A 230686-nucleotide genomic window follows, 5' to 3' on the forward strand; every position below is an offset into this window, starting at 1 on the left:
CGAGGCGGCAGCGCTGCCGTTAACCTCTCTAACGGCATGGGAGATCCTCTTCGACCGCTTTGGTGTCGAGCAGCGTCGCATCAGCTACAACGCCACGCGTAAGGGATCGATCCTCATCATCGGCGCGGCGGGTGGCGTCGGTTCCATGCTCATGCAGATCGCTTCGCACCTGACTCCGCTGACCGTCGTCGCCACCGCATCCCGGCCGGAGACGACCGACTGGTGCCGCAGCATGGGCGCGCATTACGTCATCGATCATCACCGCGATATCCGTACGCAGATGCAGGAACTCGGTCTGGGCGAAGTCGAATACATCGCGCTTCTGTCAGCCACCGACACGCACTACCCGGGCATTGCAGAGTTGCTGGCGCCACAGGGCAAGATCGCAATCATCGACGATCCGCAGAAGCCGGTGGATGCACGTCCGCTGAAGCGCAAGAGCGGCTCCATTTGTTGGGAGTTCATGTTCACGCGGTCCTATTACGAGACGCCCGACATCCTGCGTCAGCATGACTCGCTGACTGAGGTGGCCAAGCTCATGGACCTCGGTTCCCTGAAGACGACACTCACCCAGAACTACGGAGCCATCAACGCGCAAAACCTGAAGATGGCGCACGCGTGGATCGAGAGCGGCCGCTCCATTGGCAAGATCGTCCTCGAAGGCTGGGAGTAGTTCCGGGCATTGACCTCGCCGGGCTACTCAGCCGCTTCGGGTGCGATCTCCTTCGCGTATACCTGGTGCGTCACGCGCGGTAGCTCGTCCGCTTTGTGCAGATCGCGCACTGCCTGCAGCAGTTCGAAGTCGGCCGTTGTCATGCGTTCGCGACTGCGAAGATAGTCCAGCCAGCTTTCCATCACGAAGGTCTCTTCCAATCGCTCGGCATCATTGCCGTCTCGGAACACACCCCATCGAATCGCGCCGGCGCGCAGACGGACATCGCGCAGCTTGTGCACCTTCATGACAAATTCGTTGTAATGCTCCACCGGCACAACGTAATCCACCAGGATACGTACCGGCCCATCCTGCGGCGCCGGTTCGATTTCCAGGTGCGGTACGGGGCGCTTCCATTGGTAGGGCGATAGGTCGGGCAGCGTGCCGCGCAACACGTGGAGGCGTAACGTCAGCGGCAGGCAGACGGCCATCATGCAGGCGCTGCTGGCCAGTGCGACAGTCACGCTGGTGTGTTCCGCAACTGCTCCCCATGCGATAGAGCCCAGCGCCAGGCCTCCCTGGAAGACCATCTGATACATGCCCAGCGCACGCGCCTGCACCCAGCCGGGTGAAGAGAGCTGCACACTGACATTCAATGTGGACATGGTGCTGGTCCAGGCGAATCCACCGGCGATCAGGAACAGGATGTCGAGCCACACAAAGTGCACATACGCCAGTACCAGCATGGTCGCGATGTACTGCAGGCTGGCGACTGCGAGGATACGATCCGCGCTGAAGCGCGCGCGAACCCGGGCCAGCATGACTGCCGCCACGACAGCGCCCAATCCCATGGATCCGTTCAGGATGCCGTAGCCCAGCGCACCGGAGATGCGTCCATGCTCGAACTCGCGTCGTGCGACAACCGACAGCAGCGACCAGACTGCTGCGACCGAGAAGGTGAAGAGAAACGACCGAAGGTAAACGGCCTGCAGCGCGGGCGCGTAGCGCAGATAGCGCAGGCCCGTTTCGACGGAGCCCATGATGCGCTCGGCCGGCAGTGCGGACTTGAAGAGCGGCTTCCGCTTCCAGACATACAACACCCAGATGACGGCAGCGAATGACCCCGCGTTCAGAGCAAAGACCCATCCAGCGCCCGTGCTCGCTTTCACGAAGGCTGCAACCATCAGGCCGCCCAGCGCAGGCCCTACGGCGCGAGCCAGGTTGTTGCTGGCGGCGGCGAGGGATACGGCATTCGGCAGCTGATCGCGTGGTACCAGCTCCGGCACAATCGCTTGCCATGCCGGGCTGTTCATCGCCGAACCGACGTTCATCAGGAAGGTCAGCGCTAACAGCATGACCGGGCTGATGACACCGAAGAGCGCCAGCACCGCCATCAGGGCGACAGCTGCCATCTGCCACGTCTGCCAGAAGATCAAGAGTCTGCGGCGCTCGAAGATATCGGCGGTCGCGCCTGCGAACAGGCCGAGCAACAGGACTGGCATGCTGGCTGCCGTCTGCATCAGCGCGATCAGCAGTGGCGACCCGGTCAGTGCGGTCATCAGCCAGGTTGCAGCAGTGTCCTGCATCCACGTACCCACACCAGAGACGGTGGAGGCGATCCAGCGGTCGCGGAAGAGTGGAATGGCAAGCGGTGCGAAGCCGTTGCTCTTACCGCCCGGCACTTCAGGCGGCTCGGGTACGTGCGCGGGTGTGCCTGCTGCGGTGACGGGAGCGGCAGCTACGGCCACAGCAGGCTTTACCACCGGCATGGGTGCTTCGTCGGTGTTGTCTTGGCCTGCTTCGGGATTCATGCTCTTATGCTACCCGGCACGCTAGACCAGGCTGCCGAGCAGGATGTTCACGACGGCGACGACCAGCGCGCAGAGAAAGGCCGCTGTAAAGTTCTTCACGGCAAAGCCACGCAGTACGCGGGAAACAATCCAGATCATGATCGCGTCGCAGATCAGGTACATCAGACCGGGCAAGAGCCATGTCAAAGGGAAGGCCAGTATGCGAATCAGGAAACCCAGTGTGGCGTTGAGCAAGCCGATCAACACGGCCGCAATCATGGCGATCCCAAAGCTCTCGATCTCGACGGTGGGCAGCAGGTAAGCCGCAATCACCAGCGAAAGCGCGCTGAGAATCCAGATAAGAAGAAGATGCAACATAAGCGGTTGGAGGGGGAGACGTCCGGACGGGTTGCGCGGAAGGCTTTTGTATCGGTCGGTACGTCTCAGGCAATCAGTCGTCTTAGGAGACTAGGCGTGGACTCATACAGGCAACCAGGGCGCTTACCTGTTCCTGCAGCCGTTCCGGCTGGGGCAGGCCGTCATTTTCCAGTGTCAACTCGATGGCGCGAGCATGGTCCGTGGCGTCGGAGAAGCCAAACATGCCGAGCGAGCCAGCCAGCTTGTGCGCAATGTCAAGCGCCTCTGCGCGCTGCTCCGGATCAAGCGTTCGAGAGGTTGCAAGATCATCCGCAGCCTGTTGCAACAGAGCCAGCCGCGCTCTGCACTGCGGAATGGACTTTTGCCAGATTGCGGCAATGGCGGCTTGGAGTTCGTCGGGCACACATCGAAAGATGGGGGACTGAGCCGCCGGGTTGCAGTGTCCGTAATTTATACCGCTACGGTATCCCAGTGAAGCACTTCCGCAATCTGCTGTGCCAGCGTCATCGGATCGAATGGCTTGAATAGAACGGCGGCCACGCCCAGGTCGGCGAAGCGGCGCTGGTCTACACCCTGTACCTTCGCCGTCAGAAGGATCACGGGGATGTGGGCGATCAACGGGTTCTTCTGCATCTCGCGGAAGGTCGTGGGGCCGTCCATCTCGGGCATCATCACGTCCATCAGGATCGCCTCTGGCTGCTCCGCGATTGCCGCGCGAATGCCGCTTGCACCCGAGCTGGCGGTGATGACCTCCCAACCTGCAGTTGCTTCCAGGGTTAGCGAGGCAACCTCGCGGATATCATCTTCATCGTCGATCAGCAAAATGCGGTGCATACAGGTCTCATCTTAGGACTTACCATCCATCGGCAGCGTACCGCTTCCGTGGGATGGCTTCTTCCATTTGGACCGATGGCCGATGTTACTAAAGTTTCACGCCAAAAAGGTGAAACGCCGGCAGGCCCTGCGGCCTGCCGGCATTCTTCTCCATGAGAGAAGGATCTGGTGAATCTTTATGCGGTAACGGGCTCCAGCAGCTGCGAGAAGTGCTTGCCGGTACGGGCGGCCTGGGCCTTCTTGTGGAAGGCATAGCCGGCAATCAGCGGCAGGGCAATCGTCGCCTCGCTGAACACCATCTGCTCCCACGTCAGGTCGACCTTGCCCCAGCTCGAAGCTTCCTTCAGCGTCGATCCGGAGAGGGCGCCGTCGCGAGCGTCGGCCACCGTGATCTGGATGGCGTACTTGTGCATGCTGGCTTCAACGCCCAGGATATCCGCAGCCACCACGATGTCCTGCGCAAAGTTCTTCGGAACACCGCCGCCAATCATCAGCAGGCCGGTCGTCGGGTTTTCCAGCTTCAACTGCGTCAGCTCGTAGAAGTCCTTGCCCGAGTCGATGGAGCACATGGGCTTGCCCTGGCGCGCATGCTGATGCGCCACGATGCCGAAGCCAAAGGAGCAATCCGAAAATGCCGGGCAGAAGATCGGCACGTCCAGCTCATAGCAGGCCAGCACGATGGAGTCGGCGTTGCCATTCTTCGGCGTACGGCCGTTGTCCGCCAGGTACTTGCCCATCTCGCGGATGTACTCACGCGACGAATAGACGCCGGGCTTCATGCCGTTGATGATCTGGTGCGTCGTCTCATCACAGACGCGCAGCTCTTCCTCATCGATGAAGGTGTCATAGATGCGATCGATCATCAGCTCGCGCAGCTCGGCATCACCCGCGCCGTACTTGTACTCTTCGCCGGCAACATAGTGGCGGTAGCCAAGGGCTTCAAAGAAATCCTGGTCGACGATGTTCGCGCCAGTGGAGACAATCGCGTCCACCATGTTGTTGCGCACCAGGTCGACAATGACCTTCTGCAGGCCCGCAGAGATCAGCGATCCGGCCAGGCAAAGGATCACGCCGCACTCGGTATCGCGCAGCATCATGTCGTAGATGGTCGCGGCACGAGCAAGGTCACGCGAAGAGTAGGCCATGGAGGCCATGGCATCGACCAGCGGCACGACATTGTGCTCGGTGATGTCGATGTGCTTGATGGGGGTCTGGAGGAGTTCCTGTTTCGTCGGCATATCAGTCCCGATTTTATCGCGTCCGCGCCTTTAACAACGCGGGTTTTGTGAAGATTCGGTGACCGGAGAACGAGCGGCCGGAATCAACGCGCTATAGCGAATTCTTCACAATCACGTTCTTATAAAACTCACTGCTTAACTTCGGCGTGCGCTTCTGTGTCTTAAAGTCCACATACGTGATCCCGAAGCGCTTGTCGTAGCCGTCGGCCCACTCGTAGTTATCCAGCAGACTCCAAAGGAAGTAGCCCTTTACGGGGACACCCTCGCTTGTCGCTCGCTGCAGATGCGTGAGGTAGTTGCGCAGGTACATGACGCGATCGGTGTCATAGATGTGGCCGTCACCCGCAACCGCATCCGCGGCGGAGCAGCCATTCTCCGTGATGTAGATCTCTTTCAAATTCCAGCACTCATTCGCCAGCCGCGGCGCCCAGTACAGCGCATCCGGGCCGATGGTCAGCCACGGGCTTTCCATGTGCGGATACGACGACGGATTCCCGACGATGTCGTACCCCTTCGCATTGTTGACGGCGCGCGCATAGGTGGCCGTGTAGATGTTCAGTCCCTGAAAGTCGAGCGGCGACCCGATCGCCTTCATCTCCTCCGGCGTGAACTTCGGAGCATCGGCACCCAGCGTTCGCAGGTACTGGTCGGTGTATTTTCCGGTACGCATTACGGTCAGGTAGCCGGCGTTCTCTTCGACGGTAGCCTTCTTCGCTGCCGCCACGTGTTCCGGCGAATCGAAGACCGGCACGATCGCCTGCAGGTTTTCCGCCGAACCCACCTTCGCGTGCGGAGCTGCTGCACGGATCGCCTGCACTGCAAGGCCGTGTCCCAGCACGGCATGGTGCCGCACCTGTGCCAGCTTGCCCCGGCCCAGCTTCAGGCCGGGCGCATGGATGCCGTTGCCATACCCCAGGTCAACGAACGTGCTGATCTCGTTCATGGTCATGAAGTGGGAACAGACATCCGCCAGCTTCCCCGCGGTGTAGCTCGCATAGTCAGCGAAGAGCTTCGCGGTGTCATGGTCCTGCCAACCGCCCTTGTCTTCCAGTGTCTGGGGCAGGTCCCAGTGGTACAGCGTGCACCAGGGTTCAATCCCGGCGGCATGCAGGGCCTGGCAGAAGGCCCGGTAGTGGTCGATGCCCTTCTGATTCGGCTGTCCCGCGCCATCGGGGAAGATGCGAGACCATGCCACCGAGAACCGGCAGGTCTTCAGGCCAAGATCCTTCATGAGCGCGATGTCTTCGGCGTAGCGGTGATAGCTGTCCGTTGCAACATCGCCGGTGTCGCCGTTATGCGTCTTGCCTGCGGTGTGGCTGAAGGTGTCCCAGATCGTCTTTCCGCGGCCGTCCTCGCCAACCGCCCCCTCCACCTGGTACGAGGCCGTAGCCGATCCCCAGAGGAAGCCGGCAGGAAAGCGGCGATCGCTCGTCGCGGAGGCTTTCGCGGTCGAAGGCGGTGCCCCGAACATTCGGAACGGCAGTGCGGCTGCGGCGCCAAAGGAGGAAGCGATCTGGACGAAGGTCCTGCGGGAGAAGCGAGACGGCATGAGGCATTTCCTCTACTGCTGATGGTAGCCTCAGGCGGCCGGATTTTTCGCGATGGGGATCTCAGTCCTGACCTCCCCTTGATACGCTCTTAGGAAGAGCATGATCATCAATTTCTCCGAGCGCGCGCATAACCATAACTGGGATCTGGATCCCATCGTGCGATCGCTGCTCGATACCGACTTCTACAAACTGCTGATGCTGCAGTTCATCTGGAAGCACTTTCGCAACACCCGCGTCACCTTCGGCCTGCGCAATCGCACGGCACGTTTCCGTCTCGGCGAAATGGTCCCCCGCGAAGCCGTCCTCGCACAGTTCGAACACGTACGCCGCCTGCGCTATCGCAAATCCGAGATGATCTGGCTGGCGGGCAACACCTTCTACGGCACCCGCGGCATCTTCGAACCGGCGTTCCTGGAATGGCTTGAGCGCGACTTCCGTCTCTCCGACTTCCACCTGTCCGAGCGTGATGGGCAGTTTGAGCTTGTCTTCGAAGGCACATGGGTCGAGGTCACCATGTGGGAGATTTACGCTCTCTCCATCCTGAACGAACTGAAGACCCGCGCCGCGTTGAAGGGCATGAGCGAGTTCGAACTCGACATTCTGTACGCACATGCGAAGACACGCCTCTGGGGCAAGATCGAAAGCCTCCGCGGAGTGCCGGGGCTGGCCGTTGCAGACTTCGGCACACGTCGTCGCCACTCCTTCCTGTGGCAGGAATTCGTCGTCGAGGCCATGCACAGTGAGTTGAAGGGCACTTTCACCGGCACGAGCAATACCTTCCTTGCCTACAAGCACGACATGGAGGCCATCGGCACCAACGCGCATGAACTGCCGATGGCGATGGCCGCGATGTCCACGAACGATGCACACCTGAAGACCGCTCAATACCGCATGCTGGAGCTCTGGCAGCAGACCTACGGCGGCTCGTTGCAGGTCATGTTGCCGGACACCTACGGCACCACGCAGTTCCTCGAAGGTGCGCCCGACTGGGTCGCCGACTGGACCGGTCAGCGTGTCGATTCCAAGGATCCATTCGTCGCCGGCGACGAGTACATCGCGTGGCTGGAGTCGCGCGGCAGAGACCCGAAGAGCAAGCTGCTGATTGCCAGTGACGGTCTCGATGTCAACGAAATTCTCAGCCTGCACGCCTACTTCTCCGGCATCGTGCAGCCCGGTGTCAGCGTTCGCGACTTCCGCAGTGCTCAGGATTTTCAGGACAGCCGCAAGTGGCGCCAGGAGCGTCGCATCCGCTTCTCCTCCGGCTGGGGCACGCTGCTTACCAACGACTTTCGCGGCTGCCATCCGCGCAATGAAGACGCGCTTGAGCCGATCTCGCTCGTCTGCAAACTCACCTCGGCCGATGGCAATCCCGCAGTCAAACTCTCGGACAACTACGAAAAGGCAAGCGGCCCGCCGAAGCTTGTCGAGCACTATCGCAAGGTTTTTGGCCTGGCAGGCGTTGCAAGAATCCCCGTGCTTGTCTGAAGCAGCCCGTGACGGGTGTGCCGCTGTCTTCGAAAGCCGTCACTTCCCGAAGCGATGAGAGCTCGTGGCCGTCGACCGGCGGGTGACCCGTTCATAACAGCCCTATCGTCATGAGTGGGGTCGCAGATATCTACCGCACAGCCATCCGGGGATGCCGCATCGCCCGCTCCAGCATGTGTCCGAGCAACATCGCCAGTGCCGGCATCAGCACGACCGCGAATCCAAGCCACACCACCAGCGCATGCCACTCCCACATCCACAGGGACCGCAACAGTTGCAGCGGATGCTCATGAATCAGCCGGAGCAAGTCGGCCTTCTCAAGCGGTAGTGCGCTGGTGCCGAAGAGCACCGTACCCGCATGGAGAAACGGCAGCAGTAAAAGGAGTTGGAAAGGGTATGCTCCGTGCACACCAATCTGCGACGCGGCATGCTTCAGCTTGAACAGGTGCGTCACTGCGACTGTGACTGCGGTCGTTGAACCAATGATCGGATTCATGCCAATCACAAAGCCCGCAGCAAGGCTCCACGCCAGCCGCTGCGGCGACGCGCCGAGCCGCAGCATACGCACCACCGGCGACACCAGATTCCGTCGGACCCACGTGTGGCGCTGATCTTCAAGCTTTGTGATCATCCTCGAACAGCCTACAGCGTGCGGCACCGTGGCAGTTGTCACGACATTGCAACCATCCTGTACACGCACTTTTACGGTGTGTTCGCAGTCTCGTTGCGAAGCCAGCGCAAACTCGGCAGCAGAAGCCATCCCCAACGCGCGTCTCAACCCGCGCAACGCCTGGAGCCGAAGCTATGCTGAACAGCGTTCTCACGCCGTCGCACCATTCGATACCGGTCACATTGGTCATGCCTCCCGCCGCACCTGCTGTCATCGCAGAGTGCGGGCACTATCAGGCAAGGCTGGCAGCCACGGAAGCGGAGCGGCTTGCGGCGTATCGACTGCGCTTTCTCGTCTTCAACCTGGAACTCGAAGAGGGCTTGGACTCGGCCTATGAGACCGGCTTCGATACGGACCACTTCGATGAGGTCTGCGATCACCTCATCGTGGAAGACAAGCGTACCGGCGCCATCGTCGGCACCTACCGCATGCAGTCTGGCGATACGGCAGCGCGTCACTTCGGTTATTACTCCGAGCAGGAGTTCGACTTCACACCATACGAGTCCATGCGCTCGCGCATCGTAGAACTGGGCCGCGCCTGTGTGCATCGCGATCACCGTACATCCGACGTGCTGAACCTATTGTGGAAGGGCATCATGCGGTACGCCGTGGCGCGCGGCAGCCGCTACCTGATGGGTTGCTGCTCGCTCACGTCCCAGTGCCCGCGGCAGGGCAGCGCAGTCTACGAATCGCTGCTCGCCTATCGCATCGAGTCATCCCTGATGACGGAACCAACCGCCATGTATGCGATGGAGTGCGTGCCGGATGCAGTGCTGGAGGAGGCCGAGGCGCCACGGTTGCTGCGTGCGTACCTCGCCGTCGGCGCGCGCATCTGCTCTACCCCGGCCATCGACCGATCCTTCAAGACCATCGACTTCCTAACCATGATCGATCTGGAGACGATGAACCCGCGCATCGCACGCCGGTACCTGTAACGCAGCTCACGAAAGATCAGGCAGGCAGGAACATCTTCATGACACTTGTACGTCTTGTCCGGATGCTGATCACCATGATCGCGGCGTGGGTGCATGGCTGCATCGCGCGGCCGCGCACCCTCGTCGAACGCGGCGCGTGGCGTGGCATGTGGGCCGGTCGCGTGTTGCGGTCGATGGGAATCTCGATGGTCATCGAGGGTTGCCCACCCGCCTCTGGCCTGGTCGTCTCCAATCACACGAGCTACGTAGATGTCCTCACACTGGGCTCGGTGCTGCCGGCGATCTTTGTCTCAAAGTCTGAGGTCCGGGGCTGGCCTTTGGTAGGGCCGCTCATCACACGGGGCGGCACCATCTTTCTGGAGCGAGGCCGGGCACGTGCTGCCGCCGAGGCCAATCGCGCTGTGGCGCAGACACTCGCGGAACGTGTCCCCGTGGTCATCTTCCCGGAAGGCACGACCACCGCAGGCGATCATGTGCTGCCGTTCCACGGTGCACTCTTCGAATCGGCGATGCGGCAGCACGCTCCGGTGTGGGCTGCCTCTGTCTCGTACAGCTTCGCGGACGGCAAGAGCGCTGCACGCACCGTCGCATACATTGATGACGACACGCTGCTGCCACATCTCTTCCGGCTGGCCGGCAGGAAGGGTCTCGTCGCTTCGGTGCGGTTTGCACCGCAGCCGATTCTTGCGCAGGACCGCGCCACGGCTGCGCAGGTGGCACGCACAGAAGTGCTCTCGCTCCTGCATCTTGCGGTCGCTGGCAGCGGGGAACTAGATCGCGCCGTCACTCAGCAGCAGACCGCGGCTGCGTAGGGACGCGATGACCAGTTCAATCGACCAGTCGAGTGCCTCGGTGCCTGCAACGGTGACATCGGCGGCCTCGCGCCCGGGCAGCACATACTGCTCTGCCATGGGCCGCGCATAGGTATTGAACTGCTCGATGACGCTCTCCTCCGTACGACCGCGCTCGCGGACATCCCGATGGATGCGACGCAGCAGGCACACGTCATGCGGCGCATCGACGTAGACGGTGAAGTCGTAAAGTGGCTGCAGGTCATCGTAGTGCAGCGCAAGGATGCCCTCAACGATGAGGAAGCGTGTCGCCGTGATGTGTTCCAGTACACCCGGCACGCGCGAATGCGTGTTGAAGTCATAGGTCGGACGGTCGATCGAGCCACCTTCGCGGAGCGTCTGCACATGCCGCACGATCATGTCGTGTTCCAGCGAGTCGGGATGATCAAAGTTGTAGTGATCGCGCTCGGCACGCGACAGGTGCGTGAGTTCCCGGTAGTAGAAGTCGAGCGGGAAGAGAACGGCATTCAACTGGTCCGCGAGTTCGCGTGCCAGTGTCGTCTTACCACTGCCGGAGCAGCCGCCCACGGCCAGCACCACCGGCCGGATTACGCCACTCAACGTAAGTTGTTCCGCCATGCCTAGGCAGCACCCTGCGATGCAGTCTGTGACCCAATCTGCGGGATCAATGCCTTCAACAGAGCACCAAAACGCTCCGCGGCACGCGCGCCGATCTCCATTACCTCAAGATGGTTGATGTTCTCGTTCGTCACGCCTGCTGCAGGATTCGTGACCAGTGACAGGCCGAGCACCTGCATGCCCATGTGACGGGCAACAATCACCTCATGCACCGTGCTCATGCCCACCAGGTCGGCGCCGAGTACGCGGAAGGCGCGGATCTCTGCCGGTGTCTCGTAGCTTGGTCCAAGCACGGCCAGGTAGACGCCCGTCTGCATTGACCAACCCTGCGTCGCGGCTTCCTTCTTCGCCAGCTCCAGCAGTGCTGGTGTGTAGGCGGTTGTCATATCGAAGAAGCGCAGACCGCTGCCTTCCGTAACGCTAAAGCGCGGCTCATTGGTGCCCAGTGCGGCGTTGGTGCCGGTCAGGTTGATGTGGTCGCTGATGCCGACAATAGACCCCGGGGCAAAGTCTGGCCGGATGCCGCCCGCGGCATTGGTCACGATCAAGGACGTCACGCCCAGCAGCCCCAGCACACGCGCCGGGAACGTGACCTCGTCCATGCGATAGCCCTCATAGGCGTGGACGCGGCCCTGCATCACGGCCACGGGCACCCCTGCGATGGTGCCCAGCACCATGCGTCCGCTGTGGCCCTCTACGGTGCTCTGCGGGAAGTGCGGAATCTGCGCATAAGGCACAGCAACGGCATCCTCGACACGGTCGGCGAAGTCGCCAAGGCCAGAGCCCAGGATGATGCCCAGACGTGGCCGGTGCGAGGTCTGCGCAGCGAGATAATCGGCAGCGGCACGTGCGCGCGTGTAAAGGTCGGTCATGGTCGCTACCCTCCGCGGGGAAGGGCTTTCCCCCTCGCAACAGTGAAACATAACGCGGCCGCGCCTTAACCGTATCTGCACGTTCCATCTGGCCGGATACCGGCTTCCTGCAACTCTAGTCGATGGAGCGTTTGGTAGACTTCGGTTCTTGCGTGCGGGGCGCTTTGCGTTACGGTGAACGTTGCGGACGCTTGTGATCTGCCCGCGCATCCGGCTCTTGCCGAATCCAGCTTGCACAGGAGTGCTACCCATGACCGATGAACTCTACTTCGAAGACTTTAAGATCGGCCACAAGTTCGCCTCTATGAGCAGCACCAAGGTCAGCGCGCAGGAGATCACGGAATTCGCGGAGAAATATGATCCGCAGCCCTTTCATCTGGACGAAGCCGCCGGCAAGAGCACCTTTTTCAAGGGACTGGCCGCCTCCGGTTGGCTCACGGCTGCCATCGTCATGCGCATGCGGGTCGAGAACATCAAGGTCCACGGCGGCATGATCGGAGCGGGCGTGGAAGAGATTCGCTGGACGGAGCCCGTCCGCCCCGGCGACACGCTCCGCACGGAGAGTGAAGTCATCGCCCTGCGAGTCTCGCGCAACCGCCCCGAGTATGGCCTGGTCACTATCTTCACGAACACCTTCAACCAGCGGGACGAAGTTGTGATGAAGAGCACGGTCAAATTCCTGGCGCCCAAGCGCGGCACGGTCGCTGGCGAACCAGCATAGTTACTACCTCGTAATCCACGTTAGCAATCGGTAAACTAGCACCCATGATGCGGATGACGGTTCTCGCCTCGGGGTCCAAAGGCAACAGCGCCGTGATCGCGTCGTCGAAGACACGCATTCTTGTGGACGCGGGCCTGTCCTGCCGGGAACTGATGCGGCGCATGGCCGCCGTGGGCGAAGACGCCCGGGCTCTGGACGCCATCCTGATCACGCATGAGCACGCCGACCATGTCAGCGGACTGCCCGTGATGGCTCGAAAGCTTGGCATTCCCGTCTATTTCACTGAAGCGACGCACCGCGCCTGGGTCCGGCAGATGACGCCTCGCACCACCATGAGCTACAAGCAGTGGATGGAGAAGGTCGCTCGCGAGAAGCAGGAGCGTCTGGAAGCGCAGGCCCTGGCTCACCAGATCGCCGCCACCATGCGGGATGAGGACGATCAGCCACTCGAAAACTTTCTGGCCACGGACGTCGACGTCGATGCTGCGGCGGCACACTTTGACGCGGATGTGGACGCCACCACCGATCCAGATGGTGCTCTTCGGGCCGCGGCAGAGGACGATCTTTGCGACGATCTGCCGGCTGAGACGAAGAAGGGCATCCGCGACGATCCATCCTTCCTGCCCGCAGTGGAGTACTTCCGCGCCGGCAGTCACCTTGCCATCGGCGACATCGATATCCTGCCCTTCACCATTCCGCATGACGCGGCCGATCCCTGCGGCTTCGTCTTCTCGGCCGAAGGGCTGCGTTTCGGGTACGCCACCGATCTTGGCTATGTTCCTGAAAACGTGAAGCTTGCGCTCAAAAACTGCGATGTCCTGCTGATCGAGTCAAACCATGATCTCGAGATGCTTCGCGACGGTCCGTATCCGTGGAGTGTCAAGCAGCGGGTGCTCTCCCGCGTCGGTCACCTTTCGAATACGGCTGCCGCGGAGTTCCTCACGCGCGATTACGATGGCGGCGCGCGTTACGTTGTCCTGGCGCATCTGTCGGAGAGCAACAATATGCCGGAACTGGCCCGCCTGGCTGCCGAGCAGGCCCTGGGCAACCGGTTGAGCCTGCTGGGGAACCGCGTGCTGCTTGCGCCACAATCTGCTCCCATGGAAAGCCTTTGTCTGTAAGGCGACGTTAACGCGTCGAGTTGTGCAGGTGATTGAATCGGCACTGGCTTCCGAGCATCGAACCTAATAAGATGGAAGTTGAACAGATGATGAATCAAGAGCCCACAGGATACGTGCACGACCTCCGCGCACACGGCTTTGCCGGGTCGCTGCTTGGCAGCGAAACGGGATGCTGTGACCAGGTCGTCGGCGACATCCTCTCCGGCTGGCGGTATGACGTCTCCTCGGTTTCGACCGAGGTACGCGGCGTCTATGAGACGCACCTTGCGGAGTGCTGGCACTGCCGCGCACGCCAGCGTCTTCACCGCACCATTGACGTGGTCCTGCTGTCGCTCTTCACGCTCTCGGCCTTTGCCTTCCTGCTGGCAACCATGATCGTCCACCGCGGCCCCTGGGCGCAGTTGACCTTTGCCGAACTGCACATGCGCCACCTGTCCATGGCCCTGACGCTCCAGACCATTTCGATTTCGGGTCTGATCGTTTCTGTCCTCATGTGGATTCTTGTCGCCATCGCCACGCCCGCGCCCGGCCTGATCTCGCACACCGTCCAGCAGCGCCGCCTTTCGCACGGCCGCGAGAGCGACCTGTAGCCGCGGCCGCACCGCGCGCTTTGCATGAACGCCAACGGCACGGAACACCCCTTCAATCCATTCCCTGAGGCACCCGCGGACGACGTGCGCCGGGAAGACGCTGCACTGCAGCAGTCTGCCCAGCCCGTCCGGCACCGCGGTGGCGGACGGATGCGAAGCTTCGCGCAGGCGCCCGCGACGTACATTCTGCTTGGCATCAACATCGCGGTCTACCTGTGGATGGTGCTGTCGGGTATCGATGCGCTCACACCCACGCCGGACGACCTGATGCGCGTCGGCGCCAACAATGCCGAGGCCGTCCTCGCCGGCCACCAGTGGTTTCGCATCCTCTCCGCCATGTTCGTTCACGTGGGCATCGTCCACCTTGGCCTGAACATGTGGTGCCTGTGGAATCTGGGCGTCATCGGCGAGCCGCTGCTGGGTGTGCTGGGCATGTTCTGCGTTTACCTGCTCACTGGCGCCGCAGGAAACCTGCTTTCGGTCGCGGTCAACTTTTACACCGGTGCCGCCGGCGAGGTCGGCGCAGGGGCCTCAGGAGCCGTCTTCGGCATCGCGGGTGTCCTGATCGTCCTCTTCAGCAACAAGCGCCTGGCAGAGCCGCGTCCGGGCTTCCGCGGCATCCCTCTGGAAGACCTTCGCGCCATCCGCCGGTCGGTGATCCAGTTCGCCGTGCTGAACCTGGTCATCGGCCTCAGCACCAACGTGGGTCCGCTGATGCGCGGCATCCACATGGCCGACGTGCACATCGACAACATGGCCCACATCGGGGGCTTCACCAGCGGCCTGGCCATGGCGATACCGCTGGTGCCACGCATGACCAGCGGGCGGGAACGCTACCTGGGACGTCAAAAAGTTACGTTCGCAGGAGCAGCGCTGGCGATGGCTCTCTTTGGCTACTTCCTTTCGCATCTGCAGTAGGGCAGGGAGTAGGGCAAGACAGGGAGTAGGGAACAGAAGGACAGCAGCTCCCCGAGATGCAACGAAGAAGGCTCGCACCAGGCGAGCCTTTCTCTTCGCAAATATGTTTCCTAATCCCTGATCCCTAATCCCTTGTCCCTGCTCTTAGGTCAGCGTGGTCTGTGCGAATTTCCGCACCATCGCAAGCAGCAGCTTGCGGTCGCTGTCGGACAGGTGGGCGCTGTAGCGCTGGATTTGCGTCAGGAAACGGATCTCGTCTTCAGAGAGTGCAATGGCGGCGACGTCACGACTCACCGGATCGTCCGCGAAGAACTGGCTCAGCGGCAGGTCGAGTGCACCGGCAATCTTCTGCAGCGTGTCCAGCGACGGCACTGTGTGGCCGTTCTCAACGCGCGAAAGGTAGCAGCGCAGCAGACCTGTGCGCTTCTCGATATCACCTTGCGACATGCCCTTTTGCAGGCGGTAGCCGCGAATCGTCGTCCCGATGTTCATCGCCGCGGGTCCCGTTGCTCTTGCCGTTGGCAGTGCCACCGGCATCATCATGTGCATGTCAGCCATTGACCACAAAGTAACGAGGGCCGAAATCGCTGACAAGGACAAACTTCACCTGGAGCGGAATGCGCGAACCACCGTGGATTCGTGACGAGAGAGAGACGGAGTCGCGCAGTCGATACCTTTGCCGCCCACGCCCAGCATAGCAACACTGCGCGTTGGGTTGCCACGCCACACGGACCCATCCTGTAGCGGAGGGCGTGCATCTGCACGCGTTGCAACGAACTTTATTCTCTACGCGTTAGCGTTCAACCGCAAACTCGCGCGGAGCTCTAAAAAGCCGAGCGAGACACGTTGGCGAAACTTCCAGGAGGAATATGCAACGACATGAAGAGCAGGTCTTCCACCGGATTGTCGTTGTGTCGGGAGGTCTCAACGAATCCCAGCGAGCGATACAGTCTTACGGCATCCGGCATGGCCTTCGGCACGGTATCCAGTAAGACCGTGTCGGCTCCGTGCTGAAAAGACCATGCGATGGCAGCTGTGGCCAGAGCGCGGCCCAGACCCTTGCCCCGTGCGATCGGCTCCGTCCAAAGGCGCTTCAACTCGGTAGCGCCAGGTCGGTCCGCACGCTGCTTGATGGCGACACAACCGGCCGGATCCGCACCGACAAAGGCAAGCAGCAAGGCCGCATGGGGTTCGACATAGCGCTGGGCCAGCAGCTCCAATTCCTTGTCGTAGTCCACCAGGCAAATGTTCACAGCACCCGCTGGATTGCCGATAAGAAACGCAGCATAGTCCCGGAGCAGGGCTCTTGCGACGTCCTGGTCCTCAGGCCAAATGGCGGCGCGGATTGTCACGGCAGACGCAGGCATGGCTTCAGGCTAGGTGTCGGTGAAACACCTGTCCAATCGTTTCGTTGACGGCAATCAATAAGTTCAACTTATCGATTGCGGCGGAAGAGTCGCAATCCAACTGAACCTATGGAAAGTCTTACGGAGCATACGGAAGAGGGCGCCCTCTCACCCCATGTAAAGGCCACCGTTCACATCCAGCGTGTGACCGGTGATGTAGCTCGATTCTTCGCCTGCGAGGAAGCGGACTGCGGCAGCAATGTCGGCTACGGTGCCAGCGCGACCCAGGGGAACGGCGCCCAGCATGGCCTTCTTCTGGTCTTCCGTCAGCACATGCGTCATGTCCGTTTCGATGAAGCCCGGCGCGACAGCATTGACGGTGATGTTTCGGCTCGCGAATTCGCGAGCGAGAGACTTCGTCAGGCCGATCAGGCCGGCCTTCGAAGCGGCGTAGTTCGCCTGACCCGGCGCGCCCAGCTCTCCGTTAACACTGGAGATGTTGATGATGCGGCCCCAGCGAGCCTTCATCATGGGCTGCAGCAAGGCCTGCGTCAGCAGGAAGGCGCCCTTCAGGTTCGTCGTCAGAACGTCGTCCCAATCGGAGGACTTCATGCGCAGCACAAGGCCATCGCGGGTCACGCCCGCGTTGTTCACCAGAATGTGAACTGCGCCCAGCCTGGCGAGGATGTCCTTCGCTGCGGCCTTGATGGCTTCCTCATTTGAGACATCCAGGGCGAGAGTCTCCGCCTTACCGCCAGCCGCCTCAATCTCGGCCTTCACCTCGGCCAGCTTGCCTTCATTGCGAGCCGCGAGCGCGACGGTAGCACCAGCCTTTGCCAGTTCCAGGGCGATGGCTTTGCCGATCCCCTGCGATGCTCCGGTGACGAGTGCGACGCGACCTTCAAGACCTGCTGCCATGCTTGCTAGACCCTCAACTTTCATGGGCGATTATACGAATCTGAGCGCTAGGATGCGGGGCCTGTTTTCGGAGGGGCACGGCTTCAGCCACGCCGTTTTTCGTTTCGAACAAATGAGGGCTTCAATCCCTGAGGGAACTGGCCTCAGCGGCTGAGGCCGGATTTCAGATCTATGGAAATGGCGTGGCTGAAGCCACGCCCCTCCGAAAGCAAAGAAGTGTCATTCGTCGCACACTCCTACCGCGCGTCGCTCTTCTTCCGCGCCGCCGCGAACTCATCACCATCCACCCACTCCACACGCTTGGGCTGGTTCATCACCAGCCAGCCGAGCTCGAAGCCAAAGCGTGCGATGCGGGCGTTGCCGGTGAAGTCCATGCTGTCGCTGTAGATGTCTGCGGGCGTGTGGTACTTGCTCTCGTTGAAGTCCTTCTCCTGCGCGCGAGCCCAGGCCTCATCATGGCCGACAAATTTGTTTCCCTGGCCAACGGAGAATGCGGGGATACCGACGCGTGCCAGGCTGAAGTGGTCCGACCGGTAGTAGCCGCCGCCCGCGTCCACGCCGCCCTTGCGCAGTTCCAGGCCGTCTTGTTTCGAAAGCTCCTCCATCAGCGGATAGACCGTGGTGCGCTGCGCTCCACCAGCGCTCACACTGGCGACATCGCCCAGGGGCAGTAGCTCGTCATAGTTCAGATCGAGCGAGACCTCGCGTGCCGGCACCGGCAGATGCTTGCCCAGGAACTCCGATCCCAGCAGCCCCTGCTCCTCGCCCGTCACAGCGGCGAAAATCACCGTCGACGGGGCCTGAACCTTGGCCGTCGCGTAGGCACGTGCCATCTCCATCACAATGGCTGTGCCGGTCGCATTATCCGCGGCACCGTGGAAGACGGGGTCGCCCGTGCGCGTGTGGTCAACGCCGAAGTGGTCGTAGTGTGCCGTGTACAGAACATCGCGGCCGGGCTTCGCACCGGTGATCTTCGCGATCACGTTTGCCGACTCGTAGTTATGGATCTCGCTGGCCACGTGAGCCTTCAGCCGCACCGGCAGATCACGCCCGGTGAAGCCTCGCTTGTCGCTGGCGGTGATGGCTTCGTCTGCCGTCATGCCGATGCTGGCAAGCAACTTGTCCGCGACGGAGTGCTGAATCCAGCTCGCAGCTTTCAGGCGCGCATCCGGATCGTTGCGCAGGTAGCTGTGTTCGCCGCTCCAGGAGTTCTGCACCACCTGCCAGCCGTAGCTCGCGAGGTCCGTGCGATGGATGATCAGCACACCCACCGCGCCGTGGCGGCCTGCCTCCTCGAACTTGTACGTCCAGCGACCGTAGTAGGTCAGCGACTTGCCGTTGAAGAACTTCGGATCCTCGCTCGCGGGCTCATTCACTACCACCAGCGCGACCTTGCCCTTCACATCGATACCCTTGTAATCGTCCCAGTCATACTCGGGCGCAACGATGCCGTGACCGACAAAGACGATGGGTGCGTCAATGTCCGCACTCTCCGTATGAACCTGGTTGTTTGTCACGTAGTCCGTGCCAAAGGTCAGGTCCATCGGCGCTCCCTTCTCGGGGACCAGCGCAAACTTCGTCTCCGCCGCGCGCGTCTTTACACCAACCAGCGGTACCTTCTGGAAGTACGTCCCGTTGTCCCCTGCAGGCTGCAGGCCAGCCGCTTTAAAAGCATTCGCGATGTACTGTGCGGCCTTCTCGCCACCGGGCTGGCCCGGCGCACGGCCTTCAAAAGCATCGCTGGAAAGTGTCTTCACATGTTCCCGCAGGCGCTGTGCATCGATGCCCTTTGCCGCAGCCTGTGCCGCAGTTGGGAGTGTGAGTTCGGTCTGGGCAGAAAGCGTGGTGGCAAGCAGGAAAGCGGAAAACAAGAGGGCAGATCGCAAAGGCATCATGTAAGAAACGGCTCCGGTTCAAGGGCACAGTGTATCTGTTTTGCGGAATACATTGCCTGATTCGAGGATCGTGCGAAGGAAACGAGGTCGCTTGGCTTGATCCGATCGTACGCATCAATGGGCCTCAACGACGCATGCTACGCTTGACGCAAACAAGGAAACTGCATGACACTTCCAGCCGCTGAGGCAAGACCATCCGGTCCGCTTCGCCATATTCCAGAGCTAGATGGGATGCGCGGAATTGCTGCTCTTGCAGTCTATTTTCACCATGTATGTTATTCAACGGTGAGGGACTATTTACCCGTGGAGCAGCAGTCTCACTCCATCAGATTTCTGTACTCGTTATTTGCTTACGGCAATTCGGGCGTTGATCTTTTTTTTGTTCTTTCCGGATTCCTTATCACGTCGGTCTTGATTGAAGCGCGTGGCAGCGATCGGTATTACCGAGACTTCTATTGGAAGCGAGTGCTTCGGATACTGCCGCTCTATCTGCTTTGCCTGATCGTGGTAGCTATCACCTTGCATCAGATGGGTTATGCCCTACTTTCTCTTGTCTTTCTTGCAAATTTTGCAGCCCCTTTACATGTTGTCGGTTACGGTCCCTTCTGGACACTCGCGATTGAAGAGCAGTTCTATCTAGTCTGGCCGACAGTTGTGAAGCGCTGCAATACGACCCTTCTACTTGGCGGGGCGGTAGGGATCGGCATCGCCTCTGTTCTCCTGCGCTTCCTGTTCGCCTTCAAGAGCCACTACAACTACCAACTGACGCCTTTGGTTGCCGACTCCTTGGCCTTTGGAGCAGGCCTTGCCTGTCTGCGCCGGAGTGGAACTCTCCGTGGAGTACACGCTCTCTGGGGACTTTGGATCGCCGTGCTGAGCGGGTTGGCGCTTGAGGTTCTCATCCTGCCGAATGCAGTGCTCACAGTACCCGTGGCTGCGGCGACTCATAAGACCGCAGTGACGCTTCTGGCTGGTGGCGTGATCGGACTTTGCATCGCACGCAGCGGTAGTCAGTGGCTTGCTATCTTTCGATCGCGCTTCCTCCGTTTCTTCGGTCTCATTAGCTACGCCTTCTACATGGTTCACCTGTACGTATTACTCGCGTGGGACAAATACATTTGGCGCGATTCGATCGCGTCGGGCCAAGTTGGCGACACAAGCGGCTACTGGGAGCGGTTAGTGGCGTGCCTCGTCGCGTCCATCGGTATTGCTGTTGTGACCCGTTACATGATCGAGTTACCCGCCCTGAACCTGCGCCGTTATGTGCTATCGCCAACAGGCAAACGAGAAGTGGCGCAACACAGCTAGCGCGCCCCCAACCTTCTCAGTGTCCATGCCTGCATCTGGATTTCGTGAGAGTAGTGCAGCACCGGCGGACGGTCTGGCAGCGTGAAACCGAAGCTCTGCGGCAGCGTGTTGGTGGCGATCTCGGCTTCCGCGTCTGCTAATTGCCAGGGCTCGTGATGAATGTGGCCGACCTGCACCGCACCGAAGCGCCGCACGAACAGCGCATAGCGTTCCGTGAGAAAGCGACGAAGATCGTCGTCGGCACTGGGAGTGCCAAGCGAACGGTACTGCGCGGAGAAGCTTGCCGGCACACGGCTTCCGCCGAAGCGACGCTCGGAGCGGTAATGGATGGTGCCATTCGCAGCGACCTCTTCCGCCATACGAGCCCAGAAGTAAGGAAGACCGAAGCCGATGCGCGCTCCGATGACGGCGAGCAGACTGCCTGCATCAAGCGAGAAGAAATACACGCCGCTTCGACCATCGAGCGTGCGGACGTAGGTGCGCAGGTTTAATTCGGGAAAGGCGTGCGCGGTAGGGACGCCGAAGGTGCGCTCACCCACGCTGCGGAATCGTACGCGGTCCATGGTGAAGGGCACGACGCCAAGCCAGGCCGTGCCGTCGAAGGTGTCGGCGACAAGGCCTGCGGGCAGCTTCGCCTGCACCTCGGCAGCGGGGATCGGCCAGTGTGCGAACAGCAGTCGGGACCATCGTTGCCGCATGCGCCAGATACGTTTCGGGGCAGGCGGGCGGTCACCGGGTGAATCAGGCATGCCTCATCTTAGGCGTGTTGCATCGAAGCGAACCGGCTCGCGTATCCTTCTGTTGATCCCATGAGCGACGTTCAGAAAACCTCCCCGGCTAACGAAACCGATGTCTACGCAATCCACGGCGCTGACCCTGAGGTACTGGCGTACGCGATGGCAAAGTATTCGCGAAGTGCTCTGACCCTGCGCGAATCGCTGGCTGAGATCAGCGCGCAGAAGGCCGAGCAGTTCCTCAACACCTTTTATTTCGCCTACGGTCACCGCTCCATCGCAGACCTGGCGCACGTCGCCTTCGCCATCGAACGCCTGTCGCTGCTGGCTGCAATCTCTCTGGTGGATGAGCCGCGATGGGACGGTCAGGAGCGATCGACCCGTTATCAGAATTTTCGCAAATCCGGATACTATCAACCGAAATTTGAATCGTCTCAACAATCGGCGTTTTTCTCGCAAGTTGTTGATTCCATGTTTGATGGATATACCGATATTGGCGAGGGCATGCTCGCCGAATTAAAGGCGCATACGCCACGGCCAGAGGGTACCGACGAGGCCAGTTACACCCGGACGCTGAAGGCGCGTGCCTATGACATGGCCCGCTACCTGCTTCCGCTGGCGACGAACACATCGCTGGGCCAGATCACCAATGCCCGGACGCTCGAAGGCCAGATCGCGCGGCTGCTGGGCAGTGAGTACGCAGAGATCCGTGACCTCGGTGAGAAGCTGCGCGCTGCTGCTGCTGGACCCGCATGGAACGTGCAGCACGGCGCCGCTGCAGAGATCCTCGAAGACATCCGCACGATGGACGCTGACCTGGCTGCACGCGCCGGCGAGCATCTGCTGCGTGAGGTCCGGACCAGCCCCACGCTGGTGAAGTACACCTCACCCAGCGACTTCGAAGCAAAGAGCAAACCTGCGCTGCGACAGGCTGTGCGCGAGCTGCTGGCCGGAGCCGCCATCGAGCCGATGCCTGCCGACTCGCCAAACGTCGAGCTCATTCTGCCTGCCGCGAGCGACGGCATGTCGCTTGAGATCGACCTCGCAGCGTCGCTGCTCTATCCACACACACACTACCGGTTCCGCCAGGTGCGGGATGCCGTCGCTGCGCTGGGTGAAGCGCGCATCGCGGAACTGATCGAGCTTGGCCTGGAGCACCGCGGACGGCATGATGAACTACCGCGTGCCTTCGCCGCTGCCAACGGCCTGCGCTTCGACATCCTCATGGACATCGGCGGCTTCCGCGACATGCATCGTCATCGCCGCTGCACGCAGCTGCTGCAGGCATACACGACCGTGCATGGCTACGAGGTGCCGGACTTCCCGGGCCAGCCGCAGGTGTCCACCTCGCCAGTCTTCGCGCGGTACACGGAGCTGGTAGAGCGCGCCTTCGCCTTCCACAGCAGCGTGACCGGAACGGGCGCATCGGTATTGCCCGTAGCGACCACGCCAAAGTTGGCGGCACATTCCGTCGCGCCAGTTCCGGTGCCGCAGTTCGGTGAGAGCGGCGTGCGCATGCAGTGGGGCGCTCCAGCGGCGGGGCTGGCAGCCACTGCGGCGTCGGCAGTAGCGAGCGCGAGTGCCGCGGACTACGCGCTTCCGCTTGCCACGCGCTGCCGTTCACTCTTCACAATGGATTTTGCCGAGGCCGTTTACATCAGCGAACTCCGGTCGACGCCCGCAGGGCACTGGAGCTACCGGAACGTGGCATGGCAGATGTACAGCGAGGTGGCTCGAGCGTATCCATCGCTGGCGAAGCATTTCCGCATCCGCGATCCGCACGAGCCCATAGACTTGCTTCAGCGATAAGCGACACGTTCGCTTTTTGTTTGCCTCGCGCTTGGTTCGAATGCTAGGATGACTCGACGAACAAGGAGAACCACCCAGTGGCAGATGAACGCGGCAGAGCCATAGAACTCGCCCTCGCAGGCATTGAGAAGCAGTTTGGCAAGGGCTCCATCATGCGCCTGGGCGCCAAGGATGCCATCGTACCGATCTCCGTCATCTCGACGGGTTCCATCTCGTTTGACCTGGCGCTTGGCGTAGGCGGTGTGCCGCGTGGACGCGTGATTGAGATCTTCGGACCAGAGTCTTCGGGTAAGACGACGATCACGCTGCAGATCATTGCCGAGGCCCAGCGTATGGGCGGCCTGGCAGCGTTTGTGGATGCCGAGCATGCACTGGATCCTGTCTATGCGCGCAAGCTTGGCGTGGATACGGATAACCTTCTGATCTCGCAGCCGGACTACGGCGAGCAGGCACTTGAGATCACCGAGGCGCTGGTGCGCTCCGGAGCGATCGACGTTCTGGTGGTCGACTCCGTGGCCGCGCTCGTCCCGAAGGCGGAACTCGACGGTGAGATGGGCGATTCTCACGTTGGCCTGCATGCACGGCTGATGAGCCAGGCGTTGCGGAAGCTGACGGGTACCGTATCGAAGAGCCGGACAAGTCTGATCTTCATCAACCAGATCCGCGAAAAGATCGGCGTCATGTTCGGCAGCCCGGAGACCACGACCGGCGGCCGCGCGCTCAAGTTTTATTCGTCCGTCCGCATCGACATCCGCCGCATCGGCGCGGTGAAGGAAGGCGATGTCGTCGTGGGATCGCGCACCAAGACCAAGATCGTTAAGAACAAGGTTGCGGCGCCCTTCCGTGAGGCGGAGTTCGACATTCTGTACGGCGAAGGTATCTCGCGTGAGGGCGATGTGCTGGACCTGGCGGTCGTCCATAACATCGTGGAAAAGAGCGGCGCCTGGTACAGCTACTCCGGCGAGCGCATCGGCCAGGGCCGAGAGAATGTGCGTAATTTCCTGAAGAGCAACCCACCCATCTTCGAGAAGATGGACAAGGAGCTTCGCGCCAAGCTGGCCATCGGCGTCGCGGCGACGGCTCCCGTCCCGCCTGCGCCGGAAGACGGCGAAGTCAAGGCACAGGAAGCGGTCAAGACCGCCCGCCGGTAAACTAGGAAGACTGTACGGACGAAGAGGGCCGCTTCTGCGGCCCTCTTCTTTTGCGTACCGAGATTCCGGCAGGTCCGGTAGAGGTCACCCCACTTGGCAGCACCAGTAAACCCGGAACTGACGCTCCAACAGCAATTCGGCCAGATCGATATCTACGTCTTTGATCAGATCCTGCGAGGCAACATCGCGCCGGGCATGCGTGTGCTGGACGCGGGCTGTGGTTTCGGTAGGAACCTTGTGTACCTGTTGCGTTCGGGCTTCGAGGTCTTCGCCTGCGACGCCAGCATCGAAGCAGTCGCGCATACGCGAGCGCTTTCAGCCGCTGTCGGGGCTACATTGCCTGCCGATAACTTTCGCGTGGCGGCCATCGAGAAGATGCCGTTCCCGGACGATTTCGCGGATGTGGTGATCTGCAACTCTGTCCTGCACTTCGCGCAGGACGACGATCAATTCCACGCGATGCTCGCCGAACTATGGCGCACCCTGCGGCCGGGCGGCTTGCTCTTCTGCCGGCTCGGATCGCGCATCGGTATGGACTTCGAGCAATTGCGGAACGGGCTATTCCTCATCCCTGATGGGTCGGAGTGGTATCTCGTCGACGAGGAAACCCTGCTGCACCTGACGGAAGAACTCGATGCAGTGCTGGTGGATCCGCTCAAGACCACCATGGTGCAGGATTATCGCTGCATGACGACCTGGGTCCTTCGCAAGCGGCATCAGGTTGTAGTTGCGTGCTGAACGCCCGCGCCAGCCATTTCTGTTGTTCATTCAAGCCGTGCCGGAGAGCTCGACTTTTCGCGTTGCGTGCCGACATCTCAACCCCGGTTCGCGTCGGCGCGGTATGCTCACAGGTGCATGCCGACTGTCCGCGCGATCTACCCCGGAACCTTCGATCCGCCCACCAATGGGCATCTTGACCTGGTCAGCCGCGGGTCGACCATCTTCGATCACCTGGTGGTAGCGGTTCTGCGCAACTCCAGTAAGGGAGCGCCGCTCTTCACCACGGCAGAGCGGGTGGACATGTTGCGTGAGGCGACGCACGCTTTTGGCAACGTCACGGTGGAAACCTTCGACGGTCTGCTGGTGGATTTCGCGCGACAGCAAGGTGCGAAGGCCGTCCTGCGCGGTATCCGTGCCATCTCGGACTACGAGTACGAGTTCCAGATGGCCATGATGAATCGCAAACTCGACAAGACGCTGGAGACCGTCTTCATGATGCCCGCGGAGAAGTACACCTATGTTTCGTCGCGGCTGATCAAGGGCGTCTATCAGCTCAACGGAGACATCAGCGAACTGGTGCCCCCTCTGGTCCTCGAGCGTCTGCAGCAGAAGCGCGGGGCTCACGTTGCGCCGCTGGGCGGCGAGGTTCCCGGCGAAGTTTAGGCTTACGGTCGACATTCTGAAGCGCGTGTCGGTTGGTAGAATCGACTCCATGAGCGCAGCTGCCGCCGAAATCCTTACCGGAACCAAGATTTTCTCCGATCGCATTAACCGCATTGAAGTTTCCGCGACCATGGCCATTACGGCCGAGGCCCTGCGCCTGAAGGCGACCGGTATCGATCTCGCCGACTTCGGCGCGGGCGAGCCGCACTTTGGCACGCCGGATCACATCAAGCGCGCCGCCATCGAAGCCATTGAGAAGAACCTGACCAAGTACACGGCGGTCGCCGGCATTCCAGAGGTCCGCAAGGCCATCTGCGCGCGCCATGCCGCGGACTTCGGCACTGACTACAAAATCGACGAGTGCTGCTTCGCAACGGGCGGCAAGCAGGCGCTGTTCAACGCAATTGAAGTGCTCGTCGATCATGGCGATGAAGTCATCGTCCCGGTGCCGTACTGGGTCTCGTACAAGGACATCATCCAGTTCGCCGGTGGCAAGCCCGTCTTTGTCCGTACGGACGAAGCGCAGGACTTCCGTCTGACCGCCGCCATGGTGGAAGCCGCGATTACCGATCGTACGCGCTGCATCATCCTGAATTCGCCGACGAATCCAGCAGGTTCGATCATCCTGCCGGAAGACATGGAGAGCATCATCCGCCTGGCACACCGCCGCGGGATCCTGGTGCTGTTGGATGAGTGCTACAACTACCTGAACTTCGAAGGTGACGGCAAGCCGACCTCCGGCGCGTCCGTGACGGACTGCCGCGACTCCATCGTGATTTGCGGGACGCTCTCGAAGACCTATGCCATGACGGGCTGGCGCGCTGGCTTTGCGCTGGGACCGAAGTCGATCATCGCCGCAATCAGCAAGCTGCAGTCGCAGAGCACCAGCAACGCCTCCACGCCCGTACAGTACGCGGCCATTGCGGCGCTGAACGGACCGCAGGATTGCGTCGACGAGATGCGCAAGGGCTACATTGAGCTGCGCGACCGTATCCTGGCCGGCTTCAAGACGATCCCCGGTATCACCTGCACCGTTCCCCAGGGCGCGTTCTATGTGTACCCGAACGTGAGCGCTTTCTTCGACAAGAAGGACGCCTCGACGGCATCGGAGATTGCCTCCAGGTTGCTGTCGGAGGCTCACGTGGTCTGCGTGCCGGGTGAGGCGTTTGGCACGGAAGAGCATCTGCGCTTCTCCTACGCCACGTCCGCTGATGTGATCGACAAGGGCATTGAGCGCATGCGCACCTTCTTCGCGGGGCTTGTCTAACGCATGCCAAACCTGACCGATCCAAAGGCACCATCGCTGGTTCCGGTAGTGCTTGCAGGCGGCAGTGGCACGCGTTTCTGGCCGCGCTCTCGTAAGTCGCGCGCCAAACAGGTGTTGCCGCTCTCCGGCAGTGGCGACACCATGATCCAGGAGACCGTCGCGCGTCTGCGACCGCTGGCGCCCATCGAAGACTTCCTGGTCATCACGAACGATCTGCTCGCAGCGACCATCGAAGCGCAGCTGCCCGAAGTTCCGAAGAACCGTCTTCTGCGAGAGCCTTTCGCGCGCAACACCGCGCCCGCGTGCGCATTGGCAGCGATGATCGTAGAGCGTACGTCTCCGGAGACCATACTCGGCGTCTTCCCGTCGGACCACGTCGTCACAGACGACGCGCGCTTCGCGGAGGTGATTCGCGCCGGTATGCAGATTGCAGCCGCAGGCGAAAACATCATCGTGCTGGGCGCGCCGCCCACGCGGCCCGAGACGGGTTATGGCTATATCAAGGAGGGCGCTCCCGCGGAGTTTGGCGGGGTGGGTATCCCTTCCCGGTCGGTGGAGCGATTTACCGAGAAGCCGCAGATCGACCGTGCGATTGAGTTCGTCGCGGATGGTAACTACTCATGGAACGCGGGTATCTTCCTTTGGTCGGCACGGACACTCGCGAACGCCATCCGCGAGCATCGGCCCGCGATGGCTGCTCCGCTCGAGCGCATCGCCGCAGCGTTCGGCACGCCCCAATTTGAAGCGGTCTTCGCTGCAGAATTTGAAACGATTGAGAACATCAGCATCGACTACGCCGTCCTGGAACCGCGATCTGCAAAGGGTGCTGCGGGCCATATCTATTGCCTGCCCGCAGACTTCGGATGGAACGATCTGGGATCGTGGAACGCACTGCATGAGCACGCCATGTCAAAGGGCGGCAGTAAGGGCCACGCCAATGTTGTGGAAAGCCAGAGCATGTTGCACATGGACGCTTTCGGCAACTACGTGTTTGCGCCCGGCATGACGGTTGCGCTGCTCGGTGTCAGCGACCTGGTGGTCGTACAAACGGACGACGCTTTGTTGATCACCACGCGCGCCCACTCGCAGGAGGTTGGCCGCATCGTCAGCGAGCTCAATAAGTCGGGCCGTAAGGACCTGGTGTAGGACTCTTCGCTTCCGCCGGACGTCTTGCAGAGGACTCGGTAGCGGCCGGTTTCGATGCAAATGGCGGAATGGGATAATCGAGGGATTCCGATGAGCGACACAACAATGACGTCCACATTCACAAGCGCTGTCAAATTCGGTACCGACGGCTGGCGCGGCATCATTGCCGATGACTTTACCTATGCCAACGTACGTATCGCCGTCGCTGCAATTGCGAACTACGTGATCGCGCACGAAGACGCCTCGAAGGGTGTTTGCATTGGTTACGACACGCGCTTCGGGTCGCCGCAGTTTGCGCGGCTGGCGGCGGAGGTTCTCAGCGAAGCAGGCATTCCCGTGATGCTGGCGAAGGACATCACGGCAACGCCGGCTTTGAGCTACGGCGTGCGTAACTTAGGTGCGGCGGGCGGCATCATGATCACGTCGTCGCATAACCCGGCGCAGTGGAATGGCGTGAAGTACAAGGCCAGCTATGGCGGGTCCGGATCGCCGGGCATTATCAAGCAGATTGAGGGCTATCTGGGAGTTGCTCTGCCTGCGGCGAAGAGGCCTGGGGCGATTACGGAAGTCGACTTTCTGCCGGATTACATCGCGGCGGTCGAAGCGTTTGCGGATCTGCCGCTGATTGCCAAGAGCGGCCAGCGATTCCTCATCGACAGCATGTTCGGTGCGGGCGCGGGCGTTCTGAAGGGCATTTTCGAGCGCGCGGGTGTCCCCTGCGTCGAGATTCGTGCAGAGCACAATCCGCTTTTTCCCGGCATCAATCCCGAGCCGATTCTGCCGCACATCGCGCTGACGCAGAAGAAGGTCGTAGAAGAGAAGTGCGCGGCTGGCCTGATCACAGACGGCGATGCGGACCGCATTGGTTCCGTCGATGAGAACGGCAATGTCGTGGATGCGCACAAGATCTTCTCGATCCTGGTGTGGTGGCTGCTGGATCGCAAGCAGTGGCCCGGCGACGTGACGCGCGCCTTCAATACGACGAAGATGCTGGACCGCATTGCAGCGAAGTATGGCCGCAAGCTGTATGAGCATGGGATTGGCTTCAAGTACGTCTGCGACTTGATGCTCGATGAAAACAAGGACATCCTCATTGGCGGCGAGGAGTCGGGCGGCGTCGGCATCAAGAAGCACTTGCCCGAGCGCGACGGCATCCTGAATGCGCTGCTGATTGCGAACGTGATGGCGGAAGAAAGGAAGACGCTCGGCGAGTTGGTCGCCATGCTGCAGGCGGAGTTCGGCGAGCACCAGTATGGCCGCATCGACATGCACATCAACGACACGTTGAAGCAGTCGGCGATCAAGCGTGCGTCGAGCGGCCTCACGGATATCGCCGGGTACAAGGTCCTGAAGTCCGAGGACATGGACGGTATCAAGTTCTATCTTGAGAATCCCGAATCCTTTGGTTTGAAGAACGCCGCTGAAACCTGGCTGCTGCTGCGTGCTTCTGGCACAGAGCCGCTGCTCCGCGTGTACTGTGAGTCCACCTCGCAGACTGCGGTCACGAAGATATTGAAGGCTGCTGAACAGTTTGTACTGGAGGGTTAGTTGGCTGCTGTAACGACCGGGGCGAAGGCCTTCCTGTTTGACCTGGATGGTGTGCTGATTAGCTCCATCGCAAGTGCCACCCGCTGCTGGCGGCGCTGGGCCATCATGCACGACGTCCCGAACGCTGAGAATTTTGTGTTGCCGCACGGCGTCCCCGCCCGCGACATCGTTCAGATGTTACGACCGGATCTCGATGCCGATGCTGGTCTTCGGATCATTGAAGACATGGAGATCGAGGACGTGGGCGATATCCAGGTGCTGCCCGGCGTGATGGATCTGCTGACCAAGCTGCCGCAGGAGCGCTGGGCGATTGTGACCAGCTGCACGGAGCGCCTGCTGAGGGGCCGGCTGTCTGCCGCGGGCCTGCCGTGGCCGAAGAACCTGGTCACTGCCGACATGGTCACCAAAGGCAAGCCTGACCCGGAACCGTATCGTCGCGGTGCGGAAATGCTCGGGTTCGCTCCGGAGGAGTGCATCGTTGCAGAGGATGCTGTGGTCGGCGTGAAGGCCGGCCTGGCCGCGGGTTGCCGGGTGCTTGCGGTGCTCAGCTCCACGCCTCGTGCGGAGTTGAAAGCTGCAACCTGGACCGCGCGGTCACTGGCCGTGGTGAAGGTTAAGGTTCAGGACGAGGGTCTGCAGGTTACGATCCCTTTGGCTCGGAAGATCTCCGGTGCAGTTCCAGCCGCCTCCTAAGAACCATTCAAGATATTTGTCATCCTAAGCGGAGCGTAGCGGAGTCGAAGGACCTGCACTCTGCCTGCTGCCGCACGAAGGTGCGCGACGGCCCCACCACATTTGCAATCGCATAAACAGAATGCAGATCCTTCGACTGCACTCCGCTACGCTTCGTTTCGCTCAGGATGACAAATCTTTGGGGGCGGGATGAGCGGGTTTGGCTCGGGATGATAAATCCGTGGGGCAACGGTCTCAACGCCCGAAGCGCTCCCGCAGCAGCGCCTCCACCCGCGGAATATCCGCTTCGGTATCCACGCCGACGGTGTCGAAATCAACTGCTTCCACGTACAACGCCAGGCCGTTTTCCAGCAGGCGCAGCTGTTCCAGGCGCTCCGTCTGCTCGAGTGGGCTGGCCTCGAGCGTTCCAAACCGCAACAGGGCGGGGCGGCGGTAGGCGTAGAGGCCGAGGTGTTTCCAGTAGGTGGCCTTGCCGTTGGCGAGGTCCCCGGCGATATGGGCGTCGCGGTCGTAGGGGATGGTGGCGCGGCTGAAATAGAGCGCCCGACCGTCGGTGGCATTGACGACCTTTACGGCGTTGGGATTGGTGATGTTTTCCGGCGAGCAGGCGGTTTTTACGGTCGTGCACTCGACCTGCGGGCCGCGGGCGAAGGGACGGAGCAGGGCGTCGATGTGTTCGGGCTTCAGGAGTGGCTCATCGCCCTGGATGTTCACGTAGATCTCAGCCTCGCGCTGCAGGGCAACGGCGCGCATCCGGTCGGTGCCGCTGGGCAGGTCGGGATCAGTCATCTGGCAGAGCCAGCCGTTGTTCTCGCACAGTTTGGCAACCTGCTCGTTATCGGTGGCGACGATGACTTCGTCCAGTTGCGGACAACGCATCGCGGCCTCGACTACCCACTGCAGCATGGGTCGGCCAAGCAGCGGCCGCAGCACTTTGCCGGGCAGGCGGGTGGAGGCGAGACGGGCGGGGATGACTCCAAGGGTGGTGGGCATGCGTTTTTCCTGGCCAGCGGTTTGGTCTCCGGGCCGACTTCCAGTAAACTACATGGAGTGCCTTGCGGCTCCCTGCCGCAGACAGAGGTCACTTCCCCAACACCATGGCGGTGTAGCTCAGCTGGTTAGAGCGGCGGACTCATAACCCGCAGGTCACTGGTTCGAGCCCAGTCACCGCCACCACACGTTTCGTCCCGACTACCGAATTCCTGGTCCCGAGCAGCACCAGTCCCCATATGCTTAAGCAGGGCAGGAGCGACAGGCGTATGCTATCTCGACCGGGGTGCGTCTAACCCGGAGAAGCAAAAGTCCGTCACCCGGGGTATGTTCTGCCGATGCCGAAATCGCTCAAAATCTCCACGCTTGCCGTCTCTGCTGTTTTGCTGCTGACCATGTTCCTGGGCGCCAACGCTCGCCGTGTGCGTGCAGCAGGCCAGCCACAGGAGGGTGCGTACCGGCAGATGCAGGTGTACAGCGAGGTGTTGCGGCACATCCAGGGCGACTATGTTGTCGACCCGAATATGGGAAAGGTAACGGACGCGGCGCTGCGCGGCCTGCTGGAGTCCCTGGATTCCGATTCAAGCTACCTGACGCCGGAAGAGTACAAGGCTTACAAGACTCGCGGGGAGAAGCCGAAAGCGCAGATTGGTTTGAACGTCGCCAAGCGATTTGGCTATGCGACCGTCGTCTCTGTTGTGCCGGGAGGCCCTGCCGACAAGGCGAACCTGAACGATGGCGACATGATCGAGTCGATTGGCGACAAGAGCACGCGCGACCTTTCGCTGGCGTCCGTCCAGATGATGCTTGAGGGCGAAAAGGGAACGACTGTGAACCTGTCGGTCATTCGTCCACGCAAATCGGTTCCGGAAAAGCTGACGATCACCCGTGCGGAGGTCACCCCTTCCGCTACTGGCGAGGTCTTCTATGAAAGCGGCAGCATCCTCTACATCAAGCCGGTCACGCTTGATAAGGAGCACGTTCAACAGGTTGAGTCGAAGCTGAAGAATATGGGCAAGACCAACACGAAGAAGATCCTGCTCGACCTGCGCGACGTCTCCACCGGCGACAACGTGGAAGCCCTGCGCATGGCGAACCTCTTCATTAAGACCGGCACGCTGGCCATGCTGGAAGGCCAGAAGGTTTCCAAGCAGACCTTCACCGCTGATGCGGGCAAGAGCGTCAATGCAACAGCCCCCATGGTGACGCTTGTGAACCACGGCACGGCTGGAGCGGCTGAACTGGTCGCTGGGGCTCTGCTGGATTCCAAGCGCAGCGAACTGGTGGGCGAAAAGACATTTGGCGATGGATCGCAGCAGCGGACCTTTGAGCTGCCGGACGGCGCTGCACTGATCCTTTCTGTGGCGAAGTACGAGACGCCCAGCGGCAAGAAGTTTCAGGATGACGGTCTGACGCCGCCGGTAGCAGTGGCCTCGGCTGCTGAGGTTGCCACCGCGGATGAGGACGACGAAGACACAGGCGACGGCGCAGCAAGCACCGCCACGGTGAACTCTTCGAAACCTGCCGTGCCAGTCGCAAAGCCGAGCGCGCAAATTGATGAGCAACTGAATAAGGCTCTGGATTTGCTCAAGGCCAAAGCCACGTAGCTTTTGAAGATCTGATGACGAGAGGCGTCGCGCATGCGGCGCCTTTCTCTTGCAGTGAACTGTCGTCCTGAACACTCTGCTTTGCCGTTCCACTAGGGATGACAGTTCGAAAAGTTCTGATCGGGCAAGATTGTCGTCCCGATGACAACTCGACTCCCCCGGCGCCACTCACAACCCTTAGCCCACCGTGCTACCGTAAAAAACTGTGCCATCCCTCTTCACTCGCGACGATGAAACGGCGCGGCAGCGCAAGCCGCCGTTCGTCGAACGCCGTGTGCCGTATTCCCGCACCTGGTGGGCTCGGTATTTTCCGACGCGTGCCAAGGCTCGGCAGGGGATCTTCTACGGCCTGCTGATCTGCTCGGCGATCTTCGGCAGTCTGGTGGGCCTCACGCTGGTCAACACGGCCGACCTGCCGCAGATGGAAGATCTGGAGCACTACCACCCGGCCACCACGACGGAACTGCTGGACATCCACGGTCGCAGCTTCGGTTCGTTCGCGCTCGAGCGGCGCGTGGTCGTACCGTACAGCGAATTCCCGAAGGTCTTGCATGACGCAATCATCTCGATCGAAGACAAGAGCTTCGAGAAGAATGCCGGGATCAACCCCTTCCGTGTGGTGGGTGCAGCGTACGTCGATCTGCGGTCGAAGGGCCGCCGCCAGGGCGCTTCGACGCTGACCATGCAGTTGGCGCGCAACCTTTTCCTGTCGATGGAACAGACGTACTCCCGCAAGATCCAGGAGATTCTGCTTTCCATCCAGATTGAACGCCACTTCACCAAGCCGCAGATTTTCGCGCTGTATGCGAATCAGATCTACCTGGGCAGCGGCGTGTACGGATTCGAGGCAGGCAGCGAGTACTACTTCTCGAAGAAAGTGCATGATCTGACGCTCCCAGAGGCAGCTCTACTGGCAGCATTGCCGAAGGGGCCAACGCCCTATTCGCCGACACGCCACCCGGAGCGTGCGCTAAAGCGCCGCAACCTTGTTCTGAGCGAAATGTTCAGCGACGGTGTCATCACGCGGTCACAGTATGACGAGGCGAAGGCAGCTCCGCTGGGCCTGCACATCGAGCCCGCCAGCAACACGGTAGCGCCATACTTCGTGGAAGAGGTTCGTCGCCAGCTGGAGCAGGAGTATGGTGCGGACGCGGTGCATGGCGCCGGCATGAAGATCTACACCACCATGGATCTTGACCTGCAGATCACCGCGAACAAGGCCGTGATGGACGGCGCTGCGGCGTACGAACGCCGTCATGGCTGGAAGGCAAAGCTGTCCAACGTTGCTGCGACTGGCGCGGACCTTGAGACCTACGCGCATCCGGATTGGTCGACGCAGACGATTGAGAACGGCGCGTATTTCCATGCGCTGGTCACGGAAGCGACGTCGCGCCGTGTCATCGTCCGCATTGGCAAGCGTTACGCAGAGATGACGCCTGCAGACTGGGCTTGGACGACCATGGGCAACGGCGACAAGCTGTTGCAGCGTGGTGACATCGCCTACGTGCGCATTGAAGATGCGACGTCCGGCGAGAAGACCATGCATGCGTCGCTGCAGCAGGATACCGGTGCCCAGGCGGCCATGATGGCCGTGGATAACAACAACGGTGAAGTGCTGGCGATGGTGGGCGGTCGTGACTTTGCGGTGTCGCAGTTCAACCGCGCCACGCAGGCGGAACGGCAGACCGGATCCAGCTTCAAGCCGTATGTGTACACCGCCGCCATTGAGAATCTGCATACGAAGCCGACGGACATCATCGTCGACGGGCCCACCAGCTTTTACACGCCGAACGGCCCCTACACGCCGCATAACTATGAGGCGGACTACAAGGGCGCGATGACGATCATCAATGCCTTTGCCGAATCACGGAACATCCCGGCGCTGAAGCTTGCGAATCAGGTTGGCATTCGAAAGGTGATCGAGGTTGCGCATCGCTTCGGTGTCACGTCGAACCTACCCGCGTTCCTGCCGGTAGCCATCGGATCGGCTGGTATCAGCTTGCAGGAGCAGGTTGGTGCCTACTCGGTCTTCCCGAACGACGGCATCCTGATCAAGCCGCATGTCATCCGCCGCATTGTGCAGGCGGACGGTCTGCCGTTGAAGCAGACGACGCCGCAGGTGAAGGAAGTGATCTCCGTCGACACCGCGCGAACCATGATGAAGCTGTTGGAGGCTGTTCCGCAGTTCGGTACGGCTGCCGCCGCCGGGGCAATTTTGAAACATCCGCTCGGCGGCAAGACAGGCACCACGAACAGCTATACCGACGCTTGGTTCATCGGCTTTTCGCCAAGCGTCACAACGGGGACCTGGATCGGCTTCGACGATCGTAAGACACTTGGCGACAAGGAGACGGGTGCAAAGGCTGCGCTGCCCATGTGGATCGATTTCATGAAGGTGGCGATTGCTCGCACACCGGTGGAAAGCTTCCCGACTGCGGCGAAGAAGACACTGGAAGTCAGCGAGTCCAGCGCAGACACACCCGTGGTGAAAAAGCAGCCTGCGGCCACGAATGACGACTCGGACGAGGATGATGATCCGGATAACAAGCCGGCGGCGAAGGCTCCCGCACCCATCGTGCGCGAAACGCCGGAGGCGGCGCCCGATGCGATGCCGGACGACTCGGCTGCCGGACCCGCGAAGCCAGCACCTGCGGCAGCACCCGTGAAGCCAGCGGCTAAGGGTTATGTGCCCTCTCCGTTGGGACCGTACCGGCCATACACGGGAACGGCACCTGTGACGGCACCCAGGACGACGACCGAACCATCCCGGACACCCGCCCCGCGATAGGCGGAACGTCCCTCGACGTAGGCACTCGTCAAGCACGGACAGCTTTCAAAGATCTTCGTCGATCGAACAGATCTCGCGCTGGCGCGCGATGCTCACCTTAGCTACGCGAAGGTGGGGCGCCCGGGTTTTTAGCTAACTTCCGGCGGAGGTGAAACCAGCGTTCGGCGCGGGCTACGTCCTTGCCGATCTGGACCTTCAGGGCTTCGGGCGAAGGCCATTTCCTCTCTTCGCGCAAACGCTTGTAGAAGGTCATTCGCAGCGGAGTGGCTTCGTCCAATGCAATCGGATGGAAGCGCAGAAGATACGTCTCCACCGCGAAGGAATCTTCTCCAAACGTCGGGCGATTGCCGATGTTCGTGACTCCTTCGAAGGTCACAGCGGATGCGCCGGTACCGACTCTCAGGTCGGTCACGTAGACACCATTCGCCGGTAGCAGGTCGGCATAAGGCGCCAGGTTGATGGTTGGCACGGCGTACTGCGTGCCATAGCCGCGACCGCGCGCAGGTGTGCTATCCACCGAAAACGGCCGGCCCAGCATGTGGCGTGCCGCGCTCATATCGCCCGCGGCGATGACCGCGCGAATGCGGCTGGAGGAGACAGTCTGCCTGCCTAATGTGAGCGGCGCAAACGTGTGGGCGGTGAAGCAGCATTCAGCGCCCAGTGATTCCAGCGAGTGCATGTCGGCCTCGGCGCCGTAGCCGAAGCGGAAGTTTTCCCCTTCATGCACCTCGGTCGCGTGCAGAGCGTCCCGAAGTACCGTCTCGCAGAACGCTCGCGGCGAGGTGCGCGAGAACTCCTGCGTGAATGGCAGCAGCAGCACGGCATCCAGACCTGTGCTCTTCAGCAGTTCCAGCTTCACGGGAAGCGGGGTGATCAGTCGCAGCGGAGATTCCGGCCGCAATACGCGTGCAGGATGCGGGTCGAGTGTAACCAGCACGGCCTTTGCGCCCTTGGCGCGGGCCCGCGCGACGACCTCAGAGATCACGGTACGGTGGCCGCAATGCACACCATCGAAATTGCCGATGGTCACGATAGTCAGCCCGAAATCTGCCGGTACTTCAGCCAGGCTGCGGAAGACGATCATGCCATCTCTCCAGCCGCAGTGTCGAAGTTCAATTGCAGACCGTCGTAAGCCATGTGGATGCCGTCGGGCAATCCAGCCTCGGTAGCGGCATGCTCCAGGTCATGCGAGATATGCGTGAAGTATGTCTGCTTCGCGCCGATGCGCTGCGCGATGGCGATGCTCTTGTCCAGGTGCGAATGGCTGGGATGCGGCTCGCGTCGAAGGGCATCCAGCACCACGATGTCGAGGTCGCGCAGGCGGTCGTAGCTGGCCTCCGGCAGGTCGCTCATATCGGTCAGGTAGGCCGCGTTGCCGAAGCGATACCCGGCGATGATGTGATGACCATGCATTACGGGGATCCGCTCGAAGGTCGATCCGAAGAGATCGAACGTCGTAGCCGGTTCTGAGCTCAGGCGGTGCAGATCTACGCGGGCGCTGGTGGGATATCGATTCACCTTGCGAAACGTGTACGCGAAGACGTGCTCCAGGATATCGGCCGTGGGATCATCCGCATAGATCGGAAGATTGGCGGCGTGACCGAAGGTCAACGGTCGCAGGTCATCGAAGCCCAGAATGTGGTCGGCGTGGCCATGCGTATACAGCACGGCATCCAGGTGGTCTATAGCGAAGCGAAGAGCCTGCATGCGGAATTCCTGACCGGTGTCGATCAGGACAGTGCGCTGTACATCATGCACAGCGTCGTGAAAGCGCAGGGCAATGGACGACCGCATGCGGTTGTTGTGTGGGTCGGACGAGCGGCAGACGGCGCACTTGCACCCCAGCGTGGGCACGCCCATAGACGTGCCCGTACCGAGGAAGAGGAGTTCTGCACTGCTTGTGTTGCTAGCGGACAATCCGTGGACCGCCGCCGGTGAATCCGCCACCGCCGAAACCAGCGCCGCCGGCGCCTGAGGGACCCGCTGCTGGTGCGCCTTGCTTGGCCTGCGCCTGGCGTGCGAGCAGTTGCGTGATCTCGAGGAAGCCCATTCGCAGTTCGAACAGGGCTGCGTCGATCAGCCGACGCTCCACATCGGTCAGGTTACTGCCGGTCTTTTCCGCGATGATGCCGAGCATGTCGATGGTGCTCTTGGCGCCCAGAATATCCACGCGCGCCTGCTGACCCTGCTGCGTACCGGCGCCAAGCTGCATCATGGCCGACATGTAGAGCGACTGAACAAACTGGGTGAAGTCCATCGCCGGCGGATGCTCGGCACCCAGGTTCTGCGAGCGGATCATGGTCTCCAAACGTTCGGAGGTCGTCTCATAGGCCAGTCGCACCTGCTGAATCTCCTCCTCGGTCGGAGGGGGTGGCAGCTCTGACTCACCGGGCGCTGCGTCTGCGGCGACGGTCTGTTCTTCTTCAGCAGGGTCAGGCACCGGTGTCACGGAGTGTGCGCTGTTGAAGGGAATCGGCTCATTGTGATGCTTCGGTGCTGCAGTCTCCTCAGAAGTTGACGGGGCAGGCGCAGGCATCTCGGTGACGACTGCGACCGGCTCGGGTTCAGGCGTCTCGGCGATGGTTTCGCGCGGCTCGCCATCCATACGGAACTTGCGGCGGTCGTTGATGACGAAGGGTTTGTTTTGCTCCTGCTCTGACATGCTCTCTCTCGGACTCTCTTTTGGCCTTTAGGATGCGGCTGTGACGGAATGGGGTGCGGCGGTGCCGCCTTCATACGTCAGGGGTAGTGCGCGGTCGATGGCTTCGCGGCGAACGAAGCCAAGCGCGAGCAGCTGACCGTCAATGGATTCGGCGGCAACACTGGTCAGTTCGCCCACAGGTTTGCCCTCTGCCATTAGTGGCGCACCAGGGGCCGGTACCCCGCCCGTCAGCACGAAGGTAGTGAGGGTGCGGTGGACGTTGCCGCGCGAGCGGATGCGCTCGACGATTTCCTGGCCGAGATAGCAGCCTTTGTTAAAGTGCAGAGCGCGTGTCTGGGCTGTCTCCTGCGGCAGATCGCGGTCGCGAATGTCGGTTCCGAAGCGCGGCGTGCCCTCGGCGATACGGAGTAGCTCAAGGCCATCTGCGGAGCATTCGGTGACGCCCGCGCCTGCGAGCGCGCTCTGAACCTTTTCAAGGGCGGCTGAGTCGCGCGACCAGATTTCGAAGCGCGGCACCGCTGGGCTGTAGGCGCACAAGACCTGCAGCTCTGTGCCGTCATATGGGACGGAGAATTTCTTCAACAATCTGGAAGTGCGCACGGGAACGCCTGCGGCGTTCAATTTTTCGGCAGCGAGCGGTCCTGCCACCAGCAGGCCGGTCCAGAGCGAGCTTTCGTCCGCGAGTTCCACGTCATCCATGATGATGAACCGATCCAGCAGGGTCATCAGAGGGGCCACCTGTGACGGGTCGGTCTGCATCAACAGCATGTCAGGCTTGGCCCACACGGTCGCGTCGCCCTGGATACGGCCCTGGGCGCTCAGCAGGAAGCTGTAAGAACCCTCACCCGGCGTCAACGCCTGGATGGAGTTGGTCACCATTCCATTCAGCCAGCGAACGCGGTCCTCGCCGGTGACTGCGATCCATCCGCCGGAAAGTGGTGCCATGCCCGCGCTGGTGCGCAGTGCGGCTAGCTGGTCGGTAGGACTGACGTAAGTGAGCATTAAGTCTGCCATGGTGCGTTCCAAGAGGGCCCGATGCGGCTCGAAAGCCCCGCTTACCCGTACACTGGATTATAGGTTCCGCGACGGTCCGCCGCCCGCGCGCCGCTCGCGTCCCACCGGAGTTGCTACTGTCTTGAAGCGCGCCTGCCGTCTCCAACTGCCAATCTTTGCTGCCGCCGTCCTGGTCGCTGCTGTCGCGATTCCTGCGCAGACGGTTCAGCCGCCGCCCGCCGCCCCCGTCAACCCGCCGCCTGCGACTGCTACAACAGACAGCAAGTCGGGCCTGAGCGAATCCAATACGCCCATGACCAAAGACCAGGCGGCAGAGCTCTTCCGCTCAGTCGACGAAATCCTGGCATTTGTTGCGAAGGATTCGCACCTGAAGGCCTCCCGTCCGGTGAAGCGGAAGCTGCTGACGCGCGACCAGGTGCAGCGCGAACTGCGGTCGAAGATGAACGACGATGAGGGAGCCAAGCGCCTGGAGCGCAGCGAACTGGTACTGAAGAAGTTCGGCTTGCTGGAACCAGACTTTGCCTTGAAGCCTTTTCTCCTAAGCCTGCTGACGGAGCAGGTGGCCGCGTATTACGAGCCGAAGACACGCACCGTGAACATGCTGGACTGGGTCAAGCCCGATGAGCAGAAGTCCGTGCTAGCACATGAACTGACGCATGCCGTGCAGGACGACCGCGTACACCTCGACAAGTGGGGCTCGCCCGGTCCGACCGACATCAGCAAAAATGCTGGCGATGACAACCGGCACATTCAACTGGATGAGGCAGCGACCGCCCGTGAGAGTGTGACGGAAGGCCAGGCGATGGCCGTCTTCGTCGACTACGAGTTGAAAGACACTGGCAGGACGTTGATCGATTCGCCGGAGGTTGGGGACCGCATGCGCGAAATGGCGAGCGATACTGCAAGCTCGCCGATCCTCGCGCGCGCCCCTTTGCTGTTGCAGGAATCCTTGCTGTTTCCCTATGGTGCGGGTCTTGGCTTTGAGCAGCAGTTGCTTCAGGCACGAGGTGTCGATGTCGCCTTCGCCGGTGCGCTCGACCGTCCGCCCGCTTCGTCCCACGAGGTGATGCATCCGCAGGATTACCTTGCGAAGAAGCCCGTGCCGGTGCTGACCATGCCGGACATTCATGGCTTGCTGGACAAGGACTGGGAGCCGTACGACGTGGGTGTGATGGGCGAGCTGGATGTTCGCATCATCACCGAGCTGTTCGGCGGCCAGAACATGGCAGGACCGCTGGCGGAGGCATGGAGCGGCGGTATCTATTACGCAGCGCAGCGGCGCAATGCTTCGCCCGCAGCGAAGCAGACGCGTGCTTCCATCGGAACTATCTATTTTTCGCAATGGCAAAACCGCGATTCCGCGCGAAGTTTCCTGAAGGTGTATGCAGGACAGTTGCCGCGAAAATACAGCTCGTTGAAGAAGGTTGACCTGCCCAACGGCGACGATGACCACATGCTCTTCAACACCTCTGAAGGCGATGTGTGGCTGTCGCTGGACGATACCGGCGTCTTTATCAGTGAAGGCTACGAGCGCGGTATCGCAACGCAGTTGGAGACGAAGTATCGCGAGGCGCAGGGGCGGGGGCCGCTTATGCAGGCGGGCCTATCGAAGGTGCCGCAACATGAGCTGACGATGGGCCTGCGATCGCTGCTGCCGGGCATTGGTATTCCCCGCGCAGTCCTCGAAGCAAAACACCAGATCGCACAATAAGAACGCAACGAATAACATCAAGGAGAACGTACGTGGCACAGGCAGAGATCGGCATCATTGGCGGCAGCGGTTTGTACAACATGCCGGGACTGACAGACACCAGTGAGGTCAAGGTGGAGACGCCGTTTGGTGATCCTTCCGAGACCATCGTGCTCGGCACCCTGGAAGGTCGGAAGGTCGCCTTTCTGGCGCGTCACGGCCGCGGTCATCGCATCCTGCCCACAGAGCTCAACTTCCGCGCAAACATCTACGCGATGAAGAAGCTGGGCGTGTCGTTCATCCTCTCGATCTCGGCGGTTGGTTCCCTGAAGGCCGAGCACAAGCCCACCGACTTTGTGATCCCCGACCAGTTCATCGACCGCACGTTCGCTCGCAACGCAACCTTCTTCGGCGAAGGCATCGTGGGTCACGTTGCCTTTGGCGACCCTGTCTGCGCCGTTGCAGCGAAGGCGTTTGAGCAGGGCTGCAAGGAGGCTGGCGTCGTCGGCAAGCTGGGTGGCACGTACGTCAACATGGAAGGACCTCAGTTCAGCACCCGCGCAGAATCCAACCTGTACCGCAGCTGGGGTGCGGACGTCATCGGCATGACCAACCTGCAGGAAGCAAAGCTGGCCCGCGAAGCCGAGATCAGCTACGCGACGCTGGCCATGGTCACCGACTACGACTGCTGGTACGAAGGTCATGACGACGTGACCGTTGAGCAGGTCATCAAGGTCGTCCATGAGAACTCCGCAAATGCACAGCGTGTGCTGACTGGTGCGGTAAAGGCCTTGCCGAAAGACAACAGTGGCACGCCGGTCGCAACTGCGTTGCAGTGGGCGATTATGACCGACAAGTCGATGATCCCGGCTGCGACACGGGAGAGGTTGGCGATTTTTCTGGATAAGTACGACAAGTAGATCGTTGCTCTCGTTGTTCGTTGCTCTCGTTTCTCTCGGGGTAGGGTGACATGGCGCAGTCAATTCGTGATTTGGAAGTCTGGCAGCGCGGGATGGACTTGACCGTGGATGTATATCGGTTCTCGAAGAGCTTCCACGACCCGAAATCTACGAGTTCACATCCCAGATGCGACGGTATTCGGTCTCTATCCCGAGTAACATTGCTGAGGGTTCGGCGCGTGCATCGAGACGTAATTTCGCGCATTTCATCACCATTGCGAGGGGTTCGTCAGCAGAGTTACAAACTCAGTTGATCCTCCCTCTCAGGCTTGGCTATCTCAGCCAGGAAGACTACGACGGCATAGAGTCACTTTGTTTGAGTGGCGCGTATGCGCAGCAAACTCTCCGAATCAATGCGTGCTGATCCGCGATCATAAGCGGTCCGAACGAGAACAACGAGAGCAACGAGGTAAGGATTTGTCCATTCTTGTAGTTGGCTCTGTAGCATTTGATACTTTGACCACGCCAAGCGGTCAGAAGAACAAGATTCTTGGCGGCGCTGCGACTCACTTTTCGCTTGCTGCGAGCTTCTTCACGGATGTCCGCGTTGTTGGCGTTGTCGGTAAGGACTTCCTGCCTGAGCATGAGGCCGTGATGACGAAGAAGGGCATCGACACCAGCGGCATCGAGCATGCAGATGGTTTGTCCTTCCACTGGACTGGCAGCTATGAAGGCACGATGGGCGAGGCGAAGACGCTGGGAACGGATCTGAATGTCTTCGGCTCGTTCGATCCGAAGATCCCGGGCAGTTATAAGGATTCGGACTATCTCTTCCTCGCGAACATCGATCCGGTGTTGCAGCTTCGTGTGCGGCAGGCTCTGCCGGATGTGAAGATGGTTGCGGGCGACACCATGAACTACTGGATCGCGGACCATCGCGCGAGCCTGGACAGGGTGCTCGCCGAAGAAGACATCCTGATCATCAATGACGGTGAGGCACGCCTGTTGACGGGTGAGCATAACCTCGTCACCGCGGCGAAGAAGGTCATGGCGATGGGGCCGAAGTCGCTCGTCATCAAGCATGGCGAGTATGGCGCGACAGCTTTCTTCAGCGATCGTTCGTTCGAAGACGGTGAGTCGAGCCTGGTGCCTTTCCGCGCGCCGGCGCTGCCGATTGAGACGGTCGTCGATCCCACGGGCGCGGGCGATTCATTTGCTGGCGGCTTCTATGGCTACATCGCATCGCAGCCGAAGCTGACACCGCGGGTCTTCCGCACGGCACTGTTTTATGGCGGTGTGATGGGATCCTTTGCCGTCGAGCGATTCGGTACGGAACGCCTCGAAAATACAACACGTGAAGAGATCGATGAGCGTTTCGGCCTCTTCCGCCAGATCTCGCATTTGGATCTCGATGCCGCGTAAGACTCTTTCCGGTCAGCCGTTGCCCACACCGCGCACAGTGGCGCGCAGGCCCATGCCGAAGCGGGTACAGCACGATCCGAACACGGTCTATCCAGCAACCCGGCAGGAGATTATGCCGATCGCGCTGGCTTCGGTGATTCTCGCCTTCCTCGCGCTGCTGGTTTCGGCATCGCGTGGATGGATGTTGCTCTATGGCGACGCGGTTGCGCACCTGGGAATTGCACGTCGCATTCTCGATGCGCGCTATCCGGGCCTTGCCCAACTGGGAGGCGTGTGGCTCCCGCTGCCGCACCTGCTGATACTGCCGTTTGTGCAACGCATGGATTGGTGGCAGAACGGCATTGCGGGCGCGTGGCCTTCGCTGGCCGCTTATGTGATGGGTAACGCTGGGTGTTACGCCCTGGCGCGCAAATTGGTCACGCCGACGTGGGCGTTCGCGGCGACGGCGTTCTTTGCGCTGAATCCGAACCTGCTGTACCTGTCGTCCACGGCGATGACAGAGCCGCTGTTTCTCGCACTCTTGCTATGGTCCATCGTCGTTGCCTATGAGGCAATCGAAGCGCTTGGTGCGAACAGGATAGGGACCGCGAAGACACGCATGTTGCTGAGTGGCCTGCTGACCATGGCGATGGTCTTCACGCGCTATGACGGCTGGGTTCTGGGCGCCGCCATCTGGCTCGCACTGACGCTGGCGTGGTGGCGTTCCAGCGATGCGACGAAGCAGGCGACCAGAACGAGCTTGCTGGTGATGACCGTGCTCTCGGCGCTGGGACCCGCGTTGTGGTTCACATACAACGCCATCTATCAGCATGACTGGCTCGACTTCATGCGTGGGCCGTACTCCGCGAAGGCGATTGAAGAAAAGACGACGCCCGCAGGCTCGGCACCGCGACGCGGCATGCATCATCCTGGCTGGGCGCTGATTTATTTCACGCGTGCCGCGCAGGTCGACGCAGTGGCCTATGAACTGGGCTTTGGTGTCATGTTTGCCGCACTGGTGGGTGCGTGGATGGCGTGGAAGCAACGGCTCTCGCGCGTTGTGCTGCTGCTGTGGCTGCCGCTGCCGTTCTACGTGTACTCCATCGCATGGGGTCACGTTCCCATGTTCATTCCGCAGCTCTACCCCGGCTCGTACTACAACTCTCGTTACGGAATGGAGTTGTTGCCCGCACTGACGATCTTCACAGTAGTGCTACTGGCTGCTGTCGAACGCTGGCTTCGCGCGCGCAGCAAGAAGCAGGCGGATCTCTTCTTCTTCGTGGTGCTGGTCTGCATTGTCGTCAACGTGATCGCGATGATGGGGACGTTTGGCACGATGCTGCAACGCATTCGTGGTGAGAACGCAAAAATCCCGAAGTGGCTAACCGCAACGCCGCTGGTCTTTGAGGAAGGCGTGATGAACTCGATTACACGCATCCCGTTTGAGACCACACTGGCAAAGGAGATGCGCGACGCCGGTCCGGGCGCGACCATCATGTTCAACACCAACGATCACATGGGCGCCGTGCAGGACGCAGGCATTCCGCTTCGCCGTCTGGTGAGTCCGCTGGACTCCCAGAGCTTCGACCTGGCAAGCCAGCAGCCCGCACGGTATGCGCAGCTGGTAATCGCAATTGACGGCGATCCGGTGGCCAAGGCTGTTGCTGCGCATCCGGAAGGTCTCTCGGAGCTTGAAGTGATCTGTAACAGCGGACAGGGCTGCGCCCGGGTGTATCGCAGCACCATGTTCGGAGGAACGCGATGATTCCGTTTGTGAAGGCGCATGCGTGCGGCAATGATTTTCTAGTGGTCGAAGAGACACTGGCAAACAACAATCATGCTGCGATGGCGCGGCTGCTCTGCTCGCGCAACTACAGCGTGGGCGCGGACGGCGTGGAGTTCCTCGCTCGTAAAGAGGATGGGACTTTCTTCCTGCGACTCTTCAACGCAGACGGCTCGGAAGCAGAGTTGTCCGGCAATGGCACGCGTTGTGTCGCAGCATGGCTTGCGTATAGCGAGGGTCTGCGTGACACAACCATGAGGACTCCTGGCGGCACAAAGCAGTGCCGAGTGGTCGAGTGCGGCGATGGCGAGCATGAGGAGCATTTCCTCATCCAGACCTCGATGGGCATTCCCAAGGTGTACGAGCAGACCGTGATCGTCGAGGGCGTTGGCGAGGTTGCCGGTGCTGTGGTCGATGTGGGCAATCCGCATTTTGTGATCTTCACGGACCACCCCGGTTTCCACTCGCACGGTCTGGGCTGGGAAGAGCTCGGCGCCATGATTTGCACGCACGAGGATTTCCCGAAGGGCACAAACGTCGAATTCGTCCAGGTGGTCTCGAAGAGTGAGATTGCCTTTCGCATCTTCGAGCGCGGCGTTGGGCCGACGCAGTCGTCGGGCACCGGCACGAGTGCTTCCGCTGCAGCCAGCATCGTGCTGCGTGGCTGCGATCGCTCTCTAACCGCGAGTTCTCTCGGTGGCGCCCAACAGGTCGTGTGGAACGAGGGAGATCAGTTGATGCTGACCGGCCCGGCGGAAATCGTCTGCAAGGGCGAGGTAAGTTTGCAGGGGCTTGCATCATGATTCGACCAAAGGCGTTGAAGGCCGACGCTCGCGTCGCGGTGGTGTCGCCTGCGAGCACGCCGAAAGAACCACTGGTCCGCAAGGGCATGGAGCGGTTTGCGTCGCTGGGGTACGAACCTGTGCTCTATCCTTCCGCGCTCACAAGCGGGCCACTCTACTACGCGGGCGATACTGCCGCGCGAGTTGCGGATCTGCATGCCGCTTTCGCCGATCCTGCAATCGATGCCATCATCTGCACGCGCGGCGGTTGGGGGGCGGCCGAACTCCTTCCGCACCTGGATGCGGCATTGATCAAGGCGAATCCGAAGCCGTTTCTCGGCTTCAGCGATCACACGACGTTGCACCTTTGGTTCGCGCAGGTGTGTGATTTGCATACGTTTTATGCGCCGATGATCTCGCCGGACTTTGCGCGGGGTGATGTGCTGGCGGAGGGTGTGGATCTGCGCAGCTGGCGTCATGCGCTTGAGCGCACGGAGCCGTGGGACTTAAACGAGCGGGAGGGAATGCGCGTGTTGCGCGCGGGCGAGACCGTGGAAGGCACGCTGTATGGCGGATGCCTGGCGCTGCTGGTGGAGTCATTAGGCACGCCCTATGCGATGGCGATGCCGGAGGGCGACATCATCCTCTTCGTAGAAGAAGTGGGCACTAAGCCGTACCAGTGGGATCGCATGATGCTGCACCTGCGGTACGCGGGCCTGCTTGATCGGGTCAAGGGCATCGTCTTTGGCGACATGGCGCAGTGTGCCGACGATGCGGCTGAGCATGAGTTGCTTGAGAAGGCTCTCCTTCATAATCTGCGTGACTTCAACGGGCCTATCGCGATCGGCCTGCAGAGCGGCCATGTGAACGCGCCGAATGTCACCCTGCCATTAGGCGTGCGCGCGCGTCTGCAATGTACCGAACTGGCTTCGCTGCAAATCCTGGAAGCAGCGGTTGAGTTCACGCCCGCGGCAGTAAAGTAGAGACCGATGGTTGGCGAGAGTACAGCAAGAAACGCAAAACATATTCACCTGATCGGCATCTGCGGCACGGCGATGGCGTCGCTGGCTGGCATGCTGCAGGGGCAGGGCCACCGTGTCACCGGATCGGATGCGGCGGCGTATCCGCCCATGAGCGACCAGCTTCGTGCCATGGGTATTGAACCCATGCAGCCCTACGATGCCGCGCACCTCGAGCCGGCGCCAGACCTTGTCGTCATCGGCAACGCGATCTCACGCGGCAACGTGGAACTTGAGGCTGTGCTGGACCGTCGCGTGCCTTTTACGAGCATGGCAGCGCTGATCCACGATGAGTTTCTGCGTGGCCGCGAATCCCTGGTCGTGACGGGTACGCATGGCAAGACCACGACGACCAGCATGCTGGCGTGGATCTACGAGGTCGCGTCGCGCAAGGTCCCTGCGCTTGCACCGTCATTCCTGATTGGTGGCGTTGCGGAGAACTTCGGCAACAGCTTCGCCGTGCGTGAGACACGCCCTTTCCTATTGGAAGGCGATGAGTACGATACGGCCTTCTTCGACAAGGGGCCGAAGTTCCTGCACTACTTCCCGGACGCGGCGATCCTGACGCACGTTGAGTTCGATCACGCGGATATCTACAAGGATCTCGACCAGGTGAAGACGGCCTTCAAGCGGCTGGTGAACCTGATTCCGCGGCGCGGCCGGCTGGTCGCCTTCGACGGTAGCGAGAATGTCAGCGAGTGCGTTGCGAAGGCCTTCTGCCCCGTCGAACGATACGGTTTTAAAGAAGCTTCCTTCTGGCGATTGATGGATTTTCAGGCGGGTGCAGTCTCACGCTGGAAGTTGATGCGGCAGGGAGAGTTCTTCGCTGAACTTGAGCTGCCGATGGCGGGCGAGCACAACGCTCTGAACGCTTCGGCTGCCGCTGCACTGGCTGCAGGGCAGGGTTTGGACGCTGCTTCGATCGCGGAGGCCTTGAAGACCTTCCGCAGTGTGAAGCGCCGCCTTGAGGTGCGAGCCGAGATTGATGGCATTACAGTCATCGACGACTTCGCGCACCATCCCACGGCCATTCGCGAGACCCTGCGTGCGCTGCGCGGATCCTATCCGGGGCGCAGACTGATCGCAGTGCTTGAGCCACGCTCGAACACGCTCCGGCGGAATGTCTTTGAGCGCGAGCTGATCGAAAGTCTGGCGATTGCGGACCGTGTGATCCTCGCCGAGGTCTACCAGAGCGAGAACATTCCGGTAGACGAGCGGCTACATCCTGCAGCAGTAGTGGGTGCGCTGAATCTCGCCGGCGTGCCCGCGCAACTGCTGGCCGATGCTGATGCAATCTCCGCAGCGTTGGCGCCGGAACTACAACGCGGAGACGTTGTCGCGATTCTTTCCAACGGCGGCTTTGGTGATATCTACAACAAACTTCCGAGGGCCATTGAAGTGTCTTCGTCGCTGAAGGCAAGCTGATGTGGGCTGCAATCAAGATGGTGCTGGCATTTGCCGGACTTGGGATACCAGCCGGGCTAGTGATGATTCCCTGGACGTTTCTAACAGGCGATATCAAGCCGATGTATCGGGTGGGTAAGTGGATCTGCTCGGCTGGCTTCCGAGCCGCGGGTATTCGCGTGGAGCAGGTAGGCCGGGACAACATTCCGGACCGGCCCTGCATCTTCGTGCCGAATCATGTGTCGAACCTTGACCCGCCGCTGATGGTGCCGCTGATCCCGGGTGAACCGAGCATCATGCTGAAGGCGGAGCTGCTGAAGATTCCCGTCATCGGCAAGGCCTGGCAGATGGCAAAGTATGTGCCTGTTGATCGCGAGGGCGGTCGCGATGCGGGCATTCGGTCAATTCGCTACGCTGCCGAAGTGATTCGTGGCGGCCTGTCGATGCTTATTTTTGCGGAAGGGACACGGTCGCGCACAGGGCGGCTGCAGGCGTTCAAGGCCGGGCCATTTCATCTCTCGCAATCGACTGGCGCGCTCATTGTGCCGGTGGCGATCTCCGGGACAGAGAGCATGATGCACAAGGGGTCTGCAAAGGTCTATCCAGGCGTGGCGCGTGTGGAGTTTCTGCCAGCGGTCGATCCGGCCATGTTCAGAAATCGGGCCGAGTTTATCGCCGCAGTACGCGGGGAGATCGCAGCAGCCTTGCCGGACTCGATGCGACCGCTGGATGCTTCGGCGGAGTAAGTTCCTACCGCTGTTCAGCGCCCGCAGGTTTCCCCGCGCAGCTCAACTCTGAATCCCACGCCTTAAGGGCGCGACGTGTGCACGCGGTCATGGGGTTGGAGCGGTCTTATTTCAGGAAAGCGTTGTACCCGTCGCCGATCAGCTTCTGCCGGGTCGCTTCCGCCTGCTTGCGATCGGTGAACGGCCCGATCTGCACATGGATCAGCTTGTCGTTCGTGTCATTCCGGGCGATTACCTTGTAGCCGCGCCGCTGTAGCGCGCTCAGCAGCACGTCGGCATCTTCCGGATGGCTGACTGCGGCGATCTGCACATAGGTCATGCCAGTGGTGGGTGCCGCGCTGTTGTACGTCGTCACAGGTGGCGCTGCGGCTGGCGGAGTGCGAACGACGGGCGCTGGTTTCGGAGATCCGACGATCGCCGCGTCGGGATTCACGACTGGCTTGCGAGTGACGGTCGACGCGGGATCGACCGTCCCCGGAGCTTGAGCAGGGGCCACTGGCGTCGCCTTCACCGGAGCCGGAGCAGTCGCTTTGGAGGGGGTGTCATTTGCTTCCGAGGACTGGTATCCGGGGACGGGTTGGACAACAGGAGAGCCGGGCGTTGGCTTGAAGCTGCTCGGGTTTGGGGCCGTGGTGTCAGCAGCTGTAGCCGTGCTGCTGCTATCGTTGCTGACCGCAGCGGACTGGCCTGACTTCCGACCCATGGAATAGCCGAAGCCAAAGAAGACGGCGCAGACCAGCGCCAGCGTGAAGAATAGCGCCAGCACGGTTCCTGTATTGAGTGTTACCTCGCGGTCGGCCGGTGCTTCATGAAGATCGGCACCTCGGCGGTCGTCCACGCGTCTGCCTCGCAGGGTTACATCGTCATCCGAATCGCCTAACATGGGACGCTCCGTAACCAGTCTTTAGAAGTGATAGAAGACGCCGACCATCGGCTCAGAGGTGAAGGTGGTCTTGGTGATCTTCAGGTAGTTCTGGCCGAAGTCGGGCGCCTTGTAGTAGAGCTGCCGGAATCCGGCGCGAATGCCGAACGAAGGCGAGATCATATCTTCAGCGCCGACCGAATAGTAGTAGGCGGCGCGTGCCTGCGTCTGCAGCCCCTGACCACCGTTCAGCGTCGGCTTGAACTCGTAAACACCGGCACCGACCGCGACATAGGGCTGGAAGCCGAAGATCTTCGTGTCGGGCCGTACCAGGTAACCGGCGGTGTATTCGCTGGCGGTCGCCTGGCTTTGAAACGGTCCGATGTAAGCGCCGGTCGTACTGCTGACGTTGCAGCAGGTATAGCTTTCGGTCGTACGGCCGTAGCCGTAATTCACTTCGAAGCCCTTCCAGGGAGACTTCTGCCCACGGATTGTTGCGATCACTCCGGCTGCTGAACTGGCGCTCTGGGTGAAGTTGTAGTTCTTCCCGTAGGAACTGCTGGCGACGGTGCCGCTGACATCCTTCGTGAAGAAGGCGATGCCTGAGACACCAATGTCGAAGTGCGACAGCACCCGTTGGGCGCGCGTTTGCGCAGCTGTCGTGTCCTGCGCGTGCAGGGCCAGGGGCGAAGAAGCCAACAGGGCGGGGAGAATGGCAAGAAGGGAAGCGTACCGCTTTAGCATCAACTGCAAGACCTCGCGCCGGGTGCGTGCACCGGCTCTGTCCAGTTTACTTGAGAGCAACGGCGCCCGGGTGTATCCAGATTGCGCGTATTCGATGGACGGAGCGAATCGACAAAAGAACCTGCCGCTCATCAGGACCGCCGGTAACTTTCCGGGTACCCGGCCAGGATTCCGCATCTCAGGGAAACTGGGTGAGTGGAACAGCAGTCACTTCCAGCGTCAGGCCGTCCGCTCGCAGCACCTTGACGCGGTCACCCGCAGCCACAAAGGAGACATTGCTCGTGAGGCGGGCCTGCCAGAGCTCACCGCGGACAAGAATCTGACCCTCAGGGGCGAGTGCGGTTTGAGCGACTGCGAGCCACCCTAGCATCGCCTCTGATCCAGTCTTCACCTTGGCGCGGCGCGCCTGCGCACCCAGGACCAGAAGGCATGCTGTGACACCGCCAAAGCCGAAACCCGCGCCGATCGCGGTTCCCCAGCTCACGGCCAGAGCAGGTACAGGACCGCGTACCAGCAGGCCGAGTCCGATCGCCAGTGAACCCACGCCGAGTACGGCCACGACTCCGTTCCTTGGGACGCGGGCTTCCCACAACAGCAGCACAGCCGCCAGCACGCACAGCAGTACGCCGCCACCATTCAGTGGGAGCATGTGCAGGCCGTAGGCGGCCAGCAAGACCAGCGTGAGGCCGGCAGCACCCGGGACGATGGTGCCGGGGGTATTGATCTCCAGGTAAATCAGTAGCAGGCCCAGCGTCAGCAGCAGCACGGCCAGATCCGGATTCATCAGGGACAGAAGTAAGGCGTCCCTGGAACTGCTGTTGATTGGGGTGAGTCCGGAGGTGGCGAGTTCGGGCACGTTGACAATGCCGGAACGGCGATGGATCGGGTGGCTGCCCGCGAATCGTAGGGCATCTGCTGGAAGTGTCGCCGTTCCATCGATTAAGCCCGCAGTGAGAGCCTCATCGGAGGGGAACCAGTGGTTCCCGGTGGAGAGCTCTGTGACTAGGTTCAGACTGCGGCCGTGCGCGGTCAGACTTCCGCCCAAATTGGCTGCGAGTCGTGCGCTGCCGGCCGCATGGGCAGTGTCGGAGATCCCGCGAGTGGGTTCCGTCCACAGAGGGCTTAGGCGCGCTCCGGGATGCATCAGGGCAACATCAGCCTCTGCAAGCAGACGCAGACCCTCGCCGGTGACGCGCGAGCGTGGCGAGTCGACCCACACGATGATGGGGACGCGCGAATTGCGCATCGCTGCCACCATGATGTCTGCAGCTGAATCCATGCCCCCGGGCGTACTCAAGGCGACCAGTACTGCGACTGCCCCATCGTGATTGGCCTGGTCGATAGCTGCGGCAAATGTCCGGGCACGTACGGGCTGCAGTGAGTCATGCAGCGCTATGGAGTCAACGTGGGTTGCAGGTGGGCGGGGAGCTGCGATGGCGCGGGGGGTAATGCCGGCGACCAATGTAAGGAAAGCGAAAAGGCCTGACCGTAAGGGATTGATAGTCACGGTATGGTGATTCCACGCGACTGGAAGGAGTTTTTCATGTTGAGCGCAGCCGCGTTGGACGGCTCCAGGCGCAGCGCGTTGCTGATGTCCATCGCCGCAGCAGACGTCTGATTGGCGCTGAAGTCAATGCGGGCAAGCAGTAGGTATGCGGCCGCGCTCGGCTTGCTGGCGAGGCTTGCCTGCGCTTCTTTGCGTGCATCGTCGGCGTTGCCGGAGCGCTCGCGCACGGTGGCGAGTCCGAGGTGTCCAGCAGCTGACTGCGGATCGGCAGACAGCGCTGACTGGAACTCCCGCTCTGCCTCAAGGACGAGGCCCTGATTCAGGTAGTCCTGCCCTGCCTGTGTATATTCCGTGGCTTGCTGTGCTGGCGGTAGCGTGGCGAGCCGGGCGGCACGCAACTGGTCGATCTGGAAGGCGGCTTGCCGGAATGCGGCTTCGGAGTAGGTGCGGCGGATACGCTCCTGCGGATCGAAGCCCGGCGGCGGAGGCACGGCACCGCTGATTACCCCCAGCAACTGCTTCGCTTCTGCATCGTTCGGACGGCGCTTCAGAGCCTGGTCGATCTCCGTCTTTGCGTGGACGTTGTCGCCGCGGCGGCGAAGAGCGACGGCTATGTTGAAGTGATAGTCGGCATCCTGAGGATCGGCCATGGAGGCGCGCTGCAGCAGTGCCGTTGCGTCTTTGCGCTGACGGGCCATGGCGACGCCCTGATTGTTGGTCACCTCAGGCAGCGGGAGCTTGACGCTCACCGCAGCGAAGGCTGCTTCCGCTTCCGCATAGTGCGCGTTGTTGAAGCTGGCCAGTCCACGATAGAAGCCGGCTTCAAGCGCCAGCGGGTCGTTCGCAGGGACCTTTGCGAGCACGGCTGCAGCACCTTCATAGTTGCCGTCGGCGAACTCGGTTTTGCCTAGTGCCAGCAGGGCATCTGCGTTGTTTGGAGACAATTCGACCGCTGTCTTGAGACGTTTCAAACGCTCGTCGTCTGTCGTTGCAGTGATGCCCCGGATGTAGCTTTCATACGCGTCCAGTTTCAACCCTGCAGAGGCTGCCTGGAAGGTGTTCTGGGCCACGGCGAACTTCGGATCCATGCCTCGCGCGCTCAGCCACGCGATGTTATTTTCGACATCCAGCAGGCGCGGCAGACCAGCGCTCTGTTCCAGCGGTTGTGACATGCGAAGCTGGTTCACCTCCAGCACCTGCGCCTGGGCGGTCACGGTACCGTCCTTCAGTGTGTAGTTGCCGACGATGACGAACTGCGCGTCCAGCGTCTGCGCAATGCGGATGGTGCTGGCGCGTGACGGCCGGAAACCAGTGGGCAGACCGAGGTGATCCAGCGCGTAGACGCGGTCGTCGCGCGAGATCGTCAGAAAGCCCGCGGAACGCAGGCGCGCGTTCAGTGTGTTTGCGAAGGATTCGCCGATCCAATCGATGTTTGCCTGTCCGGAGCGATTGTCAAAAGGCAGCACCAGGACGACCCGTCCCCCGGCCACATCCGTTTGCGCGTGCGCCATGACGGCGGGCAGAACGAGCAGGGCTGCGGCGACCGATCGCCGGAAAAAAGGTGCAAGACGCATCGAGGCGATTATAGTTTGCGCGGCGCCTGGGCTAGCGTGGCAGCCTGCCGGGAGCGATCAGGCGGACGTCATAGCTGCGCGGGAAGTACAGCACGGCCGCCCACTCGCCGTTGCGGTCTTCCTGCCATACGACCTTACCGCCAAGCGCACGCGCCACTTCGCCGGGCAGCATGTCCTGGTGGTAGTCGTAGAAGCGCTTGTCGTCCCGGCGACTGGTGCCAGCCAGGTTCAGGCCACCGGGTGGCGGATCGTACTTCGTAGAGAAGACCAGCGCTGTATCGAAAGACCCCGCGTTGGAGGCGGCCTTGGCAATCTCCGCTGCAGAGAAGTTGTCGATGGGGGTGGTGCGCATCGGCATCTGCAGGTAACCGAGTTCTGGTCGCTGCAGGTCAGCGAGCACGGGCCATGCCGTCAGTACGGTAGCGCCGGGAAAATTCGCCTGCAGCGCCTGGATCGCATGCTGATGGACGACGATCATGTCGCGGTAGCTGAGATTGTCCTCGGGAGCGAAGGGATAGGGCGGGTTGACCTCGCATCCAATCGCGAACCCCAACAGCGCCAGTACAGCGATGCCAGGCCACAAACGTACCCGACTCTTCCATGCGGCAACGCAGACGATTAGCAGCAACGGATAGGCGGGTAACAGATAGCGCGTCAGCAGCGCGCCACCAAGAATCGAAAACGCAATCCACTGGGCAACAAGAAGAACGAAGATCATGCGCAGCGCCGGCACCGGGAGAAATCGACGGCCTTCTTCATAGCGCGAAGGCAGAAGGAAGACTGCGCTCATCGCCAGCATTGGCAGGTACAGGTTCATGTGGACGGTCAGGTGCACCAGGCGGTGCCTGAGCGACAGCATGATGCGCTGGACCGACATGTTGGCCGTGGCGTTGTAGCGGAGAAACTCCGGGTTGCCGAAGGTGAAGCCTGTCTTGTGATGGTGATACGCGTACCAGAGCGCAAGAAAAATGGCGGGTGTCACGAGTGCGAAAAGAACCCGCCACGCAAGGTGATGTTCGGGCACGGCATCTGGTGACTGGAACTCCGGAAGCTCTGCCTTGATGCGACGCAGGACTGCCGGACTGCGATCCGCCAGCAGCATGAATTCGAAGCAGAAGAGCGCCGCCGGAATAACGATGGCGGTTTCCTTGGCGAGGCATGCCAGAGTAAACAGCACGGCCATCGCAATCGCGTTGGTCGAAGTGCTGCGCGCCTGTCCCTCAAGCGTCCAGCCACGCCGGTCTGCGTAGAAGGTGAGCGCCCAGAGTGTGAAGGCGGCCGCGAAGATATCAGCATGTGCCAAGGTGCTCTGTGCGAACCAGACCGGGTAGATGGCGGTGAGAATCATCACAGCCAGCGCGGCTGCATCACCCGCGAACATGCGCGCCAGGCGGAAGACTGCCAGCAGCGCAAAGGTCGTCACCAGGCAGACGAAGATGCGCGTGCTGAGGATGTGAAAGCCCGCGATCTTCCACCATGCCGCGAGCAGCACCGAGGGAAGTGGTGGATGCGCATTGCGCATCGTGGTCTCGGGAATCAGCGTGCCGAGTCGGAAGAAGTCCCATGCTGCGGGGATATAGTAGCCGCCTTCATCCCAGAAGTAGGGGAGGCGGAGGAGCGTGGCGTGGAGTGCGACGATGGCGAGGAAGACTGGGGCGAAGAGCAGCGGCAGCGACAGGGCTGGTCGTTGTCTGGCTGTCGCTTGCGGCACGAGCTTGTTCATCCTGAAAAGTTGTCATCCTGAGCGTCGCGAAGTCGAAGGACCTGCATTTTGCCTGTCGCGCTGCAAATGGGAGTGGCAGCGAACGGTGTCGCATTGCCGCACACATTTGCGGTTCGACAGGCAGAATGCAGGTCCTTCGACCACTCTCCGCTGCGCTTCGTTCCGCTCAGGATGACAATCCGTGGGCGGTTCGAACGTCGCGCTCGCTTAGTTGATCGGGCCGCCGTTGCCGAGCTGCTGGGGCTCAAGCTTGAGCTCGCCGAAGGTTCCTTCGTACTGCGCCAGGTTCTGGCCCAGTACGTTGAACAAGGCCTTGGCCTGCTGCGGGCTCAGGAAGATGCCCTGCTTGGTCAGGAAGGTGACCTCATCGGGGGTGTTGGACTGCATGGTGCCAAAGACCAGCTGGAAGTCCCAAACGCTCATACGGATCTGTACGCTATTGGCGTACACGTCGTTGTAGTCGTCAGACTGGGTGACGCGGAGGGTCGGTTCGATCTGTGTGTTGTCGCTCATGATCTCTCTGGTGATACGGGAATCGTGGTGCGGGAGAGGGGACTTGAACCCCTACGGATCGCTCCGCTAGATCCTAAGTCTAGTGCGTCTGCCAATTTCGCCACTCCCGCGGCCTTTGTTAGTTTACTGCCGATTGGCTGAGGATGCGGCACCGGATTCGGTCCGAAGGAAACGGCTGTTTTCCCGATCTTTGCGAACGTTGCCGATGGGGAATATTTCACCGTGAAAGACCAGGTGAACTCCACCGTGCAGCAGCTTGGTTGCAAGCAGTGCTTCGGTCAGGTTTTGCAGAGCGTCCGAGCCTTCGATGCCGAACGGCGTCATGGCGCCGGTGAAGACCACAGGTACATTTCCAGCCCCGGCGTGGCGCGCCAGCGTGTCTGCGACAACCTTGCCCGTTTCGACCATCGTGTCCGTCCCGTGCGTCACAAGCACGGCTGTGCCTTCGATGGCCTGCGCGAGAACACGTTGTGCGATCAGTTTGCGATGGTCGTCCGTCATGATCAGCGAATCGATATTCATCAACTCTTCAACAGTGACTTCCGTGTTGGGAAGACGCATCAGGGAGAGGCACCGGCGAATCTGCGGGACGGTGTTCTCCATGGAGCCGTCCTGCTCGACGTATCGCTTCTCGATGGTGCCGCCGGTGGTAAGCAGGTGGACGCGATGCATGCCTCCCATCATAGCGGCGGCAATGCAGAAGGGCCTCGCTTGCGCGAGGCCCTTTGGTGTGTCGTGTATCGCCGTTACTGGATCAACTGGGTTGAGTGCGAACCGTTTGCGATCGCGGCTGCGCAGGATGGGCCTGCTGAAGCCGGGAACGGCGTGTTGCGCACCTGCGACAACTGTCCGGTTGCGGAGTTCAACTGCAGTCCGGTTACGGTGTTGTCGAGGAAGTTCGACGTGTACAGGTAAATACCCAGGGCATTTTCCACCGTGACGCAGGTTGGACCGGTGCCGGTTACAGCGGAAGCTCCGGAAGTACCTGCGGTGGCCGAAAGCGCGCCGGTGGAGGCTGCGATGGCAAAGGACTGAACCGTGCTGGCGTTGTAGTTCGCTACGTACAGGAACTTGCCGCGCGGCTCAATCGTGAGGGCAGAGGGCTGCGACTGCGTGGCGAACGGTCCAGTGGTGATAGCCGTTGGGATACCGCCTGCGGCCATGCTGTACGCGATGATCTGGTTGCCGGAACGATCTGCGACGTAGAGGAAGTTGCCAAGCGGGGCAGCCGTGATGGCGCTGGCCAGAATACCCGAGTTGTAGCCCGTCGAGGACGCCGTGCCGGTACCGATCACCGTGTTGCCGATGGGGGTAATGGCACCAGTGCTGATCGTCCGCTTGAACGCCAACAGGTTGTTCGTGATGGCCGTGTTCGGATCCTGGCCAATCGCGTAGACGTAGCTGGAGCACGTCGTGTCGGAGCAGGTTCCGTTTACTGATGTTGTGGTGGTGTTATTCACGTTGCTCGTGACGGCCAGACCCGTCGGGTTGTAACCGAGCGGGAAGTAGTTGAGTGAGCCGTTCGCAACGGGTGTACCAAGGGTCACGGTGCCCTCTGCGTCATACGTCAGCGGGAAGACCTCTACGCCGCCAGGGCCAGGGTTCGCAGTGGTGAAGCCCGGCTTGTAGGTGAACGCAACGTACAGAAAATTGTTATCACCCGACAGCGCGATAGCGGTGGGGAAGCTGCCGGCGACCGTGGTGGTGGTCTTGGCGTACAGCTTGCCGTCGGTACCGATCGCGAAGACAACGAGATTGGAGTCGTCGCGGTTGACCACGATGACATCCTTCTGGTTCGCCGTGACGGTCAGGGCCACGGGGTTGCGGCCGCCGGTGTCCTGGCCGGAGCTTGCCAGGCGGATCAATGATCCGGTCTGGTAGTCGATGCCGTACTCATTCAGAACGCCGTTGGCGGCGCTGGTGCTTCCACGCGACGACGTGACGTAAAGAAAGCCGACCGTGTAGTCGCGGCTGCAGGCGGTAAGGCCCAGGCAGGCGGCAAGCGAAAGCACGGAGGCCGCGCCGATGCGGCAGATCTGGTTGAACTTCATGCGATGCGTTTCCTCAAACTTGATGCATGTGCGGCTGCCGGGCTTTGGGCCGGGCAGCCGCGTGATACCGACTTAGCTGGTGATGCCACTGATGACCAGGCAGGCGGGCTTTCCCTGTGCCTGGAAGGTGGAACCGTGAATCAGCACGTTCAGCGTGCCGCGGTCGTGATCGATGTGATAGCCGGTCACCGTACCGTCCTGGTTGGAGGTGTAGACCCACTGCTTGGTAGGATCTTCCACCATGCAAACGGGGCCCGCTCCAACGGCGTACGGGTTCAGGTTATTGGACTGCTGCGCCAGTACGCCGTTGCTCTGAATGGTGTAAGCGGCAATGGAGCTCTTCGGCGACGTGGTCACCGAATTGTCCTGATTCAGAACGTACAGGAACTTGCTGGACGAATCGGTATAGGTCCACACCGGTGTAACGCCCGCGACAAAGTTGTTGACGATGCCGCCGGTTACCGGCTGCAGAACGCCGCTGCTGCTGACCGTGTACTGCAGGATGCGGTTGTTCGTGCCGTCCGTCAGGTAAAGGTAGGTGCCACCGACCGTGATCGAGGTGTAGTTATACGGTACGGTCTGGCCTACAACCGGCGTATCGATTACCTGCGTGGAGTTCGCACCCACGGTCAGCTGACCGGCAGTTCCTACAGTGAGCGACGTTACCGTCTGGTCGCCGTTGACCACGATCACAGAGCCGGCCGAGGTCACCTTGATGCGGCTGGGCGCGGGACCGGTGGCGGTGTAGGTCAGGTATGTGCCGTTCACGCGGACGGACTGGTTCTGCACCAGCGTCAGGCGGCCGGTATTGCTGTCGATCGCGAAGACAGTGACAGCGCCGCACGGAGCCGACACAAGGCCGGTCGCTGAGGTGCAGGTCGCCGTCGAAGCGGGCGAAACCTTGTCCAGAACATAGAGGTAGGCACCGGAGGAATCCATGTCCATCCACTGCGGTGTGCCGCCCTGGGTGGCAAATGCCTGCTGGTAGGTGAGCACACCGTCGCCGCCCACACTGAACTGTGCAACGGAATTAACGCCGTCGTTCTGGTTCAGCACGTAGAGGTAACGGCCGCCCGGCTTCACCACGCCCATCACTGGGTTGGTGCCGCCTGAGGAGAATGGCGAGTGCACCATCTCGGTCAGGTTGCCGGAGTAGTTGTCTACCTTATATCCGGTGATGGTGTTCCCGGCGCCGTTGGTGGTGGCTTTGGCCTCCATCACCCACAGATAGCCGATGGTGCCGCCGCCGCATGAGGTCATACCCAGGGCCAGGGCACCCGATACCACACAGGCCAGAACAAACCGGCCGTTTCCGCTCAACTTCATGTGTTTCCTTCGATTCCCACTCGGCCGCGGCGCATCGTTGACGCCACGCAGGCTCGCTGTTTCCGGGAAGTGAAATGCTCTCAAGATTGTATGCGCCGATGCGAGATTCCGCTACCGGCGCCCGCTGGGCAGAGGTGAGGCCTGTTTTTAACGGTGGTTCCGTACCCTGTAGACGAACGTCGCCACCAAATGAAAGCAGAGACCCGGAGGTCTCTGCTTTTGTTGGATTGAAAGGGATTTCTACCAGACGCGGCAGGCATTCACCGGCGCCATGGGCTGTCCCTGCTTGCAGGAGAACGCTTCGGCAAACTTCGAAGAATTCTGTACCGCGCCGTTCGTCCGGAAGCGACCAGGGGAGTGCGGATCGATCTTGATGCGTCGAACCGCCTCCTGCTCCCGGGTGTTTTCGCACCACACCTGCGCAAAGCCCAGGAAGTAGCGCTGGTCCGGAGTGTAGCCATCGATGGGCTTCGACGCGTCCGGTCCGAGCTTGGCGAGTTCCTTATGCAGAGCCACGTAGGCCACCTGCAGGCCACCGTTATCCGCAGTGTTCTCGCCCAGGGTCAGCTTGCCATTCAGCTTCTGTCCAGGGACGGGCTCGAAGTTCCCGTACTCATTGACTTCGCACGCAGTCCGCTTATCGAACTCCGCCTTGTCTTCCTTGGTCCACCACATCCGCACATTGCCCTGCGGATCGTACTGGCTGCCCTCGTCGTCGAAGCCGTGCGTCATCTCGTGGCCGATGACCACACCAATCGCGCCGAAGTTTACGGCAGGATCGATCTTGAAGTCATAGAACGGCGGCTGCAGAATGCCAGCGGGGAAGTTGATGTCATTGTTCGACGGATCGTAGTAGGCGTTCACCGTGGGCGGTGTCATGCCCCACTCCTTCTCATTGACCGGCTTGCCGATCTTTGCCAGGTCGCGGCGATCGTTGAAGACGGCGACCCGCTCGGCGTTGCCGACACGGTCGTCACGCTTCACTGCAATGGAGCTGTAGTCGCGCCACGTCTCCGGATAGCCGATCTTGTCGCGGAAGGCCCTTAGCTTCTTCTGCGCTTCGACGCGTGTGGTCGGGCTCATCCAGTCGAGACCCTCGATGTCCTCGCCAAGCGCGGCTTCCAGTTGGTGTACCAGTTCCTGCATGTTGGCCTTGGCGGCAGGCGTGAAGTTCTTCGCCACCCAATCCTGTCCAACGGCTTCACCCAGTGCGCGGTCGGTCGCCTGTGTGCAACGCTTCCAGCGCGGCGCCTGCTCCTTCTGGCCGGAGAGTGTGCCGTTGAAGAACGCGAAATTCTCCTGGTCAAACGGTGTGGAGAGATTCCCGGCAGCGCCATGCAGCACATGCCAGCGCATGTAGCTTTTCAGATCTGCAACGGAGGCGCTCTGGATCTCCGCATTCATCGCGGTGAAGTAACCCGGCGTCGCAACGTTCAGCGTGGTCACCGGCGTGCGGATGGAGCTGAAGTAGTCCGCCCAACGATACGCAGGAGTACTTGCCTGTAGATCGGCCAGCGTCTTGACGTGGTAGACATTGGCAGGGTCGCGCATTTCCACGCGGGGGAGTGAACTCTTTGCCAGCGCCGTCTCAATGCGCATGACAGCCTGCGTCTCGGTGGCGGCCTGCTCCGGTGTGTCACCCAGCAACGTGAACATCTTGGTCACATGCGCAATGTACTTCTCGCGAATGCCCTTCATGCGGTCATCGTCCTGCAGATAGTAATCGCGGTCGGGCAGTGTCAGGCCGCCCTGAAAGACTGCGGGGATCTGCTTCTGGCTGTCCTTCTGATCCTGTTCGGATCCGAAGTTGTAGAACAGGCCGATGCCGTGCTGATCTTCCAGCGTTCCAAGCAGCTTCGATAGCGTGGCCTTGTCCGTCCATGCGCCAATCTTGTCCAGGGCGGGCTGAATGGGCTTGGCACCCAGGCGATCGGCCAGGCTGTCGTCCATGCATGCGGCGAAGTAGTTACCGTACTTGGTCTGCAGCGGTGTCGCCGGCTTGTCCGCAGCCTGCTGCAGCAACGTGTAGATGCTGTACAGGTTGTGCTCACCCAGCTCGTCGAACCGGCCCCAGCGAGTCTTGTCCGCGGGAATGGGATTGTTCTTGCGCCAGTTGCCGCATGCATACGCGTAGAAATCCGTGCACGGATCCGCGGTCTTATCGATTGCGGTCAGATCCATGGAGACGCCGCTCTTTGGGACGGTGATCGTCGGGCTCTGGCCGTCCAGCGCGAGCGTCATCTGTTGGGCGCGTGCGGAGAACGGTGCGGCGAAGGTAAGCACAGCGGCTGCTGCCAAAGCAGAGCGAAGAATCCGATTCATAGGTCAGGGGTCCCTTGGGTATTCACAAGCAGACTCGGCGTGCGCGCGAGCCAGCTTCTGGAAACAATGTAGAAGAAATTGCTGAAGCCGTTACAGAGAATCTTCATGCGTCAGGTCCTGGCGCGAAGTGGACCGGTCCCGTTCTGGTCTGTAAGCCCTATTCTGCGGTCACGGCAAAGGGTTGGAAGTCGCTCGCCGCAAGTGGCCTTTCACCCCGAGTTCGCAACCCGAGTGCAAGATCGCTTAGGATGACGGTGTTTCCTGTGAGGACCTTTGAATGCCGTTGAATCGCCGAAGCTTTCTGAAGCACGCTGGACTTGCCGCTGCTGCAACCCGTTTTCCTTTGATGGCGCTTGCGCAGGAGCAGCGTCGTATTAGCCCGAATGACACCATTCAGATTGCGCTCATCGGTGCCGGTGGTCGTGGCCAGTCCATCACGCGGAACGCATTGACACTGCCCGGCGTCAAGCTACTGGCTGTGGCGGACTGCTATGACGGTCGCCTGGCGCACTCGAAGGAGATCTTCGGTGCGGACGTGATGACGACTCGCGACTACAAAGAGATCCTTGCGCGCAAGGACATTGACGCAGTTGTGATCGCCACGCCCGACCACTGGCATCGCCAGACCGCGCTGGATGCGATGGCTGCGGGCAAGGACGTCTACTGCGAGAAGCCCATGATTCATGAGTACGCCGATGGGCCGCTGATGATCGAGGGCGCGAAGAAGCACAGCCGCATCCTGCAGGTCGGTTCGCAGCGTGTCTCGAACATTGCGTATGTGAAGGCGAAGGAGCTGCTCGCCTCCGGTGCGATCGGCAAGCTGAATATGGTGCAGGCACACTGGGATCGCAACAGCGCACAGGGCGCGTGGGAGTACACGGTGCCACTGGATGCGAACACGCAGACGTGTGACTGGCCACGCTTTGAAGGCTCTGCTCCAAAGCATGCGTGGGACCCGGAACGCTTCTTCCAATGGCGTAAGTATAAGGACTATGGCACTGGCGTTGCCGGCGACCTGTTCGTCCACCTGTTCAGCGGCACGCACTTCATTACTGGATCGCATGGACCCACAAAGGCTTACGCGACGGGCGGCCTGCGCTTCTGGAATGACGGCCGCGATGTACCGGACGTTCTGCTGGGTCTCTTCGACTACAGCGGTCCCGGCGGTGACTGGAACCTGGAACTTCGGGTGAACTTTGTCGACGGTGGCGCAGAAGGTGAAGGCTTCACCTTCACGGGCTCCGAAGGCACGCTTGAGATCAACTCAAAGGGCCTGATCCTGAACCGTGTTCCGCGTGAGAAGGGACCTGGCATGTCCATCGAAAGCTTCACACTCGATATGCAGAAGCGGCTCCGGCAGGACTACTTACAGAAGCATCCGGAAGATACACGCCTGCAGTTGAACACCATCACGGATAACGCGACGGAGACTTACCTGTTACCCGGTGGCTACAACGATGTCGTCGATCACTTCCGTAACTTCTTCAGCAGCATGCGTACGCGTCAGGAGCCTGTGGAAGACGCAACCTTTGGATACCGTGCGGCCGGCGCTGCGCTGCTGTGCCTGCAGAGTATGGAAAAGGGCACTGCAGTCCGTTGGGATCCGGAAGCCATGAAGCTGAAGGCATAAGTAAGCACTTGCTGGGCAGGAGCGCTTGAGCAGCTAACATCCGCTCGCGCTCGTGTTCGGTCTGTCTATTTCTCTTCCTTATATTCTCCGCTTGTCTTCCGCTGCATCGTCGGCGGATGCTATGTGAGTTGACTTACTTAGTCAGCATGGGCGGCATGATGCTTCTTGATAACAGCAATCTATGTCGCATTAGTCGCAGGTTATTGCAGTATGTCGTGTCTTGTCGCGACTTACTCCTTCGTCTCGTGAATATTGCTATTTACGGAAGAGGGACTTAGGACCAATGGGTGTTGTGCCGCAGTGGCGGAAGTGCGATGCTCGCCTTTCTTCATCCACTGATCTACGGCCCGGAGCCAGCCAAGGCTCTCGCGTTCCCCTTTTCTTTGAGGTCGCTCGATGATTCGTTCGCGTATTGCAGGTTCTGTTTCTGCCCTTGCCATTGCTGCCACACTTACTACGACTCTGTATGCTGCCGACAAGGCTGTGGACAATGGCCGCGTGTCCGCAAGCCAGAATGTGTCATTCAATGTCTATCTGCCATTGCAGAATCGCAGCGCTCTGGATGCGCAGATCGCTTCGCTGCATGACTCCTCCTCCGCGCAATACCATCACTGGCTGACGCCTGAGCAGTTCGCGGCGAAGTTCGCACCCAGTGCTGCGCAGATCGCCGCAGTGCAGCAGCAGCTTGCCTCGCATGGACTGACAGTGACCGCAGCAGGACCGCAGCGGCTGCAGGTAAGCGGATCCGCTTCGGCCGTAGAATCGGCACTGCAAACGACGCTGCATAAAGGCACCTTCAAGGACGGACACACTGCAGTCATGGCGGCTTCCAAGCCGGTAACGACCGGCGCGCTGGCAGAGCAGGGAGCTGTCATCAGCGGACTCTCCGGCTTTGTGCGTATGCGTTCCTTCGCACATAAGGCCGCCTCGGTCACGCCCAGCAACCGTTACAGCGCTACGGGCGCTTACTGGTTCACTGACCTGAAGCAGGCGTATAACTGGCCGTCTTACACCACTTACACGGGCAAGGGAACAACCATCGGCATCCTGATGACGGGTGACTACAATCCGTCGGACATGACGCTGTACTTCAGCCACGAAAAGCTGGCCACGCCGAAGTTCTCCACGGTACAGATCAACGGCGGCGCACCGTACGACCCCAACGGATCGTTCGAGACACACCTGGATCTGCAGCAGAGCGGTGGCATGGCACCCAACGCCAAGATCATCCTGTACAACCTGCCCGACCTGTCGGATGACAACATCATCGCGGGCTTGTCGAAGATCGTGAATGACAACAAGGCAGACGTGGTCAGCATGTCGTTCGGCGGACCAGAGATCTTCTACACCGCGGCTTACAACGACGGCACCGACTACACCTACCTGATCAAGCAGGAGAACGACCTGATGGCGCAGGGCAATGCGCAGGGCATCACCTTCATTGCCAGCTCCGGCGACGCGGGTGCTCTGACGGCGTTCCCGCCGGCTTGCTTCGATGGCGTGCCAAACTGCGGATCGGCGCTGCCATCGGCATCGTTCCCTGCGTCAAGCCCGAACGTAGTTGGCGTGGGCGGCACGAACCTGGTGACAACCTACACGTCCAGCACCGACCTCAACTCCGCTTACGTCCGTGAGTCGGCGTACGCAGATCCACTGACCGGCGACATCTTCTACGGCACGTCGTCGACGGGTCAGTACTGGGGCTCGGGCGGCGGCGACAGCATCATCTTCAAGAAGCCGCTCTTCCAGGCGCTCACCAACACCGGGAATGCCAAGTTCCGCACGGTGCCGGACGTCGCACTGCACATGGGTGGCTGCCCGGCGGGCACCATCTCCTGCGGTGCAGATGACAGCGCCGACATCCTGACCATCGATGGCATCAACTACGGCGTCATCGGCACCAGCGCATCGGCTCCTGACTTCGCTGGCTTGACCGCGCTCGCCGTGCAGCGCTTCGGCACACGCCTTGGCAATGAGAACTATTACCTGTACGCGCTGGCGCTGTCACAGGAGATCGGCCTGACGAAGAACGTCTTCCACCAGGGCATCCCCGGCTTCAACGGCCTGTACTACACCACGCCGAAGGGCTACAACCGGGTGCTGGGCAACGGAACTGTCTCCGCAAAAGACTTCCTGCTCGCACCATTCGTACCGTCCGCAGGCAAGCCGCAGACGCCCAGCAATCCGTAGAAGCTAACCCTCCCCCCTCCCCCTTTGTTTTCGTAAAAATTAGAAAACAAAGGGGTTGACGTTTCCCGAAACGGCAAAAATTAGATTCGAAACGACTTACAGGCAAAAATTAGAAAACAAAGGACTTAGCGCGCCGCGATATTCGCGGCGCGCTCTGTTTTGTTCCGGATGTTTTCGGGGCTATTTCTATTTTGGTGAATTCGCGGAAGTAGACGGCCAACAAAGTTTGAGGTGTAAGTGACGCTGGAACTATGACTTAGTGAAGACCGGCCGGCTTTGGGGGCTTGACAGGTGGATTGGCGTTGACCGGATGGTTTCAGCTGTTCGGACTTTCGCGTAGTCCACGCCTTCCCAACCACCACCCGATGACGGTGACTGAAGCAAACAGCGCTACGACGAAGAGGTTGGGGTAGACGATCGCTCCTGCCCATCGCGGTTCGTGCCCGGGCGGGCCTGCCCAGTAGGAGCTGACGGGGAGAAGCGACGGCACGTAGAAGAACGGGAGCCAGTACGACAGCGAGATGAGGGCGGCTGCGGTGAAGGCGATGAAGGGTTCTGTTGAGGGGCGCCAGAGCAGCCAGGTGGCGACGCTGGCGACCCCGGCAAAGAGAAAGAGGAGGATGGCTGCGTGGTAGCGCGCGTGCGGGTGCCAGAGTGGATTGAGGAGATGGTTGGCGCTCCAGTCCAGAAGGAACGACATCAGTGCACCACCCATGAGGACAAAGGTGAGAAGTAGTCTGCCGAGCCGGACGCTGTTCATGTCGACTCTCCTTTGCAGATCTTCTATATGAGTGAGCGCTCACTATGCAATCATCTTTTTGAGGATCACGGGAAAGCAGGCTGGATGTGACGACAGTTCCGAAGGGGCGGCCCAATCGTAAGGCGCTGATTGTTGAGGCGGCGGAGACGCTGTTGCGGGATCGCGGCCTGGGCGGGGTCACGACGCGCGCCGTGGCGGAGGCGGTGCCGTGTTCGGAGGGGGCGATCTATGTGCATTTTGAAGACCGGTTCGCACTGATCCTGGAGGTGTTGCACGCCAGCCTGCCCGAGATGCTGGTTCCGCTGCATGCCCTACAAGGGAAGGTGGGAAAGGGAACGCCGGAAAAGAATCTGGTTACGGCCGTGGAGGGATTACTGCGCTTCCATGGCCGCGTGGCTACGATGCTGTGTTCGCTGATGACAGAGCCGAAGCTGCTGGAACGGTTTCGGAGCTCACTGGAAGAGGGCGGGAAGGGGCCGGATCGCGGGATTCTGACGCTGACGAACTACATTGCGGAAGAGCAGCGGCTTGGGCGGATTGGAGCGGATGTAGATGCGAAGATGGCGGCGAGTTCGCTGATGGCGGGTTCGTTCTTTCATCAGTTCACGCAGGGGCTGCTTGGGGTGGGAGGGAAGATGAATTCGCGGAGGCTGGTGCGGTTCGCGATCTCGGCTTCGGGGAAGTAATTTGCGGCGGGTGGACACTGCACCTTGCGTCCGTAGGATGATTGTTCTTGCAAGCGAAGGCCCAAAGCAACGTACCAGGGTGGATCGGTGAGGAGTTTCTCTGTCGCGGGCCTACAGCCCGCAGTTCCTCTTCCTGCATTTGACCCAGGGCTTTGCCCTGGGCTGGGAAGTCGCGCACCTTCAGTGCGCCCTGTATGCAGTGCACAAACGGTCGTACGACTTCAAGGTTTTTCGAAGGGAAACTCTAGGTGAAGCGGCAGCAGATTCATTGCAACCGCGGTTAGTCGCGGGTCGGTTACGTCGGCAGCATGCGATTGGTCGATTTCCGGCGCTGGAGGACGGGTTTGGGCGGGGCTGGTTGAAGGGTGTCCCCTACATAGACCGCGCGGAACCGTAGTGGGTTGCCAATGAGGATTGATCCCAGTACGGGCATCATGGGAGCCTCGTCTCAGACGCGAGACGTGAACCGCGCTCGATCTCGGGCTCGAGGCTCACGCTATCCCTTTGCAGATCGGGAAGTGAGCCCTGCTTGAGAGGGAATAGAAACATTTATAGATCTCAATTGCTTTTCAAGCGGTATCGCATCGGACGGGCAGAGAGACCTTACAAATCCGACTTTACCTAGTAAGCTTTGGACATCTTTGCTGCGACCACGCGTGGTGACTTTTCCGCGCTTGAGATTGTGGATTCCCGCACGAATCTCTCGAACCTTAAGTTTGCACGCCCTTAGCTCCTCCCGACCAAGACGGGCGCCGGTGACCAACTTAGAGCTTTTCCCCGTGAGGATCACACGCTTTTTTCTCGAGTCCCTTAGGCCGTTACATGCAAGCGTCTGCCGCACCAGTTCCATAACGTCACGCGACCTCTCACCTGAAAAGGTAAGATCGTCCACCCACACGGTCGCCACGATGTCTTTCGCAACGCAATCCTGAATGATTGGTCCGTAAATTGAGGCAAGGAACAGATTCGCCAACGTTGGGCTAGTTGGAGCACCTTGGGGGAGGTGGAAATCGCATGTAGTTAGTTTTGTGAGTATTTTCGAAACCGGCGCCGAGCAGCATAGGATCTCGTGCCAGACCTTGTAAACATGTTCGTTGGTAAGATTTGGATAGTAGCTTTTGATATCCATCTTGACGATGGTGGTAGCGCCCAAGTGAGCGGCCGCATGCTCACGAACGCTGCGTTTCGGGACCGCCCCAAAGAGAAAATTAGGAAGGTTGAGTGGGAGCAGAAGTCTAGAGAGGATCCTCCTTTGAATCTTCTTTAACTCCACACCCGGGTTATCGATTTTCCTGAGCTTTTTAGTTTGCGGCTTCTTGGCATGGGGCTTGAGCGGTTTTGCCTGCTCAAACGGGGAGTAGTTTGCCTCCCATTCAGCTAAGCGCAACAATGCCTCTCGGCTTGCGCCGAGCAGATGTTCGAGTTCGCGGAGGCTGCGTAGTGGCAGCTGATCCAGAGGGAGACGTTTGTTGCGCTGAAGAGTCATGAGAGTCTCTATCAACCTGCATTAAGAGTTCTGTAAGTGCCAGAGACAAACTCTCAATCTGTCCTGGTTTCGCTCGCTGCGCATCAGCCTCGCTTATGCCGAGCAAGCTAAGAAGATGAAAAGGCATCCTTAGAGCTTGGGCCAGTTTTTCGATGGTATCGAGCGTGGGCTGGCGCTTTCCGGATTCGATGAGAGAGAGATAGCTCCGATCGATGTTAGCGCGGTCCGCTAGTTCGCCTTGAGAAAGATCAGCAAGCGAGCGTGCTACACGGATAGCTTTTGAATAATTCATGTAAACCACCTGAGATGAAAGGAAAAACGGCTCCCCTTGGGACTTACGCGATGACTTGAGCATGTGCGACTTCATAGGCTGCTTCTGCGATGCGAGCTACAACCAAGCGGACTTTTTCGTGGTCTAGCCTTGTCGCCTTCTGCAGCTTCTTTAGATCGCGGATGCCCTCGATCAATGCTTCGCGCTGCCCCGACGTCAGTTCGTTGTTTGCGTCACCGAGCATCTGCTTAATTAGTTCGATGCACGATTCGATTAGCTTTGACGTTTTCATAGTTGTTTCCTCTTCTCCCGTTTGAGCGGGGGCGCGTTCGCCGGAACCAGAGAAGGAACGAATGACGTCGGGGAGCCGTTCTCTGAGAGAGCCTAGCGAACACTGGGGCGCGCTGGCTGCCAGGGGTTGAGGCTTCGCCTCCCCGTTCTGGACTTTAGGGGCAGGAATTACCTGCCTGGGAATCAAATGATTCCCAATTACGCCTATTTCTAGGCACCTGATTCCGATAAATCACACCAAGGATTGTCAAAGAGCTTTTCGAAAACATCAGCAGTAGCGCCGATCCATTGCTAGGCTATGACCTTGCTCCGCCCGTGTCAACACAAAAAATGACTCAAAGAAACATTATTTACACAGCAACCGATGCCATCGTCCATTACTAGCGTTCGTGCCGAATTAAAACACTTCATCTGGAGGGCAAGTACGACAACGGCAACCGGCTACCGGCTAATCTCGGACAGCTCTCAGCGCCACTTGATGTTGCAGCCGAGGCTTGGGCTTTGTGGGGCGATTGGGGGTTGGTTTGTTAGGAGGGCCTGGATGGCGGCTTCGAGGTCGGCTCCGTGGGCTTCTGCGTGGATTTCCGGGTGGCGTTCGAGGCCGTTCTTTGCGTCGGAGTCGCGGTAGGGGCGGGTTCGGTCGAACTGGGCGTGGTAGGTAAGTTCGTAGTTGGTGTCGAAGAGGTAGAGGTCAGGGGTGCAGGCTGCGTGGAACTCGCGGGCTGTCTCCTGGGTGCTGTCGAGGAGGTAGGGGATGCCGAGCTTGTCCCAGCCGAGTCGGGTGGCCTGTTCGCGCATGAAGTCGGGGCCGTCCTCAGGGTGCTCGAGGATGTCGTTCGACATGATGGCGACGGCTGCGATGCGGTCGGCATACTTCGCGAGGAGCGCGGTAAGTGCCTTCTCCATGTGCATGACGAAGGGGCAGTGGACGCAGACGAACAGGACGAGGAGGCCTCGTCGCTCGGTGAGGTCGTCCGGACCGCCGAAGATGTCGTCGCGGCCGATGCCGCGATCGGAGAGCACGTCTTTCAGTTCAAAGGCAGGGCAGGTGGTGCCGAGGGCGAGATCGGTGTTCGAGGGTGTGCGTGCCATGCTCCGATGATAGCGAGTCAGCCTCGTGTCGTGAGCCAGCCGGTGGCTGTTACCGGGCGCGGGGTTGGAGGGAGCTCTCCTGCCGGCGGTTTTGGCCCCGCCTTTGTTTCCTGTGGAGGGTTGATGGCACGGCAGAAGCCGCGCCCCTCCGAAAGATTGCGCTGTGCGCGAAGGCCCACCTTCGCTTCCCGAAAGGTGAGGCACCCGGTTGGAAGCCTGAACGGTTTACCCGGGGTTCGTCGCGATTGCCAGGCCCTCGGCTCGCGGTTTCGTGGGCTTCTTTGGGAGCTCCTGCCTTTGCGCGCCCTTCTTGCTAACTTGCTGACTCGCTAACTTGCTGACTCGCTCTTTTCCGTACAATCAAAGGATGATCAAGGGATTGACGGTGGTGAAGCCGGTGGCTTCGGCGGCGGCCTGGGAGCGACTTTCGTCGTTGTTTGCTGAGCTGGGATTTGAGCCGGGGCGTGGCTGGGATGACGGCACGGGCAAGGGCGCGTCGTTTCTGGCGCCGGTCGGCAATGCGGAGTTTGTTACGGGCCGGATGCCCGGTGTGCCGGAGCTGCTGGTCGAATGCACGCAGATCGACATTGTGCACGGCATTGTGAAGCGATGGCTGGCTGCAGAGGCTCGTACGGAAGAGATCTCTTTGCGCCTGTCAGAGGTCGTGGAGACGCATTGGAAGTCGCGGATGTTTACGGTGGACCTGAGTGATTCGCTGCCTTCGACATTTTTGGCGAGCCAGCAGAATGCAGGTCCTTCGACTTCGCTGCGCTCCGCTCAGGATGACAAATCCGTGGGAGGAACCAGCGGATTGCGCTTCGCTCAGGATGACAAGTCCGTAGGGGGATCGGGGCCGTTGCAGTTTGGCTTCTGGGAGCGTGAGGATGTGCTGGCTGGATTGCCGGTTGCGGTTGAGGGTGACCTGAGCGCGGCTGGCATGAAGTTCGGCATTGTGACGGCTCGCTGGAATGCGGTGATCACGGATCGTCTGCTGCAGGGTTCGCTCGATGGCATTCTGCGGAGTGGCGGTCGTCGTGACGACATCGATATTGTGCGTGTGCCGGGTGCGTGGGAGGTTCCTGCGGCGGCTCGGATGATGGCGGATCTGCGGGATGCGGATGGCAAGCGGAAGTATGACGCGATCATCACGCTGGGCTGCCTGCTGCGTGGCGAGACCGCGCACTACGAGGCGATTTACAACGAGGCAGCGCGCGGCATCGGGCAAAGCCAGCAGGAGACGGGCATTCCGCATGCGTTTGGCGTGCTGACCTGCGAGACGCTGGAGCAGGCGCTGAATCGTGCCGGTGTGAAGGCCGGGAACAAGGGATTTGAAGCAGCCGTGGCGGCGATCGAGATGGTCTCGATCGCACGCAAGATCGGTCACGCGGCAGCGGGTGAGCATGATGGCAGCGGCGTGTCCGCTGGCCGTGCGGCTCAGGCTGACGTGGACCGTGCGGTTGCATTGGAAGGTGGCAAGTGATGGAGCACATGAAGAACAACGGGAATTTCGTTACGGGCGGGGCGCTCTAATGGGCGCTCGGCGCAAGGCACGCGAACTGGCGATGCAGATGTTGTATCAGAGCGATTTGGGCAAGCAGACAGCAGCGGAGGTTCGCCGCGTCTTCTGGCAGAGTCGCACGGATGAAGAGGGCGCGCAGACGGTTGACCTGGAGACGCAGAGCTTTGCGGAGGACCTGTTTCGCGTGGCCGTGGAACGCAGTGACGAAATCGATGATCTGATCGAGACACACTCACAGCACTGGCGCGTGCATCGGATGGCCGTGGTCGACCGGAACCTGCTGCGGATGGCCATCGCGGAGATGGTTGGCTTCAAGGCCACGCCGCACCCGATCATCATCAATGAGGCACTGGAGATCGGTCGCCGGTATGCTGCTCCGGAGAGCATCACGTTCTTAAACGGCGTACTGGATGCTGTCTCGCGAACGGTGTTGGCGAAGCGTTTGGCGTAAGGGCAGAGGATAGGGATTAGGGCAGAACTAGGGATCAGAAACAGTTGATGCCCCATGTCTCGGTGAGATGTGGGGCTTTCTGTTGGCTGGTGTGAGCTGGGGTTTTGGCCACGTTCTAGAAGCAAGACATCGGAAGCGGCTCGATCGCCGCAACGAAGAAGGCCGCCATCGCTGGCGGCCTTCTTCGTTGCATTTCCTGGTTCCTGATTCCTGTTCCCTGCTTAGTTGTTGGTGACCGAGCGCGGGTACTGGACGATCAGGTTGGGAGTGGCCACGCCGGTGCTGTTGGAGACGCTGGGCAGCTTCGGTGCGATCTGGCTGGTGTCCGTCAGCGTGCTGCGTGTGATGACGTGTACCTGGTTGTCGCCGGAAGTTCCTGCAAAGAAGAACTTGTTGTCCGAGGAGAAGACACCCGATACCGGTGCGGTTGCGGTGCCGGTCAGTGTAACGGCCTTGACCGTTCCTGCTCCCGATGCTGCTGGCGTGTACGCCGGCTGCACTGCTCCCGCCTTCGCTGCCGTGGTGGGCAGGTAGGTGATGAAGGCCACGCTGGAATCCGAAGCCGGATAGACGCCGGTGACACCGGTGGTGGTGACACCCGTCAGGACAGCCGTGTTGACGGCGGTACCGAAGGCCGGCGGCAGGCCGCTCTCCGGGCAATCGCCGGTGGGCAGCGTGTTCTGAAAGGTGCGGGTGCCGTTTGTGCCGTCGTTGGAAACCGAAGTGGGGAAGGTCACATCGTTGACGATGGGCGTTCCGCCGCTGGCTGCGAGGCGAACGTCCAGCAGGTGGCGACCGTCATTGGTGGTGGCGACGCGATCGCCAACCGCAGCGGAGACCGTGGTGGTGCCTGCCTGTGGGTAGAAGATCGTCGGCGAGACGGTGCCGTTGGGGCAGTAGGACCGCGCATTGATTGCGGTCGCGCCACCCACAAAAGCGCCCACGGTGGGGACGGCGATCGCGACATCATTCGCGCCGGTGCCGGACAGGTCGTACTCCTGCCAGCTGGTGAATGCCGAGTACACGAGCAGGTGGTTGGCGGCCGTTGTGACGTAGAGCGTCTCACCGTCGGGCGTGTAGGCAGCGCGTGTTCCGATGCCGGTGTAGGTGCTGGTGACGGTAGACGTCGACGTGTTGACGACGGAGATCTGGTTACGCGTCGAATCGCTGACGACGACCGTGGCACTGTCTGGCGAAACAGCCAGCACCGTGCCCTGGATGGTCGTAGAGGTGCTCGTGACCGTGTTGCTTGCGGTGGTGAAGGTCATCAGGCCGAACGGCGATCCCAGGAAGATGCTGGCACCGTTCTGCGACAGCACCATGGAGTTCGGTGTGTAGGGCAGTGCGGTGGGCGATGGGACCACACCGGTGGTCAGATCGACCGGCACGAGGTAGTTGGAGTCCGTGCTGCCGATCCAGAGCCGTGTGCTGTTGCTGCCCGGCGTGGTGGACAGCAGCGTGTTGGACGCGACCGGCTTGCCCGTTCCCAGCAGACCGACGTTGCCGTAGGGCGACGGGTTGCAGGAGGGCGGCAGGCAGAAGGCGTTGATGGCTGCGGTGCCCGGGAAGACCGGTGCGATACCGGTGCTGGATGCGGGCGCAGCGACCGGTGTCGTGGAGGTGTAGGTCAGCGCAAGACCCGTCAGAGTGACGCCGTTGGTGTCCAGGATGGCCGCCGTGATGGGTTCCGTGTTGTTCGGGTTCACCGTTACTGCGCCGTTCACGGCGTTGGGTGTATTGATGGTGATGGTCTTCGGCGGGCAGACGGACATCAGGCCAGCCGTTGATGTTGAGCTGGCAATGGTGGCCGTGACGATCGTCGTGCCGGGGGCCAGTGCCGTGGCAACACCGCTGGTGTTCTCAAAGGTGAGAAGGCCGGCAGTCTGCGCGGCAAAGGTCGCGTGACCCGCGCTGTAGGTGATGTTGGTGGAGCCGGAGAAGAAGCGAGCCACCAGCTGCGCGCTCTTGTTGAACGAGATGCAGGTGTTGGGCACATAGGCCGGAGCCGTCGTGCTGGAGGACGCGGTGTATGCGGGGCAGTTCGTCGCCGGATCGTTCGTACAGTCCGTGGACGCGGCGCCCAGCGTGATCGACGTGATCTGCGGGTGAACGTAGATCAGCACCTTGTTGCTATTCGCGCCGCCACCGGATGCGGTTAACTCCGCAACGCCGGTTACGTTCGTCGCGGTGCAGAAGGTGTAGTCCGGAATGCCGCTGGGGTTGTTGCGATTCCACTGGCCGGCGCAGACGCCACCGGTCGTCGGGTTCACGTCCGCGATGTTCTGGTTCGACGAGTTGTAGGTGTACTTCGCAATCGTGACGGCATTGCCCTGGCAGTCGGTTGCCGTGGGCGCCGTGACCGAGGCAGTCTGCGAGTAGCCGAGACTGATGCCGCCAACGGTCGGCTGCAGCACGATACTCTGCGCATCGCCAGTCTTGGGGCCGATGGTGCCATTGCAATAGGTCGCACCGCTGCCCTTAGAGCAGCCGGAGAGCGAAACACCCACAGGAACGGCGAAAAACAAAATTACGAACAAGGAAAGAAGACGACGCTGCAAAGAAAAACCTCCCCGCAGCAGGCCCATTGGGCGGTGATGCGGTCTCTACATGGGACGGGAAGTGCCCGGAAATGTCTGCTCCTCAGTGTAAATCAGGTGGACAGACCCCGCCGCCCGGGCCCGGGGTCAATGTTGGGGGAGGGGGCTGGCGTGGCACCCATGCAAATCTGCGCGTGCCGGTATATTCTTCCGGCACTATGGTGCGTTCTAACTTTTCGTCGCTGATCGTCCTTGCTGCAATCGCAGTTGTCCCGTTCGCTGCTCATGCCCAGGCGGCGCCAGCCGCTGCTGCCCCCGGCCCAAAGCATGAGGACACGGAGTTTTACCAGCCTGTGCCACCGGTCGTGACGCCCGCCGCAACCGTAGGCGCTGCGCCCTCGGACGCGGTGAAGCTGTTCGATGGGACAGACCTTTCGCAGTGGGTTGCCGTAAAGGACGGCTCGCCTGCGGACTGGGTCATCACCGACGGAATTCTGACCGTGAAGAAGGGCGGTCTCGGCAACATTGAGACGAAGCAGCGCTTCAAGGACTACCAGTTGCACCTGGAATGGCGCATCCCTGCGAACATCACGGGCGAAAGCCAGGGACGTGGCAACAGCGGTGTCTTCCTGGCATCCACGGGCAAGGGCGACGCAGGGTATGAGCTGCAGATCCTGGACAGCTACAACAACCCGACCTATACCAATGGCATGCTGGGCAGCCTGTACAAGCAGACCGCGCCGCTGGCCAACGCGGCACGCAAGCCGGGCGAGTGGCAGAGCTATGACATTGTCTGGAACGCACCGCGGTTCAATGCAGATGGCAGCGTGCAGACCCCGGCCTTCGCCACGGTCTTCGAAAACGGCGTGCTGGTCGAGAATCACTTCCAATTAAAGGGCGAGACGCTGTACGTGGGCCAGCCGGTCTACAAGGCGTATGACACCGCTCCCATCAAGCTGCAGGCGCACGGTGATAAGAGTGAGCCGCTGAGCTTCCGCAACATCTGGGTTCGGCCCGTCCACGACATCGGCCCAAGCCACTAGACGTCGCATCACTTTCTCGCGGAAAGGGTGCCGGGCCGGGAGAGGCGCGGCACCCTTTTGTTCGTCGCGCAGTCTTTCAAGGGAGTGAAACACTCCTGCCGCCGCGGTATGAAGCTCTGCCGGGACGTTCAGAACGTCGTTGAAGCGGCGGATCGTCACAACCTTCAGGGCGGTTTCAAGCTCCGATGCGACAGTGGTAATGGAACGAGGAGCGATGACGATGACCTGCAGTCCCCGGCAGCATGCGGCACGGCCATCCTGGAAGAGCGTCCTGGCCTCCCTTTGTATGGCTGCCCTGGGAGTGGCGATGTGTCCCGCGGCAACGCCCGCCATCATCACCGCGATGGCTTCCAATGAGACTGCCGCCCGCCAGCACCAGTCCCACTTCGCCTACACCTCCGACGAACGTTCCGATCGCACCGGCGGACACCTGTGGCGGGAGCATGTCGTCGAGATCGGTGACGGGATGCTCCGTCAGCTGGTCGCCGTGGATGGCACTCCGTTGACGCCCGCACAGGCTGCTGCCGAGTCGCAACGTCTGCAGGCGCTGGTGGCGAACCCGGATGAGTTTCGCAGGCTGGCGCAGGCGCACAAGGATGACGAAGTCCACGCCACGCGTCTGCTGCAACTGCTGCCGCGAGCGTTTATGATTGTGCCCGACGGCACGAAGGGCGAGTGCCTGCAGTTTCGCTTTGAACCCGACCCTAACTTTCAGCCGTCAGGATTCGAAGAGCGTGTGGGCGCGGCGATGGCCGGTACGATCTCCGTCATGGAGCCAACCGGTCGTCTCTGCACGCTGCAGGCTTCCATCCAGCATCCTGTGACGTTTGGCTTCGGCCTGATCGGCAGGATTGAGCAGGGTGGGAACTTCCGCCTGGAACGCATCCCCATCAAGGGGAGCGACTGGAAGACGCGCGCGATGAGCGTGCACATGGGTGGAAAGATCCTGCTGGCGAAGTCGCTGGCAAAGCAGCAGGAGACGGTGCGGACGGAGATTCGCGCCGTGCCGGATGGCCTGACGCTGCAGCAGGGCTTAGATCTTATTCGTCCGTAGCGCTCATGCCTTTTGGCAGACAACCTTGGCTTTCTACAACAAAGCAAAAGGGCCTGCACTTAAGCAGGCCCTTTCGCTGCGTTGCTAGGCAGTCGGCGTCGTCCACGTCCAGTTACGCAGCTCCGGCGAGTCGATGCCGTTGGCATGCGCGTAGTTCACGCATTCGATGATCTGGTCCTGCAGCCACTGCTTCGTGTGGGAAGCCGTTGCCTGTAGCTTCGGAACGCGATCTATGACGTCAATCGCCAGGTTGAAGCGATCCACCTGGTTCAGGATGGCGAGTTCCAGCGGCGTGTTGATGTTGCCCTTTTCCTTGTAGCCGCGCACATGGAAGTTGTCGTGATTCTTACGCTTGTACGTGAGTTTGTGGATGAGCGCGGCGTAGGCGTGGAAGTTAAAGATGACCGGCTTGTCGATGGTGAACAGGCTGTCGAACTCCCGCTCGGAGAGTCCGTGCGGATGTTCACGTTCCGGCATGAGGCGGAAGAGGTCAACCACGTTGACGAAGCGCAGCTTCACGTCGGGGCAGCGTTCGCGAAGGATTGCCACGGCTGCGAGTGCTTCCGACGTTGGAATGTCGCCGGCGCAGGCGATCACTGCATCCGGTTCCACGCCCTCGTCATTGCTGGCGAAGTCCCAGATGCCGATGCCCTTGGTGCAATGGTCGATGGCCTGCGGCATGGTCAGGTACTGCAGGTGCTCGGCCTTGTCTGCGACGATGACGTTGATGTAATCCACGCTGCGCAGGCAGTGGTCTGCCACGCTCAGCAGGCAGTTCGCATCGGGTGGAAGATAGATTCGCGTAACTTCCGGGCTTTTGTTGGTGACGATGTCGAGGAAGCCCGGATCCTGATGGGTGAAGCCGTTATGATCCTGCCGCCACACCAGTGAAGTGATGAGCAGGTTGATGGAGGAGATCGGCTGACGCCACCGCAGCTCGAGTTTTGACTTCTCAAGCCACTTGGCGTGCTGGTTGAACATGGAGTCGATGATGTGGACGAAGGCTTCGTAGGTCGAGAAGAAGCCGTGACGACCGGTGAGAACGTAGCCTTCGAACCAGCCCTCAAGCGTGTGCTCGCTGAGCATTTCCATGACGCGGCCCGTGGTGGAGAGGTAGCCGCCGTCTGCGTCTTCCGGCAACTGCGCCGCCATCCACGTCTTGCCGTGGCTGCCTTCGTAGATAACCTGCAGCTTGTTGGAAGCCGTCTCATCCGGACCGAAGACGCGGAAGCTGGTCATGTTCTTCCGCATGGCATCCCGCAGGAAATGCGCGAGAGTGTCGGTTGACGACAGAATCACGTGGCCCGGTTGCTCGACCTTTACGGCATACTCTGCGAAGCGTGGCAGATCCAGTGGCTTGCGCAGCTTGCCGCCGTTGGCATGCGGGTTGGCGGTGATGCGACGATCGCCGACGGGCGCCATCTCTTTCAGTTCTGCGATCAGCTTGCCGGCCTCGTCGAAGAGTTCTTCCGGCTTGTAGCTGCGCATCCAGTGCTCCACCAGCTTCAGGTGTGCCGGGTTGGTGACGGGGTCGAGGATCGGCATCTGGTGTGCGCGCCATGAGCCTTCCAGTTTGTGGCCGTCGATCTCCTTGGGGCATGTCCAGCCCTTGGGCGTGCGCAGGATGATCATGGGCCAGCGTGGCCTCTCGACCGGTGCTCCCGGTGCTGCGGAACGTGCCTTCGCCTGGATCGCGCGGATCTCCTTGATGCAGTGCTCGGTGACCGCAGCCATCTTCGGGTGCATCACCGCGGGGTCATCGCCTTCGACAATGTAGGGCTGCCATCCATAGCCGAGGAAGAGATGCTCCAACTCCTCTGGCGTGATGCGCGCCAGGATGGTCGGATTGGCGATCTTGTAGCCGTTCAAATGCAGGATGGGAAGAACAGCGCCATCCTGCACGGGGTTCAGAAATTTGTTGGAATGCCACGAGGTGGCAAGGGGGCCGGTCTCCGCTTCGCCATCGCCGACGACGACCGTTGCGATCAGGTCCGGGTTGTCGAAGACCGCGCCAAAGGCGTGCGAGATGCTGTAGCCGAGTTCGCCGCCTTCGTGGATGGAGCCGGGCGTTTCCGGTGTGCAGTGGCTGCCGATGCCGCCGGGAAAGGAGAACTGCTTGAAGAACTTCTGCAGGCCTTCGAGATTCTCGCTCTTGTCCGGATAGATCTCCGAATACACACCTTCGAGATAGCTGTTCGAGAGGGTTGCGGGCGCACCGTGTCCGGGGCCTGCGAGATAGATCATGTTGAGGTCGTACTTCTTGATGAGGCGATTGAGGTGGACCCATGTGAAGGTCTGGCCCGGGTCGGATCCCCAGTGGCCCAGCAGGCGGTTCTTGATGTGCTCCGGCTTCAGCGGCTCGCGCAGCAGAGGATTCGCGACAAGGTACAGCATGCCGACGCACAGGTAGTTACACGCGCGCCAGTAGGCGTCCATCTTGCGCAGTTCGTCGATGGAAAGAACATCCATGGTGGGAATTGGAGCAGTCGAACTCATGCGCAGAACCTCTAGCCATGCCGAGACCTCGGCACCGGGTTGTCGTTCTATGCGTCCGCCGAAACGATGCGTTTCGCGTGCAGGGCGATGACAAGATCTTCCTGGGCGGTGACGGCGAAGACCGCCGTCTTTGAATCGGATGCGCTGATGCTGTGAAGGTTCTGATCCTGTAGCTGGTTTAGCGAGGAGTTAATGGAGACGTCACTGCCGGCAAGCACTTCCAGCCGCGTCGCAGCATCATGCTCGCCGATGCCGCCGGTGAAGACGATGGCATCAAGACCGCCCATCAGCCATGCAAAACTGCCGATGGCCTTGCGGATACCGCGTGTGAAGATCTTCAGCGCCAGCAACGCAGCGTGGTTGCCGGTTGCGGCTGCCTGACGAACAGCCTTCATGTCGTTGGGAAGGCCGGTGAGCGCGACCATGCCGGCATCATGATTCAACAGGTGCTCCACGTTCTTTGCGGCGTCGGGGCCTTCTTCGCGCCGCAACAGGTAGAGCATCAGGCCCGGGTCAAGATCGCCCGGGCGAGTTCCCATGACGATGCCGCCGGTGGGCGTTAGGCCCATGGTGGTATCGACTGAAAGGCCATCCAACACCGCAGTGACGCTGCAGCCGCTGCCCAGATGCGCAATGACCAGCCGCTGCGGCAGCGGCCCGGCGAGTCGCAGCTGGCGTACAACCGACTCGCAACTGAGACCGTGGAATCCGTAACGCTTTACGCCGCGATCGCGAAGATCCTTTGGAATGGGATAAGTGCTCGCTTCTTCCGGCATGGTCTGGTGGAAGACCGTATCGAAACACGCCACGTGCGGGATGCCGGGCATCCGCCGCATGGTTTCGCGGATGAGGTCGACTGCCTCAGGATCGTGCAGCGGGGCGAAGGCTGCTGCAGCTTCCAATTCTTTGAGCAGTGTTTCGGTGACGCGTGCATGGCCGGTGATGTGCGGGCCCGGATGCACGACGCGATAGCCGACGGCATCGACCTTGCCCGCGTTGGCGGACGCAACCGTATCCAGCACGCTGCCGATGGCCGCAGCATTGTTCCCCCCACCCGGAACCGATCGCTTCTCCTTCGCCTGATCGTCCTGAGAGAACTCGAGCGTGGCCTGTGGCTTTGCCGTGTCGCTCAACTCCCCGTCCAGTAACAGTCGCGGGTCAGAGGTTTCGTCGTACAGATTGAAGAGCGAAAATTTGATCGATGACGATCCGGCGTTCAGGACAAGTACATTCATGCGTCACCTTGGACGAGCTTACGCTGAGGCGTTTGAATGCTTCGTGACGGGAATCACTGCAGTGCGAAATGCGAAGGCCCGGCAGGTAGCCAGGCCTTTCGCAGTTCTTACATCCCTTGCCGTTGCTCTGGCGCGAGATTACTTGCTTTCGCGAACGCGGCCCTTGCGGAAGAGTTCGTTCACCGTCTTGATAAAGTGCTGTGCTGCCGGCGGAGTCGGAACGGCACCGCTGAGTACCGTGGCGTAAGGAATCTCCTTACCGTAGAACTCTGTGGTGTCCTTCTTGTTCTGGTTGACTTCATCGCCGTTGAGATCGATGCCGGCGAAGAGACCCTTGTTACGCGAGTACGTGAGGAACTCAGCGTTGGCCAGTTCGGTTGTAGATGCCTGCGCATCGCGACCCACCGGGCCGCCTGCAACGGAAGCGTCGCCGCCCAGCTTGACCTTGTCATGCAGCAGGTGGTCGAGGCTCTTATGGGTGCGGCCGATCAGGACGATGTCGGTGGACTGGCCGCCGATCTGGAAGCCGAAGCTGCCGCCAGCCATCTGAACGAATACGGGCGCGCTCCAGCCATGACCTGTGCGGCAGGTTGCGACACCCTGACCATACTCACCGCCGAAGACGAATGCTGCTTTTTTGAAGGCAGGCACGACGACGACGCACTGTGCGGAGGCGGCAATATCGAGCGGCACACCCTTGTCCGGCGTGTCCATCAGCGAGTGCAGGACTTCATGCGCCTTGTTAATGCGGTTAGTTAGTTTCTCCGGTCCCTGGGCCTGTGCGGCGGGGGCAGCAATCACAGTCAGAGCAACGAGGGCAGAGGCGATCAGATGGCGCATAGGTCTCCTTGGGAACTGTGACGGGAGACGATGTCAGAACGGAAAGTGTTGTCTGCCATGCAGAAGCTCGCCCAGAACGGCGCATGTCGGCGGCTATCGGGTGATTGGTGTGACGGCCTTGCTTGATGGCAGCCCGCCGCATGTTTTCTTCACCGAGTCTGCGATAACGGCGTGACCTGGACCTATGGAGTGCTGGCGGCAGCCTCTGTCGCTCGGAGGGAGATCCGATGAAATGTTTCCCGTAGCTCGGCGGGGTGATGCACGACGATCCTGCGCCCTGTACTGAGCAGCATGGCTGCGAACAACTCCAGGCGATCGCGTCCGCAGCGGAGACGGATACCGCCCTGCTCCGGCAGCATGGAGACACGCCACAGGGCAAAGTTGTGGTTTGCTTCCTTCACTGTCATATCGATCCAGACATCGATCTGGTGTTCCGACTGGATGAAAGGCATTCGCTCCGCCATGTAGCGGCGGGCGTCGAAGTCTGTTGGGCGGTCGAATGAGGTGGGGAGCATCTCAACCTGCGTCATGCGATCCAGCCGGAAGGTGCGCAGGGCATTGCGGGCGAGACAGCGGCCGATCAGGTACCAGCGGCCGTCCGTGTGCATCATGGCGTAGGGCTCAATCTCGCGGTTCGACGTGGTCTGGTCGTGCGACTGGTACGCGAAGAATATGCGCCGTTCGGCGCGGATCGCAGAAGCGGATGTCACAAGGCACTCCATCGATGTGGGTGCCACCCAGGGGCCAGGTTCAAGAGAGACGACATCTTCCACGGTGCGAATGCTTTCGCGCAGGGAGTCCGGGAGGACGCGCCCCAGCTTGGCCAATGCACCCTCGGTCGCAGGAGCGAAGGCTGCCAGCCCGATCTGTCGGAGCGCACGCAAACCCAGCGAGAGTCCGAAGGCCTCCTCATTCGTCAGCAGAAGGGGAGGCAACTGGAATCCGCGCCGCAGGCGGTATGCCCCACCCACGCCGGGCGAAGACCCAATCGGGATTCCCAGATCCTTCAGCCGTACGATGTACCGCTGCACCGTGCGAAGGTCCACTTCGAGTCGCTGGGCCAGTTCTGCGCCTGTGACGTGGTCACGGCCCTGCAGGATCTCGAGGACGATGAAGACGCGCATGATGGGGTCGTACATGCTGCCTCCATCCTTTCGGCGATCTACGACACAGGCTGTCGGGAATGCTCCCTATTCTGAGGTTAGCCGAAGAGGCTGCGGAGGACGAGGCAATGGCGAACGAAACGGCAGGATTCAAGCTGATCACGGCAGATGATCTGCTCAAGCATTGGCAGGAACACAGACGGCTCACCCGAAAGGTCATCGAGGCATTTCCGGAGGACAAGCTCTTTCACTTTTCCGTGGGCGGCATGCGGACCTTCGGTGAACTGAGCTGCGAATTTCTCGGCATGGTCATTCCGGTCGTGGACGGCGTGGCGACCGGTAAGTGGGAAGAGTTCAAGTTTGCGAAACCGACGACAAAGGCAGATCTGCTGCGTTTGTGGGACGTGCAGACGGAGCAGCTGAACGAGAAGTTTCCCGGCATTCCGGAGGCCCGCTTCAGCGAAGTAGACAAGGCGTTCGGGCAGTGGGAGATGCCCGGCCTGACCATGATCCAGTACGCCATCGAGAACGAGATCCATCACCGCGGGCAGGGATACGTGTATCTTCGCGCTCTTGGAATCGAGCCACCGCTGTTCTACGACCGCAGCTAAGTGAATGCTAAAGCGAAGAGGCCCGGCTGGTTGCCGGGCCTCTTCGCAGGTCGTGGAGAACTGACTACTTCATGTTGTCTTCGAACCATGCCACGGTGCGTGCGGTGCGGTCCGCATTGTGCGCGGGGTTGGTGAAGCCGTGGCCTTCGTTGGGGTAGACGACCAGTTCGGTCTTCTTGCCAAGCGCGCGCAGTGCGTGCCACATCTCGTAGCTCTGCGGTGCGGGGCATTCGCCGTCGCGATCGCCTACGAGAATCAGTTCGGGCGTGGTGACCTTGTTGATGAAGTTGATGGCGGAGGACTTGGCGTAAACGGCGGGATCGTCATAGACGGTTGCGCCGAAGAAGGGCACCATCCACTGGTCAATGGAGTTCTCGCCGTAGTAGCTCTGCCAGTTGCTGATGCCGGCTCCGGCGACTGCCGCGCGGAAGCGGTTCGTCTGGGTGATGGCGAACATGCTCATGAAACCGCCGTAGCTCCAGCCGGTGAGTCCGAGGCGCTTGTCGTCGATGCTGTACTGCTTCTCTGCGGCGTCGACACCCTTGAGGATGTCGCGGAGGTCGCCGTAGCCGAAGTCCTTTCGGTTGGCCTGAACGAAGGCTTCGCCCTGGCCGTACGATCCGCGCGGGTTGGGCTGCAGCAGGAAGTAGCCGAGATGCGCATACAGACCGGCGCCAGCACCGCCAAAGCTTGGACCGACCTCTGCCGACGGGCCGCCATGCACGCTGACGATCATGGGGTACTTCTTCGCGGGGTCATAGTTTTCCGGCAGCGTCAGCCAGCCCTGCACGTGGAAGCCATCGTTATCCCACTCGACCGAAACCGTCTTGCTTGCCGCGCTGGTGGCGTGTGCGTTGATCTGGGTGACAGCGCGGATGCCGCGCGGATCTCCTGCGTACACTTCGACGGCCTTATCGGGGCCGGCCGAGGTGAAGGCGATCATCTTGGCCGCGGGCGAGAAGGAGAACGACGCTGCCGCGCGACCACTGGCGACGGACTGTGGCGCCGTCCAGCCTGCGAGCAGCTCTTTGCCGTTGGTGCCGAGGACGCTAAGGTGGCTCTTGCCCGAGTGGTACTCGCTGAACGCGATGTGGTCGTTGTCTGCCCAGGCGATGTAGACGGGCGTGGACTTGCGGCCGGTGGTCAAGTCCTGCAGGCCGCTGCCGTCCGAGCCCATCAGGTAGATGTCGCCGCCAGTGGAACCCTGGTCGGACATGAGGCCGCCAATGAAGGCGATGTTGCGGCCATCGGGCGAGTAGCGGGGCACGGCGATCTGAAGGCCATGGAGCGAGCCGCCCGCCGTGACAGGATTCAGAATCGACTTCGCGCTGGACGGATCGCCGGTCGCGACGGTGTACATCTGCGCGATCCACCAGGTGTTCTCGCCCGGCGGGTTGGCGGCGATAAAGGCAACGTGCTTCGAGTCGGGGGCCCAGTCGAACTCGTATGCATGCAGTGTCTTCGGCGATACGACACTGACCTCACCGGTCTTCGCGTTCGCAGCGGCGACCCACTGGATCTCCACACCATCCTGGCCGACGACGCCGGCGGGCGGCTTCATGGCGGCAAGGGCACCGGCGGAACGCGTGGCGTTCTCTACATACAGGAATCCGATCGAGGAGCCATCCGGGGCCCACGTGGGCGAGGTCAGTGTGCCCTTGATGTGCGTCAATTGCGAAACCTTGCCGCTGGCGTCACGCAGGTAGATCTGCGGCTGATGGTCGGCACAGGTGCCGACGAAGGCGAGCGTGGCACCATCGGGCGACCAGCGCGGCAGGCTGCTGCTGCAGCCATCGCCAGCAGAGATGGCCGGTTCGGACGGGCTGGGCGAAAGAGCCGGGCTGATGTGCAGCTGCATGCCACCGCGGCGTCCGCCACCTGCAACGGGCTCGGTGCCGACGATCCAGGCGATCTTCTTGCCGTCCGGGGACAGTTCGACAGCGCCAATCTGGCGGACGGGCGTCCCGGTGCGCTGCGATGACTCGTACTGCGCGATGCGCGGATCGGGGTTCGCGAAGAACTTCATCTCGGGGGTGAAGATGTTCGTGGTGTCTGAGCCGGGGCGCTGGGCGGTGGCATAGGGGGCGATAAGGAGGCTGGCAGCCAGGCCGGCCGCGGAGGCAACTGCAGAAAAGCGCATGGCAAAAGGCTAGCAGGGAAGAGAAGTCGGTCGCCGGACAAATTGAGACGTCTGCCTGCCTGAGAGCCGGACGCAATTTCTTTCTAGTCACAGTGGAAATAGAAGAGATTTCCGTCAGGATCCCGGACCGTGAACTGTCGCAGTCCCCAGGGTTTTCTCTCCAGAGGATCAACGACGTCGGCTCCGGACGACTTGAGTTCCCGGTAGGTTGCGTCGATGTCCGGCGCGAAGATCCAGTGAACGGCGGGCTCAAACGGTGCCTGGCGCTGTCGAAAGAAGATTGCGGCGTCACCTCGTGAGACCGCACCAATGGTCTTGTCCGTGGAGAGCCATCGGACCTCGAACGCGAACACGTCGCGATAGAACTGCTGTGCCCGCTCCACGTCCGCAACTGGCAGCTCAGGGACGGGCTGGCCGATAGAAGTCAATCTCCCGCTTGCGTCCATGAGGTCCTCTCTTGAAGAGTAAAGCGCTCAGCGCCATCTTCCATAGTGGCAAGGTGCGCCGGGAAAGCCGGGAGCACGGTGCGTCCGATTAGGCTGGAAAAATGACACCGATTGTTCTTGTTCCTGGTTTGTTGTGCTCGGCGGAAGTCTTTGAATCACAGATAGCAGCCCTATGGCCTTATGGTCCCGTCACCGTAGCTTCGACCCTGGCGGGGACCACGATGGCGGAGATCGCTGTCTCGATTCTGGCAGCTGCACCGCCGAAGTTCGCACTGGCCGGGATCTCAATGGGCGGTTACCTGTGCTTTGAAATCCTGCGGCAAGCTCCCGAGCGGGTCTTGAAGCTGGCGCTATTGGACACCTCCGCACGTCCGGACACACCGGAGCAGACGGCGTTCCGGCGGACGATCCTGGCTCGGACGGAGAACGAGGATTTTAAGCCGTTAGGCGCGGCGGTCCTGATGGCAATCTTTCACCCGTCGCGCCAGCACGATCCGCGGCTGCGGGCGGCGGCGGAACGGATGGTTGCTGCGGTCGGCCTGGACGGCTTCAGGCGCCAGACGGAGGCGATCATCGGACGTCCGGACAGCCTTCCGGGGCTGTCATCGATCAAGGTGCCGACACTTGTGCTGGTGGGCGACGGCGATGCGCTCACGCCGGTCGATCGGGCGCAGGAGATGGCTTCGGCGATTCCTGGCGCCCGGCTGGTCGTGGTGAAGGATTGCGGGCACGGTTCAACTCTGGAGCAGCCGGGGGCGGTGAATCGGGCGCTGGTCGACTGGATTACCGCCTAGCTCGAACGGCTTCAGGAGATCAGGAGATCAACCAAACAGGAGACCAGGAGGCAGAGACCAGAAGGCAGGAGATCAACAAATCAGGGGACCAGGAGGCAGGGATCAGGAGTCAGGAGATCAGAAGACCAACAAAGATCCGAAACCAAGAGGCAGCAGACGTGTCGCCGTAGGGTTGATCTTGTCGGTAGAACCTTGTTTTTAGCGGGCTGCAGGCCCGCGACTTCCTAGCCCAGGGCGCAGCCCTGGGTTTGCATCGGAAGAAAACAAGCGGGCTGAAGGCACGCGACAGGAATCTAGACGAACTTCAATGTCTCCAAAGCGGCAGATTTTGTCGCGGGCCTGCAGCCCGCGAATCGCTCCACTGATCCTGGCCCCAGGGCTTTGCCCTGGGCTAGGAAGTTGCGGGCCTACAGCCCGCTTTGAACCACTCACATTGGAGGAAGTCGCAGACCTTCAGTCCGCTTTGAACCCTTCGCGGTGTTGGCTGCGCCTATGAGCTTCCGTCTGCGATCGGGGGCCTACGGCGGCCGTTTACTATTTGTTTGTCAGGCGTCATTGTTCACAGATTTGGCAGCGTTTCGTTGACGCTCCAGCGCCGACTTGCTACAGTAGAAGGGTTCCGAGGTTTCCGGCCGTGGTGCGTGTAGTCCTGCGCCAGCGACGGTTGGAGGGGTTCGCAGGTGCTTTATTCGGCGCCGCTTCCCGTCACAGAAAGCCTGAGATCGCCACTCCTGACAGTGCGCGGTTCAAGCAGACACCCAAAGTTCAGCAGTTTAGACAAGAGTTTCAGGGAGTTACCGTGCCTACGTTTCATCAGCTTGTGAAGAAGGGCCGCACTGCGCCGAACTACAAGACGGCCAGCCCGGCATTGCAGGGATCGCCGCAGCGGCGTGGTGTTTGCACCCGTGTGTACACCCAGACACCGAAGAAGCCGAACTCGGCGCTCCGTAAGGTTGCGCGTGTTCGTCTGACGAACGGTATCGAAGTGACCAGCTACATCCCGGGCGAAGGCCACAACCTGCAGGAGCACTCGATCGTCCTTATCCGTGGCGGCCGTGTGAAGGATCTGCCGGGTGTGCGTTACCACATCGTTCGCGGAACGCTTGACTCGGTTGGCGTTGCAAAGCGCAAGCAGAGCCGCAGCAAGTACGGCGCAAAGCGTCCGAAGGCTGTCGCGAAGTAGTTTTGAGATTCAAGGAATTCCGGCAGCGGGCGGATTGAGTTCTGCCCGCGGCTTTGAACCACAGGTCCAGATGCTTGAGAGGTCTACGGCGCTGGAGGAAGAAGAAGAGAGAGAAAGATGCCACGTAAAGGTCATATCGCCAAGCGCGAGGTAGCTCCGGATCCGGTATACGGTTCGCAGCTGGTTACGAAGTTCGTCAACAGCATGATGTGGGGCGGCAAGAAGTCGACCGCACAGAAGATCTTCTACGAGTCCATGACCAACCTGGAAGCAAAGGGCGGCGGAGACGACGCACTGAAGCTCTTCAAGAAGGCTGTTGAGAACGTGAAGCCCCTTCTGGAAGTCAAGTCCCGCCGTGTTGGTGGTGCGAACTACCAGGTGCCGATCGAAGTGAACCCGGAGCGCCGCACCTCGCTGGCTATCCGCTGGCTCGTATCGTACGGCCGTTCGCGCGGCGAGAAGGGCATGGTCGACAAGCTGACGGCCGAGCTCCTGGACGCTGCCAATGGCCGCGGCGCTGCGATGAAGAAGAAGGAAGACGTTCACCGTATGGCTGAGGCCAACAAGGCCTTCGCTCACTACCGCTGGTAGTCGCTGAAGTCACTCGAGTAACTCATGTAGTTTGGTCAAGCAAATCAGGAGTAAGTCAGGCGGTCTGGCTTACTCCTGAATCTGCGAAGGACACCGGAAGTTAGTTCCGGAGAAGAAGAACACAACGTGGCACGCACTATCTCACTCGACAAATGCCGCAACATCGGCATCATGGCCCACATCGACGCCGGCAAGACGACGACGACCGAGCGCATCCTGTTCTACACCGGCGTGAATCACCGCATCGGTGAAGTACACGAAGGCACCGCCACCATGGACTGGATGGAGCAGGAGCAGGAGCGCGGCATCACCATCACCTCCGCTGCAACCACCTGCACCTGGAACAACTATCGCGTCAACATCATCGACACGCCCGGCCACGTGGACTTCACGGCCGAGGTGGAGCGCTCGCTGCGCGTGCTGGACGGCGCCGTGGCCTGCTTCGATGCCGTTGCCGGTGTGCAGCCGCAGTCTGAGACCGTGTGGCGCCAGGCCACCAAGTACAAGGTCCCCCGTATCTGCTTCATCAACAAGATGGACAAGAACGGCGGCGACGCGGAGTACGCAACGGGCACCATCCGTGAGCGCCTGGGTGCGAACGCAATCCTGATTCAGCTCGCCATCGGCGCAGAGGCGAAGTTCGCCGGCGTCGTTGACCTCGTCGAGATGAAGGCCATCCTGTGGCACGACGAGACCATGGGCGCGAAGTATGACGTGGAAGAGATTCCCGCCAACCTTCTCGACAAGGCGAAGGAGTTCCGTCAGCACCTGATTGAGGCTGTTGCGGATTCCGACGACGCGCTGATGGAGAAGTACCTCGAAGGCGAAGAGCCGACGATCCCTGAGCTGAAGAACGCGATCCGCAAGGCGACCATCGCCATGAAGATCTTCCCGGTTCTGATGGGTTCGTCCTTCAAGAATAAGGGCGTTCAGACGCTGCTGGATGCGGTCGTCGATTACCTGCCCAGCCCGCTGGACATTCCGCCGATGATCGGCCACGATCCGGAAGATGCCGAAGTCGAGATCATCCGCAAGCCCGATGACAGCGAGCCGTTCTCTGCACTTGGCTTCAAGATCATGACCGATCCATTCGTCGGCCAGCTGATCTTCATCCGTGTGTACTCGGGTGTGTTAAAGACGGGCGACTCTGTTCTGAACCCGCGTACCCGCAAGACGGAGCGTATCGGCCGCCTGCTGAAGATGCATGCCAACAAGCGCGAAGAGATCACGGAGATTCTGGCCGGCGATATCTGCGCTGCTGTGGGTCTGAAGAACCTGGTCACGGGCGACACGATCTGCACCGACAAGGCGCCGGTTGTGCTCGAGTCCATCGACTTCCCGGAGCCGGTTATCGAGGTTGCAGTTGAGCCGAAGACCAAGGCCGACCAGGAAAAGATGGGCATGGCACTGGCCAAGCTTGCGCAGGAAGATCCTACCTTCCGCGTTCGCACCGATATCACCAACGGCCAGACCATCATCTCGGGTATGGGCGAGCTTCACCTGGAAATCATCGTCGACCGCATGATGCGCGAGCACAAGGTGGAGGCGAACGTCGGTAAGCCACAGGTGAACTACCGCGAGACCATCCGCCAGGGCGCCGAGGCTGAGGGTAAGTACATCCGTCAGTCGGGTGGTTCGGGTAACTACGGTCACGCGAAGATCCGCATCTCGCCGAATGAAGTGGGCAAGGGCTACGAGTTCACGAACGACACCAAGGGCGGCGCGATTCCGAAGGAATACGTCAAGCCGATCGACCAGGGCATTCAGGAAGCCATGGCCGGCGGTGTGCTCGCTGGCTTCGAGATGGTGGACGTCAAGGTCTCCCTGTACGACGGCAGCTACCATGACGTCGACTCGAACGAAATGGCCTTCAAGATCGCCGGTTCGATGGCGTTCAAGGAAGCCGCTCGCAAGGCAAAGCCTGTCCTGTTGGAGCCGGTGATGTCGGTCGAAGTGACCGTTCCGGAAGACTACATGGGCACGGTCATCGGTGACCTCAACTCCCGCCGCGGTCGTATCGAAGGCATGGAGATGGTCGGCGGCGTCCAGGCGATCAAGGCAACCGTGCCGCTCAGCACGATGTTCGGCTACGCGACCAACCTGCGTGGATCCACACAGGGCCGCGGCAACTTCTCGATGCAGTTCAAGCAGTACGAGGAGACACCGCGCATGGTTTCGGAAGAGATCATCGCAAAGGCACAGGGCCGCGACGCTCGCTAGGTGCCTGCCGCACGAGCAGCTGCAACGTCGTGCGGTCTGTGCTGAGGATAATTCTGTGGTGGCCGGGCTTCGGGCCCGGCCTTCATGGCTTAGTTGTTCAGATGGGCACAGCGTTTGCTGTGCCACTTCTGCGTAAGATTCACACGGCGTTAGCCGTTACGGTTTAGCTTCAACACTTTGCTGAAAAGCAACAGGAGAGAAACATCATGGGTAAGGAAAAGTTCGACCGGTCCAAGCCGCACGTAAATGTGGGTACGATTGGTCACATCGATCACGGCAAGACGACGCTGACGGCAGCGATCACGAAGGTTTTGTCGAAGCACAACCCGAAGAACTCTTTCCGTTCGTTTGACACGATCGACAACGCACCGGAAGAGCGCGAGCGCGGTATCACGATCGCGACGTCGCACGTTGAGTACGAGACGGCGAACCGTCACTACGCACACGTCGACTGCCCGGGGCACGCCGATTACATCAAGAACATGATCACGGGCGCAGCGCAGATGGACGGCGCGATTCTTGTGGTTGCAGCGACCGACGGCCCGATGCCCCAGACGAAGGAGCACGTTCTGCTCGCTCGCCAGGTTGGCGTGCCGTACATCGTTGTGTTCCTGAACAAGTGCGATGCCGTGGAAGACGCGGAACTGATCGACCTGGTCGAGATGGAAGTTCGCGAGCTGCTCAGCAAGTACGACTTCCCTGGCGATGACGTTCCCGTCATCCGTGGTTCGGCACTGGGTGCACTGAACGGCGAAGCACAGTGGGAAGCCAAGATCGACGAGCTGATGCAGGCAGTCGATGACAACGTTCCCCAGCCCGACCGCCTGGTCGACCTGCCGTTCCTGATGCCGATCGAAGATATCTTCTCGATCTCGGGTCGTGGAACCGTTGTCACTGGCCGTATCGAGCGTGGCAAGATCAAGGTCGGCGAGCCGGCCCAGATCGTTGGCTTCCGCGACACGCAGAACACGACCGTTACCGGCGTGGAGATGTTCAAGAAGCAGCTGGATGAGGGTCTCGCAGGCGACAACGCAGGTCTTCTGCTGCGCGGTACGGCGAAGGACGACGTGGAGCGCGGCATGGTTCTTGCCAAGCCGGGTTCGATCACGCCGCACACCACCTTCAAGGGCGAGATCTACGTCCTGAGCAAGGAAGAAGGCGGCCGTCACACCCCGTTCTTCGACGGCTACCGTCCGCAGTTCTACTTCCGCACCACCGACGTGACCGGATCGGCGAAGCTGCCGGCTGGTACCGAGATGGTGATGCCGGGCGACAACATCGCTCTGGAGATCACGCTGCACACGCCCGTCGCCATGGAAAAGGGCCTTCGCTTCGCCATCCGCGAAGGCGGTCGTACCGTCGGCGCAGGCACCATCTCCGAGATCATCAAGTAAGCATCGCGACAACGATGCTTACAGGGTAGGCCCGGGCTTCAGCCCGGGCGCTGCCGATGAACTCGATAAGACAGTACAAAAGGGCCGCAGCTTTCGCTGCGGCCCTTATGCTTGCTCAGGGGATCCGCTTCGAACTAGCGAAACGACGTTGGCAAGGGTGCCTCAACGACGATCGTTTCGCCAGTGATGGGGTGCTCGAACTTTAGAGTCTGGGCGTGCAGCCGATAGTCTCCATCGCCGGGCAGGCCGGGGAGGTTTTCGAGCGGCTGGCCGGTGGGGCCGTAGAGTGGATCTCCCACCAGGGGATGGCCGATGGAGGCCAGATGGATTCGAATCTGATGCGGGCGGCCCGAGTGCAGGCCCACCTGGAACGTCGTGTTGCTGTGGGTCCGTGAGATTACTCTTGCCGATGACTTTGATGGTTTGCCACCCGGACTTGCGGCCCAGACCGATCCGATGAGCGGATGCGGTACGAGGCCGATGGGCGTGAGGATCTCGTAGGTGTTGTGCTCCGCGACGCCTTGAGCAAGTGCCCGGTAGATCTTCTGAATTTTTGGAGTGTTCCAGTTCGCGGTCAGTTGTGCCGCGGCGTGTGCGGTCCTGGCGAAAAGAACGATGCCGGAGGTGGCTCGGCCCAGGCGGTGGACAGGAGCGGCCCCAGGGGTCTGCTGCTGTACCAGGCGCAGCAGGGTGTTTTCCATGAAGCCAGCGCCGGGGAGTGTGGGCAGCCCACTGGGTTTATTGACGGCCAACAGATGCCGATCTTCGAAGAGCACTTCGAAGTCTTGCGGAGTGTCCGGTTCGATCCATGGCGGTCTGTTCCAGACGAGAGTTTGGCCCGCTACCAAAGGCTCGCTGCCACTGGCGACTTTTCCATCGAGCGTGACTTCGCCGTGATCTAGATTCTGCTGCCAGGCCTGTGGGGTGGAGTGCGGGTAACGGCTTGCAAGGTGGGCAAGCACTGCTTGTCCTTGGTCTTCGCTGCGAATGACCGTGGTGTAGGCATAGCCCCGGTTGAACATGTGTGGGTTGAGTGTAAGCCTGCGGGCTGGCACGTCTCGATCTGAAGCGCTGAATGAGCCTACATTCCACATTCGGTGTATGTGGATGTCCGGGAGTGGCAGGGACCGGCTGGATCAGAAGCCCAGCCTGTCGATTAGTATCGAGGTGAGGGCTGCGGTGTCTGCGCAATGTCTTTCGCATCCGGTGGGTTAGTATTCGTACGAATGCGATAGGGTCTCTTGCGAACGTCGGCGCTGCGAATTGAATCCAGGAGTTTTGTTGCTTTGACACTGCGTCTCCCCAAGCCTTTTCATCGTCTCGTTTCCGTTGGCTCAATCTCAGCTCTTTGCGTGGTCGTCCTTCTCGGACTCATCACGCCTTCCGCAAGCGCTCGCCGGTTTGAAGTGCGCCGTCATCCTCGCCTGCGCGCCATGGCGCATGTCTTTGTAAATGCCGCCCTGCCGGGTATGGGGCTGCTGCCGGTGGATGAGGAAGAATTGCCCGCCGACGGCAAACAATACGAGTTAAAGCTGGCGCACCCGGGCGGCGAGATGATCGATGTCGTCTACCGCGTGGGCGATACGTACGTCCCCGAGGCTCTGGACAAGCTCAGCAACTTCCTTCGCGACAGCCACAACCAGGAAGTCACCAAGTTCGATCCACGCACCTTTGATGTGCTGCACACCATGCTGGCCAAGGTGGGGAAATCGGCCAGCGTGATCAACATCCTGTCGGCCTACCGCACGCAGGAGACCAACGACGCTCTGCGTGCGAGCGGAACAACAAACGCTGCGGAACACTCGCAGCATATCGAGGCCAAGGCGATTGATCTCCGTCTGCCGGGTGTGTCGGCCGCAACGCTGCGTGATGCTGCTTTGTCACTGGGTGCGGGCGGCGTGGGGTATTACCCCAGAGGCCAGTTCATCCACGTGGATGTCGGGCCGGTGAGGCAGTGGACGTTTGCTCCGCATGCCGCGAGGAAGCACTCGCGCCGCCATCGCCGCGCGTAATGCAAGATATTTATCCAAGCAAATAAAGGGAGAGGCGAAAGCCTCTCCCTTCGTGTTTCCCAGTACGCCTGCGCTGCTAATACTTCATGTTCTTTAGGTCGGTGATCAGGTCCGGGCCGGTCGGGGTCCAGTTAAGGATCTTGCGGGTCTGCTCGCTGGAGGCAGGCAGATCCATGCCGGCGAACATGGCCATCCAGCCGAAGTAGCCTGCTGCCTCGTCCGGCGTGATGGACTTGACTGGCATCTTCAGGCCTTGTCCCAGGATTTCGCAGATGTCCTTTGCCGGTACTCCTTCTTCTGCGACGGAGTGGTAGCGGGCTCCGGGCGTGGCCTTATCGAATGCGAGCCGGTAGAGGCGGGCGGTGTCGGTCACATGCGCTGCGGACCAGCGATTCTTGCCTTCGCCCAGGTAAGCCACGTAGCCCTTCTCACGTGCGATGGCGAGGAAGTAGCTGATGAGGCCCTGCTTTTCGGTGTCATGCACCTGCGGTAACCGGACGACTGAGATATTCACGCCCTGCTCGACTAGGGTGTTTGCCAGCAGTTCGGACGCGGTGCGCGGGTTCGGGTGGGCGAGGTCGAGACGGTCTTCCGTGGCGGGCTGGCCGGGTGTCTCGGATGCGCCGAAACCGACACCGGAGGTCATCAAGAAGGGGCGGTCAGAGCCCTTGAACACTTCTCCGATGGCCTCGATCGCTGCTCGGTCCTTTTCGCAGTTGGCGACAAAGTTGGTGAAGTTATGGTCGAAGGCGCAGTGGATGACGCCGTCAGCCTGCGCTGCGCCGCGGGCGAGACCTGCCGGGTCTTCGAGCGTGCCCATGAAGGGTTCGACGCCGGCTGCGCGCAGGGTCTTTGCGCCCTCTTCCGAGCGCGTGACGCCGATGACCTGGTGGCCGGCCGTGAGCAGTTCCGGGATGATGTGAGTGCCGATGAAACCAGTGGCGCCGGTGAGAAAGACTCGCATGGGCGTTTCCTTTTCGTGAAGAAGTCAGGCGCTCTCGCAGCCTGTGGGATTCAGATGGGAGCGAGAAGCGATACGATCTATGCTGTGAGTCCGTAGTTCTGGCTCGATCGTCCGGAGGATTTGGTGGATCCATTGTCTGAGGTACTCGCGCTCCTGAAGCCCCAGAGCTACTCCGCCGGCGGTTTTGGTGTTGGGCATGACCTCGCCATCCAGTTTGGGAGGCATGATGGCATCAAGTGCTATGCCGTGGTGTCAGGGCACTGCTGGTTGCGCGTGGAAGGTGTGCCGGAGCCGGTGCACCTGCAGGCAGGGGAGTGCTTCATCCTGCCGCGTGGCCTGCCCTTCAGCCTGGCGACGGACCTTTCGCTGACGCCGATCGACTTCCACGTCCTGTTGCCGCAGATCCGCGCCGCTGCTGCCTTACCTGACCACCAGATCACCGGCAATTACCTTGCGGGCGGCCACTTCATGCTCTCCGGCAGTCACGCCTCCGTGCTCCTGCAATCTCTGCCACCCATCGTGCATATCGCCAGGGAGTCGGACCGGGCCGTGATGCGCTGGTCGCTCGAACGCATGCGGGAGGAGTTGCGCGATCCGCAGCCGGGCGGCGCGTTGATCACGCAGCAACTGGCATACATGATGCTCATCCAGGCTCTCCGCCTGCATCTCGCCGACGATGCGAAGACTGGCACCGGCTGGCTGTTCGCGTTGGCGGACAAGCAGATGAGCGCGGCACTGGCCTGCATGCATGAAGAACCGGAGCGAGCGTGGACGCTGCAGAGCCTGGCGGAGCGCGTCGGGATGTCGCGGTCGATCTTTGCGCTGCGCTTCAAGCAGACTGCGGGCGCAACGCCCATGGAGTACCTGACACGCTGGCGGATGCTGCTGGCCGGCGAGAAACTGAAGGCCTCTGCGGAGCCGATTGCGGCGATTGCATGCTCGCTCGGCTACGACTCGGAGAGCGCATTCAGCAAGGCGTTCCGACGTGTCTTAGGGTGTTCGCCTCGGCAGCATCGGCGCGGACTGCAGGCTGTCTAGCGGCGAATGGCCCGCGGCAGTTGATCGTCAGGTGCCGACTGTCCACGGGCCCACAGGCTTCTCACCGATGCCGCCGGGAAACCACTTCGTCACAAGTTTGTCGAGCGCGGCAAGGTCCTGCGTAACGCCCTTTGCCGTATTGATGATGTTTCGATCCTTCGTCCAGCGCTCGTACCAGCTGCAGCTTTCGAAGGTGTCGTTCTGTTCCTTGCGCCACGTCTCGGAGATGGTGCGGAAGTGCTGGAGAGTGGCGTATTGGGAACGATCCTCCGCGAGGTTCACAAGCTGATACGGGTCTCTGCGATTGTTGAAGAGCAGTTCGCTGCGATCCTTGCGGTAGATTGCGTAGGTGTACTCGCGGTCGCGGAGTGCGCGCCACTCGGAGCCGTCCGCCCAGGCTGCGGTTGCTCCCATGCCCTGCATGTGAGCCGTGTCTTTCACGTGGGATTTTTTGCCCAGCACCGCGGCGCTGAGATCCTCTCCTTCGACGGTCTGCGGCACGGGCAGTCCCATCATGGATAGCAGCGTTGGCATGATGTCGGGCGTGCACAGCGGCACGTCCGTTACCGTCTTCTTTGCGATCTTCTTCGGCCAGCGTACGAGGAAGGGAACACGTGCTGCCTCCTCGTAGAAGATGAGCTTTGCCTGTCGGCCATGGGAGCCAAACATCTCGCCATGGTCCGAGGTGAAGACGACGATCGTGTCGTCCGCAACGCCGGAGGCCTCCAGCGCCTGCATCAGGCGGCCAAGGTTCGCGTCGAGTCCCGCCGTCTGGGCGTAGTACGTCCGCATCCAGTCATGGACCTTCGCGTCGTAGTCGGCAGGGAGCTTCTGCCACGCGTCGGCATAGGGATCGCTTTTCGTGGAGTAGCTCGGTGAGAGCGGGATGTTGACGTCTCGAAACTGCTCCGACCAGCGGGCATCCACGTTATCCAGGCCCCACGGGTAGTGCGGTGGCCCCCAGGAGAGGAAGAGTGCAAACGGCTCGGGCTTCTTCGCGGCCTGCTTCACGAAGTCGATGGCCTCGTCCGTCTGCCCGTCCGGCTCGTAACCCTGCCGCAGATGCGGCTTCGCATCATTGCGGAAGTAGGGCGAGTGGAAGTAGTAGTGATTGAAGTTGTAAGCGGACCATGTGCCATCGAAGCCAAGGCGGTAAGGCCCGGGCGGCGTGAAGCCGTTCTTCACCAGTTCGTGGTGGCCAAGCTGGTTGGCCCACATGTGCCATTTGCCGATGTAGCCGGTGTTGTAGCCACCCTCGGTCAACACATGCCCAAAGCACCGGTGCTCCGGGCTGAGCCGGATCTCGTTGATCACCATGCCGGTGCTGGATTGGTACTTGCCCGTCATGAGCGAGGCGCGATAAGGAGCGCACACGGGCGTGGAAGCAACCGCCTGGTGCACGTTGCAGCCCTCACTCGCAAGGCGATCCATGTGCGGTGTGCGGGCGTGCTCATCGCCCGCGTAGCCACAGGACTGGTAGCGCAGTTGATCCGCGAAGATGTAGATCAGGTTCGGTTTCCTGGGCGCTTTTGCCTTCACTGCGGCGTATGCGTCAGCCACTGTGGCCCCGGCGACTGTTGCGCCCAGTCCAGATACGAATTCGCGTCGATTCATGTGCTTCCCGTCGAGGTGATTGGCCTTCATCTTAGTGGCATCACCGGTCGGCCTGATGTCCGGCGAGGGAAAGCCCCATCGAGGCTACGCATGCGTTACGGACGTTCCTGGCAATGCCGCAAAAGGTCGTGAGGGTCGCGCGGATCGTCAAAATCCGCGGCAGGGTAAGGGGATTCCACCGGGTTAGTAAATAAGCCGGTCAGGAGCTCCTTGCCGTTTCGCGCTATGAGATCGAGCAGAATGCGGTTCGAGATGCGCTGCGCCATCACGTGCGAGTTTGGCTCTGTCACCGGGCCGACTGGTGTTCCGCGTGCTGCTTCAGGAAAAGCATAGAAGCTGTTCGAGATTACTGAGACCTCAAGAAAGGGGATGTCGTACAGGCTTGCCGCCAGGTTGGAGTACCAGTCCCCGTCCTCGTCAATCTGGTGAAACACGGCCTTGGTCGCCTCGCTGTAGGCCTTGTTGTCCGACCAGATGGTCGACGTTCCCTGGATGCCGAAGAAGAAAATCTGTGGATGGGCGTCGTGCCGCACCGGTGCAGCCCACGAAGGCAGCACGGTCGTGGACGCGACGCGCGACGCGGAACAGCTTAGTAGCGAAAGCAATGCTGGATCGGCATATAAAGGCCCTACGTGCAGCTGACCAGGCTGAACACCAACGAACTCACCCGGCTCCATGTGACCGTCGCGCGCCAGGTAGAAGTTTCCATGGTCGACATTTTTCGCCCCTAACACGATGTCGCCGGGCGCCATCTCTCCTTTCGGCAGCAGACCTCCTGACGTTCCTGGGTAAAGGAGAACGCGCAGGTTGAAGTCATGCAACATGGCCATAGCGCCGAGCGCCCGCAGCACCTCACCAGGAGCGGGCTGAATGATAAGCACTACCGGAATGCCGAAGATCGTCCCGGTTTGGAAGTCAAATGAGCCGTCGCGCACATGCTTCGGCTCCTGCAGAGCGTCCAGCATCAGTGCATAATCAGGCGGTCCTTTGGGGATCAATATGCCTAGGCGCGGTGTTCTGTCGTAGACCGGCGGCGCGACCTTCGCGTGCTGCTGGGCTGGGAGGGCGCCGCCAGCCAAAAGGGTAAGAAAAAGAACGACACGCAGGAGCATGGCAGTAGTATCGCCGACCCATTGTCCCGCACGGCGGCGTACTCGTTTCCCTCGCCCCAGGCGGAGGACTCGCCGTGCAGGAATGCGCTTACGACACAGAATCATGTGAAATGAATTTTGCGGAGGAGCCTCTCTTACGGTATATTCGTAAGGTTGGCCTAAAGGCCTCCCGCGTCAAGCAGATCTTTGCGTAGATAGAGAGTAGAACAATGGCTGCACAGCAGAGAATTCGCATCCGCCTGAAGGCGTATGACTATCGTGTCCTGGACACGTCGACCGGCGAGATCGTCGAGACCGCAAAGCGCACCGGAGCACAGGTTGCGGGTCCGATTCCTCTTCCGACCATGAAGAACAAGTACTGCGTGCTGCGTTCCCCCCACGTCGACAAGAAGTCGCGTGAGGCGTTCGAAATCCGTACGCACAAGCGCTTGATCGACATTCTTGAACCCACCCAGCAGACCGTGGACGCGCTGATGAAGCTCGACCTGCCGGCCGGTGTGGACGTAGAGATCAAGACCGTCACTCGCTAAGGGCGGTCTGCCAGCAACATCCGCGCGAAAGCGCAAGCAAACAAGATTCGGGTAAACCCGGCAGTGCCAGCGTGGAACGACTTGCGCGGCATGATGAGGAGTCAAGATGTCAGTAACAGGTATGTTGGGCAAGAAGATCGGCATGACCCAGATCTTCGACGATGCCGGTGTGGTTCACCCGGTAACCGTGATCAAGGTCGGCCCCTGCGTCATCACGCAGCTCAAGACGCAGGCGAAGGACGGCTATGACGCCGCCCAGATCGGTCTCGTCGAGTTCGTGAAGGCCTCCAAGATCAACAAGCCGATGACGGGCCACTTCGCGAAGAGCGATGCACCGCCGGTACGTGAGCTCCGTGAGGTCGGCATCGAGTCGGCTTCGGGTTCGAACACCGAGGGTGAGGATCAGGTCAAGGCTGGCGATCGTATTCTGGTCGACATCTTTGACGGCGAGAAGTTCGTCGACATCATCGGCAAGAGCAAGGGTCGCGGTTTCGCGGGCGTTGTTCGTCGCCATGGTTTCGGTGGCGGCCCCAAGTCGCATGGTCACATGTTCCAGATCCAGGGTTCGATCGGTGCATCGTCGTTCCCGTCGCGCGTTTTCCCGGGCCAGCGTATGCCGGGTCACTTCGGTGACGCGCAGATCACGGTTCGCAACCTCCGCATCCGCGGTATCGACCTGGAAGACGGGCTCCTGCTCGTTGAGGGTGCAGTACCCGGACCGCGTCAGGGAACGATCCTGATCTCCAAGGCAAAGAACCCACCGCGTGAGCGTCGTGGATTTGCCGGCGCCGGTACGCTCGATCCGCTGAAGGCCTCGAAGAAGGCTTCGCCAAGCAAGAAGAAGTAACTTTTGCCGCGTGAGCGGAGGGGTGATGCGAAAGCAGACCCTCCGCTTCGTCGCGGATGACGGCCTCCTCGGCTTGTCAGGCAATTTCAAGCAATACCGTTTCATCTGCATGCCGCGGACCTGCTCCATGAGCCAGTCGACAGCGGGATGACACAAGAGAAGTAGGGCGGCCGCAATAGAACGGCAGCCAAAGGAATAAGAGATGGCAAAGATCAACGTAGTCGATCTCGGCGGGAACAAAGTCAGCGAGCTGGAGCTTGCGGACGAGGTGTTCGGCGTCGAAGTAAACAAGGCCCTGCTCTGGGAGTCGGTGAACCACTACCGCGCTGCCATGCGCCAGGGAACTGCCGCGACCAAGAACAAGAAGCTTGTTTCTGGTTCGGGCAAGAAGCTTTGGAAGCAGAAGGGTACCGGCCGCGCCCGTGTGGGTTCGGTTCGTTCGCCTATCTGGCGCCACGGTGGTACGGTCCACGGACCCCAGCCCCGCTCGTACGACTACCAGTTCCCGAAGAAGAAGTTGTTGGGCGCTCTCAGCTCCGCACTCGCTTCGAAGCTGGCAGACGGCAAGCTGACGGTTGTTTCCACGCTGGAGACCGCTGAGCCGAAGACCAAGCTGTACCGCCAGGCACTGGATGTTCTGGACGCCAAGAAGACCGCTTTGCTGGTCGAGACGGGCCAGAAGCTGAGCGAGAACCTTTTCCTGGGTTCGCGCAACCTGGACGGCGTCGAGCTGGTTCTGAGCTCGGAAGTTCACCCCTATGACCTGCTCCGCTATGAGCACGCCATCTTCTCGCAGGCTGCCATTGAGGCGCTGCAGGATGTGCTGAAGAAGAACGTGTCGCGCCGTAAGCTGGCTGCGAAGAAGGAGGTTGCGTAATGGCTACCCTTTACACCACCATTCGTCGCCCGCTGATCACCGAAAAGGGCATGGTTGCCAAGGAATCCGAAGGAACCCTCGTGTTTGAGGTCGCCTGCGATGCAACCAAGACCGAAGTCAAGCAGGCCGTGGAGAACCTCTTCAAGGTTAAGGTAGCCGGTGTCCGCACCGCTAACTTCCTTGGCAAGGAACGCCGCCGCGGTAAGTTCACGGGCTTCAAGCCGGACTGGAAGAAGGCGTATGTTCGCCTTCAGCCAGGCGAGAAGATGCCGGAGTACGTGAACTCGCTGTAAGCCTGTAAGTAGTGAGTCAACAAGTGAGCGAGTCAGCTAGTCGGCTAGGTCTCGTGGCAGGTGCAGCTTGTTGATATCCGAGTAAGTAGTTATGAGATCCGCGCGCCTGACTAGCTATGCGGAAGGCAAGGGAAATAGAAATGCCGATCAAAACATTCCGACCCATTACACCGACACTGCGCTTCCAGTCGAAGCTGGTGAACTCGGACATCACGACGAACGAGCCGTACAAGCCGCTTCTGACAGTGAAGCCGCGTACCGGCGGCCGTAACTCTTCGGGCCGACTGACCATGCGCCACCACGGCGGCGGTCACAAGCAGAAGCTTCGTCTCATCGACTTCAAGCGTGAAAAGTACGGCGTCCCGGGCACCGTGGCAACGATCGAATATGATCCGAACCGCAGCTCGCGCATCGCACTGATTAACTACCGCGATGGTGAGAAGCGCTACATCATCCAGCCGGTCGGCCTCAAGGTCGGCATGCAGATCATGAGCGGTCCGGAAGCCGACATCCTGGTAGGAAACGCTCTGCCGCTGAAGAACATCCCGGCTGGTACGACCGTTCACGCTGTGGAGCTTCGTCCTGGCAAGGGCGCGCAGATGGTGCGCTCCGCCGGTTCGTCCGCGCAGCTGATCGCCAAGGAAGGCGAGTACGCCCTGCTGAAGCTGCCCTCCGGCGAAACCCGGCGCGTGCTGGTGGACTGCATGGCGACCGTCGGCCAGGTTGGTAACACGGACCACGAAAACATCTCGCTCGGCAAGGCCGGCGCCAGCCGCTGGCGCGGTATCCGCCCGGCAAACCGTGGTGTCTCGATGAACCCTGTCGATCACCCGCACGGTGGTGGTGAAGGTAAGACCTCTGGCGGACGTCACCCAGTGACCCCGTGGGGCCAGCCTACCCGTGGATTCAAGACACGTAACAACAAGCGGACTGACGTATTCATCGTCAACCGCCGCAGCAAGTAATTCAGGGAGCGAGAGGGATATATGGCACGTTCTACGAAAAAGGGACCGTTTATCGACGCGCACCTGATGACCAAGGTCTCAGTGCTGAACGAAGCGGGCAAGAAGGAAGTGGTGAAGACCTGGTCACGCCGCTCCACCATCTTTCCGGAGTTTGTCGGTCACACCATTGCCGTCCACAACGGGCGCAAGTTCATCCCGGTCTATGTGACGGAGAACATGGTTGGACACAAGCTGGGCGAGTTCTCCGCAACGCGCACCTTCAAGGGTCATGCTGCCAAGGCTGAAACGGCCAAGGGTAAGTAACAGCAAGTTAGTTAGTCAGCGGTTCAGCAGGTAAGCCTGCGACCGCGATAAGGAAGAAGTTATGGCGAAGACAGCCGAGAAGAGTGCAGTACGAGAGTTCCGCGCAGAAGCGCGCTTTCAGCGGGTCAGCCCGCAAAAGGCGAAGCTGGTGCTGGATACCATCAAGGGCCTCAGCGTGGAGTCCGCGCTGAACACGCTGATGTTCACCAAGAAGCGCATTGCGCCCGTGGTTGAGAAGGCATTGCGTTCGGCCGTGCAGAATGCGAACTACCTGAGCCAGGAACAGGGTTTCGATCTGGATATCGACCGCCTTGTCGTGAAGCAGGCAGTTGCAAACGAAGGCCCGCGTATGAAGCGGATCCGCCCTGCCCCCATGGGCCGTGCGTTCCGTTACCAGCGCCGCATGGCACACATCATCGTGACGGTTACCGAGCGCAAGACGGTTGAGACTGGGTCCGCTGCAGCACCTGCAGAGACCAAGGCTGCCGGCAAGCCGAAGAAGGCTGCTACGAAGGCTCCGGCGAAGAAGGCCGCTGCCAAGAAGACGGCAAAAGCAACCGCGTAAGTTCATAGGCCGGGCTGTTAGCCGGCCCGGCGCGCTGCGCAGTCAGCAGCGAGTAAGTACTGAGTAAGTTCGCGGCAACGTCCGCGGACGCGAAGTGAAGGGATAAGTTATGGGTCAGAAGGTCCATCCGTATGGGTTCCGCCTCGGCATCAACAAGCCGTGGAAGTCGCGCTGGTTTGTAGAGCGTGGCTACGACAAGCTCCTCGTTGAGGATGTAAAGCTGAAGGCTGAGCTCCGTGAGAAGCTGAAGGCCGCTGGTGTCTCGTCTGTCGAGATCGAGCGCCCAGGCAACAAGCTCCGCCTGATCATCAAGACCGCGCGTCCGGGCATCATCATCGGTCGCAAGGGTGCTGAGATCGACAAGCTCAAAGCAGACATTCAGAAGCGCACCAGCCGCGAAGTGTTCATCGATATCCTCGAAGTGAACAAGCCGGAACTGGACGCACAGCTGGTCAGCGAGAACATCGCTCTGCAGCTAGAGAAGCGTGTTTCGTTCCGTCGCGCCATGCGTAAGTCGGTCGATTCGGCTCTGCGCTTTGGCTGCAAGGGCATCAAGGTCCGCGTCTCGGGCCGCCTGAACGGCAACGAAATCGCACGTTCCGAGTGGTATCTGCAGGGTCGCCTGCCGCTGCACACGCTGCGCGCGGACATCGACTACGGCTTCTCAGAGGCTCACACGACGTACGGCATCATTGGCGTCAAGACCTGGGTCTACCGTGGCGACATCTACGAGCAGAAGAAGCGCCGCGACGTTGTGACCACCACAGGTGCGTTCTAAGTAAGCCATCGCCTTGGTTTAGGGCGGGATCTCGGAAGGGCCCAGCTTTAGCCGGGCCGCCGCGGTCAAATCAGAGAGTCTTCTTCTTCTGTTCCTCTGCTTCGCAGAGGAACAGAAGAAGAGAAAAGAGAACGGAAGCAGTTCTTAGGCATCGCTGAAGCAATGCCCTTCCGAAAGACGTAAACCTTCGGCGTGGATATCCATGTCGATCGGACTAAGAAAAGAAAGCGCGCGGAGACTGACTGGGGTAAGACCCAGCCAAGGCCGCAGCCGGAGATAGCACGTTATGTTGATGCCAAAGAAGGTCAAGTACCGCAAACAGCAAAAGGGCAAAATGCGCGGTAAAGCATGGCGCGGTTCCGAACTTGCGTTCGGTGACTACGGCCTGAAGGTTGTGGAGTGCGGTTACATCACGGATCGCCAGATCGAAGCAAGCCGTATCGCGATGACGCGTTACATCAAGCGTGGCGGCAAGGTTTGGCTGCGGATCTTCCCGGACAAGCCCATCACCAAGAAGCCTGCGGAAGTTCGAATGGGATCCGGTAAGGGTGCACTTGATCACTGGGTTGCGGTGGTTCGCCCCGGCAAGCTGCTCTTTGAGATGGAAGGCGTTCCGGTTGAGATCGCCAAGGAAGCAATGCGCCTGGCGTCGAGCAAGCTGCCTCTGCGCACCGTGTTCGTTGAGCGCCCTGGCATTAAGGTTGCGACCGAAGGCAAGGCTGCAACGGCGTAGTTCGCCGTTCAGCATAAAGAGTTTGGCGCGGGCCTGTAGAGAGCCCGGCGCACCGAGAGAGACAAGCGATGGAACTGAGCAAGATCAAAGAGTTTACCGATAGCGAACTGAAGACGCAGGAAGCCCAGGCGGGCGAACAGCTCTTCCGCGTTCGCTTCCAGAAGAGCCTGGGCGATACGGCAGGCGTGAACAAGCTGCGCGAACTGAAGAAAGACATCGCGCGCATCAAGACCGTCGCGCGCCAGCGTGCGCTCGGCCAGGCAACGGCTCCGACGGAGTCGGCTGCACCCGCGAAGAAGACCAAGGCGAAGAAGGCATAACGATGGCTGAGACGACTGCTACGACTACTGCTCCGGCAGAGAAGATTGGCCACCGCACCGAGAAGATCGGCCTGGTGACCTCGACCAAGATGGATAAGACGATCGTTGTTTCGGTGGAAATGCGCAAGGCGCACCCGAAGTATAAGCGCGTCGTCAAGACCAACAAGAAGTTCTATGCGCACGACGAGCAGAACTCGGCCCGCGTTGGTGACCAGGTCCGCATCCGCGAGACCCGCCCCACCAGCAAGCTGAAGCGCTGGAACCTGGAAGAGATTGTGCGTCGTTCGTCGCTTTCGCTGAGCGAAGCGACTGCCGCCGCCAAATAGTTTGTCTGTTCGTGTCTCCTCCGGGAGATTCGAACAGCGTTTGCCCGGTGCCGGCATCGTTCGGCACCATCTGTGGGCACGACGCGTCCTGCGCGACGAACGTTGTAGACGTCTTACAGCGATCCTCTCCGCGGCCGCGACCATCAAGAATATTCGGGGCGAACAGCCCCCGGCCCGGGCGGAAAGCCAGTCGGGTCAGGAGAGAAAACAATGTCCGTACAAATGCGTTCCATCCTGGACGTTGCCGATAACTCGGGCGCGCGCCGTCTGCAGGTGATCCTGCCCCTCGGTGGCGGTCTTGGTAAGAAGGCTGGTCTGGGTGATGTGGTGACCGCTGCGGTGAAGGAAGCTTCGCCCGATGGCACCGTGAAGAAGGGCAAGGTTGTGAAGGCTGTGATCGTTCGCCTGCGCAAGGAAGCCCGCCGTAAGGATGGCACCTACATCCGCTTCGACCAGAACGCAGCCGTCGTGATCAACGATGCCGGCGAGCCCGTCGGAACCCGTGTCTTCGGACCCGTGGCTCGCGAACTCCGCGACAAGAAGTACCTGAAGATCGTCTCGCTGGCGCCTGAAGTTATATAACGCCTCGAACAACCTCTAAAGAAAGTGGGAGCCTCTCGGCTCCCACTTCTGTTTACGGAGTCATTGCGACCTTGAGATCGGCTGATCAATCGCTACAGCAGAGTCGGAAGGTCATACAAAGCCTTGTATCGTAGTTCGTAAATCTCTCTAACTTCCTTTTGTAGAGCGATGACCTCCCAAATCCGTAACAGCTTGACCTCAAAAAGATGTTCCCTATAGCCAAGGTATTGCTGGATTTCGCAGATGATGCACAACAGGAATGCTGACGACCGGAGCAGGCTAGTCGCCCTAACGAGTGGATAAGCTTCATTTCGCAGTTGCTCCCGCTTCTCCGGGGCCATCTGCATTGCATGGGCAAAGCCACCTTGCAACAACTGTCCGTATCCATCCCCATGTACTATTCCAGACAGTTCTTTGTAGAAGCTATTGACCAAGTGTCGAAGAACGGTACGCGTTTGAGGAATGTGGCCATCTTGCTTTAGACCGTAATCCTTCATCTTGGTGACAGTTGGCCATTGGTGGATTTGGGATGGCTTCTCAGCTTGCTCCGCGCTAACTCGAAATAATTGGCGCCCGGCATCGACGTGCAACCGCCGTTGAGCGAGATATCGACTAGTAGCTTCATCTGACGGGTCGGCATCCTGTTCCAATCGAGAAATCTCCATTGCGGCATCTTTCCAGCCAGCTTGGTTGAACAAGCGCGCGCGCACTTCGAGATCTTCAATCATGAACAGGGCATTGCACGCAGTCTCCAACATTGCGCGGTCAATTAGTGGCAGGACCAGAGAATGCTCGTCCATCCAACCAGCGACCGGATTTTCAGCAATGTACAGCAAGAATGACTCGCAGTTCCAGTAATGGAGCGCCAGCTGAAGACAGGTCATCAGCGCCGCACCGCCGTGCTCTGCAGCCCTGTGTTTCTCCGGCCAAGCACGTTCAATCTGCAGTGCGATCAGCCTTGCAGCCCGTCGCAGTTCAACCTGAAAAGCTGACGCGTCGATCGTTGGGCGCAAGAGTGGTCCTCTGAACTCTGGCTAGAGCATACTGCCCGGTCGCCATCTCCGCTGGGTCGAGATTGAATCTCGTGCAGAGTTTGCTTTACTATCGCCACATTTTCGCGTAGAGTAGACAAGTTTGGTCCAATGTTTCAACCTCGACCTGCGGAGGTACTCGCAGAGGCCCAGCCACCGGGACCACGGTGTGGGACAAGGAGTACTACATGGCACATGTTCTCAAGAACGACACGGTTTTCGTGATCGCTGGCAAGCACAAGGGTAAGACCGGACGCGTTCTGCGCATCATCGCAGAGAAGGATCGGGTCCTGGTGCAGGGTGTCGGCATGATCAAGAAGCACGTCAAGCCGAATCCCCAGGCAAACATCAAGGGCGGTATCGCGGAGCAGGAAGCTCCCATCCACCTTTCGAATGTGGCTTTGATGGATGGCAACGGTAAGCCGACCCGCGTTGGTTTCCGCATGGAAGATGGCAAGAAGGTTCGTTTCGCCAAGTCGACCGGCGAAGTTCTGGCTTATCCGAAGGTCAAGTAGGCAGCTTCCGTTCGACACTTCTGACGCGGATACGGAAGCAGGTCCTTCGACTTCGCTGCGCTTCGCTCAGGATGACAAAGTTTTACATCAGCACGAATGGATCACCCCACGAAACGGTACAAGGGCCTTCCGGCCTACTCCGGGACCGTGGAGAAAGAGAAGTAGCTAAGTGGCACGTCTACGCGACAAGTACAACAATGAGTTGAAGGCGGCGGTCCAGAAGGAGCTTGGCATGACGAACGTCATGGCCGTCCCCCGGATCGAGAAGATCGTCATCAACATGGGCCTCGGTGAGGCGACGCAGAACAACAAGATCCTCGATCCTCTTGTGAGCGATCTGGCGGCCGTCACCGGTCAGAAGCCGGTCATGACCAAGGCGAAGAAGTCGATCGCACAGTTCAAGGTTCGTGAAGGCCAGAGCATCGGCGCCATGGTTACCCTGCGCGGCGAGTCGATGTTCGAGTTCCTGGATCGTCTGATCAGCGTGGCTCTGCCCCGCGTTCGCGACTTCAAGGGTGTGTCCAGCAAGAGCTTTGACGGCCGTGGCAACTACACGCTGGGCCTGCGCGATCAGCTCATCTTCCCGGAGATCGACTACTCCAAGGTTGAGAAGCTCAAGGGCATGAACGTGACCATCGTGACGACGGCGAAGGATGACAATTCCGCGCGCGTCCTCCTCAAGCACTTCGGCATGCCGTTCCGCGCATAGCCACTACAGAGATCGGAGTAACACAGCATGTCGACCACCGCTAAAGCCGTAAAAGACGCGAAGAAGCCCAAGTTCAAGTGCCGCCAGCATAACCGCTGCCAGCTCTGCGGACGTCCCCGCGCCTTCCTCCGCAAGTTCGGTATCTGCCGCCTTTGCTTCCGTGGCCTCGCTCTCAAGGGCGAGATCCCAGGCGTCGTAAAGTCCAGCTGGTAGTGCTTCGCACCGTTCTCGACGCGCTCCGCGCGTGAGGCTACCGGGGAAACAGTTCGGGCCGGCCTACCTCGCCGTAAGCCGGTCCGGAATTACTCAGCAACACCAACGAAATCCTCTGTCTGGTTCTGCCGGCCATGCAAGTTGCCCGCAGCAAACGAGAGGTAGAAGAGAAGACCGATGAACCTGACCGATCCCGTAGCAGACTTCCTGACCCGTATCCGCAACGCCATGCGTTCGCGCCACCAGAAGATGGACGTGCCTGCTTCCAACCTGAAGATCGAGATCGCCCGCATCCTGAAGGAAGAGGGCTACATCTCGAACTACAAGGCAGTGGAAGAAGAAGGCCACCGCATTCTGCGTGTGTATCTGAAGTACAGCGCAGAGGGTGAATCTGCCATCCTGGACCTGAAGCGCATCTCCAAGCCTGGCTCGCGTGTGTACATCGGTCGTGACGAAATCCGTCGCGTGCAGGGTGGCCTCGGCATCTCGATTCTGACCACCCCCAAGGGCGTCATGACCGGCCGCACCGCTCGCAAGGAAAACGTTGGCGGCGAAGTTCTCGCACACGTCTGGTAGTGCTTCGCACCGTTCTCGACGCGCTTTGCGCGTCAGACTACCGGTGCAGATTGTGTGGGCCGGATCGCTTCGGGCGATCCGGACCCAGATTTCGTAACTAGCAAGATTGAGTTGTAAGTGCGGCATCTGTCGCACTGGCTGCAGTGGAACGTTCCAGTAGCGAAATCTAGAAACTAGGCAACTAGCAACTAGAAACTGCTGTTGGAGTCCGGGACTCGCAAGCCGCAAGGATAGAAACAATGTCACGTATTGGTTTGAAGCCGATTCCGATGGCCTCCACCGTGAAGTACACGGTGAACGGCAACATCGTGGAAGTTACCGGCCCCAAGGGCACCACGAACGCACTTCTGCCCACAGGCATCCGCCTGGAGCAGAAGGAAGGCTTCCTTCACGCGGTTCGCGATAACGATTCGCAGAAGGCTGTTCACGGCTTGGCTCGCGCCCTGGTGTTTAACGCAGTTGAGGGCGTGACCAACGGCTGGAAGAAGGATCTCGACATCGTCGGCATTGGTTACCGTGCCGAGATGAAGGGTAAGGATATGGTCGTGTTCACCCTCGGCTACTCCCACCCGATCGAATTCCCGCTGCCTACCGGCATTACGGTCACCATTGACCCGAAGCAGACACACGTCACGGTCGAAGGCATCGACCGCCAGAAGGTCGGCCAGGTTGCCGCTGACATGCGTTCGCTGCGTAAGCCCGATCCATACAAGAACAAGGGCGTTCGCTACTCGGACGAGAAGCTGAAGAAGAAGGTCGGTAAGACCGGCTCCAAGTAAGCAGTTCGTGCGGTGCTCGACGTGCTCTGCGCGTGAGACTACCGCAGTGGAATGTATGGGCCGGCTCGCCTTGGGCGAGCCGGTTCGAAACTCAAAGCAGTCTGCGAACGTTGCAGATGCATAACACCGAGGCGATGGACAAGATGCCATCGCTCACCGAACCGAACGCGGCCATCAGGTGGCTGCGCCGATAGGGAAGGAAAAGACCATGATCACAGCACCCCAGCGCAATGTAATCCGTAAGCGGGTTCACGCGCGCGTCCGCGCCAAGGTATCCGGCACTGCGGAGCGTCCGCGCCTCAACGTCTTCCGTTCGCTCAACCACATCTACGCGCAGCTCATCGACGATGCTTCGGCAACGACGCTGGCTTCGGCTTCGACCGTCACCAAAAAGGGTGAGGACAAGAAGTCCGGCGGCAACATCGAAGCAGCCGCTTCGGTTGGCAAGCTGATCGCCGAGCGCGCAAAGGAAAAGGGCGTTACCAAGGTCGTATTCGACCGTGGTGGCTACCTGTATCACGGCCGCATCAAGGCTCTGGCCGATGCTGCTCGTGAAGGTGGACTCGAGTTCTAAGAACCGGCCCAAGGGCCGATCACGGTTACGACAGGGACGCAGCTCCCAAAGAGGATTTACATGGCGATTCGCAAGAAGATTGATGCAGGCAAGCTGAACTTGAAGGATCAGGTCGTCGCGATCAACCGCGTGACCAAGGTCGTCAAGGGCGGTAAGAATATGTCGTTCGCAGCGCTGGTTGTTATCGGCGATGCCGACATGGGTATTGTTGGCTACGGCAGCGGCAAGGCGAAGGAAGTGCCCCAGGCAATCCGGAAGGGCATTGAAGCGGCGAAGAAGAATCTGTACAAGATCAACCTGACAGAGACCTCTATCCCCCACCTCGTTCTGGGCCGTTACGGCTCGGGCCAGGTTCTGCTGAAGCCGGCACCGGAAGGTACCGGAGTCATTGCAGGCGGCGCGGTTCGTGCAGTCATGACGTCGGCTGGTGTGCAGAACGTGCTCACGAAGTCGCTTGGCACTGCCAACCCGCACAACGTGATCAAGGCGACGTTTGACGCACTGATCCAGCTGCGTGACAAGGCCCAGGTTGCCGCTCTGCGTGGCAAGGATGTTTCGGAACTGTAAGCAATTCGGCGGGCAGGGGACAGCGTTCCCTGCCTGACCAACGAGGATAAGGCAATGGCAGAAGCAACGGGCAAGATCAAGATCCAGTACTTCCGCTCGAAGATCGCAACGCCGGTTAAGCACAAGCTCGTCGTCAAGGGCCTGGGTTTCACCCGGTTGAACCAGATTGTGGAGCGCGAGGACACCCCCTCGATCCGCGGCATGATCGCGGCGATCCCGCACCTGGTTCGCGTCGTAGAGTAGGCACTTTAAAACCGGGCCGTAGCGATACAGCCCGCATAACCTGCCGGACAACCCGGCAATGCGAGTCGGCCCTCCGGGGCTGGCGTTAGCGAGGAAATACCATGGCACTCAATCTTTCCAACCTTGGTGCACCCAAGGGAGCAAACAGCAACAAGAAGCGCGTCGGCCGCGGTATGGGTTCGGGCATGGGTAAGACGTCGACGCGAGGCCACGACGGTCAGCGTTCGCGTTCCGGTTCGCGCATGATGCGCGGTTTTGAAGGCGGCCAGATGCCGCTGCACCGCCGTCTCCCCAAGCGCGGATTCACCAACATCTTCCGCGTTGAATACCAGGTCCTCTCGCTGGACACGATCGAGCTCGTTGCCTCGACCCGCAACGTGACCGAGTTCACGCTGGAGTCGATCCGTGCAAACGGTCTGCTCAAGAAGAAGCGCGCACTTGTGAAGGTACTGGCAAACGGTGAGATCAAGACCGCTGTAACCGTGTACGCCCACAAGTTCTCGGCTGCCGCCAAGACCGCCATTGAGAATGCCGGCGGCAAGGCAATCGTCCTCGGCGAAGCAGTTGAGTCGGAAGCGGCTGCAGCGTAACCCTCTTTGCCCTCGCGGGCGTAGAATGGCGATACGCAAAATCATGGGAAAAGGGTCGAGCCAACTGGCTCGGCCTTTGCCCGTATACCTTCCGCACCAAGTTTAGGAACAAGGGCCGCAAGGCCTGACTGGATATCACCGCCCGATGTTCGACAAGATTGCCAACATCTTCCGCATCCCCGAGCTGCGCACGCGTGTGCTGTTTACGCTGGGCCTGCTTGCCATCTACCGCCTGGGCGGACACATCCCCACACCTGGCATCAATGCCGAGCTGCTGGCGCAGTACTTTGCCCAGAATGCCGGTTCATCGCTGGGACTGGTGGATCTGTTCACCGGTGGATCGCTGCGCCGCCTGACCATCTTCGCGCTGGGCATCATGCCGTACATCACGGCATCGATCATCTTCCAGCTGTTGACGGTGATCTATGAGCCGCTGGCAAAGCTGCAGAAGGAAGGCGAAGTCGGCCGCCGCAAGATTACGCAATGGACCCGCTATGTCACGGTGCTGCTGGCCATTGTGCAGTCGTTCGCGATTGCGCTGACGCTGACCAAGTCGCAGACGGGCGCGCCCATGGTCACCATGGGGCCCGGCAAGTTCATCGCGCTCTGCGTGCTGACCCTGACGACCGGCACCGCGTTCATTATGTGGCTGGGTGAGCAGATTACCGAGCGTGGCATCGGCAACGGTATGTCCCTGTTGATCTTTACGGGCATCGTGGCTGGTTTGCCGAACGGTATCAACGACCTCTACGAGAAGGCGCGTGACGGTGCATGGGGTGGCTTCACACCGCTGGCCATTGCGATCCTGATCGCGGCCATGGTGGGCGTCGTCTACTTCATCGTCTTCGTCGAGCGGTCTGAGCGGCGTATTCCGGTGCAGTACGCGAAGCGTATCGTGGGCCGCAAGATGATGGGTGGCCAGTCAACGCACCTGCCGCTGAAGGTGAACTCCGGTGGCGTCATGCCGGTCATCTTCGCCAGTTCGATCCTGTCAGCTCCGCTGCTGTTTGCGAACACGCAATTTGTGCAGAACCACACCTTCCTGCGCGTCATTGCCGACGGCCTGAAGCCGGGTGAACCCTGGTACCAGTTGCTGTCGATGGCTGCGATCATCTTCTTCGCATACTTCTACATTTCGATCGTCTTCCGTCCGGATGACATTGCGGATAACCTGCGCAAGTACGGCGGCTTCATCCCCGGTATTCGCCCGGGCCGTCGCACCAGCGACTTCATCAATGACATTCTGACGCGCATCACGCTGGTCGGTGCTCTGTACTTGATCGTCATCCAGTTGATCCCGCAGATGTTGATCTCTGGTATCCACCTGAACCACCTGTGGCTTGTCGGATCGGTCTTCGATCGTCTCCCGAGCTGGATTACCAACGGTCTGGGCGTCAACTTCTACTTCGGTGGCACGTCGTTGCTGATCGTGGTGGGTGTGGCGATGGATACGGTGCAGCAGGTGGAATCGCAGCTGATCATGCGCCATTACGACGGCTTCACGCCCAAGAGCGGACGCACACGCGGCCGGCGGAGCTGGTAAGCGTAGTGACTGAACTGAAGCTGAATCAAAACCCGGTCCCGGCGGATGGTTTCATCCCCGGGCCGGTTCTACTTCTGGGAGCACCGGGCGTCGGCAAGGGTACGCAGGCGCAGATCCTGATGGATCACTGGGGCATCCCGCAGATCTCCACCGGCGATATCATCCGGGAGAACATCAAGCAGGGAACCGCGGTTGGCCGTGAGTTCCAGGACTTGGTAGCACAGGGCATCTTTGTGCCGGACGACCTGGTGAACCGCATGGTGCAGGGACGTCTCTCCAAGCCGGATGTGGCTCGCGGATACATTCTCGATGGCTATCCACGGACATTGGGCCAGGCGGAATGGCTGGATGAACAACTCGATGGGCCCGGGTTTCCAGGCGCCGACGGCGAGATGACGCCAGCGGGCCGTCTCCCGGTGATTGCAGTAAGTATCGAAGTTCGGTATGATGAGTTGTTGCGTCGCATCACGGGGCGGCGCACGGGGTCCGTCTCCAAGAGGATCTACAACATTTACACGCATCCGCCGCTCGTTGAGGGCCTGGACGATGTAGATGGAACGCCGCTGGTGCAGCGGCCCGACGACACCGAAGAGGTTTTTGCGGAGCGAATGAAGCAATTCGCTGAGCTGACCGCACCGGTCATCGAGCACTACCGTGGCCTCGGCAGGTTTGAGGTTGTTGATGGTGAGCAGTCCGTCGAAGCTGTGACGGCAAGTATCGCTGCGGCGCTGAAGCGTCTGCGGCACAGTGTTGCGTAACAGAGGCGTGTAGCAGAAGCGAATGGCAATTGCGATCAAGACACCGCAGGAAATTGAAAAGATGCGCGCCAGCGGCGCCATCCTGCGAAAGGTTCACCAGGCGGTCGAGCAGGCTGTGAAGCCCGGCGCGACCACCATGGATATGGAACGCGTTGCCGAAGCGACGATCAAGGAACTTGGCGCGAAGCCTGCGTTCAAGGGATACAACGACTACCCGGCGTGCCTGTGCACCTCGGTGAACAACGAAGTGATCCACGGTATCCCCTCGGCCAAGCGTGTTCTGCAGGAGGGCGACATTGTGTCGGTTGACTGCGGTGTGATTCTGGATGGGTATTACTCGGACGCCGCGATGACGTATGCCGTAGGACAGATCAGCGCGGAGACTCGCAAGTTGCTCGAGGTAACCGAGGCAAGCCTGCGACAGGCGATCGAAGCTGTCCAGGTTGGTAACACGCTCGGCGATGTGGGAGCTGCGGTGCAGGAGATGTGCGAAGCCGAAGGCTTCGGCGTGGTCCGCGACTTCGTGGGGCACGGTATTGGCAAGAGCATGCACGAAGACCCGCAGGTGCCGAACTACGGCAAGCGGGGCAAGGGTACGAAGCTGAAGGCAGGCATGGTATTGGCGATTGAGCCGATGATCAACGCCGGCAGTGCCGATGTGAAGGTTTTGAAGGACGGCTGGACTGCAGTGACGGTGGATGGCAGCATGAGCGCCCACTTCGAACACACGGTCGCCGTAACCAAGGATGGTCCGCTGGTTCTGACGCGGTAAGCAGAGTTTGTACGTGCAGTTGCGGTTGAGAAGTTATAAGGAGACGGTTTGCCGAAGGAAGATGCAATTGAAGTAATGGCAGTGGTCGTAGAGACCCTGCCGAATGCGATGTTCAAGGTGGAGCTGGAGAACAAGCACCAGGTGCTGGCCCACGTCTCCGGCCGCATGCGCAAGAACTTCATCCGCATCCTTCCCGGTGATCGCGTTGCCATTGAGTTGAGCCCGTACGATTTGAACCGCGGGCGCATTGTGTACCGCTACAAGTAAGACGTAGCGAGTTAGCAGTCAACCGGGTAAGTCCCGGTTGAAGTTAGGAAGCAGCAAATGAAGGTACGCGCGAGCGTCAAGAAGATTTGCGATAAGTGCCAGATCGTTCACCGTAAGGGTGTTGTTCGGGTCATTTGTGAAGTCGCAAAGCACAAGCAGCGCCAGGGTTAATCCCAAGCAGCTTGTAAGTGTTGTAACCACGCGGAACCCAATAACTCCTTATGGGAGTGGTCTTCTGGGGCGAGTTAGCCGAAGTCAAGGCTTGCGATGAACCCCGGGATCTCCGCCTAACGGTCGTGTACGACAACGTCACGGCAACGAAGTAAAGGAAGACACCATGGCACGTATTGCTGGCGTCGATGTGCCCAACAACAAGCAGGCACGCATCGGCCTCACCTATATCTACGGCATCGGCGAAACCCGCGCACTGCGAATCCTTGGCAAGGCGGAGATTGATCCGCTGCGCAAGATCCAGACGCTGGACGAAGACGAGCTGAACAAGATCCGTTCTGTCATCGACCAGGAAGGCGGCATTGAAGGCGATCTCCGCAAGGAAATCGGCCTGAACATCAAGCGCCTGATCGAAATCCAGAGCTACCGCGGCCTGCGTCATCGCCGCAGCCTGCCCGTCCGCGGACAGCGCACCCACACCAACGCCCGCACGCGCAAAGGTCCCCGTAAGGGCACGGTTGCCGGAAAGAAGAAGGCGACCAAGTAATGGCTAAGGCAACGAAGCAGGCAGGCGCCGGCAAGACCGGCAAGGGTAAGAAGTTTAAGAAGCGGGAACGGAAAAATGTCCCGTACGGCCTGGTGTTTATTCAGGCGACCTTCAACAACACCATCGTGACGGTGACGGATCAGCAGGGCAACACGCTCTCCTGGAAGAGCTCGGGTTCGCTCGGCTTCCGTGGCTCGCGTAAGGGAACGCCGTTCGCGGCGCAGCAGGCTGCGATGAACGCTGCCACCGCTGCTCGCGACCACGGTCTGCGTTCGGTTGACGTGCGCGTCTCCGGTCCTGGTTCGGGCCGTGAGTCGGCAGTGCGTGCGCTGGCTGCAGCGGGCATCGATGTCCGCAGCATCCGCGACGTGACGCCGATCCCGCACAACGGCTGCCGTCCTCCCAAGCGCCGCCGCGTATAAGTAACCGGGGAACAGGAAGTAGGGAACAGGGAGTAGTAGAACCTGTTCCCCACTCCCTAATCCCTGACCCCTCGTTTGGATCGGGATGGAGAGGCTGCCAGCCTTGTAAACCGATCGTCACCGGAAGTTATCGAAAGAGAGTTCGAAATGGCACGTTATACAGGAGCTGTCTGCCGGCTTTGCCGTCGTGATGGCGTCAAGCTTTTCCTCAAGGGTTCGCGTTGCTTCAGTGAGAAGTGCGCCATCGACAAGCGCAACTTCCCGCCGGGCCAGCACGGCCAGGCACGCGCGAAGAAGATCGTCGGCTACGGCCTGCAGCTGCGTGAAAAGCAGAAGGCAAAGCGTATCTACTTCACGCTGGAGACGCAATTCCGCGCGTACTACGAGAAGGCTTCCAACAAGACCGGCGTTACCGGCGAACTGTTGCTGCAGCAGCTTGAGCGTCGCCTCGACAATGTGGCGTACCGCATCGGCTATGCCATCAGCCGTCGCCAGGCCCGCCAGATCGTCCGCCACGGCCACGTTTCGGTCAACGGCAAGAAGGTGAACATTCCTTCGTTCCAGGTCAAGGTTGGCGACGTCATCGAGATCCGCGAGAAGAGCAAGAAGCTCGAGATCCTTGCCAGCTCGCAGCAGTTTGCTGCCGGCCTGGGACAGGTGCCGTGGATTGCGATCGACCGCGAGGCACTGACGGGCAAGATTGTCGCCCTGCCGCGTCGTGAAGATATCCAGCTGCCAGTCAACGAGCAGCTGATCGTCGAACTTTACTCGAAGTAAGCTCTTCGCTGTTCGCGTGGCTCTCGTTCCTTCCGTTGCAAGACGAAAGGAACGGGAGCAACGAACAACAAGAACCACGATCTTCGTTCGAGATGCGGCCACTCGATGTTATGGCCGTAAGTGCCACTTAGGCTTTATCCCGTTGGGATAGAGCCTTGAAGTCACTCAACTGCAGGATCCGACCTTTACCAATCGCAGAATGCTTCGCGATTTGGATAGAGCCAGGAAATGAGGAGAGTACCGATGTTGTGGAGAGGTTTCCAGAAGCCGAAGCGTCTTGCGGTCGATACCGAAACGCTGACGGAAAAGTACGGTAAGTTCAGCGCACAGCCCTTTGAGCGTGGTTTTGGTACGACGGTAGGCAACAGCCTGCGTCGCACCCTGCTCAGCTCGATCGAAGGCGCCGCAGTTACCGCCGTGAAGATTGAAGGCGTCCTGCACGAGTTCCAGTCGATCACCGGTGTGGTGGAAGACGCGACCGACATCATCCTGAACCTGAAGCAGATCCCGTTCAAGCTGAACGGTGACGGCCCCAAGGCCCTGTATCTGCGTGCGGATGAGCCGGGCGTGATCACCAGCGGCATGATCGAGGCTGACGGCGATGTCGAGATTCTCGACAAGGACGTGTACATCGCAACTGTGTCTGAGGGCGGCAAGCTCGACATGGAAATGCGCTTGAAGCGTGGCCGCGGCTACGTTTCGGCAGACAAGAACTTCGATCCGGATCTTGGCATTGGCTTCATCCCGGTCGATTCGGTTCACTCGCCGGTGCGTAAGGTCAACTATGCCGTCGAGGCAGCACGTCTCGGTCAGATCACCGACTATGACAAGCTGACCATCGAGATCTGGACGAACGGTACGGTTCTGCCGGCTGACGCACTCGGTCTCTCCGCAAAGCTGATGAAGGATCACATGACGATCTTCATCAACTTCGAAGAAGAGATGGAGAGCGGCCTGGACGGATCGCACGACGGTCCTGCCCTGCGCAACGACAATCTGAACCGTTCGGTGGAAGAGCTTGAGCTTTCGGTTCGTAGCTATAACTGCCTGAAGAACGCCAACATCTCGACCATCGGTGAGCTGATCCAGAAGACCGAAGCCGAGATGCTGAAGACCAAGAACTTCGGCCGCAAGAGCCTGAACGAGATCAAGGAAATCCTTGCTCAGATGGGTCTCTCGCTCGGCATGAAGATTGACGAGTCGGGCAACCCGGTCCCCGGACCGACGTCGGTTCTGCCGGCAGCAACGCTGGCCGCATCCTTCGGCAACTTCGATGATGAAGAAGACGAAGATGAGGACGAGGACGATCTGGTTCTGCCGGAGACGGAGAACTTCTAAGCAGGGAACAGGGAGTAGGGAACAGGCCCATGCCTGTGACTTACTCCCGCTCTGCTGTTTCGCGATTTGTTGACCAGTCATTGAGTAAGTGCCGGGTAACCTCCGGCAAAAGTAATACGGGAGATTGTGGCAGGGACGAGTTCCCTGATCCCTGTTCCCTGATCCCTAAGTAAGAGAGAAAAGCCATGCGTCACCGCAAAGCAGGAAATAAACTCGGACGTAACCCCAGCCACCGCCGCGCACTTCTGCGCAACCTGGTCACGTCGGTATTGATTGAAGATCGTGTCGAAACCACCCTGGCGAAGGCCAAGGCAGTTCGTCCTCTCGTTGAGAAGATGATCACCCTCGGTAAGAAGGGTGATGTTCACTCGCGCCGCCAGGCACTCGCGTTCATGATGACCGATGCGTCCGTTACCCGCCTGTTCGCTACCGTGGCACCGCGTTACAGCGATCGCCAGGGCGGCTACCTGCGCATCATCCACACCGGTTTCCGTAAGGGCGATGGCGGCGAAAAGGCCGTGATCGAGCTGCTCGGTGCGGAGCAGGAGCTGGATGCGAAGGCAACCAAGCGTGCAGAAGCCAAGGCCAAGAAGCAGGAAGAGCTGCAGAAGCAGCTCGCCGAGCAGGGTGGCGGCGAAGAAGGCAACAGCGAAGCAGCGTAGCTGCCCGCGCACCATCATTTGTGCATCACAAGAAGGACCGCGTGCCACTGGCATGCGGTCCTCTGCGTTTGCGATGGTCCAGATCGCGGCGTTTTGATTCAATGTGCTCGCACAAAGTGTCCCGCGCCGCGGGATCGAGTTCACTCCCCATGGCTCTCAGCTTCCTCGATCGTGATCGCTCCATTGCTGCACCGGGTTTCAGTCGCTGGCTGGTACCGCCAGCTGCGCTGGCGATCCACCTCTCCATTGGTCAGGTCTATTCCTTCTCGGTCTTCAAGAACCCGCTGCTTGCGCTGCACGGAGCCGATGGGGCTCTGTGGTCGTTGAAGGAGGTCGGGTACATCTTTTCCATCGCCATCGCTGTCCTGGGTCTTTCCGCGGCACTCTTCGGTGCATGGCTGGAGAAGGCGGGACCGCGACGTGCCATGTTCTATGCGGCACTCTGCTTCGGTGCAGGCTTCCAGATCGCGGCGCTGGGCGCTTCGCTCCATAGTCTTGCCCTGATCTATTTGGGATATGGCGTGGTCGGAGGCGTCGGGCTGGGGCTAGGCTACATCTCGCCAGTTTCGACGCTGATCAAGTGGTTTCCGGATCGCCCGGGCCTCTCGACGGGGCTCGCCATCATGGGCTTCGGAGGAGGCGCTCTCATCGGTGCGCCGCTAGGCAATACGCTCATGGCGTACTTCAGGTCGGCTGGTCATGCGAACCCGATTCCAGCCACCTGGGTCACCATGGGCACGCTCTACTTCCTGTTCATGATGTTCGGCGTCTTCACGATGCGGGTGCCTCCTGCTGACTGGAGGCCTGCAGGCTATGTCCCCAAGACCGCGACGGGTCTGATCAGCCCGCACAACGTCACGGTGGAGCAGGCGTGGCGCACACCGCAGTTCTGGCTGCTCTGGATCGTGCTGTGCACGAATGTCACTGCCGGTATCGGCATTTTGGAGCAGGCCGCGCCGATGATCCAGGATCTGTTCAAGGGGCGGATTACTGCCGGGGCAGCCGTTGGCTTCGTCGGGATGCTGAGCCTGCTCAACATGGCCGGTCGATTCTTCTGGGCCAGTGCATCGGATGGCTTTGGACGCAAAGCGACTTACTTCTGCTTCTTCACGCTGGGTCCCGTTCTCTACTTTTTGATGCCGTATACGGGTTCGAATCACATCAACTCAGTCTCACTCTTCGTGGCCATTGCGTGCGTGGCATTGTCTATGTATGGCGGCGGTTTCGCGACAATCCCGGCATACTTGAAAGACCTCTTCGGCGGCTTCAATGTTTCCGCCATCCACGGCCGGTTGCTGACGGCGTGGTCTACCGCAGGCATCATCGGGCCGCTGATCGTGAACGGCATCCTGGATCACTACAAGGCTGCGGGTCTGAATCGCCTGGATGGCTACCGCCTTGTCCTGCACATCATGGCTGGCCTGCTTGTTGTGGGCTTCATTGCCAACCTGCTGGTACGGCCGGTAGCAGAGAAGTACTGGATGCGTGAGGTTCCGGCCGGTGCGGCGGAAGCGCCTGCTCATTAACCGTTCCACAAGGAGTTGTCATGAGCGAAAGTCGAACGTCCTCGCCGGCGTTGATCGTCGGAGCCTGGTTACTGGTTGCGTTGCCGCTTGTGTGGGGCGTGTACAAGACAGGGCTTAACGCCGCAAAGCTTTTCACGTCACCGCCTGCTGTGACTACTCCTGTCGCGAAGTGACCGATCGATCGGTTATCCCACCAAGCAAGGATGCTTTAGTAGCATGGTCGTGTGCATCCAGAACATCTCCAGTGGCAGTCCCTTGCGAGCGTGGCTAGCGCTTCCTCCGGCTTTCGATCCAGGTATCCTTCATCCCTGAAGCATCTGCAAGCACTGGAGTCGCACGCTTGACGCGCCCTGTTTTGCTGGGCGGCCGCAGACCTCTCCAAAGCCGCTCCGCAGTGACCTGGTTTCTGCTGGTATGGCTGCCGGTATTACTCGCTCTCGCAGTGATCGCGCGTGAGTCGACGAATGGCTTCTCGTCGGAGAACACGTCTGCCTGGATGCGGAAGGGCTACGAAGCAATTTTCGGCGCAGCATCGGATGAGCATTGGCCCGTAGTGCATCACCACATCCGAAAGACCGGACACTTCCTTGGCTACGGAAGTCTGTGCCTTGCCCTGCTTCGGGGATGGATGCTGACCTGGGTCGTGCCACTCCAAAGTCTATCCACAGCAAGATGGCGCGGATACTGCGTCGCGATGGCTATCTTCTGCACGATGCTGACGGCCTCTTTCGATGAAGTCCATCAGAGCTTCCTGCCAAGCCGCACCGGACTTGTGACAGACGTGTGGTTGGATACGGCCGGGGCGGCGACACTCGTGATGTTGGTATCGATCTCCTGGCTTCGCAAGTCCAAGACCGACTGATCCTGCTTCGCCAGTCTAAACAAGAAGAGGCACGGCTTGAGCCGTGCCTCTTGCGTCTGTCGCGATGAAACGAAACTAACTCTGCAGGTGTGGAATCCATTGTGGACGTGGGCGAGATCCCTTTTTCGCATCGTGCGCGTGACGGCTTTCACGCTGCGGTTCGACTGGCTGACCAGGTCGCGCACCGGACGCGAAGTCGACACACGCTGCGGCAGACCGGCAATCGACAACCCCAGGCTGGTGACAGGCCCGGGCTGCAACAAGGCGTTGCGCCGCATGGCAAAATAAGCGAAAAAGATCAGGTTCAAGGTCAAAGCACCGCTGGTATCCAGGAGCACATCCCAGACCGAAGCGCCACGCGTCGGAAGGAAGATCTGGTGAATTTCATCGGCGCTTGCAATGACCAACGTAGAAGCCACGCCGAGAGCGCCAGCACGCAAGCGCAGGCTACTCCACGAAGCGACAGCCTTGCGACGCAGCACCGAGAACCATCCACTGGTGAAGAAGAGACCCAGCAATCCGTAACCAGTGAAGTGACCACCCTTGCGCAGGTAGTGATTCAACAATCCGACAGCGCCGCCATTGTCCTGTCCGAAGTGTCTGAGCAATTCACGGAGCCAGATGCTGGTCTGCACCGCACCCATCTTGTTCGTCGACTCCATGCAGATCACCGCGATGCCACAGAACACCGGAATCCACGCGTATTGATTTGTTTTCGGTGCCGCTGCTGTATCGGTGGTGGCCACTCGTAAGTTCTCCCGCGTACCTTCGTCTATCGTTAACTTTGTAGATGCACGAAGCGGGCCATTTACGGTTATATGACGAACAGCCATCTTATGAGTCACTTACCTCGAAGCAACGTTTTGAGGAGATTTACAAGCTGCAAGAACTTCGCGTTCCTGTGGAAAATATGACGGTTGCAGTCAGGCGCGGGAGTGGGACTGTTGGTGGAGATATGCGCAATCCACTGCATCCAGTTGACTTCCTGCAGACCTCCGGGCATACTAGTAAAAGTGTCTGAGCCTCCGTGCGTGTCCTGTACCGCCGGTCCTCTTGCACATCGAAGTCTGCGCAAGCAGCTTCGTCAATCACCACGGCCGAACGGCTCGTCCCCCGCAGCAGTTGAGTAATCGCAATTCGGGGCGGGTTCAGCGTAGAAGTAACGCTGCGGACAAAGGGTGGGGCCCTCGTTGGGGAGCTTGAGCGAAAGCGAAAAGCTGTAGTCAACGCGAGGCATACCCGCTGGGCTAGAAGAATCCATCAGCCCGCTTTGTCCAATGGTTCGTGCGGTGGGAGACAAAGGAATAGCAAATGGCTCGTAAGATTTCGAAGAATCTGGCAAAGGCGCGCGCGGCTGTTGAGCCCCGCCCCTACGCCCTGACCGACGCGGTCCCCCTTCTGCAGAAGATCAAGTATGCAAAGTTTGACGAGAACGTCGACATCACCCTGCGCCTTGGTGTGGATACCCGTCACGCTGACCAGATGGTCCGCGCGACCGTGATCCTGCCGCACGGCCTTGGCAAGACAAAGAAGGTCGCTGTCATCTCCACCGCTGAGAATCAGCGCCTGGCGACTGAGGCTGGTGCCGACATCGTTGGTGGTGAAGAGCTTGTTGAGAAGATCCAGAAGGAATCCTGGACCGACTTCGACGCCCTGATCGCAACCCCGGACATGATGCGTTCCATCGGTCGCCTCGGTAAGGTCCTCGGACCCCGCGGCCTGATGCCGAACCCGAAGACCGGTACGGTGACCACGGATGTGGCCGCTGCTGTTAAGGAAATCAAGGCCGGTAAGGTCGAGTTCCGCGCTGACAAGACCGCGCTGGTTCACGTTCCTGTGGGCAAGAGCTCCTTCGACGCGCAGAAGCTGGTTGAGAATGCCATGACCGTCATCGGCGCTGTGGTGAAGGCGAAGCCTTCCGCTGCAAAGGGACGCTACATCAAGGCGATCTATCTCTCGTCCACGATGGGCCCCGGCATCGAGCTGGATCAGGCTGTCGCCGAACTCGCCGCAAAGGCGTAACGACTTTCGCCGCATGCGCGGCAGATGTATTCGATCGGGCATGGGCCCGGTTATCTGGGCGGAAGCTCAGCAGAGGATTGAACCATGGCATTGACCAAAGCAAAGAAGCACCAGAAGGTCGCGGGGCTGGCAGCAGACCTCCAGGGCGCGACCGCTGCCATCATCGGCACCTTCTCCGCGATGACCGCGGACAAGGACATTGACCTTCGCAAGACGGTTCGTAACGCAGGCGGCAAGTACAGCGTTCTGAAGAACAAGCTGGCTCCCAAGGCTGGCGCAGGCACCAAAATTGAGGGCGCACTCGGCGGCCTCAAGGGTGTCAGCTCCATTGCCTACACCTCCGGCGATCCCGTCGCACTCGCCAAGGCACTGGCTGCCTGGGTGAAGGACAACTCGCAGTTCACCTTCAAGCTTGGCATCGTCGACGGCCAGGTTCTCAATGTGAGCGAAGTCCAGGCTCTGGCAACCATGCCGGGCAAGGAAGAGCTCTTCGCCAAGCTCCTGTGGCTCATCAACGCGCCGGCTCAGCGCCTGGTGACCGTGATGAACGCAACGGGTCGCGACCTTGCAGTCGTGATCAACCAGGGTGTCGAGAAGGAGAAGTTCGCAAAGGGTGCAGACGCACCGGCTGCAGCTGCTCCCGCGACGGAAGAAGTTACCGCAGTTGAGGCAGCACCTCAGATCGAGGCTGCTCCGGCAGCTGAGGATACCGAGGGTGCATCGCCGCAGGCGGAAGCTGCAGCCACCGAGGCTCCGGTCGAAGGCGCATAAAACATTCGCTCTTTTCAACTGGAGGGTGCGCAGTCTGGGCGCATCGGAAACCTTCCGGAAGAGCAGGGCAGCCGAAGCAGCAGGAACGCTTTCGGAGACGTAATCAGCACTACGAGTTTGCACCACCAGATTGATTTAAAAGGAAAACATCATGGCAGACATCCAGCAGTTGGAAGACGCGATCGTTAGCCTGAGCCTGCTTGAGGCTTCGGCACTTGTAAAGAAGCTTGAAGAGCGTCTCGGCGTTTCGGCAGCAGCAGCAGCAGTGGCAGCTCCGGCAGCCGGCGGCGGCGCAGCGGCTCCCGTTGCAGAAGAGAAGACCGAGTTCACCGTCATCCTGAAGGATGCCGGCGCGAACAAGATCAACACCATCAAGATGGTGCGTGAAGTTACGGCTCTTGGCCTGAAGGAAGCAAAGGATCTCGTTGACGGCGCTCCCAAGCCCCTCAAGGAGAACGTTTCGAAGGACGAGGCAGCTGCTGTTGCCAAGAAGTTCGACGGCGTTGCAACCGTAGAAATCAAGTAGTTCCGGCTTGCGGCTCCCGGCTTCACGGCCGGGAGCCGTTTTGTCGTGTTTCATATGTTGCACAAATCTTCCGTTCGCAGTATTCTTACTTTTGGAAGATGACCGCCCTGCGTAGGACTGCGTAACGGCGCGACGGTCGACACAAACGACAATCGAACCTCATCCGGCTCATGTGTGAGCCGGCCATTGCAGACCTCGGGCGGCGGAGGTTTGCGGTGCAGTCTGGCAGTAAGAGCGGCAGCAACCCTGAGGCGGGCAACCTCACTAAGGGGCGGCAGGTATTTTCATTATCGATTCAGTGCAAAAGTCGGATCTTGCGCTCACGGGCATTCCTGTCCCTGTGAGCGATTTCGCGTCCCCGGAGTTAATTTCCGGAAGGCCGCAGTAGTCCGGCACTTGTTCGTAACGGTCCCAGGAGCCAGAGCAGTAAGACACTCATAAGTTTCGTAGCAACCTTCGTATCCACCACCGGGCATTCTGCCCATTTCACTGCGCGCCAGGGTTTTCACCGAGGTAGAACTCCGGCAGTCTTCAAAGCGCACATCACCCACGGAAGAGCCGCCCACACGGTATCTTCCGGCTCTCAGGTCAGTCATCGCATTCGATGCGATGTCATGGACAGGAGAGGCCTCGGCACGAACCAGGGGAGTCTCAACGTATGGCAAGCAACACCGAAACGCGCGCCCTTCGCAGCCGTCTCGATTTCTCGAAGATCCCAACCGCAATCCAGATCCCGAACCTCATCGAGGTCCAGCGCCGCAGCTATGAGCGCTTCCTGCAGATGGACAAGCTCCCCCAGGAGCGCGAGGACAATGGACTGCAGTCGGTCTTCACATCCGTATTCCCAATCACCGACTTCCGCAACGTCTCCGAACTCGAGTTCGTCGATTACTCCATCGGCAACTGGGAGTGCAAGTGCGGCTACCTCAAGGGTCTGAACCACCTGCGCACGGCCTGCGTGAACTGCGGCCACATGGTCATCACGGATCCCTTCCACCCGGGCGATGTGCTCTGCCATTTCTGCGGTACCTACAACAAGAACACCCCTGACTTCTGTACCAAGTGCGGTGACCCAGTTGGCTTGCAACTGAAGTATGACCAGGCAGAGTGCGAAGAGCGTGGCATGACCTACGCCGCACCGCTGAAGGTCACCATCCGGCTCAAGATCTACGACAAGGATCCTGAGACAGGTGTGAAGACCCTGCGCGACATGAAGGAGCAGGAAGTCTTCTTTGGCGACATCCCGCTCATGTCTGCCAACGGTACGTTTATCGTTAACGGCACCGAGCGCGTCATTGTTAGCCAGCTGCACCGTTCGCCCGGCGTCTTTTTCGAGACGGCGAACAACCGCACCTACTTTCTGGGCAAGATCATCCCGTACCGCGGTTCGTGGGTTGAGTTCGAGTACGACCAGAAGAACATCCTGTACGTCCGCATCGATCGCAAGCGCAAGTTCCTGGGAACCATCTTCCTGCGCGCGCTCGGTCTGCGCACGGACGAGGAGATCCTCAAGACCTTTTACACGGCGGACAACATCTCGCTGCGTGACGGCAAGATGTACTGGCAGATCCCTGCAGAGGGCACGACGAACATCGTTGGCATCAAGCCGGCGAACGCCATCAACGGCACCGACGGTGTGGAGATCGTTGCGGCAAACCGCAAGATCAGCTCCTCGCTGCTGGCCAAGATGCGCGCAGGTGGCGTGACTGAAATCGAAGTTGCGCAGAGCGACTTCGACAATGCGATCTTCGCTGCCGACGTAGTCGACCTGACCACGGGCGAGCTGCTGTACGAGGCAAACCAGGAAGCCACCGCGGACAAACTGCACAAGATTCTGCAGACCGGTTCGACGGGCTTCGAGGTCTTCTTCCCTGAGAAGGACGACGTTGGCAACATCATCACGAACACGCTGAAGCGTGACTCCGTGCGCAAGCCTGAGGAAGCTCTGATCGAGATCTACCGCAAGCTGCGTCCGGGCGACCCGCCGACGCTGGACACCGCGACCGCTCTCTTCGAAGGCATGTTCTTCGATCCGCGCAAGTACGACTTCTCGCGCGTGGGCCGTCTCAAGTTCAACATCAAGCTGTACGAGAGCCAGGACGCAACCAACCTGGACAAGCGCACACTGACGCCGGAAGACTTCTACGGAACCATCCGTTACCTGCTCAAGCTGCGTAAGAACATTGGCCTTGTGGACGACATCGATCACCTTGGCAACCGCCGCGTCCGCGCGGTTGGCGAGCTGATGGAGAACCAGTTCCGCATCGGTCTTGTGCGGATGGAGCGCGCTATCAAGGAAAAGATGAGCGTGTACCAGGAGATGTCGACGGCGATGCCGCACGATCTCATCAACGCCAAGCCCGTCATGGCTGCCATCCGCGAGTTCTTCGGATCCTCGCAGCTGTCGCAGTTCATGGATCAGACGAACCCCTTGAGCGAGATCACGCACAAGCGCCGTCTGTCGGCCCTTGGACCTGGTGGTCTGTCGCGTGAACGCGCTGGCTTCGAAGTCCGCGACGTTCACCCGACGCACTACGGACGTATCTGCCCGATCGAGACGCCGGAAGGCCCGAACATCGGTCTCATCTCGTCGCTGTCGTGCTTTGCGCGTATCAACGAGTACGGCTTCATCGAGTCGCCTTACCGCAAGGTCAAGGACGGCCAGGTCGTCGACTACGTTGCCGTCACCAATGCTGGTGAGAGCGGCTTCCGCCAGGGTGATCCGATTGAGATCAACGAGGCGCGTGAGCTCAAGCAGCAGCTGGCGAAGGATGGCAAGCGTGTCATTGAGACCGAGCCGTTCTCCTTCTACCTGTCCGCATGGGAAGAGGATCGCCACACGATCGCGCAGGCAAACATCACGCTGGATGAGAACGGCAAGCTGACCGAAGATCTGGTCAACGCTCGTCGTCAGGGCAACTTCGTTCTGGTGCCGCAGGCTGAGGTCGATTACATCGACGTCTCGCCGAAGCAGCTCGTCTCCGTGGCCGCATCGCTCGTGCCGTTCCTTGAGCACGATGACGCGAACCGCGCACTGATGGGCGCCAACATGCAGCGCCAGTCGGTTCCCCTGCTCGTCGCAGAGGCTCCGTTTGTCGGCACCGGCATGGAAGGCGTTACCGCGCGCGACTCCGGCGCTGTGATCCTTGCCCGTCGTAACGGCATCATCGACTCGGTCGACTCCGAGCGCATCATCGTTCGTGTAGAAGGCGAGCACCACCCCACGCAGCTGTCGCGTGAGGTTGGTTCGGACATCTACCAGCTCACGAAGTTCAAGCGTTCCAACCAGAACACCTGCATCAATCAGAAGCCGATCGTCCGCAAGGGTGACCGTGTTCTGAAGGGCCAGGTGATCGCGGATGGTCCTTGCACAGAGCAGGGCGAGCTTGGTCTTGGCCGTAACGTGCTCGTCGGCTTCATGCCGTGGCGCGGTTACAACTTCGAGGACGCGATCCTCATCTCGGAAAAGCTGGTCCGCGAGGACTACTACACCTCGATTCACATTGAGGAGTTCGAGATCGAAGCACGCGACACGAAGCTGGGACCGGAAGAGATCACGCGCGATATCCCCAACGTTTCCGAGCACGCTCTGCGTGACCTGGACGAGTCGGGCATCATCCGCATCGGTGCAAAGGTTGGTCACAACGACATCCTCGTCGGCAAGGTAACGCCCAAGGGCGAGACCCAGCTGACGCCGGAAGAGAAGCTGCTACGCGCCATCTTCGGTGAAAAGGCCGGCGATGTTCGTGACGCTTCGCTCACGTGCCCTCCCGGCATCGAAGGCACCGTCGTCGACATCCGCATCTTCTCCCGCAAGGGTCAGGAAAAGGATGAGCGCGCGAAGTCCATCGAGCAGGAGCAGATTGAGAAGCTGGAGAAGAACCTGGCTGACGAAATCCGCATTCTGACGGACGAGCGTCTCAAGCGCCTCGAGGCAATTCTGGGTGGCAAGGAAGTGCAGGCTGACCTGCATGACGAGCGCACCAACAAGAAGCTGCTCTCCAAGGGCGACAACCTCGACCGCGACACCATCGAGCTGATCAGCACGCGCAACCTGAAGCGTATTCGTTACGCCGACAAGGATCCCCGCGTAAACGAGCAGATCGATGAGATCGAGGAGATGACCTCGCGCCAGATCGATGTGCTGCGCAAGATCACCAACGAGAAGATCAGCAAGCTGCAGAAGGGCGATGAATTGAGCCCGGGCGTCATCAAGATGGTCAAGGTGTACATCGCGATGAAGCGCCGTCTCTCGGTCGGCGACAAGATGGCAGGCCGTCACGGTAACAAGGGTGTCGTTGCTCGCATCCTGCCGGAAGAGGACATGCCGTACCTTCCCGACGGTACCCCCGTTGAGATCGTGCTGAACCCGCTCGGCGTGCCTTCGCGTATGAACGTTGGTCAGATCCTGGAGACGCATCTTGGATGGGCCGCGCACAAGCTGGGCGCCATGGTTGCCGAGATGGCAGCACAGGCTGAGAACGCCAACGAGATCCGCGAGCTCTTCAAGGCGCGCTTCAAGGATACGGCGGCTCTTAACCAGCTCCTCGAGCTCGATGACGAGATGACGGTGCGTGTTGCGGCCGGCATGAAGAAGGGCATCTGGTTCGGTACCGCGGTATTCGACGGCGCACGTGAGACGGAGATCAAGGCGCTGCTCGCAGCGGCTGGTCTGCCCTCCTCGGGCAAGTCCGAACTGTTCGACGGTATGACCGGCGAGCCGTTCGAACAGCCGGTGACCGTTGGCTACATCTACATGCTGAAGCTGAGCCACCTTGTGGACGACAAGATCCACGCTCGTTCCATCGGACCGTACTCGCTCATCACGCAGCAGCCGCTGGGTGGTAAGGCACAGTTCGGCGGACAGCGCTTCGGTGAGATGGAAGTGTGGGCCCTTGAGGCTTATGGCGCTGCATACATCCTGCAGGAGCTGCTCACTGCCAAGTCCGACGATGTCTTCGGCCGTACCAAGATCTACGAAGCCATCGTGAAGGGCGAGGCGGCGATCGAGCCCGGCGTGCCGGAGTCGTTCAACGTGCTCATCCGCGAACTGCAGTCGCTCTGCCTCGACGTAGAGCTGGTCAAGCAGGAGGATCTGAAGAAGATCCCGATGCTGCCCATCGCAGCCGCTGCTGACTAAGTCGTGTGAAGGTGTCGAGGGTTGAACGCCCTCGACACCACCTCACGCGCAAACTTTTTGGATTAGGGCATGCGGCCCGCCACAAGTGACCGCGAACAGCAGCACAACCGCAGGACCGGCCAACCGCCGCGACTGCACGGAGACTAACAACATGTTCCGTTCGAGCCCCTTTGAACTGTCCGGCCCCATCACCGACTTTGACGCGATCCGTATCTCTCTCGCATCCCCCGAGAAGATCCGTTCGTGGTCGCACGGTGAGGTGACCAAGCCCGAGACGATCAACTACCGTACCTTCAAGCCGGAGCGCGATGGCCTGTTCTGCGCGCGTATCTTCGGACCCATCACCGACTGGGAGTGCCTCTGCGGCAAGTACAAGCGCATGAAGCATCGCGGCGTTATCTGCGACAAGTGCGGCGTTGAAGTCACACTGTCCAAGGTCCGTCGTGAGCGCCTGGGCCACATTGAGCTGGCTTCGCCCTGCTCGCACGTCTGGTTCTTCAAGGGCCTGCCGTCGCGTATCGGCCACCTGCTCGACATCTCGCTGCGTGAGCTCGAAGCGGTTCTGTACTTCGAGTCGTACGTCGTCATCGACGCCGGTGATGCGCCCGTCAAGGAGCGCGAGATCATCAAGGACGAGACCCGCTTCCGCGAGCTCGACCAGCAGTACCGTCCCTCGGGCTTCAAGGCCATGATGGGCGCAGAAGCCATCAAGGAACTGCTCAAGCGCGTTGAGATCGAAGAGCTCGCCATTGAAATGCGCGAGAAGATGAAGGTCGAGCAGAGCCTGCAGAAGAAGCTGAAGTATGCCAAGCGTCTGAAGGTGGTTGAGGCCTTCCGTCGTTCGGACAACAAGCCTCAGTGGATGATTCTCGACGTGATCCCCGTGATCCCGCCTGAGCTTCGCCCCCTTGTGCCGCTTGATGGCGGCCGCTTCGCCACGTCGGATCTGAACGATCTCTATCGCCGCGTGATCAACCGTAACAACCGCCTCAAGAAGCTCATGGACCTCCATGCGCCTGAAGTGATTGTTCGGAACGAAAAGCGCATGCTGCAGGAAGCTGTCGACGCTCTGTTCGACAACGGCCGTCGTGGCCGCGTCCTTCGTGGCGCGAACAACCGTCCGCTCAAGTCGCTCTCTGACACCCTCAAGGGCAAGCAGGGCCGCTTCCGTCAGAACCTTCTCGGCAAGCGCGTGGACTACTCGGGCCGTTCCGTTATCGTCGTCGGACCAGAGCTGAAGCTTCACCAGTGCGGCCTGCCGAAGAAGATGGCGCTTGAGCTCTTCAAGCCCTTCATCTATCACCGCCTTGAGCAGACTGGTCACTGCACCACGATCAAGCAGGCCAAGGAAATGGTCGAGATGCAGGAACCCATCGTCTGGGACATCCTGGAAGAGGTCATCAAGGATCACCCGGTCCTGCTGAACCGCGCACCAACCCTCCACCGTCTGGGTATCCAGGCGTTCGAGCCGGTGCTCGTCGAGGGCAAGGCAATCAAGATCCACCCGCTCGTTTGCACGGCGTTCAACGCCGACTTCGACGGCGATCAGATGGCCGTCCACATCCCGCTGTCGCCGGAAGCACAGGTCGAAGCATCGGTCCTGATGCTTGCTGCGCACAACATCCTGTCGCCCGCATCGGGTCAGCCCATCACCGTCCCCACGCAGGATCTCGTCCTCGGTCTGTACTACGTGACCAAGGCCAAGGTTGGCGCAAAGGGTGAAGGCCGCGTCTTCGCGAACATCGAAGAAGTGCTGATGGCTCTCGAAGCGAAGCAGGTTGAGACGCTGTCGCCCATCCGTCTGCGTTACACCGGTCCCGTGCTCGATCTGACGACCGCGTATGACGATCAGGATCTGACGCACACCGAAGTGGTCGAGTACAACAAGCAGTTCATCTCGACCACGGTTGGCCGCGCCATCCTGAACGACGCTCTTCCGGACGGCATGCCGTACATCAACGGCCTGCTCAAGAAGAAGGGCATTGGTCAGCTCATTAACTACTGCTACCTGAACCTGGGCCTCGAAGTCACGGTGAAGGCGCTCGACCGCATCAAGGAACTCGGCTTCCAGTACGCGACGCGTTCGGGCCTGTCCGTTGGTCTGGATGACATGGTCATCCCGGCTTCCAAATACACCGTTGTGCACGAGGCCGAGAAGCAGGTCATCGCTGTGCAGCAGCAGTACCTGGACGGCGCCATCACCAACGGCGAGCGTTCGAACAAGGTCATCCAGATGTGGTCGGGCGTTACCGAGCGCGTCGCCGATGAGATGTTCAACAACATGAAGCAGGCGGACAAGGAAGGAGTCATGAACCCGATCTACATCATGGCCGATTCCGGTGCGCGTGGTTCCAAGCAGCAGATTCGTCAGCTCAGCGGTATGCGTGGTTTGATGGCGAAGCCGTCGGGCGAAATCATCGAAGTGCCCATCACGGCAAACTTCCGTGAAGGCCTCACCGTGCAGCAGTACTTCATCTCGACGCACGGCGCTCGTAAGGGCCTGGCGGATACCGCGTTGAAGACGGCTGACTCGGGCTACCTGACCCGCCGCCTCGTCGACGTGGCACAGGACGTCATCATCACCGAGTCCGATTGCGGCACCACGCAGGGCATCTATGTCACGCCGATCATTGAAGCCGGCGAGATCATCGAGCCGTTGCGCGACCGTATCATCGGCCGCGTCACGCTGGAGCAGTTCAAGGATGTCGATGGCAAGGTCATCGTCAACGTGAACCAGGAGATCGACGAGACGAAGGCGACTGACATTCAGGCAGCCGGCGTTGAGAAGGTCAAGATCCGCTCCGTGCTCACCTGCGAATCCAAGCGCGGCGTCTGCAAGCTCTGCTATGGCCGTAACCTCGGCTCGGGCAAGATGGTTGAGATGGGCGAAGCCGTTGGCGTCATCGCGGCACAGTCCATCGGTGAGCCTGGTACCCAGCTCACGATGCGTACCTTCCACGTCGGTGGAACCGCATCGCGTGTTTCGGATCAGTCGCGCCTCGATGCCAAGAATGCCGGCACGCTGAAGTACATCAACCTGAACACCGTTCGCGCGAAGGACGGCAACCTGGTCGCCATGAACCGTTCGGGCCAGGTCGCCATCGTCGACGACAAGGGCCGCGAGCGCGAGCGTTACCCCATCGTCTACGGCGCGAAGCTGCGTGTGGAAGATGGAGCTCAGGTCGACATCGGCACCACGATCGGTGAGTGGGATCCGTACACCTACTCGATCGTCACCGAAATCGGCGGCACCATCCAGTTCAAGGATCTACAGGAGGGCATCACGCTCAACGACGAAGTGGACGAAGTCACCGGCCTGTCGCGCCTGGTGGTTGCGGACGCTCCCGATGAAAAGCGTCAGCCCGCTCTGCTGGTCAATGGCAACGATGGATCGAAGAAGCGTTACCTGATGCCAAGCCGTGCGTACCTGATGATCGCGGACGGAGAAGAGGTCACCCCTGGTGACATCCTCGCCAAGATCCCGCGTGAGTCGACCCGTACCAAGGACATCACCGGCGGTCTGCCCCGCGTTGTGGAACTGTTCGAAGCGCGTAAGCCGCGTGAGACGGCCACCATCGCTGAGATCGACGGTGTCATCCGCTTCGGCGATGTGGTCAAGGGTCAGCGCAAGATCTACATCACCGGGGACAACGGCGAAGAGCGCGAGTACTCCGTACCCCGCTCCATCTACGTGAACGTGCAGGAGGGTGAGCGTCTGCAGGCCGGCGAGAAGCTGTTCGACGGTCCTCTGAACCCGCACGACGTCCTGGCGGTACTGGGCGAGAAGGAACTGCAGAAGTACCTGGTCAACGAGATCCAGGAAGTCTACCGTCTGCAGGGCGTGGCGATCAGCGACAAGCACATCGAAACCATCGTGCGGCAGATGCTGCGCTGGGTGAAGGTGGACGAAGTCAATGACACCAACTTCCTCATGGAGCAGCAGATCGACCGCTTCCGCTTCGACGCGGAGAACGATCGTGTCACCAAGGAAGGTGGCCGTCCCGCCACGGGCCGTCCGCTGCTGCTGGGTATCACCAAGGCGTCGCTGTCCACCGACAGCTTCATCTCGGCTGCCAGCTTCCAGGAGACGACCCGCGTCCTCACCGAGGCGTCCATCAACGGCGCCGTGGATACCCTCCGCGGCCTGAAGGAGAACGTCATCGTCGGCCGCCTCATCCCCGCCGGCACCGGCATGGAGTACTACCGCAACGTTCAGCTCTCACCCGAGCTGGAAGAGGCGGCAGCGAAGATCCAGCAGGAAGTTCAGGAAGCGCACGACGCCGAAGAGCGCGAGCTCGAGGCAATGCGCATGGAAGGCGAACAGGAAGAACTCGCCGCCGAGTAACCGAACGAAACCGGGTGCCCCACGTCTCGCTTCTGAGACATGGGTTCCGATCAAAGCAGAAGGGCCGACTCGAAAGAGTCGGCCCTTCTGCTTGCATCGCGCACGCTGCGTGGATGTCTCGCGACAGCGCGGAAACCCTCACACCGTTCCCGCATCTGAACCCCTGAAGCCCGCAGAAACAATCGCGAGGCCCAGGAGCGTCATGACCAAGAAACTTTCCCTCCCCGTAAGTGAAGACGATCACGCACAGGGCAACGCCCGCGCTGCCGTCACGCTGGTGGAGTACGGCGACTACCAGTGCCCCACCTGCGGCGCTGCCTACCCCATCGTCAAGCAGCTGCAGAAGCACTTCGGCGACCGCCTGCGCTTTGTGCATCGCAACTTCCCGCTGGATCAGCATCGCTACGCGGAACCCGCCGCTGAAACGGCCGAGTTCGCCGCCAGCGAAGGCAAGTTCTGGGAGATGCACGACGCCCTCTACGAGAACCAGGACAGCATGGACGAAGACCTATTCCCCGAGCTCGCCACCGAGTTAGACTTGGACCCGCAGAAGCTTGAAGAGGCTCTCGACGGCAGCAACTTCACCGCCATCATCGACCGCGACCTGGCCAGCGGAGAAGCCAGCGGCGTCCGCGGCACACCCACCTTCTTCCTCAACGGCATCCGCCACGACGATGCCTTCGACTACGAAACGCTCAAGGCAGCGATCACCGCCGCCACCGAAAAGTAAGCCATCAAGCCGGGTGCCCCACGTCTCGACTCTGAGACGTGGGTTCTCCATCTCTGCAGAACAAAAAGGGACGCCACAAATCCCGAGTGCCCCATCCTTTGCAAAGCAAAGGGTGGGCTATCGCGCAAAGCGCGACCTCTCTCGGAGGGGCATGGCTTCAGCCATGCCACGAAGTACCCAGCAGGAAACCGGCTTCAGCCACTGAGGGATTCATACCCCACGGACACGCGCCTACCGGAGACGTGAGGATCTACCGCCCGGTCCCAGCCGCCAGCTCCCGAATCTTGATGTTCCGGAACCACACCGGAAATCCATGGTCCTGCAACAGGATGTAGCCCTTCCCACCATGCCCATAACTCGGGAAGACGTGGTACTTGCTCTCTGCCAGAATCTGCTTGAACTCCGGCGAATCCAGGTCATACTCCAGCACCTTCACACCATTCAGCCAGTGCTCGCCATGCTGACCGCGTACCACAATGCGCGCCGTGTTCCACTCGCCCACGGGCTTGATCGGCTTATCCGCCGCAGCCGGAATCATGTCATAGAGTGAGGCCACCGTCCGGTCGCCATTCTTGCCACGCTTCGCATCCGGATGCAGCGCGTCATCCAGCACCTGGTACTCAAACCCGATGGGCGATCCGTGGCCGTTATGCCACGGCATCAGGTCCAAATCGACGAAGTACATAATCCCGGAGTTCGCACCCGGCGAAGTCTTGAAATCCACGGAGAGTTCAAAGTTCTCGTAGGTGCGCGTCGTAACAATGTCACCACCATTGCCCGCCTCCTCACCACCCGTCTCCGTCACCGTGATGGCGCCATCCTTCACCACCCAGCCCACAGCAGGAAACCCACCACCCCGCGCACTCCGCCACCCATCCGTCGTCTTCCCATCAAACAACAGCCGCCAGCCGTCGGTCTTCTCCTGCGGGGTAAGGGTATTTACCACCTGCGCAGACACGGTAGACGCAGCAAACGAAAGACTAAAAACAAAAGCAGCAAGTGCACTTTTCATGACGAACAGCATACTGCGTTAGAAGATCTGCGCGCATCGTTCACCTGCGGCATGCGCATTCAGGCATCTTTCTTGGTTGCGTTGCCTCTGAGTCTCCCTATATAGGCGCCGCCCACCTGCCAGAGGGTTAACACCGTTATCACAAACTGCAGAAGTGCATAACAGCAAATGAAGACTATAAAAGAAATCCAAAGGCGGCTGATTACGGACTGAGTCGTAAGCAGCTGGTTATCTTGATGACCGTGCAGGAGAATCGCAACCAAGAGAAAGGCTAGGGCTGACCAATGAACTACGGCCGTCCAAGAAAAGACGAACAGCAGATTCTCCAAAGCGTTCCCTCTACGTTCGGGGATCGTCAAGGTGGCAAGGTCTGTCATGAATTCTCGATCAGGGAATGTCAGTGCAATCGTCATCCCACCGACGCAGAATCCGAGTGCGATGGCGGCATATCCTAGAAAACCAACTGCAATGTCCAGGAGCTTTGCGGAGCCAGGAAACAGCCTGTTGCCAAAGAGGCCGATCGTGCCTCCCACAACCACTGATATCAGTGTCTCCTGCGTGAACAAAATCTCACTAGAACGTTCCTTGACTGCTTTCCTGTAAAAAGAGAAGAGCACCTTGAGAACGCCCGTATTCCAAAGTCCACTTATCATTTGGGCTCTTCAATCCCTGACAAATATGCAAGGGCTGCATTCCGAACGGCATCGCCATTTGGTAGACCGCCGCTCAATTCAACATTAGCCAGCTTCGTTTGCGTCAGCTTGGACAGTTTTAAAGAGGTCAGAAAGTCTTCGCCTTCACGGTTTCCCTTTACCTCCGCTGATTTGAGGATGCTTCGTTGCCCATGTCCGGATATCAGTTCTCGCAAAACTTTAACGACGCCGCCAGTCTTGCTCAGGGCCTGACTACGAGAGGCACTGGCCTCCACGGAGACATTATGGGCGTTTGAATCTGCAGCAAGTCCATTCAGTGCATCAGGGTAATCCGACCAATCATAATTAGGTCGGGTAAGCGTCAGGCTAACCGACTGAATTCTCTCGAACTCCGAAAGCTGCGTCCTAAAGGCATTCGCAGCGCGAGGTGCGAACTCTAGAGTTGCACCTTCAAAATCGTCGGAACTGTGTCCGAGCTTTTCGAACAGCGCTGCGATCTGCGGTGCCCGAACTCCCGAGTGAACGTACTGCACAACCGCAAGTCTGCGCTTCGGGTCGATGACACCTACTGTCCTCGTCGCTACTAATTTACCCCTTTCGACAGCCCGTAATTCTTCCTCACCGTTCGCTAGGTCCACTACAAGGATCGATGACCCGGGAGAGCCCATGTAAGCGGAGAAGAAGTAAACACCTTCCCGGCGGTTAAACACGGGCACTATCACCACTCTATCTGCGATCGTTTCCTGACGATCTCTTCCCGAAAGACTTTCGATGAATTGGAAGAAAGCGGAGTAATCGAGTGGCTTGTCGCCATTGTGTCCTTGGATGTCGAATAGCTCAAGGCGCACCGGCCGCGTAGGGACAGGAGGGATGCGTTTAGGGGGCATGAGAAACTCTAACGTCGGCGGCCGATTTGATCAATCAATCTCTTTTGGCGATGGAGAGAGTTTGTATTGAGTCATGTGACTTAAATAGTTCTAGTGCCGAGCGGCTCGCGAGTCACCCGGTACTAGGTTGGGAGCCTACTAGGTCAAGCCACCGAAAGATTCACATCAATATTCCCGCGCGTGGCGTTCGGGTATGGACAAACCTCATACGCATCATGCACCAGCTTCTCAGCCTGCTCCCGCTCTAGGCCGGGCAGGTGGATGACCATGTCGACGCCGATGCCGAAGCCCTTGCCGCCGGCGGCCACCGGGCCAAAGCTTACGGATGAGTCGATGGACACAGCGTTCAGCACCATCTTCTGCGTGCCTGCGATGTACTTCATCGCGCCGATGAAGCATGCGGCGTAGCCTGCTGCGAAGAGCTGCTCAGGGTTGGTGCCTTCACCCTCGCCGCCCATCTACGTCCGCGATCAAGCTTCGCATCCAGCCTGCCGTCGCTCGACTTCACGACAACCTCGAGTCCGCCCATAGCGGTAACATGCGCCGTATAAATTACCTTTCAGTGGCCAATGGATTCTCCTGCTCGCTGGATACGCGCGGCATCGAGCCGCATCTCCCACGCGTCGTGCACATTCCAGGACGGCCGGCACGGAGGACTTGCGGCGAAGCCTTCACCTGGAAGGCGACGGATCGTAAGGGCACGGCTTCAGCCGTGCCGTAATAGCCTACAAAGCAAAAGGGGCTTCAGCCCTGAGGTTCGCTTGGAAATCTCCAAACCTACCTCAGCGGCTGAAGCCGCCAATTCCGTTGCTGTTGATCGGCACGGCTAAAGCCGTGCCCTTACGATTCGTGCTCTCACCGTAACGCGTTAGAACCTACTTCTTCAAAGCACCCTCAATCGCTGCAATTACCTCTGGTGAATCCGGCGTCGTCGCCGGCTCAAACCGATTCACCGGCTTGCCATCACGACCAATGAGGAACTTCGTAAAGTTCCACTTGATCTCGCCGCTGAAGTTAGGGTCGGTCGTCTTGTCCGTCAGGTAGTGGTACAGCGGTGTCTTGTCCGCGCCTACTACCGAAACTTTCGACATCATCGGGAAGGTGACGTGGTACTTGCGGTTGCAGAAGGTTTTGATTTCGGCGTCGGTGCCGGACTCCTGGTTGGCGAAGTTATTCGCCGGGATGCCGACGATCACCAGTCCCTTGTCCTTGTATTTCTCGTAGACCGACTCGAGTGCGGCGTACTGTGGTGTGAAGCCGCAGGCGCTGGCGACGTTGACCACCATCAGCACCTTGCCCTTGTACGGCGCCAGCGAGGTCTTGTCGCCATCGATCGTCTTGAGCGGGTACTTGTAGACCTGGTTGGCCGTGCCGGCAGAGGCCGCCAGGCTGGAGCTGAGTAACAACAGCATCATTCGCTTCCGCATAAACCACCCCATCGCACTTACTGCGGGGATTATAAGTTCGCGCAAACAGGAACGCCCACCTTTCGATGGGCGCTGTGTGGGTTAGTTCCTGTCTTTCGCCTTGGGTGGAAACTTCTTGAACATCTTGTCGACAGAGATGTTCAACCGTCGCGTGTTGGTGCTGGCGTGGCTACTCACATCCGAACTTGCAATGCCGCGGAAGACAAGCCGCTTGGTGTGCGTGTCATACAGGTCGACAACCAGCGTGCCGACCGGGATCTGATCGACGCGGGTCACGGCAGGACCGCCACCCCATCCGCCCCACGGGCCACCCCAGCCGCCGCCAAAGCCATAACCACCCCAGCCGCCGTAGCCCCAGCCGGGGCCGAAGCCGTTGTAGAAGGTGGTGTACTCCTGCTGCTCGCGCACAGAGCCGATGGCGCGTACCGCCAGGTCGCAACCAGTCTGTACCTCAACCGGCGCGGCGCCCTGGTCATTGCGTGTGCGAAGAGTCTGGCCGGCCTGCTGCAGGCCGCGATGTGTGAGCGACACGTTGAGTGAGTCTCGCAGACGGCCTTCATAGAAAGGGTCGGCGGCATGGACACGGTCGACGCAGAAGGTGTGATAGCGGCTGAAGTCCGCATGATGATCAAAGTCGGTGTGGACGCTTTGCGCGAAAGCTGGTGCAACGGCAAGCGAAGCAGCTACAGCAATCGTTCCAAGGATGGTGCGCATGGGTGAACTCCTTCTCATTCCTGTCTATTGGACGAGTCGAAGCGGCCCGCGGTGACCGCCATCCTGCGCACATGGCGGATAGTGGGTTCCAACGCAGCAGTGCCCATCCTGCGATGGGCACTGTTATTGGAATCGGATATGGTCGCCGGGCGTTAGCGGTGTCCGCCGCCACCACCATGCTGGCCACCACCACCGCCACCATGCTGACCGCCGCCACCGGGGCTACCACCACCAAAGTGTTGACCGCCGCCCGGGTTACCGCCACCGCGGAAGTTGTTGCCGCCACCGGGATTTCCACCGCGGAAGCCCTGTCCACCACGGTTGAAGTTGCCGCCACCGCGGAACTCGCCGTTGCCGGTACGGTACTGATTGCCGCGGAAGCCGTGGATATCACCACCGTGGTAGTAGCCCGCCTGTCCGCGTCCCGGGAAGCCACCGCGATAGCCAAAGCGAGGATCGTAGTTGCGATTCACGTAGCCATGGAAGCCGCCCGGCCCGCGATACCAGGGGCCGGCACCGAAGAAGATGCCATTGTTGAACCATTCCGGTCCGTAGTAGCCATAGGGTGAGCAGTTATAGGGTGCGTAGTCGTAATAGCCATACGGGCACTCGGGGGCGACGCCGCCGTTGCCAATCTGCACACCGAACGAAACCTGGGCCTGCGCTGCGGGAGCAGCCACAAACAATAGAGCCGCCGCCACAAAAAACGGCAGAACAAATCTGCCGGACTTACGCAACCACTGATTCATTAGAAAACCTCTCGGGGTGTACGAGTCTGTTAACTAGCGAACAGTTGGCCAGCAAAGTCCACACTGACCCAAAGGTTGCAGGTTCATTGCTGCGGGCAGTAGTGTGTCTCAGTCGGAAATGAGGGTGACAGATGCGTTGGTTGCGAGTGATGGCAGCGTGCAGTCTACTGGCAGTTTCTGCTGGATCACAGCAGCCTGCGACGTCCGCAGTGAACGGTACGTGGAAGCTGGAACTGGCCTTGGGCGACAATCCTCTGCCGGAGACGTGCATCCTGCACGACGACGCGCCAAAGCTGACCGGTGTCTGCCGCATGCCCGCTGGCGAGGCAGACATCCTCGGCGAGATCAACGGCAGCGATGTGCAGTGGAAGCACTCGGCTGATGTCTTCGGCAATCCCGTCGCCTTCTCCTTTGTTGCAAAGGTGAAGGACGACGGAACAATGGCAGGTACCTTCGGCATTGACGCCTTTGGTGTGACGCAGCCGTTCACCGCAACGAAGGTTATGCCGGACGCGAAGTAATCATGAGGCTTAGTTGGACGGTTGCGTCAGGATCTTGGTGACGTCGTCCGACATCGGCTTGTCGGCAACGGAGAGCAAATTGCTGACCTCCCACATCTCAGTATCGGTCAGCACCTTCACGTACGAGGGCATGCCCGTCAGGCGGATGCCATTCTTCACGCGCCAGTAAGTCGCCCCGACCGGATCGTCTGAGACACCGACGACTGCGCCACGATGATGTTTCACCCAGAGCTGCGGAGCGTCGGGGTACATCTGGGCACCAACTTTGGATGGTGTGCCAGGAACGCCGTGGCAGAAGGAGCACTCCTTCATGTACACGCTGGCGCCGGCTGCCAGCGTTGCTTCATTGATGGGAACGGGTGAGGATGCAGGCATCTCGCTGCGAATGCGATTGCCCAGCGGCTTGTGTACGATCTGCGCCTCCATCGGGAAGGAAGGATCGTCGACGGCGACGGGCGGATGTCCGTAGTTCAGGTATAGCCAGCCATAGAGCGGCATAAGGAGTATGCCAAGAAGGAGAAAGAGGATCGCGATGGCTGGCTTCTTCATAGTCGGGCTCCGTGGTTCCAACGTCTTGAGGATCGTCGATCAGCATTCAGTACACAGCTGAAGTGGTGATTAAGGCCAGCGTTATTCGTCGTTGATCTCAGGACCTTCCACGACCTCACCGGCATCTTCTACCGGTTGGTTCAGCTTGATGCCGTAGCGAGGCGCCAGCTCCGGGGAGTAGCGAGCAATGTCATTGCGCAGACGCAGCAGTGAGAGATCCTTCGCCTTACTCTCGAGCATGATGTCGGTCTCCAGATGTTGAATACTGCGCAGGAAAGTGAGTGTTTCGAACGGATTGTTGAAGTCCGCGTGGCCGGTCCAAATAGGCGGTACGAGCACGGTTTCCTTCAAACCGGTCTTCCGATTGAGACGTTTCAATTCCCTCATCTCCGTGCGCGCACAACTGAAGTGCATCTTGGGGCGAACGCCGGCTGGCCACGTCTTCAGGAATCGTTCCAGCGTAGGTATCAAGGGCAGACCTTCGGGATTCATACACCAGTGATGCTGGTAGTCGAAGACGCATTTCACACCGGTTCGTTCGTGGATCGAGAGGACGTCCGCGGCAGAGAAGCGAATGTCATCGTTCTCCAGCACCATACGTCGCCTCACGGGTTCGCTCAGCGTCTTCCATGTCTTCACCCAGTTATCGCAGCCTGTTTTGCGGTCGCCATACGCACCGCCAACGTGGATGACCATGATGGCTTCCGGCGGCAGCTCCATGTAGTCAAGCATCGTGGCCTGCGACTCAAGATCCGAGATGGACTTCCTGGTCAGCGCAGGATTGCCGCTGTTCAGCACGATGTATTGCGAGGGGTGGAAGCTAAGGCGCAGGCCCTGCGCGCGCGCCAGCTTGCCGACATGTTCCAGATCAGCGCGAGACTCCTCAACCATGTTGTGAAATTGCGGCATGTCCGGATGCGTGTGGTAGGGCGCCAGATCGCTGCTCATGCGATACATGCGGATATCATGCTGTCGCAGGTAAGCAAACGTCTCGCAGAGGTAGCCAAGCGAGACGCGCAGATGCGGGTTCTGCTGCCAGCGACGTGTGTCGTTGCTCTTCAAGTCGCTGCGGCCCATGACCTTTACGGGGAAGCCGAGGCGCATGGCATCAGCAGGGAAGGGCGGCATCGTCAGACCGTTGTCATCGGTCGCGGGCCAACCGCAGAAGCTCATGGGATTATTCAGGCGTCGCTGCTCGACTTCTTCAGCGGCAGTCTTCTGCTGGTCGCGAGCGGCCTTCTGGCTGGCCTTCTTCTTCGCTGCCTTTTCCTTGAACTTGCGTGCGGCTTCACGCTCAAGCTGCAACGGTGTGAGCGACTTCGGTTTTGCAACGGTCTTGCTCATGAACCCCTCTGATCTGTGATCAACACAGAGCGTAGGATGCAGAGCCGGCGAGTCTTATGGTGTGCAGCTGAAACTGTGATCGCTCCTATCAACGTCCGCAAGAATTTTGTCGGCGATCTGGTCTTGCTGCACTTGCTCCGAATGATTCTTCGCGTGATCCTCAAGAAACTCCTGGCAACTCGCACTGGATATGTGACTGGTCGCCCAGGCGAACATTCCTCCGTAGTTCATGGTGGAGGTCGTCAAGGCCAGATAAGTCGTGCTTCCCGGCTTAAGTTCCAGCGTGAGCGTCTCTTTCGGATTGGGATGGCGCCACGTCTGATTTGCGGAGAACGTATGCAATCCCGGCGCGACATGGATGGCCAGATACCGCGAGTGCGAGAAGGCTGCAAGGAATTCCTGCCCGTCGAACGCCGACCCCTCAGACATGCTGACGGCGCGTCCGACGGGCTTTGTCAACTGGTCGACTGTCCCACGCCAGTGGCCGCCCGGCGTGAAAAATTCCACCGTCGCCCGGGCGAGGGAAGCATCCTGCGCCAGGGCGCAGGCAACGCAACCAAGCATCAAGAACAGTGCAAATGCGTGTCGCAACATTGCTGGGAGACCTTCCTACGGCTGGCGTGAGAAAATCATAGTAATGATCTCTGTCTCAAATGTAACGATGCGATATGGCTCGAAGATTCTGTTCGAGGATGTATCCACGCAATTTATCTCGGGCCGTCGTTACGGCCTGACCGGTCCGAATGGCGCCGGCAAGTCAACGTTCATGAAGGTGCTCACCGGCGAGCTGGAAGCGCAGAAGGGTGTTGTTGTGCGCCCCCGCAAGCTCGGCATCCTGCGCCAGGACCAGTACGCCTTTGACGCCTATCGCGTGATCGATACCGTCATCATGGGCAATGCTCCGTTGTGGGCCGCGCTGGAAGAGCGCGAGAACCTGTACAACAAGGCGGAACTGACCGACGAAGACGGCAGCCGCCTGGGCGAACTTGAAGGCATCGTTGGCGACGAGAACGGCTACGAGGCCGAGGCCGACGCGGCCATCCTGCTGCAGGGCTTGGACATTCCGGACTCTGTGCATGAGCGCAAGATGAGTGAGCTGCAGGGTGGCCAGAAGGTCCGCGTGCTGCTGGCACAGGCTCTCTTCGGTTCGCCGGATGCACTGCTGCTGGACGAACCCACAAACTATCTCGATCTTGAGTCGGTGCACTGGTTGCAGGACTTCCTGCTGGCCTACCGCGGCACGCTCATCACCATCTCGCACGATCGGCACTTCCTGAATGCCGTGTGCACGCACATCGCCGATATCGATTACCAGACGATCATCACCTACAACGGTGGCTATGACGACATGGTGATGCAGAAGGTCAGCGTGCGTACACGCATTGAGAGCCAGAACGAAGAGCGCGAGAAGAAGATCGAGCAGTTGAACGACTTCATCGCGCGCTTCTCTGCTGGTACCCGTTCGTCCCAGGTGAACTCGCGTAAGAAGGAAGTGGAGCGTCTGGCAACGACTGAACTCGCCCGCTCCAACATTCAGCGCCCGTTCATTCGCTTCGACATGCTTCGTCCCAGCGGCAAGCATGTTCTCGAAATCGAAGGTGTCACCAAGACCTACGACACGCCTGCTCCGGACGGTACGACGGGACCAGTCTTCACGCCATTCACCTGCTCACTCCTGCGTGGTGACAAGGTCATCCTGATGGGCCGTAACGGCACCGGTAAGACGACCTTGATCAAGTCACTGCTCTCCGGTGTTCCGGATGTGCAGGACAACGATTTTGTGCGCACCCATGGCGATGTGAAGTGGGGTCACGAGGCACAGATCGGCTACTTCGCACAGGACCACAAGGCCGCGATTCAGCACGGGACAACCGTGGCCGAGTGGCTGCATGGCTTCGACCCCAAGAAGTCCACAGAAGAGATCCGCGGCATCCTCGGACAGATGCTCTTCCGCGGGGAAGAGGGCACGAAGAAGACCGATGCACTCAGCGGTGGTGAGGCAGCGCGTCTGCTGTTCTGCAAACTGATGATGCAGAAACCCAACATCCTCATCCTGGACGAGCCCACGAACCACCTTGACCTGGAGAGCATCAACGCGCTGAACCAGTCGCTGCAGAAATACGAGGGCACGGTGCTGCTGGTCACCCACGATCAGGATCTGATCGAAGAGGTTGGCACGCGCATCTGGCACTTCGAGCATGGCAAGGTAACAGATCACAAGGGACCGTACGAGGAATACCAGCAGCAACTGGCGATGTCGGCGAAGTAACAGTTCCGAATACAGAGTTCACAACGTCTCACGATGTTCACCTGCGCTTCCGGGAACGCTGTGCGAAGGTTGTGAAGTTTGTTTTTACGGCAGTATGAGGTGACGCAGTGGAGTTTGAAGAGCCAATCAAGGCGGAGTCAAAGAACGTGCTCGGCCAGCCGATGCAAACGTGTGGTTGCGACCCCATGACGGGCTTCTATCGCGATGGCTGCTGCGACACTGGTCCCGACGATCTGGGTGTGCACACGGTGTGCTGCATTGTGTCGGAGGAGTTTCTGGCTGTGTCGAAGTACCTGGGCAACGATCTCTCCACGCCGATGCCGCAGTACGGCTTTCCGGGTCTCAAGCCGGGCGATCGCTGGTGCGTCTGCGCATCCCGCTGGCTGCAGGTCTACCAGGCCGGTGCAGCATGTCCGGTGGTGCTGGAAGCGACGCATGAAAACACGCTGCGCATCGTTCCGTTTGATGTCTTACTGCAGCACGCTGTTATTCCCGACCAGCTGCACTGAGTTACGAGCTGCGGCGATTAGTCCGGCAGTCTATGTAAATTAGTAGAACCCTCCAATCCGTCATAATCACCTGGTTTTGCACCAGAAAAACGCCGTAAAGAGTAACTCTTTGCGGCGTTTTCATCTTTGGCGCTTGACACCGGGAAGCGCTGTGCCCGACCGTAGAAGTAATCCAAATTTTGTGATTTCGGCTGTCCATGATCAGGGACTTTGCTCGACCGGAACGCAAGGCTTCGCTCCCCCACGCGGCGCGAATTTTAATACCCCGCAGGGCCCGTCTTGTGGCTCGCGGTACTTGTACCACTTAGGAGTTCGCCAGTTGAATCAGTTTCTTACGTCAAAGACATTCTGGGCCTCTGCAGTTCTCGCCTGTAGCCTCGCGAACACAAGCATAGGCTCTGGGCAGACGGCTGCTCTGGGTAATATCAGCGGCATTGTTCGGGATGCTTCGGGCGCAGTTGTTCCGGGCGCAACGGTCACCCTCATCAACTCCGGCACCGGCGCCAAGCGCGACGTCACTACCGACAGCGATGGACACTACGTCGCGACGTTCCTGCAGCCCGGGACCTATGAAGTGATCGCAACTGGCACAGGCTTTGGCCGCCTCGACCAGAAGAACATCTCCATCACCGTTGGCAATACCAACTCGGTCGACGTTACGCTGCCTGCCGCCTCGGTGAGTACGGATGTTACGGTCACAACGGAATCGCTGCTGCTCGATACTGACAAGACGGATGTATCGCAGACGATCTCCGAGCAGATGATCTCGAACCTTCCAGTCAACGGGCGCCGCTTCGATAACTTCGTTTTGCTGACGCCTAACGTCGTTCCCGACGGCAACAGCGGTCTGCTTAGCTTCCGCGGCATTTCTGGCCTCTACAACACCAATCTGATTGACGGCGCCAACAACAACCAGGCATTTTTCTCCGAGGCCCGCGGGCGTTCCATCGGTGCACCTTACGTTTTTCCGATCGACGCGATCAAGGAGTTCCAGTCGGCGTCTTCGGGCTACTCCGCTGAGTTCGGTCAGGCCGCTGGCGGTGTAGTCAACGCCATCACAAAGTCCGGTACCAACAGCTTCCATGGCGATGCATATGAGTACTACCGCACCCCGGGATTTAACGCGCTGGACCCGACGAACAAGTTCAACGGTGTGACACAGAACAGCGCAATCAGCTTGGTAAAGACCATCAAGGTGCAGCACCAGTTCGGCGCTTCGATTGGCGGCCCGATCATCAAGGACAAGCTGTTCTTTCACGCGGTGTATGACGGCTACCGTCGCATCAACCCCATCGTGTATCTCTCTTCGTACAACACTGCGACTCAGAGCATCGGTCAGCTCGCTGCACTCTGCGACGGTCGGACCTCGAACTATCTCACGCGGGGCGCGGCAATTTACCCGTCCGTAATCACAGGCATCAGCGCTGCACAGTGCACGCAGGCCGTCAACTTCATTGGCACACAGCTCGGCGCCTTCTCGCGGAACACCACGCAGGATATCTTCCTGCCGCGTCTGGACTACCAGATCACGCCAAAGACTCACCTCTCCGCCTCATTCCTATGGGAAAACCTCAAGATTCCAAATGGCTACAACTCTTCAGTCACTGTGAACAACGGCGGCGTCTCGCAGAATGGCGGCATCAACTTCCACGAGCGCTTCCTCTTCGCAAATGCTGAGACGGCTTTGAGCAGCAACAGCACTAACGTGGTCCACTTCCAGTGGTCGCGCGACCTGGAGACCGCAAGCACCAATAGCGGCGGGCCGGCACTTTCACTGACGAATCTGTTCTCGTACGGTGAGACGAGCGCTCTCCCCCGTGGTGCCTTCCCCGATGAGCACCGCTGGCAGATAACGGACATCTACAACACCGTCCGTGGCAAGCACAATATCAAAGTCGGCGTGGATGTAAACCTGATCCATGAGCAGATTGCCAACCTCTTCCAGGGCGACGGAAGCTTCTCCTATAACACCGGTACTGCGGAGTTCAATTTCGCCAACTGGATTCAGGACGTCTACCGTGCTAACGGCGGACGCCATTACAACAGCTTCGCGCAGGTCACGGATCCCATCACGGGCATCGGAGCCGACGACTTTTGGAACAAGAATCTGGACGTTTTCGCGCAGGACGATTGGAAGATCACGCCTAAGCTTCTCCTGTCGCTTGGTGCACGGTATGACGTGCAGTTGGTACCTCAGCCGGAGCGTCCGAATCTTTCCTCGCCGGTCGCCCAGCTTTACACCAGCACGATTAACATCGATTACCACATGGCTGCGCCGAGGTTTGGCTTCGCCTACAACCCCACACCGACCACTGTCGTTCGTGGCGGCTACGGTCTCTTCTTCGCACTCACGTCGAACTCCACCTTTTACGCAAACCGCCGCGAAAATGGTGTTTACCAGCAGCAGTTCAATGTCAGTGCCACCACCGCCCCGAACAGCCCGTATGTGACGGCAGGCGCAACCTGCACACCGACCGCAGGTACAAACCGCTGCTTCGCTCAATCAGGCGCGTATGCCTCCTATGCGCCAATCGGCGGAATCCCGGCATTCACACCGCCCGGTCCAGCGTCTGTCAATCTGGTTACCGGAACTCCCACCCCGGCCGTGAACCCCGGTCTGCCGACATCGGTCCTGGCAGCACGTGGAAACGACCCGGGCTTCCTGAACCCCTACACACACTCCTTCGATCTCGCAGTGGAGCAGCAGCTCCCCGGCCGCGCGACTCTCACCGTGTCATACGTCGGAACCCGCGGTATGCGCCTGCCCATCTTCGTGGACACTAACGTTGATCCTGCATCCGCAGCGGTACGTACTTACACCTACATCGCTCCGGGAGGCGCCACAACGGTAATCCCTGTTACGACCTACACACGTCGTCTTTACAACACGACCGGCTCCATGCTGACCGGTTTCTCTGACGTCAATAGCTGGTACCACTCCATGGTTGCGAGTTTCCGCAAGCCACTCTCCCACGGTGTTGAGGTGCTAGCGAACTACACCTGGGCCAAGAACATGGATGGCGGACAGGTATCAGGCGTAAACGGTACCTTCAACGGCACCGATACGCCACTCGATCCGTTTGCACGCGGCCATCGCCAGGGACGCAGCGCAGAATACTCTCGCTCGGACATCGATGTTCGCGGTCGATTTGTCGGATCGGTCGTTGCTACGTCTAGTTTCCCAATCGCAAACCGTTTCGCTGCATACGCTGCAAACGGCTGGCAGTTGACCACAACGGTCACGGCCCAAACCGGCTTGCCCGTGACCGCGTTCTTGAACAACTCGCCCACGTCGCCAATCGGCAACGGCGGTCTGTCCTTTGCAGCGCTGTCGCTGAACAACTCCGGTACACCAGCCCGCGTACCGACCCAGGTTGCTCCACGTAATGGATTCGCGGGTCCCGGCATCCACAATACAGACCTGCGTATTTCACGCCAGTTCCCCTTCCTCCGCGAAGGAATGCGTCTGGAGTTTGCGGCAGAAGCATTCAACATCGCCAATCACCGCAACATCTTGGGCGTGAGCAGCACCTACCTTGCGTATACGGCAGGTGGAACCACTAGCCAAGGCACGGCATGCCCTACCAGTGCTGGAACTGGCACGGGCAACGGCTGCTTGGTTCCGTACACGGCAACCCAGTTCCAAAACCAGACCAGCACGTCTAGCACTCTGTACGGCCCCCGCCAGCTCCAACTCTTGGGCCGCATTTACTTCTAACGTTCGAACACGCTCCGCAGTCAGAGCCTCGGCGATAGCCGGGGCTTTCTGCTGTTTATCACGTTCGGAAGACAGAAAAGCCTCGGCGGTGGCCGAGGCTTTTTGGTGTTTCAAAGGTGGTGCACCCGAGAGGATTCGAACCTCTGACCTACAGCTTCGGAGGCTGCCGCTCTATCCAGCTGAGCTACGGGTGCGTTGCTCCAGTGTACTACTGTGCGTTGGCTTTGCCAGCGGCTTCCTTGTTCTTGCGAAGCTCTTCCATGGCAGAACCGATGAGTTCCTTGGCGTCATTGATGCCGCCCATGACGGCCTTCAGGTCCAGCGCGGGCTGACCGGGGTTTCGTGTTGAGACGCAGTAGACGCCGTGCTGCCCAATGAGCGCGAGTGCGTCCGTCAGGATATCGAGCGAGACCGCCAGGCGGCCCCGCTCGGTACCCATCATGAACTCATACTTTTCGAGCTCGTCCTTGTGGTCCCAGAAGACGGCCATCTACCACTCCTTGGCAGCGGTATCGACTTCAACCGCCTGCGGCGGACCCTGCCAGCGCAGGATGGGCTTGCGAGCTGCACCTGTCTCGTCGAGGCGGCGGATGCGTGTGGTGTGTGGTGCGGTCTTGACCAGCTCCGGGTTCTCAGCGGCCTCGCGTGAGATCTGCTGCAGCGCGTCGATGAGCAGGTCGAGTTCCTCGCGGCTCTCGCTCTCGGTCGGCTCGATCATCATGGCGCCGCTGACGATCATGGGGAAGCTGACCGTGTAGGCGTGGAAGCCGTAGTCGATGAGGCGCTTGCCCATGTCGCCGGTCTTGACGCCGTTCTTCGCCTGCAGCTTATCGCTGAACACGACTTCATGCATTGAGCGGGTCTTGTAGGGCAGATCGAAGACGCCTTCGAGCTTGGCGCGGATGTAGTTCGCGTTCAGCACGGCGTCTTCGGTGGTCAGGCGCAGACCATCAGGGCCGTTGGCGAGCGTGTAGGCAAGGGCGCGGACGAACATGCCGAAGTTGCCGTAGAACATGCGAACACGGCCGACCGACTGCGGACGGTCGAAGTCGAAACCAAGCGAGCCATCGGCGCGCGTGACGACAGTGGGCTTCGGCAGGAAGGGTTCCAGCAGCGCCTTGCAGGCCACGGGACCCGAGCCTGGGCCACCACCGCCGTGCGGCGTGGAGAAGGTCTTGTGCAGGTTCAGGTGCATGACGTCTGCGCCGAAGTCGCCTGGCCGCGTCTTGCCTACCAGCGCGTTCATGTTCGCGCCGTCCATGTAAAGCAGGGCGCCCTTGGCGTGCAGGATGTCGGCAATCTCGTGGATCTGCGACTCGAAGACGCCGATGGTCGACGGGTTCGTCAGCATGAGAGCGGCGGTGTCTTCATCCACCATGCGACGAAGCTCTTCGAGATCGACCGCGCCTTCCGCGTTGGACTTGATGTTCTGCACCTGGTAGCCGACGACGGCTGCCGTTGCAGGGTTCGTACCGTGCGCGGAGTCGGGGATCAGCACCTTCTTACGGGCGTTGCCCTTGCTCTCGTGATAGGCGCGGACCATCAGCATGCCGGTGAACTCACCGTGCGCGCCGGCTGCGGGCTGCAGCGTGATGGCGTCCATGCCGGTGATCTCGATGAGACAATCCTGCAGCTGCTTCATGATGCCGAGCACACCTTGCGAAAGCGATTCCGGCTGGTAGGGATGCGCTTCTGCGATGCCCTCAAAGCGCGAGACGGCTTCGTTCACGCGGCCGTTGTACTTCATCGTGCAGGAGCCGAGCGGGAACATGCCGAGGTCGATGGCGTAGTTCCAGGTGGAGAGGCGTGTGAAGTGGCGAACGATTTCGATCTCGCTCAGTTCGGGCATGGCGCCCAGGCCGTCTGTGCGAACGGTGTCGCCCAGCAGTGCGGCTGCGTCAACAGCGGGCACGTCCAGCTCGTCCATGCGGTAGGCCTTCTTACCGGGCGAGCTCTTTTCGAAGATCAGGCCTTCGTTCTGGCTGGTGTGCGTGGTCGCCTTGCGTGGTGTTCCGACGAATGGTATTTCGCTCATGTGATCCTCAATGCGCAACCCTTCGGTTGCCGAACCTAAAACTGGCAGGACTCGCTGCCATCTGCCGAGACAAAGCTGCCTGCCTCGGGAATATCCATGTCTTCTTCGCGCAGACTGAGCGCGAGCACGGTGCCGTTCTCAAACTCGACGGTCAGCGCAGTTTCCTCGTGAAAGGCCGCCTCGGTGACGGTTTCCCCAATCACTGAGCACAGCGCATCGCGATAGCCCGGCTGGCCGAAGCCGACCGAGATGCCGTCGGCATCTGCAATATCCGGCCATACATAGAGCGTGAGCAGCGCCTCGCCAAAGTGCAGGGCCAGGTGCTGCTCCACGAACTCTACGGAGGTCAGTTCTTCGTCGGTCAGGCTGCTCAGGTCCATGGATCCTCGGTTAAGCCGGTGTCAGAACGCCGTTGTCGACGACGCTGCCCGCGAGAGCCTCAGCCGCTGCGTCGATCTGCGCACGCGTTGTCAGTTCCGTCGCGCACCACAGCGATGCGTGTTCGCCGAGTTCCGGATACCACTGTGCCAGCGGCAGACCACCGATGATCTTCTTCTCAAGCAGCTCGCTGTTGGTCTCGGCTGCGGTCTGCGGCGTGGTCACGACGAACTCGTTGAAGCGGGGTGCGCCTTCGAAGAGTACCTTGGCGCCCGGCGTCTTCTTCAGCGAATCCGCCGTGAAGTGCGCCTTTGCCAGGTTCTGTTCTGCGAGTTCGCGCAGGCCCTTGCCGTAGACGGTGAGGAAGATGGTGACCATCAGTGCGACGAGCGACTGGTTGGTGCAGATGTTGCTGGTCGCCTTTTCGCGGCGGATGTGCTGCTCACGAGTGGAGAGCGTGAGCACAAAGCCACGCTGGCCGTCGGTGTCGACGGTCTGGCCGCAGAGGCGGCCCGGCATCTGGCGCAGGAACTTTTCCTTCGCAGCGATGACGCCGCAGTACGGTCCACCAAAGCCAACGGCAACGCCGAAGCTCTGCGCTTCCAACGAGACGATGTCGGCCTCAACGGGCGGCTTCACCACACCGAGGGAGACGGCCTCTGCGATCGATACGATCAGCAGTGCGCCCTTGGCGTGCGCGATCTCCGCGATCTTTGCGACGTCTTCAATGGTGCCGAAGAAGTTGGGCGACTGGATGAGGACGCATGCGGTATCCGCGGTGATGGCGGCGTCGAGTGCGGCGTAGTCCACGCGGCCGTCAGCGGTGTAGCCAACTTCCGTCTGCGGGATGCCCTGGTGCTGTGCGTAGGTGGTCAGCACTTCGCGGTACTCGGGGTGCACGGTGCGGGCGATCACGGCGCCATTGCGGCCGGTGACGCGCACGGCCATCATGACGGCTTCTGCTGCGCCGGTGCTGCCGTCGTACATGCTGGCATTGGCAATATCCATGCCGGTCAGTTCGCAGATCATGGTCTGGAACTCAAACAGCGCCTGCAGCGTGCCCTGCGCGATCTCCGGCTGGTAGGGCGTGTAGCTGGTCAGGAACTCGCCGCGCTGCGAGAGGGAATCGATCAGAACGGGGCGGTAGTGGCGATAGGCGCCGGCGCCGAGGAACGAGGCGTAGCCCGTGGCGTTTTGCGATGCGAAGGCCTTGAATGCCTCCATCACTTCGTGCTCGCTGTGCTGGCGCGGGACGTCCAGGTCGCGCGTCAGGCGGTATTCCGCAGGTACGGAATCGAACAGGTCATCGATCGACGCGGCGCCGATGTCCTGCAACATTGCCACGCGGTCAGCGGGCGACTTTGGAAGGTAACGCATGGGACTTGCCCCTCTTGTTGCGGGTGGGTGCGGCCGTAGCAGCTCAGCCTTATGGTATGCGGCGCAGGTCCGGTCGATGGGACCAGACCTGCGCGGATCGAAGATGTGTCGCTGCAGCGAGAATTCAGCCGAGCGATTGATAGCAGGGCAGGAACCGGGTTACTTGCCGGTCTCTTCTGCGACGTACGCCTCGTAGGCCGCAGCGTCCAGCAGGCTGTCGAGCTGCGACGGGTCGGAGAGCGTCAGCTTGATGAGCCAGGTGGTGTTCGCCTCAGCGTTGATGGTCTCTGGAGCGGAGGTCAGCGTCTCATTGGTCGCGGTGACGGTGCCGCTGGCCGGGGCGTAGACGTCGCTGACGGCCTTCACGCTCTCGACCGAACCGAAGGAGGCCTTCTGGCTCAGTTCCGTGCCGATCTTGGGCAGGTCAACAAAGACGATGTCGCCAAGCAGATGCTGCGCATAGTCCGTAATGCCCACGGTAGCTTCAGTACCGTTAGCCTCAATCCACTCATGTTCCTTGGTGTAGCGATACGTCGCCGGGTAGCTCATGTTTCCGATTCTAAAGCCGTGCAATGCCCGTGGACAGGCCGCTTGAAAAAACACAGAGACTCAAATGCTAATCGGCCACCCGCCAGGGCGAAGTGGAGGTCCATTTGCGTAGTGCATCGCCTGCCCAGGCTGTTGTTTTCTCCTGGTGGCAGGTGGTGCATGGATTCGGCATCTTGTACTGGTCGGTCATGCCGGGGGTGATGAAGCGGAAGGTGTGGGCGCTGACGAAGGCGCCGGGAACTCCTTCCGTTTCGATCTTCGGCATGTGACACGCGACGCACTGGCTGCCGGCGCTGCCTGCCTTGTGGTGCGTGTGATCTTCCAGCGTGGCGGTGTGCGGCCCGTTGGCGGAGCCGGCTGCATGGCAGTCCAGGCAGATCTTGTCGGCGGGCTTGCGTAGCTGTGCCGCGTTGGCGCTGCCGTGGGGATCGTGGCAGCTGCTGCAGGTGACGCCGTGACGATACATGGTGCTCTGCACGAAGTCGTTGCCCTGCATGCGGTTCTTGTGGGCGGTACCGTCGGCGAAGTGCAGGAAGTCGGTCTGGCCGAGGGTGGTGTCTTCGAGTTTCCAGAAGTCAGCGAGTTTCAGACCGGGCTTGTAGCCGACGGGCCAATCCACAGCTTTGCCGTCGATGAGGCCGGCGCGGGGGCGTCCCTGCGAGTGGCAGGAGATACAGGTGTCGTTCGCGCTGACGTCATCCATGGCGCCGGGGTTCTGGATGTTGGCGCGCGTGGGATGTGCGGCGTGATCGCTGCCGGGGCCGTGGCAACGCTCGCAGCCTACGTTCCACTCGGCGACTTTCTTGGTCTGAAGATTGAAGTCGACGGAGTGGCAGCCGTCGCAGGTGGCACTGGTTGGGCGCTGCATGTTGTCCGTGGGATAGAAGGCTGCCCACCAGTCGCCGCCCTTGTCGGGCACGTGGTAGGGCAGCCACTTCTTGTTCCCGATGTCCCACTGCACGGGCAGCGGGTAGTAGTCGTCGCCGACGTGGGTAAAGTAGCGCTGCTTCCACCGGCTGCCGTAGACGAAGGCGACCTGCTCGCGCGTGAAAGGCGCAACCTTGTTGGTGGAAAGATCTGGAAGAATAGCGTCGGGGTGCGTCTTTGGATCGCGTACCACGTTGGCCATGGTGGTCTGCTGCCACCGCGCGTAGATCTCCGCATGGCATCGCTGGCAGTTGGCCGAACCAATGTAGTGTGCGTCGGCAGAAGCTACCGTGTCGCCGGGAGCGTGTTCGCCGGTTGTGCGAAGGTAGCTGACGAGCTCCCAGGCAGCGCCTTCCGAGTGCGGCCTTGCCAGCGCAGGCATGCCACTCAGCTGGACGCCATTCTCGATGATGTAGTGCAGGTCGCCGTCGGTAAGCGACTGTGTACGCGCGGATCGCAGATTCGGCACACGCGGGTAGATGGATTGGCCGATGGCCGTTTCACCTCGAAGATCCACGCCGTGGCATCCCGCGCAGGCCTGTCGATACGCATCGCGACCACGTTCTACCGTGAGGGCGTCCTGCTGATAAGGATTCGCCGCGCGGTGCGCTTCGCTTGGGATGGCGAAATCGCGAACCGTGCGCGCGAGGAGAGACTCAGCCGCAGAGGGCGTCGAGTTGGCGCGGAATCCGCGCAGCCGAATGCCCGCGGCTAACGCCAGCAGGATTCCAACGATCACGATCAGCAGAAGGGCCAGTCGTCGGCGCATCCACTTTAACCCCGGGCCTAGGTGAGGCCGCCGTCACGTCGCAAGCATAGCGGACAGAAGACCCCGAGTTGTCACAAAATTGTGTCAGTTCACGCAGATGAATCTTTTACTTCGATATCGAATCAATAGCCGTGGAGGGTAAGAACCATGACACCCATTTCTGGACTGCACCATGTGACCGCGATTGCTTCCAATCCGCAGGCGAACCTTGATTTCTACACGCAGGTTCTGGGGCTGCGACTGGTCAAGAAGACCGTTAACTTCGACGATCCGGGAACATACCACTTCTACTTTGGCGACGATGCCGGTTCGCCCGGTACCATCCTCACCTTCTTTCCCTGGCCGGGAGCCAGGCGCGGTCTGGCCGGCGCCGGTGAAGTCACGCACACGGCTTTCTCCGTGCCAAAGACCTCGATCGCCTATTGGGAACAGCGGCTGACCGCGCAGGGCGTGCTGGTCGAGCACACGGGCGTTCGCTTTGCCGCGAACAACGGCGGCGAAGACGTGTTGACGTTCGCTGACCCGGACGGCATGAAGCTGGAGATCGTCGGACACAGCGATGCAGCGGCTGCGGATCGTGCACCGCGCTACAGCGATGTACCGGTAGAGCACAGCATCCGGGGCTTCTTTGGTGTGACGATGTTGCAGCGCGATGCTGCGGCTACGGAGGCGACGCTCAACATGATGGGCTTCACAAAGACGGCAGCGGAAGGCAATCGTCTGCGCTTCGCATCTCCTGCAGGCAACTCTGTCGGGAACGCGATCGACATCGTCGTGAAGGCAGACGCAGGCTACGGCCGCAGCGGTGCGGGATCGGTGCATCACATCGCCTTCCGTACGCCGACGGACGACACGCAGCTCGAGTGGCGCGAGAAGATCGCACAGACACTGTCTGTGACAACCGTGCAGGATCGTGAGTACTTTCATTCGATCTACTTCCGCGAGCCGGGTGGGGTGTTGTTCGAGATGGCGACGGACGCTCCGGGCTTCGCCATCGATGAGCCGATCGAGACGCTGGGTGAAGCGCTCCGCATTCCACCGTGGTTTGAACCGCAGCGTGCTGCGATCGAGCAGCGGCTGATTCCCGTAACACTGACGAAGGCGGAGGTGACAGCATGAGCGGACCGCATGATCTGAGCCAGGTCCTTTCGGCGGGCGAGCCGGTGGCGGAGGCCACCGGCGCCGTCGTCCTGCTGCATGGCCGCGGCGCTTCGGCGCGGGACATCCTTGGGCTGAGCAACGCCTTTGGTGGTCTCGGACTCGCGTTCGTCGCTCCGGAAGCTGCCGGACATACGTGGTATCCGCAGTCGTTCCTGGCGCCTCGCTCGGCGAACGAACCATACCTGACTTCGGCGCTGGATAAGATCCGGCGCGTGGTCGATGGCCTGGTCGCCGGCGGCATACCGACGGAACGCATCGTGATCAGCGGCTTCTCGCAGGGCGCATGCCTTTCGACGGAGTTCGTTGCATCGCATCCCGCACGCTATGCCGGCTTGATCGCCTTCACCGGAGGTCTGGTCGGGCCGCTGGGCAGTGACCTGCACCATGCAGGCGAGCTGCACGGCACGCCGGCGCTGCTGATGAGCGGCGATCCGGATCCGCACGTGCCCTGGTCGCGCGTGGAAGAGTCGGCTGTGCAACTGAAGGCTATGGGCGCGGAGGTGACGGCGATTCGCTACCCGGGCCGTCAACACACCGTCAGCCAGGACGAGATCGCACATGCCCGAGGACTTCTCGAAAAAGCCTTCTCGCCGAATGCGTCGATTTAGCGGAAGATGGAAGCAGCAATCATGAGCACCGTGAACGAGCCGACTACGAACGAAGAACACTTCACCTCCGCCGCAAGCCTCTGGCTGGTGCTGATGAAGGCCTACCGTTCCATGGAGGGCTATATCGAGAGCACGGTATCCACCATGGGCATCGGTCTCAGCGACTTCATGATCATGGAAGCCCTGTTGCACAAGGGCTCCATGAGCATGTCGCAGCTGGGCGAGAAGGTGTTGCTGGCGAACCCGTCGATGACGGCTGCCGTGGACCGGCTGCAGAAGCTCGGCTATGTGTCGCGCTGCAGCGATGCGACGGATCGTCGCATCCGCACCGTGGACCTTACGAAGGAAGGCCGCAGGGTCATCCGGAAGATCTTCGCGCAGCACGAATTGGATCTTGAACAAGTGATGGCGGGCGTCTGTCCCACGCATCGCGAGAGTGTGCGAACCGCGTTGAAGACCATTGGACTTGCGGCAAAAGCCCGAACCACGAATGCCTGAACGCGCCGTCTTCGGACGGCGCTTTTGCTTGGGGTTGAACACTCGTAGAGAGCCTCTCCGGCAAGATCGATGGTGTTGCGTCGCGTGATTGGCAACGGTTCTCTCCCGAACTACGAAGGCCCGCCACGAGAGGCGGGCCTTGCAAAGGGGAGGGGTACCCCCCTCCCTGATTGGGCTAAATATTACTTTCTAAACGAGTTGATGTTTCCCGATTCGGCAAAGATTAGATTTCAAAGGGGTTGCGCGCAAACATTAGATAAATAAGGACTTAACTTCCTATGGTGATTTCCGACCACCTCCGTCGGGGTCGCGCAAGAAGCCCTACTTCAATTGTAGACACTGCAGAGAAGTCAGCGGCCAAGTCTATATCGAATGAAATGAATGACATGCGTGGTCCCGGGACTTGACAGCATTTAGAGATGCGGGCATGGACGCGTCACAAAATTGGGGAAGTACCCCTTGTAGCGACGTGGCTTCCGCTATCCCTTAGCGGCTGAAGCCGGATGTATTCGGCGGGTTCAATGGCGTGGCTGAAGCCATGCTCTTTGACAGGTTCGCGCTCTGCGCGAAGGCCCACTTATGACGTAAAGCCGCCATGAATGGGGCACCCGCTGAGCAGGCAGCGATGGGCAGCCGCCGAGGTGGTCAGCACCGGGCACCTGCTGCGGTGGGCAGTCAGTTCTGTGACGGCACCCGAAGGTCGTCTCCGTCTGGATTGGCGGTTTTCATACGGGTGAGGCGAATGTCAAGGTGCTGCCTTCGGTGCTACTCCAGGCTGGGGCGACGCATGGGAGGGACTTCGCCGACTGGGTGTGCTTCCACGGTCTTGATGTAGTCGCGGATTGCCTGGCGGACGGTTTCGCTGTCCTTTTCGGCGTTCACGGCTGCGCGGTAATGCGTCAGGGCCCCGGATTTATCTTTTCTGAGCAGGGCAAAGTTCCCGAGTTCGATGAAGGCGCCCGTGGCCTCGGGATCCAGTTGGACACCGCGCTTGAAGTAGGCTTCCGCCTTGGCGCGGTCCCCGTCCTTCTCCTGCAAGAGACGGAAGGCCTGGCGATTGATAACGCCACCTGCCATGAACGGCAGATAGAACCGGCCCTTATAGAAGAAGACATTGCCCACGCGTGCGACGGGAGTCACGTTGCGAAAGATTTCGATGTGCTTCCAGTTCTGTGCGGGCAGCCAGGGTGCGCGGCTAACGAACCAGCCGGTCACGTAGCCGTCGGCCACCTGTTCCGGTGTGGGCTCCCACTCCCGGACACCTTGCGCTTTTAACTGTTCTCGTACCGTCCAGTAGCCGTAGAGCGGATCGACGGGTGCCATGTTCGCTTTGTAGAAGGCGGCGATCTCATCACTGCGCTGGCCCAGGTCAATGCTCTCGTTGTCGAAGTAGCGCCAGGCATTGCCGCTGCCGCCCGCGAGGATGTTGTGGTATTCCCAGATGCGCCGCTGCGGCAGTGTCGGCAGGGCGATGAGCAGCAGCGCTGCCAGCGGGATCGCCCGTATGAAGCGGCCTGGATGTTCCAGACAGGCGACGGCGGCGCACGCGGCGAAGATGGCGAGCAGCGGCACGGCAAAGAGCCAGTGACGCAAACCCGCGTAGAAGATGCCGTTCTTTGCAATGAACGTCAGGAAGACGATGAGCATGGCAAAGAACACAGAGAGTGGCCGCGCGATCTTGCCGGGCACTTTGCGCGCTGCGTACATGACGATGCCTGCGATTGCGAGCGCAAGGAAGGGGAGCGGCAGCTTCACGAACAGGTCGGCGAAGGGGATCCACCATGGCGCGTGGTCGATGTAGTCGCGGCCGAAGGCGCGGATCAGGCTCGGGCGGCCCTCGACACCGGCGCGCAGCGTGTCGGCCAAACCCCACAGGTAAGCGCGTGGCACCAGTCGCAGTCGCGTTGCCGTCGTCAGCGCACCTCGCAGAACGGGCGAGCGAAGGTCGTGGATCTTCGCATCCAGTGGGCGGTTGTAGGTCTCGACGTAGCCGCCCTTCGCGTCGCGTTCGCGGCTCTCATGGAAGCGGAACCCGTAGAGACTCCACAGGACTGCCATTGCAAGCACTGCTGCGACGAAGAGCCGCTCGAACTGTCGTGGACCGTCGGCACGGTGCCGCTGGAAGGTTTGCCACAGCAGGACAGCGAGAGAACCTGTCAGCAGGGGCAGCACGATCAATGGTGCAGAGTGTTTCGTGCCGAGCAAGAGACCGATGCCAAGACCGAGCAGCAGCCAGTCCAGCCATCGACGGCAGCGGAGCGCCAGCACGGTCAGGCAGCAGCAGATGGTGCCAAGCAGCGCCACCGGAAGGTCTGTCATGACCACTGGCATGTGGGCGCTGACCGTCGGATCCAGTGCCAGAAAGAGCAGCGTCGCCAGTGCCATCGCGGCAGAGAAGACACGGCGCAGCAGCCATGTCAGAAGGCCAAGCAGGAGAGTGTGGAAGACGATCATCGCGAAGCGTGCTCTGCGCTGCACGCGGTGATAGTCGCTGGCTGTGAACACGGCGGTCTGTGTGTACACGCGCTCCTGATACTTGTCGTTCAGCGGTGTGAAGGGCGCGATGTGCAGTACGGACGCCGGCTCGGCCAGCGCGGCGACCAGCTTCACGAGCGGAGGATGTTCCGGATTGATGCGATAGTCGCCCCACCGCAGATAGGTTGCGCCCGCGGTGATGTGATAGGGCTCATCAATGGTGAAGCTGTCGAGGCTGGTGGCCCACAGCGTGTGCAGTATGGCAAGCAGCAGAAGTGCAGCCGTTGTGAGCAGAAAGTGCCGTTGGCCGAGACGTACTGGCATCAGGATCCTGACAAAAGAATGCGGGAATGTGCGGCCAATATAGCAGCGCCGCACACTCCCGCAGATCTTTTTGTGGATCGGACGTTACGCGGTTGCTGCCGCCGCTGGCTTCGGTGTGCGGACACGCTTATAGAACGGCGTCGGCACAACCTTTGCCTTCACCAGGTTGCCGCGAATCTCTACAGCGACCACATTGTCCAGTGTTGCTTCCGCGGGCGGCACGAAGGCCATGGCGATGTTCTTCTTTAGCGTGGGTGAGGGGGAGCCGCTGGTGACGACGCCAATCTCTTCGCCTTCCAGCGTCCGGACGAGGTAGCCGTCGCGCGCGATGCCGCGATCGACCATCTCCAGGCCCACCAGCTTGCGCTTGGGCTCGCTAGTGGAAGCTGCGAGCAGGGCTGCCTTGCCCACGAAGTCGGATTCCTTGTCGAGCTTGCAGTAACGGTTCAGGCCCGCTTCAAAGACGTTGATCTCGTCGGAGATCTCGTGGCCGTAGAGCGCCATGCTGCCCTCGAGGCGCAGCGTGTTGCGCGCGCCCAGGCCTGCCGGGACGATGCCGAACTCTTCTCCAGCCGCGAAGACCTTCTGCCACACGTCGGCGCTGGTCGCTTCGTCGCTGGGGATGTAGATCTCAAAGCCATCTTCGGCGGTGTAGCCCGTGCGCGCGATCAGCACGTTGTAATAGCCGGCGACCTTGCCCCAGGTGAACCAGTAGTTCTTGATGGCAGAGAGGTCGGTGTCGGTCAGCTTCTGCAGCGTTTCCGCGGCCTTCGGGCCCTGAATCGCGATCTGCGTGTACATGTCGCTGAAGTCATTGATGTGGACGGAGGGCATGCTGCCGATGGTCTGGCGAACCCACTGGATGTCTTTCTCGCGGGTGCCTGCGTTGATGACGATGAGGTAGTCGTTATCGCTGAGCTTGTGCAGGACGACGTCATCGACGAAGGTTCCTTCGGGCGTCAGCATGGCGCTGTAGTGCGCCTGGCCAACCTGCAGCTTGCTGGCGTCATTCATCAGCAGCTTCTGTACGGCGTCGAGGGAGCCGGGTCCACGCAGCTGGATGCAGCCCATGTGCGAAACATCGAAGACGCCAACGGCGGTGCGCACCGCGTTATGCTCCGCGACCAGGCCGCTGTACTCCACCGGCATCTCCCAGCCGCCAAAGTCGACCATCTTCGCCTTCAGGGACTTGTGAGTGTTGAACAGGGCGGTGCGGCGAAGTGGGTGTGCAGCGGCGTCGGTCATGAATCCTCTGGGTCTATTTTGCGGTCTAAGCTATCGATGATGCGATGGAAAGCCTGCTTCGATGGTAACGCGGCGCGCAGCGGCGGGCGTATGCTGAAGCCGATGCGACTCCGCGACCAACTGGTGCCTGCGCTGATATTCGGTGCTTTGATCGGCTGCTTGCCGTCTCTGCGGGCGCAAACGGCTGACCCGGGCGCTGCGCCGCCCAATCCGTCCACGGCCGCTCCGGCCGCTCGTGCGGACAGCTACAGCGTGCAGAAGGGCGAGTTGATCGTTGCTCCCGGCTTGCGGATTCCGAATGGCAATGTGCCATGGGTGCTGGACACGGTGGATGGCAAGCAGGTACTGGTGCCGGTGCATCACGCGGCTATCAACGGCTCGGTGATTGAAGGCGTGGCGTCGAAGACGCCGCTGCACTCGGCCTCGCCGATCTTTTTCGTTCACACAAGCGATCGCACGGAGAACACGGGCGACTCCGGCCGCGGGATCCCTACAGGATGGGCGCTGTTGCCGATCACGCTGGATGGCACCACACGCACGGTGACGCGGCCCAAATTCTCTGAGGTCAATGGCGCAACCGTGTGCGCGCCGCCAGTGCTGTGCACGACGGCAGAGTCGCTGGCGGAGGGCTGGCTGCGCATCTTGCCGAAGACGCCACTGACTCCGGGCGAATACGCTCTGCTGCCTGTGCAGCGCAGCGCCAGCACCACGGGCAATCTGGTAGTCTACGACTTCACCATCGATGGTGGAGGACCGAAGGCGAAGGATGAAGTATCCGCCGGTCAGAATCTGGATTCCACGAAGAAGAAAAAACGGATCCGCTAGCCGCGTTTTTTCGCCAGCAGGAAGCTGCTGACGCTGAAGTAAGCGAACAGCAGGGCAAGCACGCAGAACGCGTAGAAGCGGTAGCGATCATTTGGCGCTGCGCTGACGGCGTTCGCACGCGTGTGCCAGACCGCAATGGTGAACGACGCCGCGAAGAGGGCGAAGAAGCTGCCGGTTACCTCATGCCAGAGTGCTTTTGAGGCCGCCTTCAGAGGCGATGCCATGCCGGCTCTGGCAGCGGATGCGGCCTGCACGGCACGGGTGGATGTCGTGCTCGCGCGTTGTGAGGCTTGCGGGGGCAGGACGACCGGCTGCGATGGTCGCGCGACGGTTCGCGGCTGGGTGGTTTTGACGGGCTCAGGAGCAGCGGCAGCCTGAACGGCTTCTACCGCCGTTTGGGCGGCCATTCGAGCGCCACGTCCCAGTACTCGCCCCAGCCGGACACGATCCATGCATCGATTCTACGGTCCCGGAGCGACCGCCGTACCTCGCTCAGGCACCGTCCTGACACCACGTGCATCCAACCCTCCTATCGCTGCAAGGTAGCGTGCGCCTCAGGGCGTAGTTCAACGGGTTAGACAGGAGCATTGGATGAAGAGCTGGATGATGATAATTGGCGGCGTGTGTGCGGCAACGGCTGGTTGGATCGTGATGAATGCAAAGCGCGTGCAGCCAGTGGAGAACCTTGCTCACCAGCTTGAAAGCGCCTGGGCCGACCACCACACGCGTGCTTAGGCGCCCGCCTGCTCGCGCGATACGAATTGCGATGCGTGAGCAGTGCGGGTAGTGTTAGAACACTGCAGGAATGCCACGCCGGCAACGGTGCGGCGCCGGTCCATCGAGTGACGCAGGGCGCCGCGCAGGCGAGAAGGGGGTGGCAATGAACGGACGCATCAAGGAGTTGATCCAACAACTGGGCGAGGCCATCCACGAATCCGTATCGGAGTCGGAGCAGATCTCCGGCGTGGTGCGCGAGATCCGCGAAGAGGGCTTCGACGTTCTGCTGATGCTGGAAGCGACCATTGGCCTCAACGAGGTCTCAGAGGAAGAGGCTGAGGCGGACGAAGAGGCAGCCGCGGACGGCACCTTTACACGCAACGATGTCAGCTTCCTCAAGTCGCTGCGCATCTCGCTGCCGGAAGAGACCGGAACAGAAGATGCCGCGGAAGACGCGCCGGATGAGCCATAACCGGCAGTAGCCGGTATTCGCCCGTTAACACAATCCTCATGCGGAAGAGAGACGTTTCCCCAAACGTCCTTTTCGCATCCTATCGACGTTGTGTAAGCCGAGACTTGCGGAAGCGGTGCCTCGTCGCTAGTCTTTCGGCGAGCATTAATCGGATACAAAGGCGACACCTGGGGAACTGACATGAAGGACACACTTGGAGTGCTGTTGGCTGGCGGTGCCGGCGAACGCTTGTTCCCACTGACCAAAGACCGCGCCAAACCGGCCGTACCCTTTGGTGGACAATACCGCATCATCGACATCACGCTGTCCAACTGCATTAACAGCGACCTGCGCCGGGTCTACATCATGACGCAGTACAAAGCGCTGTCGCTCAATCGGCACATTCGCGAAGGCTGGGGGCCGGTGGTGGCGAACGAACTCGGTGAATTCATCGAGATCCTGCCGCCCATGCAGCGCGTGAACCGCAACTGGTATCAGGGCACTGCCGACGCGGTCTACCAGAACATCTACTCCATCGGTTCGGAAGAGCCGAAGTACGTGATCATCCTGTCGGGCGACCATATCTACAAGATGAACTACGGCAAGATGATGGAGCACCACTGCGCTACGGGCGCAGCGTGCACCATCGCAACACTGCCGGTCGACCCGAATGAGGTCGCGGGCTTCGGTGTCGTGGAGGTCAGCAGCAAGGGCGAGGTGATCGGCTTCCAGGAGAAGCCGAAGACCACGAACGTGCGCTCGCCCTTTAATCCGGAGAAGGTGGATGCCTCGATGGGCATCTACATCTTCAACACGGACGTGCTGCTGCCGGAACTGCTGGCGGATGCCGAAGATAACGACTCCAAGCACGACTTCGGCCACAACATCCTGCCGAAGCTGCTGGGCCGGTACAAGGTCGCTGCGTACAACTTTGTCGATGAGAACCGTAAAGAGGCTCTCTACTGGCGCGACGTGGGTACGCTCGACGCCTATTACGAGGCGAACCTCGACATCGCATCCGTGTCGCCGATCTTCAATCTCTATGACAAGAGCTGGCCGATGCGTACGCGTCCCACGCAGTATCCGCCGGCGAAGTTCGTCTTCGGCGAGATGGGCCGTACCGGTATGGCAATCAACTCGGTTGTTTCGCCGGGCTGCGTCATCTCGGGTTCAGCGGTGCGAGGCAGCGTGCTGTCGCAGGATGTGCGCGTGAATTCGTTCTCGGACATTGATTCTTCCGTGATCTTTACGCACGTGAACATCGGTCGCCACTGCCGTATTCGCCGTTGCATTATCGATCGCGATTGCCACATTCCGGACGGTACCGTCATCGGTTACGACCAGGCGGAGGACCGCAAGAAGTACCACGTAACGCCCAGCGGCCTGACGGTCGTGACGCGCGATGGCTCGCACTACGAGAACCCGGTAAGTCCCGAGTTCATGCAGACGATGTAAGCCATTCCAGCACCCAGAACGAAGGAAGGCCCGGACACTGTCCGGGCCTTTGTCGTGTGCAGGAACGAATTAGCGGTTGCCGAAGCGATACAGCACGCCGCCCGAGACATAGACGAACTCACGCAGTTCATTGCCGAAGTGCTCGAAGACGATCTCCGGCGAGATGCGCAGGGCGAGTCGCGACGACCGGTTGAAGTCGAAGCTGGCACCCGCAACGCCCATGGCGGAGGTCCGGTTGGTATACAGGCCGGTAGCGTTGAAGAAGGTGGACGAGGGCAGGCCGGGGTTGCTGTGATCAAAATTGCCGGAAGCTGCACCGGCCAGCGCGTGCAGGTTCATTCCCACCAGCTGGTTCCCGGTCAGGTGGTAGTGCAGGCCTCCCATGTAGATGGTCTGCGAGACGAAGGGCCGTGTCTGGACGCTGGGGGAGGTCGACTGGGCTGCCGGCAGAACGGGCGTTGTGCCGCCCTCCCAGCGAACATCCGCGGCCACACCGTACTTCGGCGTCAGCCAGTAGGTGCCCATCACTTCACCGCCCGCCATGTTGTAGCGCTTGGGCAGATCCTGACCGGCCTGGCCGTTCATGAAGTTGATGCCACCGTAGACTTCATACTTCTCGGTGTAGGTAACCGGTGGTGGCGGCCGAAAGGTGTCCTGCGCGCGCGCAACGTTTGCGGCGGCGACGAAGCCGAGGGCGCAAAGTCCGGTAAGAACCAGGGTGCGGAACGTGGTGCCCGATGCCGGTTGAATCGAATGTTGCGGCCCGGAAACGACCGGCTGAAGCGACCCGGCGGAACGCGGCCGGGGACGGGAAATAAGCATGTTCCTCCACTGCACGCAGCACCCGGAGCGGTTCCGCACACTGGCGCCAGAAGCGGCGCAGGTCTGCAGGTGGATGCTGCTGTTTTCAGGATATACCGTAGGGCTTCCATCCTGCCGTCTTGCGCCCACCGGAAGGCGTCGTTTGTGCGACAATCAGGGTGACTGCACGCGGCTTCGCGCGCCCTGTACACACCGGAGGTTCTGCCATGCTCAACGATCTGTTCCAGCCCATGCACCTGCTCATCATCGGCCTGGTAGTGGTGGTTTTCTTCGGCGGCAAGAAGTTGCCGGAGCTTGGCAAAGGTCTCGGCGAAGGTCTGAAGGGCTTCAAGGAAGGCCTGAAGGGCGTGACCGACGATGCCAAGAATGACGCGCACATCGTGACGCCGACGCCGACTGAGACGAAGTCGGAATCCAAGGAAACCGTCGCGAAGTAAGAAGGCGCAACACTTCCAAGCGTTTTGCAAGGCACAGGGCATCCTCCTGTGCCTTTGCTGTTTCTATTCGTCTCAGAAGCATTGGAAAGTGAGCACAAAACCTTGAAGATCCGTTCGCCCTACCTGATTCCGCCGCATACGAAGGTTCGCCTGAAGCAGCACGATCCCAGCGACACCGGCAAGTACAAGGATCAGGATGCCGCCAAGATCGACCTGGAGAAGCATCGTGACCGGCTCGACAAGCTGCAGGAGGTCCTTTACGCAGGCGCCGAGCGTGGATTGCTTATCGTGCTGCAGGGCATGGATACCGCGGGCAAGGATGGCACCATCCGGCATATCTTTTCAGGTGTCAATCCGCAGGGCTGCGATGTAACGCCATTCAAGGTGCCAACGCCGCTGGAGGCGCACCACGACTTTCTTTGGCGCTGTCACTTCGCCGTGCCGCAACGCGGCATGATCGGCATCTTCAACCGCTCGCATTACGAGGACGTGCTGTCTCCGCGGGTTCATGGCCACATGAAGGACAAGACCGCCATGGAGCACATGCAGCAGATCAATGACTTCGAGTCCATGCTGGTCGACAACGGCATCGCTGTGCTGAAGTTCTTCCTGCACATTTCCCCGGAAGAGCAGAAGCGCCGCCTGCAGTCCCGCAGCGATGACACGTCCAAGCACTGGAAACTATCTGCATCGGACTTCGCAGAACGGAAGTTCTGGCCAGATTACCAGCGCTACTACGAGGAGATCTTCACGCACACCAGCCACAAGCACGCTCCGTGGTTCGTGATCCCCTCAGACAACAAGTGGTTCCGCAACGTGGCCATCTCGAACATCCTTGCGGACGCCATGGACGGGATGAAGTTGAAGTATCCGGCGGTAAGCGTGGATGTCTCTACGCTGAAGCTGTAGGGCATCGCCGCGGACTTGTCATCTTGAGCGGAGATTGCTGTTGCTGCGCTCCGCTCAGGATGACGTGGGCGACGGACAATGATTTCTGTTCCAGCGCTACAGCGTGATCAGCACAACCGCGGGCAGCGCCAGCAACATGCCCCAGCGCTGCCGGGTGGATGTCCGTTCCTTCAGCACTGCGGCCGCCAGCAGGATCGTGGACGCCGGATAGATCGACGCCAGCACCGCCGCGACATCCAGGCGACCTGCGCGTGTGGCGGCGAGGAAGCTCAGGTTGCCGCAGGTATCCAGAGCTGCGCCACCGACGATCCAGATCAGGGTTTTCATACGGTGACCGTTCTCTGAGCCGGAAGCTGCACCTCGCGACAGAAAGGTCATTCCCGCCAGCAGGACAGCTGCCGTGGCCGCGCTGCCGATGCGTGCCGAGCCCATGGGCCACAGGACGCCCGCCGTGCCCGCGAGCTTGAGTGAGACAAAGTAGATGCCGAACCCCAGGCCGCTGAGTGTGGCGAGTACCACCGCACGTCGTGAGGCGGTCTCACCGTGCGTGCTGGCGCTGGCGATCAGCCAGATCGCCGCGCCCGCGAGAGCGAAGCCCAGCAGCCTGCGCCAACCGGGCGCGCCCTCGGTCACTCCAGACACGATGGCGGGGACCGCAGCACACAGCAGGCCGCTGACGGCTGCGGCAGAGCCCATGTGTCCACTGGCAAGTGCGATATAGAAGGCCACCAGGGCGATGCTGGAGATGGCGCCGCCGCAGATGCCCCACCAGAGCGGCGCGCCGTGCGGGAAGGTATCGCCTGCGTGCGTGGCGAGCGCGGATACGACGGCGAGGCTTAGCAGATGGCCGATCAGGATGACCGAGAGGGCGCCGCGAATTGCACCGCCGGCGCGCTTGACGGCGATGGACCCAGCAAAGTCGCCGCCACCCCAGAGGGCAGCGGCGAGCAGACCGAGGACAGCGTTCGCCTCAAACAGGTGCATTTGGGCCGGTTACTTCGCGGGAGGACGCGATGCAGCTGGTGTGCTGCCGCCAGAACGCATGGTGTTCTCCGGTGTCGGGTAGTAGCCCTTCTTGGCGATCACATCCAGGCCTGGACGCATGACCTGCACTTCCACGGTGCGGAACTTCGCGTCGGTAATGGGCTCGTTGGAGTAGTAGCCGACCGTGTACTGCACGCGAACGTCTTCGGCGATCTTGGCGAAGCTTTCCTCAATACCGCGTACGCGGTACTCCGATACGGCTTCGCCGCCCGTCTGCGCGGTGTACTGCGGCAGGATGTTCTCCTTCATGGTGAAGGGAATGTGATAGTGGTCGAGAAAACCGACATACGGCGTTGCCGAGTCGCCGACTACCGTTGCGTACACGGCGATCTTATTCGTCTGCAGGAAGCGGATGTTGTCCTTGAAGGTCGCCTTGGAACCCATTTCCTTGCCATCGCTGACGACGTAGATCATGCGACGGCGGCTGTCCGGGCGCTTGGCGAGCGATTGCGCGGCGGCAAAGATCGCATCGTTCAGAGCGTGCGTTTCCTTCGGAGGCGCCTGGAAGGTGGCGTTCGGCGAATTGCGGTTTGCCGCAGTGTTCGGATCGAAGTTGTGATTGTTGATGTTGATCGTCTGCGACAGGGGGCCGCCGGGTGATCCCAGGTAGGCCTCGCGGCCTGTGGACTTGGACCGTTCGAGGATGGCGCCGATGCGGGCACTCTGCGCGCCGGTGTAGTCCGTGCGCATGTTGGTACCGTTGTTGTAAGTGAAGATCGCCATCTCGTCATACGGCGTGAAGGCGCCCTGCAGCGCGCCCAAGGCAGTGTTGACGCTGGTCATCACCTGGAAGGGAAGCGACTGGTCGATGACGAACGCGACGGAGAGCGGATAGGGATCGCTGGTGAACAGGCTCAGGTGCTTCCGCACGCCGTTCTCGAAGACGCGGACATCGCGCCATGTGAGTGCGGGAACCAGCTGGCCCTTCTTGTCCTTCACGGTGAAAGGGACCTGGATGAAGTTGACGTTGGTGCGGAGGGTGGTCACGCGGCCACCCGGTCCGAGCTCCGGAGCGATGTCCGGCGCGGCTTCGTTCACCAGGTCGGGGGCGGGTGCCTGCGACGGCAGTGCCGCGCCTGGCGTAATGCCGCCGTTGTCATCCGCGGGGGCGCTGGTGCTCGCCGGCGCGCCTTTGCCCGGGGCGATGCCCACGGCGTTCGGAATGGTCTGCGGACGCGGACTATCGGGGATTGCCTGTGAGCCGTTCACCGCGGCCTGCGCGTCAAGCGCGGGCGATGTTGCTGCCAAACTCACGATCATTACCGCTGCCGCCCAACCAAGCTTCACCAAAACAGACTCCTCCACAGATACAAACCCGCAAACCACGCGCTCTCCAGACTATCAGTCTGAAGGCGGACGCCGCTGCAGCATCGTTCCGTTGGACGCTCCGGGGCTCCGGTTCGTTGTCGTTGGACGGTCTGACGGGGAATAGCGCGGACCTGCCGAAGGATTCCGTAGACCAGCGACGCCGCTCCACCGTCCAATGACTTATGCGCACCCTCCCGCTCGCCTTCCTTGGCCTGTCTCTCTTTACCACTGCTGTTGCCCCGTGCACCTTCGCGCAGGAGGCACCCTCTCCCGGCGGCCCCCCACCGGCCAGCAAGGCGCCGCCACCGGCGGAGCGGGAGATCGAAGAGGGCCAGACGCTCCGCGTGCGCGTGAACCTCGTCAACACGTACTTCTCCGCGCAGGACAAGGGCGGCTATCTGACCGGACTGAAGAAGGAAGACTGCGAGATCACCGAAAACAAGGTTCCGCAGACCATCAAGAACTTCACCCAGGAGAAGAAGCTGCCGCTGACGATCGGCATCCTGCTGGACACCAGCGGATCGCAGGAGAACGTGCTGCCGCTGGAGCAGGAGAGCGGCGCGCAGTTCCTGAAGGGCATGATGACGCCGAAGGACGAGGCGTTTCTGATCTCCTTTGACATCAACGTAGACCTGCTCGCTGACTACACCAACAGTACGTCTGAGCTGCGCCGCGCCATGAACAAGGCGCGCATCAACACTGGTGCAGGCACTGGCTCGGTCACCGGCAACGTGACGCCGAAGGGCACGCTGCTGTACGACGCCGTCTACCTCGCAACCCATGAAAAGCTGCACGACGAGGCAGGGCGAAAGGTGATCGTCATGCTGACAGACGGCGGCGACCAGGGCAGCCAGGTGAAGCTGAAGGAAGCGATTGAGTCCGCGCAGAAGGCGAACGCAATCATCTACGTGATTCTCATCAGTGACTCGGGTGGCTTCGGCATGGGTGGGTATACCTTCGGCAATCCTGCGGGCGATATGGACCGCCTGGCGAAGGAGACCGGTGGCCGCGTCATCAATATCGGGCATAATGCGAAGAAGCTCGATGATGCATTCGCACAGATCAGCGACGAGCTTCGCACGCAGTACCTGGTCAGCTATACGCCCAAAAACCAGACCTTCGACGGGACCTTCCGGAACATCGCGATCAGCTGCGGCAAGGACGTGAAAATCCAGGCACGCAAGGGGTATTACGCCATGGCAGACTCGAACACCGAATAGTGAAGCCATCCGGGATATGTTGCATAACGGGTAGACCGTCGCGTGTTGGGGTTCTTACATTCGTTCCCAGATACGAGGGATCATTCTTTGAATAGTCCGAACGGATCTCGCCCGCCTGTCGCCTCGCCGCTGCCCACGCAGGCGCTCCTTGCTTCGATTGTGGAGTCGTCCGACGACGCCATCCTGTCGAAGAACCTGGACGGCATCATTACCAGCTGGAACGCGGCAGCCACACGGATCTTCGGGTACCAGCCTGAGGAGATTATTGGCTCGTCGATCCTTCGGCTCGTTCCGGAGGAACTGGTCGGGGAAGAAGCCGACCTGATCGCCCGTCTGCGCTCGGGCCAGCGGATCGAGCACTACGAGACCACCCGCCTGAGCAAGAGCGGCAAGCGCATTGAGCTTTCGCTGACCATCTCGCCCATTTGCGATGCGGACGGGCGGGTCGTCGGCGCCTCCAAGATTGCGCGTGAGATCGGTTCGCGCAAGGAGATGGAACGCCTTCTGCTGCAGACGGAAAGGCTGGTCATTGCGGGCCGCATGGCTGCGACCATTGCGCATGAGATCAACAATCCGCTGGAATCGATCATGAACTTGATCTACCTGGCGCGGCTGGATCCATCGGTAAGCGCCACGGTTCGCGCGCATCTGGCCGTGGCGGAGCAGGAGATCGAACGCGTTTCGCTGATCTCGCGCCAGACGCTGGGCTACTTTCGAGAGTCGACCAAGGCGGCCAGCGAGCACCTTTCGAAGCTTGTGGATGATGTACTCACGGTGTACCGCTCGAAGCTGGTGCACGGCCGCATCGCGGTCCGTCGCAACTACTATCCCGCACAGCCCATCGCCGTTCGCCGCGGCGAGATCTCGCAGGTGTTTGCGAACCTGCTGGCGAACGCCATCGATGCCATGCCGGACGGTGGCGAGATTGCCATCGAGATCAACTCGGTGACGGTCTCCGGCCGCGCCGGTCTGAGGGTGGAGTTCATGGACCGCGGTACCGGCATTGCTGAGGATCAGATCGCAAAGATTTTCGAGCCGTTTTTCACAACGAAAGAGCAGCGCGGAACCGGGATCGGTCTATGGATCTCGCGCCAGCTCGTGGAATCGCACGGCGGAACGATTACCGTTACCAGCAACACAGGTCCGGAAGATCACGGGACCTGTTTTAGTATTTTCCTGCCCGACAGTACTGACTCCCAGCTTGAACTTTCCGACGCTCGGATCGAAAGGGACGGCCATGCTTCACCACTATGAAATGCCAACGGATTACGGCCTCACACCGGGTGTCGTCGGAGAAAGTCCGATGCCGCTTGGGGACGAAAACCACGCAGACCCCAGGCGCGAAACACATCTGCCACGGGTGCTTGTCGTCGATGATGAACGCCTGATCGCCGACACCCTGACGCAGATCCTGAACATGCATGGCTTCGACGCGTTTTGTGCGTACAGCGGAGCCGCTGCGTTAGATCTGGCGGAGGTCTTCCGGCCGGACTACCTGCTTACGGATGTGATGATGCCGAAGCTGAACGGCGTCGAGCTGGCGCTCGCAATGGAACGCATTTTTCCATCGATCCGGGTGATGCTCATCTCCGGACAGGCCGGCTCTCACCAGGCGCAGGCATGGCAGAAGTCGAATGGAACAGCGTTTGCGGTGGCCGCCAAGCCCATTCATCCTGAGAAGCTGATCATGCAACTTCGAAGCCTGGAAGCGCGAGGCTGACGGCCCGCGCCGTCAGCCGTGTTACGTCTTCGCTAGGCGTTCATGGCTCCGCTGTAGACGGCCATGCCTGCGACGGCATCCACGCCCATCGCATCCAGGTCGTCGATCTCTTTCTGTTCCTTAATGCCGCCCGCAACGATCAACTGCTTCGCCGTGCAGGCACGCAGGATCGCCGCAACGTCAATGGGGAAGCCACTCATTGTGCCTTCGGTATCCACGTGCGTGTAGAGGAACGCGGCGCAGTCATTCTCAAGCCAGGTGACGGCTTCTTCCGGGGTCAGGTCGACCTGCTCTTTCCAGCCCTTCACGGCGACCTTGCCGCCCTTGGTATCGACGGAGAAGACAAGCTGCTCCTCTCCCAACGCCTTGTTCAGGGACGCGGCGAAGTCGAGATTCATGATGGGGTGACGCTTGCGATCAGCCGGGTTGTCGCCACCGAAGAGTGTCGAGCCGTAGATGACGCGCTTCGCTCCCAGGTCCAGCATGGCCTTGCCATCGTCCGCCGTGCGCAGGCCGCCGCCCACCTGGCAAGTGAGCCTGCTGGTGAACTGCTGGATGAGCTTGCGGTTGTCGCCCTGCCGCATGGCGGCGTCCAGGTCGATCAGCTGCACTAGCGGGTACTTCTCAAACCGCGTGATCCAGTACTCAAAGTCGTCAAAGGCCAGCTTCAGCTTCTCGCCCTGCACCAGTTGAACGATCTGGCCGTTCATCAAATCAATCGATGGAATCAACATCCTGCTGTCTTGCTCCTAACGCATGCCGTCGCGGCTTGATCGGCGTGGTTGCGCCTTTGCAATTCTTGCAGATGTGCCGCTACTGCGCTCGATTGCGCACTTCACGCCGTGTGTAGAGGGCGTGGATGAGCGTTGCGGCAAGGGCAGTCCAGCCCGTCTGGTGCGATGCGCCGACACCGCGGCCGGTGTCGCCATCGAAGTACTCGCTGAACAGCACAAGGTCCTTCCAGTAAGGATCGGTCGCATACCGATGTTCCCTGCCGTGGCTGGGCCGGTAGCCGTCCTTGTCCGGCAGGAAGAGGTTCACCATGCGGCGAGAGATGTCTTCGGAGATCTCGACCATTGTCTTCTGCTGGCCGCTGCCCGACGGATACTCCATTTTGAAGGACTCGCCATAGACCAGGTAATAACGTTCCAGCGCGGTGATGAGCAGCATGTTCATGGGGAACCAGACGGGGCCACGCCAGTTGCTGTTGCCGCCGAACATGCCGCTGTCGCCCTCTGCCGGGACATACTTTACAGAGAACTTCTGTCCGTTTAACTCGGTTTCAAACGGCGCCTCAAGATGCTGGCGCGAGAGACCGCGAATGCCGTGTGGCGACAGGAATTCCGACTCATCGAAGACGCGGCGCAGAATACGTTCCATGCGTTCGCGTGGGGCGATGGCGATCCAGCGGGAGCCATCGATCTCGCGGCCGCCATCCCTCGACGTCGCCACATAATCCGAAAGCTCTGTCTTGTAGTCGAGAAACCAGTCAGACCGCTTTTTGAAGTCGTGCAGATCCTTCACGGTATCCCGCTTCAGAATGCAGACGGCGTAGAGCGGTGCGATGCCGACAATGGAGCGCGCCTTCAATGAGACTGGGGGACTACCCGCCTTTTCCAGACGATCAAAGTAGAAGCCCTCGTCCTCATCCCACAGGCCGTTCCCATCGACGGAGTTGATGGCGTCGATGATGGAGATGTAGTGCTCGAAAAACTTGCTCGCGATGTCCTCATAGGCGCAGGAGCGCTTCTGCGCGAGCTCCAGCGCCATGGTGAGCATGACGGAGCAGTAGAGGCCCATCCACGCTGTGCCGTCGGCCTGGTGCAGGCAGACATCGTCCGGCAACGCGACGGAACGGTCGAAGACGCCGATGTTATCCAGACCGAGAAATCCACCGCCGAAAAGGTTGCGACCCGCCTCGTCATTGCGGTTGACCCACCATGTGAAGTTCAGCATCAACTTCTGAAAGGCACGCTCGAGAAACTCGATATCGCCGTTGCCCTTCTTGTCGACGCCCATGCGATAGATGTGCCACACGGACCACGCATGCACCGGCGGATTGACGTCGCCAAACGCAAATTCATAGGCAGGCATCTGTCCGTTCGGGTGCATGTACCACTCGCGTAACAGCAGCAGGAGTTGGTTCTTCGCAAACTCCGGATCGATGTGCGCCATGGGGATCATGTGGAAGGCGGTGTCCCATGCGGCGAACCACGGATACTCCCACTTGTCCGGCATCGAGAGAATGTCGCGACAAAACAGATGCCGCCACTCCTCAGACTTTTTGCTGCGCGGTGGCGGCGTCACCTGTGCCGGATCGCCACTCATCCATTGCTGTGCGATGAAGTAGTAGAACTGCTTGCACCACAGCAGGCCGGCATAGGCCTGGCGCGAGACGTTGCACTCTTCCGTTGTTGCTTCCTTCGGAATGTGTGCCGCGTAAAACTCGTCGGCTTCGGCAATGCGCTGTGCGAAGATCTCGGCTGCCGCGGCGGCTTCAATGCGGGGTGGCTGCGGCTTGTCTGCCGTGGGCAGGCGTACGAGGCGCAGATAGATGGTGCGGCTTTCTCCTGCGGGGATCGTGTCCTGAAACAGCAGCGCGCAGCGCGTGCCTTCATTCGCCTTTACCGCCTGCTTGTCGCCGTGGACAAGGTAGCGATCGAAGCCATCCTTGCTGTAGTGCGCATCGCCGCTGTACGAGGGATCGAGCCGATTCAGGTTGCTGTCATTCTCGGTGAAGACCATCTCGCTTGCGGCAAGCGGACTGCCCGTGAGTGCGTAGAAGTTATAGGTGCCAAGGATCTTGTGGACGGCGCGTACGCCGTGATTGGAACGCCTGCGAATGATGGGCCGCGTCTTGCCCGTTGCCTCAAGGTTGCGCCAGGACCAGTTGTTGCGCAGCGTGAGTGTTGGCAGCAGGTGCAGCAGCGCCGCGTCGGGCCCGCGGTTGGACGCGGTGATACGGATCAGCGTGTCTTCGTCGTCTGCCTTGGCATACTCGATGAGGACATCGAAGTAACGGCTCTCATCGAAGATGCCGGTGTCGAGTAGCTCATACTCCAGATCGTTGTAGCCGCGGCGCTTGTTCTCGGCTCGCAGATCGTCATACGGAAAGGCACGCTGCGGATACTTGTACAGCGCCTTGCAGTAGCTGTGCGTGGGCGTGGCGTCCAGGTAGTAGAACTGCTCCTTGACGTCTTCGCCGTGATTGCCCTCCTGGTTGCCGAGGCCGAAGAGGCGTTCCTTCAGGTGCGAGTCCTGGCCATTCCACAGCGCGGTGGAGAAGCACAGCCGGCACTGGCGGTCGGTCCAACCCAGCAGGCCATCCTCACCCCAGCGGTAGGCGCGGTACTGCCCCATCTCATACGGGAAGCTGGTCCAGACGTTGCCGTCGGCGGAGTAGTCCTCGCGCACCGTGCCCCACTGCCGCTCGGGCAGGTAGGTGCCCCAGCGCTGCCAGTTCTTCTCGCGCGTGCGATTCTGTTCTAGCCGACGGTCTTCCGCAGTTGTGTGAGACATAGACAATTGTCTCAAGTGTCTGCTGTGCTACATACGGACGGGTATGCCACATTCCTGTAGTTGACGTTTCAGCGACCACGAGTCCGTAATGCCGAAGTGGAAGATGCTGGCTGCGAGCGCGGCGTCTGCCTTACCACCATTGGGTCCGTGGCTGAAGACGTTCACGAAGTGTTGCGCGTTGCCGGCGCCACCGCTGGCGATGACGGGGATTTGAACGGCCTGCGAGACACGTGCGGTCAGCGCATCGTCGAAACCCGTGCGACGACCGTCGGAGTCCATGCTGGTCAGCAGGATCTCGCCCGCACCACGCTGCTCGGCTTCCATGGCCCAGTCGACGACCTTGAGGCCGGTGTTCTTGCGGCCACCACTGACGTAGACTTCGGCGTCGCCGATGGGATCGCTTGAGTCCGCGTTGCGCTTCGCGTCGATGGCGACGATGACGGCCTGTGCGCCGAAGGAGGCGCCGATCTCGCCGATGAGTTCGGGTCGCGCGATGGCGGAGGAGTTGATGCTGACCTTGTCCGCGCCTGCGAGGAAGACGCTCTCGGCGTCTTCTGCGGAGCGAATGCCGCCGCCGACGGTGAAGGGGATGAAGAGCTTCTCCGCGGTGCGCTTGACCGTTTCGAGGAGTGTGCCGCGTCCTTCGTGCGTGGCCGTGATGTCGAGCAGCACGATCTCGTCCGCACCGGCAGCGGCGTGGCGGTGTGCGAGCTCGGCCGGGTCACCGGCGTCGATGATGTCGACGAACTGGATGCCCTTGACGACGCGGCCTCCGCGTACGTCGAGGCAGGCGATGATTCGTTTAGTCAGCATGCGGGCGTTCCCTCAGGGGCTAAAGCCCGGTCTGTCTTAGTGTGCCGGATGGCATGGCTGAAGCCATGCCCCTCCGAAAGAAGTCGCCCTTTGCGCGATAGAGCGCCGCTGGCGCTGGTCCACCTTAGCTTCGCGAAGCTGGGACACCCGGTCTTTTCGTGGGTGTCCACGTTTATAGCTCCACGAAGTTACGAAGTAACTGCAGTCCGGTATCGCCGGATTTTTCCGGGTGGAACTGCACGCCCATCACGTTATCGCGTTCTACGGCTGCGGTGAAGGCGCCGCCATAGCTGGTAGTGGCTGCCGTGTCGGCGTCCACGGGGGCTCGCCAGGAGTGGGTGTAATAGACGAACGCTCCGGGCGAGATGCCGCGCAGCAACTTCGAGTCTGGGCGGATGTCTTCGAGGGAGTTCCAGCCGACGTGCGGGCTCTTGAGTTCTTCGCCGTTGTAAATCGCAGGGAAGCGCTCGCACTGGCCGTTGAAGTTACACAGGCCGTCGGTGCTGTCCGCCTCGGTGGAGCCGTTGTAGAGCCACTGCAGGCCCACGCAGATGCCGAGGAAGGGAACGCCGCGTGCGATGGCCTCGCGCGTTGCTTCGGTCAGTTGCAGGTCATGCAGCAGTTGCGTGGCGCGGAAGTGGCCGACGCCGGGGAGGACGATCTTGTCGGCGTTGCGCACGTCGTCGGGCGACTGTGTGATGTGCGTTTCTGCACCGAGGAAGTTGAGCGCCTTGACGACGCTGGTGAGATTGCCCGCTTTGTAGTCGATGACCTGGATCATGGCACTCACCTACAGCAGCCCCTTGGTGCTCGGCAGCAGATCCTTCATGCGTTCGTCGCGGCTTACGGCTCCTCGGAGGGCTCGGGCGAAGGCTTTGAAGATGGCTTCGATTTTGTGGTGGTTGCTGCGGCCGTACATGGTCTTGACGTGGACGTTGCAGCGGCCGCCGCGGGCGAAGCCGTCGAAGAAGTCGGTGACGAGTTCGGTCTGGAAGTCGCCGACGAGTGGCACGTTGACCTGGTCGTCCACAACGTACCCGGTGCGCCCGCTGAGGTCGATGGCGGCGACGGCGAGTGTCTCGTCCATGGCCATGACGAAGTAGCCTGCGCGCAGGATGCCCTTCTTGTCGCCGAGCGCCTTGTCAAAGGCTTCGCCGAGTGCGATGCCCACGTCTTCGACGGTGTGGTGCTGGTCGACGTCAAGGTCGCCGTTGCAGACGAGGTCGAGATCGAAGCCGCCGTGGCGCGTGAAGAGTTCGAGCATGTGGTCGAAGAAGCGAATGCTGGTGCGGACGTTGTAGGTGCCCTGGCCGTCGAGGTTCAGCGTCAGCTTGATCTGGGTTTCGGTGGTGGCGCGATCGATGGTGCCGATGCGCGGCTCACGGCCATCTGCTGCGTGCGTCTGCGGCAGACCCGGGCCCGGCATCAGTTCGGCGTTCGGCATGAGGTGGATGTCGCTGGCGTTTTCGGGGTTACTCATATTCGGGTGTCTCCTTAGGCTCGGTCTCTGGCTTGATGACTTCGGCGGGCTGCCAGTTCATGCTGCCCAGTGCGTCGCGTAGTGCCTGGATGCCCATGCTGACCTGGTCGGGCAGGCCGACGGTGAGGCGCACGCAGCCGTCGAGGCCGGGGTCGGCGGAACGGTCGCGGACGAGGATGTTGCGAGCGCGCATCTCGTTGACAAACTGCTTGTGGCGCGGGCCGATGTGCATCAGAACGAAGTTTGCGTGGGAAGGCCAGCGCGGGACCTTCATGTTGTCGAGAGCCTTCTCAATGCGCGCGCGACCTTCATGCATCTGCTGGACGTACCAGTCGATGTATTCCGTGTCGCCGATGCAGGCTTCGACCGCGGCGAGCGCTACGCCGTTGACGTTGTAGGGCGAGCTTGCCTTGCGCAGATGGTTCATTAGGTTAACTGGTCCGGCGAGCAGACCGACGCGCAGGTTCGCGAGGCCGTAGGCCTTAGAGAAGGTTCTTGCGACGAGGATGTTCTGTGGAACCCACACACCCGCTTCGCGTGTGTATGGGGCACCCGGTTCTGTTGCTTCCACTAAGTCGCCCATGACGGTGTCGCCGTGGAAGTGGAAGTAGGCTTCGTCGACGAGGATCACCGCGTGTGGCGCGGCCTTGGCGATGGTGTGGATCTGCTCACGCGTGATGACGGCGCCGGTGGGATTGTTGGGCGTGGTCAGGATGATGAGCTTGGTCTTCGGGGTGATGCTCGCGAGGATGCGCTCGTATGGGAAGGCGAGTGTGTCGTCGGCCTGCACGCGGACAAGCTTCGCACCCATGCCCATGGCGTTGACGTCGTACATGAAGAACGAGGGCACGGCGAAGAGACACTCGTCGCCCTCTTCGAGAAAGGTGAAACAGACGATGTGGATGGCTTCGTCGACGGCGTTGGTCAGCAGCACCTGCTCGGGCTTGAGGCCGAGGTGCTGTGCAACGACGGCTTCGACGGGCGCGCGCTCGGGATAGATGGTGAAGCCTTCGAGCGTGATCTTGCCGAGTGCTTCGCGCACCCGTGGCGAGGGTGCGTGGGTGTTCTCGTTGAAGTCCAGGCGCAGGCCGTTGCGACCCGCGAGCGGCGGGTGGTACTCCGGCATTGCGAGGATGGCGCGGCGCGGTTGGATGTCAACCCACGTCTCAGAAGCGAGACGTGGGGCACCCGGTTTAGTGGCTGTTTCGGTGCTCATCGCTTGCCTGCTTTCATGCGGACGCGCACGCTCTGCGCGTGGGCCGTAAGGCCTTCAGCTTCGGCGAGTGCGATGGCGTGTGGGCCAAGCTTGGCGAGGCCTGCGGCCGTGTAGTTCTGCACGGTGATGACCTTCAGGAAGTCATTGATGCTGAGGCCGCCGCGCATGCGTCCGACGCGGCCGGTGGGCAGCACGTGGTTGGGTCCGCTGATGTAGTCGCCCATGCTCTGTGGCGAGTAGTTGCCGATGAAGACCGAGCCCGCGTTCTTCACCCATGCGAGGTCTTCGACGCTGTCGACGGTGAGGTGCTCGGGTGCGAGGCGGTTGGTGATGAAGCGTGCCTCTTCGACCGAGCCGCAGAGGAAGATGGTGCCGCGCGCCTTGATGGAGACCTGCGCCAGCTTGTTGTTCTTCACCTGCTCCTTCACTTCGGTCGCAACCTGCTTCGCGAGCTGCGAGTCGGCAGTGATAAGGACGGCAAGCGTTTCGGGATCGTGCTCGGCCTGTGCGACGAGGTCGGCCGCGATACCGGCTGCATCGCCGACCTGGCTGGTGACGACGATCTCCGTCGGTCCTGCGGGCATGTCGATGCCGCATTCGGTGCTTGCGATGATCTTTGCTGCCGTGACGTAGAGATTGCCGGGGCCGACGATCTTGTCGACGCGCGCGATCGTCTCGGTGCCGTAAGCCATGGCGGCGATCGCCTGTGCGCCGCCGGTGCGGTACATCTCGGTCACACCTGCGAGGTGCGCCGCGGCGAGCGTCTCACGCGCGGGCTTTGGGCTGCAGACGACGATGCGCTCCACGCCCGCGACCTTTGCGGGGATGGTGGTCATCAGCAGCGTGGAGGGCAGGGGATAGCGACCGCCGGGAACGTAGCAACCGACGGATTCCAGTGGGCGGATGATCTGTCCTACGGTGACGCCGGGCGTGTTCTCGGTGGTCCACTCGTCGGGCTTCTGCTGCTCGGCGAAGCTGCGGATGTTCTCCGCGGCGATCTGCATGGCCTGTTGCAGCGGTTCGGGTGTGGCGTTCCATGCGTCGAGCATCTCGCCGGCGGTGACGCGGAGGTGGCCCTGCAGGGAGTCGAACTTCTCTGCGAACTTCAGCAGCGCCTTGTCGCCCTTCTTCTGGATTTCCAGCATGATCTTGCGGACGGTTGGTTCAACCTCCGCCGTCTTCACGGCGCCGCGGCGTTCGAGCGTTGCGAGAAGTGCGTAGGCGTCTTTCGCGTTGCGGCCTGTGGTCTTGATGAGCTTCATGGTGTGCTCCTGGTGCCTGTTCGCCGGCACTTTGGCGCGGGCCTACAGCCCGCATGTTTCGCGGTGTCCTCAACCCAGGGCGTAGCCCTGGGCTAGGAAGTCGCGGGCCTTCAGCCCGCATAACTCGAGCCGCTCCGAAGGCGAGTCTTACAGAACGACCTTGCTCAGCGGGTACTCGACGATACCGCTGCCGCCTGCTGCCTTCAGCTTCGGGATCACTTCGCGGACGACGGTTTCGTCGAGGATGGTGTTCACTGCAACCCAGTTCTCATCCTTCAAATGCGAGACGGTGGGCGACGACAGTGCGGGCAGGAGCGAGAGGATCTCGTCGAGGTTGCTCTTGGGTACGTTCAGCATCAGGCCGACCTGCGAGAGCGCATTGATGGCGCCGTTGAGCATGAGGGCGAGGTTGTCGATCTTCTGCTTCTTGAACGGGTCGGTGTAGGCGGACTTGTTCGCGATGAGCTGTGTCTCGCTCTCCATCAACAGGTCGATGATGCGCAGGCGGTTCGCGCGCAGGGAGCTGCCGGTTTCGGTGACTTCGACGATGGCGTCGCAGAGCATGGGCGGCTTGACTTCGGTGGCGCCCCAGCTGAATTCAACCTTGACGTTGATGTTCTTTTCCTTGAAGTAGCGCTTGGTGTACTCGACCAGCTCGGTCGCGATGACCTTGCCTTCCAGGTCTTCCGGCCTTTGAAAGGGCGAGTCTTCCGGCACGCAGAGAACCCACTTCACCTTCTGGCGCGACTGCTTGGAGTAGGTGAGCGAGGTGATGCGGTCAACGTCCGAGAGGTTCTCGAGGACCCAATCGTTGCCGGTGAGGCCGGCGTCGAGTGCGCCGCTCTCCACGTAGCGTGCCATCTCCTGCGCGCGGACGAGCATGCATTCGATTTCGGGGTCGTTGATGGCGGGGAAGTAGCTGCGGCCGCTGGGGCTGATCTGCCATCCGGCGCGTTTGAACAGGTCAATGGTCGCGTCCTGGAGCGAGCCCTTGGGGATGCCGAGTTTCAGTGTGTTGCTCACGTTCGTTCTCCGTCTGGATCGTTGTTGGTCGCGCTCTGCGCGATGGAGCGGCTTTGCCGCTGGCCCCACCCTCTGCTTCGCAAAGAATGGGGCGCCCGGTCTGGTGGCTACTTCGCGGTCTCGATCGGCTTGGTGAAGCAGCTTACGGTGCCTTCGTGGCAGACCAGGCCGTCGCCTTCGACTTCTACTTTGAAGAGGAGGGCGTCGTTGTCGCAATCGGTGCTGGCGCTGATGATGCGCAGGCGGTTGCCGCTGGTCTCGCCCTTCATCCACAGCTTGCTGCGGGTGCGCGACCAGAAGGTGACGAAGCCGCTTTCCAGCGTGCGACGGTAGCTCTCTTCGTTGAGGAAGCCAAGCATCAGCATCTCACCGGTCTTTGCGTCCTGCACGATGCCGGGGACGAGGCCGTCTGCCTTGGCGAAGTCAATCGTTACGTCGTTCATCAAATCCTCTTGGGTTATGCCGATTTCGATGGGAGCTGGCGGACATAACAAAGCCCGCCGGTGAGCATCGCTCGGGCGGGCTGGTATCGATCCTGTGTGCGTTGACGCCTTACTACGACTTCGCACCGGACACCGCCGCCATCGCGCTATGCGCGTGGTGAAGATGGCCATGATGGTGGGTGCGAACGTTCATTGCATCTTTGAGGCTAATGGTGCGGGCAGCGCGTGTCAACGGCGGCATGCAGAAAGAAAGTTGTGGGGCGAGCGGGAAACCTTTTAGCCGGGCGGCTTCTCCCACGTATGGTTCGGATGTATCGCCGGTGCAGCACCGGCGAAGTGTACGCAAGGAGATCATGACCATGAAGATGTTTCGATTCCTCCCCGTTCTAGCGCTGGCCATCGCCGGGCCGTTGTTGACGGCACAAACGCCCGCAAAGCCCGCAGCCAAGCCGGTGACCTCTGCTGCTGCGGCAAATCCGCGCAAGAACGATCCGCTGGACATCAACACCGCGTCGCCGGACCAGTTGATGCAGTTACCGGGTGTGGGCGAGGCATACTCGAAGCGGATCATCGATGGTCGCCCGTATACCGCGAAGAATCAGCTTGTGACGCGTGGCATTGTGCCCAAGGCGACGTATGACGGGATCTCGGCGCAGATCATTGCGAAGCGTGTATCGAAGTAGTTGTCGCTGAAGTCGGCACTCATCACCGTAAGGATTGGAGAAACAACAGGTGCCCCACCCTTCCGCTTTGAAAAGAAGGGGGCACCCGGCCGGGAGCTACAAAGTGAAAAGGGCGACCCTTGCGGGTCGCCCTTTCTGTCTTGCGATAGGGTTACTTGGCTGCGACTGCGGCCTGGCCGACGGAAGCCTTCAGGGCTTCGGCCTTGTCGGTCTTTTCCCAGGTGAAGTCGTCGCCGCTGCGGCCGAAGTGGCCGTAGGCTGCGGTCTGCTGGAACTTCGGCTTGCGCAGGTCTAACGTCTCGATGATGCCCTTGGGCGTCAGGGAGAAGTTCTTGCGGACGGCTGCGGTCAGCTCGCTGGCATCCACCTTGCCCGTGCCGAAGGTCTCGACCAGGACGGAAACCGGCTCGGCGACACCGATGGCGTAGGCAAGCTGCACTTCGGCGCGGTCAGCCAGACCGGCTGCGACGATGTTCTTCGCGATGTAGCGGGCCATGTAGGCGGCCGAACGGTCGACCTTGGTCGAGTCCTTGCCGCTGAAGGCACCGCCACCGTGACGGCCCATGCCACCGTAGGTGTCCACGATGATCTTGCGACCGGTCAGACCGGAGTCGCCCATAGGGCCGCCAATGACGAAGCGGCCGGTCGGGTTGATGTGGTACTTGGTGTCGGCATCCAGCAGTTCTGCCGGGATGACAGCCTGGATGACGTGCTCCAGAACGTCAGCGCGCAGCTTCTCATTGGTCAGCGTGCTCTTCGGATCGCGATCCGAGAATTCTGCGTGCTGGGTCGAGATGACAACTGCATCCACACGGACAGGCTTGTGGTTGGAGTCATACTCCACCGTGACCTGGCTCTTGCCATCAGGGCGCAGATAGCCCATCTTGCCGGACTTGCGGACTTCGGTGAGCTTCGCGGCCAGCTTGTGCGCCAGCGAGATCGGTGTCGGCATCAACTCCGGCGTCTCGTTGGTGGCGTAGCCAAACATCATGCCCTGATCGCCGGCACCGCCGGTATCAACACCCTGAGCAATGTCAGGCGACTGGCGGTTGATCGTCGAGATAACGCCGCAGGTGTCGCAATCGAAGCCCTTCAGAGCGTCGTCATAGCCGATCCCGCGGACGGTCTCGCGGACCACGGTCTGGAAATCGACGTACGCCTTGGTCGTGATCTCGCCCGCGACGACAACCAGGCCGGTGCAGGTCAGCGTCTCGCAGGCTACGCGGCTCATGGGGTCCTGTGCCAGGCAGGCATCGAGGATGGCATCGGAGATCTGGTCGGCAATCTTGTCAGGATGGCCTTCGGTGACGGACTCAGACGTAAAGAGAAAACGATCGCGTGTGGACAAAACTGCTCCTTGGGGCGCTTGTGCAGCGGACATTGAATATTCGATCTATTCTACCCCGTCAAGGATGCGAAAGTACGCGCCGCGGCGCGGCGCCGGGGAGTCCTTTGAGGGGGTGAAAGGGAGCGGAGACTTACTGTGTTGCGTGGACTGCGACGACACGTTTGCGTTCCGGCAGGCGCACCACGCCGCGATGGACCAGTACCCAGAGGACCGCGACGGCCAGGGCCAGAACCGCTGTCAGGATGCCGACCACGCCGAGCCAGCGCCAGCGCGTGCGGCTTTCTTCGGTCTTTCGCGACCGGCGAACGGCCTCGGCAAACTCAACCCAGTCGTCATCTTTCGCCTCCGGCTCGATGCCGGCGGCGCGCAGGGCGACGTTGAAGTTCTCCAGGGTTTCTTCAGGGTTCAGACCGCAGTGCAGGCAGTACGAGCGGATGATGCCGCGGTTGAAGACACCGCCCGGCAGGTCCTGGAAACGCTCATCCTCCAGGGCGTGCAGATGCCGCAGCGATACGCGTGTGGCGACGGCGACGTCGTCCAGCGCGATACCCTGGCGCTCCCGCTGCTCCCTTAGCTCCTGTCCGAAACGCATGCGTTCGCTTGCTCGTCGTGCCCGCTGGGATTGGAAGGATCTGTGATCCGGCCATCTTGCAACTGCTCTGGTGGTGTGCCGAAATCCTTGGTGCTGTGCGAATCCTAATACTGCACGCCCGTAAAGACCAAAGGGAAGCGCATCAACCCCGACACTACAGGTACGACTAACGTGTTATCTGCAGTTCCATCAAAGCCGATACGGGCGCGAAATGACTCTGACCGCAAGAAGTGAAGTGGACATCATCGGGGCACGGGCGATGCTTAGGGCATGGCAACGCTATCCTTGTTCACGCCGTCGTTTCCGCCGCTCAAACCTATGAAGCCTCGCGACCTCGCCGCCCCTACGCATCTCGCCAGTGACGAACATCGCTGGCTCGCTCTTCTGCGCCGGTCGAATTCGGCCATGCGGCCTGATGGGGCAGAGGATGCGTTCTTTTACGGCGTTACGACAACAGGGATCGTCTGCCGGCCAAGCTGCCCAAGCCGCCGTCCGCGGCGTGAGAACACCTTGTTCTTCGATACGGTCCGGCAGGCGGAGGCAGCCGGTTTTCGCACCTGCCAGCGATGCCGTCCTGCTGGACCACCGCCGGAGCAGGAAGCAGCAGCGAGGATCGATATCGTCCGTCGCTACCTCCAACAGCACGCGACGGAGGGGGCGGTCACGCTGCAGAAGCTTGCCGAGATTGCCGGGCTCAGCCCATTCCACCTGCAGCGAATCTTTCGCGCAGCGATGGGCGTCTCTCCCGCGGAGTATGCACGGCGTCTGCGGGCGGAACGGTTCGCCGATGCGTTGCTGGAGGGCAGCGTCACGGAAGCGGTCTACGCAGCGGGCTTCCAGTCAGCGAGTCAGGTCTATGCGAAGCGCGTGGCGGATGGCATGACACCGGGCGCGCGAAAGCGGCTGGGCGAGCATCAGCACATTCACTACAGCATCGTCGACTCGCCGCTGGATCGGATGCTGGTGGCGGCGACAGATCGCGGTGTCTGCCTGATCGCCTTCGATACCAGCGATGAGGTTCTGCGCGAAGAATTGCGCAGCCGCTTCGCGGCTGCAGAACTTGAGGAAGATAGTGGCCGGCTGGCCGAGCATGCGAGGACCGTACTGCTGCACCTGTCGGAGTCGTCCACGGCGAAGCGGCTGCCGTTGCATGTGCGTGCGACAGCCTTCCAGCAGCGAGTCTGGAAGGCGCTCGAGGCCATTCCCCATGGAGAGACTCGGACCTATGCGCAGCTCGCGGCAGAGATCGGGTCGCCGAAGGCGGTGCGGGCCGTTGGCTCTGCCTGTGGAGCCAATCCAGTGGCGCCGGTGGTGCCATGTCATCGGGTGGTCGGCAGCAACGGTTCGCTGACCGGCTATCGCTGGGGTAAGGAGCGGAAGGCAAAGCTGTTGGAGATGGAGAAGGGAACAGGTAGTAGTAGGAATGAGGGATTAGGTATTAGGGATTAGGGAAAAGAACAGGGGGGCGCAAGCGTCCTGATCCCTGATCCCTGATCCCTGTATAAGGGATGCGTATGCGCCGACTCCTTACTGCTGTCCTCTGTCTTTTAACCACCGCCACTGCCGCCGCGCAGGCGCGGTGGACGCCTGAACGCGCCAATGCCTGGTATGCCAAGCAGCCATGGCTCGTAGGTGCGAACTACGTGCCATCCGACGCTATCAACCAGTTCGAGATGTTTCAGGCGGCGACCTGGAATCCTGCGCTGAACGATAAGGAACTGGGCTGGGCCGAAGCTGCCGGCATGAACACCATGCGTGTCTTCCTGCAGGACCAGCTCTGGCAGCAGGATCCTGAGGGGTTCAAAAAACGGCTGAATGAGTTCTTGGCGATCGCGGCGAAGCACCACATCCGGCCGCTGCTGGTGCTCTTCGATTCGTGCTGGGATCCGGAGCCGAAGCTAGGGCCGCAGCACCCGCCGATCCCAGGCATCCACAACTCGGGCTGGGTGCAGAGTCCCGGCGCGAAGGAGCTCACCGATCCTGCTTATGAGCCGAAGCTCGAGGCGTATGTGAAGGGTGTCGTCGGCGCCTTTGCGAAGGACGAGCGTGTGTTGGGCTGGGACATCTGGAACGAACCTGATAATCCGACGGAACAATACAAGCAGACGCCGAACAAGACAGCGCGCGTCGACTACTACCTGCCGAAGGTCTTTGCCTGGGCGCGCAGTGTGGGGCCCTCGCAGCCGCTGACGAGTGGTGTGTGGCGCGACAACTGGAGCGACCCGGCCAAAGAGAGCGAAACGGTGAAGATTCAGCTTGCCGAGTCGGACATCATCACCTTCCACAACTACGGTTGGCCGGAGGAGTTCGAGGCGCGCATCAAGGAGCTGCAGCCATTGGGTCGTCCGATCCTGTGCACGGAGTACATGGCACGTGGCGCGGGCAGCACCTTCGACGGGTCGCTGCCGGTGGCGAAGAAGTACAACGTGGCGGCTATCAACTGGGGGCTGGTCGACGGACGCACACAGACAAAGTATCCGTGGGATTCGTGGCAGCGGCCGTATGTGCTGCAGCAACCTACGCTTTGGTTCCACGAGGTCTTCCATACGGACGGCAGACCCTATCGCCAGCGCGAGGTCGACGAGATCCGTACGCTCACAGGGCGTGGTGCGAAGTAAGGAGTGGGAGCCTATCGGCGGCGGGGCAACTGCCGCCTGAACATCGCGTCTGCTCTGCGTCCATGCCGTACACCATCAACGCTTCTTTCTGCAGTTCCGTAGAGGGCACGGTGTAACCTTGACCGTGACGAATTTATCGCCAAAGAGGGATCAACAAGCATGGCTACAGCAGTTCTCACGCCCGAATCGCTCCACACCGCAGCGCCACTGCCGTACAAGGTCGCGGACATGTCGCTGGCCTCATGGGGCCGCAAGGAAATTGACATTGCCGAGCAGGAGATGCCGGGCCTGATGAGCATCCGCAAGAAATACGCTGCGGGCCAGCCGCTGGCAGGCGTGCGTATCACCGGATCGCTGCACATGACGATCCAGACCGCGGTGCTGATCGAGACGTTGAAGGATCTTGGCGCGGATGTTCGCTGGGCTTCGTGCAACATCTTCTCCACGCAGGATCACGCGGCCGCCGCCATCGCGGAGACGGGCACACCGGTCTTCGCATGGAAGGGCGAAACGCTGGAAGAGTACTGGTGGTGCACCTACCAGGCGCTGACGTTCCCCGGTGACCTGGGCCCGCAGATGGTTGTGGACGACGGCGGCGATGTGACGCTGCTGATCCACAAGGGTGTCGAGCTCGAAGCGGGCGATCGCAGCTTTGTGGACGGCAAGGCCGGCAGCGAAGAAGAGGCGGTCATTCAGAAGCTGCTGCTGAAGGTGCTGGCGGAAGACCCGCAGCACTGGACGAAGGTTGCGAAGGAGTGGCGCGGCGTTTCGGAAGAGACGACGACCGGTGTGCATCGCCTGTACGACATGATGAAGAAGGGCAAGCTGCTGGTGCCCGCTATTAACGTGAACGACTCTGTCACGAAGAGCAAGTTCGACAACCTGTACGGCTGCAAGGAGTCGCTTGCGGACGGTATCAAGCGCGCTACAGACGTAATGATGGGCGGCAAGGTTGCGGTCATCTGCGGCTATGGCGACGTCGGCAAGGGCTCGGCACAGTCGCTGCGCGGCATGGGCGCCCGCATCATCGTGACGGAGGTTGACCCCATCAATGCTCTGCAGGCTGCGATGGAGGGATTTGAGGTCACCACGCTGGAAGACACGCTGGGCCGCGGTGACATCTATGTCACCTGCACAGGTAACGTGGACATCATCACCTTCGAGCACATGCAGAAGATGAAGGATCAGGCCATCGTCTGCAACATCGGTCACTTCGACAATGAGATCCAGATGGACCGTCTGAACACATCAGACGCCATCAAGCTGGAGATCAAGCCACAGGTGCACAAGTACACCTTCCCCAATGGCAACGCGATCTTCGTACTGGCCGAAGGCCGCCTGGTGAACCTGGGCTGCGCGACGGGACACCCGAGCTTCGTGATGTCGAACAGCTTCAGCAACCAGACACTGGCACAGCTCGACCTGTGGGCGAACAAGGACACGTATCCAGTAGGCGTCTATGTCCTGCCCAAAAAGCTCGACGAGGAAGTGGCTCGTCTGCACCTTGAGAAGATCGGTGTGAAGCTGACGACGCTGTCGGAGAAGCAGGCCGAGTACATCGGCGTCCCGGTGGAAGGTCCATTCAAGAGCGAAACGTACCGCTATTAACAGCCGTCGGGCAGTAATATTGGGGCAGCAGGTGTTCGCCTGCTGCCCCAACATCTTTTTCTGGCCTGGTCGCGTGCGGATTGCCACTACTGTGTTGTTGTCTGCCTCTTTGTCTATGCCCCTGCTCTCGGGGTGTGGCACCAACGTTTATCGGGGCGAGGCGACGGCAGACTATTCCTTTACGGAGCCGTTGCCGGCAGGACCCTTCACGTACATCTCAGCGCTCGGCTGTGCGAAGCAGGACGTCGATCTGAGTACGGGCCTGACGATCACGGGCGGTCCAGCGCATGATGACGGGCCCTGTATCACTGCGGCGCTGGCGAAGGCTACTGCAGAGCATCCGGTTGTTCTGGTACAGGACGGTGCAAGTCTGGTCTCCAGTATTCACGGACCAGCCGCAGGCCATTGGAGCATAGTAGGCCGTGGTGCAGGATTCCACGGAGCAGACACCCTCTTCGGCACGGGCTTCTTCCAGAAGGCCGGCACGAATGATGACGTCATCTTCAACGGCGATGGTCCTCATGCTGGCTGTCCCAGCGGCTACAGTGATCCCGGGTTTATCACTCCCGGTCTGCCCCCTCCGCGCGGTAACGGTGTGACGCTGCGCGACTTCGCTATCAATGGGAATCGCGGCAATGGCGGGAATGGGAACTCCACCACGGGTGACCCGCGTGGCACGGGTACTTGCTGGTTTATGGGCATTGACCTTATGGACCTGGACGACGTGCTGATCAGCGGCGTCACCTTCTACAACACCTCAACCTACAATCTTCGCCTCAGCGATGTAGGGCAAGCCACCGTGCAGCACTCGCTGTTTGCCAACATGGGACTCCTGCCACCCGGTTACTACTCACAAAACGGCGATGGGACACACGTGAATGGCCCGGCGAATGATATCAGCATCCATGACAACTACTACATCACCACGGATGATGCCATTGCCCTGAATGCTCCGGAGGGCTGGGGCGGACTCATCACAAACATCAACATTTCGAACTCCTTCGTGCAGCAAGGGGGCTCGATGTTACGTGCTTATACGAACAGTTCGTCCGTGCCTACGGGCGATGCTTTACCGGTGGTTTCGAACATAACGGTCGACAACCTGAATGGGTCGGCCTACATCTGCGCGTTCTTTGGAGATGGATTTCTTCATAATGTGACGCGAAGGGGAACGATCAAGAACTTTCTTTGGAAGAACTCCACCTGTGCCGCGGAATTCGGCTCGGGCCTGACGGAGAATGTAGCGGACATAACGTTTTCCAACTATCGATGGATCAGCGACCGCTCTGCGAATCCCTTCCTCGATATCAAAGGCGGCCATGTCGATCGGCTTGCTTTGCAGAACATCACGCTTGAGCGCTCATGGGATGTTGTCCCCGCGTTGGTCCGGGTGGGCACCGGACAAGCAGCAACTGTCGACGAGCTGTCCATTGACGGCTTGAGGTTTAACGGCATCAGCGATCGATTGCGACAGTTGGTGCTACTTTTGCCGCAAAGCTTCATCACACGCATTGATGTGAAAGATGTGACCTCAGACTATGTCGACGTGGTCGATAACGCCGCGCTTGCTGGCACGATCGCCAAGTCCTCACGAAGCGCGACCGCCGGAAGGTGAGCGATCGCTCTTTCAGGCTGCGGTAACCGTGACCTGAAATCACTTCTCTGCAGTCAGCCAAAGACCGTCTGGGAACTTTCCGGTTGTCACGTCCTTTGTCACTTTAAAGGTCCCGAGGTCGATCCTGACCAGGTGGTCTGTCTTGGCTGATGTGGCGTATGCGAACTTTCCGTCGGGTGAGACGACGACCTCGTTGATGCCTTTGGGCGTCTCGACGGACTTCACCACCTCCATTGACTTCAGGTCCACGACGGCAATCGCCGGCTGGCCGTCCATCGTCACCAGCAGGGATTTGCCATCGACCGTCGGCGCGGTGCCGTAGCCCACCCCGGGCAGCTTGATGCGCTTGGCGATGGTGTCGGTTTTCGTGTCGATCACAACTAGTTCTGGCGTGGTCTGGTCTGCTGTGAAGACCCACTTGCCGTCGTTGGAGTTGGAGATGCGCTGCGTATTCGACGAGATGGGGATCGTCTTAAGGAACTTGCGTCCTGGGACATCCATTACGGAGACAGTCCCTGGACCCACGTTGGCAGAGTAGAGCTTCTTGCCATCTGGCAAGAGCGTGATCATGTGCGATTGCTTTGCGCCCGTAGGGATCGAGCCCACGACCTTCATCGACCTCGGATCGACTACGGAGACGGTCTTGTCGATCTCCGTTGTCACCAGCAGCATACCCGTGTGAGTGTCCCAGATGGGCTTGTGCGGACGGACGCCATGGGGAAACGCGATGGTGCCGACCGGCTTCGCCGTGGCGATGTCGAACACCTGGATATGATCGCCGTCCGTGCCGGGTTTCCCCACGCCGGAGTTCCCGTACAGCGGTACGAAAGCCGTCTTACCATCGACGGTTGCAATTACTTCGTGACCGGCATCCGCGCCGCCGTCTTCCTTCGCGCTGGCCACTTCGGTCAACGTCTCCGGATCATAGACATGGAACGTCTGATCCCGTTGGGAGACGACCAGCAGGCGCGACTGGGCAGTGGTGGCAATGGGTGCAAACGTGGCGATGGCGATCGCTGCGAGTCGGACGGCAGTGGGCTTCATGGTCCGCGAGTCTAACACCGGCGGTGTGCTCTTGGCCTCATCGAATGAAACGGTGCGCAGTGTCCAGAGACAGCATCGGCGATACAGCATCGACGGTCGCCGTCGACAGTCAGACTATTGAGTTGCAGTGGCGGATTCGTAATCACTGGTTGTGACGACTTGAACGGCCGGGGCGGTGACGATCTGCTGGTCGAGGATCAGGATGGTCCGTGCGCTGCCAGCAGGGTAGGTTGTGGACGCGCCGGTGTACAGCGGTACCGTTGTCTTGGAGATAACGGTGCCGTTCGTGACAACGTAGAGCGTATACGTTCCGGTGGGCACGTTCAGATAGCCCGTATTCGTTCCGAAGACAATGCCCGTCTGCAGCGGGTTTACAGCTGCGAGCGAACTGCTGGACGGCACCAGGTAGAGATCAATGGCGCCCGGCGAAATGGCTTCATCAAGAAAGCGCAGGGAAATCTGCCCGGACGGCGCCGGCTGTGACTGGTCGGTGAGCACCTGGCTCTGGATGGTCGCAGCTGCATTGTTGATCAGCAGTGTGTACTGCTTCGCTGTGGCGAGGGTGGCGCGTACGGTGGTCAGCGCTGTCCTGGTGCCGGCAGTGTCGATGGAGTATGTGTAAGTCGACGGTGTCGCGGGGACATACGACGTAATGGTGCCAAAACCCAGGTTGTACGCGATCGCAGAGGTGCCGGAATATATGTCGAGGCCGCCTGCGTCCGGCGATGCATCGATAATGCGCAGCTGTGCGATAGTGGCGGACGTGACACCGTTCACAGCCTGGCAACCGCTCAACCCGCTAACGCATGCCAGCATGGCCACCGCACCGAACACCATGCGCGGAAGAATGCTGCGACAGGCGAATTGAAGGGAAGGGATCATGAAAGCGGAGGCCTATGACCGGGAGAAGACAAGGGCTGTGCCTCTCACTGTAAACGAAAGCAGCAGCCTCAGATAGCCCTGAAATCCCCGAAGAACCCCGGAGACAACAGGGAATCAGCTTCGTTCTGGAGTGGGATGAGCCCAAAGTTGACGGGATTGCAGAGTGGACGGTGCCAGAAGCGGCAACCATCGGGAAATATTCGTAGAGGTAAGCAGGCGGCGCAGTAAGCTGACTCTCAAGAGTCAACAGGTCAAACCCCACCAAACACACGGCGACAACAGCAGGATGCCTCGGGCGCATCCAAGCAGGAACCTATCTATGTTGATTCAAAGCGAGTTCGACATCCAGTTCCATCTGCCCGGCGAGACACCGATGGTGGCCCTGCTGCACCTGCATCCTTCGCTGGACGCTGCGCTGCGCTCAAGTGATGACCTCGTCGTCGAACACATTGATGCGAATCACACGACGAGCATCCTGCCAGAAAACTACACCGACAGCTTTGGCAATCGATGCGCACGGTTTCATGCTCCAGCAGGCGCTTTGCGTCTGACCGGGAACACCATTCTGGAAGCTCCTGAGACACCCGATCCGCAGCCCTTCGGTGCGGAGCAACACCAGGTGGAAGATCTGCCCTCGGAAGTGCTGCAGTTCCTACTGGCAAGTCGGTATTGTGAGGTCGATCGCTTCAGCGCCATCGCAAGCGACCTGTTCGGCAATCTGCCCCCAGGGGGCGAGCGCGCTATGGCCATTCGTGATTGGGTGAACTGGAAGGTGCGTTTCGACTATGCCAAGGCGCGGCCCACCAAGACCGCTATGGATGTCTATACGGAACGTGAAGGTGTCTGCCGAGACTTTCAACACCTGGCCATCACCCTTACCCGTGCGATGAATATGCCAGCGCGGTATGTCACGGGACAGCTTGGGGATATCCGCATCCCATTCAGCGGCGCTGGCGACTTCTCGGCCTGGTACCAGGTCTGGCTCGGCGGTCGATGGTGGGATATGGATGCCCGGCACAACACACCCCGGCTGGGCCGTATTCTGATGGCGACCGGTCGCGATGCCGCCGACGTAGCCATCACCACGTCCTTCGGCCAGGCCAACCTGACCCACTTCTACGTCGAATCCAACGAGATCGACAGCAGTGGAGCGCGCATCCCGCTGCCACCACGGCTCGTGGAGCAGGTGCCATCGCACGTACCACCGCAGCGGCCTGTTAACGCGCTTGTGACACAAAGCGAATAAGCAAGACAAGCGTTCGTGTTGGCCGGATGTCAAATGGTCCGGTCATCGAACTGCTTTGTGGTGCCAGGGGAAGACGCTGTCCCCCTGCTAGACTGGCGCTGATGAAGCTCTCCTTCCCGACGCGATTTCCTCCCGCGTACATGCTCACTTGCGCAGGCATCATCTTTGTCGCTGCGTGGGCTGAAGGGACAGACATCCTTGTAGCGCTACTGGCTGGTACATTCGTCATCCTCTCGGGGCTCGCGTTTAATATGGCGGGCGGCCTCGTGTATCCCAGCGGCGCTTACATTTTTTTTCTCGCAATCCTCGGTCTCGGTCTCGGCATGGCCGTCAAAATTCTCCTGGGGGAATCCCTCGACAGCAATCTACGAGATGCCCAGCAGAGCATGCTGGTTTACAACGCAGGTATGCTGACGATCTACGCCGCTGCAACGGTGAACCGGCGTCTGCGGCGGCGACGTCCTCTGCTGGCGAATGTGTTGATTAAAGAGCGCATGGATCGAATAGCGGTCGGTTGCGTCCTGATCGGTATTGTCGGCCCCTTAGTAGTACCGGAAAGTGCCGCCGCGACCTTCAGGCAATTAAATAACTTTGCGGTTTTCGCTATCCTTCTCCCGGTGTACAGTCGCGCCAAGGAGACAGACGGTGCGTCGACGTTCAACTGGATCTCGTTCGCAGCCTGGGGTTATATCACCGTCTTCGGTCTATTGACCTTTTCCAAGCAGGGTATCTTTGTCGGTAGTATCGCCTGGGCGGTGGCCGCCTGCGCGGCTGGGTATCGCGTCGGGAAATTGCGGCTGTTTGTGCTGGCAATCGTTGCGGTGGTGGCAAGCTCCATTCTGACGCCCTACTCGCAAATCGGTCGCCAGTTCCGAGGCGCCGCGGACCTCAATGAGCAGGCGATCTATCTGCTGGAACACCCACTCGAGACTCGAAATCTTTACGTGTTACAGACCGAACTCGCGGATTCCAAAAAGAAATCCGCGATCCATTGGTTCGAGCATTCGCAGGGGCTGCTGGATCGGCTCACAATGTTCCCGATTGACGACGCTCTCATCTCGGTGACCGACCACGGTCATTCGCGTACGCTCTACGTCTTCGCGACCTACGTGATGAATGCGGTGCCGCATATTTTCTACCCGGACAAGCCGAACATCCTCTGGGGAAATGAATTCGCGCACGAGGTAGGAATGCTTTCCCCGGGCGATCACACGACGAGCATCTCATTCGGTCCCTTTAGCGACGCATATCATGTCGGTCAGTGGAAGGTGATGTTCTTGATCGCCCCATTCATGTTTCTGCTGCTGTTTTTCGTGACAGACTCCGTGACAGGCTCCACCGACCAGACGGCCTGGGCCCTTTTGTACATCCTGTACTTCTCCCACACAGCCCCTGAGGGCATGATGAGCACAACGATCTATGGATCGTCCACATACACCATCGTCGTTATCTTCGGTGCGTTCACGGTTTCCCGCATTGCACCACTCCTTGGCCAGCTCGTCACGCTGCCAAAGCCGGTGGCCACTGCCAGATCCTAGGCCTACCCGTACAATCAACCTTGTCTATGAATCGTCTGGTTGTCGGCAATCTCGTCCATCGTCCCCTGCGCTCGTTGATCTCGGCGCTTGCAGTGACCATTGAAGTCGTCATGATCCTGTCCATCGTTGCCATCATGCTGGGTATGGTGAACGGGCAGAAGTTGCGCACCAATGGAATCGGTGGCGATATCATCGCCAAACCCGGCGCAGCATCGAACCTGATTGGAGTAAGCGGGGCCCCCGCGTCTGCAAAGGTGGGGCTCGTGCTTGCGAAACTGCCACACGTCAAGGTGGCTGCACCCATCTACATCCAGTTGACAACGTCTGCGGGTGCCGTCGAGAACATCTTCGGCATCGACTATTCGACCTTTAACGCCTTGACGCCATTCGTGTTCGTGGAAGGGGGCCCGTTCTCTGGCCCAGATGACATCATTGTTGACGATGTAGCGTCGCACGGTTCGACGGATGGCCCTGCGATGCGGGGCAAGAGCTTCCACGTCGGAGAAACAACCAAGCTTCTAGGCCATGTCTTTCATGTCTCGGGGGTAGTGGTGCATGGCAGAGGCGGCCGAAAGTTCATTCCGCTAGACACAATCAACGCAATCAACGGGACGGACAACCGTTGCAGTGTCTTTTATCTGAGGACAGAAGATGCTCCGAAGTGGCAGAAGGCCGTTCGCGAAGAAATTCAGGCGACGGAAGGTATGCAGCAATGGGATGTCCAAACGCTGGACGAGCTCCTGAGTCAGATGACCCCTGAGAAGTTCCCAGGATTCAATATTGGCCTCAGCGTTGTAATCGGAATCGCAGTTGTTATCGGCTTCCTGGTGATCTTCCAATCCATGTACACGGCAGTAATGGAACGCACCCGCGAGATCGGCATCCTTAAGTCACTGGGAGCTTCCAAGGGATACATCGTAGGAATCGTGTTGCGCGAGTCGGGCCTATTGGCTGTTTGTGGTGTCGTCGCGGGCGTTGCAAGCACATACCTGTTACGTGCGATTCTTCACATCAAGGCGTCACAGTTGGAGTTTGAGGTCACGCCCGCATGGGTCGCCAAGGCCGCGGCGATCGCGATCGTGGGCGCCTTGCTCGGTGCCCTCTACCCGGCCTTGAAGGCTGCCAGTAAAGATCCGATCGACGCGCTTTCCTACGAATAGATTCCTGACAGACAAAAAGACAACAGCGCCCTTCCGGGCGCTGTTGTCTTTTGCGGAGGCACCGACGCATGGCAGGCCCGCGCGCCGCAGGGAGCAATTGAAGTCTTGCGGGCGCCTGGCACGAAACGTCACACCTCGCGGGTCTTCACCGTCGCGAAGCGCTCCTTGAAGCGCAGGAAGAAAGCCTCGAAGTAGCGGTAGGAGACGTGCGCCATCCCGAACGTAATCATCAGTCCCAGAGCGGCCTGGATGATGCGCCCTTCCCAATCTGGCAGGGCCATTCGTCGTACCAGCAAGGAAGCAGGCCGCAGGGCGATGCGCAATCCCAGAACATGAAAGACATACAGGCCGTAAGAGACCTTCCCAAGATAGACGAGGAACGTGGCCCGTCCGAGCCGGGCCATTCCCAGCACCGAGAAAAACAGCATGACCGACCCAGCCGCAAGCAGAAGGTATTCGGGCACTGCGTTCCTCACCAAGGACATATCGCCGCTGTGGTGGAAGAAATACTGCGCTACGAAAAAGGCGAAAAGGCCACCCAGGAACAACAGGGCACGCCCTGCCAGCGGCCAGCGCGGGGAGGCTCCCTTGAGCTGCAGTGCCAGCATCCCGCCGAGGCCAAAGAACTGGATCTGTACGAAAGTATTCACCCAGAACTGACGTTCAAGCCGTGCATGCATGCAAAGCCAGAAAATGGCGGCGTACGAAACAGGAAACGTGAGGATGCTGACAAGAAGCAATGCGCGCGATCCAAGGAATTTCCGTACCGAAGGCCACACAAGATAAAACTGCTCTTCCACCGTGACGCTCCACAGCACCAGTGCGAACGATGCCGGGAATCCGTAGAAGTAGGTGTACCAGTTGCCAACCAGGAAAACCGAAGCGAGCAGGCGCCCGTTGGACATCTGCAGATGTGGAACGTGCCAGTCGATCAATCGTGCGAGCAGCAGAGCCAGAAAGTAAAGCGGCCAGATGCGGAGGGCACGGCGGATATAGAAGGAGCGGAGGCTGATTCCATGGGTCTTCGCATCCTCGCGTTCCAGCAGTTCCGTGATGAGATAAGAACTCAACAGAAAGAAGACGCAGACGCCACCGCGTCCACTCTCAGAGATTGCCTTGAGGATTGGGGTACTTGCCACGTCAGCATGCACGGCAAAGACCATTACAAAGGCCAGGAAGCGGAGAACATCCAACTCCGGACGGTAAAAACGTGGGCCGGTTGGAGATTCGTGAACTGTGGGGATACCCATGGATGCGGTCAGTGTAGACGACCTGCTCTCGTGGCGCGAACCGTGAGAGAGTCAGTGACTGCTGTGCGCTGCATTCGTCTCTGTCGTTTGTTAAAAGCGATGCTCAACCGGGATGCTGGTGAAGCGCAACGGGTGTGCTGATTTTGTGTGGCGAGTACACGCCGTCTTGATGGCGCTGTGAGGCGTAGTTTTCACCAGCATGCCTCGTGGGGGAATCCGTGGCACGTTTTTCTGCATGGTAGCCTTCACACAATGCAGGGAGATCGGATTCGTACCCACGAGGAAGCGGAGCTGCTGGCACGCACCCCGAAGGGAAGGCTCTTTCAACTGGACGCCCTGCGTGGTATCGCGGCGTTTTTTGTAATGTGGTATCACCTTCGGTACGCCTATCCGCCATTTCATACCCGCAACCCGATCGTGTTTCTGTTCACGTCAGGGCGCCAGTCAGTCATCCTCTTCTTCGTCCTAAGCGGATATGTGCTGGGTATGCCGTACTGGCGTGGACGGGAGACGCCTTACCGGCGATATCTTCTTCGTCGATTCTTTCGCATCTACGTTCCATTTCTTGTCGCTCTGATCTTCGCGTGGGTCTGCGCGGATCATTTTCTGTATTCGCATCTGCCACTGACTCCGTGGTTCTACAAGACCTGGCAGACGCCGCTTACCGGCGGCCTCTTTGTCCGGCAACTGTTCATGAGTAACGACGCGACCATTAATACAGCGTTCTGGTCCCTGAGAATTGAGGCGGAGTTCTCCATCCTGCTGCCCCTCTGTTGCTCTCTGGTGCGGCGGCTCCCTGCCATCGGGACCTTGCTGCTTTGCGTCGTAAGTTACGCGGGAAGCATGTACACGCATCAAGAGGGTTTGGCACAGGCACTGACCAACTTCCCCATGTTCTTCCTCGGTCTCCTTCTTTCGCTGCATGCCGAGCGCATTGCCCAGGTCTGGAGGCGATTCCATCCCGCAGCGCATTGCGTGGTGCTGGCGTTTGCAATGCTGCTCTACCTGCATGTGCTTCCCGCGAAGTTCTGGGCGGACGCTTTGACGGGCATCGGTGCGGCGCTGATCATCGTCTGTTCGCTCCATTCGGCATGGATCACAAGACTGCTGCGGCACAGCCTGCCGGAATATCTTGGGAGGATCTCTTACAGCCTTTACCTGGTTCATGGAACTGTACTGTTTGCGACGTTGAACCTTCTCTATGGTCGCGTGTCGACATGGCTGGTCGGCCTTTGTTATGGTCTGACTACGTTCGTCTTTGCACACTTGCTATGCATTCTGATCGAAGAGCCGTCCATGCGGCTCGGACGAAAACTTACGACCTGAACGGGGTCTCCAAGTTGAACGAGAGACTCGAGAGGCTGCAGGATCCAGTCAAGGACCGGGCAACGTCCCATGTGCAGCGTGCGATCGTTGCGTTTCTGCTGGTCCTGGGTGGACTTGCGTTTGCTCTGCACTTCCTGCATCTCCGCGCGGATTTCCCAAATCACTCTCCTTGGGTCGACTGGGCCAAGTACACCGATGAAGGCTGGTATGGCGATGCCGCGATCCGTCATTACCTGCGCGGGACGTGGCGGCTGCCCGGCGATTTCAACCCCGCAGTTGCACTGCCGGTGTGGCCTCTGGTGGAAGCGGGGCTCTTTCGTTTTACCGGTGTGGGCATCGTCGCAGCGCGTGCTCTAACGGTCTGTGTGTTCGGTTGCATCCTGTGTAGCAGTTTCTTCTTCCTGCGTCTGCGAGCGGAGCGACGGGGGGATCGTCCCATGCGAACGGTCTTTGCGGCCGCCGCTGTTCTTGTGCTGGCTGCCAGCCCGTTTGTCTACGTCTTCACGCGCCTGGCCATTCTGGAGCCGCTGCTGGTCCTGATGATGCTGTTGAGTCTGCAGGCTGCTTATGCCATGCGGCTGGCACGGTTGAGGTGGCAGCGTGCGGCTTACGCTGCGGGCGTCGGTCTGCTGATCGCGCTGATGATCGGGACAAAGACCACTGCGGTCTTTCTGTTGCCTGCGATTGCGTATATGCTGGCGGACTCCGCCGAGTGCCGCGGGCGTCGGATGCTGCGAACCGGCCTGATCACCGGTGGAGTCGTCGCGCTGCTATGCGGCAGCTACTTCCTGATGCTGGTGCATCGCGGGTATCTGGGTGATTTCCGCTACCTGTTCAGCGCCAACGCGTACACAGGCATCACCCGCAGCACGTTCTTCAAAACCGTGGGAGAGACACTGACAGACGGTATGTGGACTGGACCGTTGACGTACCCTCTCGCCGGCTTGATGCTCGTCATCGCATGCCTTCGTCCTCGGGTGTGGCGCGACCCGGTGTTTACCTCACTCGCGCTATGGGCTGCCGGCTACATGATCTTCATGGCGTATCACGCCAACATGCAGCCCCGGTATTACCTGGTTGTCGCTGTGCCGCTAGTCTTGTTGCTACTGCGCGGTGCGCTCCATGTGGCGGAGTGGAACCCTGTCGCGCCGCTGGCGTTGGTGCCGCTACTGCTGCTGGTGGTGGGGCATGAGGCGCGACAGACCGTGAACTTTGCGCGGCATCCCGACTATACGTATCAGACGGCCGCGGTTCGGATCGAGCACATCATCGAAGCAGAGCCATCGCACAGCCACACGGTCCTCTCAATTTCCGGCAGTAATCTGTCCCTGATGACGGGTCTGCCGTCGATCTGTGACGACTTCGGAACTATGCAACTTGAAGACCGCATCGCGGCCTATCAGCCGGGCTGGTTTGTGGCCTGGAACTACGTGGAAGATGACAAGATGCAGGCCCTGTCCCGCTTTTACACGCTGACTCGCGTCGGGGAGTTCCCAGCAATGGACGATCCCGACCGGAACCTGATGATCGTCTACCGTCTGGATCCGAAGGAAGGCGTAAAGCCCAGACGCAAGCGGCCGGGTGCGAAATTGCTCCCGATGTAAGGGAGGCCGGCGTACACTTCGCCCCGTGAGAAGATCTAGGCTTTTAACGCTGATCCTGATCTTTTGTTTCATTGTCGCCGCCTGCCATCCAGGGGCCGCACTGACTCTCGCAGCTGTCAGTCCCGGGACGGAGCTGCCCGTCTCGTCGGCTGTCCATGAACCCGCACCGGCTGATGCAGGGCTACAGACCGAGTTGGCAGATGCTCAGGCCTCGCCACAGAACGCGCCACCTCCCTCCTCACCGGCACCGCAGAAGCATCCGAAGCACCAGAAATTGATCCTGGTCGTTGGTTTGGGCGGCCTGCTGCTATTCGTCGTGTTCGCCGCAATCAGCCTCGGACACACATGATTTACGCCGAACTTTGTTGACTCCCATCCAGACCTCCGTTATCCTAAGAACTCGCGCAGACTCGCGTCTGCATACCTGTGCTTTTCGGAGCTGCGGGAATGCGGATGCGGCGACGCGGTGGATCCTGCGGGACGTCAGTTGGCTTGAACACAGCCTCTGCGCAGGTTTCCGGAGCAGGCGGCCAGGCAGTATCGGTTGCGGCAGACGGAAACGGTCTCACACAGCACCCACTCGCATTCAGCGGATCTAGCCCCGTAAGGGGTGCTTTGCGTGTGCACGACATTGGTTGAGTTGTAATTAGAAGTTCAGATTTTGGTTGTTAGAAGGAAGACTCGATGTCGACGTTTGTACCCAGTTCGAATGATACGAACCGCAAGTGGTATGTGGTGGACGCTACGGGGAAGACCCTGGGCCGCCTCGCCAGCGGTGCCGCGCGTGTGCTGAGCGGCAAGAACAGCACGCAGTACACCCCCTACATTGATACCGGTGACCATGTCATCGTCATCAACTGCGAAAAGATTGTGCTGACCGGCCTCAAGGCCCAGCAGAAGCTCTATCGCCGTTACACCGGTTTCCCCGGCGGTCTTCGTGAAGAAGAGTTCGTCAAGCTGCTCGCGCGCCGTCCCGAAGCAATCGTGGAACAGGCCATCAAGGGCATGCTCCCCAAGACCAAGATGGGCCGCCAGATGGCGACTAAGCTGAAGGTCTACAAGGGCGATAAGCACCCCCACGATGCACAGATGCCCGAGCCGCTCGTAGTTTCGGCGTAACCGTTCAGAAGGAAAGATAGAGACATGGCAGATTTGGTTCAGTATTACGGAACGGGTCGTCGTAAGTCGGCGATTGCACGTGTGTTCCTTCGTCCCGGCAACGGCGGTTTCAAAGTTAACGGCAAGCCGATGGACGTTTACTTCGTCACAGAAGCTCAGCGCTTCGCGGCCCGCCGCACGCTGAACACCGCAGAAGTCGTCGGCCAGTTCGACGTCATCACCACCGTCAAGGGTGGCGGTGTGACCGCTCAGGCTGACGCTGTAAAGCTCGGCATTGCACGCGCGCTGCTCGAGTTCAACGTCGAGCTCCGCAAGATTCTCAAGGCTGACGGCCTTCTGACCCGCGACGCTCGCATCAAGGAGCGTAAGAAGTACGGTCAGAAGGGCGCACGTAAGCGCTTCCAGTTCTCCAAGCGCTAATTGCTTGGTGTATCTACTGCGGCGGATGATCTTCGGGTCATCCGCCGTAAAGTTGTAAAACCTCCAGGAGTTCAATCTCCCAGACGAACGGGATCAATCCCGGCCTGATCCGCCGGGATGCCGCATACAAGGAGCCTCACATGGCATCGATCACAATGAAGGAACTGCTCGAAGCGGGCGTTCACTTTGGTCACCAGACCAAGCGCTGGAACCCCAAGATGAAGGAATACATCTTCGGCGAGCGCAATGGCATTTACATCATCGACCTGCAGAAGACGCTGAAGATGTTCAAGGAAGCGTCCAAGTTCGTCACCGAGCTGACCTCTTCGGGCAAGCTGATCCTCTTCGTCGGCACCAAGCGCCAGGCACAGGATGCAGTCGCTGAAGAAGCGACCCGCGCCGGCATGCCCTACATCAACAGCCGCTGGCTGGGTGGTCTTCTGACGAACTGGGTAACCTGCCAGAAGTCGGTCAAGCGCCTCGCAGAGCTGGACGAGATGGCTGTCGACGGCCGTTTCGAGCTGATGACGAAAAAGGAAGTCATCAAGCTGGAGCGCGAGCGCAAGGCTCTGCACACGAATCTGGCCGGCATCAAGAACATGCGCCGCCTGCCGGACGCGATCTTCGTCATCGATTCGAACAACGAAGCCATCGCCGTCTCGGAAGCACGTAAGCTCGGCATCCCGGTTGTTGCAGTCGTTGATACCAACTGCGATCCGACCGTGGTCGACTATGTGATCCCCGGCAACGATGATGCTCTGCGCGCCATCCGCCTGTTCACCACCAAGATCGCCGATTCGGCCTTCGAGGGTGTGCAGATGATTGGCGACAAGTCGATCGCCAACGAGTATGCCGATGTGGTGCCGGTTGCGACCGAAGCACACTTCATCGGTCTCGAAGACGAGGAAGCGCAGGAGTCCAACCCGGTTGCTACCACCCCGGTGGAGCAGGCTGAAGAAGAGACTGTTGATCTCAACGCAGCTCTGGGCGGTGGCATCAAGAAGCAGGCTGCATCCGACACCGAGACTGAGGCAGAGCCCGTCGCAGTCGAAGCCGGCGCGTAAGCTTCTCCGAAACGATTCAACGGAGAGCGTGGCTGCCGCCTATGGCACCACGCTCTTTCTGTGTACAGCTACTGTTTCAAAACCGTAAAGGATATGACGATGGCGACCGAGACCCCTGTAAAGATTGATGCGAAGCTGGTAAAGGAACTGCGTGAGAAGTCCGGCGCGCCCATGGGCGACTGCCTGAAGGCGCTGCAGGAAGCTGGCGGCGACATGGAGAATGCATTCGTTGTGCTGCGCAAGCGCGGCATGGCGTCGGCAGCGAAGAAGGCTTCGCGCTCCACCAACGAAGGCGCTGTGGGGAACTACATCCACGCCGGCGGCAAGATCGGCGTCATGCTGGAACTGAACTGCGAGAGCGACTTCGTTGCCCGAACGGAAGACTTCCAGGAACTGCTGCGCGACATCTCGATGCACATCGCGGCGGTTGATCCGCGCTTTGTGGGCCGCGATGAAGTGACGGAGGCTGACGTCGAGCGCGAGAAGGAGATCTACCGCGCCCAGGCTGCTGCTACCGGCAAGCCCGCAAACATCATCGAGAAGATGCTCGAAGGCAAGATGGGTAAGTTCTACGAGGAAGTCTGCCTGCTCGATCAGCCCTTCATCAAAGAGCAGTCGCAGACCGTGGCGCAGGTCATCGCAACCAAGGTCGCAAAGCTCGGTGAGAACATCACCGTCCGCCGCTTCGCACGCTTCAAGATCGGCGAGCCCAACGCCACCTTCGCACAGGCGAAGATCGTGGCGACCGAAGAAGCTGCTTCGTAGCTAATTCTCAAGACGGCAAAGGGGCCCGGCGAAAAGCCGGGCCCTTTGTCATGTAGGCGACGCTCACTTGATCGGTACCATGCGAGTGTTAGCAATGCCGTGTCAACCGATTGTGGGTTCAACTGCACGTGACAAACTGCTCGTTACCACCTTTGTTTTACTTGCCGCGGTTGAAAGCATTGTGGTCGCTGAGGCGCATGGTGGTCACGGCATCCTGGGTGCACTCCTCTATGCCATGATGCTGGGGGCGGCGGTCTCCTGGCTGCTCCTGCGAGCCCACGGGGATAACTTTCGCAGGGTGTTTTCATCGCGTGTCTTCTGGATTTCGATTGTCCTGTTGATAGGCGTCCTTGCTGAGAAGCATTACCTTTCGACGCTCGGGATTCAGAACCGCATCAGTACAGCAAAGGCGTTGGAATTTCCGGCACGTGCACTCCTGTTGCACGGTCACGACCTTTACAGTGTCACTGCGGGTGAGACGCCCATCAGCCCTGGCCCGGGCTGGATCATCTTGTGGGCTCCGCTCAGTATCTTCAATCTCACCGCGTTCATCCCAGTGTTGGCCCTGCTTTTTGCATACGGTGTGCTGTTCCGACGCGACAGGGTGCGGGCTGGCCTTTTTGCGCTCCTGATGCTCGTGCAGATGCTGTTCCTCTCCGAGATGCGAAACGGGCAGGATCTCTTTGCGATCTCGCTGATGCTGGTCGCGCTGGCTCTTCTGCTGGAGGACGCGCCGGTCTCCAACCACCACCTCGTCTTGTTGGGTGTGCTTGGCGGAATCATCGCGTCGGCCCGTATCCCCATGATCATCATGACCTCTCTCATCGGCTTAGGTCTCTGGCGCCGAGATCGTAGAGTGGGCACGATCTTTCTCGCTCTCAGCGTTGGAACAGCGATGGTTTGGCATGGCCTCTTCTACCTGTGGGCTATCTATGACGGCGACTGGTATCAGCCTCTGCATGTACTTGGCCGTGCGTCGCGTGCCGGGAAGAAGCCACGCCTTCTGTCGATGTCTGCTCTGCCCGTCGTCCTGATGGGGATTTATCGCAGAATGGGTAAGACTTCCATGACGTGGCTGCTCTCCACGTTCCTGCTCATGATCACGCTCTTCGCGCCCGTTGGTATCGGCGAATACCTGGAGAGCCGTCAGCTCGATTGGGAGGGCGCCAACTACATCGTCTTCCCGGTGCCGCTTCTCCTCACGTACATCCTCTTTCACACGTTGCAACGGAGAGATGCGTGAAGACTTGCGAATGAAAACTGGCAGCAGTCACGGTATCAAGCGCCAGCTTCTGCCCCGCTGCGGTCTCATACGGCAGCGTGTGTGCGGCATCTCCATTCACGATTAGTCACCGCCGGTCCACTCTACTAGCGGCCTTAGGAATCACTGCTGCTGTGTCACCCCAGCGCGAATCCGCGATCGTGACAGAAAAGTTCCAAGCTTGGACGGCCCGCAGCTCACCCCGTTTCTATCCCTCAACGTTTTCCTTGATCTTCGCTAAGACCTCGTTCGTCTGGAGCTGACCCATCACCACTGCATTCTATGCACCCCCACGGAAACATCTCTCGCTTCTGCTTGCCTTCGGCGCGTTTGCTTACGTAGAGTCCTTCATGTTCCCAGCGGCGCACTGGCATCGCGGTATGTTGGGTGGCACGATTTATCTCCTGCTGCTGGCACCTTTCATCGCGTGGTTTTTTTACGTCCCTCACCACCCCCGGATGATTCGCTGCCTTTCGACTGCGGCTGTATGGGGCGCAATACTCTTGCTCTTCGCCGCCGTAGACCAAAAGCAATTCCTGCACAACCAATTGCTGTCGGATCCCGGCAGCACCGCGAAGGGGTTGGAATTGCCGGCCAGGGCCCTTCTGCTTCATGGTCACGAACTCTACAGTGTGGACGCGATCGGAACTCCGGTCAGTCCTGGGCCGGGATGGATCCTGCTGTGGTCTCCCATCACTTTGGCCGGCTGGACGGGCTTGCTGGAAGTGATCACCTTGGCGATCACGACGTGGCTTATCTATAGCCGCCACCGGCTTGCCGCTGGAGTCTTCTGCCTGCTCATGCTGCTTCTGCCTCTTTTCCATCGCATCATGTCCGGAGGGCAGGATCTGTGGGCGATCTCGCTGGCGTTCGTTGCGCTGGGACTTGTCATGGACAACACCTGTGAGTCGGACTCGCAAACAGTCCTCGTTGCATTGCTCGCGGGGACAGTCGCCACCGCGCGCGTTCCGATGCTCTTGCCGCTCCTTGTCCTGGGCTTCGGACTTCATCGGAAGAATCGGCGCGCAGGAAGCATTTTTCTCCTGGTCATGACCATCACTGCCATGACCTGGCACATTTCATTTGCGGCTATTGCGCACCATGCCGGCCACCTGTACCAGCCGCTGCACGTACTAAGAAGGGCCGGTCGCGCAGGGACCTGGAACCGCGTCTCTGCGGCCGTACTTTGTGTCGGCTGCTTTGGCTGGTGCTACAAGAAGATCACTGACGATATAAGAACGTGGCTCACGGAGCCTTCCTTATGATGGAGGTTCTCTTCGCTCCCACCGGGATCGCGGAAGGTTTACACGATTTACGTCTGGACTGGGAGGGCGCGGGTTACATCACCTTCCCGATGCCACTGCTGGTGGCTGCAATCGCCCTCTATATCCGTCGACAAGCCATGTTGCGGGTCGATGCACACACCTCCGAACCTACGTTGCCTTCGCCAGCTGGACAATTGTCGTTTCCAGAGCCAGCGCCAGTTCCGCTGCGGCCTCATACGGCAGCATATGTGCGGCATCTTCGATCACGATGAGTCGTCCGCCGGCACGTTCAACCAGCGGCAGTGTGTATTGCCGCTGAAAACTGAGTGGGATCGCTTCATCAAACTCACCGACGATGAGAGTCGTCGGTAAGAGAAAGTGCTTCACGCGTCCGGACCAGTCTTCTTTCGTGCCATGTTCCACCCAGGCACGCCAGGCTTCGTGGTTCGCTCGCTCTACGTCGGCGATGCCGATGGCGATGTCTTCGTCGGTCATCGTGCGGTGTGCGCCATTCTTCACAAAAGCTTCTGTCCGTGCTCGCGTCGTATTTGCGAGGAGCATGGTCTCGCGCGCCTCTGCGGTCATGGGTTCGGGCTGCAGCGGCGACGGCGCCACGAGGATCAACTGCGTCAAGTTCGGCGGCGGGGCTGCCGCCAACACCATGCCGACCTTTCCGCTGAGCGAATGTGCCACCAGCACCACCGGCGACGGTGCAAAGGACTCCACCAGCGTCTGCACTTGTGCGCACATTTCACTCACCGTGTAGCCGCGAAGCTCGGCGGCATCCCCAAAGCCCGGCATGTCAGCGGCTACGCATCGGTACTGCAAGGACATGCGTTCCATTACGTGGCGCCACTCGTGCTGGGAACTGCCGAAGAAGTGCAGGAACAGGAGGACTGTGTCGCCGGTGCCGGTTTCGCTGTAGGGAAGCATTCGTCTTGGGATGAAGGAAGCCGTCGTGCTGGCGCATGTCGTAGCGCGGAATCTGGGCGGATGTGGGCGCATTCCGATGGCATCAACAGAGGCCCATTGCTTCTGCGGTTTGACTCACATTGCGATCGCGACCGCAATGTGTCGCCGTAGCTCGGCACATCCCGCTTCCTGCGTCGGCATCTCACCACCAGATCATGAGCGAGACACTGTTACCTATCCTCAGTAATCGAGCCGTGCTTGAGCGCACGTCGGACGCGACGCGTCGTGTTCTGGAAGATCGTGCCCGACCGACCGATCCCGCTCTGCGTTATTTGTCTCCGGAACTCTACGCAACGTTGCAGCAGGTCGTGGCGGCAGTGCTGCCGCAGGATGCCATCGGAACGGACGTGGATATCGCTGCATCGATCGACGAGCGGCTGCGCAAGGGGACCAATGCCGGCTGGCGCTTCGCCGACTTGCCGTCAGACGGCGAAGCCTATCGCCAGGGACTGTCTGTGTTCGCGATGATGCTGGAGCAGACGCCTATGAAGCACTTTGAGCGTATGCCACCACCTGCGCGGGAGGGATATCTACGCTGCGTGGCCAAAGGTGATGTGGATGGGCCCGCACAGTTTCCTCTCTCGCGATGGTTAAGCATGTTACGCACTGATGTCGTGAAGGCGTGGCTGTCTCATCCCTCCACGATGGAGAAGCTTGAGATCTACAGCTTCGCGGATGGCAGGACCGGTGCTACCGACGGACCGACCGAAAGCGAGGGATGGCAGGCGACAACGCCGAACAGGTCTCTGTCATTTGAGCAAGGGGTCTCGGCATCAGCGGCTTCCGTCACGGAGCGTGGCGCATGAAGAAGCCGTTGGATATGCGTACGTTTCAGAATGACGAAGTCGTCGATGCTGTTGTGATTGGCACTGGCGCTGGTGGAGCGCCTTTGCTTTGGCGGCTGGCACGCGCGGGTCTTCGCGTAGTGGCGCTTGAAGCCGGCCCATGGTTTGAAAATCCCGCAGAAGACTTCGCCTCGGATGAGATCGGTGCGAGCAAGATTTACTGGACAGACGAACGTCTCTCCGGCGGCGCAGATCCAACGGCCTTTGGTGGAAACAACAGCGGTACCGGCGTGGGAGGCAGCACGCTCCACTACGGAGCTTACGTGCCGCGTCCGGACGCACGCGATCTGAAACTGAAGAGCAGCGATGGCGTCGCCGTGGACTGGCCGGTAACCCTTGAAGAGTTGACGCCATACTTCCAGGAGGTCGAGGAGTTCCTCGGCGTGTCCGGTCCTGCGAAGTATCCCTGGGATCCAGCGCGCAAATATCCTCTGCCGCCACTGCCGTTAAACAGCTCGGCGATCTACATGGCAGTGGGCGCCGAGGCCATGGGGATCCGTGTAGCGCATGCCCCCATCGCGGCGACATCACACACCTATACGCGGCCGGAGTACGGTACACGCAACGCATGCGTCAATCGTGGGTACTGCCACCAGGGCTGCCGGAACGGTGCCAAGGCGAGCATGGACGTCACGTATCTTCCAGCCGCATTGAACGCGGGCGCAGAGATTCGCGAAGATAGCTTTGTGCATGGAGTAGATCGTGATGCGCAAGGCCGTATCTCTGCAGTCCTGTACACGGACAAGCAGGGGAATGAGCGACGTCAACTTACCAGCAATGTCTTCCTGTGCGCTGGTGGAGTTGAGACGCCTCGGCAGTTGTTGCATTGGAATCTCGCGAACTCCAGCGGGATGGTTGGCCGTAACTTCATGGCGCACATCTCCACGCAGGTATGGGCAACCATGAACGCGGAGACCAGGCCGTATAAAGGATTTCCTGCGTCACTGATCACGGAAGATTTCATGCGCGCGAAGGATGCCGACTACGCCGGTGGTTATCTCCTGCAGAGCTACGGCACGCTGCCGCTATCCTGGGCGGAGCAGGTGGTACACGGGCGTAATCTCGTTGGCCAGGCGCTTGTCGACTATCTCTCGCGGTACAACAACGTGGCGGGCATCGGCATGAATGGCGATACGCTGCCGCAGATGGACAACCGCATCACGCTCTCCAGTGAGAAGGATGCGCGAGGCCTGTCGAAGCCGCTTATCACCTTCTCACTCTCGGAGAACGAGAAGAAGATGAGCGCACATGCTGAATCGAATATGCGCCGCATCCTGATGGCCGCTGGCGGCAAGGACCTTTGGAGTTCCCAACGCACGGCACATACGATCGGCACATGCCGCATGGGGACGGATGCGGGGGAGTCGGTGGTGAATTCCGTCGGTCGCAGCTGGGATGTTCCGAATCTTTATATCGCGGATAACTCGGTCTTTCCGACGTCGCTTGCGGCCAATCCTGCGTTGACGATTATGGCTCTATCGCTGCGAACGGCCGATGCATTTCTTGGCGCGGATCATTGATACCTTATGTCTGACTGCTGGCTGTCCGCGAGCGCGAAGATGTGTGTACTCGCGCGTAGCGCATCACGCAAAGCGCCGCGACACAGCGCAGATACAGGGTTGAACAAGACGATGAAGAAAAAGGTCGTGGCGGCGCAGGATGTAGCGCGGATTCCGTGGGACGCGCTAAAGCGTGAGGCGAAGAAACGCTTCGGTGTCACGGCCTTTCGTTCCGTTCAACGTGAGGTCCTGGAGAGCGTGCTGGGCGGCCACGACACGCTGGCCATCATGCCAACGGGCGCAGGGAAGTCCCTGACCTACCAACTGCCGGCGCTCTTCCTGCCGCATACGGTTCTCGTCGTATCCCCGCTGATTGCGCTGATGCAGGACCAGCAGCAGAAGGCTGCCGCTGCTGACATCGCCGTCAGCAAGATCGACTCAACACTGACCAGGTTGCAAAGGGAAGAGGCCGATGCCGCACTGCGCGCAGGCCTGCCCAGGCTGCTGTATGTCACACCCGAGCGGCTGCAGAATTCCAAATTTCTTGCGGAACTGAAGGGCGCGGGTGTCTCGCTCTTCGTTGTCGATGAGGCGCACACCATTGCGCAGTGGGGCCACGATTTCCGTCCTGCCTATCTTGGCCTTCGATATGCACGCAAAGAGCTGGGAAATCCGCCGGTGCTTGCCGTTACAGCGACGGCAACGGATGAAGTCATTCAGGAAATTCTCGAACAACTCGATGCGAAGCATGCGCGCGTGATCAGTGCAGGCAGCGAGCGGACGAATCTTTACTTTGCCGTGCACCCAACGGTCAACAATGATGCGAAGCTCGCCCGCCTGGTCCAGATGATTTCGAACGAGCAGGGCAGCGGCATCGTCTACACCGCATCGGTAAAGTCCGCGAATGATCTGCTCGAACGCTTCCGGGAGGCGGGCATTTCTGCTGGTCATTATCACGGCAAGATGGGCAAGCGCGAGCGAGAAGAGGCTCAGGCTGATTTCATGGCCGATAAGTACAAGGTTATGATCGCGACGAAGGCGTTCGGACTTGGGATCGATAAGCCAAATATTCGTTTTGTCTTTCACTACGAATTTCCGGACTCGCTGGAAACCTACTATCAGGAGGCTGGCCGCGCCGGACGCGACGGTCTGCCGGCGAGTGCGGTCCTGCTCTACCGACTCGAGGACCGGCGCATCCAGAGTTTCTTCTCCGCAGGCCGTTACCCTGGCAGGGAGGACCTGCGGAAGGTTCTCGAGACTCTCTCGGCGCGTGAACCCGTACCTGCTCAGCTGCTGGCCGAACGAGCGGATGTGGGCAAGCGCCGGGCCGAGGTCATTCTGTTCCTGCTGCGCGAGAATAAGGCGGTCCGGCGGCTTCGCGGCGGCTATGTGCTGCGGTACGACGAGCCGATTACGGATGCGCACGTTGAAGCGCTGCTCACCTCGTACAGCGAACGTGCCGATCACGACAAGTCGCGTCTCGACGAAATGATGCATTATGCGGAGACGGTCGACTGCCGCCGCCAGGTATTTCGCCGGTACTTCAACGAGCCCGAGGGGGATCCCTGCGGCAACTGCGATAACTGCATTAATAACGCAGCCGAGATGCGTGCCGCAGCACAGCTGCATGCGACGGAAGGCCTGCAGGGCGTAACTCGTGTGGAGACGCTCTCAGGCACCATCATGAGCACTGCTCCGGAAACTCTGCCGAAACCCGAGGTCGACACGGGTTTCGATCCGGGAGACAGGGTGCGTCACAAACGTTTCGGTATGGGGAAAGTGCTGGATCTGCAGGACGATACGCTCCTGATCCGGTTCGACAAGGAGGGCACGCGGAAATTGAAGGCGGCGTTCATACGACACGCACGTGCTTTCGTTCCGACGGGAAATGCTGCGGCGAAATCTGACACCGTGGCTTGATCCCTGTCCACGCATGCGATACTGAAACGCGGTGATGTACAAGCGCGTATTACTCAAGATATCCGGAGAAGCACTGGCCGCGGGCCGTGGTTTTGGCATTGACGCAATCTTTGTCAGCCGTGTCGCAGAAGAGATCGTGGAGCTGGCGAAGAGCGGCTGCCAGGTGGCCGTGGTCGTCGGCGGTGGCAACTTCTTCCGCGGTGTCGCGGAGCAGGCCATCCACATGGACCGCGTCGCGGCCGATCACATGGGCATGCTGTCCACCGTGATCAACGCGATCGCGATGCAGGACGCCATTGAAAAGCTGGGCGTGCAGTGCCGCGTGATGTCCGCGATTGAAATGCACGAAGTCGCGGAGCCTTATATCCGCCGCCGCGCTATCCGCCACCTCGAGAAGAATCGCGTCGTCGTCTTTGCCGCAGGCACGGGAAATCCCTACTTCTCAACGGATACCGCCGCTGCTCTGCGCGCCATGGAAATCCGTGCCGACGTGTTGCTCAAAGCCACCTCGGTCGAGGGCATTTACACGGCCGACCCCAAGAAGGATCCGGAAGCAACGATGTTCTCGACCATCACCTACATGGAGATGATCCAGAAGAATCTGCGTGTGATGGACACCTCGGCCGTCTCGTTGTGCAACGACAACAACATGCCGATGGTCATCTTCTCCATGCGCGAGCAGGGCAACATCGTGCGCGTGGTTGGCGGCGAGAAGCTCGGGACGCTTGTCACTTCGTAGCATGGCGCAGCCCATCGCACCGGAAGTAGCACCGCCTGCTGTTGTCGAGCGAAAGCCGCCACTGCCGGGACTGACGGGCATTCGCACCTTTCTTGCGATTGGCATCATGTTTTTTCACTTCACGCCGCCGCTGCCTACGCTGGTTCGGCCCGTGATTGAGGCTGGATTCACGTACATCAGCTTCTTCCTGCTCATCAGCGGCTTCGTGCTTGCGTACAACTACGCGCACCGCGCGGAGACGCTGAAGCCCGGGAAGTTCTATGCAGCCCGGCTGTCCCGGTTATATCCGGTGTATTTACTCAGCCTGCTGGTCTCGCTGGAGATGCTGCACTCCGAATGGACCATGCGCTCGCTGGGCGAGTTCCTCCGTGGAGCATTGCTAACGCCGGTGTTGCTGCAGGGATGGAGTCCGACTCTTTCCACTTTCTGGAACACCGTCGCGTGGACGCTGTCTACCGAAGCGATGCTGTACCTGGCGTTCCCGCACATAATACGGATGAAGTTCTGGCCGCGCACGCCGGTTAAGCTGGTGCTGCTGTTCGGTGCCTTCTGGCTGTGGGAACTGGTGTTGCCGACGGTCTACCTTCTGCTCAACCCCGACGGCCTGCACGACATCAATCGCTACTCCTCCGGTTACTGGCTGCGCGCTTTGAAGTACACGCCGCTGCCGTTTCTGCCCATCTTCCTGGCTGGAATCACGTTGGGCCGTTTCCACGCAGTCATTCAACTGAGTGACCGCATGGCATTCGCGCTTACGCTCGTCGCCGGACTTGGTATCTTCGGAGCGTTCTACTTCCTGGTTCCACACGTGCCGTATGTTTTGCTGCACGGCGGTTTGCTGACGCCGGTCTTCGCGCTGCTGGTGCTGGGGCTGACGGGTGTCCACTTTATTTCGCGGGTGCTGGGCTGGGGACCGATCGCCGCCTTCGGCCGCGCCAGTCTTTGCCTCTACCTGCTTCATTTCAATACGTGGATTACGCTGCATGATCACCACATACCCGAGCGGTTGGGCGTTGCTGCCCTTGACCCGTGGATCTCGTACGTATTCATTCTTTGCTTTGCATACGCGGCATACCGGCTGGTGGAACATCCCGCGCAGAAGTACCTGCTGTCGCGCTGGGTCTACAAGACACCGCCGCCGGTGGAACTCAGCGCCCCGCTGGGCTAGAACGCTGCCGGAAGCGATTTGTTTGCCTTCCAAATAGTGCAAAGATTCCTGCTTCGCGTGATTTCTATCTGTGGCCGCGCTTTGGGATTGGTGGCGGCGGGGTTGTCTGTCATACTGTGTTCGCAACCCTTTCACAACTGAATCAGGAGCCGCGCCTTCGCGCGACGTCCTCCGCATCCGTGTACGTGTACTCGTCCCTACTTGGAACCGCTGGCGCAGATCTGTATCTGTTCCCAGCGAAGAAGTAAGAAGGAGCCAGTTCTTCGATGTCGATTTCCCGCCGTAATTTCCTTATGCGCGTCGGCCAGGCCGGCGGTTACTCCGCAGCGTTTGCCACCATGCAGGCGCTCGGTATGTTCCCCATGAAGGCCCAGGAAGTAAAGCCGATCGCGGCTGCCCCTGGCAGTGGCAAGGGCGTCAGTGTAGTGGTTGCTGGTGGTGGCATCTCCGGCCTCACCACGGCATATGAGCTTCGCAAGCTCGGCTACAACGTCACGCTGCTTGAGGCTCGCAACCGCCCCGGCGGACGGAACTGGAGCGCACGCAACGGCACGGTGGTCGAGTTCATCGATGGAACCAAGCAGACCTGCAACTGGGAGACCGGCAACTATCAGAACCTTGGCCCCGGACGTCTGCCTTCGGTACACACCACCATCCTCGGCTATTGTCGTGAGCTCGGCGTACCCCTCGAAGTAGAGATCAATACCTCACGTTCCACGCTTCTGCAGAACGATGCAGCCAATGACGGCAAGCCCGTCGTACAGCGCAAGGCCATCAACGACACCCGCGGCCACGTCAGCGAACTGCTCTCCAAGGCTATCAAGGGCGGCGCACTCGACCAGCAGCTGACCAAGGAAGACAAGGACCGCATGAATGCGTTCCTTCGCACGTACGGTGCGCTCGGTCTCGACGGCAAATATCACGGCTCTGATCGCGCCGGGTTCAAGGTGTATCCGGGAGCAGGCGACCAGGTCGCCATCAACCAGGAACCCATGGAAATGCACACGCTACTGGATGCCAACTTTTGGGCCGGCATCCTGTACGAAGAGGCGTGGGACTGGCAGGCGACGATGATGCAACCGGTCGGCGGCATGGACCGCATCCCGTACGCCTTCGCGCGCGAACTGGATAAAACCAAGACCATTATCTATAACGCACCCATCACCGGCTTCAAACGCACCGGTGCCAACAAGGGCGTGGAAGTGACCTACATGCAGGCTGGCAAGGAGAAGGTCATCAAGGCCGACTACATGGTCAATTGCATGCCGCTACCTATTATCAAGAAGATGAAGCAGGACCTGTCGCCCGCCTACATGGACAGCATTAACGGTGCGACATACGCCGCCAGCTACAAGCTCGCGTGGGAGTCGCGCCGCTTCTGGGAGCAGGACTACCAGATTTATGGCGGTCTGAGCTTCCGTGCGCCGGGACCGACGACCGTCATCTGGTATCCGTCCGCTAATCTGATGGCGCCCAAGGGCATCCTGGTCACCGGATACGAAGACGAGATGATCTTCGGTTGGGACAAGCTCTCCATGGACGAAAAGTTCGCGACGGCCAAGAAACAGCTTGAGAAGATTCACCCCGGCCACAGCCAGGAACTCACCAAGCCACTCATCTGCATGTGGCGCCACATCCCCTACAACGAGGGTTCGTGGATCCGCGGCTACGGTGGCGGCGACAAGGGCTACAACACACTGTTGCAGCCGGATGGTCCGATCTTCTTCGCGGGCGATCACACCACGCACGTGGTGGGCTGGCAGGAGGGCGCTGCTCTCAGCGGCCGTCGTGTCGTGGGCTTGATCAGCGACCATGTGAAGTCCGCCCGGCTCGCCGGTGACGCCTTCGGTGCAGTCGAAGCATAAGCAACTTTAGAGGGCGATCGCTGTGTTGTGATCGCCCTTAAGTCTTACCGGCGCACCACGCCACACCTCAGGAGTTTCGATTCATGAAGATCAAGTTTGCAGCCCTCGCAACCGCCCTCACACTCAGCTTCGCTGCCGCGCACGCGCAGGTCGTGGTGAAGCATATCCAGCCGAACGAGAAGTCGCCTATCGCCACCGCAGTGTGGGCAGGCGACACGCTGTACGTCAGCGGACAACTTGCGGATCCCGTCACGCCCGCGGATGCAGCGAAGGGAACGGCCGCTGACTATGGCGACACCAAGACGCAGACCGCCAGCATCCTCTCCAAGATCCAGAAGATCCTGAAGGAGCAGGGACTGGACATGAAGGACGTTGTGAAGTGCACGGTATTCCTCGCAGCGGATCCAAAGCTTGGCAAGATCGACTTCGCAAACATGAACGCCAGCTTCAGTCAGTATTTCGGCACGAAGGAACAACCGAACAAGCCGGCGCGTTCGGCCTTCCAGGTTGCGAATCTTGTAGGTCCGGGCTACCTGCTTGAGATCGAAATGATCGCGGTCAAGGGGAAGTAAACGAATCAGTTTAGGCGCGGCGGATTGCAGCCGCCGCGCCGCACAGCGAAGGGCAGGCTCCTATGCGGGTCTGCCCTTTGCTGCGTCTGCGATTTCATTTCGCAGCGTGTAACTTCGTAGATCGCGGAAAATAAAGTGGTTAGTTTTCCTCAGCAATCGTTGTTTCTCCGTTGACACCGCGTTTACCTCTCCGTAATATCAAACCCATCATCCACATCCCATAAGTTCCTGCATTGCAGCCCGTTCCCGGGCGGATTGCAGGATAGCTAGCAGAACTACTTGAAGAAGCGCTCGCATTCCGGAGCGGAACCTTCGCAGTCCCGCAGCACCGCAGCACAAGTTTTTGGCTTCACTTGTTGTCGCACTGAACCTGCACGATGCCGATGCCACACCGCAAGGGTGTCCTCGGATCTCTGAAGACCAAACGCCCTCAGAGAGCGCACCGCCAGCAGGGGAGCTGATGCAAACGCATCGGTATCTCGAGCCGTAACGACCTGTACAAAAAAGACGCGCACCGAAGGACCAACGATCCCGAGGACGCACCAGCACCGTTTGTCGCGCGCTTCATTTGAGCGCCGCAGCCGCACTGTTGCACCCACGGCGTACAACGCCGGGGAGAAGCAGAACCGTATCTGTACCCGGGATTGCAGCCCGGGACAGAGTACTGACGTACTTACTTGTTTCATTTTTGTGGAGGAAGTTCCTAGTGTCCAGAATCTCAAGATTCGCATGTCCCATCGCGTTCGCTGCTGTTGTGATTTCAGCAGCCGCCCCAATGCACGCGCAGTCGTACTACGGCACGCTGAAGGGTGTTGTAAAAGACGCCACAGGTTCCGCGGTTCCGAATGCTGAAGTCACGATGACTGACGTAGGTACGAAAATCACCCGTAAGACCGTCACCAGTGGATCCGGCGAATACGTTTTCAATGCAGTGGATCCTGGAACATTCAACATCTCTGTCAGTGCAACTGGCTTTCAGGGGTACGAGCGCAAGGCCGTTGTGGTTGCAACGCAGCAGGTCGTTGCTGTCGATCTTCCTATCGCCGTCGGTTCGTCCACAACGGTTGTCGAAGTGACTGCCACGGAACCCCTCGTGGATAGTGCGACCGCGTCGAACGGCCAGGTATTCGATACGCAGAAGATGGTCGACCTGCCCAACCTGGGTCGGAATCCCTTCCTGTTGACCAAGCTGAATAACAACGTGACTGCCACGGGCGATCCGCGCTTCAATCGCTTCCAGGATCAGTCTGGTTCCTCAGCGATCTCTGTCGCCGGCGGACCAATCAACATGAATAATTACGAAGTCGACGGCGTGCCCATCACCGACTTCTCCAATCGCGCTGTGATCATCCCGTCGGTGGAAGCCGTACAGGAGATGAAGATCCAGGCGAACACGTATGACGCAGAAGCTGGGCGCACTGGCGGCGGAAACTTCAACACGCTGCTCAAGTCCGGCTCGAACACCCTGCACGGCAACCTGTACGGATCTACGCGCCAGTCGAACTGGGCAGCCAATACATGGAACAACAACTTCAATGGCACGGGGCGTCCCGTTACGACCCAGTACAGCTATGAGGGTTCCGTTGGTGGTCCCATCTGGAAGGATCGACTGTTCTTCAACGTGACGGAAGAAGGCTACCGCCAGCGTTCGCCCCTGGCTGCCGATTACTACCTTCCTACCGACCTTGAACGTAGTGGTGACTTCTCACAGACGAAAGTGAAAGACAGCGCGGGGAACATCGTTCCGCTGAATATCTACGACCCGTCCACGGCAACATCCGGCAACCGCACCGCGTATGCAGGCAACCGGCTTCCGGCACTCAACGCCGTCGCGGTGAAAGCGCTTGCTGCTCTTCCGCGTTGCGTGGGCAGCTGCATCTCGAACACCACGGTGTACGGCTCGCCGAACTTTCATCCCACGGACATTCTTGGGGACCGTGCCGACGAATTCATCGGCAAGGTGGACTTCCAGGTGCTGAAGCGCTGGCTCGCAAACGCTTCCTACATGCACTACGGCTCCAAGGAGCCCGGTGGTGATCCTCTCGGTTCCTTCGCCGGCGCCAGCAGCTCTTACCTGCTCTATCGCAAGGTGGATGCTGTCACCTTGAACAATGTAATCACACTGACTCCGACTACCGTCCTGACAGTTGGCTACGGTCAGAATCGGTTCCCGAATAACACTCTAGATTTGACGTCCAACTACAACACGGCCACCCAGCTGGGTATTCAGGGGCCGTTCGGCACCAGCGTTCAGAAGCAAGCCTTCCCTGAACTGGCGTTCTCGCAGCTGCCGCAGCTCGGTACAAATAACTCGGGTCCGCAGGTTTACTACTCGCGTCAGATTGTCGCGGGCATTGCGAAGAGCATGGGCCGTCAGTCCGTCAAACTTGGGTACGTCTTCCGCTCCATCAGCGTGGACTTCACCAACGTGTCGACCGCGAATGGTGTCTTCAACATCAGCAACACATTCACCGCGATTAATCCGACCGCAAAGAACGGTCCTGCGGGCCAGCAGACCGGTGCGGATCTTGCTGACTTCCTTCTCGGTTACCCTACTTCGGGTTCTGTGCAAACGACGTCGAAGATCGCGCTGAATGTCCGTTACCACGCCGCTTACCTTCAGGACGACATCCGAGTCAATGACAAGCTCAGCATCAATGCCGGACTACGGTATGAGTACGAGCTTGGTATTTACGAGCGGAACAACCGCTACGCTGTTGGCTTTGACCGCAACGTGAATAGCCCTCTGGCTGCATCGGCGAGCGTCGCGACAAAGGGCGGTATCGAGTTCGCCGGTGTGAACGGTTATCCGACGCACACCGGCAACAATAGTCACATCAAGTTTGCTCCGCGCGCCGGCTTCGTCTATCAGCCGCATGGCAACATGGTGGTTCGTGGTGGCTACGGTGTCTTCTACGCGCCGATCTATTACTCGGCAAGCGCATCGCTTGCTCCCGGCTACACTGCGACGACGACGTACATCGCTTCAAACAACAGTAACTACACACCTGCAAACAGTATTACCAGCCCCTATGCAACATTGCAGCCGCCGACCGGCAATTCACTGGGTCTGTCGCAGGGTATTGGTAGCTCCGTGACCACGATCGATCAATTCCGTCGCAATCCCATCGTGCAGCAGTACTCCTTCGATATCGAACAGGAGCTGCCAGGGAAGATTGCTCTGCAGATTGGCTATGTCGGATCCAAGGGCCGCAACCTTCTGCCGGGAAATGGCACCACGGCCAACATCGATCAGATCAACCCTTCCGCTATTCCTTACGGCATCGGTTCCTGCCCGGCCAATACGGGTGCCAGCCTTTCCACCTTTCTCGGATCTTCAAGCCGTAACCCATACGCTGGGAACGGCGGCTCTGGCGTCATTGGAGCGGCCAGCGTTTCCAACAGCCAGCTCTGCCGGCCCTTTCCGCAGTTCTCCTCCGTGTCCCTGCAGCAGAGCACATCGAAGTCGCTCTACAACGCGCTCAACGTCAAGGGACAGCGCGCCTTCCATCACGGCCTGACGGTCATCTCGACCTACACGTGGTCGTCGAACTGGGACGCAACCTACGGACAGGGAAGCAGCCTGAACGTCGGTGCAAACGGACCGCAGAACATCTACAACCTGAACGGCGAGTACGCTCGTGCTATCAACAACACGCCAAACCGCTTCACCTTCGGTGGCACTTACGAGCTGCCCTTCGGTCGTGGCAAGGCATTCCTCTCCGGCAGCAAGTGGCTTGATCTGGCCGTGGGCGGCTGGAGCGCGAACATGACCTTTATTGGTCAGAGTGGCGGACCGCTTCCCATCCAGCAGTTCACAAACAACAACTCCAGCCTGCTCGGCACATCGGTGCAGCGTCCAAACCTGATCCAGGGGATCAATCCCTGCACCACGGGTTCTGTACAGCAGCGCCTTGGAGTCGGTGGACGTACGCCTTACCTGAACGCTGCAGCCTTCCAGGACGTGCCCGTCGGACAGTTCGGCAATGCTCCTCGCACCATCGGCGGCTGCTCCTCGCCCGGTTATCGCAATGCGGACGTCTCGGTCTTTAAGGAGTTTCAAACCGAGCGCGTGCACTACCGGTTCCAGGCTGAAGCACTCAATGCCTTTAACACACCGCAGTTCGCACTTACCTCGAACGGCCTGAAGACCAACTCCGGCTCCTTCGGTGCAGTTTCCACCAACGCGATCAACTTCCCGCGCTTCATCTCGCTGGGTGGACGTATCTCGTTCTAATTGCTGGGCATCACCAATCGGAACGGGTGCGGCTCCGGCTGCACCCTTTTCGTTGCCACTGAAATCGTGCCTTGCGTATTTCGCATCTTCAACCGGGCGTCCGCATCTGAATAAAGACCGGCTTGATCGTAGTTCGCAGGCCGCATACACTTGTATTTGAGTTCTGAAGGAGATTCGCCCATGGCCACTGCCGTTACCACGCCCGAGGTTGTTACCGCGCCGGAGATCGTCAACGCGCCCGCCACGCAGCCGGTGAACCTGACCCCCTCCGCGCAGGCGAAGGTGAAGGAGATCATGGCGACGCAGGACCCCCTCCCCGCCGGCCTTCGTATCGGCGTCGTCGGTGGTGGCTGCTCGGGCTTCCAGTACTCGATGAGCTTTGAGAACCAGCAGGGCATGATGGACAAGGTTGTCCGCTTTGACGATCTGAAGGTCTTTGTCGACGCCACGAGCGCCATGTATCTGAACGGCTGCATCGTCGACTACGTTGAGACGCTGGAGGCGGCTGGCTTCAAGTTTGAGAATCCCCAGGTCAAGAGCACCTGCGGCTGCGGCTCATCGTTCTCCGTCTAGGACGTCCGAACTATCGACAGAAAAGGCCCGCTTCGGCGGGCCTTTTCTGTCATGTGATGTACGACGGAACGGCCTGAAAAGACCGGACCGCGCGTTTGCGACACCTTACCGGCGGCAAGCCGTCTAAAATCGTGCAGGCCCATTTCTTGTGACAGAATTCACCGTAAAACTCGCCGACGAACGCGGCCGTGTGCAGGAGCAGACGCACCCCGCGGCCACCGCGGAAGAACTGCGGGCGCGTTTCACCCAGGCCGGTTACCTGGTGTATTCGGTCAAGCCGCGCACGGCGATGGGCAGCGGCGGTCGCAACAAGAAGGTCGGCCTGCAGAACTTCCTGGTTTTCAATCAGCAGTTCGTCACACTGATCCGCGCCGGACTGCCCATTCCCGGATCGCTGGAGCTACTCGCGCGTCGTCAGCGCGACCTGAACTTCAAAGCGCAGCTCGAAAACGTCGCGGCACGCGTCAAGACTGGTGAATCCCTCTCAGGCGCCTTCGACGCGCAGGGCGGCTTTCCGCTGATCTTCACAACGACACTGCTGGCCGGCGAGCGTTCCGGAAACCTGGAAGAGGTTTTGCAGCGCTACACGGATTTCCAGCGCGTTTCGCTGACCGTGACGAAGAAGCTCAAGTCAGCGCTTGTCTACCCGGTGTTGCTGATCACGCTGGTGGTGGGTCTCTTCGTCTTCCTGATCTCGTTCGTGGTGCCGCGTTTTGCCACGCTTTACGACCAGCTCAACGCGCCGTTGCCGAAGATTACGCTGGTGCTCCTGTCCGTAGGCAATGCTGCGCAAAATTACGGACTCTACGCGATCCCATTGCTGCTACTTGGCGGGTTCCTGATCTATCGCTGGTCGAAGACCGACAAAGGTGCGAGCGCCATCGACAAGCTTCGGCTTGGTGTCCCGCTGCTTGGCGTCATCTGGCTGAAGTACCAGGTCGCACTCTTTTCGCGGACGCTCTCCACGCTGCTGACTGGCGGCCTGCCACTGGTGCCGTCACTCGAGACGGCAGCACGATCGATCTCCTCGCGCCAGGTTTCCAACGCGGTCTTCTCATCGGTCACACAGGTGCGCGAAGGTCAGCGCCTGAGCACATCGCTTGAAGGCACGCGGGTCTTCCCGGAACTGGCCATCGAGATGATCGAAGTCGGCGAATCTACCGGCGCTTTGCCGACCATGCTGAATTCTGTCGCAGGCTTCTTCGAAGAAGACGTTGAAACGTCGCTCGCCGGCGTTCTTTCGCTCATCGAGCCAACCTTGCTCATCTTCATGGGCGTCGTCGTCGCGGTCATTCTCATCTCGCTCTATCTGCCCATCCTGCAGCTCGGCGCGGGCGGCATCAACGGTTCCACTTCCGGTCAGTAGCGCCTTCCATCCAAGGTTCCAGGAGTTCAAGACATGGCCTCGCCCCTAGCCATACCCATCGCCAACCCCGAACTGAATGAGACCGAGCGCGCACAATTGATGGCGCGACGTTACCACTGTGAGTTCGTCGATCTACGCGACTTCAAAATCCAGCATGAGCTTGTAAAGTCCGTCCCGGTTGAGCTGATGTTCCGCTACAACTTCATCCCACTGGAGCAGCTTGGCGATCGTCTTGTCATTGCTGTCAGCGATCCTTCGCGCCTGATGGTCCTGGACGAGATCAGCGGTCTACTTGGCACGCGCCTGATGACGCGCGTGGCGACGCTCTCGCAGATTACTGACCTGCTCAAGAAGACCGAGCAGTCACAGCGTGTCCTCGAAGAAGCCAGCGAAGGTATGACCTTCGACGTCCTAAGTGCTGAGGACAATCCGGACGAAAACATTTCCATCGAACGGCTGACGAGCGAAGACGATATTTCGCCCATCATCCGACTTGTCGACACGACGATCTTCTCCGCGCTCGAGCGCCGTGCTTCGGACATTCACCTTGAGACCTATGACGATTCGCTGCTCGTGAAGTACCGCATCGACGGCGTGTTGCAGCAGGCCATGGCTCCCATTGCACGGGAGCATCACCAGACCATCCTCTCCCGCATCAAGGTCATGAGCGAGCTCGACATCGCCGAACGTCGCGTCCCGCAGGACGGTCGTTTCCGTGTCCGCTACAAGGGCCGCCTCATCGACTTCCGCGTCTCCATCATGCCCACCGTGCACGGCGAAAACTGCGTGCTCCGCGTGCTCGACAAAGAGTCGATGAGCGAGAAATTCAAAAAGCTCTCGCTCGATGTCGTCGGCTTCGGTGCAGAGGATCTGCGGCGCTTCCGTAAGTACATCAAGGAGCCGTACGGCATGGTGCTGGTCACGGGGCCGACCGGTTCCGGTAAGACCACCACGCTCTACGCCGCGCTGAATGAGATCAAGAGCGAAGAAGACAAGATCATCACCATTGAGGATCCCGTCGAGTACCAGATCCGCGGCATCACGCAGATCCCCGTCAACGAGAAGAAGGGCCTCACCTTCGCACGAGGTCTACGCTCCATCCTTCGTCACGATCCCGACAAGATCCTTGTCGGTGAAATCCGCGACGCAGAGACCGCGCAGATCGCCATCAACTCCGCGCTTACGGGCCATCTTGTCTTCACGACGGTGCACGCAAACAACGTCGTCGACGTTCTCGGCCGATTCCTGAACATGGGCGTCGAGCCGTACAACTTCGTGTCGGCGTTGAACTGCATCCTGGCGCAGCGGCTGGTCCGTCAGATCTGCGATTTCTGCGCGACCACGCGTACCTACAGCGACGCGGAGATGGTGGCAAACGGCCTGAACCCCGAAGAGTGGCAGGGACACCCATTCCGCGAGGGAACCGGCTGCATCGAGTGCAGTGGCACCGGTTTCCGCGGCCGTTCCGCCATCCACGAACTGCTGGAACTGGATGATGAGATCCGCGAACTGCTGCTGGTCAAGGCTCCCGGCTCCGAGATCCGCCGTAAGGCAAAGGACAAGGGAATGCTCTTCCTGCGCGACTCGGCTCTCGAGCGTGTCCGTGCCGGCATCACAACCATGCACGAGATCAACAAGGTCACATTCATTGAGAGCGGTCGGTAATTTTCCTCTGGTTCCATATAGGAACCAGCGATGAGTTCATCTGCAACTTATCACCAGGTGGGAATGTCGATTTGCTCGACAATACAGAAGTGAATGATGAACGTTGAGTGCCTCCTCAGCGAACCGATCGATTGCCGACGGCTGCGTTGTCTCGCATTCAGTGTCGCGAGTTGAGGTGGCAGATCTATACGAAGCTGATAGTAAATCTGTGATCGCTTGCTGAGTCTAGTCGCCGTTGGGAAATGGAGAAGCATGAAAATGAAGCTCTGGATTCCCTCTCTACTCGGATCGCTGATGACTGCGAGCCTCTTTGCGCAGAAGATCAGCGACCAACCCAAGGCTCCCGAATTGTCGGTGGTCAGCGCCGCCGGGCTTATGGGACCACCAGAATTTCAGGCTCTCCCGAGCAAGCCGGCTGACTTTCGATATTCCTATGGCCCGAATGCGGATCAGTTCGGGGAGTTACGCGTCCCGTCGAATACGGGTCCGCATCCCGTCGCGATCCTGATCCACGGCGGTTGCTGGAGGGCGGATTACTCCACTCTGCGCGATTTGGCTCCAATGGCCGATGCGCTCAAAGCCAAGGGGATCGCGACATGGAACATAGAGTATCGACGACTCTCACAGTCGGGCGGCGGCTGGCCGGGAACATATCTGGATGTGGGTAAGGGCGCCGATTATCTGCGCATCATCGCGGAGCGACATCGACTCGACCTCTCACGTGTCATCCTCGTAGGACATTCAGCCGGTGGGCACCTGGCCATGTGGGCGGCTTCGCGTTCCAGGCTCGCGGCCGGTAGTCCACTGCATGTCAACGATCCGCTTCCAATCCGAGGCGTGGTCAATCTTGCTGGCACGGCAGACATGGAGGCGTTTATTCCATTCGAACAGGATGCCTGTGCCGAATCGGTAGTGGAAGAACTTCTGGGCGGAAAACCCTTTGAGGTTCCGGAACACTACGAACAAGCATCTGCAATAAGGAGGTTGCCCATTGGCGTTTCGCAAATTCTCTTCTGGGGCCGGAAGGACCAGGTTGTTCCGATGTCACTGGGCGAACGCTACATAAATGCTGCGAAGGATGCCGGTGACTCTGTGCGCCTTATAGCCTTCCCAACGGTAGGGCATTTCGAGATCGCCAGTCCGTTCTCCGTGACATGGCCGACAATTGAAAGTGAGATCGCCTTGCTCCTTCAAAAGAAACCATGAGTTGGAATTCTGGGTCTGTCAAAGCTGAATCCTTGGGTGAGAATGTTCCTTCTGTGATCTCGGCGCCAGAGAACTTTGCGACGTCGATCACCGGGGGCAACTGAGGAGCACCCGTGGATGGCCCATGCGCCTTGTTCGCGAACCACGGGTTAATCTGCAAGTCGAATCCTCTGTTGGTGAATCCCAGGCCGATGCACTCGTTGACGTTTTTGGGTGCCATCCAACTGATGGGTGCTATCTCGTAGCGCCGTCGCCCGTCTCAAGCATGTAGTCTTTCAATAGCTTCAACGCATGGCATCGCTTCTCCCCAAATCGACGATTCAGGTGCGCCCGCGCATTGCGGTAGAAGTGCGCCAAGAGGGTGTGTATGCAGCCAGTGCCGGCGATGCCGCGGGCCTGTTGGCGCAGATCGCCTCTGCACCGCTGCCCTCCGGAGCGGTTGTGCCGTCGCTGCGCGTTGGCAACATTGTCGATCGGATCGCGGTTATCGCCGCACTGAAGCGGGTACTGCCTGCTGTGCAGGTCGGCAAAGGGCGCGATGTGACGTTGATCGTGCCGGATACCGCCGTTCGCGTTCTGCTGCTGGACTTTGACGAGATCCCCTCCAAAGCCGAAGATGCGCTGCCTGTGCTGCGCTTCCGGCTGGCGAAGCTGCTGCCCTTCAACCCGGAGCTGGCACAGGTGAGCTACCAGGTGATGAGCCGCCACGCCATGGTGCTGCAGGTTCTGGTCGTCGCCATACCAAATGAAGTCCTGGCAGAGTACGAATCGGTCGTACGTGAGGCTGGGTTCGAGCCGGGCGCCGTCCTGTCAAGCACCATTGCCATTGCCGCCGCAATCGACGAGGCGGGCACTTCCGCAGCGCTTGTGGTGAACGGCAGTGAGTTTGCCGTGACGACTGCAATTCTGCGCCGGGGCGAGTTGCTGCTGCACCGGACGCTCGAACTCAAGTCTCAGACCCTGGCCGAGGCAGCCGCGCTCGTTGCCCAGGAACCGGCAAACGTCGCCATGAACGCGGAGATCGCGCGGGCTTCGTTCCTCGCAACTGGCGAAGACAGCGAAGTTGCCGTGGCAGAGATGCTGCAGGAAAGCGTCCTGCGCGATCTTGACGATCCCGACCGCGCCGAGCTGGAGCTGTTGCAGTCCATCTCCGTTGCCGCGGCTTACTTTGAAGATTCGCTCGCTGTCGCGCCGGAGGAGATCCTGACCGCCGGCACACTCTCGCCCGAGGCACTCGGACCCATGCTGGCCGAGACCGGTTTGCGCGCGCGGGATGTTCTGCAGTCGACCGATCTGCTCACCACAACGTCTATTCCGCGCGGCCTGCTCGCGGGCCTTCGAGGAGCGTTGAAGAGCTAGCGTGCGCGTCTCCATCAATCTCGCAACACGGCCGTATGTTGAGCTTGACCGCCTTCTGCGGCAACTCCGCATCGCCATCGGCGTGCTCGCCGTGGTGGCCGCTGGTATGGGCATCTGGCTGCACACCATGACGGCGCGTGCTCGCGAACAGCGGAGCCAGCTTGATCGCCTAAACGCGCAGGCGGATACGCTGCAGCGCGAACGCGCCGCTAACGAAGCCCGGCTGCGCCAGCCCGTCAACGCCGCGACTCTGGGCCGAAACCATTTTCTGAACACTCTCTTCGCACGCAAGGCATTTTCGTGGACCGCCGTCCTGATGGACCTGGAAGACGTCATGCCGACCGGTGTGCAGGTGACCTCCATCGAGCCGATCATTGCGTCTACGGGCGAGGTTACGATTCGTCTGCGCGTCCTGGGCGAGCGGGAGCGGACGGTGGAATTGGTGCGCAACTTGGAGCACTCCAAGCGGTTCATCTCTCCGCGGCTTGCAGGCGAGGCGCAGCAGACGGCTAATCGCACTGGCGCGACCACGATCGGTGCGAACGGTCTGCCACAACTCGTGGCAGCTACAGGCGCTAACGGACTGCCGGCAATCTCCGGCGTTGAGTTTGAGATCGTCTCCGGCTACAACCCACTGCAGCCCCGCATGCGTGAGAAGACTGCGCCACACACGGCGCCTGCCGCGGACGCAGCAGACGATGCCCCCGCACCCAAGCGCAAGCAGAAGGTTCCGGCAACACCGCAGCTCTCGCCCACTACAGGCGGAAGGGCTGGTGCGCGATGAGATTACCTTCCGGCATCACCGTCGCCGGTGGCAGCAATGAGGCCCGGCGCGAAAGCTTGCGTAAGGCTCTGTCGGTCCTTAACCTGCACTTTGCCGCGGCCGCCGCATTGTTGCTGCTGTGCCTGTACCTTGGCGTACGACTCTTTCTGGTTAGCGGCAGCACCGGCACGCAGGGGGACGAGGCCATCGTGATTGCTCAGTCCCGCGTGGCCGCAGCGGAGCTCGCAGCGAAGCCGCTGCGCGGCGTTGACACCAAGCTGGGCGAGTCTGAGACAGAGGCCACACGCTTTTACGAGGGTCGCCTGCCGTACGCTTACTCCGACGTTGCAACGTCCATCGGCGCGATCGCCAAGGCGAGCAACGTGCGGTGGAGCCGCGCCTCTTACGTGCAGACTGTGCCGACAAACGGCGTTACGGAGCTGCGCATCGACGGCTCGGTCTCCGGGGAATACCGTAACGTTGCGGAGTTCATCAATGCCGTCGAACGTTCGAGGAGCTTTTTCCTCATTCAAAACCTTGCGCTCAGCGGCGCACAGGGTGGCCTGGTGAACCTGCAGTTGCGCATCGGTACCTACATCCGCGAGCCTATGCCAGTCTTTGCCTCCGCACAGGCCACTGCCGGGAGCCAGCCATGAGCGCCCTTAAGGCCGGTACGGAAGATCGCAAAAAACTGATCGCAGCCGGCGCCTTCGGCGTGCTGGCCATCGGCTATGTCGCGTACACCTTCCTGGGGTCAAGCGGCAGCAGCAACGATGCATCAGTTCCTGCATCGCCGGTCGTCACGACCTCTGCGCCGGTGGCAACGAACACGGTAAGCCCCGCTGCCGTTGCCACGGCCCGCATCACGCCTTCCAAGCTCGATCCAGCGCTGCACCCTGAAGGCATGCTGTTGTCGGAATCGCTCGTCTACGCGGGTCGTGGTCGCAATATCTTCGCTGCTCCCGGCACGCAGGCAGAAGCGTCTGCACCGAAGATTCCGACGCCCGCCGCAACCGCGCGCTACGTCGCGCCCGTTCCCGTGAATACCGGTCCGCCGCCACCGCCGCCCATTGACCTGCGCTTCTTTGGCACGGCGACGCGGCGAGACGGCATGCGTCAGGCTTTCCTGCTGCACGGTGAGGATGTCTTCGTCGCCAGCCCGGGCGATATCGTCAGCCGGCGGTACCGCATCGACGAGATCACCACGAATGCGACTACTGTTACCGACCTGACCAACAACAATCAGCAGCGCCTCCCGATGAGCCCGCAATGAGCACGGACCGGCAGACACCGCGGCCATCGTTGCGGCCGTCCCGTCCCGGTGAAGAGGGCTACCTCCTGCTCGGCCTTGTTGTCGTCTGCTTCCTGCTTCTGCTGGCGCTGTCCGTTGCTGCGCCGCGCGTCGCCAAGGATCTGGAGCGGGAACGAGAGCTTGAGTCGGAGCACCGCGCACTGGAGTATGTCCGCGCCATCCAGCTCTACTACAAGAAAAATGGCTCCTACCCCACGACCGTGGAGCAGTTGCTGGGCAGCAGCACCTCCGGCGCTACCGTAAGCATCGGTCCGGGCGCCAGCGTCAAGTACTTGCGCAAGAAGTATAAGGACCCCCTCACCAACGACGAATTTCGGCTGATCCACACCGGTGAAGCCAAAACGCAGGTGAAGGGCTTCTTCGGCGAGCCGCTGCAGGGCGCACCTGTCGGCAACCTTGGCTCGGTGCAGGGCATGGTGTCGAATCTGAACACAACCGCCGCAGGGACCTTCGGCGGCAGCAGCGCCACCGGCTCACCCGCGTCCAGCAGCACAGGCAGTGGCGGCTCAAGCTTCGGGTCTTCCGCCTTCAACAATTCGGGAACCGGCGCTTCAACAGGCACGGGATCGACCTCGACCGGAACCGGAACCGGAACCGGCGCGGGCACGCCGGCGGCAGGCACGACCGGCAGTGGATCCAGTACAGACGCCACGACCTTTCAGGGCAGCAAGGGCGCCTTTATGGGCGTGGGCAGCAATGCCAAAGGCTCCGGGCAGCTCGAATGGAACGGCTCCGCGAACATTGAGGAGTGGGAGTTCCTTTACGACCCTCGCGTCGAGTTGCTAAAGGCAAAAGTCAGTCTTTTCGGCGGTGCTCCTGCCGCCAGCGGCTCCGGTTCCATGGGAGCTGGCTTCGGCTCGGCGACCGGCACCGGGACGGGAACCGGTTCGACCAGCGGCTTCGGCAGCGGCAGTTCCAGCAGCTTTGGCTCATCCAGCAGCTTTGGCAGCGGCTCCCCGTCGACGCCGAGCACTGGAACTGGCACCGGCACAGGCGGAACCGGAACCACACCCACCGCCCCCACCACGCCCAACCCCTTCTAAAGCGGCCGCCATGCGCGTAGCCCCATGACGGACTCTGCGTCAAGGTCGGCCGGCGCTGGAGGCGCTGCGCCTCAAGCTCGCTCCTGGTTGGGTTGACCTGTCCTGAATCCGTTAAGCGCGCCTGCGCATCAGATACATTGACAGTAAGTCACTCACATGTGATCCTAATCATGCCTGAGCGACTGAGTCACAGCATCTGAATCGCAGGACATTGCGGTCGCGACCAAGATCGCGCCGCCGGAGGAGCAACACAACATGGGCAAGATCATCGGAATCGACCTGGGAACCACCAACAGCTGCGTGTCCGTCATGGAAGGCGGCGAGCCGAAGGTTATCGCGAACGAAGAGGGTGGCCGTACCACGCCGTCCATCGTTGCCTTCACCAAGAGCGGCGAGCGCCTCGTCGGTCAGGTCGCCAAGCGCCAGGCCATCACCAATCCTGAAAACACCATTTACTCCATCAAGCGCTTCATGGGCCGTCGCCCGAACGAAGTGAATGAAGAGATGAAGATGGTGCCGTACAAGGTCGTCACCAAGGGCGACAACGTCTACATCGACGCGCAGGGCAAGGAGTACACGCCGCCCGAGATCAGCGCGATGATTTTGCAGAAGTTGAAGAAGGCTGCGGAAGACTACCTCGGCCAGTCCGTCACGGAAGCCGTCATCACTGTCCCCGCGTACTTCAACGACTCCCAGCGTCAGGCCACGAAGGATGCCGGCAAGATCGCCGGTCTCGACGTGAAGCGTATCGTTAACGAGCCGACGGCAGCTGCGCTCGCTTACGGTCTCGACAAGAAGAAGGACGAGACCATCGTGGTCTATGACTTCGGCGGCGGTACGTTCGACGTGTCCGTGCTCGAAGTCGGCGAAGGCGTCATCGAGGTGAAGTCGACCAATGGTGATACCCACCTTGGCGGCGACAACCTGGATCAGCGCCTGGTCGAGTTCCTGATCGACGAGTTCCGCAAGCAGGAAGGTCTGGACCTGAAGGGCAAGGGCAACGAAATGGCCCTGCAGCGCCTGCGCGATGCGGCTGAGCGCGCCAAGATCGAACTCTCCACAACCATGGAGACTGAGATCAACCTGCCGTTCATCACCGCAGACGCGACCGGACCGAAGCACCTC

At 60.2% G+C, this 230686-nt stretch carries 217 protein-coding genes, 3 tRNA genes and 1 pseudogene (2 of these 221 running past the window's edge); 135 read left to right on the plus strand and 86 right to left on the minus strand.

Going from position 1 to position 230686, the window contains the following annotated elements:
• Nucleotides 1-673, plus strand: partial view of a zinc-binding alcohol dehydrogenase family protein gene (locus BLW03_RS13780; RefSeq protein ID WP_074654595.1) — the 3' portion only. It extends 362 nt beyond the left edge of the window; 673 of the gene's 1035 nt are visible here — the last part of the coding sequence; the start codon falls outside the window, past its left edge; it ends in the stop codon at nt 671-673.
• Nucleotides 674-696: 23 nt separating this feature from the next.
• On the opposite strand, the gene BLW03_RS13785 is transcribed toward BLW03_RS13780, so the two are convergent.
• From BLW03_RS13785 to BLW03_RS13810, 6 genes are all read right to left on the minus strand, one after another.
• Nucleotides 697-2463 (minus strand): MFS transporter, encoded by a 1767-nt coding sequence (locus BLW03_RS13785; RefSeq protein ID WP_083350539.1) that lies wholly within the window; start codon nt 2461-2463, stop codon nt 697-699.
• A gap of 21 nt (nt 2464-2484) precedes the next feature.
• Nucleotides 2485-2820, minus strand: a complete 336-nt coding sequence (locus BLW03_RS13790) for a phage holin family protein (protein ID WP_244502095.1) — start codon at nt 2818-2820, stop codon at nt 2485-2487.
• 82 nt (nt 2821-2902) lie between these two features.
• Nucleotides 2903-3223, minus strand: coding sequence for an Hpt domain-containing protein (locus BLW03_RS13795; RefSeq protein ID WP_074654596.1), 321 nt, complete (start codon nt 3221-3223; stop codon nt 2903-2905).
• Nucleotides 3224-3270: 47 nt separating this feature from the next.
• Nucleotides 3271-3654 carry a response regulator gene (locus BLW03_RS13800; protein ID WP_074654597.1) on the minus strand — a complete coding sequence of 128 codons (384 nt, stop codon included), beginning with the start codon at nt 3652-3654 and terminating at the stop codon, nt 3271-3273.
• A gap of 176 nt (nt 3655-3830) precedes the next feature.
• On the minus strand, nt 3831-4892 hold the full coding sequence (locus BLW03_RS13805) for a 1,9-bis(guanidino)-5-aza-nonane synthase (RefSeq protein ID WP_074654598.1): 1062 nt from the start codon (nt 4890-4892) through the stop codon (nt 3831-3833).
• A gap of 91 nt (nt 4893-4983) precedes the next feature.
• Entirely contained in the window at nt 4984-6441 is a 1458-nt protein-coding gene (locus BLW03_RS13810) for a GH1 family beta-glucosidase (protein ID WP_074654599.1), read from the minus strand.
• 100 nt (nt 6442-6541) lie between these two features.
• Between BLW03_RS13810 and BLW03_RS13815 the strand changes: the two genes are divergently transcribed.
• Nucleotides 6542-7927, plus strand: coding sequence for a nicotinate phosphoribosyltransferase (locus BLW03_RS13815; RefSeq protein ID WP_074654600.1), 1386 nt, complete (start codon nt 6542-6544; stop codon nt 7925-7927).
• Between the two features lie 130 nt (nt 7928-8057).
• On the opposite strand, the gene BLW03_RS13820 is transcribed toward BLW03_RS13815, so the two are convergent.
• Entirely contained in the window at nt 8058-8558 is a 501-nt protein-coding gene (locus BLW03_RS13820) for a DUF2062 domain-containing protein (RefSeq protein WP_074656027.1), read from the minus strand.
• A 173-nt stretch (nt 8559-8731) separates the two neighbouring features.
• On the opposite strand from BLW03_RS13820, the gene BLW03_RS13825 reads away from it, so the two are divergent.
• Together BLW03_RS13825 and BLW03_RS13830 are read left to right on the plus strand one after the other, a co-directional pair.
• Nucleotides 8732-9532 carry a GNAT family N-acetyltransferase gene (locus BLW03_RS13825; RefSeq protein ID WP_074654601.1) on the plus strand — a complete coding sequence of 267 codons (801 nt, stop codon included), beginning with the start codon at nt 8732-8734 and terminating at the stop codon, nt 9530-9532.
• A 38-nt stretch (nt 9533-9570) separates the two neighbouring features.
• The gene (locus BLW03_RS13830; protein ID WP_074654602.1) at nt 9571-10344 is read left to right on the plus strand and encodes a lysophospholipid acyltransferase family protein; all 774 of its coding nucleotides are present in this window, start codon (nt 9571-9573) and stop codon (nt 10342-10344) included.
• Here the strand turns inward: BLW03_RS13830 and udk are convergent.
• Nucleotides 10303-10962 (minus strand): uridine kinase, encoded by a 660-nt coding sequence (udk, locus tag BLW03_RS13835; RefSeq protein ID WP_074654603.1) that lies wholly within the window; start codon nt 10960-10962, stop codon nt 10303-10305. The two genes, BLW03_RS13830 and udk, sit on opposite strands and share 42 nt — an antisense overlap.
• 2 nt (nt 10963-10964) lie before the next feature.
• Nucleotides 10965-11834 (minus strand): purine-nucleoside phosphorylase, encoded by an 870-nt coding sequence (locus BLW03_RS13840; protein WP_074654604.1) that lies wholly within the window; start codon nt 11832-11834, stop codon nt 10965-10967.
• 250 nt (nt 11835-12084) lie between these two features.
• On the opposite strand from BLW03_RS13840, the gene BLW03_RS13845 reads away from it, so the two are divergent.
• The 4 genes from BLW03_RS13845 (at nt 12085) to BLW03_RS13860 (ending at nt 15184) form a co-directional block, all read left to right on the plus strand.
• On the plus strand, nt 12085-12555 hold the full coding sequence (locus BLW03_RS13845; protein WP_074654605.1) for a MaoC family dehydratase: 471 nt from the start codon (nt 12085-12087) through the stop codon (nt 12553-12555).
• Nucleotides 12556-12599: 44 nt separating this feature from the next.
• Nucleotides 12600-13676, plus strand: coding sequence for an MBL fold metallo-hydrolase (locus BLW03_RS13850; RefSeq protein ID WP_074654606.1), 1077 nt, complete (start codon nt 12600-12602; stop codon nt 13674-13676).
• An 86-nt stretch (nt 13677-13762) separates the two neighbouring features.
• Nucleotides 13763-14266, plus strand: a complete 504-nt coding sequence (locus BLW03_RS13855) for an Asp23/Gls24 family envelope stress response protein (RefSeq protein WP_074656028.1) — start codon at nt 13763-13765, stop codon at nt 14264-14266.
• Nucleotides 14267-14290: 24 nt separating this feature from the next.
• The gene (locus BLW03_RS13860; RefSeq protein WP_244502096.1) at nt 14291-15184 is read left to right on the plus strand and encodes a rhomboid family intramembrane serine protease; all 894 of its coding nucleotides are present in this window, start codon (nt 14291-14293) and stop codon (nt 15182-15184) included.
• A 144-nt stretch (nt 15185-15328) separates the two neighbouring features.
• Here the strand turns inward: BLW03_RS13860 and BLW03_RS13865 are convergent, their stop codons facing one another.
• The 4 genes from BLW03_RS13865 to BLW03_RS13880 all read right to left on the minus strand — a co-directional run bounded on the left by BLW03_RS13865 (nt 15329) and on the right by BLW03_RS13880 (nt 19319).
• Complete coding sequence (locus tag BLW03_RS13865) at nt 15329-15733, minus strand: helix-turn-helix domain-containing protein (RefSeq protein WP_052313478.1); 405 nt, start codon at nt 15731-15733, stop codon at nt 15329-15331.
• 275 nt (nt 15734-16008) lie between these two features.
• A complete protein-coding gene (locus tag BLW03_RS13870) occupies nt 16009-16551 on the minus strand; it encodes a GNAT family N-acetyltransferase (protein ID WP_083350540.1) in 543 nt (180 codons plus the stop codon).
• A gap of 147 nt (nt 16552-16698) precedes the next feature.
• On the minus strand, nt 16699-17448 hold the full coding sequence (gene fabG, locus BLW03_RS13875) for a 3-oxoacyl-[acyl-carrier-protein] reductase (RefSeq protein ID WP_074654607.1): 750 nt from the start codon (nt 17446-17448) through the stop codon (nt 16699-16701).
• Nucleotides 17449-17684: 236 nt separating this feature from the next.
• On the minus strand, nt 17685-19319 hold the full coding sequence (locus tag BLW03_RS13880; protein ID WP_244502097.1) for a M28 family peptidase: 1635 nt from the start codon (nt 19317-19319) through the stop codon (nt 17685-17687).
• A 189-nt stretch (nt 19320-19508) separates the two neighbouring features.
• On the opposite strand from BLW03_RS13880, the gene BLW03_RS13885 reads away from it, so the two are divergent.
• Complete coding sequence (locus tag BLW03_RS13885; RefSeq protein ID WP_083350541.1) at nt 19509-20651, plus strand: acyltransferase family protein; 1143 nt, start codon at nt 19509-19511, stop codon at nt 20649-20651.
• Here the strand turns inward: BLW03_RS13885 and BLW03_RS13890 are convergent.
• Nucleotides 20648-21400, minus strand: coding sequence for a YqjF family protein (locus BLW03_RS13890; protein ID WP_074654610.1), 753 nt, complete (start codon nt 21398-21400; stop codon nt 20648-20650). The genes BLW03_RS13885 and BLW03_RS13890 overlap by 4 nt on opposite strands.
• A gap of 60 nt (nt 21401-21460) precedes the next feature.
• Between BLW03_RS13890 and BLW03_RS13895 the strand changes: the two genes are divergently transcribed.
• The 8 genes from BLW03_RS13895 (at nt 21461) to BLW03_RS13930 (ending at nt 30382) form a co-directional block, all read left to right on the plus strand.
• Nucleotides 21461-23194, plus strand: a complete 1734-nt coding sequence (locus BLW03_RS13895) for an FAD-dependent thymidylate synthase (RefSeq protein WP_074654611.1) — start codon at nt 21461-21463, stop codon at nt 23192-23194.
• A 77-nt stretch (nt 23195-23271) separates the two neighbouring features.
• Entirely contained in the window at nt 23272-24345 is a 1074-nt protein-coding gene (gene recA / locus BLW03_RS13900; RefSeq protein WP_074654612.1) for a recombinase RecA, read from the plus strand.
• 93 nt (nt 24346-24438) lie between these two features.
• Nucleotides 24439-25083 (plus strand): class I SAM-dependent methyltransferase, encoded by a 645-nt coding sequence (locus BLW03_RS13905; RefSeq protein WP_244502098.1) that lies wholly within the window; start codon nt 24439-24441, stop codon nt 25081-25083.
• 117 nt (nt 25084-25200) lie between these two features.
• Complete coding sequence (gene coaD / locus BLW03_RS13910) at nt 25201-25728, plus strand: pantetheine-phosphate adenylyltransferase (RefSeq protein ID WP_074654613.1); 528 nt, start codon at nt 25201-25203, stop codon at nt 25726-25728.
• A gap of 49 nt (nt 25729-25777) precedes the next feature.
• Nucleotides 25778-26995 carry a pyridoxal phosphate-dependent aminotransferase gene (locus BLW03_RS13915; protein WP_074654614.1) on the plus strand — a complete coding sequence of 406 codons (1218 nt, stop codon included), beginning with the start codon at nt 25778-25780 and terminating at the stop codon, nt 26993-26995.
• Nucleotides 26996-26998: 3 nt separating this feature from the next.
• Nucleotides 26999-28141: a mannose-1-phosphate guanylyltransferase gene (locus BLW03_RS13920; protein WP_074654615.1), complete on the plus strand. Its 1143-nt coding sequence runs from the start codon at nt 26999-27001 to the stop codon at nt 28139-28141.
• 90 nt (nt 28142-28231) lie between these two features.
• The gene (locus BLW03_RS13925; protein WP_083350542.1) at nt 28232-29689 is read left to right on the plus strand and encodes a phosphoglucomutase/phosphomannomutase family protein; all 1458 of its coding nucleotides are present in this window, start codon (nt 28232-28234) and stop codon (nt 29687-29689) included.
• Entirely contained in the window at nt 29690-30382 is a 693-nt protein-coding gene (locus BLW03_RS13930; protein ID WP_074654616.1) for an HAD-IA family hydrolase, read from the plus strand.
• 234 nt (nt 30383-30616) lie between these two features.
• Here the strand turns inward: BLW03_RS13930 and kdsB are convergent, their stop codons facing one another.
• Entirely contained in the window at nt 30617-31375 is a 759-nt protein-coding gene (gene kdsB / locus BLW03_RS13935) for a 3-deoxy-manno-octulosonate cytidylyltransferase (protein WP_074654617.1), read from the minus strand.
• A gap of 106 nt (nt 31376-31481) precedes the next feature.
• Here kdsB and BLW03_RS13940 point away from each other — a divergent pair.
• The 3 genes from BLW03_RS13940 (at nt 31482) to BLW03_RS13950 (ending at nt 35767) form a co-directional block, all read left to right on the plus strand.
• Nucleotides 31482-31558, plus strand: a tRNA-Met gene (locus BLW03_RS13940).
• A gap of 152 nt (nt 31559-31710) precedes the next feature.
• Complete coding sequence (locus BLW03_RS13945) at nt 31711-32979, plus strand: S41 family peptidase (RefSeq protein ID WP_074654618.1); 1269 nt, start codon at nt 31711-31713, stop codon at nt 32977-32979.
• 205 nt (nt 32980-33184) lie between these two features.
• Nucleotides 33185-35767 (plus strand): penicillin-binding protein 1A, encoded by a 2583-nt coding sequence (locus BLW03_RS13950; protein ID WP_074654619.1) that lies wholly within the window; start codon nt 33185-33187, stop codon nt 35765-35767.
• 97 nt (nt 35768-35864) lie between these two features.
• Here BLW03_RS13950 and ribF read toward each other — a convergent pair whose 3' ends face one another.
• From ribF to BLW03_RS13970, 4 genes are read right to left on the minus strand one after another with little or no spacing between them, the layout of a single operon-like run.
• Nucleotides 35865-36851 carry a riboflavin biosynthesis protein RibF gene (gene ribF, locus BLW03_RS13955; RefSeq protein WP_074654620.1) on the minus strand — a complete coding sequence of 329 codons (987 nt, stop codon included), beginning with the start codon at nt 36849-36851 and terminating at the stop codon, nt 35865-35867.
• Complete coding sequence (locus BLW03_RS13960; protein ID WP_083350543.1) at nt 36848-37684, minus strand: MBL fold metallo-hydrolase; 837 nt, start codon at nt 37682-37684, stop codon at nt 36848-36850. The genes ribF and BLW03_RS13960 overlap by 4 nt, the downstream gene beginning before the upstream one ends.
• Nucleotides 37674-38429 (minus strand): DUF1844 domain-containing protein, encoded by a 756-nt coding sequence (locus tag BLW03_RS13965; protein ID WP_074654622.1) that lies wholly within the window; start codon nt 38427-38429, stop codon nt 37674-37676. The genes BLW03_RS13960 and BLW03_RS13965 overlap by 11 nt, the downstream gene beginning before the upstream one ends.
• A gap of 27 nt (nt 38430-38456) precedes the next feature.
• Complete coding sequence (locus tag BLW03_RS13970) at nt 38457-39443, minus strand: CAF17-like 4Fe-4S cluster assembly/insertion protein YgfZ (protein WP_074654623.1); 987 nt, start codon at nt 39441-39443, stop codon at nt 38457-38459.
• Nucleotides 39444-39564: 121 nt separating this feature from the next.
• Between BLW03_RS13970 and BLW03_RS13975 the strand changes: the two genes are divergently transcribed.
• The 9 genes from BLW03_RS13975 (at nt 39565) to BLW03_RS14015 (ending at nt 49167) form a co-directional block, all read left to right on the plus strand.
• Nucleotides 39565-41154 (plus strand): hypothetical protein, encoded by a 1590-nt coding sequence (locus tag BLW03_RS13975; protein ID WP_074654624.1) that lies wholly within the window; start codon nt 39565-39567, stop codon nt 41152-41154.
• Between the two features lie 32 nt (nt 41155-41186).
• On the plus strand, nt 41187-42053 hold the full coding sequence (gene mtnP / locus BLW03_RS13980; protein ID WP_074654625.1) for an S-methyl-5'-thioadenosine phosphorylase: 867 nt from the start codon (nt 41187-41189) through the stop codon (nt 42051-42053).
• A 112-nt stretch (nt 42054-42165) separates the two neighbouring features.
• The gene (locus tag BLW03_RS21360) at nt 42166-42456 is read left to right on the plus strand and encodes a four helix bundle protein (RefSeq protein ID WP_432279826.1); all 291 of its coding nucleotides are present in this window, start codon (nt 42166-42168) and stop codon (nt 42454-42456) included.
• Nucleotides 42457-42509: 53 nt separating this feature from the next.
• Nucleotides 42510-43454, plus strand: a complete 945-nt coding sequence (locus tag BLW03_RS13990; RefSeq protein WP_074654626.1) for a PfkB family carbohydrate kinase — start codon at nt 42510-42512, stop codon at nt 43452-43454.
• Nucleotides 43444-45198, plus strand: a complete 1755-nt coding sequence (locus BLW03_RS13995; RefSeq protein ID WP_074654627.1) for a hypothetical protein — start codon at nt 43444-43446, stop codon at nt 45196-45198. Before BLW03_RS13990 ends, BLW03_RS13995 begins: the two co-directional genes overlap by 11 nt.
• On the plus strand, nt 45195-46019 hold the full coding sequence (dapF, locus tag BLW03_RS14000; protein ID WP_074654628.1) for a diaminopimelate epimerase: 825 nt from the start codon (nt 45195-45197) through the stop codon (nt 46017-46019). The genes BLW03_RS13995 and dapF overlap by 4 nt, the downstream gene beginning before the upstream one ends.
• Nucleotides 46016-46981 (plus strand): S66 peptidase family protein, encoded by a 966-nt coding sequence (locus BLW03_RS14005; protein ID WP_074654629.1) that lies wholly within the window; start codon nt 46016-46018, stop codon nt 46979-46981. The genes dapF and BLW03_RS14005 overlap by 4 nt, the downstream gene beginning before the upstream one ends.
• Before the next feature lie 6 nt (nt 46982-46987).
• A complete protein-coding gene (gene mpl, locus BLW03_RS14010; RefSeq protein ID WP_074654630.1) occupies nt 46988-48442 on the plus strand; it encodes a UDP-N-acetylmuramate:L-alanyl-gamma-D-glutamyl-meso-diaminopimelate ligase in 1455 nt (484 codons plus the stop codon).
• Complete coding sequence (locus tag BLW03_RS14015) at nt 48442-49167, plus strand: lysophospholipid acyltransferase family protein (RefSeq protein ID WP_074654631.1); 726 nt, start codon at nt 48442-48444, stop codon at nt 49165-49167. Before mpl ends, BLW03_RS14015 begins: the two co-directional genes overlap by 1 nt.
• Nucleotides 49168-49273: 106 nt before the next feature.
• On the opposite strand, the gene BLW03_RS14020 is transcribed toward BLW03_RS14015, so the two are convergent.
• The 11 genes from BLW03_RS14020 to BLW03_RS14070 all read right to left on the minus strand — a co-directional run bounded on the left by BLW03_RS14020 (nt 49274) and on the right by BLW03_RS14070 (nt 61789).
• Nucleotides 49274-50050, minus strand: coding sequence for an SPOR domain-containing protein (locus BLW03_RS14020; RefSeq protein WP_074654632.1), 777 nt, complete (start codon nt 50048-50050; stop codon nt 49274-49276).
• Between the two features lie 21 nt (nt 50051-50071).
• Nucleotides 50072-50728: an outer membrane protein gene (locus BLW03_RS14025; protein WP_212733200.1), complete on the minus strand. Its 657-nt coding sequence runs from the start codon at nt 50726-50728 to the stop codon at nt 50072-50074.
• Between the two features lie 223 nt (nt 50729-50951).
• On the minus strand, nt 50952-52280 hold the full coding sequence (locus BLW03_RS14030) for an NfeD family protein (RefSeq protein WP_139285207.1): 1329 nt from the start codon (nt 52278-52280) through the stop codon (nt 50952-50954).
• Entirely contained in the window at nt 52277-53854 is a 1578-nt protein-coding gene (locus tag BLW03_RS14035) for a tetratricopeptide repeat protein (RefSeq protein ID WP_074654635.1), read from the minus strand. The genes BLW03_RS14030 and BLW03_RS14035 overlap by 4 nt, the downstream gene beginning before the upstream one ends.
• Nucleotides 53855-53885: 31 nt before the next feature.
• On the minus strand, nt 53886-55577 hold the full coding sequence (locus tag BLW03_RS14040) for an ArnT family glycosyltransferase (RefSeq protein WP_074654636.1): 1692 nt from the start codon (nt 55575-55577) through the stop codon (nt 53886-53888).
• 207 nt (nt 55578-55784) lie between these two features.
• On the minus strand, nt 55785-56090 hold the full coding sequence (locus BLW03_RS14045; protein ID WP_074654637.1) for a DUF3467 domain-containing protein: 306 nt from the start codon (nt 56088-56090) through the stop codon (nt 55785-55787).
• Between the two features lie 25 nt (nt 56091-56115).
• A tRNA-Leu gene (locus tag BLW03_RS14050) sits at nt 56116-56200 on the minus strand.
• 13 nt (nt 56201-56213) lie between these two features.
• Nucleotides 56214-56762 (minus strand): asparaginase domain-containing protein, encoded by a 549-nt coding sequence (locus BLW03_RS14055; RefSeq protein WP_083350744.1) that lies wholly within the window; start codon nt 56760-56762, stop codon nt 56214-56216.
• Nucleotides 56763-56836: 74 nt separating this feature from the next.
• Entirely contained in the window at nt 56837-58141 is a 1305-nt protein-coding gene (locus BLW03_RS14060) for a lactonase family protein (RefSeq protein WP_074654639.1), read from the minus strand.
• A 72-nt stretch (nt 58142-58213) separates the two neighbouring features.
• The gene (locus BLW03_RS14065; protein WP_074654640.1) at nt 58214-59467 is read right to left on the minus strand and encodes a lactonase family protein; all 1254 of its coding nucleotides are present in this window, start codon (nt 59465-59467) and stop codon (nt 58214-58216) included.
• A gap of 240 nt (nt 59468-59707) precedes the next feature.
• A complete protein-coding gene (locus BLW03_RS14070; RefSeq protein WP_074654641.1) occupies nt 59708-61789 on the minus strand; it encodes a M13 family metallopeptidase in 2082 nt (693 codons plus the stop codon).
• 277 nt (nt 61790-62066) lie between these two features.
• Here BLW03_RS14070 and BLW03_RS14075 point away from each other — a divergent pair, with 277 nt between their 5' ends.
• Together BLW03_RS14075 and BLW03_RS14080 are read left to right on the plus strand one after the other, a co-directional pair.
• The gene (locus BLW03_RS14075) at nt 62067-63419 is read left to right on the plus strand and encodes a Gfo/Idh/MocA family protein (protein ID WP_074654642.1); all 1353 of its coding nucleotides are present in this window, start codon (nt 62067-62069) and stop codon (nt 63417-63419) included.
• A gap of 396 nt (nt 63420-63815) precedes the next feature.
• Nucleotides 63816-65609, plus strand: a complete 1794-nt coding sequence (locus BLW03_RS14080) for a S53 family peptidase (protein WP_074654643.1) — start codon at nt 63816-63818, stop codon at nt 65607-65609.
• Nucleotides 65610-65925: 316 nt separating this feature from the next.
• On the opposite strand, the gene BLW03_RS14085 is transcribed toward BLW03_RS14080, so the two are convergent.
• Nucleotides 65926-66369 carry a DUF6640 family protein gene (locus tag BLW03_RS14085; RefSeq protein ID WP_074654644.1) on the minus strand — a complete coding sequence of 148 codons (444 nt, stop codon included), beginning with the start codon at nt 66367-66369 and terminating at the stop codon, nt 65926-65928.
• A gap of 86 nt (nt 66370-66455) precedes the next feature.
• Between BLW03_RS14085 and BLW03_RS14090 the strand changes: the two genes are divergently transcribed.
• On the plus strand, nt 66456-67055 hold the full coding sequence (locus tag BLW03_RS14090) for a TetR/AcrR family transcriptional regulator (protein ID WP_074654645.1): 600 nt from the start codon (nt 66456-66458) through the stop codon (nt 67053-67055).
• 496 nt (nt 67056-67551) lie between these two features.
• On the opposite strand, the gene BLW03_RS14095 is transcribed toward BLW03_RS14090, so the two are convergent.
• The 4 genes from BLW03_RS14095 to BLW03_RS14110 form a co-directional block, all read right to left on the minus strand.
• Nucleotides 67552-68541 carry a reverse transcriptase family protein gene (locus BLW03_RS14095; protein ID WP_083350546.1) on the minus strand — a complete coding sequence of 330 codons (990 nt, stop codon included), beginning with the start codon at nt 68539-68541 and terminating at the stop codon, nt 67552-67554.
• The gene (locus tag BLW03_RS21225; RefSeq protein ID WP_083350547.1) at nt 68429-68908 is read right to left on the minus strand and encodes a helix-turn-helix domain-containing protein; all 480 of its coding nucleotides are present in this window, start codon (nt 68906-68908) and stop codon (nt 68429-68431) included. Before BLW03_RS21225 ends, BLW03_RS14095 begins: the two co-directional genes overlap by 113 nt.
• Entirely contained in the window at nt 68877-69104 is a 228-nt protein-coding gene (locus BLW03_RS14105; RefSeq protein WP_074654648.1) for a hypothetical protein, read from the minus strand. Before BLW03_RS14105 ends, BLW03_RS21225 begins: the two co-directional genes overlap by 32 nt.
• Nucleotides 69105-69568: 464 nt before the next feature.
• Nucleotides 69569-70195 carry a thioredoxin family protein gene (locus BLW03_RS14110; RefSeq protein WP_074654649.1) on the minus strand — a complete coding sequence of 209 codons (627 nt, stop codon included), beginning with the start codon at nt 70193-70195 and terminating at the stop codon, nt 69569-69571.
• A gap of 367 nt (nt 70196-70562) precedes the next feature.
• Between BLW03_RS14110 and ribH the strand changes: the two genes are divergently transcribed.
• Both ribH and nusB read left to right on the plus strand, forming a co-directional pair.
• Nucleotides 70563-71675 carry a 6,7-dimethyl-8-ribityllumazine synthase gene (gene ribH, locus BLW03_RS14115; RefSeq protein ID WP_074654650.1) on the plus strand — a complete coding sequence of 371 codons (1113 nt, stop codon included), beginning with the start codon at nt 70563-70565 and terminating at the stop codon, nt 71673-71675.
• 49 nt (nt 71676-71724) lie between these two features.
• Nucleotides 71725-72165 (plus strand): transcription antitermination factor NusB, encoded by a 441-nt coding sequence (nusB, locus tag BLW03_RS14120; RefSeq protein WP_074654651.1) that lies wholly within the window; start codon nt 71725-71727, stop codon nt 72163-72165.
• A gap of 221 nt (nt 72166-72386) precedes the next feature.
• Here the strand turns inward: nusB and BLW03_RS14125 are convergent, their stop codons facing one another.
• Entirely contained in the window at nt 72387-74723 is a 2337-nt protein-coding gene (locus BLW03_RS14125; RefSeq protein ID WP_139285208.1) for a hypothetical protein, read from the minus strand.
• A 197-nt stretch (nt 74724-74920) separates the two neighbouring features.
• Here BLW03_RS14125 and BLW03_RS14130 point away from each other — a divergent pair, with 197 nt between their 5' ends.
• Together BLW03_RS14130 and BLW03_RS14135 are read left to right on the plus strand one after the other, a co-directional pair.
• Nucleotides 74921-75745 (plus strand): 3-keto-disaccharide hydrolase, encoded by an 825-nt coding sequence (locus tag BLW03_RS14130; protein ID WP_074654653.1) that lies wholly within the window; start codon nt 74921-74923, stop codon nt 75743-75745.
• A gap of 220 nt (nt 75746-75965) precedes the next feature.
• Nucleotides 75966-76799, plus strand: a complete 834-nt coding sequence (locus BLW03_RS14135; RefSeq protein WP_074656033.1) for a hypothetical protein — start codon at nt 75966-75968, stop codon at nt 76797-76799.
• Between the two features lie 84 nt (nt 76800-76883).
• Here the strand turns inward: BLW03_RS14135 and BLW03_RS14140 are convergent, their stop codons facing one another.
• The 4 genes from BLW03_RS14140 to BLW03_RS14155 form a co-directional block, all read right to left on the minus strand.
• Nucleotides 76884-79295 carry a phosphoketolase family protein gene (locus BLW03_RS14140; RefSeq protein WP_074654654.1) on the minus strand — a complete coding sequence of 804 codons (2412 nt, stop codon included), beginning with the start codon at nt 79293-79295 and terminating at the stop codon, nt 76884-76886.
• Nucleotides 79296-79342: 47 nt separating this feature from the next.
• A complete protein-coding gene (locus BLW03_RS14145) occupies nt 79343-80530 on the minus strand; it encodes an acetate/propionate family kinase (protein WP_074654655.1) in 1188 nt (395 codons plus the stop codon).
• Between the two features lie 138 nt (nt 80531-80668).
• On the minus strand, nt 80669-81370 hold the full coding sequence (locus BLW03_RS14150; RefSeq protein WP_074654656.1) for a lipid-binding SYLF domain-containing protein: 702 nt from the start codon (nt 81368-81370) through the stop codon (nt 80669-80671).
• Between the two features lie 182 nt (nt 81371-81552).
• Nucleotides 81553-82509, minus strand: coding sequence for a helix-turn-helix transcriptional regulator (locus BLW03_RS14155; RefSeq protein WP_074654657.1), 957 nt, complete (start codon nt 82507-82509; stop codon nt 81553-81555).
• Nucleotides 82510-82553: 44 nt separating this feature from the next.
• Here BLW03_RS14155 and BLW03_RS14160 point away from each other — a divergent pair, with 44 nt between their 5' ends.
• Nucleotides 82554-83084: a DinB family protein gene (locus BLW03_RS14160; RefSeq protein WP_244502099.1), complete on the plus strand. Its 531-nt coding sequence runs from the start codon at nt 82554-82556 to the stop codon at nt 83082-83084.
• Between the two features lie 64 nt (nt 83085-83148).
• Here the strand turns inward: BLW03_RS14160 and BLW03_RS14165 are convergent, their stop codons facing one another.
• Nucleotides 83149-85224 carry a S9 family peptidase gene (locus BLW03_RS14165; RefSeq protein ID WP_074654659.1) on the minus strand — a complete coding sequence of 692 codons (2076 nt, stop codon included), beginning with the start codon at nt 85222-85224 and terminating at the stop codon, nt 83149-83151.
• 83 nt (nt 85225-85307) lie between these two features.
• Nucleotides 85308-85670 (minus strand): VOC family protein, encoded by a 363-nt coding sequence (locus BLW03_RS14170; RefSeq protein ID WP_074654660.1) that lies wholly within the window; start codon nt 85668-85670, stop codon nt 85308-85310.
• Nucleotides 85671-85771: 101 nt separating this feature from the next.
• Here BLW03_RS14170 and BLW03_RS14175 point away from each other — a divergent pair, with 101 nt between their 5' ends.
• The 5 genes from BLW03_RS14175 (at nt 85772) to tuf (ending at nt 91852) form a co-directional block, all read left to right on the plus strand.
• On the plus strand, nt 85772-86464 hold the full coding sequence (locus BLW03_RS14175) for an alpha/beta fold hydrolase (RefSeq protein WP_074654661.1): 693 nt from the start codon (nt 85772-85774) through the stop codon (nt 86462-86464).
• 799 nt (nt 86465-87263) lie between these two features.
• Entirely contained in the window at nt 87264-87647 is a 384-nt protein-coding gene (gene rpsL, locus BLW03_RS14180) for a 30S ribosomal protein S12 (RefSeq protein WP_014787212.1), read from the plus strand.
• Between the two features lie 117 nt (nt 87648-87764).
• Entirely contained in the window at nt 87765-88238 is a 474-nt protein-coding gene (gene rpsG, locus BLW03_RS14185) for a 30S ribosomal protein S7 (protein WP_074654662.1), read from the plus strand.
• A gap of 126 nt (nt 88239-88364) precedes the next feature.
• Nucleotides 88365-90458, plus strand: a complete 2094-nt coding sequence (gene fusA, locus BLW03_RS14190; protein ID WP_074654663.1) for an elongation factor G — start codon at nt 88365-88367, stop codon at nt 90456-90458.
• Nucleotides 90459-90664: 206 nt separating this feature from the next.
• Nucleotides 90665-91852: an elongation factor Tu gene (tuf, locus tag BLW03_RS14195; protein ID WP_074652829.1), complete on the plus strand. Its 1188-nt coding sequence runs from the start codon at nt 90665-90667 to the stop codon at nt 91850-91852.
• A gap of 134 nt (nt 91853-91986) precedes the next feature.
• Here the strand turns inward: tuf and BLW03_RS14200 are convergent, their stop codons facing one another.
• Nucleotides 91987-92874, minus strand: coding sequence for an RluA family pseudouridine synthase (locus tag BLW03_RS14200; RefSeq protein WP_074654664.1), 888 nt, complete (start codon nt 92872-92874; stop codon nt 91987-91989).
• A gap of 330 nt (nt 92875-93204) precedes the next feature.
• Between BLW03_RS14200 and BLW03_RS14205 the strand changes: the two genes are divergently transcribed.
• Complete coding sequence (locus BLW03_RS14205) at nt 93205-93864, plus strand: YcbK family protein (protein WP_244502100.1); 660 nt, start codon at nt 93205-93207, stop codon at nt 93862-93864.
• A gap of 76 nt (nt 93865-93940) precedes the next feature.
• On the opposite strand, the gene BLW03_RS14210 is transcribed toward BLW03_RS14205, so the two are convergent.
• On the minus strand, nt 93941-94828 hold the full coding sequence (locus tag BLW03_RS14210) for an SDR family oxidoreductase (RefSeq protein WP_074654666.1): 888 nt from the start codon (nt 94826-94828) through the stop codon (nt 93941-93943).
• Between the two features lie 123 nt (nt 94829-94951).
• Here BLW03_RS14210 and BLW03_RS14215 point away from each other — a divergent pair, with 123 nt between their 5' ends.
• Complete coding sequence (locus BLW03_RS14215) at nt 94952-95866, plus strand: AraC family transcriptional regulator (protein ID WP_074656034.1); 915 nt, start codon at nt 94952-94954, stop codon at nt 95864-95866.
• A gap of 27 nt (nt 95867-95893) precedes the next feature.
• Here the strand turns inward: BLW03_RS14215 and BLW03_RS14220 are convergent, their stop codons facing one another.
• Both BLW03_RS14220 and BLW03_RS14225 read right to left on the minus strand, forming a co-directional pair.
• Entirely contained in the window at nt 95894-97480 is a 1587-nt protein-coding gene (locus BLW03_RS14220) for a sulfatase family protein (protein ID WP_083350745.1), read from the minus strand.
• A 95-nt stretch (nt 97481-97575) separates the two neighbouring features.
• Nucleotides 97576-98592: a phosphorylase family protein gene (locus BLW03_RS14225; RefSeq protein ID WP_074654668.1), complete on the minus strand. Its 1017-nt coding sequence runs from the start codon at nt 98590-98592 to the stop codon at nt 97576-97578.
• A gap of 209 nt (nt 98593-98801) precedes the next feature.
• On the opposite strand from BLW03_RS14225, the gene rpsJ reads away from it, so the two are divergent.
• From rpsJ to rplN, 12 genes are all read left to right on the plus strand, one after another.
• Nucleotides 98802-99122 carry a 30S ribosomal protein S10 gene (rpsJ, locus tag BLW03_RS14230; protein WP_014787197.1) on the plus strand — a complete coding sequence of 107 codons (321 nt, stop codon included), beginning with the start codon at nt 98802-98804 and terminating at the stop codon, nt 99120-99122.
• A 106-nt stretch (nt 99123-99228) separates the two neighbouring features.
• Nucleotides 99229-99969 (plus strand): 50S ribosomal protein L3, encoded by a 741-nt coding sequence (gene rplC, locus BLW03_RS14235; protein ID WP_074654669.1) that lies wholly within the window; start codon nt 99229-99231, stop codon nt 99967-99969.
• A 202-nt stretch (nt 99970-100171) separates the two neighbouring features.
• Nucleotides 100172-100846 (plus strand): 50S ribosomal protein L4, encoded by a 675-nt coding sequence (gene rplD, locus BLW03_RS14240; RefSeq protein WP_074654670.1) that lies wholly within the window; start codon nt 100172-100174, stop codon nt 100844-100846.
• On the plus strand, nt 100846-101139 hold the full coding sequence (locus BLW03_RS14245; RefSeq protein ID WP_014787193.1) for a 50S ribosomal protein L23: 294 nt from the start codon (nt 100846-100848) through the stop codon (nt 101137-101139). Before rplD ends, BLW03_RS14245 begins: the two co-directional genes overlap by 1 nt.
• A 140-nt stretch (nt 101140-101279) precedes the next feature.
• Nucleotides 101280-102104: a 50S ribosomal protein L2 gene (rplB, locus tag BLW03_RS14250; protein WP_074654671.1), complete on the plus strand. Its 825-nt coding sequence runs from the start codon at nt 101280-101282 to the stop codon at nt 102102-102104.
• A 21-nt stretch (nt 102105-102125) separates the two neighbouring features.
• Nucleotides 102126-102407: a 30S ribosomal protein S19 gene (rpsS, locus tag BLW03_RS14255; RefSeq protein ID WP_014787191.1), complete on the plus strand. Its 282-nt coding sequence runs from the start codon at nt 102126-102128 to the stop codon at nt 102405-102407.
• A 61-nt stretch (nt 102408-102468) separates the two neighbouring features.
• On the plus strand, nt 102469-102972 hold the full coding sequence (gene rplV / locus BLW03_RS14260; RefSeq protein ID WP_014787190.1) for a 50S ribosomal protein L22: 504 nt from the start codon (nt 102469-102471) through the stop codon (nt 102970-102972).
• Nucleotides 102973-103081: 109 nt separating this feature from the next.
• Nucleotides 103082-103750 carry a 30S ribosomal protein S3 gene (gene rpsC / locus BLW03_RS14265; protein WP_014787189.1) on the plus strand — a complete coding sequence of 223 codons (669 nt, stop codon included), beginning with the start codon at nt 103082-103084 and terminating at the stop codon, nt 103748-103750.
• Between the two features lie 286 nt (nt 103751-104036).
• Complete coding sequence (gene rplP / locus BLW03_RS14270) at nt 104037-104483, plus strand: 50S ribosomal protein L16 (protein WP_074654672.1); 447 nt, start codon at nt 104037-104039, stop codon at nt 104481-104483.
• Nucleotides 104484-104551: 68 nt separating this feature from the next.
• Nucleotides 104552-104803 (plus strand): 50S ribosomal protein L29, encoded by a 252-nt coding sequence (gene rpmC / locus BLW03_RS14275; RefSeq protein WP_014787187.1) that lies wholly within the window; start codon nt 104552-104554, stop codon nt 104801-104803.
• Nucleotides 104804-104805: 2 nt separating this feature from the next.
• Entirely contained in the window at nt 104806-105129 is a 324-nt protein-coding gene (rpsQ, locus tag BLW03_RS14280; protein ID WP_074654673.1) for a 30S ribosomal protein S17, read from the plus strand.
• Between the two features lie 210 nt (nt 105130-105339).
• Nucleotides 105340-105711: a 50S ribosomal protein L14 gene (gene rplN / locus BLW03_RS14285; protein ID WP_074654674.1), complete on the plus strand. Its 372-nt coding sequence runs from the start codon at nt 105340-105342 to the stop codon at nt 105709-105711.
• 92 nt (nt 105712-105803) lie between these two features.
• Here the strand turns inward: rplN and BLW03_RS14290 are convergent, their stop codons facing one another.
• Nucleotides 105804-106724 (minus strand): hypothetical protein, encoded by a 921-nt coding sequence (locus tag BLW03_RS14290; protein WP_139285209.1) that lies wholly within the window; start codon nt 106722-106724, stop codon nt 105804-105806.
• Nucleotides 106725-106930: 206 nt separating this feature from the next.
• On the opposite strand from BLW03_RS14290, the gene rplX reads away from it, so the two are divergent.
• From rplX to BLW03_RS14395, 22 genes are all read left to right on the plus strand, one after another.
• Nucleotides 106931-107257 carry a 50S ribosomal protein L24 gene (gene rplX / locus BLW03_RS14295; protein ID WP_074656035.1) on the plus strand — a complete coding sequence of 109 codons (327 nt, stop codon included), beginning with the start codon at nt 106931-106933 and terminating at the stop codon, nt 107255-107257.
• A gap of 169 nt (nt 107258-107426) precedes the next feature.
• Nucleotides 107427-107966, plus strand: coding sequence for a 50S ribosomal protein L5 (rplE, locus tag BLW03_RS14300; RefSeq protein ID WP_074654676.1), 540 nt, complete (start codon nt 107427-107429; stop codon nt 107964-107966).
• Between the two features lie 27 nt (nt 107967-107993).
• Complete coding sequence (locus BLW03_RS14305; RefSeq protein WP_047496440.1) at nt 107994-108179, plus strand: type Z 30S ribosomal protein S14; 186 nt, start codon at nt 107994-107996, stop codon at nt 108177-108179.
• A gap of 177 nt (nt 108180-108356) precedes the next feature.
• On the plus strand, nt 108357-108755 hold the full coding sequence (gene rpsH, locus BLW03_RS14310; RefSeq protein ID WP_074654677.1) for a 30S ribosomal protein S8: 399 nt from the start codon (nt 108357-108359) through the stop codon (nt 108753-108755).
• A 239-nt stretch (nt 108756-108994) separates the two neighbouring features.
• Complete coding sequence (gene rplF / locus BLW03_RS14315; RefSeq protein ID WP_074654678.1) at nt 108995-109534, plus strand: 50S ribosomal protein L6; 540 nt, start codon at nt 108995-108997, stop codon at nt 109532-109534.
• Nucleotides 109535-109742: 208 nt separating this feature from the next.
• Nucleotides 109743-110108 carry a 50S ribosomal protein L18 gene (gene rplR / locus BLW03_RS14320; RefSeq protein WP_074654679.1) on the plus strand — a complete coding sequence of 122 codons (366 nt, stop codon included), beginning with the start codon at nt 109743-109745 and terminating at the stop codon, nt 110106-110108.
• A 60-nt stretch (nt 110109-110168) separates the two neighbouring features.
• Complete coding sequence (gene rpsE, locus BLW03_RS14325) at nt 110169-110675, plus strand: 30S ribosomal protein S5 (RefSeq protein WP_074654680.1); 507 nt, start codon at nt 110169-110171, stop codon at nt 110673-110675.
• A gap of 54 nt (nt 110676-110729) precedes the next feature.
• Entirely contained in the window at nt 110730-110918 is a 189-nt protein-coding gene (gene rpmD / locus BLW03_RS14330; protein ID WP_074654681.1) for a 50S ribosomal protein L30, read from the plus strand.
• Nucleotides 110919-111019: 101 nt separating this feature from the next.
• On the plus strand, nt 111020-111508 hold the full coding sequence (rplO, locus tag BLW03_RS14335; protein ID WP_074654682.1) for a 50S ribosomal protein L15: 489 nt from the start codon (nt 111020-111022) through the stop codon (nt 111506-111508).
• Between the two features lie 145 nt (nt 111509-111653).
• Entirely contained in the window at nt 111654-113051 is a 1398-nt protein-coding gene (secY, locus tag BLW03_RS14340; protein WP_074654683.1) for a preprotein translocase subunit SecY, read from the plus strand.
• 5 nt (nt 113052-113056) lie between these two features.
• A complete protein-coding gene (locus tag BLW03_RS14345; protein WP_074654684.1) occupies nt 113057-113809 on the plus strand; it encodes an adenylate kinase family protein in 753 nt (250 codons plus the stop codon).
• Between the two features lie 22 nt (nt 113810-113831).
• Nucleotides 113832-114581 (plus strand): type I methionyl aminopeptidase, encoded by a 750-nt coding sequence (gene map / locus BLW03_RS14350; protein ID WP_074654685.1) that lies wholly within the window; start codon nt 113832-113834, stop codon nt 114579-114581.
• 48 nt (nt 114582-114629) lie between these two features.
• Nucleotides 114630-114848, plus strand: coding sequence for a translation initiation factor IF-1 (gene infA / locus BLW03_RS14355; protein WP_014787172.1), 219 nt, complete (start codon nt 114630-114632; stop codon nt 114846-114848).
• 57 nt (nt 114849-114905) lie between these two features.
• Entirely contained in the window at nt 114906-115019 is a 114-nt protein-coding gene (rpmJ, locus tag BLW03_RS14360) for a 50S ribosomal protein L36 (protein WP_047496418.1), read from the plus strand.
• Nucleotides 115020-115185: 166 nt separating this feature from the next.
• Complete coding sequence (rpsM, locus tag BLW03_RS14365; RefSeq protein WP_074654686.1) at nt 115186-115566, plus strand: 30S ribosomal protein S13; 381 nt, start codon at nt 115186-115188, stop codon at nt 115564-115566.
• On the plus strand, nt 115566-115988 hold the full coding sequence (gene rpsK, locus BLW03_RS14370; RefSeq protein WP_074654687.1) for a 30S ribosomal protein S11: 423 nt from the start codon (nt 115566-115568) through the stop codon (nt 115986-115988). Before rpsM ends, rpsK begins: the two co-directional genes overlap by 1 nt.
• Nucleotides 115989-116135: 147 nt before the next feature.
• Nucleotides 116136-116765 (plus strand): 30S ribosomal protein S4, encoded by a 630-nt coding sequence (gene rpsD / locus BLW03_RS14375; RefSeq protein ID WP_074654688.1) that lies wholly within the window; start codon nt 116136-116138, stop codon nt 116763-116765.
• Between the two features lie 243 nt (nt 116766-117008).
• The gene (locus BLW03_RS14380; RefSeq protein WP_074654689.1) at nt 117009-118103 is read left to right on the plus strand and encodes a DNA-directed RNA polymerase subunit alpha; all 1095 of its coding nucleotides are present in this window, start codon (nt 117009-117011) and stop codon (nt 118101-118103) included.
• 185 nt (nt 118104-118288) lie between these two features.
• Nucleotides 118289-118765 carry a 50S ribosomal protein L17 gene (gene rplQ, locus BLW03_RS14385; RefSeq protein WP_014787166.1) on the plus strand — a complete coding sequence of 159 codons (477 nt, stop codon included), beginning with the start codon at nt 118289-118291 and terminating at the stop codon, nt 118763-118765.
• Between the two features lie 149 nt (nt 118766-118914).
• Entirely contained in the window at nt 118915-120291 is a 1377-nt protein-coding gene (locus BLW03_RS14390) for an OFA family MFS transporter (RefSeq protein ID WP_074654690.1), read from the plus strand.
• A 20-nt stretch (nt 120292-120311) separates the two neighbouring features.
• The gene (locus BLW03_RS20660; RefSeq protein WP_170835044.1) at nt 120312-120464 is read left to right on the plus strand and encodes an MFS transporter small subunit; all 153 of its coding nucleotides are present in this window, start codon (nt 120312-120314) and stop codon (nt 120462-120464) included.
• A 269-nt stretch (nt 120465-120733) separates the two neighbouring features.
• The gene (locus tag BLW03_RS14395) at nt 120734-121153 is read left to right on the plus strand and encodes a VanZ family protein (protein ID WP_244502209.1); all 420 of its coding nucleotides are present in this window, start codon (nt 120734-120736) and stop codon (nt 121151-121153) included.
• Between the two features lie 302 nt (nt 121154-121455).
• On the opposite strand, the pseudogene BLW03_RS21230 reads toward BLW03_RS14395, so the two are convergent.
• A pseudogene (locus BLW03_RS21230) lies at nt 121456-121986 on the minus strand (VanZ family protein); the annotation flags it as partial.
• A gap of 478 nt (nt 121987-122464) precedes the next feature.
• Between BLW03_RS21230 and rplA the strand changes: the two are divergent.
• From rplA to BLW03_RS14430, 6 genes are all read left to right on the plus strand, one after another.
• Nucleotides 122465-123175: a 50S ribosomal protein L1 gene (gene rplA, locus BLW03_RS14405; protein ID WP_074654693.1), complete on the plus strand. Its 711-nt coding sequence runs from the start codon at nt 122465-122467 to the stop codon at nt 123173-123175.
• An 84-nt stretch (nt 123176-123259) separates the two neighbouring features.
• Nucleotides 123260-123946, plus strand: coding sequence for a 50S ribosomal protein L10 (gene rplJ / locus BLW03_RS14410; protein ID WP_074654694.1), 687 nt, complete (start codon nt 123260-123262; stop codon nt 123944-123946).
• A 151-nt stretch (nt 123947-124097) separates the two neighbouring features.
• The gene (gene rplL / locus BLW03_RS14415; RefSeq protein ID WP_014787159.1) at nt 124098-124472 is read left to right on the plus strand and encodes a 50S ribosomal protein L7/L12; all 375 of its coding nucleotides are present in this window, start codon (nt 124098-124100) and stop codon (nt 124470-124472) included.
• Between the two features lie 658 nt (nt 124473-125130).
• Complete coding sequence (gene rpoB, locus BLW03_RS14420) at nt 125131-129612, plus strand: DNA-directed RNA polymerase subunit beta (protein ID WP_074654695.1); 4482 nt, start codon at nt 125131-125133, stop codon at nt 129610-129612.
• Between the two features lie 151 nt (nt 129613-129763).
• On the plus strand, nt 129764-133957 hold the full coding sequence (gene rpoC / locus BLW03_RS14425) for a DNA-directed RNA polymerase subunit beta' (protein ID WP_074656036.1): 4194 nt from the start codon (nt 129764-129766) through the stop codon (nt 133955-133957).
• A gap of 202 nt (nt 133958-134159) precedes the next feature.
• A complete protein-coding gene (locus BLW03_RS14430) occupies nt 134160-134687 on the plus strand; it encodes a DsbA family protein (protein ID WP_074654696.1) in 528 nt (175 codons plus the stop codon).
• 250 nt (nt 134688-134937) lie between these two features.
• Here BLW03_RS14430 and BLW03_RS14435 read toward each other — a convergent pair whose 3' ends face one another.
• The 7 genes from BLW03_RS14435 to BLW03_RS20885 form a co-directional block, all read right to left on the minus strand.
• The gene (locus BLW03_RS14435; protein ID WP_074656037.1) at nt 134938-135699 is read right to left on the minus strand and encodes a 3-keto-disaccharide hydrolase; all 762 of its coding nucleotides are present in this window, start codon (nt 135697-135699) and stop codon (nt 134938-134940) included.
• Nucleotides 135700-135758: 59 nt separating this feature from the next.
• A complete protein-coding gene (locus BLW03_RS14440; RefSeq protein WP_074654697.1) occupies nt 135759-136352 on the minus strand; it encodes a hypothetical protein in 594 nt (197 codons plus the stop codon).
• Nucleotides 136349-137239, minus strand: a complete 891-nt coding sequence (locus BLW03_RS14445) for a hypothetical protein (protein ID WP_139285212.1) — start codon at nt 137237-137239, stop codon at nt 136349-136351. Before BLW03_RS14445 ends, BLW03_RS14440 begins: the two co-directional genes overlap by 4 nt.
• A 143-nt stretch (nt 137240-137382) precedes the next feature.
• On the minus strand, nt 137383-137697 hold the full coding sequence (locus BLW03_RS14450) for an Ohr family peroxiredoxin (RefSeq protein WP_280138034.1): 315 nt from the start codon (nt 137695-137697) through the stop codon (nt 137383-137385).
• A gap of 417 nt (nt 137698-138114) precedes the next feature.
• Nucleotides 138115-138654, minus strand: a complete 540-nt coding sequence (locus tag BLW03_RS14455) for a glutathione peroxidase (RefSeq protein ID WP_083350550.1) — start codon at nt 138652-138654, stop codon at nt 138115-138117.
• A 93-nt stretch (nt 138655-138747) separates the two neighbouring features.
• The gene (locus BLW03_RS14460) at nt 138748-139380 is read right to left on the minus strand and encodes a DUF4136 domain-containing protein (protein WP_074654700.1); all 633 of its coding nucleotides are present in this window, start codon (nt 139378-139380) and stop codon (nt 138748-138750) included.
• A gap of 152 nt (nt 139381-139532) precedes the next feature.
• On the minus strand, nt 139533-140129 hold the full coding sequence (locus BLW03_RS20885) for a hypothetical protein (protein ID WP_074654701.1): 597 nt from the start codon (nt 140127-140129) through the stop codon (nt 139533-139535).
• 131 nt (nt 140130-140260) lie between these two features.
• Here BLW03_RS20885 and BLW03_RS14470 point away from each other — a divergent pair, with 131 nt between their 5' ends.
• Complete coding sequence (locus BLW03_RS14470) at nt 140261-140650, plus strand: hypothetical protein (protein ID WP_139285213.1); 390 nt, start codon at nt 140261-140263, stop codon at nt 140648-140650.
• A 9-nt stretch (nt 140651-140659) separates the two neighbouring features.
• Here the strand turns inward: BLW03_RS14470 and BLW03_RS14475 are convergent, their stop codons facing one another.
• The 3 genes from BLW03_RS14475 to BLW03_RS14485 all read right to left on the minus strand — a co-directional run bounded on the left by BLW03_RS14475 (nt 140660) and on the right by BLW03_RS14485 (nt 143137).
• Nucleotides 140660-141199 carry a c-type cytochrome gene (locus tag BLW03_RS14475; RefSeq protein WP_074654703.1) on the minus strand — a complete coding sequence of 180 codons (540 nt, stop codon included), beginning with the start codon at nt 141197-141199 and terminating at the stop codon, nt 140660-140662.
• A gap of 81 nt (nt 141200-141280) precedes the next feature.
• Nucleotides 141281-142543 carry a UV DNA damage repair endonuclease UvsE gene (gene uvsE / locus BLW03_RS14480; RefSeq protein ID WP_074654704.1) on the minus strand — a complete coding sequence of 421 codons (1263 nt, stop codon included), beginning with the start codon at nt 142541-142543 and terminating at the stop codon, nt 141281-141283.
• Nucleotides 142544-142597: 54 nt separating this feature from the next.
• Complete coding sequence (locus BLW03_RS14485) at nt 142598-143137, minus strand: hypothetical protein (protein WP_074654705.1); 540 nt, start codon at nt 143135-143137, stop codon at nt 142598-142600.
• Between the two features lie 43 nt (nt 143138-143180).
• On the opposite strand from BLW03_RS14485, the gene BLW03_RS14490 reads away from it, so the two are divergent.
• The 3 genes from BLW03_RS14490 (at nt 143181) to BLW03_RS14500 (ending at nt 149039) form a co-directional block, all read left to right on the plus strand.
• On the plus strand, nt 143181-144812 hold the full coding sequence (locus tag BLW03_RS14490) for an ABC-F family ATP-binding cassette domain-containing protein (protein WP_074654706.1): 1632 nt from the start codon (nt 143181-143183) through the stop codon (nt 144810-144812).
• Between the two features lie 107 nt (nt 144813-144919).
• The gene (locus BLW03_RS14495; RefSeq protein ID WP_074654707.1) at nt 144920-145321 is read left to right on the plus strand and encodes a DUF2237 family protein; all 402 of its coding nucleotides are present in this window, start codon (nt 144920-144922) and stop codon (nt 145319-145321) included.
• A 319-nt stretch (nt 145322-145640) separates the two neighbouring features.
• Nucleotides 145641-149039, plus strand: a complete 3399-nt coding sequence (locus BLW03_RS14500) for a TonB-dependent receptor (RefSeq protein WP_074654708.1) — start codon at nt 145641-145643, stop codon at nt 149037-149039.
• Between the two features lie 117 nt (nt 149040-149156).
• On the opposite strand, the gene BLW03_RS14505 is transcribed toward BLW03_RS14500, so the two are convergent.
• The 7 genes from BLW03_RS14505 to BLW03_RS14535 form a co-directional block, all read right to left on the minus strand.
• Nucleotides 149157-149233 (minus strand) — tRNA-Arg (locus BLW03_RS14505).
• A 14-nt stretch (nt 149234-149247) separates the two neighbouring features.
• Nucleotides 149248-149529, minus strand: a complete 282-nt coding sequence (locus BLW03_RS14510; protein WP_074654709.1) for a hypothetical protein — start codon at nt 149527-149529, stop codon at nt 149248-149250.
• Entirely contained in the window at nt 149530-151074 is a 1545-nt protein-coding gene (gene gcvPB / locus BLW03_RS14515; protein ID WP_074656038.1) for an aminomethyl-transferring glycine dehydrogenase subunit GcvPB, read from the minus strand. It abuts the gene before it with no gap.
• A gap of 35 nt (nt 151075-151109) precedes the next feature.
• Nucleotides 151110-151454 (minus strand): hypothetical protein, encoded by a 345-nt coding sequence (locus BLW03_RS14520; protein ID WP_074654710.1) that lies wholly within the window; start codon nt 151452-151454, stop codon nt 151110-151112.
• Nucleotides 151455-151464: 10 nt separating this feature from the next.
• The gene (gene gcvPA / locus BLW03_RS14525) at nt 151465-152829 is read right to left on the minus strand and encodes an aminomethyl-transferring glycine dehydrogenase subunit GcvPA (protein WP_074654711.1); all 1365 of its coding nucleotides are present in this window, start codon (nt 152827-152829) and stop codon (nt 151465-151467) included.
• A 159-nt stretch (nt 152830-152988) separates the two neighbouring features.
• Entirely contained in the window at nt 152989-153378 is a 390-nt protein-coding gene (gene gcvH, locus BLW03_RS14530) for a glycine cleavage system protein GcvH (RefSeq protein WP_074654712.1), read from the minus strand.
• A gap of 67 nt (nt 153379-153445) precedes the next feature.
• Nucleotides 153446-155074 (minus strand): cytochrome c3 family protein, encoded by a 1629-nt coding sequence (locus tag BLW03_RS14535; RefSeq protein WP_074654713.1) that lies wholly within the window; start codon nt 155072-155074, stop codon nt 153446-153448.
• 147 nt (nt 155075-155221) lie between these two features.
• Between BLW03_RS14535 and BLW03_RS14540 the strand changes: the two genes are divergently transcribed.
• From BLW03_RS14540 to BLW03_RS14550, 3 genes are read left to right on the plus strand one after another with little or no spacing between them, the layout of a single operon-like run.
• The gene (locus BLW03_RS14540) at nt 155222-156193 is read left to right on the plus strand and encodes a ring-cleaving dioxygenase (protein WP_074654714.1); all 972 of its coding nucleotides are present in this window, start codon (nt 155222-155224) and stop codon (nt 156191-156193) included.
• A complete protein-coding gene (locus BLW03_RS14545) occupies nt 156190-156843 on the plus strand; it encodes an alpha/beta hydrolase (protein WP_074654715.1) in 654 nt (217 codons plus the stop codon). The genes BLW03_RS14540 and BLW03_RS14545 overlap by 4 nt, the downstream gene beginning before the upstream one ends.
• Before the next feature lie 21 nt (nt 156844-156864).
• A complete protein-coding gene (locus BLW03_RS14550; RefSeq protein ID WP_074656039.1) occupies nt 156865-157341 on the plus strand; it encodes a MarR family winged helix-turn-helix transcriptional regulator in 477 nt (158 codons plus the stop codon).
• Between the two features lie 765 nt (nt 157342-158106).
• On the opposite strand, the gene BLW03_RS14555 is transcribed toward BLW03_RS14550, so the two are convergent.
• Complete coding sequence (locus BLW03_RS14555) at nt 158107-160140, minus strand: tetratricopeptide repeat protein (RefSeq protein ID WP_074654716.1); 2034 nt, start codon at nt 160138-160140, stop codon at nt 158107-158109.
• A gap of 84 nt (nt 160141-160224) precedes the next feature.
• Nucleotides 160225-161385 carry a glycine cleavage system aminomethyltransferase GcvT gene (gene gcvT / locus BLW03_RS14560; protein WP_074654717.1) on the minus strand — a complete coding sequence of 387 codons (1161 nt, stop codon included), beginning with the start codon at nt 161383-161385 and terminating at the stop codon, nt 160225-160227.
• Nucleotides 161386-161487: 102 nt separating this feature from the next.
• On the opposite strand from gcvT, the gene BLW03_RS14565 reads away from it, so the two are divergent.
• Nucleotides 161488-162210: a hypothetical protein gene (locus BLW03_RS14565; RefSeq protein ID WP_212733201.1), complete on the plus strand. Its 723-nt coding sequence runs from the start codon at nt 161488-161490 to the stop codon at nt 162208-162210.
• Here BLW03_RS14565 and BLW03_RS14570 read toward each other — a convergent pair.
• Nucleotides 162207-162662, minus strand: a complete 456-nt coding sequence (locus tag BLW03_RS14570) for a hypothetical protein (RefSeq protein ID WP_139285215.1) — start codon at nt 162660-162662, stop codon at nt 162207-162209. The two genes, BLW03_RS14565 and BLW03_RS14570, sit on opposite strands and share 4 nt — an antisense overlap.
• Before the next feature lie 139 nt (nt 162663-162801).
• Between BLW03_RS14570 and BLW03_RS20890 the strand changes: the two genes are divergently transcribed.
• From BLW03_RS20890 to glgC, 3 genes are all read left to right on the plus strand, one after another.
• The gene (locus tag BLW03_RS20890) at nt 162802-162945 is read left to right on the plus strand and encodes a hypothetical protein (protein WP_212733202.1); all 144 of its coding nucleotides are present in this window, start codon (nt 162802-162804) and stop codon (nt 162943-162945) included.
• Between the two features lie 145 nt (nt 162946-163090).
• A complete protein-coding gene (locus BLW03_RS14575; RefSeq protein ID WP_074654720.1) occupies nt 163091-163399 on the plus strand; it encodes a hypothetical protein in 309 nt (102 codons plus the stop codon).
• 180 nt (nt 163400-163579) lie between these two features.
• Entirely contained in the window at nt 163580-164833 is a 1254-nt protein-coding gene (gene glgC, locus BLW03_RS14580; RefSeq protein ID WP_074654721.1) for a glucose-1-phosphate adenylyltransferase, read from the plus strand.
• A gap of 69 nt (nt 164834-164902) precedes the next feature.
• On the opposite strand, the gene BLW03_RS14585 is transcribed toward glgC, so the two are convergent.
• A complete protein-coding gene (locus BLW03_RS14585) occupies nt 164903-165655 on the minus strand; it encodes a hypothetical protein (RefSeq protein WP_074654722.1) in 753 nt (250 codons plus the stop codon).
• Nucleotides 165656-165861: 206 nt separating this feature from the next.
• Here BLW03_RS14585 and tatA point away from each other — a divergent pair, with 206 nt between their 5' ends.
• Complete coding sequence (tatA, locus tag BLW03_RS14590) at nt 165862-166092, plus strand: twin-arginine translocase TatA/TatE family subunit (RefSeq protein ID WP_074654723.1); 231 nt, start codon at nt 165862-165864, stop codon at nt 166090-166092.
• 102 nt (nt 166093-166194) lie between these two features.
• Nucleotides 166195-167001, plus strand: coding sequence for a polyphosphate kinase 2 family protein (locus BLW03_RS14595; RefSeq protein WP_074656040.1), 807 nt, complete (start codon nt 166195-166197; stop codon nt 166999-167001).
• A gap of 96 nt (nt 167002-167097) precedes the next feature.
• Here BLW03_RS14595 and BLW03_RS14600 read toward each other — a convergent pair whose 3' ends face one another.
• Both BLW03_RS14600 and BLW03_RS14605 read right to left on the minus strand, forming a co-directional pair.
• Nucleotides 167098-167985: a DMT family transporter gene (locus BLW03_RS14600; protein WP_074654724.1), complete on the minus strand. Its 888-nt coding sequence runs from the start codon at nt 167983-167985 to the stop codon at nt 167098-167100.
• 9 nt (nt 167986-167994) lie between these two features.
• Nucleotides 167995-169332: a VWA domain-containing protein gene (locus BLW03_RS14605; RefSeq protein WP_244502101.1), complete on the minus strand. Its 1338-nt coding sequence runs from the start codon at nt 169330-169332 to the stop codon at nt 167995-167997.
• A gap of 203 nt (nt 169333-169535) precedes the next feature.
• Here BLW03_RS14605 and BLW03_RS14610 point away from each other — a divergent pair, with 203 nt between their 5' ends.
• The 3 genes from BLW03_RS14610 (at nt 169536) to BLW03_RS14620 (ending at nt 172293) form a co-directional block, all read left to right on the plus strand.
• Entirely contained in the window at nt 169536-170573 is a 1038-nt protein-coding gene (locus BLW03_RS14610) for a VWA domain-containing protein (protein ID WP_074654726.1), read from the plus strand.
• Between the two features lie 87 nt (nt 170574-170660).
• On the plus strand, nt 170661-171827 hold the full coding sequence (locus BLW03_RS14615; protein ID WP_074654727.1) for a two-component system sensor histidine kinase NtrB: 1167 nt from the start codon (nt 170661-170663) through the stop codon (nt 171825-171827).
• Entirely contained in the window at nt 171811-172293 is a 483-nt protein-coding gene (locus BLW03_RS14620; protein ID WP_083350552.1) for a response regulator, read from the plus strand. Before BLW03_RS14615 ends, BLW03_RS14620 begins: the two co-directional genes overlap by 17 nt.
• 32 nt (nt 172294-172325) lie before the next feature.
• On the opposite strand, the gene BLW03_RS14625 is transcribed toward BLW03_RS14620, so the two are convergent.
• From BLW03_RS14625 to hisI, 9 genes are all read right to left on the minus strand, one after another.
• A complete protein-coding gene (locus tag BLW03_RS14625; RefSeq protein ID WP_074654728.1) occupies nt 172326-173027 on the minus strand; it encodes a 1-(5-phosphoribosyl)-5-[(5-phosphoribosylamino)methylideneamino]imidazole-4-carboxamide isomerase in 702 nt (233 codons plus the stop codon).
• Nucleotides 173028-173106: 79 nt separating this feature from the next.
• A complete protein-coding gene (locus BLW03_RS14630; RefSeq protein WP_074654729.1) occupies nt 173107-175812 on the minus strand; it encodes an MGH1-like glycoside hydrolase domain-containing protein in 2706 nt (901 codons plus the stop codon).
• Between the two features lie 27 nt (nt 175813-175839).
• Nucleotides 175840-176625 carry an imidazole glycerol phosphate synthase subunit HisF gene (gene hisF, locus BLW03_RS14635; RefSeq protein WP_074654730.1) on the minus strand — a complete coding sequence of 262 codons (786 nt, stop codon included), beginning with the start codon at nt 176623-176625 and terminating at the stop codon, nt 175840-175842.
• A gap of 172 nt (nt 176626-176797) precedes the next feature.
• A complete protein-coding gene (gene hisH, locus BLW03_RS14640) occupies nt 176798-177406 on the minus strand; it encodes an imidazole glycerol phosphate synthase subunit HisH (protein ID WP_074656042.1) in 609 nt (202 codons plus the stop codon).
• A 9-nt stretch (nt 177407-177415) separates the two neighbouring features.
• Nucleotides 177416-178051 (minus strand): imidazoleglycerol-phosphate dehydratase HisB, encoded by a 636-nt coding sequence (hisB, locus tag BLW03_RS14645; RefSeq protein WP_074656043.1) that lies wholly within the window; start codon nt 178049-178051, stop codon nt 177416-177418.
• Nucleotides 178052-178097: 46 nt separating this feature from the next.
• Nucleotides 178098-179321, minus strand: coding sequence for a pyridoxal phosphate-dependent aminotransferase (locus BLW03_RS14650; RefSeq protein ID WP_074654731.1), 1224 nt, complete (start codon nt 179319-179321; stop codon nt 178098-178100).
• Nucleotides 179318-180583, minus strand: a complete 1266-nt coding sequence (hisD, locus tag BLW03_RS14655) for a histidinol dehydrogenase (protein WP_074654732.1) — start codon at nt 180581-180583, stop codon at nt 179318-179320. Before hisD ends, BLW03_RS14650 begins: the two co-directional genes overlap by 4 nt.
• A gap of 147 nt (nt 180584-180730) precedes the next feature.
• Complete coding sequence (gene hisG / locus BLW03_RS14660) at nt 180731-181606, minus strand: ATP phosphoribosyltransferase (RefSeq protein WP_074654733.1); 876 nt, start codon at nt 181604-181606, stop codon at nt 180731-180733.
• A 107-nt stretch (nt 181607-181713) separates the two neighbouring features.
• A complete protein-coding gene (gene hisI / locus BLW03_RS14665; protein ID WP_014787094.1) occupies nt 181714-182049 on the minus strand; it encodes a phosphoribosyl-AMP cyclohydrolase in 336 nt (111 codons plus the stop codon).
• 359 nt (nt 182050-182408) lie between these two features.
• On the opposite strand from hisI, the gene BLW03_RS14670 reads away from it, so the two are divergent.
• Nucleotides 182409-182732 carry a ComEA family DNA-binding protein gene (locus tag BLW03_RS14670; RefSeq protein WP_074656044.1) on the plus strand — a complete coding sequence of 108 codons (324 nt, stop codon included), beginning with the start codon at nt 182409-182411 and terminating at the stop codon, nt 182730-182732.
• 151 nt (nt 182733-182883) lie between these two features.
• On the opposite strand, the gene metK is transcribed toward BLW03_RS14670, so the two are convergent.
• Nucleotides 182884-184080 (minus strand): methionine adenosyltransferase, encoded by a 1197-nt coding sequence (gene metK / locus BLW03_RS14675; protein WP_074654734.1) that lies wholly within the window; start codon nt 184078-184080, stop codon nt 182884-182886.
• 130 nt (nt 184081-184210) lie between these two features.
• The gene (locus BLW03_RS14680; RefSeq protein WP_074654735.1) at nt 184211-184672 is read right to left on the minus strand and encodes a helix-turn-helix domain-containing protein; all 462 of its coding nucleotides are present in this window, start codon (nt 184670-184672) and stop codon (nt 184211-184213) included.
• A gap of 270 nt (nt 184673-184942) precedes the next feature.
• Here BLW03_RS14680 and ada point away from each other — a divergent pair, with 270 nt between their 5' ends.
• The 4 genes from ada to BLW03_RS14700 all read left to right on the plus strand — a co-directional run bounded on the left by ada (nt 184943) and on the right by BLW03_RS14700 (nt 190513).
• On the plus strand, nt 184943-186121 hold the full coding sequence (ada, locus tag BLW03_RS14685) for a bifunctional DNA-binding transcriptional regulator/O6-methylguanine-DNA methyltransferase Ada (protein WP_074654736.1): 1179 nt from the start codon (nt 184943-184945) through the stop codon (nt 186119-186121).
• A 65-nt stretch (nt 186122-186186) separates the two neighbouring features.
• Nucleotides 186187-187290: a cellulase family glycosylhydrolase gene (locus BLW03_RS14690; RefSeq protein WP_074654737.1), complete on the plus strand. Its 1104-nt coding sequence runs from the start codon at nt 186187-186189 to the stop codon at nt 187288-187290.
• 159 nt (nt 187291-187449) lie between these two features.
• A complete protein-coding gene (ahcY, locus tag BLW03_RS14695; RefSeq protein WP_074654738.1) occupies nt 187450-188898 on the plus strand; it encodes an adenosylhomocysteinase in 1449 nt (482 codons plus the stop codon).
• A gap of 115 nt (nt 188899-189013) precedes the next feature.
• Entirely contained in the window at nt 189014-190513 is a 1500-nt protein-coding gene (locus BLW03_RS14700; protein WP_074654739.1) for a glycoside hydrolase family protein, read from the plus strand.
• 39 nt (nt 190514-190552) lie between these two features.
• On the opposite strand, the gene BLW03_RS14705 is transcribed toward BLW03_RS14700, so the two are convergent.
• Together BLW03_RS14705 and BLW03_RS14710 are read right to left on the minus strand one after the other, a co-directional pair.
• On the minus strand, nt 190553-191557 hold the full coding sequence (locus BLW03_RS14705; protein ID WP_074656045.1) for a YncE family protein: 1005 nt from the start codon (nt 191555-191557) through the stop codon (nt 190553-190555).
• 114 nt (nt 191558-191671) lie between these two features.
• The gene (locus tag BLW03_RS14710) at nt 191672-192439 is read right to left on the minus strand and encodes a DUF4397 domain-containing protein (protein WP_074654740.1); all 768 of its coding nucleotides are present in this window, start codon (nt 192437-192439) and stop codon (nt 191672-191674) included.
• Between the two features lie 319 nt (nt 192440-192758).
• On the opposite strand from BLW03_RS14710, the gene BLW03_RS14715 reads away from it, so the two are divergent.
• The 3 genes from BLW03_RS14715 (at nt 192759) to BLW03_RS14725 (ending at nt 196383) form a co-directional block, all read left to right on the plus strand.
• Nucleotides 192759-193685, plus strand: coding sequence for a transglutaminase-like domain-containing protein (locus BLW03_RS14715; protein WP_074654741.1), 927 nt, complete (start codon nt 192759-192761; stop codon nt 193683-193685).
• Nucleotides 193686-193786: 101 nt separating this feature from the next.
• Entirely contained in the window at nt 193787-195223 is a 1437-nt protein-coding gene (locus BLW03_RS14720; protein WP_139285217.1) for a hypothetical protein, read from the plus strand.
• A gap of 26 nt (nt 195224-195249) precedes the next feature.
• Complete coding sequence (locus BLW03_RS14725) at nt 195250-196383, plus strand: FtsX-like permease family protein (protein WP_074654743.1); 1134 nt, start codon at nt 195250-195252, stop codon at nt 196381-196383.
• Between the two features lie 128 nt (nt 196384-196511).
• Here BLW03_RS14725 and BLW03_RS14730 read toward each other — a convergent pair whose 3' ends face one another.
• Nucleotides 196512-197633, minus strand: a complete 1122-nt coding sequence (locus BLW03_RS14730; protein ID WP_083350553.1) for an acyltransferase family protein — start codon at nt 197631-197633, stop codon at nt 196512-196514.
• A 252-nt stretch (nt 197634-197885) separates the two neighbouring features.
• On the opposite strand from BLW03_RS14730, the gene BLW03_RS14735 reads away from it, so the two are divergent.
• The 9 genes from BLW03_RS14735 (at nt 197886) to BLW03_RS14770 (ending at nt 206457) form a co-directional block, all read left to right on the plus strand.
• Nucleotides 197886-198959 (plus strand): acyltransferase family protein, encoded by a 1074-nt coding sequence (locus tag BLW03_RS14735; RefSeq protein WP_074654745.1) that lies wholly within the window; start codon nt 197886-197888, stop codon nt 198957-198959.
• A gap of 14 nt (nt 198960-198973) precedes the next feature.
• A complete protein-coding gene (locus BLW03_RS14740; protein WP_244502102.1) occupies nt 198974-200563 on the plus strand; it encodes an ArnT family glycosyltransferase in 1590 nt (529 codons plus the stop codon).
• A 25-nt stretch (nt 200564-200588) separates the two neighbouring features.
• Entirely contained in the window at nt 200589-200912 is a 324-nt protein-coding gene (locus BLW03_RS20895) for a hypothetical protein (protein ID WP_212733203.1), read from the plus strand.
• A gap of 335 nt (nt 200913-201247) precedes the next feature.
• Nucleotides 201248-201682 carry a 50S ribosomal protein L13 gene (gene rplM, locus BLW03_RS14745; protein ID WP_074654746.1) on the plus strand — a complete coding sequence of 145 codons (435 nt, stop codon included), beginning with the start codon at nt 201248-201250 and terminating at the stop codon, nt 201680-201682.
• A gap of 24 nt (nt 201683-201706) precedes the next feature.
• Nucleotides 201707-202102: a 30S ribosomal protein S9 gene (gene rpsI, locus BLW03_RS14750; RefSeq protein ID WP_074654747.1), complete on the plus strand. Its 396-nt coding sequence runs from the start codon at nt 201707-201709 to the stop codon at nt 202100-202102.
• A 140-nt stretch (nt 202103-202242) separates the two neighbouring features.
• The gene (gene rpsB, locus BLW03_RS14755; RefSeq protein ID WP_074654748.1) at nt 202243-203166 is read left to right on the plus strand and encodes a 30S ribosomal protein S2; all 924 of its coding nucleotides are present in this window, start codon (nt 202243-202245) and stop codon (nt 203164-203166) included.
• Nucleotides 203167-203265: 99 nt separating this feature from the next.
• Entirely contained in the window at nt 203266-203931 is a 666-nt protein-coding gene (locus BLW03_RS14760; RefSeq protein ID WP_074654749.1) for a translation elongation factor Ts, read from the plus strand.
• A 112-nt stretch (nt 203932-204043) separates the two neighbouring features.
• The gene (locus tag BLW03_RS14765) at nt 204044-205174 is read left to right on the plus strand and encodes a hypothetical protein (RefSeq protein WP_074654750.1); all 1131 of its coding nucleotides are present in this window, start codon (nt 204044-204046) and stop codon (nt 205172-205174) included.
• Between the two features lie 368 nt (nt 205175-205542).
• Nucleotides 205543-206457: a hypothetical protein gene (locus tag BLW03_RS14770; RefSeq protein WP_139285219.1), complete on the plus strand. Its 915-nt coding sequence runs from the start codon at nt 205543-205545 to the stop codon at nt 206455-206457.
• 168 nt (nt 206458-206625) lie between these two features.
• Here BLW03_RS14770 and BLW03_RS14775 read toward each other — a convergent pair whose 3' ends face one another.
• Entirely contained in the window at nt 206626-207390 is a 765-nt protein-coding gene (locus BLW03_RS14775; RefSeq protein ID WP_074654752.1) for an alpha/beta fold hydrolase, read from the minus strand.
• A gap of 194 nt (nt 207391-207584) precedes the next feature.
• Here BLW03_RS14775 and BLW03_RS14780 point away from each other — a divergent pair, with 194 nt between their 5' ends.
• From BLW03_RS14780 to dnaK, 18 genes are all read left to right on the plus strand, one after another.
• Nucleotides 207585-208235, plus strand: a complete 651-nt coding sequence (locus tag BLW03_RS14780) for a gluconate 2-dehydrogenase subunit 3 family protein (protein ID WP_074654753.1) — start codon at nt 207585-207587, stop codon at nt 208233-208235.
• Nucleotides 208232-209794: a GMC family oxidoreductase gene (locus tag BLW03_RS14785; protein WP_083350555.1), complete on the plus strand. Its 1563-nt coding sequence runs from the start codon at nt 208232-208234 to the stop codon at nt 209792-209794. The genes BLW03_RS14780 and BLW03_RS14785 overlap by 4 nt, the downstream gene beginning before the upstream one ends.
• Nucleotides 209795-209905: 111 nt before the next feature.
• The gene (locus BLW03_RS14790; protein WP_074656048.1) at nt 209906-211693 is read left to right on the plus strand and encodes a RecQ family ATP-dependent DNA helicase; all 1788 of its coding nucleotides are present in this window, start codon (nt 209906-209908) and stop codon (nt 211691-211693) included.
• A 34-nt stretch (nt 211694-211727) separates the two neighbouring features.
• On the plus strand, nt 211728-212432 hold the full coding sequence (gene pyrH / locus BLW03_RS14795) for a UMP kinase (protein ID WP_074654754.1): 705 nt from the start codon (nt 211728-211730) through the stop codon (nt 212430-212432).
• Nucleotides 212419-213600 (plus strand): acyltransferase family protein, encoded by a 1182-nt coding sequence (locus tag BLW03_RS14800; RefSeq protein ID WP_244502103.1) that lies wholly within the window; start codon nt 212419-212421, stop codon nt 213598-213600. Before pyrH ends, BLW03_RS14800 begins: the two co-directional genes overlap by 14 nt.
• 266 nt (nt 213601-213866) lie before the next feature.
• A complete protein-coding gene (locus tag BLW03_RS14805; RefSeq protein WP_074654756.1) occupies nt 213867-215465 on the plus strand; it encodes a flavin monoamine oxidase family protein in 1599 nt (532 codons plus the stop codon).
• Nucleotides 215466-215548: 83 nt separating this feature from the next.
• Nucleotides 215549-216037, plus strand: a complete 489-nt coding sequence (locus tag BLW03_RS14810) for a RidA family protein (protein ID WP_074654757.1) — start codon at nt 215549-215551, stop codon at nt 216035-216037.
• Nucleotides 216038-216791: 754 nt separating this feature from the next.
• Nucleotides 216792-220274, plus strand: coding sequence for a TonB-dependent receptor domain-containing protein (locus BLW03_RS14815; protein ID WP_244502104.1), 3483 nt, complete (start codon nt 216792-216794; stop codon nt 220272-220274).
• A gap of 180 nt (nt 220275-220454) precedes the next feature.
• The gene (locus BLW03_RS14820; RefSeq protein ID WP_014787064.1) at nt 220455-220847 is read left to right on the plus strand and encodes a HesB/IscA family protein; all 393 of its coding nucleotides are present in this window, start codon (nt 220455-220457) and stop codon (nt 220845-220847) included.
• Between the two features lie 148 nt (nt 220848-220995).
• Nucleotides 220996-222213, plus strand: coding sequence for a type II secretion system F family protein (locus tag BLW03_RS14825; protein WP_074654759.1), 1218 nt, complete (start codon nt 220996-220998; stop codon nt 222211-222213).
• 33 nt (nt 222214-222246) lie between these two features.
• Nucleotides 222247-223878: a GspE/PulE family protein gene (locus tag BLW03_RS14830; RefSeq protein WP_074654760.1), complete on the plus strand. Its 1632-nt coding sequence runs from the start codon at nt 222247-222249 to the stop codon at nt 223876-223878.
• Between the two features lie 252 nt (nt 223879-224130).
• Entirely contained in the window at nt 224131-225084 is a 954-nt protein-coding gene (locus BLW03_RS14835; RefSeq protein WP_212733204.1) for an alpha/beta hydrolase family protein, read from the plus strand.
• A gap of 291 nt (nt 225085-225375) precedes the next feature.
• Complete coding sequence (locus BLW03_RS14840; protein WP_074654761.1) at nt 225376-226443, plus strand: type IV pilus biogenesis protein PilM; 1068 nt, start codon at nt 225376-225378, stop codon at nt 226441-226443.
• A gap of 1 nt (nt 226444) precedes the next feature.
• Nucleotides 226445-227227: a PilN domain-containing protein gene (locus tag BLW03_RS14845; protein WP_074654762.1), complete on the plus strand. Its 783-nt coding sequence runs from the start codon at nt 226445-226447 to the stop codon at nt 227225-227227.
• Nucleotides 227224-227862, plus strand: a complete 639-nt coding sequence (locus BLW03_RS14850; RefSeq protein WP_074654763.1) for a hypothetical protein — start codon at nt 227224-227226, stop codon at nt 227860-227862. Before BLW03_RS14845 ends, BLW03_RS14850 begins: the two co-directional genes overlap by 4 nt.
• Nucleotides 227859-228479 (plus strand): hypothetical protein, encoded by a 621-nt coding sequence (locus BLW03_RS14855; protein WP_074654764.1) that lies wholly within the window; start codon nt 227859-227861, stop codon nt 228477-228479. Before BLW03_RS14850 ends, BLW03_RS14855 begins: the two co-directional genes overlap by 4 nt.
• Nucleotides 228476-229561, plus strand: coding sequence for a hypothetical protein (locus BLW03_RS14860; protein WP_074654765.1), 1086 nt, complete (start codon nt 228476-228478; stop codon nt 229559-229561). The genes BLW03_RS14855 and BLW03_RS14860 overlap by 4 nt, the downstream gene beginning before the upstream one ends.
• A gap of 255 nt (nt 229562-229816) precedes the next feature.
• Nucleotides 229817-230686, plus strand: partial view of a molecular chaperone DnaK gene (gene dnaK, locus BLW03_RS14865; protein ID WP_074654766.1) — the 5' portion only. It continues 1041 nt past the right edge of the window; the window shows 870 of its 1911 coding nt (coding positions 1-870); the start codon lies at nt 229817-229819; the stop codon falls past the right edge of the window.

Source organism: Terriglobus roseus (assembly GCF_900105625.1).
In the GTDB taxonomy this organism is placed as follows: Bacteria; Acidobacteriota; Terriglobia; order Terriglobales; family Acidobacteriaceae; genus Terriglobus; species Terriglobus roseus_B.

Coding starts and splice junctions, on each gene's coding strand:
- BLW03_RS13785 (WP_083350539.1), bottom strand. CDS start 2,463: ATGAATCCCGAAGCAGGCCAAGACAACACCGACGAAGCACCCATGCCG.
- BLW03_RS13790 (WP_244502095.1), bottom strand. CDS start 2,820: ATGTTGCATCTTCTTCTTATCTGGATTCTCAGCGCGCTTTCGCTGGTG.
- BLW03_RS13800 (WP_074654597.1), bottom strand. CDS start 3,654: ATGCACCGCATTTTGCTGATCGACGATGAAGATGATATCCGCGAGGTT.
- BLW03_RS13805 (WP_074654598.1), bottom strand. CDS start 4,892: ATGCCGACGAAACAGGAACTCCTCCAGACCCCCATCAAGCACATCGAC.
- BLW03_RS13810 (WP_074654599.1), bottom strand. CDS start 6,441: ATGCCGTCTCGCTTCTCCCGCAGGACCTTCGTCCAGATCGCTTCCTCC.
- BLW03_RS13815 (WP_074654600.1), top strand. CDS start 6,542: ATGATCATCAATTTCTCCGAGCGCGCGCATAACCATAACTGGGATCTG.
- BLW03_RS13820 (WP_074656027.1), bottom strand. CDS start 8,558: ATGATCACAAAGCTTGAAGATCAGCGCCACACGTGGGTCCGACGGAAT.
- BLW03_RS13825 (WP_074654601.1), top strand. CDS start 8,732: ATGCTGAACAGCGTTCTCACGCCGTCGCACCATTCGATACCGGTCACA.
- BLW03_RS13830 (WP_074654602.1), top strand. CDS start 9,571: ATGACACTTGTACGTCTTGTCCGGATGCTGATCACCATGATCGCGGCG.
- udk (WP_074654603.1), bottom strand. CDS start 10,962: ATGGCGGAACAACTTACGTTGAGTGGCGTAATCCGGCCGGTGGTGCTG.
- BLW03_RS13840 (WP_074654604.1), bottom strand. CDS start 11,834: ATGACCGACCTTTACACGCGCGCACGTGCCGCTGCCGATTATCTCGCT.
- BLW03_RS13845 (WP_074654605.1), top strand. CDS start 12,085: ATGACCGATGAACTCTACTTCGAAGACTTTAAGATCGGCCACAAGTTC.
- BLW03_RS13850 (WP_074654606.1), top strand. CDS start 12,600: ATGATGCGGATGACGGTTCTCGCCTCGGGGTCCAAAGGCAACAGCGCC.
- BLW03_RS13855 (WP_074656028.1), top strand. CDS start 13,763: ATGATGAATCAAGAGCCCACAGGATACGTGCACGACCTCCGCGCACAC.
- BLW03_RS13860 (WP_244502096.1), top strand. CDS start 14,291: ATGAACGCCAACGGCACGGAACACCCCTTCAATCCATTCCCTGAGGCA.
- BLW03_RS13865 (WP_052313478.1), bottom strand. CDS start 15,733: ATGCACATGATGATGCCGGTGGCACTGCCAACGGCAAGAGCAACGGGA.
- BLW03_RS13870 (WP_083350540.1), bottom strand. CDS start 16,551: ATGCCTGCGTCTGCCGTGACAATCCGCGCCGCCATTTGGCCTGAGGAC.
- fabG (WP_074654607.1), bottom strand. CDS start 17,448: ATGGCAGCAGGTCTTGAAGGTCGCGTCGCACTCGTCACCGGAGCATCG.
- BLW03_RS13885 (WP_083350541.1), top strand. CDS start 19,509: ATGACACTTCCAGCCGCTGAGGCAAGACCATCCGGTCCGCTTCGCCAT.
- BLW03_RS13890 (WP_074654610.1), bottom strand. CDS start 21,400: ATGCCTGATTCACCCGGTGACCGCCCGCCTGCCCCGAAACGTATCTGG.
- BLW03_RS13895 (WP_074654611.1), top strand. CDS start 21,461: ATGAGCGACGTTCAGAAAACCTCCCCGGCTAACGAAACCGATGTCTAC.
- coaD (WP_074654613.1), top strand. CDS start 25,201: ATGCCGACTGTCCGCGCGATCTACCCCGGAACCTTCGATCCGCCCACC.
- BLW03_RS13915 (WP_074654614.1), top strand. CDS start 25,778: ATGAGCGCAGCTGCCGCCGAAATCCTTACCGGAACCAAGATTTTCTCC.
- BLW03_RS13920 (WP_074654615.1), top strand. CDS start 26,999: ATGCCAAACCTGACCGATCCAAAGGCACCATCGCTGGTTCCGGTAGTG.
- BLW03_RS13925 (WP_083350542.1), top strand. CDS start 28,232: ATGAGCGACACAACAATGACGTCCACATTCACAAGCGCTGTCAAATTC.
- kdsB (WP_074654617.1), bottom strand. CDS start 31,375: ATGCCCACCACCCTTGGAGTCATCCCCGCCCGTCTCGCCTCCACCCGC.
- BLW03_RS13945 (WP_074654618.1), top strand. CDS start 31,711: ATGCCGAAATCGCTCAAAATCTCCACGCTTGCCGTCTCTGCTGTTTTG.
- ribF (WP_074654620.1), bottom strand. CDS start 36,851: ATGATCGTCTTCCGCAGCCTGGCTGAAGTACCGGCAGATTTCGGGCTG.
- BLW03_RS13965 (WP_074654622.1), bottom strand. CDS start 38,429: ATGTCAGAGCAGGAGCAAAACAAACCCTTCGTCATCAACGACCGCCGC.
- BLW03_RS13970 (WP_074654623.1), bottom strand. CDS start 39,443: ATGGCAGACTTAATGCTCACTTACGTCAGTCCTACCGACCAGCTAGCC.
- BLW03_RS13995 (WP_074654627.1), top strand. CDS start 43,444: ATGCCGCGTAAGACTCTTTCCGGTCAGCCGTTGCCCACACCGCGCACA.
- dapF (WP_074654628.1), top strand. CDS start 45,195: ATGATTCCGTTTGTGAAGGCGCATGCGTGCGGCAATGATTTTCTAGTG.
- BLW03_RS14005 (WP_074654629.1), top strand. CDS start 46,016: ATGATTCGACCAAAGGCGTTGAAGGCCGACGCTCGCGTCGCGGTGGTG.
- mpl (WP_074654630.1), top strand. CDS start 46,988: ATGGTTGGCGAGAGTACAGCAAGAAACGCAAAACATATTCACCTGATC.
- BLW03_RS14015 (WP_074654631.1), top strand. CDS start 48,442: ATGTGGGCTGCAATCAAGATGGTGCTGGCATTTGCCGGACTTGGGATA.
- BLW03_RS14020 (WP_074654632.1), bottom strand. CDS start 50,050: ATGTTAGGCGATTCGGATGACGATGTAACCCTGCGAGGCAGACGCGTG.
- BLW03_RS14035 (WP_074654635.1), bottom strand. CDS start 53,854: ATGCGTCTTGCACCTTTTTTCCGGCGATCGGTCGCCGCAGCCCTGCTC.
- BLW03_RS14040 (WP_074654636.1), bottom strand. CDS start 55,577: ATGAACAAGCTCGTGCCGCAAGCGACAGCCAGACAACGACCAGCCCTG.
- BLW03_RS14045 (WP_074654637.1), bottom strand. CDS start 56,090: ATGAGCGACAACACACAGATCGAACCGACCCTCCGCGTCACCCAGTCT.
- BLW03_RS14055 (WP_083350744.1), bottom strand. CDS start 56,762: ATGCATCGCGTCCACCTGCTTACCACCGGCGGCACCATCGAGAAGCGA.
- BLW03_RS14060 (WP_074654639.1), bottom strand. CDS start 58,141: ATGAAGTTCAACCAGATCTGCCGCATCGGCGCGGCCTCCGTGCTTTCG.
- BLW03_RS14065 (WP_074654640.1), bottom strand. CDS start 59,467: ATGAAGTTGAGCGGAAACGGCCGGTTTGTTCTGGCCTGTGTGGTATCG.
- BLW03_RS14070 (WP_074654641.1), bottom strand. CDS start 61,789: ATGAATCGGATTCTTCGCTCTGCTTTGGCAGCAGCCGCTGTGCTTACC.
- BLW03_RS14075 (WP_074654642.1), top strand. CDS start 62,067: ATGCCGTTGAATCGCCGAAGCTTTCTGAAGCACGCTGGACTTGCCGCT.
- BLW03_RS14080 (WP_074654643.1), top strand. CDS start 63,816: ATGATTCGTTCGCGTATTGCAGGTTCTGTTTCTGCCCTTGCCATTGCT.
- BLW03_RS14085 (WP_074654644.1), bottom strand. CDS start 66,369: ATGAACAGCGTCCGGCTCGGCAGACTACTTCTCACCTTTGTCCTCATG.
- BLW03_RS14095 (WP_083350546.1), bottom strand. CDS start 68,541: ATGACTCTTCAGCGCAACAAACGTCTCCCTCTGGATCAGCTGCCACTA.
- BLW03_RS21225 (WP_083350547.1), bottom strand. CDS start 68,908: ATGAAGTCGCACATGCTCAAGTCATCGCGTAAGTCCCAAGGGGAGCCG.
- BLW03_RS14105 (WP_074654648.1), bottom strand. CDS start 69,104: ATGAAAACGTCAAAGCTAATCGAATCGTGCATCGAACTAATTAAGCAG.
- BLW03_RS14110 (WP_074654649.1), bottom strand. CDS start 70,195: ATGGCACGCACACCCTCGAACACCGATCTCGCCCTCGGCACCACCTGC.
- ribH (WP_074654650.1), top strand. CDS start 70,563: ATGATCAAGGGATTGACGGTGGTGAAGCCGGTGGCTTCGGCGGCGGCC.
- nusB (WP_074654651.1), top strand. CDS start 71,725: ATGGGCGCTCGGCGCAAGGCACGCGAACTGGCGATGCAGATGTTGTAT.
- BLW03_RS14130 (WP_074654653.1), top strand. CDS start 74,921: ATGGTGCGTTCTAACTTTTCGTCGCTGATCGTCCTTGCTGCAATCGCA.
- BLW03_RS14135 (WP_074656033.1), top strand. CDS start 75,966: ATGACCTGCAGTCCCCGGCAGCATGCGGCACGGCCATCCTGGAAGAGC.
- BLW03_RS14140 (WP_074654654.1), bottom strand. CDS start 79,295: ATGAGTTCGACTGCTCCAATTCCCACCATGGATGTTCTTTCCATCGAC.
- BLW03_RS14145 (WP_074654655.1), bottom strand. CDS start 80,530: ATGAATGTACTTGTCCTGAACGCCGGATCGTCATCGATCAAATTTTCG.
- BLW03_RS14150 (WP_074654656.1), bottom strand. CDS start 81,370: ATGCGCCATCTGATCGCCTCTGCCCTCGTTGCTCTGACTGTGATTGCT.
- BLW03_RS14155 (WP_074654657.1), bottom strand. CDS start 82,509: ATGTACGACCCCATCATGCGCGTCTTCATCGTCCTCGAGATCCTGCAG.
- BLW03_RS14160 (WP_244502099.1), top strand. CDS start 82,554: ATGCTCCCTATTCTGAGGTTAGCCGAAGAGGCTGCGGAGGACGAGGCA.
- BLW03_RS14165 (WP_074654659.1), bottom strand. CDS start 85,224: ATGCGCTTTTCTGCAGTTGCCTCCGCGGCCGGCCTGGCTGCCAGCCTC.
- BLW03_RS14170 (WP_074654660.1), bottom strand. CDS start 85,670: ATGGACGCAAGCGGGAGATTGACTTCTATCGGCCAGCCCGTCCCTGAG.
- BLW03_RS14175 (WP_074654661.1), top strand. CDS start 85,772: ATGACACCGATTGTTCTTGTTCCTGGTTTGTTGTGCTCGGCGGAAGTC.
- rpsG (WP_074654662.1), top strand. CDS start 87,765: ATGCCACGTAAAGGTCATATCGCCAAGCGCGAGGTAGCTCCGGATCCG.
- tuf (WP_074652829.1), top strand. CDS start 90,665: ATGGGTAAGGAAAAGTTCGACCGGTCCAAGCCGCACGTAAATGTGGGT.
- BLW03_RS14200 (WP_074654664.1), bottom strand. CDS start 92,874: ATGTTCAACCGGGGCTATGCCTACACCACGGTCATTCGCAGCGAAGAC.
- BLW03_RS14210 (WP_074654666.1), bottom strand. CDS start 94,828: ATGCGAGTCTTTCTCACCGGCGCCACTGGTTTCATCGGCACTCACATC.
- BLW03_RS14220 (WP_083350745.1), bottom strand. CDS start 97,480: ATGAATCGACGCGAATTCGTATCTGGACTGGGCGCAACAGTCGCCGGG.
- BLW03_RS14225 (WP_074654668.1), bottom strand. CDS start 98,592: ATGCTCCTGCGTGTCGTTCTTTTTCTTACCCTTTTGGCTGGCGGCGCC.
- rpsJ (WP_014787197.1), top strand. CDS start 98,802: ATGGCTGCACAGCAGAGAATTCGCATCCGCCTGAAGGCGTATGACTAT.
- rplC (WP_074654669.1), top strand. CDS start 99,229: ATGTCAGTAACAGGTATGTTGGGCAAGAAGATCGGCATGACCCAGATC.
- rplD (WP_074654670.1), top strand. CDS start 100,172: ATGGCAAAGATCAACGTAGTCGATCTCGGCGGGAACAAAGTCAGCGAG.
- BLW03_RS14245 (WP_014787193.1), top strand. CDS start 100,846: ATGGCTACCCTTTACACCACCATTCGTCGCCCGCTGATCACCGAAAAG.
- rplB (WP_074654671.1), top strand. CDS start 101,280: ATGCCGATCAAAACATTCCGACCCATTACACCGACACTGCGCTTCCAG.
- rpsS (WP_014787191.1), top strand. CDS start 102,126: ATGGCACGTTCTACGAAAAAGGGACCGTTTATCGACGCGCACCTGATG.
- rplV (WP_014787190.1), top strand. CDS start 102,469: ATGGCGAAGACAGCCGAGAAGAGTGCAGTACGAGAGTTCCGCGCAGAA.
- rpsC (WP_014787189.1), top strand. CDS start 103,082: ATGGGTCAGAAGGTCCATCCGTATGGGTTCCGCCTCGGCATCAACAAG.
- rplP (WP_074654672.1), top strand. CDS start 104,037: ATGTTGATGCCAAAGAAGGTCAAGTACCGCAAACAGCAAAAGGGCAAA.
- rpmC (WP_014787187.1), top strand. CDS start 104,552: ATGGAACTGAGCAAGATCAAAGAGTTTACCGATAGCGAACTGAAGACG.
- rpsQ (WP_074654673.1), top strand. CDS start 104,806: ATGGCTGAGACGACTGCTACGACTACTGCTCCGGCAGAGAAGATTGGC.
- rplN (WP_074654674.1), top strand. CDS start 105,340: ATGTCCGTACAAATGCGTTCCATCCTGGACGTTGCCGATAACTCGGGC.
- rplX (WP_074656035.1), top strand. CDS start 106,931: ATGGCACATGTTCTCAAGAACGACACGGTTTTCGTGATCGCTGGCAAG.
- BLW03_RS14305 (WP_047496440.1), top strand. CDS start 107,994: ATGTCGACCACCGCTAAAGCCGTAAAAGACGCGAAGAAGCCCAAGTTC.
- rpsH (WP_074654677.1), top strand. CDS start 108,357: ATGAACCTGACCGATCCCGTAGCAGACTTCCTGACCCGTATCCGCAAC.
- rplF (WP_074654678.1), top strand. CDS start 108,995: ATGTCACGTATTGGTTTGAAGCCGATTCCGATGGCCTCCACCGTGAAG.
- rplR (WP_074654679.1), top strand. CDS start 109,743: ATGATCACAGCACCCCAGCGCAATGTAATCCGTAAGCGGGTTCACGCG.
- rpsE (WP_074654680.1), top strand. CDS start 110,169: ATGGCGATTCGCAAGAAGATTGATGCAGGCAAGCTGAACTTGAAGGAT.
- rpmD (WP_074654681.1), top strand. CDS start 110,730: ATGGCAGAAGCAACGGGCAAGATCAAGATCCAGTACTTCCGCTCGAAG.
- rplO (WP_074654682.1), top strand. CDS start 111,020: ATGGCACTCAATCTTTCCAACCTTGGTGCACCCAAGGGAGCAAACAGC.
- secY (WP_074654683.1), top strand. CDS start 111,654: ATGTTCGACAAGATTGCCAACATCTTCCGCATCCCCGAGCTGCGCACG.
- map (WP_074654685.1), top strand. CDS start 113,832: ATGGCAATTGCGATCAAGACACCGCAGGAAATTGAAAAGATGCGCGCC.
- rpmJ (WP_047496418.1), top strand. CDS start 114,906: ATGAAGGTACGCGCGAGCGTCAAGAAGATTTGCGATAAGTGCCAGATC.
- rpsM (WP_074654686.1), top strand. CDS start 115,186: ATGGCACGTATTGCTGGCGTCGATGTGCCCAACAACAAGCAGGCACGC.
- rpsK (WP_074654687.1), top strand. CDS start 115,566: ATGGCTAAGGCAACGAAGCAGGCAGGCGCCGGCAAGACCGGCAAGGGT.
- rpsD (WP_074654688.1), top strand. CDS start 116,136: ATGGCACGTTATACAGGAGCTGTCTGCCGGCTTTGCCGTCGTGATGGC.
- BLW03_RS14380 (WP_074654689.1), top strand. CDS start 117,009: ATGTTGTGGAGAGGTTTCCAGAAGCCGAAGCGTCTTGCGGTCGATACC.
- rplQ (WP_014787166.1), top strand. CDS start 118,289: ATGCGTCACCGCAAAGCAGGAAATAAACTCGGACGTAACCCCAGCCAC.
- BLW03_RS14390 (WP_074654690.1), top strand. CDS start 118,915: ATGGCTCTCAGCTTCCTCGATCGTGATCGCTCCATTGCTGCACCGGGT.
- BLW03_RS20660 (WP_170835044.1), top strand. CDS start 120,312: ATGAGCGAAAGTCGAACGTCCTCGCCGGCGTTGATCGTCGGAGCCTGG.
- rplA (WP_074654693.1), top strand. CDS start 122,465: ATGGCTCGTAAGATTTCGAAGAATCTGGCAAAGGCGCGCGCGGCTGTT.
- rplJ (WP_074654694.1), top strand. CDS start 123,260: ATGGCATTGACCAAAGCAAAGAAGCACCAGAAGGTCGCGGGGCTGGCA.
- rplL (WP_014787159.1), top strand. CDS start 124,098: ATGGCAGACATCCAGCAGTTGGAAGACGCGATCGTTAGCCTGAGCCTG.
- rpoB (WP_074654695.1), top strand. CDS start 125,131: ATGGCAAGCAACACCGAAACGCGCGCCCTTCGCAGCCGTCTCGATTTC.
- rpoC (WP_074656036.1), top strand. CDS start 129,764: ATGTTCCGTTCGAGCCCCTTTGAACTGTCCGGCCCCATCACCGACTTT.
- BLW03_RS14430 (WP_074654696.1), top strand. CDS start 134,160: ATGACCAAGAAACTTTCCCTCCCCGTAAGTGAAGACGATCACGCACAG.
- BLW03_RS14435 (WP_074656037.1), bottom strand. CDS start 135,699: ATGAAAAGTGCACTTGCTGCTTTTGTTTTTAGTCTTTCGTTTGCTGCG.
- BLW03_RS14440 (WP_074654697.1), bottom strand. CDS start 136,352: ATGATAAGTGGACTTTGGAATACGGGCGTTCTCAAGGTGCTCTTCTCT.
- BLW03_RS14445 (WP_139285212.1), bottom strand. CDS start 137,239: ATGCCCCCTAAACGCATCCCTCCTGTCCCTACGCGGCCGGTGCGCCTT.
- BLW03_RS14450 (WP_280138034.1), bottom strand. CDS start 137,697: ATGGGCGGCGAGGGTGAAGGCACCAACCCTGAGCAGCTCTTCGCAGCA.
- BLW03_RS14455 (WP_083350550.1), bottom strand. CDS start 138,654: ATGATGCTGTTGTTACTCAGCTCCAGCCTGGCGGCCTCTGCCGGCACG.
- BLW03_RS14460 (WP_074654700.1), bottom strand. CDS start 139,380: ATGCGCACCATCCTTGGAACGATTGCTGTAGCTGCTTCGCTTGCCGTT.
- BLW03_RS20885 (WP_074654701.1), bottom strand. CDS start 140,129: ATGAATCAGTGGTTGCGTAAGTCCGGCAGATTTGTTCTGCCGTTTTTT.
- BLW03_RS14470 (WP_139285213.1), top strand. CDS start 140,261: ATGCGTTGGTTGCGAGTGATGGCAGCGTGCAGTCTACTGGCAGTTTCT.
- BLW03_RS14475 (WP_074654703.1), bottom strand. CDS start 141,199: ATGAAGAAGCCAGCCATCGCGATCCTCTTTCTCCTTCTTGGCATACTC.
- uvsE (WP_074654704.1), bottom strand. CDS start 142,543: ATGAGCAAGACCGTTGCAAAACCGAAGTCGCTCACACCGTTGCAGCTT.
- BLW03_RS14485 (WP_074654705.1), bottom strand. CDS start 143,137: ATGTTGCGACACGCATTTGCACTGTTCTTGATGCTTGGTTGCGTTGCC.
- BLW03_RS14490 (WP_074654706.1), top strand. CDS start 143,181: ATGATCTCTGTCTCAAATGTAACGATGCGATATGGCTCGAAGATTCTG.
- BLW03_RS14510 (WP_074654709.1), bottom strand. CDS start 149,529: ATGGCCGTCTTCTGGGACCACAAGGACGAGCTCGAAAAGTATGAGTTC.
- gcvPB (WP_074656038.1), bottom strand. CDS start 151,074: ATGAGCGAAATACCATTCGTCGGAACACCACGCAAGGCGACCACGCAC.
- BLW03_RS14520 (WP_074654710.1), bottom strand. CDS start 151,454: ATGGACCTGAGCAGCCTGACCGACGAAGAACTGACCTCCGTAGAGTTC.
- gcvPA (WP_074654711.1), bottom strand. CDS start 152,829: ATGCGTTACCTTCCAAAGTCGCCCGCTGACCGCGTGGCAATGTTGCAG.
- gcvH (WP_074654712.1), bottom strand. CDS start 153,378: ATGAGCTACCCGGCGACGTATCGCTACACCAAGGAACATGAGTGGATT.
- BLW03_RS14535 (WP_074654713.1), bottom strand. CDS start 155,074: ATGCGCCGACGACTGGCCCTTCTGCTGATCGTGATCGTTGGAATCCTG.
- BLW03_RS14540 (WP_074654714.1), top strand. CDS start 155,222: ATGACACCCATTTCTGGACTGCACCATGTGACCGCGATTGCTTCCAAT.
- BLW03_RS14545 (WP_074654715.1), top strand. CDS start 156,190: ATGAGCGGACCGCATGATCTGAGCCAGGTCCTTTCGGCGGGCGAGCCG.
- BLW03_RS14550 (WP_074656039.1), top strand. CDS start 156,865: ATGAGCACCGTGAACGAGCCGACTACGAACGAAGAACACTTCACCTCC.
- BLW03_RS14555 (WP_074654716.1), bottom strand. CDS start 160,140: ATGCCAGTACGTCTCGGCCAACGGCACTTTCTGCTCACAACGGCTGCA.
- gcvT (WP_074654717.1), bottom strand. CDS start 161,385: ATGACCGACGCCGCTGCACACCCACTTCGCCGCACCGCCCTGTTCAAC.
- BLW03_RS14565 (WP_212733201.1), top strand. CDS start 161,488: ATGCGACTCCGCGACCAACTGGTGCCTGCGCTGATATTCGGTGCTTTG.
- BLW03_RS14570 (WP_139285215.1), bottom strand. CDS start 162,662: ATGGATCGTGTCCGGCTGGGGCGAGTACTGGGACGTGGCGCTCGAATG.
- BLW03_RS20890 (WP_212733202.1), top strand. CDS start 162,802: ATGAAGAGCTGGATGATGATAATTGGCGGCGTGTGTGCGGCAACGGCT.
- BLW03_RS14575 (WP_074654720.1), top strand. CDS start 163,091: ATGAACGGACGCATCAAGGAGTTGATCCAACAACTGGGCGAGGCCATC.
- glgC (WP_074654721.1), top strand. CDS start 163,580: ATGAAGGACACACTTGGAGTGCTGTTGGCTGGCGGTGCCGGCGAACGC.
- BLW03_RS14585 (WP_074654722.1), bottom strand. CDS start 165,655: ATGCTTATTTCCCGTCCCCGGCCGCGTTCCGCCGGGTCGCTTCAGCCG.
- tatA (WP_074654723.1), top strand. CDS start 165,862: ATGCTCAACGATCTGTTCCAGCCCATGCACCTGCTCATCATCGGCCTG.
- BLW03_RS14600 (WP_074654724.1), bottom strand. CDS start 167,985: ATGCACCTGTTTGAGGCGAACGCTGTCCTCGGTCTGCTCGCCGCTGCC.
- BLW03_RS14610 (WP_074654726.1), top strand. CDS start 169,536: ATGCGCACCCTCCCGCTCGCCTTCCTTGGCCTGTCTCTCTTTACCACT.
- BLW03_RS14620 (WP_083350552.1), top strand. CDS start 171,811: ATGCTTCACCACTATGAAATGCCAACGGATTACGGCCTCACACCGGGT.
- BLW03_RS14625 (WP_074654728.1), bottom strand. CDS start 173,027: ATGTTGATTCCATCGATTGATTTGATGAACGGCCAGATCGTTCAACTG.
- BLW03_RS14630 (WP_074654729.1), bottom strand. CDS start 175,812: ATGTCTCACACAACTGCGGAAGACCGTCGGCTAGAACAGAATCGCACG.
- hisF (WP_074654730.1), bottom strand. CDS start 176,625: ATGCTGACTAAACGAATCATCGCCTGCCTCGACGTACGCGGAGGCCGC.
- hisH (WP_074656042.1), bottom strand. CDS start 177,406: ATGATCCAGGTCATCGACTACAAAGCGGGCAATCTCACCAGCGTCGTC.
- hisB (WP_074656043.1), bottom strand. CDS start 178,051: ATGCCGGGCCCGGGTCTGCCGCAGACGCACGCAGCAGATGGCCGTGAG.
- BLW03_RS14650 (WP_074654731.1), bottom strand. CDS start 179,321: ATGAGCACCGAAACAGCCACTAAACCGGGTGCCCCACGTCTCGCTTCT.
- hisD (WP_074654732.1), bottom strand. CDS start 180,583: ATGAAGCTCATCAAGACCACAGGCCGCAACGCGAAAGACGCCTACGCA.
- hisI (WP_014787094.1), bottom strand. CDS start 182,049: ATGAACGACGTAACGATTGACTTCGCCAAGGCAGACGGCCTCGTCCCC.
- BLW03_RS14670 (WP_074656044.1), top strand. CDS start 182,409: ATGAAGATGTTTCGATTCCTCCCCGTTCTAGCGCTGGCCATCGCCGGG.
- BLW03_RS14680 (WP_074654735.1), bottom strand. CDS start 184,672: ATGCGTTTCGGACAGGAGCTAAGGGAGCAGCGGGAGCGCCAGGGTATC.
- ada (WP_074654736.1), top strand. CDS start 184,943: ATGGCAACGCTATCCTTGTTCACGCCGTCGTTTCCGCCGCTCAAACCT.
- BLW03_RS14690 (WP_074654737.1), top strand. CDS start 186,187: ATGCGCCGACTCCTTACTGCTGTCCTCTGTCTTTTAACCACCGCCACT.
- ahcY (WP_074654738.1), top strand. CDS start 187,450: ATGGCTACAGCAGTTCTCACGCCCGAATCGCTCCACACCGCAGCGCCA.
- BLW03_RS14700 (WP_074654739.1), top strand. CDS start 189,014: ATGCCCCTGCTCTCGGGGTGTGGCACCAACGTTTATCGGGGCGAGGCG.
- BLW03_RS14705 (WP_074656045.1), bottom strand. CDS start 191,557: ATGAAGCCCACTGCCGTCCGACTCGCAGCGATCGCCATCGCCACGTTT.
- BLW03_RS14710 (WP_074654740.1), bottom strand. CDS start 192,439: ATGATCCCTTCCCTTCAATTCGCCTGTCGCAGCATTCTTCCGCGCATG.
- BLW03_RS14715 (WP_074654741.1), top strand. CDS start 192,759: ATGTTGATTCAAAGCGAGTTCGACATCCAGTTCCATCTGCCCGGCGAG.
- BLW03_RS14720 (WP_139285217.1), top strand. CDS start 193,787: ATGAAGCTCTCCTTCCCGACGCGATTTCCTCCCGCGTACATGCTCACT.
- BLW03_RS14725 (WP_074654743.1), top strand. CDS start 195,250: ATGAATCGTCTGGTTGTCGGCAATCTCGTCCATCGTCCCCTGCGCTCG.
- BLW03_RS14730 (WP_083350553.1), bottom strand. CDS start 197,633: ATGGGTATCCCCACAGTTCACGAATCTCCAACCGGCCCACGTTTTTAC.
- BLW03_RS14735 (WP_074654745.1), top strand. CDS start 197,886: ATGCAGGGAGATCGGATTCGTACCCACGAGGAAGCGGAGCTGCTGGCA.
- rplM (WP_074654746.1), top strand. CDS start 201,248: ATGTCGACGTTTGTACCCAGTTCGAATGATACGAACCGCAAGTGGTAT.
- rpsI (WP_074654747.1), top strand. CDS start 201,707: ATGGCAGATTTGGTTCAGTATTACGGAACGGGTCGTCGTAAGTCGGCG.
- rpsB (WP_074654748.1), top strand. CDS start 202,243: ATGGCATCGATCACAATGAAGGAACTGCTCGAAGCGGGCGTTCACTTT.
- BLW03_RS14760 (WP_074654749.1), top strand. CDS start 203,266: ATGGCGACCGAGACCCCTGTAAAGATTGATGCGAAGCTGGTAAAGGAA.
- BLW03_RS14770 (WP_139285219.1), top strand. CDS start 205,543: ATGTTCCCAGCGGCGCACTGGCATCGCGGTATGTTGGGTGGCACGATT.
- BLW03_RS14775 (WP_074654752.1), bottom strand. CDS start 207,390: ATGCTTCCCTACAGCGAAACCGGCACCGGCGACACAGTCCTCCTGTTC.
- BLW03_RS14780 (WP_074654753.1), top strand. CDS start 207,585: ATGAGCGAGACACTGTTACCTATCCTCAGTAATCGAGCCGTGCTTGAG.
- BLW03_RS14785 (WP_083350555.1), top strand. CDS start 208,232: ATGAAGAAGCCGTTGGATATGCGTACGTTTCAGAATGACGAAGTCGTC.
- BLW03_RS14790 (WP_074656048.1), top strand. CDS start 209,906: ATGAAGAAAAAGGTCGTGGCGGCGCAGGATGTAGCGCGGATTCCGTGG.
- pyrH (WP_074654754.1), top strand. CDS start 211,728: ATGTACAAGCGCGTATTACTCAAGATATCCGGAGAAGCACTGGCCGCG.
- BLW03_RS14805 (WP_074654756.1), top strand. CDS start 213,867: ATGTCGATTTCCCGCCGTAATTTCCTTATGCGCGTCGGCCAGGCCGGC.
- BLW03_RS14810 (WP_074654757.1), top strand. CDS start 215,549: ATGAAGATCAAGTTTGCAGCCCTCGCAACCGCCCTCACACTCAGCTTC.
- BLW03_RS14820 (WP_014787064.1), top strand. CDS start 220,455: ATGGCCACTGCCGTTACCACGCCCGAGGTTGTTACCGCGCCGGAGATC.
- BLW03_RS14830 (WP_074654760.1), top strand. CDS start 222,247: ATGGCCTCGCCCCTAGCCATACCCATCGCCAACCCCGAACTGAATGAG.
- BLW03_RS14835 (WP_212733204.1), top strand. CDS start 224,131: ATGAAAATGAAGCTCTGGATTCCCTCTCTACTCGGATCGCTGATGACT.
- BLW03_RS14840 (WP_074654761.1), top strand. CDS start 225,376: ATGGCATCGCTTCTCCCCAAATCGACGATTCAGGTGCGCCCGCGCATT.
- BLW03_RS14850 (WP_074654763.1), top strand. CDS start 227,224: ATGAGATTACCTTCCGGCATCACCGTCGCCGGTGGCAGCAATGAGGCC.
- BLW03_RS14855 (WP_074654764.1), top strand. CDS start 227,859: ATGAGCGCCCTTAAGGCCGGTACGGAAGATCGCAAAAAACTGATCGCA.
- BLW03_RS14860 (WP_074654765.1), top strand. CDS start 228,476: ATGAGCACGGACCGGCAGACACCGCGGCCATCGTTGCGGCCGTCCCGT.